Origin of the sequence: Streptomyces sp. Ac-502 (assembly GCF_045222935.1) — a bacterium.
Lineage (GTDB): Bacteria > Actinomycetota > Actinomycetes > Streptomycetales > Streptomycetaceae > Streptomyces > Streptomyces monomycini.
In genome coordinates this window covers 1,541,262-1,771,947 of the sequence record NZ_JBHFFO010000001.1, presented here as the reverse complement: position 1 = coordinate 1,771,947, position 230,686 = coordinate 1,541,262, and the positions used below count along the sequence as shown (strand labels likewise).

The 230,686-nt window shown below is 70.5% G+C and carries 157 protein-coding genes, 1 tRNA gene and 30 pseudogenes (2 of these 188 only partly in view); 80 read left to right on the top strand and 108 right to left on the bottom strand.

What is annotated here, in order from left to right; genetic code table 11:
* From mpaB to ACEXOX_RS07880, 5 genes are all read right to left on the bottom strand, one after another.
* A protein-coding gene (gene mpaB / locus ACEXOX_RS07900) for a daptide biosynthesis RiPP recognition protein (protein ID WP_406519707.1) crosses the window boundary here: on the bottom strand, positions 1-109 show its start. It extends 974 nt beyond the left edge of the window; 109 of the gene's 1,083 nt are visible here — the first part of the coding sequence; the start codon lies at positions 107-109; the stop codon falls past the left edge of the window.
* A 119-nt stretch (positions 110-228) separates the two neighbouring features.
* A complete protein-coding gene (locus tag ACEXOX_RS07895; protein WP_406519706.1) occupies positions 229-561 on the bottom strand; it encodes a hypothetical protein in 333 nt (110 codons plus the stop codon).
* A gap of 5 nt (positions 562-566) precedes the next feature.
* Positions 567-1,118: an LLM class flavin-dependent oxidoreductase gene (locus ACEXOX_RS07890; protein WP_406519705.1), complete on the bottom strand. Its 552-nt coding sequence runs from the start codon at positions 1,116-1,118 to the stop codon at positions 567-569.
* Between the two features lie 531 nt (positions 1,119-1,649).
* The gene (locus ACEXOX_RS07885; RefSeq protein ID WP_406519704.1) at positions 1,650-1,802 is read right to left on the bottom strand and encodes a hypothetical protein; all 153 of its coding nucleotides are present in this window, start codon (positions 1,800-1,802) and stop codon (positions 1,650-1,652) included.
* A gap of 117 nt (positions 1,803-1,919) precedes the next feature.
* Positions 1,920-3,308 (bottom strand): IS701 family transposase, encoded by a 1,389-nt coding sequence (locus ACEXOX_RS07880; RefSeq protein ID WP_406519703.1) that lies wholly within the window; start codon positions 3,306-3,308, stop codon positions 1,920-1,922.
* Between the two features lie 771 nt (positions 3,309-4,079).
* Here ACEXOX_RS07880 and ACEXOX_RS07875 point away from each other — a divergent pair.
* On the top strand, positions 4,080-7,004 hold the full coding sequence (locus ACEXOX_RS07875; RefSeq protein ID WP_406519702.1) for a BTAD domain-containing putative transcriptional regulator: 2,925 nt from the start codon (positions 4,080-4,082) through the stop codon (positions 7,002-7,004).
* 633 nt (positions 7,005-7,637) lie between these two features.
* Positions 7,638-8,204 carry a DUF642 domain-containing protein gene (locus tag ACEXOX_RS07870; protein WP_406519701.1) on the top strand — a complete coding sequence of 189 codons (567 nt, stop codon included), beginning with the start codon at positions 7,638-7,640 and terminating at the stop codon, positions 8,202-8,204.
* Here the strand turns inward: ACEXOX_RS07870 and ACEXOX_RS07865 are convergent.
* The gene (locus tag ACEXOX_RS07865) at positions 8,176-8,481 is read right to left on the bottom strand and encodes a hypothetical protein (RefSeq protein ID WP_406519700.1); all 306 of its coding nucleotides are present in this window, start codon (positions 8,479-8,481) and stop codon (positions 8,176-8,178) included. The two genes, ACEXOX_RS07870 and ACEXOX_RS07865, sit on opposite strands and share 29 nt — an antisense overlap.
* Before the next feature lie 751 nt (positions 8,482-9,232).
* Here ACEXOX_RS07865 and ACEXOX_RS07860 point away from each other — a divergent pair.
* The gene (locus ACEXOX_RS07860) at positions 9,233-9,535 is read left to right on the top strand and encodes a hypothetical protein (protein ID WP_406519699.1); all 303 of its coding nucleotides are present in this window, start codon (positions 9,233-9,235) and stop codon (positions 9,533-9,535) included.
* A gap of 73 nt (positions 9,536-9,608) precedes the next feature.
* Positions 9,609-10,463, top strand: a complete 855-nt coding sequence (locus ACEXOX_RS07855) for a helix-turn-helix domain-containing protein (RefSeq protein ID WP_406519698.1) — start codon at positions 9,609-9,611, stop codon at positions 10,461-10,463.
* A 530-nt stretch (positions 10,464-10,993) separates the two neighbouring features.
* On the opposite strand, the pseudogene ACEXOX_RS07850 reads toward ACEXOX_RS07855, so the two are convergent.
* Positions 10,994-11,454, bottom strand: a pseudogene (locus ACEXOX_RS07850) (lamin tail domain-containing protein).
* A 608-nt stretch (positions 11,455-12,062) separates the two neighbouring features.
* Between ACEXOX_RS07850 and ACEXOX_RS07845 the strand changes: the two are divergent.
* A complete protein-coding gene (locus tag ACEXOX_RS07845) occupies positions 12,063-12,998 on the top strand; it encodes a chaplin family protein (protein WP_406519697.1) in 936 nt (311 codons plus the stop codon).
* A gap of 263 nt (positions 12,999-13,261) precedes the next feature.
* Here ACEXOX_RS07845 and ACEXOX_RS07840 read toward each other — a convergent pair whose 3' ends face one another.
* Positions 13,262-13,663 (bottom strand): STAS domain-containing protein, encoded by a 402-nt coding sequence (locus ACEXOX_RS07840; RefSeq protein ID WP_406519696.1) that lies wholly within the window; start codon positions 13,661-13,663, stop codon positions 13,262-13,264.
* 421 nt (positions 13,664-14,084) lie between these two features.
* On the opposite strand from ACEXOX_RS07840, the gene ACEXOX_RS07835 reads away from it, so the two are divergent.
* The 6 genes from ACEXOX_RS07835 (at position 14,085) to ACEXOX_RS07810 (ending at position 19,301) form a co-directional block, all read left to right on the top strand.
* On the top strand, positions 14,085-14,570 hold the full coding sequence (locus ACEXOX_RS07835; RefSeq protein WP_406519695.1) for an STAS domain-containing protein: 486 nt from the start codon (positions 14,085-14,087) through the stop codon (positions 14,568-14,570).
* Positions 14,571-15,264: 694 nt separating this feature from the next.
* Positions 15,265-15,582, top strand: coding sequence for a hypothetical protein (locus ACEXOX_RS07830; protein WP_406519694.1), 318 nt, complete (start codon positions 15,265-15,267; stop codon positions 15,580-15,582).
* Between the two features lie 32 nt (positions 15,583-15,614).
* Positions 15,615-15,917 carry a hypothetical protein gene (locus ACEXOX_RS07825; RefSeq protein ID WP_406519693.1) on the top strand — a complete coding sequence of 101 codons (303 nt, stop codon included), beginning with the start codon at positions 15,615-15,617 and terminating at the stop codon, positions 15,915-15,917.
* Between the two features lie 317 nt (positions 15,918-16,234).
* Positions 16,235-16,543 (top strand): transposase, encoded by a 309-nt coding sequence (locus tag ACEXOX_RS07820; protein ID WP_406519692.1) that lies wholly within the window; start codon positions 16,235-16,237, stop codon positions 16,541-16,543.
* 99 nt (positions 16,544-16,642) lie between these two features.
* Positions 16,643-17,062 (top strand): hypothetical protein, encoded by a 420-nt coding sequence (locus ACEXOX_RS07815; RefSeq protein WP_406519691.1) that lies wholly within the window; start codon positions 16,643-16,645, stop codon positions 17,060-17,062.
* Between the two features lie 922 nt (positions 17,063-17,984).
* The gene (locus tag ACEXOX_RS07810; RefSeq protein ID WP_406526260.1) at positions 17,985-19,301 is read left to right on the top strand and encodes an NAD(P)/FAD-dependent oxidoreductase; all 1,317 of its coding nucleotides are present in this window, start codon (positions 17,985-17,987) and stop codon (positions 19,299-19,301) included.
* Positions 19,302-19,389: 88 nt separating this feature from the next.
* Here the strand turns inward: ACEXOX_RS07810 and ACEXOX_RS07805 are convergent.
* The 3 genes and pseudogenes from ACEXOX_RS07805 to ACEXOX_RS07795 form a co-directional block, all read right to left on the bottom strand.
* Positions 19,390-20,015: pseudogene (locus ACEXOX_RS07805) on the bottom strand (DUF1345 domain-containing protein); the annotation flags it as partial.
* A 234-nt stretch (positions 20,016-20,249) separates the two neighbouring features.
* On the bottom strand, positions 20,250-20,870 hold the full coding sequence (locus ACEXOX_RS07800) for a TetR/AcrR family transcriptional regulator (RefSeq protein WP_406519690.1): 621 nt from the start codon (positions 20,868-20,870) through the stop codon (positions 20,250-20,252).
* A 780-nt stretch (positions 20,871-21,650) separates the two neighbouring features.
* Positions 21,651-22,202, bottom strand: coding sequence for a diacylglycerol/lipid kinase family protein (locus tag ACEXOX_RS07795; protein WP_406519689.1), 552 nt, complete (start codon positions 22,200-22,202; stop codon positions 21,651-21,653).
* Between the two features lie 331 nt (positions 22,203-22,533).
* On the opposite strand from ACEXOX_RS07795, the gene ACEXOX_RS07790 reads away from it, so the two are divergent.
* Genes ACEXOX_RS07790 through ACEXOX_RS07780 form a run of 3 tightly spaced genes read left to right on the top strand, consistent with a single transcriptional unit; the run spans position 22,534 to position 23,635 of the window.
* Positions 22,534-22,959: a TetR/AcrR family transcriptional regulator gene (locus ACEXOX_RS07790; protein ID WP_406519688.1), complete on the top strand. Its 426-nt coding sequence runs from the start codon at positions 22,534-22,536 to the stop codon at positions 22,957-22,959.
* Positions 22,956-23,315 carry a DMT family transporter gene (locus tag ACEXOX_RS07785; protein ID WP_406519687.1) on the top strand — a complete coding sequence of 120 codons (360 nt, stop codon included), beginning with the start codon at positions 22,956-22,958 and terminating at the stop codon, positions 23,313-23,315. Before ACEXOX_RS07790 ends, ACEXOX_RS07785 begins: the two co-directional genes overlap by 4 nt.
* Positions 23,312-23,635, top strand: coding sequence for a DMT family transporter (locus ACEXOX_RS07780; RefSeq protein ID WP_406519686.1), 324 nt, complete (start codon positions 23,312-23,314; stop codon positions 23,633-23,635). The genes ACEXOX_RS07785 and ACEXOX_RS07780 overlap by 4 nt, the downstream gene beginning before the upstream one ends.
* A 195-nt stretch (positions 23,636-23,830) precedes the next feature.
* Here the strand turns inward: ACEXOX_RS07780 and ACEXOX_RS07775 are convergent, their stop codons facing one another.
* The 6 genes from ACEXOX_RS07775 to ACEXOX_RS07750 all read right to left on the bottom strand — a co-directional run bounded on the left by ACEXOX_RS07775 (position 23,831) and on the right by ACEXOX_RS07750 (position 30,944).
* Positions 23,831-26,479, bottom strand: coding sequence for an aminotransferase class I/II-fold pyridoxal phosphate-dependent enzyme (locus tag ACEXOX_RS07775; protein ID WP_406519685.1), 2,649 nt, complete (start codon positions 26,477-26,479; stop codon positions 23,831-23,833).
* Between the two features lie 724 nt (positions 26,480-27,203).
* Positions 27,204-27,614, bottom strand: a complete 411-nt coding sequence (locus ACEXOX_RS07770) for a hypothetical protein (protein ID WP_406519684.1) — start codon at positions 27,612-27,614, stop codon at positions 27,204-27,206.
* Positions 27,608-28,543: a diacylglycerol/lipid kinase family protein gene (locus ACEXOX_RS07765; protein WP_406519683.1), complete on the bottom strand. Its 936-nt coding sequence runs from the start codon at positions 28,541-28,543 to the stop codon at positions 27,608-27,610. Before ACEXOX_RS07765 ends, ACEXOX_RS07770 begins: the two co-directional genes overlap by 7 nt.
* Positions 28,544-28,665: 122 nt before the next feature.
* On the bottom strand, positions 28,666-29,574 hold the full coding sequence (locus tag ACEXOX_RS07760) for an MBL fold metallo-hydrolase (RefSeq protein ID WP_406519682.1): 909 nt from the start codon (positions 29,572-29,574) through the stop codon (positions 28,666-28,668).
* Positions 29,575-29,653: 79 nt separating this feature from the next.
* Entirely contained in the window at positions 29,654-30,058 is a 405-nt protein-coding gene (locus tag ACEXOX_RS07755; RefSeq protein WP_406519681.1) for a RidA family protein, read from the bottom strand.
* A 46-nt stretch (positions 30,059-30,104) separates the two neighbouring features.
* The gene (locus ACEXOX_RS07750; RefSeq protein WP_406519680.1) at positions 30,105-30,944 is read right to left on the bottom strand and encodes a phytanoyl-CoA dioxygenase family protein; all 840 of its coding nucleotides are present in this window, start codon (positions 30,942-30,944) and stop codon (positions 30,105-30,107) included.
* A 126-nt stretch (positions 30,945-31,070) separates the two neighbouring features.
* On the opposite strand from ACEXOX_RS07750, the gene ACEXOX_RS07745 reads away from it, so the two are divergent.
* Both ACEXOX_RS07745 and ACEXOX_RS07740 read left to right on the top strand, forming a co-directional pair.
* Entirely contained in the window at positions 31,071-31,724 is a 654-nt protein-coding gene (locus ACEXOX_RS07745; protein ID WP_406519679.1) for a TetR/AcrR family transcriptional regulator, read from the top strand.
* Positions 31,725-31,853: 129 nt separating this feature from the next.
* Positions 31,854-32,201 (top strand): annotated as a pseudogene (locus tag ACEXOX_RS07740) (transposase); the annotation flags it as partial.
* A gap of 14 nt (positions 32,202-32,215) precedes the next feature.
* Here ACEXOX_RS07740 and ACEXOX_RS07735 read toward each other — a convergent pair.
* Positions 32,216-33,906: pseudogene (locus ACEXOX_RS07735) on the bottom strand (IS4 family transposase).
* Positions 33,907-34,048: 142 nt separating this feature from the next.
* Between ACEXOX_RS07735 and ACEXOX_RS07730 the strand changes: the two are divergent.
* A pseudogene (locus tag ACEXOX_RS07730) lies at positions 34,049-34,510 on the top strand (IS5 family transposase); the annotation flags it as partial.
* A gap of 173 nt (positions 34,511-34,683) precedes the next feature.
* Here ACEXOX_RS07730 and ACEXOX_RS07725 read toward each other — a convergent pair.
* From ACEXOX_RS07725 to ACEXOX_RS07710, 4 genes are all read right to left on the bottom strand, one after another.
* A complete protein-coding gene (locus tag ACEXOX_RS07725; RefSeq protein WP_406518361.1) occupies positions 34,684-35,868 on the bottom strand; it encodes an IS701 family transposase in 1,185 nt (394 codons plus the stop codon).
* A gap of 77 nt (positions 35,869-35,945) precedes the next feature.
* Positions 35,946-37,544: a PHA/PHB synthase family protein gene (locus ACEXOX_RS07720; protein ID WP_406519678.1), complete on the bottom strand. Its 1,599-nt coding sequence runs from the start codon at positions 37,542-37,544 to the stop codon at positions 35,946-35,948.
* The gene (locus tag ACEXOX_RS07715) at positions 37,541-37,909 is read right to left on the bottom strand and encodes an alpha/beta fold hydrolase (RefSeq protein ID WP_406519677.1); all 369 of its coding nucleotides are present in this window, start codon (positions 37,907-37,909) and stop codon (positions 37,541-37,543) included. The genes ACEXOX_RS07720 and ACEXOX_RS07715 overlap by 4 nt, the downstream gene beginning before the upstream one ends.
* A 47-nt stretch (positions 37,910-37,956) precedes the next feature.
* Positions 37,957-38,466: an alpha/beta fold hydrolase gene (locus ACEXOX_RS07710; RefSeq protein ID WP_406519676.1), complete on the bottom strand. Its 510-nt coding sequence runs from the start codon at positions 38,464-38,466 to the stop codon at positions 37,957-37,959.
* A gap of 500 nt (positions 38,467-38,966) precedes the next feature.
* On the opposite strand from ACEXOX_RS07710, the pseudogene ACEXOX_RS07705 reads away from it, so the two are divergent.
* The 3 genes and pseudogenes from ACEXOX_RS07705 (at position 38,967) to ACEXOX_RS07695 (ending at position 44,626) form a co-directional block, all read left to right on the top strand.
* A pseudogene (locus tag ACEXOX_RS07705) lies at positions 38,967-40,660 on the top strand (long-chain-fatty-acid--CoA ligase).
* Between the two features lie 456 nt (positions 40,661-41,116).
* On the top strand, positions 41,117-42,349 hold the full coding sequence (locus ACEXOX_RS07700) for a YncE family protein (protein WP_406519675.1): 1,233 nt from the start codon (positions 41,117-41,119) through the stop codon (positions 42,347-42,349).
* 522 nt (positions 42,350-42,871) lie between these two features.
* A complete protein-coding gene (locus ACEXOX_RS07695; RefSeq protein ID WP_406519674.1) occupies positions 42,872-44,626 on the top strand; it encodes an alpha-keto acid decarboxylase family protein in 1,755 nt (584 codons plus the stop codon).
* Positions 44,627-44,932: 306 nt separating this feature from the next.
* Here the strand turns inward: ACEXOX_RS07695 and ACEXOX_RS07690 are convergent, their stop codons facing one another.
* Together ACEXOX_RS07690 and ACEXOX_RS07685 are read right to left on the bottom strand one after the other, a co-directional pair.
* The gene (locus ACEXOX_RS07690; RefSeq protein ID WP_406519673.1) at positions 44,933-46,633 is read right to left on the bottom strand and encodes a long-chain-fatty-acid--CoA ligase; all 1,701 of its coding nucleotides are present in this window, start codon (positions 46,631-46,633) and stop codon (positions 44,933-44,935) included.
* 377 nt (positions 46,634-47,010) lie between these two features.
* Positions 47,011-48,117, bottom strand: a complete 1,107-nt coding sequence (locus ACEXOX_RS07685; protein WP_406519672.1) for a histidine decarboxylase — start codon at positions 48,115-48,117, stop codon at positions 47,011-47,013.
* 1,154 nt (positions 48,118-49,271) lie between these two features.
* Between ACEXOX_RS07685 and ACEXOX_RS07680 the strand changes: the two genes are divergently transcribed.
* The 4 genes from ACEXOX_RS07680 (at position 49,272) to ACEXOX_RS07665 (ending at position 55,972) form a co-directional block, all read left to right on the top strand.
* Positions 49,272-49,922 carry a hypothetical protein gene (locus ACEXOX_RS07680; protein WP_406519671.1) on the top strand — a complete coding sequence of 217 codons (651 nt, stop codon included), beginning with the start codon at positions 49,272-49,274 and terminating at the stop codon, positions 49,920-49,922.
* A 124-nt stretch (positions 49,923-50,046) separates the two neighbouring features.
* Positions 50,047-51,351 (top strand): aminotransferase class I/II-fold pyridoxal phosphate-dependent enzyme, encoded by a 1,305-nt coding sequence (locus tag ACEXOX_RS07675; protein ID WP_406519670.1) that lies wholly within the window; start codon positions 50,047-50,049, stop codon positions 51,349-51,351.
* A gap of 162 nt (positions 51,352-51,513) precedes the next feature.
* The gene (locus ACEXOX_RS07670; RefSeq protein ID WP_406519669.1) at positions 51,514-54,606 is read left to right on the top strand and encodes an amino acid adenylation domain-containing protein; all 3,093 of its coding nucleotides are present in this window, start codon (positions 51,514-51,516) and stop codon (positions 54,604-54,606) included.
* Between the two features lie 205 nt (positions 54,607-54,811).
* A complete protein-coding gene (locus ACEXOX_RS07665; RefSeq protein ID WP_406519668.1) occupies positions 54,812-55,972 on the top strand; it encodes an aminotransferase class I/II-fold pyridoxal phosphate-dependent enzyme in 1,161 nt (386 codons plus the stop codon).
* A 225-nt stretch (positions 55,973-56,197) separates the two neighbouring features.
* Here the strand turns inward: ACEXOX_RS07665 and ACEXOX_RS07660 are convergent.
* Together ACEXOX_RS07660 and ACEXOX_RS07655 are read right to left on the bottom strand one after the other, a co-directional pair.
* Positions 56,198-56,309, bottom strand: a pseudogene (locus ACEXOX_RS07660) (transposase); the annotation flags it as partial.
* Positions 56,310-56,365: 56 nt separating this feature from the next.
* Positions 56,366-57,520: pseudogene (locus ACEXOX_RS07655) on the bottom strand (ABC transporter ATP-binding protein); the annotation flags it as partial.
* Positions 57,521-58,535: 1,015 nt separating this feature from the next.
* On the opposite strand from ACEXOX_RS07655, the gene dxs reads away from it, so the two are divergent.
* The 6 genes and pseudogenes from dxs (at position 58,536) to ACEXOX_RS07625 (ending at position 63,932) form a co-directional block, all read left to right on the top strand.
* Positions 58,536-60,407: a 1-deoxy-D-xylulose-5-phosphate synthase gene (gene dxs / locus ACEXOX_RS07650; protein ID WP_406519667.1), complete on the top strand. Its 1,872-nt coding sequence runs from the start codon at positions 58,536-58,538 to the stop codon at positions 60,405-60,407.
* Positions 60,407-61,504 (top strand): annotated as a pseudogene (ispG, locus tag ACEXOX_RS07645) (flavodoxin-dependent (E)-4-hydroxy-3-methylbut-2-enyl-diphosphate synthase). The gene dxs and the pseudogene ispG overlap by 1 nt, the downstream one beginning before the upstream one ends.
* Positions 61,505-61,632: 128 nt before the next feature.
* Positions 61,633-61,854: a hypothetical protein gene (locus ACEXOX_RS07640; protein ID WP_406519666.1), complete on the top strand. Its 222-nt coding sequence runs from the start codon at positions 61,633-61,635 to the stop codon at positions 61,852-61,854.
* Positions 61,855-61,903: 49 nt separating this feature from the next.
* A complete protein-coding gene (locus ACEXOX_RS07635; RefSeq protein WP_406519665.1) occupies positions 61,904-62,899 on the top strand; it encodes an ABC1 kinase family protein in 996 nt (331 codons plus the stop codon).
* Positions 62,833-63,438: a hypothetical protein gene (locus tag ACEXOX_RS07630; RefSeq protein ID WP_406526686.1), complete on the top strand. Its 606-nt coding sequence runs from the start codon at positions 62,833-62,835 to the stop codon at positions 63,436-63,438. Before ACEXOX_RS07635 ends, ACEXOX_RS07630 begins: the two co-directional genes overlap by 67 nt.
* A gap of 323 nt (positions 63,439-63,761) precedes the next feature.
* Positions 63,762-63,932, top strand: coding sequence for a hypothetical protein (locus tag ACEXOX_RS07625; RefSeq protein WP_406519664.1), 171 nt, complete (start codon positions 63,762-63,764; stop codon positions 63,930-63,932).
* Positions 63,933-64,549: 617 nt separating this feature from the next.
* Here ACEXOX_RS07625 and ACEXOX_RS07620 read toward each other — a convergent pair.
* Positions 64,550-64,720 (bottom strand): hypothetical protein, encoded by a 171-nt coding sequence (locus tag ACEXOX_RS07620; protein ID WP_406519663.1) that lies wholly within the window; start codon positions 64,718-64,720, stop codon positions 64,550-64,552.
* A gap of 493 nt (positions 64,721-65,213) precedes the next feature.
* On the opposite strand from ACEXOX_RS07620, the pseudogene ACEXOX_RS07615 reads away from it, so the two are divergent.
* Positions 65,214-65,411 (top strand): annotated as a pseudogene (locus ACEXOX_RS07615) (hypothetical protein); the annotation flags it as partial.
* Between the two features lie 219 nt (positions 65,412-65,630).
* Here ACEXOX_RS07615 and ACEXOX_RS07610 read toward each other — a convergent pair.
* From ACEXOX_RS07610 to ACEXOX_RS07595, 4 genes are all read right to left on the bottom strand, one after another.
* Positions 65,631-66,314 carry a hypothetical protein gene (locus ACEXOX_RS07610; protein ID WP_406519662.1) on the bottom strand — a complete coding sequence of 228 codons (684 nt, stop codon included), beginning with the start codon at positions 66,312-66,314 and terminating at the stop codon, positions 65,631-65,633.
* An 8-nt stretch (positions 66,315-66,322) separates the two neighbouring features.
* Entirely contained in the window at positions 66,323-67,171 is an 849-nt protein-coding gene (locus ACEXOX_RS07605) for a terpene synthase family protein (protein WP_406519661.1), read from the bottom strand.
* 423 nt (positions 67,172-67,594) lie between these two features.
* The gene (locus ACEXOX_RS07600; RefSeq protein WP_406519660.1) at positions 67,595-68,641 is read right to left on the bottom strand and encodes a polyprenyl synthetase family protein; all 1,047 of its coding nucleotides are present in this window, start codon (positions 68,639-68,641) and stop codon (positions 67,595-67,597) included.
* A gap of 31 nt (positions 68,642-68,672) precedes the next feature.
* Positions 68,673-69,563 (bottom strand): SAM-dependent methyltransferase, encoded by an 891-nt coding sequence (locus ACEXOX_RS07595; protein ID WP_406519659.1) that lies wholly within the window; start codon positions 69,561-69,563, stop codon positions 68,673-68,675.
* A 1,022-nt stretch (positions 69,564-70,585) separates the two neighbouring features.
* Between ACEXOX_RS07595 and ACEXOX_RS07590 the strand changes: the two genes are divergently transcribed.
* Together ACEXOX_RS07590 and ispH are read left to right on the top strand one after the other, a co-directional pair.
* Positions 70,586-71,350 (top strand): polyprenyl synthetase family protein, encoded by a 765-nt coding sequence (locus ACEXOX_RS07590; RefSeq protein ID WP_406519658.1) that lies wholly within the window; start codon positions 70,586-70,588, stop codon positions 71,348-71,350.
* A 23-nt stretch (positions 71,351-71,373) separates the two neighbouring features.
* Positions 71,374-72,378 carry a 4-hydroxy-3-methylbut-2-enyl diphosphate reductase gene (gene ispH / locus ACEXOX_RS07585; RefSeq protein WP_406519657.1) on the top strand — a complete coding sequence of 335 codons (1,005 nt, stop codon included), beginning with the start codon at positions 71,374-71,376 and terminating at the stop codon, positions 72,376-72,378.
* Positions 72,379-72,979: 601 nt separating this feature from the next.
* Here ispH and ACEXOX_RS07580 read toward each other — a convergent pair.
* Together ACEXOX_RS07580 and ACEXOX_RS07575 are read right to left on the bottom strand one after the other, a co-directional pair.
* A complete protein-coding gene (locus ACEXOX_RS07580) occupies positions 72,980-74,341 on the bottom strand; it encodes a tetratricopeptide repeat protein (RefSeq protein ID WP_406519656.1) in 1,362 nt (453 codons plus the stop codon).
* A gap of 972 nt (positions 74,342-75,313) precedes the next feature.
* Positions 75,314-75,793: pseudogene (locus tag ACEXOX_RS07575) on the bottom strand (transposase); the annotation flags it as partial.
* Positions 75,794-75,886: 93 nt separating this feature from the next.
* Here ACEXOX_RS07575 and ACEXOX_RS07570 point away from each other — a divergent pair.
* Genes ACEXOX_RS07570 through ACEXOX_RS07560 form a run of 3 tightly spaced genes read left to right on the top strand, consistent with a single transcriptional unit; the run spans position 75,887 to position 77,812 of the window.
* Positions 75,887-76,096 (top strand): hypothetical protein, encoded by a 210-nt coding sequence (locus tag ACEXOX_RS07570; protein ID WP_406526685.1) that lies wholly within the window; start codon positions 75,887-75,889, stop codon positions 76,094-76,096.
* A complete protein-coding gene (locus ACEXOX_RS07565) occupies positions 76,093-76,647 on the top strand; it encodes a transposase (protein ID WP_406519655.1) in 555 nt (184 codons plus the stop codon). The genes ACEXOX_RS07570 and ACEXOX_RS07565 overlap by 4 nt, the downstream gene beginning before the upstream one ends.
* Positions 76,628-77,812: an IS701 family transposase gene (locus ACEXOX_RS07560; protein ID WP_406518361.1), complete on the top strand. Its 1,185-nt coding sequence runs from the start codon at positions 76,628-76,630 to the stop codon at positions 77,810-77,812. Before ACEXOX_RS07565 ends, ACEXOX_RS07560 begins: the two co-directional genes overlap by 20 nt.
* A gap of 161 nt (positions 77,813-77,973) precedes the next feature.
* Here ACEXOX_RS07560 and ACEXOX_RS07555 read toward each other — a convergent pair whose 3' ends face one another.
* From ACEXOX_RS07555 to ACEXOX_RS07470, 18 genes and pseudogenes are all read right to left on the bottom strand, one after another.
* Positions 77,974-78,105: a hypothetical protein gene (locus ACEXOX_RS07555; protein WP_406519654.1), complete on the bottom strand. Its 132-nt coding sequence runs from the start codon at positions 78,103-78,105 to the stop codon at positions 77,974-77,976.
* Positions 78,106-78,304: 199 nt separating this feature from the next.
* Positions 78,305-78,649: a hypothetical protein gene (locus ACEXOX_RS07550; RefSeq protein WP_406519653.1), complete on the bottom strand. Its 345-nt coding sequence runs from the start codon at positions 78,647-78,649 to the stop codon at positions 78,305-78,307.
* A 102-nt stretch (positions 78,650-78,751) separates the two neighbouring features.
* Complete coding sequence (locus ACEXOX_RS07545) at positions 78,752-79,729, bottom strand: hypothetical protein (protein WP_406519652.1); 978 nt, start codon at positions 79,727-79,729, stop codon at positions 78,752-78,754.
* Positions 79,730-79,786: 57 nt separating this feature from the next.
* On the bottom strand, positions 79,787-80,776 hold the full coding sequence (locus ACEXOX_RS07540; RefSeq protein WP_406519651.1) for an endonuclease/exonuclease/phosphatase family protein: 990 nt from the start codon (positions 80,774-80,776) through the stop codon (positions 79,787-79,789).
* 272 nt (positions 80,777-81,048) lie between these two features.
* The gene (locus tag ACEXOX_RS07535) at positions 81,049-81,495 is read right to left on the bottom strand and encodes a hypothetical protein (protein ID WP_406519650.1); all 447 of its coding nucleotides are present in this window, start codon (positions 81,493-81,495) and stop codon (positions 81,049-81,051) included.
* A gap of 90 nt (positions 81,496-81,585) precedes the next feature.
* Positions 81,586-82,029 carry a LuxR C-terminal-related transcriptional regulator gene (locus tag ACEXOX_RS07530; protein WP_406519649.1) on the bottom strand — a complete coding sequence of 148 codons (444 nt, stop codon included), beginning with the start codon at positions 82,027-82,029 and terminating at the stop codon, positions 81,586-81,588.
* 54 nt (positions 82,030-82,083) lie between these two features.
* On the bottom strand, positions 82,084-82,791 hold the full coding sequence (locus ACEXOX_RS07525; RefSeq protein WP_406519648.1) for a hypothetical protein: 708 nt from the start codon (positions 82,789-82,791) through the stop codon (positions 82,084-82,086).
* Between the two features lie 769 nt (positions 82,792-83,560).
* Positions 83,561-84,079 (bottom strand): hypothetical protein, encoded by a 519-nt coding sequence (locus tag ACEXOX_RS07520; RefSeq protein ID WP_406519647.1) that lies wholly within the window; start codon positions 84,077-84,079, stop codon positions 83,561-83,563.
* Positions 84,080-84,167: 88 nt separating this feature from the next.
* A complete protein-coding gene (locus ACEXOX_RS07515) occupies positions 84,168-84,461 on the bottom strand; it encodes a hypothetical protein (protein WP_406519646.1) in 294 nt (97 codons plus the stop codon).
* Complete coding sequence (locus ACEXOX_RS07510) at positions 84,458-85,108, bottom strand: hypothetical protein (protein ID WP_406519645.1); 651 nt, start codon at positions 85,106-85,108, stop codon at positions 84,458-84,460. Before ACEXOX_RS07510 ends, ACEXOX_RS07515 begins: the two co-directional genes overlap by 4 nt.
* The gene (locus ACEXOX_RS07505; RefSeq protein ID WP_406519644.1) at positions 85,105-85,380 is read right to left on the bottom strand and encodes a hypothetical protein; all 276 of its coding nucleotides are present in this window, start codon (positions 85,378-85,380) and stop codon (positions 85,105-85,107) included. Before ACEXOX_RS07505 ends, ACEXOX_RS07510 begins: the two co-directional genes overlap by 4 nt.
* 256 nt (positions 85,381-85,636) lie before the next feature.
* Positions 85,637-86,233: an ATP-binding protein gene (locus ACEXOX_RS07500; protein ID WP_406519643.1), complete on the bottom strand. Its 597-nt coding sequence runs from the start codon at positions 86,231-86,233 to the stop codon at positions 85,637-85,639.
* A 103-nt stretch (positions 86,234-86,336) separates the two neighbouring features.
* Positions 86,337-87,527, bottom strand: coding sequence for a helix-turn-helix domain-containing protein (locus ACEXOX_RS07495; RefSeq protein WP_406519642.1), 1,191 nt, complete (start codon positions 87,525-87,527; stop codon positions 86,337-86,339).
* Between the two features lie 149 nt (positions 87,528-87,676).
* Complete coding sequence (locus ACEXOX_RS07490) at positions 87,677-87,919, bottom strand: hypothetical protein (RefSeq protein WP_406519641.1); 243 nt, start codon at positions 87,917-87,919, stop codon at positions 87,677-87,679.
* Positions 87,920-88,045: 126 nt separating this feature from the next.
* A complete protein-coding gene (locus ACEXOX_RS07485) occupies positions 88,046-88,327 on the bottom strand; it encodes a hypothetical protein (RefSeq protein WP_406519640.1) in 282 nt (93 codons plus the stop codon).
* Positions 88,328-88,419: 92 nt separating this feature from the next.
* Positions 88,420-88,770 (bottom strand): hypothetical protein, encoded by a 351-nt coding sequence (locus ACEXOX_RS07480; RefSeq protein ID WP_406519639.1) that lies wholly within the window; start codon positions 88,768-88,770, stop codon positions 88,420-88,422.
* Positions 88,771-88,820: 50 nt separating this feature from the next.
* Positions 88,821-90,145 (bottom strand): annotated as a pseudogene (locus ACEXOX_RS07475) (UDP-glucose dehydrogenase family protein).
* 122 nt (positions 90,146-90,267) lie between these two features.
* Positions 90,268-91,491, bottom strand: a complete 1,224-nt coding sequence (locus ACEXOX_RS07470) for a hypothetical protein (protein WP_406519638.1) — start codon at positions 91,489-91,491, stop codon at positions 90,268-90,270.
* A gap of 269 nt (positions 91,492-91,760) precedes the next feature.
* Between ACEXOX_RS07470 and ACEXOX_RS07465 the strand changes: the two genes are divergently transcribed.
* From ACEXOX_RS07465 to ACEXOX_RS07455, 3 genes are all read left to right on the top strand, one after another.
* Positions 91,761-93,158 carry a transcriptional regulator gene (locus ACEXOX_RS07465; RefSeq protein WP_406519637.1) on the top strand — a complete coding sequence of 466 codons (1,398 nt, stop codon included), beginning with the start codon at positions 91,761-91,763 and terminating at the stop codon, positions 93,156-93,158.
* Between the two features lie 159 nt (positions 93,159-93,317).
* Positions 93,318-94,340: a DUF4277 domain-containing protein gene (locus ACEXOX_RS07460; protein ID WP_406519636.1), complete on the top strand. Its 1,023-nt coding sequence runs from the start codon at positions 93,318-93,320 to the stop codon at positions 94,338-94,340.
* Between the two features lie 101 nt (positions 94,341-94,441).
* On the top strand, positions 94,442-94,978 hold the full coding sequence (locus tag ACEXOX_RS07455) for a hypothetical protein (protein ID WP_406519635.1): 537 nt from the start codon (positions 94,442-94,444) through the stop codon (positions 94,976-94,978).
* A 93-nt stretch (positions 94,979-95,071) separates the two neighbouring features.
* On the opposite strand, the gene ACEXOX_RS07450 is transcribed toward ACEXOX_RS07455, so the two are convergent.
* The gene (locus tag ACEXOX_RS07450; RefSeq protein WP_406519634.1) at positions 95,072-96,403 is read right to left on the bottom strand and encodes a lanthionine synthetase LanC family protein; all 1,332 of its coding nucleotides are present in this window, start codon (positions 96,401-96,403) and stop codon (positions 95,072-95,074) included.
* A gap of 301 nt (positions 96,404-96,704) precedes the next feature.
* On the opposite strand from ACEXOX_RS07450, the gene ACEXOX_RS07445 reads away from it, so the two are divergent.
* Positions 96,705-97,280 carry a transposase gene (locus ACEXOX_RS07445; RefSeq protein WP_406519633.1) on the top strand — a complete coding sequence of 192 codons (576 nt, stop codon included), beginning with the start codon at positions 96,705-96,707 and terminating at the stop codon, positions 97,278-97,280.
* Positions 97,277-97,831 carry a transposase gene (locus ACEXOX_RS07440; protein WP_406519632.1) on the top strand — a complete coding sequence of 185 codons (555 nt, stop codon included), beginning with the start codon at positions 97,277-97,279 and terminating at the stop codon, positions 97,829-97,831. Before ACEXOX_RS07445 ends, ACEXOX_RS07440 begins: the two co-directional genes overlap by 4 nt.
* Before the next feature lie 176 nt (positions 97,832-98,007).
* Here ACEXOX_RS07440 and ACEXOX_RS07435 read toward each other — a convergent pair whose 3' ends face one another.
* Positions 98,008-99,192 (bottom strand): IS701 family transposase, encoded by a 1,185-nt coding sequence (locus tag ACEXOX_RS07435; protein ID WP_406518361.1) that lies wholly within the window; start codon positions 99,190-99,192, stop codon positions 98,008-98,010.
* A 384-nt stretch (positions 99,193-99,576) separates the two neighbouring features.
* Between ACEXOX_RS07435 and ACEXOX_RS07430 the strand changes: the two genes are divergently transcribed.
* Positions 99,577-103,752, top strand: coding sequence for an endonuclease/exonuclease/phosphatase family protein (locus ACEXOX_RS07430; protein WP_406519631.1), 4,176 nt, complete (start codon positions 99,577-99,579; stop codon positions 103,750-103,752).
* A gap of 166 nt (positions 103,753-103,918) precedes the next feature.
* Here the strand turns inward: ACEXOX_RS07430 and ACEXOX_RS07425 are convergent, their stop codons facing one another.
* From ACEXOX_RS07425 to ACEXOX_RS07400, 6 genes are all read right to left on the bottom strand, one after another.
* Positions 103,919-104,161 (bottom strand): hypothetical protein, encoded by a 243-nt coding sequence (locus ACEXOX_RS07425; RefSeq protein ID WP_406519630.1) that lies wholly within the window; start codon positions 104,159-104,161, stop codon positions 103,919-103,921.
* Positions 104,162-104,253: 92 nt separating this feature from the next.
* Positions 104,254-104,940 carry a protein-L-isoaspartate O-methyltransferase family protein gene (locus tag ACEXOX_RS07420; protein WP_406519629.1) on the bottom strand — a complete coding sequence of 229 codons (687 nt, stop codon included), beginning with the start codon at positions 104,938-104,940 and terminating at the stop codon, positions 104,254-104,256.
* A gap of 89 nt (positions 104,941-105,029) precedes the next feature.
* On the bottom strand, positions 105,030-105,443 hold the full coding sequence (locus ACEXOX_RS07415) for a lasso peptide biosynthesis B2 protein (protein WP_406526259.1): 414 nt from the start codon (positions 105,441-105,443) through the stop codon (positions 105,030-105,032).
* Positions 105,444-105,448: 5 nt separating this feature from the next.
* The gene (locus ACEXOX_RS07410; RefSeq protein WP_406519628.1) at positions 105,449-105,748 is read right to left on the bottom strand and encodes a PqqD family peptide modification chaperone; all 300 of its coding nucleotides are present in this window, start codon (positions 105,746-105,748) and stop codon (positions 105,449-105,451) included.
* Positions 105,735-107,567 (bottom strand): albusnodin/ikarugamycin family macrolactam cyclase, encoded by a 1,833-nt coding sequence (locus ACEXOX_RS07405; RefSeq protein WP_406519627.1) that lies wholly within the window; start codon positions 107,565-107,567, stop codon positions 105,735-105,737. The genes ACEXOX_RS07410 and ACEXOX_RS07405 overlap by 14 nt, the downstream gene beginning before the upstream one ends.
* Before the next feature lie 160 nt (positions 107,568-107,727).
* Positions 107,728-107,853, bottom strand: a complete 126-nt coding sequence (locus ACEXOX_RS07400) for a hypothetical protein (protein WP_406519626.1) — start codon at positions 107,851-107,853, stop codon at positions 107,728-107,730.
* Positions 107,854-108,050: 197 nt separating this feature from the next.
* On the opposite strand from ACEXOX_RS07400, the gene ACEXOX_RS07395 reads away from it, so the two are divergent.
* Both ACEXOX_RS07395 and ACEXOX_RS07390 read left to right on the top strand, forming a co-directional pair.
* A complete protein-coding gene (locus ACEXOX_RS07395; protein ID WP_406519625.1) occupies positions 108,051-109,424 on the top strand; it encodes a hypothetical protein in 1,374 nt (457 codons plus the stop codon).
* 252 nt (positions 109,425-109,676) lie between these two features.
* Positions 109,677-110,555: a methyltransferase domain-containing protein gene (locus ACEXOX_RS07390; protein WP_406519624.1), complete on the top strand. Its 879-nt coding sequence runs from the start codon at positions 109,677-109,679 to the stop codon at positions 110,553-110,555.
* Positions 110,556-110,630: 75 nt separating this feature from the next.
* On the opposite strand, the gene ACEXOX_RS07385 is transcribed toward ACEXOX_RS07390, so the two are convergent.
* Positions 110,631-111,764 carry a tyrosine-type recombinase/integrase gene (locus ACEXOX_RS07385; protein ID WP_406519623.1) on the bottom strand — a complete coding sequence of 378 codons (1,134 nt, stop codon included), beginning with the start codon at positions 111,762-111,764 and terminating at the stop codon, positions 110,631-110,633.
* Entirely contained in the window at positions 111,761-111,955 is a 195-nt protein-coding gene (locus ACEXOX_RS07380; protein WP_406519622.1) for a hypothetical protein, read from the bottom strand. Before ACEXOX_RS07380 ends, ACEXOX_RS07385 begins: the two co-directional genes overlap by 4 nt.
* Positions 111,956-113,401: 1,446 nt before the next feature.
* On the opposite strand from ACEXOX_RS07380, the gene ACEXOX_RS07375 reads away from it, so the two are divergent.
* Positions 113,402-113,749: a helix-turn-helix transcriptional regulator gene (locus tag ACEXOX_RS07375; RefSeq protein ID WP_406519621.1), complete on the top strand. Its 348-nt coding sequence runs from the start codon at positions 113,402-113,404 to the stop codon at positions 113,747-113,749.
* 26 nt (positions 113,750-113,775) lie between these two features.
* Complete coding sequence (locus ACEXOX_RS07370) at positions 113,776-115,059, top strand: tyrosine-type recombinase/integrase (RefSeq protein WP_406519620.1); 1,284 nt, start codon at positions 113,776-113,778, stop codon at positions 115,057-115,059.
* A 102-nt stretch (positions 115,060-115,161) separates the two neighbouring features.
* Here the strand turns inward: ACEXOX_RS07370 and ACEXOX_RS07365 are convergent, their stop codons facing one another.
* The 5 genes and pseudogenes from ACEXOX_RS07365 to ACEXOX_RS07345 form a co-directional block, all read right to left on the bottom strand.
* Entirely contained in the window at positions 115,162-115,404 is a 243-nt protein-coding gene (locus ACEXOX_RS07365) for a WhiB family transcriptional regulator (protein ID WP_406519619.1), read from the bottom strand.
* Between the two features lie 225 nt (positions 115,405-115,629).
* Positions 115,630-116,361, bottom strand: coding sequence for an SMP-30/gluconolactonase/LRE family protein (locus ACEXOX_RS07360; protein WP_406519618.1), 732 nt, complete (start codon positions 116,359-116,361; stop codon positions 115,630-115,632).
* A 181-nt stretch (positions 116,362-116,542) separates the two neighbouring features.
* Positions 116,543-116,617: pseudogene (locus ACEXOX_RS07355) on the bottom strand (hypothetical protein); the annotation flags it as partial.
* Between the two features lie 115 nt (positions 116,618-116,732).
* A pseudogene (locus ACEXOX_RS07350) lies at positions 116,733-118,216 on the bottom strand (amino acid permease).
* 371 nt (positions 118,217-118,587) lie between these two features.
* Positions 118,588-119,984, bottom strand: a pseudogene (locus ACEXOX_RS07345) (DUF5685 family protein).
* 198 nt (positions 119,985-120,182) lie between these two features.
* Here ACEXOX_RS07345 and ACEXOX_RS07340 point away from each other — a divergent pair.
* The 3 genes from ACEXOX_RS07340 to ACEXOX_RS07330 are packed head-to-tail and all read left to right on the top strand — an operon-like array spanning position 120,183 to position 122,280.
* Complete coding sequence (locus tag ACEXOX_RS07340) at positions 120,183-120,317, top strand: hypothetical protein (RefSeq protein WP_406519617.1); 135 nt, start codon at positions 120,183-120,185, stop codon at positions 120,315-120,317.
* On the top strand, positions 120,314-121,468 hold the full coding sequence (locus ACEXOX_RS07335; RefSeq protein WP_406519616.1) for a hypothetical protein: 1,155 nt from the start codon (positions 120,314-120,316) through the stop codon (positions 121,466-121,468). Before ACEXOX_RS07340 ends, ACEXOX_RS07335 begins: the two co-directional genes overlap by 4 nt.
* Positions 121,420-122,280 (top strand): ABC transporter ATP-binding protein, encoded by an 861-nt coding sequence (locus tag ACEXOX_RS07330; protein WP_406519615.1) that lies wholly within the window; start codon positions 121,420-121,422, stop codon positions 122,278-122,280. Before ACEXOX_RS07335 ends, ACEXOX_RS07330 begins: the two co-directional genes overlap by 49 nt.
* Positions 122,281-122,407: 127 nt before the next feature.
* On the opposite strand, the gene ACEXOX_RS07325 is transcribed toward ACEXOX_RS07330, so the two are convergent.
* On the bottom strand, positions 122,408-123,703 hold the full coding sequence (locus tag ACEXOX_RS07325) for a hypothetical protein (protein ID WP_406519614.1): 1,296 nt from the start codon (positions 123,701-123,703) through the stop codon (positions 122,408-122,410).
* A 349-nt stretch (positions 123,704-124,052) separates the two neighbouring features.
* Between ACEXOX_RS07325 and ACEXOX_RS07320 the strand changes: the two genes are divergently transcribed.
* Positions 124,053-124,949, top strand: a complete 897-nt coding sequence (locus ACEXOX_RS07320; protein ID WP_406519613.1) for a hypothetical protein — start codon at positions 124,053-124,055, stop codon at positions 124,947-124,949.
* 98 nt (positions 124,950-125,047) lie between these two features.
* Here ACEXOX_RS07320 and ACEXOX_RS07315 read toward each other — a convergent pair whose 3' ends face one another.
* On the bottom strand, positions 125,048-128,341 hold the full coding sequence (locus tag ACEXOX_RS07315; protein ID WP_406519612.1) for an ATP-binding protein: 3,294 nt from the start codon (positions 128,339-128,341) through the stop codon (positions 125,048-125,050).
* Positions 128,342-128,588: 247 nt separating this feature from the next.
* On the opposite strand from ACEXOX_RS07315, the pseudogene ACEXOX_RS07310 reads away from it, so the two are divergent.
* The 6 genes and pseudogenes from ACEXOX_RS07310 to ACEXOX_RS07285 form a co-directional block, all read left to right on the top strand.
* A pseudogene (locus ACEXOX_RS07310) lies at positions 128,589-128,978 on the top strand (ATP-binding protein); the annotation flags it as partial.
* A gap of 356 nt (positions 128,979-129,334) precedes the next feature.
* Positions 129,335-131,431 (top strand): LuxR C-terminal-related transcriptional regulator, encoded by a 2,097-nt coding sequence (locus ACEXOX_RS07305; protein WP_406519611.1) that lies wholly within the window; start codon positions 129,335-129,337, stop codon positions 131,429-131,431.
* The gene (locus tag ACEXOX_RS07300) at positions 131,428-132,000 is read left to right on the top strand and encodes an ATP-binding protein (RefSeq protein WP_406519610.1); all 573 of its coding nucleotides are present in this window, start codon (positions 131,428-131,430) and stop codon (positions 131,998-132,000) included. The genes ACEXOX_RS07305 and ACEXOX_RS07300 overlap by 4 nt, the downstream gene beginning before the upstream one ends.
* A gap of 1,570 nt (positions 132,001-133,570) precedes the next feature.
* Positions 133,571-133,924 (top strand): hypothetical protein, encoded by a 354-nt coding sequence (locus ACEXOX_RS07295; RefSeq protein ID WP_406519609.1) that lies wholly within the window; start codon positions 133,571-133,573, stop codon positions 133,922-133,924.
* A gap of 41 nt (positions 133,925-133,965) precedes the next feature.
* Positions 133,966-134,100, top strand: coding sequence for a LuxR C-terminal-related transcriptional regulator (locus ACEXOX_RS07290; protein WP_406519608.1), 135 nt, complete (start codon positions 133,966-133,968; stop codon positions 134,098-134,100).
* Positions 134,101-134,313: 213 nt separating this feature from the next.
* On the top strand, positions 134,314-136,974 hold the full coding sequence (locus ACEXOX_RS07285; RefSeq protein WP_406519607.1) for a LuxR C-terminal-related transcriptional regulator: 2,661 nt from the start codon (positions 134,314-134,316) through the stop codon (positions 136,972-136,974).
* Here ACEXOX_RS07285 and ACEXOX_RS07280 read toward each other — a convergent pair.
* The 15 genes and pseudogenes from ACEXOX_RS07280 to ACEXOX_RS07210 all read right to left on the bottom strand — a co-directional run bounded on the left by ACEXOX_RS07280 (position 136,934) and on the right by ACEXOX_RS07210 (position 161,512).
* Positions 136,934-137,671, bottom strand: coding sequence for a BTAD domain-containing putative transcriptional regulator (locus ACEXOX_RS07280; RefSeq protein ID WP_406519606.1), 738 nt, complete (start codon positions 137,669-137,671; stop codon positions 136,934-136,936). The two genes, ACEXOX_RS07285 and ACEXOX_RS07280, sit on opposite strands and share 41 nt — an antisense overlap.
* Positions 137,672-137,944: 273 nt before the next feature.
* Complete coding sequence (locus tag ACEXOX_RS07275; RefSeq protein WP_406519605.1) at positions 137,945-138,454, bottom strand: allene oxide cyclase barrel-like domain-containing protein; 510 nt, start codon at positions 138,452-138,454, stop codon at positions 137,945-137,947.
* Between the two features lie 85 nt (positions 138,455-138,539).
* Positions 138,540-140,096 (bottom strand): annotated as a pseudogene (locus ACEXOX_RS07270) (FAD-dependent monooxygenase); the annotation flags it as partial.
* 38 nt (positions 140,097-140,134) lie between these two features.
* Positions 140,135-140,521 (bottom strand): acyl carrier protein, encoded by a 387-nt coding sequence (locus ACEXOX_RS07265; RefSeq protein ID WP_406526258.1) that lies wholly within the window; start codon positions 140,519-140,521, stop codon positions 140,135-140,137.
* Positions 140,513-143,405 (bottom strand): annotated as a pseudogene (locus tag ACEXOX_RS07260) (type I polyketide synthase); the annotation flags it as partial. The pseudogene ACEXOX_RS07260 and the gene ACEXOX_RS07265, both read right to left, overlap by 9 nt.
* A gap of 37 nt (positions 143,406-143,442) precedes the next feature.
* Entirely contained in the window at positions 143,443-144,759 is a 1,317-nt protein-coding gene (locus tag ACEXOX_RS07255) for a type I polyketide synthase (protein WP_406526257.1), read from the bottom strand.
* Positions 144,760-144,859: 100 nt separating this feature from the next.
* Positions 144,860-145,690, bottom strand: a pseudogene (locus tag ACEXOX_RS07250) (zinc-binding dehydrogenase); the annotation flags it as partial.
* Positions 145,624-153,399, bottom strand: a complete 7,776-nt coding sequence (locus tag ACEXOX_RS07245) for an SDR family NAD(P)-dependent oxidoreductase (RefSeq protein ID WP_406526256.1) — start codon at positions 153,397-153,399, stop codon at positions 145,624-145,626. The pseudogene ACEXOX_RS07250 and the gene ACEXOX_RS07245, both read right to left, overlap by 67 nt.
* 252 nt (positions 153,400-153,651) lie before the next feature.
* Positions 153,652-154,463, bottom strand: a pseudogene (locus ACEXOX_RS07240) (acyltransferase domain-containing protein); the annotation flags it as partial.
* Positions 154,464-154,601: 138 nt separating this feature from the next.
* Positions 154,602-156,218 (bottom strand): annotated as a pseudogene (locus ACEXOX_RS07235) (type I polyketide synthase); the annotation flags it as partial.
* A 62-nt stretch (positions 156,219-156,280) separates the two neighbouring features.
* Positions 156,281-157,375 carry an alpha/beta hydrolase gene (locus ACEXOX_RS07230; RefSeq protein ID WP_406519604.1) on the bottom strand — a complete coding sequence of 365 codons (1,095 nt, stop codon included), beginning with the start codon at positions 157,373-157,375 and terminating at the stop codon, positions 156,281-156,283.
* A gap of 142 nt (positions 157,376-157,517) precedes the next feature.
* Positions 157,518-157,796, bottom strand: a pseudogene (locus ACEXOX_RS07225) (2-oxo acid dehydrogenase subunit E2); the annotation flags it as partial.
* A 401-nt stretch (positions 157,797-158,197) separates the two neighbouring features.
* Entirely contained in the window at positions 158,198-158,425 is a 228-nt protein-coding gene (locus tag ACEXOX_RS07220) for an acyl carrier protein (RefSeq protein WP_406519603.1), read from the bottom strand.
* A gap of 25 nt (positions 158,426-158,450) precedes the next feature.
* Positions 158,451-160,475, bottom strand: coding sequence for an HAD-IIIC family phosphatase (locus ACEXOX_RS07215; RefSeq protein ID WP_406519602.1), 2,025 nt, complete (start codon positions 160,473-160,475; stop codon positions 158,451-158,453).
* Positions 160,476-160,480: 5 nt separating this feature from the next.
* Positions 160,481-161,512, bottom strand: coding sequence for a 3-oxoacyl-ACP synthase III family protein (locus ACEXOX_RS07210; protein ID WP_406519601.1), 1,032 nt, complete (start codon positions 161,510-161,512; stop codon positions 160,481-160,483).
* Positions 161,513-161,798: 286 nt separating this feature from the next.
* On the opposite strand from ACEXOX_RS07210, the pseudogene ACEXOX_RS07205 reads away from it, so the two are divergent.
* Both ACEXOX_RS07205 and ACEXOX_RS07200 read left to right on the top strand, forming a co-directional pair.
* A pseudogene (locus ACEXOX_RS07205) lies at positions 161,799-163,018 on the top strand (cytochrome P450).
* Positions 163,015-163,338: a ferredoxin gene (locus ACEXOX_RS07200; RefSeq protein ID WP_406519600.1), complete on the top strand. Its 324-nt coding sequence runs from the start codon at positions 163,015-163,017 to the stop codon at positions 163,336-163,338. The pseudogene ACEXOX_RS07205 and the gene ACEXOX_RS07200 overlap by 4 nt, the downstream one beginning before the upstream one ends.
* A gap of 74 nt (positions 163,339-163,412) precedes the next feature.
* On the opposite strand, the gene ACEXOX_RS07195 is transcribed toward ACEXOX_RS07200, so the two are convergent.
* From ACEXOX_RS07195 to ACEXOX_RS07185, 3 genes and pseudogenes are all read right to left on the bottom strand, one after another.
* Positions 163,413-164,480: a cytochrome P450 gene (locus ACEXOX_RS07195; RefSeq protein WP_406519599.1), complete on the bottom strand. Its 1,068-nt coding sequence runs from the start codon at positions 164,478-164,480 to the stop codon at positions 163,413-163,415.
* Positions 164,477-164,617: a hypothetical protein gene (locus tag ACEXOX_RS07190; protein ID WP_406519598.1), complete on the bottom strand. Its 141-nt coding sequence runs from the start codon at positions 164,615-164,617 to the stop codon at positions 164,477-164,479. Before ACEXOX_RS07190 ends, ACEXOX_RS07195 begins: the two co-directional genes overlap by 4 nt.
* A 157-nt stretch (positions 164,618-164,774) precedes the next feature.
* Positions 164,775-180,980 (bottom strand): annotated as a pseudogene (locus tag ACEXOX_RS07185) (SDR family NAD(P)-dependent oxidoreductase); the annotation flags it as partial.
* Positions 180,981-181,136: 156 nt separating this feature from the next.
* On the opposite strand from ACEXOX_RS07185, the gene ACEXOX_RS07180 reads away from it, so the two are divergent.
* Positions 181,137-181,499, top strand: a complete 363-nt coding sequence (locus ACEXOX_RS07180; RefSeq protein WP_406519597.1) for a hypothetical protein — start codon at positions 181,137-181,139, stop codon at positions 181,497-181,499.
* Positions 181,500-181,580: 81 nt separating this feature from the next.
* Here ACEXOX_RS07180 and ACEXOX_RS07175 read toward each other — a convergent pair whose 3' ends face one another.
* From ACEXOX_RS07175 to ACEXOX_RS07165, 3 genes are all read right to left on the bottom strand, one after another.
* A complete protein-coding gene (locus ACEXOX_RS07175; protein WP_406519596.1) occupies positions 181,581-184,136 on the bottom strand; it encodes a beta-ketoacyl synthase N-terminal-like domain-containing protein in 2,556 nt (851 codons plus the stop codon).
* 591 nt (positions 184,137-184,727) lie between these two features.
* Entirely contained in the window at positions 184,728-185,153 is a 426-nt protein-coding gene (locus ACEXOX_RS07170; protein WP_406519595.1) for a tautomerase family protein, read from the bottom strand.
* A gap of 37 nt (positions 185,154-185,190) precedes the next feature.
* Positions 185,191-185,892 (bottom strand): SDR family oxidoreductase, encoded by a 702-nt coding sequence (locus ACEXOX_RS07165; RefSeq protein WP_406519594.1) that lies wholly within the window; start codon positions 185,890-185,892, stop codon positions 185,191-185,193.
* Between the two features lie 91 nt (positions 185,893-185,983).
* Here ACEXOX_RS07165 and ACEXOX_RS07160 point away from each other — a divergent pair, with 91 nt between their 5' ends.
* Positions 185,984-186,466 (top strand): winged helix-turn-helix transcriptional regulator, encoded by a 483-nt coding sequence (locus ACEXOX_RS07160; RefSeq protein WP_406526255.1) that lies wholly within the window; start codon positions 185,984-185,986, stop codon positions 186,464-186,466.
* A 232-nt stretch (positions 186,467-186,698) separates the two neighbouring features.
* Here the strand turns inward: ACEXOX_RS07160 and ACEXOX_RS07155 are convergent, their stop codons facing one another.
* Positions 186,699-187,025 (bottom strand): amidase family protein, encoded by a 327-nt coding sequence (locus ACEXOX_RS07155; RefSeq protein WP_406519593.1) that lies wholly within the window; start codon positions 187,023-187,025, stop codon positions 186,699-186,701.
* 373 nt (positions 187,026-187,398) lie between these two features.
* Here ACEXOX_RS07155 and ACEXOX_RS07150 point away from each other — a divergent pair, with 373 nt between their 5' ends.
* The 4 genes from ACEXOX_RS07150 (at position 187,399) to ACEXOX_RS07135 (ending at position 191,001) form a co-directional block, all read left to right on the top strand.
* Positions 187,399-188,253, top strand: a complete 855-nt coding sequence (locus ACEXOX_RS07150) for an ATP-binding cassette domain-containing protein (RefSeq protein WP_406519592.1) — start codon at positions 187,399-187,401, stop codon at positions 188,251-188,253.
* Positions 188,250-189,113, top strand: a complete 864-nt coding sequence (locus ACEXOX_RS07145; RefSeq protein WP_406519591.1) for an ABC transporter permease — start codon at positions 188,250-188,252, stop codon at positions 189,111-189,113. Before ACEXOX_RS07150 ends, ACEXOX_RS07145 begins: the two co-directional genes overlap by 4 nt.
* Before the next feature lie 65 nt (positions 189,114-189,178).
* Positions 189,179-190,372: a sensor histidine kinase gene (locus ACEXOX_RS07140; RefSeq protein WP_406519590.1), complete on the top strand. Its 1,194-nt coding sequence runs from the start codon at positions 189,179-189,181 to the stop codon at positions 190,370-190,372.
* Complete coding sequence (locus ACEXOX_RS07135; RefSeq protein WP_406519589.1) at positions 190,369-191,001, top strand: response regulator; 633 nt, start codon at positions 190,369-190,371, stop codon at positions 190,999-191,001. Before ACEXOX_RS07140 ends, ACEXOX_RS07135 begins: the two co-directional genes overlap by 4 nt.
* 1,138 nt (positions 191,002-192,139) lie before the next feature.
* Here ACEXOX_RS07135 and ACEXOX_RS07130 read toward each other — a convergent pair.
* Positions 192,140-192,268, bottom strand: a pseudogene (locus tag ACEXOX_RS07130) (AAA family ATPase); the annotation flags it as partial.
* Positions 192,269-192,377: 109 nt separating this feature from the next.
* Here ACEXOX_RS07130 and ACEXOX_RS07125 point away from each other — a divergent pair.
* From ACEXOX_RS07125 to ACEXOX_RS07115, 3 genes are all read left to right on the top strand, one after another.
* The gene (locus ACEXOX_RS07125) at positions 192,378-193,133 is read left to right on the top strand and encodes an SDR family oxidoreductase (protein WP_406519588.1); all 756 of its coding nucleotides are present in this window, start codon (positions 192,378-192,380) and stop codon (positions 193,131-193,133) included.
* A 1,571-nt stretch (positions 193,134-194,704) separates the two neighbouring features.
* A complete protein-coding gene (locus ACEXOX_RS07120; protein WP_406519587.1) occupies positions 194,705-195,205 on the top strand; it encodes a DUF5994 family protein in 501 nt (166 codons plus the stop codon).
* Positions 195,159-195,539, top strand: coding sequence for a DUF5994 family protein (locus ACEXOX_RS07115; RefSeq protein WP_406519586.1), 381 nt, complete (start codon positions 195,159-195,161; stop codon positions 195,537-195,539). The genes ACEXOX_RS07120 and ACEXOX_RS07115 overlap by 47 nt, the downstream gene beginning before the upstream one ends.
* Here ACEXOX_RS07115 and ACEXOX_RS07110 read toward each other — a convergent pair.
* The 3 genes from ACEXOX_RS07110 to ACEXOX_RS07100 all read right to left on the bottom strand — a co-directional run bounded on the left by ACEXOX_RS07110 (position 195,434) and on the right by ACEXOX_RS07100 (position 197,980).
* Entirely contained in the window at positions 195,434-196,141 is a 708-nt protein-coding gene (locus tag ACEXOX_RS07110) for a DUF4386 domain-containing protein (protein ID WP_406519585.1), read from the bottom strand. The genes ACEXOX_RS07115 and ACEXOX_RS07110 overlap by 106 nt on opposite strands.
* A 61-nt stretch (positions 196,142-196,202) precedes the next feature.
* Positions 196,203-196,865 carry a DUF4386 domain-containing protein gene (locus tag ACEXOX_RS07105; protein ID WP_406526254.1) on the bottom strand — a complete coding sequence of 221 codons (663 nt, stop codon included), beginning with the start codon at positions 196,863-196,865 and terminating at the stop codon, positions 196,203-196,205.
* Positions 196,866-197,716: 851 nt separating this feature from the next.
* Complete coding sequence (locus ACEXOX_RS07100) at positions 197,717-197,980, bottom strand: STAS domain-containing protein (RefSeq protein WP_406526253.1); 264 nt, start codon at positions 197,978-197,980, stop codon at positions 197,717-197,719.
* Between the two features lie 239 nt (positions 197,981-198,219).
* Between ACEXOX_RS07100 and ACEXOX_RS07095 the strand changes: the two genes are divergently transcribed.
* A tRNA-Met gene (locus tag ACEXOX_RS07095) sits at positions 198,220-198,293 on the top strand.
* Between the two features lie 1,786 nt (positions 198,294-200,079).
* On the opposite strand, the pseudogene ACEXOX_RS07090 reads toward ACEXOX_RS07095, so the two are convergent.
* From ACEXOX_RS07090 to ACEXOX_RS07075, 4 genes and pseudogenes are all read right to left on the bottom strand, one after another.
* Positions 200,080-200,346 (bottom strand): annotated as a pseudogene (locus ACEXOX_RS07090) (IS481 family transposase); the annotation flags it as partial.
* A gap of 239 nt (positions 200,347-200,585) precedes the next feature.
* Positions 200,586-200,690 (bottom strand): annotated as a pseudogene (locus ACEXOX_RS07085) (integrase); the annotation flags it as partial.
* Between the two features lie 241 nt (positions 200,691-200,931).
* Positions 200,932-203,315, bottom strand: a pseudogene (locus ACEXOX_RS07080) (phosphoketolase).
* A 329-nt stretch (positions 203,316-203,644) separates the two neighbouring features.
* Entirely contained in the window at positions 203,645-204,406 is a 762-nt protein-coding gene (locus tag ACEXOX_RS07075; protein WP_406519584.1) for a hypothetical protein, read from the bottom strand.
* 446 nt (positions 204,407-204,852) lie between these two features.
* Here ACEXOX_RS07075 and ACEXOX_RS07070 point away from each other — a divergent pair, with 446 nt between their 5' ends.
* The 5 genes and pseudogenes from ACEXOX_RS07070 to ACEXOX_RS07050 all read left to right on the top strand — a co-directional run bounded on the left by ACEXOX_RS07070 (position 204,853) and on the right by ACEXOX_RS07050 (position 211,324).
* Entirely contained in the window at positions 204,853-205,410 is a 558-nt protein-coding gene (locus tag ACEXOX_RS07070) for a DUF5994 family protein (protein ID WP_406519583.1), read from the top strand.
* Positions 205,411-205,415: 5 nt separating this feature from the next.
* A complete protein-coding gene (locus ACEXOX_RS07065) occupies positions 205,416-205,697 on the top strand; it encodes a hypothetical protein (RefSeq protein ID WP_406519582.1) in 282 nt (93 codons plus the stop codon).
* A 577-nt stretch (positions 205,698-206,274) separates the two neighbouring features.
* Entirely contained in the window at positions 206,275-206,763 is a 489-nt protein-coding gene (locus ACEXOX_RS07060) for a tyrosine-type recombinase/integrase (protein ID WP_406519581.1), read from the top strand.
* Positions 206,764-206,830: 67 nt separating this feature from the next.
* Positions 206,831-207,997: an exonuclease SbcCD subunit D gene (locus tag ACEXOX_RS07055; protein ID WP_406519580.1), complete on the top strand. Its 1,167-nt coding sequence runs from the start codon at positions 206,831-206,833 to the stop codon at positions 207,995-207,997.
* Positions 207,994-211,324: pseudogene (locus ACEXOX_RS07050) on the top strand (AAA family ATPase). Before ACEXOX_RS07055 ends, ACEXOX_RS07050 begins: the two are co-directional and overlap by 4 nt.
* 59 nt (positions 211,325-211,383) lie before the next feature.
* Here the strand turns inward: ACEXOX_RS07050 and ACEXOX_RS07045 are convergent.
* A complete protein-coding gene (locus ACEXOX_RS07045) occupies positions 211,384-211,830 on the bottom strand; it encodes an Lrp/AsnC family transcriptional regulator (protein ID WP_406519579.1) in 447 nt (148 codons plus the stop codon).
* A gap of 135 nt (positions 211,831-211,965) precedes the next feature.
* Here ACEXOX_RS07045 and ACEXOX_RS07040 point away from each other — a divergent pair, with 135 nt between their 5' ends.
* Complete coding sequence (locus tag ACEXOX_RS07040) at positions 211,966-212,841, top strand: methyltransferase domain-containing protein (RefSeq protein ID WP_406519578.1); 876 nt, start codon at positions 211,966-211,968, stop codon at positions 212,839-212,841.
* A gap of 122 nt (positions 212,842-212,963) precedes the next feature.
* Here the strand turns inward: ACEXOX_RS07040 and ACEXOX_RS07035 are convergent, their stop codons facing one another.
* The gene (locus tag ACEXOX_RS07035) at positions 212,964-214,658 is read right to left on the bottom strand and encodes a DUF885 domain-containing protein (protein WP_406519577.1); all 1,695 of its coding nucleotides are present in this window, start codon (positions 214,656-214,658) and stop codon (positions 212,964-212,966) included.
* Positions 214,659-214,852: 194 nt separating this feature from the next.
* Here ACEXOX_RS07035 and ACEXOX_RS07030 point away from each other — a divergent pair, with 194 nt between their 5' ends.
* Together ACEXOX_RS07030 and ACEXOX_RS07025 are read left to right on the top strand one after the other, a co-directional pair.
* Positions 214,853-215,902, top strand: coding sequence for a LysR family transcriptional regulator (locus tag ACEXOX_RS07030; RefSeq protein WP_406519576.1), 1,050 nt, complete (start codon positions 214,853-214,855; stop codon positions 215,900-215,902).
* A gap of 116 nt (positions 215,903-216,018) precedes the next feature.
* A complete protein-coding gene (locus tag ACEXOX_RS07025) occupies positions 216,019-217,404 on the top strand; it encodes a carbohydrate-binding protein (protein ID WP_406519575.1) in 1,386 nt (461 codons plus the stop codon).
* 204 nt (positions 217,405-217,608) lie between these two features.
* Here ACEXOX_RS07025 and ACEXOX_RS07020 read toward each other — a convergent pair whose 3' ends face one another.
* Complete coding sequence (locus tag ACEXOX_RS07020; RefSeq protein WP_406519574.1) at positions 217,609-219,018, bottom strand: GNAT family N-acetyltransferase; 1,410 nt, start codon at positions 219,016-219,018, stop codon at positions 217,609-217,611.
* 98 nt (positions 219,019-219,116) lie between these two features.
* The gene (locus ACEXOX_RS07015) at positions 219,117-220,748 is read right to left on the bottom strand and encodes an alkaline phosphatase D family protein (RefSeq protein ID WP_406519573.1); all 1,632 of its coding nucleotides are present in this window, start codon (positions 220,746-220,748) and stop codon (positions 219,117-219,119) included.
* A gap of 237 nt (positions 220,749-220,985) precedes the next feature.
* On the opposite strand from ACEXOX_RS07015, the gene ACEXOX_RS07010 reads away from it, so the two are divergent.
* Positions 220,986-221,873, top strand: a complete 888-nt coding sequence (locus ACEXOX_RS07010; protein WP_406519572.1) for an RNA polymerase sigma-70 factor — start codon at positions 220,986-220,988, stop codon at positions 221,871-221,873.
* Positions 221,874-222,188: 315 nt separating this feature from the next.
* Here ACEXOX_RS07010 and ACEXOX_RS07005 read toward each other — a convergent pair.
* Positions 222,189-222,769, bottom strand: a pseudogene (locus tag ACEXOX_RS07005) (aspartate/glutamate racemase family protein); the annotation flags it as partial.
* A 219-nt stretch (positions 222,770-222,988) separates the two neighbouring features.
* Between ACEXOX_RS07005 and ACEXOX_RS07000 the strand changes: the two are divergent.
* Both ACEXOX_RS07000 and ACEXOX_RS06995 read left to right on the top strand, forming a co-directional pair.
* Positions 222,989-223,750 carry a GntR family transcriptional regulator gene (locus tag ACEXOX_RS07000; protein ID WP_406519571.1) on the top strand — a complete coding sequence of 254 codons (762 nt, stop codon included), beginning with the start codon at positions 222,989-222,991 and terminating at the stop codon, positions 223,748-223,750.
* A 107-nt stretch (positions 223,751-223,857) separates the two neighbouring features.
* Positions 223,858-224,226 carry a VOC family protein gene (locus tag ACEXOX_RS06995; protein ID WP_406519570.1) on the top strand — a complete coding sequence of 123 codons (369 nt, stop codon included), beginning with the start codon at positions 223,858-223,860 and terminating at the stop codon, positions 224,224-224,226.
* Between the two features lie 19 nt (positions 224,227-224,245).
* Here the strand turns inward: ACEXOX_RS06995 and ACEXOX_RS06990 are convergent, their stop codons facing one another.
* The 4 genes from ACEXOX_RS06990 to ACEXOX_RS06975 all read right to left on the bottom strand — a co-directional run bounded on the left by ACEXOX_RS06990 (position 224,246) and on the right by ACEXOX_RS06975 (position 228,582).
* Positions 224,246-225,082, bottom strand: coding sequence for an alpha/beta fold hydrolase (locus ACEXOX_RS06990; RefSeq protein ID WP_406519569.1), 837 nt, complete (start codon positions 225,080-225,082; stop codon positions 224,246-224,248).
* Positions 225,083-225,229: 147 nt separating this feature from the next.
* A complete protein-coding gene (locus ACEXOX_RS06985) occupies positions 225,230-225,877 on the bottom strand; it encodes a LuxR C-terminal-related transcriptional regulator (protein WP_406519568.1) in 648 nt (215 codons plus the stop codon).
* Positions 225,862-227,112 carry a sensor histidine kinase gene (locus ACEXOX_RS06980; protein ID WP_406519567.1) on the bottom strand — a complete coding sequence of 417 codons (1,251 nt, stop codon included), beginning with the start codon at positions 227,110-227,112 and terminating at the stop codon, positions 225,862-225,864. The genes ACEXOX_RS06985 and ACEXOX_RS06980 overlap by 16 nt, the downstream gene beginning before the upstream one ends.
* A 312-nt stretch (positions 227,113-227,424) precedes the next feature.
* Entirely contained in the window at positions 227,425-228,582 is a 1,158-nt protein-coding gene (locus ACEXOX_RS06975; RefSeq protein ID WP_406519566.1) for an ROK family transcriptional regulator, read from the bottom strand.
* 138 nt (positions 228,583-228,720) lie between these two features.
* Here ACEXOX_RS06975 and ACEXOX_RS06970 point away from each other — a divergent pair, with 138 nt between their 5' ends.
* Entirely contained in the window at positions 228,721-229,176 is a 456-nt protein-coding gene (locus ACEXOX_RS06970; protein ID WP_406519565.1) for a hypothetical protein, read from the top strand.
* Positions 229,177-229,346: 170 nt separating this feature from the next.
* On the opposite strand, the gene proP is transcribed toward ACEXOX_RS06970, so the two are convergent.
* A protein-coding gene (proP, locus tag ACEXOX_RS06965; RefSeq protein WP_406519564.1) for a glycine betaine/L-proline transporter ProP crosses the window boundary here: on the bottom strand, positions 229,347-230,686 show its 3' portion. The gene runs 274 nt beyond the window's last position; 1,340 of the gene's 1,614 nt are visible here — the last part of the coding sequence; the start codon falls outside the window, past its right edge; its stop codon occupies positions 229,347-229,349.

Genomic DNA, 230,686 nt, shown 5'->3' with positions numbered 1-230,686 from the left:
TTTCCAGGACGACTGTGCGGCAGCCGTTCTGCTGCTCGGCGCCGGCTATCTCATGCTGGCTGTCGTGTCCTGTGGCCCAGGCCATCAGGAACTTTTTGATCTTGGGCATTGGTTCCCCTTCATGGTGCAGCGCATCGCCTCGCACAGCCCGCGCAGAACACGGGAAGATGCGGGTGCGCCAGTCGATGTGCCTGCTCGGTATAGGTGTTGCCGTACCGAGCAGAGGTGTCAGGCCAACGCGGCCAAGAGGACCTTGAGTTCGTTCATGGCGGCCTGCGGGCCGTAGAGGTTGCAGACGCCAGTGACATTGAGGACGATCTCGTCCACGCCGACCGCCTCGTACGCCTTCAATTGCCCGGCCAGGTCATCCAGGTCGCCGGAGAGGAACGCACCACCGGAGACGAGTGCCTCAGCGTTGGCCTTCTCGTCCGATCCGGCGACATCGATACCCGACCTGCGCAGCATGTCGATATAGTGCGGGCCCTTCATGTGTGCGCCGTTGCCGGCCAGGGCGAGTTCGGCAGCCGTGCGGTCGGGCCGGGTGAGGGCCAGCGGCACCATGGCCGTCAGCCTGGGCCGGGCCCGATCGGCCCTTTGGCCCCTTCGGTCACTGCCGGGATCACGGTGTCGCGCAGGTAGGCAGCAGGTGTCATCCAGGTGATGGCCACATCGGCCACTTCCCCGGCGAGCCGGGCCATACCCGCTCGGAGCACTCCGAGGCCCACCTCGACCTTGGGCGCCGGGAAGGACGGCAAAGCCATGTGGCCGGACACGTATACCCCGTTGGTGTCGACCAAGGCACCGTCGAGTAGTCCGCGTACCGCTGTGAGGTATTCACGTGCCAGCGTCAGGGGGCTGCTGTACGGCTCTGCCAATAGGCTCTGCTGAAAGGGCCGTGCCCCCGGGCCGAACCCCGCGACCACCGGATGGCCCGTGGTCATCGCCAGAGACCGGGCCTGCAGGGCAGCCTCGTACGGGTGCCGCAACGGCATGAGCGTGACGCCCAGCCCAACGGGCACCCGGAAGCCCGCACCAGCGGCGTAGGCGAAGCCTTGGTGCGGCTCGACCATGAGCGCCTGCCCTTGCCACAGCCTTTCGGCGTGGGTCCAGTGCACCATTGCCGCGTACGGCAGGACTTGCTCCGGCCGGCGAGGCAAAAGGGCACGAGGACTGAATAGGCAGTCATCGGTTGAATCCGTTCTTGATGGTCAATGGCGTCGCTCTGATGGTTGGCCGAGCCCCGCCCAGGCCCCGATTTCGGGGTTGCCCAGGCGGTGGGCCACCTTCGACGGATGGCGCGCTGCCCCACGCGACCGTGGATTTCAACGCGTCTCTCCGCATGCCCCTCGCGGGCACACAAGGCCCCGCGGCCACGGACAGACCAAGGAGCCGCCTACCGATCGCACCCTCTAACGCACTGAATGACTTCCGAGGCGGTTCCCCGCACCGTCTAGCGAACTAGACAACGCGGTGAATATACGCGCCGGACCCCCGGCGCTGTCAAGTTCAGTAGACTTGCGTAGCGACCAATACAGCACGGGCATCCATCGAAGTAGACAAGGTTAGGATTCAACCACTACTAGCGGTGACCCGGCGACGGGACAGGAGAAGTGATCACGGCGATGGGCGACCACTTCGAGAGGCTGCTGTCACGCACCACCCAGGCCGCCGACACCCTCGGCCAGCCGGAACTCCCGATTGCAGAAATCATGCGCGCCGAAGCCGACCGCGCCCGTGCCCTCACCGCAGCAGCACGTCCCACCGACAGCGATCTTGGGCTGTCCGCCGACCGCATTCTCCATCTCCTGGGACGTACCAAATTCGCCAGCCGCCAGGAACGAGATGCAGGAACGCTGGCCACTCTCATCCTGGAACGTGCCAGTCGCAACGAGGCACGTCCCACGTCTACCGGTAGTTCGTTAAACCCGGCGGTAGAGATCAAGGGGTCTGCCGGTGGTGACCGCGTCGATCAGGGCTTGGAGTTCGGGTGGCGGGTCGGTGTCGGTCCAGGCTCGCCACCAGCGGTGCAGGGTGGTGGCGGGGGTGAGCCAGGAGCGGACGGCTCGTAATGCCCTGGGCCAGCAGGGAAGTTGGTGCAGGCGGGGCGTGGCGGGGCCCCTCTCTGGCCGGTCATCGGCGCAGGGGTCGGGCGCGGTGGCGTCCAGGGGGCCGGGTGGAGCGGACCATTGGTCCCAGCAGAAGGAGAACGCGCAGTTCACCAGGGTCTGGTGGTGGCGGATGGCGGTGTCGGAGCGGACCTGGAAGTCGGCCCAGCCGAGTTCGTCCTTGATCTGTTGGTAGCTCTGTTCGATCCAGGGCCGCAGTCCGTAGAGGCGGACGATCTCGGTGAGGTCGGCGGGTGGGTGAGTGCTGGTGGCGGCGTGCGGGGCGTCGGGGTGGGGCAGGTTGGTGGCCAGATACCAGGTGGCCTTCTCCGGCAGGGTGCCCGGGTCGGTGGTGGCGACGACCAGGCGGCACGGGCCGTGGGGCTGCCAGCCGCCGAGGGTGGCGTCGGCGGCCCACCAGGTCTCGGTGTGCCCGTCGCGGAAGTGCCGTTCGATGGGCGTCCAGTCGCCGGGGTGCTCGGCGTCCTGCCAGGCCAGGGCGTGGGCGGCGTCGATGGGGGTGTGCGGCTGGTCGGCGGGTGCCCAGGTGCCGCGGTGCGGCTTGAGAGGGACCACGTAGGGCAGGTGGGCCTCGCGCAGGGCGAGATACCAGTCGTCGCTGACGCTGTAGGCGCAGTCGGCCACCACCGCCCGGCAGGCGAAGCCCGCGTCCTTGCCCCGGGCCGCAAGAGCCGCAGCGATCTGCGGTTTGGTCCGGAAGCCGGGATCGCGCCGGCCGCGCGGGAAGTGGTGGGCGGGGGTGTAGGGCTGTGCGTGCAGCGGGTAGTACACCCGGCCGTCGGTCCACACCGTGGTCACCGTGACCACGCCGTTGTCGGTCTTGCCCAGCCGTCCCAGCCACTGCCGTCCCACGTGCGCGGTGGCCGTGCCGTCCTTGCGGTCCCCGGAGTCGTCGATGACCAGCACCCCGGCCTCGTGGGGGGCCAAGGCGGGGTCGGTCCGCAGCAGTTCCAGCCGCCGGGCGTTGACCTGCTCACTGTCCCAGCGCGACTCGGAGAGGAAGTACTGCAGCCGCTGTACGCTCGCCAGGCCCGCGCCCAGCACCGGCCCGGCCCCGGCCAGGCAGGTCAGCGTCTTGTTCCGGTCCCGCGGCGCGAGCAGCCCGGTCAGATACTCACGAAACCCACGCCGCTGGGCGAGGGTGAGGAACAGATCATCGAAACGGGCCGCGTACTCCTCCAACGGTCCCGGCGCAGGCGGACACGTCCGTCGCTCAGTCATCATGCCCCCACTCGGCGAGGCTGCCGGCTCCCCCTCCGCCCTACGACCGCCCCGACCAGGCGTCAACCCCGCTACCGCCGGGTTCAACGAACTACCGGTAATGCTGACGGCGGCTTCGTCGTTCGATGCGTCGTCGGAGGAGGCGCCCAGGATCGGGTAGATGGGCCGGCCGTCCTTGCGGTAGCCGAGCACGGTGCATGAAGCGGGCAGACTGCGGGTCATCAAAGAGTGCTACTCCCACGACGGCCCCGCGCCGAGATCGAGTCTACGGAAGCCAAGAGCACGCCCTTGCGCGCCCGGTTTAAAGGGCGCAGATAAAGCAGGCCGATACCGTCGGGGCCGAGTGCAGGGGCATCTCTTGCGAGGATTACACATAGCCCTGGGTAGCCAGTCCTTGTAAACAATGGTACGCGTCCGATTTGGAGAAGTATCCAGACGGCTGCAACCGGCAGTGAAGAACGATGGCATCCCGTGTCGTGGTATAGCCGATCACAGTAGGGATCAGGCAGCTTGCTGTTCTGTGGAAGTCTTCCCGGGAGCTTCTGCACTCACTCGCTTCGAACAGCGTACGGAAACAAATGAGCGGACGACCGTGGCGCAGCGGTTTCCCCAACTGAAAGCTTGGACTCATTGTTCACCCTGCGAACTCGTCGACTGTTCTTACGTGGTTCTCCGGCCGTGCGCGTGGAAGACTGGCAAGCCCAAGCACCGAATGCGGGATGTGAGGCGTCCATGGCCGACGCTACGGGGGACGAGCGGCACGTGTGGTTCACGGTGCTGGGAGCGGTCGGAGTCCGGCGCGGTGAGCGGCGGATTGATGCCGGTCCGCCACGAGAGCGGGCACTGCTCGCCGTTCTGTTGCTGCGGGACGGGCGTGGTACATCGGAGCCAGAGCTGGTCCGTGCCCTGTGGGGTGCGAGCCCGCCGCCGGACGCGACGGCCACCCTGCGCGAGTATGTGTGCCGGCTGCGCGCCGTCTTGGAGCCGGACGCCGACATGCTGGTGAGCGAGGCCGATGGCTATGCGTTGCGCGTCGGTGCGGGCGAGCTCGACCTGAAATGTGCCGAACGGCTCGCGGCGGAGGCTGAACAGGCACGTCGCTCGGGCGACCCGGCCCGCGCCCGCGAACTCCTGGCCCAGGCCCTGGAGCTGTGGACCGATGAGCCGCTGGCCGGGGTGCCGAACCCGTGCGGGGCGACCTGGCGCGCCCGTCTCGAAGAGCGCCGCCTGAGCCTGGTGGAAACCCGTCTCGCCCTGGACCTGGAGGCCGGGCAGCACGCGCGGGTGGTGGCGGAACTGACGGCGCTGACAGCCGAACACCCGTTGCGCGAGCGACTGCAGGAACTTTTGATGCTCGCGCTCTACCGCGGTGACCGGCAGGCCGAGGCCCTGGCCGCCTACACCGACACTCAGCGCCTGCTCGCCCAGGAACGGGCCGTTGCCCCTTCTCTGGAACTCTGCGAACTGCGGCGACGTATCCTGCGGGCGGACCCCCGCCTGCGTGCCCCCGAAGGTGGGCGCCCGGGCTCCGAGAGCGGAGGGCCGGCGCGAGGCCGACCGGCGCAGCTTCCCCGCGACATCCGGGACTTCACCGGGCGGGCCGCGCTGGTCGAAGAGCTGATCGCACACCTAGGCCCAGGCGATGGAAGCGGGCCAGCCGTGTGCTCGATCGGGGGGATCGGCGGCGTCGGAAAGACCGCCTTGGCGGTGCATGTCGCGCACGCGGTCCGGCCGTTCTTCCCGGACGGACAGCTGTACCTCGACCTTCGTGGCTGCGGGCTGCGTCCCGTCGAGCCCGAGACCGCACTGGCGGCTTTCCTGCGGGCCCTGGGGGTATCGGACTGCGCCATCCCAGCGGGAGTCAGCGCACGCGCCGCGCTCTACCGGTCGGTACTCGACGGCCGCCGCGTCCTGGTCCTGCTGGACAACGCCCGTGACGCCGCCCAGGTCCGCCCCCTGCTGCCGGGCACGGACGACTGTGTCGCCCTGGTCACGAGCCGCAACCGGCTGGCACACCTGCCGGGGACACATGTGGTGGCTCTGGATGTCATGCGGCCCCCGGAGGCCCTTGCTCTGTTCACCCGCATCGCCGGCGAAGGAGGCGAGGACGCCCGGAAGGTGGTGGCGGTATGTGGCTGTCTGCCGCTGGCCATCCGGATCGCCGCCGCCCGCCTGCTGGCACGCCGCGCCTGGACCGCCGCCGACCTGGAGGGCAAACTGGCCGACGAACACCGTCGCCTGGACGAACTCCAGGCTGGAGACCTCGGCATCAAGGCCACCTTCGAGCTGGGATACGGGCAACTCCCTCCCCAGCAGGCCCGCGCCTTTCGGCTGGTGTCCCTGCCGTGCGGACCGGACATCTCCCTGGGGGCCGCGGCAGCCGTACTCGGCCTGGGCACCGAAGACGCCGGACGGACGTTGGAGTCCCTGGTGGACACTTCGCTGCTGGAATCCCCCGCGCCGGACCGCTACCGGTATCACGACCTCGTACGCCTCTACGCCCGTGCGTGTGCCGAACGTGACGAATCCCCGGAGCGACGCGAGGCGGCACGCTCACGGTTGCTGGACCACTACCTGGCCACGGCCGCCCGTGTGTACACGATGAACCGGCCCGGGGAACCCCTGCGGGACCACCTCGCGTCCACCCGGTACCCGGGCCTGACCTTCAAGGACCGGGGAAGCGCGCTGGAGTGGCTGTACACGGAGGCCGGAAACCTGCTGTCGTGCGCCCGCGTCGCGGCCGACGGGCCCCTGCTGCGCCGAGCTGCGGATCTCCTGCTGGTGACCAGGGACCTGGCCGATTCGGGCACGGGTGCCCGGCAGTACGAGCAGACGATCGATCGCCTGCTGACGGCCGCACTGCAAGCGCAGGACGCCCACGCCGAGGGGCGGCTGCGCCTGCTCATGACCCACATCCACATCATGGCCGGCCGTCTCGCGGAGGCGGACAGGGAGGCGCGGGCCGCCATGGCGCTCCGGCGTCACTGCGCGGACCCGGTCCTGTCCTCCAACGCCCTCAACGAAAGCGGCATCATCGCGAGTTTGCAGGGCCGCCATGAAGACGCGGAGTCACTTCTGACGCAGGCGCTTGCCGCCTTTCGCAGCGACGGGAACCAGAACGGTGTGGCCAGTGTGCTGGGCAACCTCGCGCGCACCTACCAGGACACCGGCCGCATCGCCGAAGGGGTGGGTCTGGCCGAGCAGTGTCTGGCCCTCTACCGGGAAATCGGCGCGACGATGCGGCTGGCCGGTGGCCACTACGAACTGGGCGTGGCCTTGACGCAGGCCGGGCGCCCGGAAGATGCCCTGCGGCAACTCGACCAAGCCGTACCCATTTACCAGGACAGCAGGCAGTGCTTGTGGGAGGCGATGACGTACTGGCGGATGGCGGAAGCCCACCTCGCCGCGGACCGGCCGGCGCAGGCCGCGGGCCGGGCCGAAGAGGCCCTCGCCATCCTGCACGGCCCCAATGGCCGATGGGCCCGCGCCAACGCTCTCACCGTCCTCGGCCACGCCCTCGGCCGGACCGGGCACCCGGACCGGGCCCGGGTCTGCTGGCAGAAAGCCCTGGAGACCTACGAGGCGCTGTGCTCCCCGGAGGCACCCGCCGTACGGCAACTGCTGCCCACTGGCAGGCAGACACCTCCCAAAGGCTGACCGCAATGTGGACGAACCTGTCCCGATGCCAGGGCCGCATCTCACCCCGGGCCAAGATGCGCTGGCCGTGGGTACCTCGCCTCATGCGCCGTGCACGGGGTCGTCGAGGGTTTAGCAGGTGACCACGGCGTCGTGCCGGGTGGTGGCTGACGTGGAAGACGTCCGGCGCCGCCGGCGCCGTGCGCCAGTTCTCTGAGCAGCCGTTGGCGGCGTCCGCGGTCACCCAGCCGAACGACATCCGGTCCACGACCGCCCGGCGGACCGGGGCGCACAACCTCGCCCGGTGGCGGGGGAGGCGGGGGATGCGGCCGGGGCTGCCACCGCTACCGCCGAACTGCCTTCCGATTCCCTGCGGGTGCTGGGCCCCGACCACCCGACACCCTGACCACCCGGAATAACCTCGCCTACTGGCGGGGGAAGGCTGATGGTGCGAGCGGTGGTGTCCGGTAACGATCGTTTGACGATAGGGCGGGGCGGCAGCCGGAAGCCAGGCGTCGAACGCAATGCCGGGCCGGAATCCGTGGATGCCCGAGGTCGCAGGAGGGGTATGGCTTGCTTCGGGCGAATGCAGCAGAGCCCCTATTGGGGCAGGAAGCTTCGCCGTCGCAGAGCACAAGCACAAGGAGAGCAGCCATGGACTCCGGTCCGGATTCAGCAGCACTGCAGGACGGCAGCTTCGAGTCTGCCGCCATTCCCGACCAGGCGCCGAGAATGTTCTCCCCCGGCGAGCGGGTCGGGCCCTGGACGGTGACGGGCGGCAAGGTCTACCTGTGGAAAGGAAGCCCGGGGGCGTCCGCCGACAGCCGCCAGCACCTGGCGTTGAGCGGCGGGGCATTCGACCGACCGGGAAGTATTCAGCAGACCATCGCGACGACGCCGGGCGTGTGGTACTGGCTCACGTTCCACATCACCGTCCTGGCAAACGGTGATGCCGAGCGGGTCAGGACCCTGGCCGTCGAGGCCCAGGGCAGGGATGAGTACGGCCAGGCGCACCACATCGACCACGGCTACCAGAGTTACAGCGTCGACGGAACGGGCGTCACCAGCACGGAGCCGGGGTGGCGGCAGAGGCGGTTCGTCTTCAAAGCGGCAAGCAGCCAGACCTCGCTCAAGTTCACCGAGATCCCGACGGACTCCGACGGCGTCGGCGTATGTCTCGATGACGTGTGCCTCACCCGGGCGCCCGGTACTGTGAGCTGACCTGCCCGTCCGGCTCGCCCGCGGCCTGGGCAAGCCGGTAGCGGACCTTCTCGTGCGACAGGCCCGTCTGGCTGCCGATCTGCCGCAGTCCCCAACTCTCTGCCTTCGCCGCAGCGATCCCGTCGTCCAGCGCCGTGTCCATCACCTCGTCCAGCGCTTCCCGCAGCTGAACCACCAGCCGGAGCCGGATCGCGGGAGCCAACTCGGCAAGGTCGTCACAGAACCGGGCCACGTCGGCCTTCAGGAAACCGATCCTCGGGTCTTCGCTCCCCCGCACACCTTGGCGACCCCAATCACGCGGTGTCAAAACTTCTGACAGCAAGACCGGTTCCCTGATCCCTTCCTACCGGCCCCCCGTTTCATGAGGGTGTTTCAGGCGTCCAGTCGTTTGCAACAACTCATGAAAAGGATGGCCCCAGGTGGACCGCGGGGTGGTGCGGTGTTTCACGAGCGACGCACCGCGGAATGCTAGCGTCGTGTGTTACCAGGAAAATCCAAGCATTTTCCTGGTGCAGGCGATCGGGCACACGAAGACCTCGCTTGATCGATGGTGGAAGGTGGCCTCGGGAAAGATTGGACACCTGGCCCGAGGTCGTCACCAGGAAGCTACCCCCGTTCCCGCTTCCCGTCTTGCGTGAAGTCGGGCAAGACGCGGGGCGTGGGGACAGGGCCGCGGCGTGATCGGTTGGGTTCTTCGGTTTGGGCGCGGAGGGTGCGGCTACCCGTTCTGTACCTTGATCGGTAGATGTCCGGCGGCCCGGTCGGGGCATGTGCGCCGGGGCCGGCTGGCAGGCTCCGGTGGGCGGTCGCCGCCGTTCAGACCTCGTGCGGCAGCGATACGGGCAGCCCGCTTCGGCTCGGCTGCCTGCGGCTCTCCCGCTGACGCCGGGCTTCGGGCCCGGGCGGCTTCGCCCGGGCCCGAAGCGCCATCCGGTGAAGCACCTGGGGCACGACAGCGATGCGATGCGAGTTCGGCTGTTCATCCTGCGGTGCGCGGCCGGAGTCGGTGGACCAGCGTGTGCTCGTCGATGGCCGTTGCCGTTGGCGAGCGTCGCCGTCATGGTTGCCTCCACGACCACCCGCTCGCCGGCGGCGTGGAACCGGTGGAAGGTGACGGTGACGTCACGCGCGAACAGACGGGGAAGGTCGTCGGCGAAAAGTGCACGATCGCCTTCCTGCCGACCATGTGGTGGGCCGTCTTGAGCGCGACGGCAGTGGCGTTGTCCGGAGGAGAGAGCCGTTCGATGTCCTCGGTGAGGACCGCGGCGACCCGGTCAGGGTCACCGCTGGCGATCGCCTGGAAGCCGTTCTGGATGATGCTGCTTGTATGAGCCCACGGTCACCGTGAGCGCGTGCCAGTGTCTGGGACACATGTTCCGGCCAGTCTTCTCCTAGCATGGGGTGATGCGCTCCACCGTGCACGAGCGTGAAGCGGTGGCCAGGTGGCACGTCGCCAGGCCGCCGCGGCCCAGCCGGACAGCCGGCGTCAGCCTGGCCGGGTTCGGCGACCGGAGCCCGGACCCTGTCGACTTGCCGGTGATCCCGCACCCGGCCGTCACCTTGATCGTCGAATGCGGCGGCGGCCCGCTCGTCGTGAGCGACGCCACCGGCCGGCAACAGCGTGGAAGTTTCGTGGCCGGGCTCGCACCTGGTGCAGTCCGCATGCGGGGCGAGAACGTCACGTGTGTCGAGGTGCACCTGTCTCCACTGGTCGCGTACGCCGTGCTGGGGGTCTGTCCGGCGGAGCTGGACCGTAGCGTGCTCGCCCTTGAGGACCTGTGGGGCCGGGATGCGGAACGGCTGCGGGAACAACTGGACGCTGCCGCGTCGTGGGACGACCGCTTCTCCTTGACCGAGGCCCTGCTCGCCCGTCGAAGCGGGACAGGGCCATCGGTGGACCCGGAGGTGGCCCGGGCCTGGGACCGGATTTCGGTCAGCCGCGGCCGGGTCAGGGTCGCGGATCTTGCGGCCGGGGTCGGCTGGAGCCGCAGACGCCTGTGGTCCCGCTTCCGGTCACAGATCGGCCTGGCTCCCAAGCACGCTGCGATGCTGGTCCGTTTCCGCCATGCCGCCCACCGCTTGACCGCGGGCGGCAGCGCGTCCCGGGTCGCTGCGGAGTGCGGTTACGCCGACCAGTCCCACCTGCACCGGGAGATCACGGCGTTCACCGGGATGACTCCGACGGCCCTGGCCGGTGACCCCAGGCTGGCGGTGGAGGACATCGCCTGGGCGCAACACCGCGTCGACGAGACGGGCTGACTCCCGGCCCGCGCACCGTTCACTACGAACGCAGGGGGCGTCCGTCCCACGGAACGTATCCGCGTTCTCTTACCGACTACCGCCCGTGAACGTGGAACCGGCTGTACGCGGGGAAGGGGAGCTGGCCACGGTCAACGGTTTCGGCTCAGCCACCGTTGTCGGGGGTGCCGGGCGCGGCGGTGGACAGAGACGCTCACGGCCCGCGGCTTCGTAGGAAATCCGGTATGCGCACCGCATGCACTCCTCGCGGACCACGACGCCGTCGTGCAGGCGGGCGCGGTGGTGCTGCGGTGCGCATCCGTGCGTGGCCATGGTCGGGAGCATGTCTTCCCCTCCTGCCGCACTGCGGCCGGACCGGTCACAGGCCGGGGGCACGGACATTCTGCCGGTGCCGGATGACGGGGCCAAGGCCCGGGAACCGGCCGCTCCAGGCGGTCCTGCCTCTCCACAGCAGGGCGGTGCGCCGCGGCCCCTCGGCCGCGGCGCACCTGGATGTCCGGGGGCCGTGGCGGGCGGCCCCGGAGCAGCGGTCAGCGGCGGCCCCAGTGCTTGGTGTCGACGAGGTGGCGGTGGTCGTTGCGCAGGGTGGCGGTGTCGCGGCGGTTGTCCCAGACGTAGTTGCGGCGGTCCTGGTAGACGTCGCGCCAGGTGTCACGCCCGTGGCCGGTGTGCACGCGGACCTCCTGACGGCCGTTCAGGCGCAGGTTGTTGAAGCGGTAGGTCTTGTGGGTGCGCTCGCTGGTCAGCGTCCAGCCCTTGAGGTTGACCGCGCGGTGGCTGGTGTTCTTGACGGTGACCCACTCGCCGTTCAGGGACCGGTTGGAGCCGTCGTCGCGGCCGGGGCTGTCGGCCTGTACCGCGCCGATGACGATGGGGGAGCGGTGGGGGTCGGGAGGGTGTGCGCGCCGGTGGCGGCGGCGGGCAGGGCCGCGGCGGTGGCCAGGGCGGCCGAGCCGAGTGCGACGGCCGCGAGACGGGCAGAACGGGACATGGTGAACCTCCTGCGGTCAGCCCCGCTGAGGCGGGGCCGGTGGGACGAGATGCCCGGAGCTGCCGGGTGGGCCTCACTGTGGGCTAGTCCCGCAGGCGGTGGTTGAAGATGGGACGGCCCGTTACAGGACTCGGACATTTGCACAACCCATCTGTACCCGCAGTGCACGCCCCCGCGCCCAGACGTCGATCACGCGCCCCCGGGCACGCTGCACCGCGCACGCTACTGACCTGGAGATTCGCTGGGGCAGGATCTTTTGAGGGTGGCATCTCGTACGGGCGTGCCCGCGCGGCGTCGACCGCTGCGAACGCGTGTCCATGCCGAAAGAAACCCGTCAGGGGCAGGGGACGGGAAGAAGAACCGTTCAGGCAGCGGTGGCCCGGGAAGCTGTGCGTTTCCTATCAGCGGGACGATCGTTCAATCCGATGCGACGCGCTCAGCACCCTGTCCGTTTCTGTCATGGCTCCCAAGGGGAGCGGGTGAACCGGGCGTTCGCCGCTTCGGCGGCGCTCCTCGGTCCAGGGGCTGGGCGATATCCCTTCGGGATGCGGGCACCTGGCCGACGCCAGGTGCCCGGTTCGTCATCTTCGAAAGATGAAGGACCACACGTGCAACCTCTCGTGAAACACAGCGTGCTGGTCGCCGCGACGGCGACCGCAATACTGGCCGGCACGACGGCGGGCGCCCACGCCGACTCCGGCGCAGCGGGACGCACCGCGGCCTCCCCCGGCGTGCTCGCCGGCAACCTGCTCCAGGCCCCGGCCCATGTGCCGGTGATCGTGTGCGGCAACACCGTCAACGTCATCGGCCTGCTCAACCCCGCCTTCAACAACCACTGCGCCAACCCCGGCAGCCACCACCACCCGCCCGGCCACAAGCCACCGGGTCATAAGCCCCCTGGGCACAAGCCGCCGGGCAACCACCAGCCTCCCGGCGAGAAGCCGCCGGGCCACAAGCCTCCCGGCCACAAGCCGCCGGGTCACAAGCCCCCTGGGCACAAGCCGCCGGGCAACCACCAGCCTCCCGGCGAGAAGCCGCCGGGCCACAAGCCGCCGGGCCACAAGCCGCCAGGTCACAAGCCCCCTGGGCACAAGCCGCCGGGCAACCACCAGCCTCCCGGCGAAAAGCCGCCGGGCCACAAGCCTCCCGGCCACAAGCCGCCGGGCCACAAGCCCCCTGGGCACAAGCCGCCCGGCCACCAGCCTCCTGGCGAAAAGCCGCCGGGACATAAGCCTCCGAGTAGTCACCAGCCGCCTGGTCAGCAGTCTCCCGGCCATCGGCCGCCGGGACATGAGGTCCCCGGATCTCCGGGGGCGGGGCATCGGCCGCCGGCCGATGTCGCCGGAGACGTGGACTCCCGAAACCCGTCGGCCGCATCTCCGGCCGGCGGCAAGGGCCGGGTGTCCGGGGCCGTCCAGGCCGCGCAGGGCCCGGTGCTGGCACGCACCGGCAGTGATCACCTCGGTGCTGCGGCTGCCATGAGCGGTGTGCTGCTGCTCGGCGGTGTGGCGCTGGTGCGCCGCAGCCGCACCTCGCGCGTCTGACGTCCGCCTCTTCGGCGCTGCGTGACCAGTCGCATCTGGCGGCTCCCGAAGCGGGGGCCGCCAGTCGGGTACTCCGGCTCGGGCGCGGCGGTTGGCGGGCACGGGGCGAGGGGTCGGTGGACGTCTCGCCCCCAACGGTGCGCCGTGTTCCACCGGTTGTCCCTTCGTGGTCCGGGCGGTCTTCTGGACGGAGCAACGAAGGGCCACGACGTCCGGTCACGTACCGTTGCGGTTCCTTCACCCGATGGTCACGGTCGGTGGTGTCACAGCTCCGGTGGCGGTGGTTCGGCGAAGAGGGCGCTGCGTCCGGCCGGCAGTTCCACGTGGTGCCAGGCGCGGCCGTCTTCGGCCAGCGTGCGGAGCGCGGCAGTGCTGTCGGTGAAGACGGGCAGCAGCGGACCGGTACCCGTCCGTTCGATGACCTTGCGTACGGCGGGGCAGGGCCCGGCGAGCAGGAGCTGGCCGTCGGCCGCGTGCAGGCGCATGGCCTTGCGGACCAGCACGGCCAGGGCGTCGATGCTCAGCCGCTGTACCGCCGTCACATCGACGATCACGGTGGGCACCGTCGCGCGGCACCGGATGACCGAAGCCAGACAGCTGACCGTCTCGCACGATCCGTCAGGAAGAGACAGCAGGTGGTACTGGGCAGGCCCGGTGGCCGTCATGGAAGCCTCGTATCCGCAGTATGGGACGCCCCGGGCCCAGGAGCGCGCAGCCCCAACGGCACAACGCGCCGACCGTGCCACTGACATACCCGGCCGCCCCGGCGCCACTCTGCCTCGCCGGCACCAAGACCCCTACGCCTGCCTTCCGCCACCGGTAGCCGTCGGGTGAGGATGACCGGCGCCCGCAGCGCAGCCGAAGCCCTGTACCCGCCACCATCCCCAGTTCGAAAGGGGCGGCCGAAAAGTCACAAGAGAACGGCAGTTGCGGCCAGATGGCGATCGAACTGGGCCGGAAGCGCGCATTCCTTTGAACAGGAAACTTTTTGCTCCGGCGGTATCAGTGCGGTCCGTAAGGTGGCGCCTCACCGACGGCAGAACACGTGTCGCAGGCGCCCCCTCTTCCCGCAAGGAGCTGGCCCACTTGAGCACCCGCACCCCCAAGCCGCAGGGGAACTGCCGCACGGTACGGCCGACCGGTGAGCTCGACCTGTCGACAGCACCGGCGCTGCGCGACCTGCTCCGAGGAAACGATGCGGCACCCGAGGCCCGCCTCATCGCCGACCTCACCGCCGTCACCTTCATGGACACCAGCGCCCTGACCGAACTCGAAACCGCCCACTGCCGCAGCGAGGCCGCCGGCGGCTGGCTACGCCTGGTCTACCACCAGCCCGCCATCGGCCGGCTCCTGCGCCTGACCGGACTGACCCGGCGCTTTCCCCGCTACGCCACCACCCAGGACGCCTGCGCCAACCGTCCGGCCCAGGCCATAACCGTCCGGCCCGCTGCCGCACCCGCAGGACCGGTCGCCTACACCAACGGCCACCTGCTCTCCGCCTGGACCAGAGCCCCGGCAGGGCGCCCACCGCGGCCACGGGCGGCCGGTGACCGACAGGGAGAACGGCCATAGCCCGCATGACCGAGCAAAAGAGACCACTGTGAGAACAGCCTCCGCCCTGGCCGGTAGGGAGGTGCCTTCGGCCGAGGGCCGCAGGCAGCGTGACCGGTGGTCCGGCAGGAGCTGGCCGCACAGCTCCGGTACTACCGCCACGGGCCGCGACCGCGAGCGGTTGACTTGCCGGCCGTGACGATGAGTTCCGAGTATGCCTGCAGCGCCGGGGACACGGGGCCAGGGCGATGGTGCTGCCGGTGAGTCCCGGGAACACCGGGTGCCTGGCGGCGTGAGCCTCGAGGCGTGTCTGTCATGGGCACCGATGCTCATTGTCTCGCCCCGGTGCCCGTGATCAGGACTGCGCTGGCCGTGGAGGGGAGCTGAGCGCGAGCGGTGCCTCCTGCCCTCCACTCTCCTCGCCCCGCAGGGCCCACGACCGGCCTGCATGGCGCATTTCCCCTACGCCGTTTCGGCTCCGTCGCCATCCTCAGCGCGCGGGGCTGCTGGCACGGAGGCACGGTGTGTCCAGACGGGATCCGCACCTTCGCGGCGAACACGCGGTGCCGTCCTTCCCGGCGACGCACTGGGGCGTTCCTGCTCCCCTCGGGCCGGGCTGCCTGACACAAGTCGCCGTTGCCTGGCAACGTCTCTCCGCGGGCGACTGGGCCACCTACGCCAACGAAGTCAGCCGACGCACCGCAACGGAGAACAGATGAAGCTGCCGGTCGCAATCCACCAGGCCCGCTTGGGAGCCGACGAGCTCAGAGTCATCCGACCTGCCCAGCCTCTGAACCATGCAGTACTCATCGACCACGATCGGCACCTGGACGTCTATCTCGACCAGGACGCCGCCCGCCGAATCGCCGGATTGTGGATGCTCGCGGCACGCTCACCGCGTTCGCTGATTCACCTGCCGATGCGGGCAAACCGCCCGCCAGCCCGGGAAGTACCGGACAACGTCGGCTTCCAGCTGGACCTGGTGCTGTTGCACCATTCGCTGCAGTTCACCCCTCTCGCTGGAAGCAGGTGAGGAGTCGCCTCGGCGCCGGCCGTCCCCAGACCGTGACCTTGCCCGACACAGATCCTGTCGACAGCGCCGCAGTCGACTGGGCCGCACGTCACTACCGGGAGAACCGCGACCTGTTTCACCAGCACCTTCATGCCGAGACGCTGTTCATGACCGGCAGCGCGAAGGTGTTCCGAGAGACCGCTCGACACTTCCTCGATGTCGCCCGCAACGGACCGGGCTACGTTCCGGTCCACCCCAGCTATCCGTACTTCTGCACCGAGCTCCACTCGAACGACGGCATCCTCGGTGACGCCCGCGAGATCCACATCGAGTACTGCGACCAGTGGAACCCATGATCGACAGTTGCCGAGCACCTGCTGGCTATGGCTGGCGAGGCAGGCATTCGGACAGTTCCAATACCCCACGTCACCATTATCAGCGAGAAGCGCCAACGAGAAGCGGTCGAGCGTGTCACAGCGATGCAGTTCGACCGGCACGGCAAACGAGTCTGGCGGCAGGTCAAGGCCGTCCTTGACTCCGAGCACGCACGCCGCGCGATCGGCGAGACCCAGATCCCCTACGGCACCTGACCGAACCGTCGAACGTCGCCGCCGGCGGTCACGACTGCCCGGTCCGGTTTCGCTGCGTCGGCTGCAGCCACTTCCGCACCGACGTGTCCTACCTGCCCGACCTGGAAGCCTACTTGGCCGATCTCCTGCGCAACCGCGAGCGCCTGGCCGCCTTCACCGAAGCCGACGACTGGGCCAAGGGCGAGGCCATGCCCTCGGACAACGAGATCACCCGAGTACGCCGCCTGGTCAAACGAGTCCGCGAGGAACTCAACGACCTCACACACGAGGACCGGGCCCAGATCCAGCAGGCTGTCACCGTCGTCCGTAGAACCCGGGCGAGCGTCGTCTCGCTCGGCATGCCGAAGGTGAGGCAGCCCGTTCCTGACCTCCGTCTCGAGAGGACCGCATGACCCCCAGCATGATCGACGGCAAGAGAGCCGACTCCGCACGACGCCGGGATCGAGTGATTAAGGCCCTGGATGCGGCCTTGCGGACCGGAGGCGACATCCGTGTCCAGCCTCGCCCGCGCTGCCCGAGTGGATCGCAGTTTCCTCTATCGTCACCGTGACCTGCTTGAACGCGTTCACGTCGCTGCCAACACACCTGTTCAGGAGAGTCGACTGGCTGCTGTGAGCGGGGCTTCCTTGCAGGCTGATCTGGCCAACGCGCTGGAACGAAACACCCTTCTTTCCGCGCGGGTGCGGCAGCTGGAGAAGCGGCTTTCCGAGCAGTTCGGCGAGCAGGCATGGAACGCGTCCGATCTCGGAGTCGCACCGGACATCGACCAACTCCAGCGACACATCGACATGTTGGAACAGGAACTCGCCGAGAAGCGGGGCGAGCTCGAGGGGGGAACGGGAGGACTCGAGGCTGCCCGGGCCGCCAACCGCGAGCTCACACGGCTCATGAACCAACCGTCAACCCGGTGATCACCGGATCATCCAGGAGCGGGCATGACATACGTACCAAGATCGTCAGCCTCGACGATCCCCGGAAGCGACCCGCCCTCACGCAAGGGCGTGACATAGCGGGTCGCGATGACTCCGGACAACATGCGGATCAGGCTACTTCCTGGGCTTTGTCGCAGGTCAGCGGCGTGCTGGTGAGCCCGCACATCGGTTTCGATGTAATCATATCGGTGCGGGCACACCGAATCCGTTCCGGTCGCCGCCTTCACCCAAGAAAGCCTGCGAGGGGGCTTGGGGGGAATGCGGGGAGTTTCAAGCTTCAACCACAGCTCGCATCGGATCGCCGAGCAGCCCAAATATAAGCAGACTAGGCCGATCTGCCGCTATTTGGTCGACGGTATGACCAGCCTCGACGCGGGCGATGAGCACCGGCTCGCGCCGCACCTCACCCTCGTCCGCGGCGGCGGGGGTGGCACCGGGCATCTCCTTCACTCCTGGACCTCGTTCTCTGCGCCGCCGAACTCGACGGATTCACCGGAATGCCCTGGACCGTCGAGCACCTCCATCTGGTCCGCAGCCACCCGCCCAGGAGTGAAGCGCGGACCCAAAGGCTCGCGACCGGATCATGGCTGGCGTGTTCGTGCTGATGCTTGCCGTGATCGCGGCGGCGGCGCCCGGAGGCTGAGCAAGTTGCGTGCATCGTGCCGACCAGCCTCGGACATGCGTGCTGCGCGCTGCTGGCCGACGATGAGTGGGCGGCGCTGGACCCATTGCCGCCGGCAGGCGGCATCTGGTGCAGGCGGTGCGTCCGCAAGTGACGCATGCGGCGTCCGGCCGACGCGACTGGGAGAAGGCGCTACAGTATAAACTCGAACTGGATTCGAGATCGGCATTTGATGACTTGCTCTCCGCCGCGCACGGAGGGCGGGAGGCGAGGGACACCGTGGCGAAGAATGCGCCCACCGGCGGTTTGACCTACTCGGCGTTCACCGGGTGGACCGATCGGCCCACCGATTTCGCGCCGGCACTGGAAGGCGAGGTCCGGTGCGATGTCGCAGTTGTCGGCGGTGGTCTTGTCGGGATGGCGGCGGCGCTCCGGCTCGCGGAGCGCGGAGTCGATGTGGTTCTGCTCGAGGCCGGGTATTGCGGCTGGGGTGCGAGTTCACGCAACGCGGGCTACTTGTCGAATGCCTTGGCCGGAGACCCGCAACTGTTGCGCCTGCTGTACCGAAGCCGGCTGCGCGACCTCGTTCGGTATGGCGGGAGTGCGGCGAAGTTCACCGAAGGTCTGATCGGGCGCCTCGCCATTGACTGCGAGTACGACCCAACGGGCAACGTCATCGCCGCTGTCTCCACCGGACAACTGCGGCATTTGAGGAAAAACATGCAGATCCTCCGCGACGCAGGGGCGGACGTGGAATTCGTCCACGGCCGTGACTTCGGCCTGCCGGAAACGTTCCTGGGCGGCATCTTCGAGCGGGGCGGTGGCCTGCTGAACCCCGGGAAGCTCGCATTCGGACTCAGGGCCGCGCTGCTGGCGTCGAGCGCAAAGGTGTTCGAGCGAACGGCCGTGCAAGCCGTCGAGCCGGACAGTACAAGCGTCGTGCTCAGCGTGCCGGGCGGGCGCGTCCACGCCGAGCGGGTCGTGCTCGCGACCAACGCCCACTCCCGCGACCTGGAGATCGCCCCGAGCGGTATCACGCCCGTCTGGACCAGCTTGGTGGAGACCGAGCCGGTCGATCCCGACCGGCTGGCGGCAATCGGCTGGACAAGCCGTACCGGCATCATCACCCCGCACACGATTCTCGAGAACTACCGGCGCACCGCTCGCGGCACGATCATGTTCGGTACCCGTCGGCTCCAGGCGGCGCCGCCGGCGCTGGGTGCCCACGAGCCGGATCGCGCGGTGGTGGCGGATCTCGTCCAGGGCTTCCACGAGCGGTTCCCGTCGCTTGGCTACGTCGCGCCTCATCGGGCGTGGGGCGGGTGGGTGGCCATGACGTCCTTCCTCCCGGTCGCTGGAGAGGCCGCGAAGAACGTCTTCTACGCTGTCAGCTGCAATGGTCACGGGCTGTCCCAGTCACCCTACGTCGGTACGCTGCTGGCCGACCGGCTTGCCGGTGACGAAGTCCACGACGACCTGCGTGCGATCTGGCGGCCACGACCGCCATACATGCCCTCGCTCGCGCTCGGCGCGACGGCGCTGAAGGCCGGGTGGGTGCTCGACCGCATTTCGGACCGCCTGGGTCGCTGGCGCTGAGGAGCCAGGCTCGACTCGATGGCGAAGGCACGGCGGAAGGGCCTGCCGCTGTGCGGGTCGACCCTCTCAGTTGCCTTCGAGTGCCTTCGAGGGCCGACACCAGGCTCGCCACGGTGACGGTGTTGAAGGCGATTGCGACGCAGGAGTTGACCGTCACGGTACGGCGCAACTCTCGGGAGGTGACCTCGACGTCGGTCGTGCCGAACGTCGTCATGACGGAGAAGGCGCAGTAGAGGTAGTCGCTCCAGAACGCGGTTTCTCGGCCCGGGAATTCAAGCGCTCCCTCGTCCTCCACGAGAGTGTCCGCTTGGAACGCGACCGCGAAGGACACGGCCACGCAGATCCAGGCGTTGGCGCCCAGGACGAGCGCCACTGCCGCACGGGGCGCCGGTTCGAGCACGGAACCGACGTGGCCGGGCAGCCACACCATCGCTACGACCAGCGCGCCTGTCGCGATGAAGAGCGAGACTCCCGGCCCGGGTGCCGTCCCGTACACGTACCGCTGGAGCGTCGTCGTGCCCGCGTCTCGCGCCGCGCCCAGGTTCCTACGCGATCCGGGGACGCGGTCGAGAAGGCGACCGTGGTGAGCATGAGGTAGGGGAAGAGATATGCGAGCAGGATCAGCACGCACGCATCCGCCGTGGCTACCTGCGTCCAACTGCCGTCGACTCCGAGGAGAATCGCGGTCGTGGCTGCCGCGATGAGGGCGCTCACCACGGACTGGCGGCGCTCGGACAGCCAGTGGTTGTGTCGGCGCCGAGCTGGCGGCTGGCGCAAGGGCGACCTCTTCTGACGGTGGACTGCCGGCCCCATGATCTTGAAGACATGCCAGCGGCGGGCACCCCTGCGGGTGACGCCGTAGAACGTGTCGCCTTGCAGGCCGGGCCAGCCCCTCTCACAACTGCCTGCGACGGCGGAAGCTAGGAACGCACTCCCCTGCGAACCCTGTCAGGAGTACGACTCCAGATACGCGGTGATGAGGCGCCGTGCTTCGTCGATCGTTGCGCCGTCGCCATGTGGTGTGCGGCGGAAAGCCACGTCGAAGAGGCGATTGCCCACCTCGAAGCAGAGCTGTACGGCGAGCCGCGGAGTGTCGGCGGAGGCGAGGCCGCGGTTGAGGAGATGGCGCCACAGGCGCTCCGCCTGTACGTCGTCGAAGGACCGCACCAGCTCGACGAGCATCTGGTGGCGGCCCGTGAACCACAGCTCGGTGCAGCTCCGATGGGCACGGTAGTAGTCGCACAGGACGTCGATCATCACGTCGACCGCCTCGCGCAGCGTCTGAGCGTCGGGCTTCTCCAGCGTGGCCGTGATGCGCGAGTCGAGCTCGGTCATGTGCCGCCGAAGAAGCTCGGCCTCGACCTGATGCCGGTCGGGGAAGTAGTGGTACATCGACGCGGTCGGGATGCCTGCGCGCTCGCCGATCGCCTTGAGCGTGGCGGCCTCATAGCCCTGCTCGGCGAGCAAGACCTCGGCTGCGTCGAGGATCGCGCGCCGTCGCTCCCGGCCACGGCGCTGGACGCCGGACGTACGTTTCTGCCCCCGGTTTGCTGCACTGCTCTCGAACACGATTCGACATCGTATCAATCGCTTCCCCGGCCAGCCCGATATCTCCGACCTGGGGCAGTGCACCGGTGCCACTCCGCGGCGTGCGGTTCGCAGGACCAGAAGAGCCATCATCAGGGCTCCTTGCCTCGGGCGACGAGCTCGTCCTCGTTACTTCAGGCTCGCGAGAACCGCCCTCGCCGCGTTCTCACCCGACGTTGCCGCATCAGCGAGGGAAGGCATGTCGAGCTGGTAGTCGCCGGCCAGAGGGATCGGCCCGAGAGGATTTGCAAGGTCGGCAAGGTCTCCCGTCCTCCCGGCCCCCAGAACGGCACCACACGGTGGTGGCGTCGCACGATTCCCTCCCCGACCCTGCCTTCGAGCTGTGGGTGGAGCGTGAGCAGATCCTTGGTCAACCGAGCGGTGATTCCGCCGATCATTGAGCACTCCCGTACCGTGGCGGCGCTCGCGAAGCCGAGGAGCGCGCCCGCGGCCACGTCCCCGGGGTAGTGCACGCCGGTGTGGACGCGGGAGGACCCGACAGCGAGCTGTCAGGCGGCCGAGCGGCGGCCCGGCCATGGGTAGGACGGATCCGACGGGGGACGAGAACGCGCAGCGCGTGGCGGTGTACGGTGCAGACCACGGGCGGGGAATTGCTCAGCGCCTCGCCGTCCACGGCGACGGGCAGGGTGTCGGCTCCGGCGGCGATCTCGACCCGGACACCGATCACACCGAGTTTCCCGCGGTCGAGCTTGGGCCTGAGGCCCTGGGCCATCGGATCGGGGGTGGCTTAGGGGTTGTTGCTCACCAGGACCGCTTGCTGTCCGGTGAGCCGTTTCTGACCGGCCCTCGCGTGGACCCGCCCGCCTCTTGGAGCAGTTCGGGCAGCAGGCCGAGGGCGGTCTCCGCTCTCGTGTCGCGGTACTCCGGCCGCTGGACTGTATCCGCGTACGCCCCGAAGGACACGGTGTTGACGTACGGCCGCCCATGGGCCGAGCCCAGGTCGACCCGGATTTCCTCGCCGTCGGTCAGGGCGTCGAGGCAACGGGCGGGGTCCGCGCGGTCGAGGCCGAGGTCCGCGGCGAAGTGATTGCGCGTCCCGGCGGAGATCACCAGAAAGGACAGGTCATGCTCGGCGACCACCGCGGCGACCAGCGCCTGAGCGCCTAGCTGCTCGGCCCGCTCCATGAGCCCGAAGAGCACGGCCACCCCGTCCAGCGCAAGGGGCACGAGTGCGTGGACCCACGCCCCCTCACTGCTGTAGTGGACCAGCACCGCCACGGGCACACCGACCGCGAGGATTGCGCCGCACACCTGGAGCGCTCCACGGCGGGCCACCAGCCACCACAGGTTCACGGCGAGCCCGACGATGCCGCAAGCGGACGGACTTGTTGGCCAGGAAGAACTCCGAGTCCCCAGCGCTTCCCGCCGCCCACCGGCTCGGGTTCAACGGCCCGGGGAGCCCGGCTACTTGGAAATACGCCCTTCCGCCGGGGACCGGGGTGCGTGCGCGGTTTCCCGCCGTTGGCCCCGCAAGGACTTTACCTTCCGGATGGTAAAGTTCCGGCATGGTGAGTACCACGAAGGACCGGATTCTGGACGGCGCCCTTGGGCTGCTCCGGGTCGAGGGGGCGCGATCACCCTGGACGCCACTGCCAAGCAGGTGGGGCTGACCAAACCGGGGTTGATGTACCACTTTCCGACCAAGGAAGCCTTGATGCTGGGCGTCGTCGATCACGTCGCCGGGCGCTGGGAGGCGTTGTTGCGGGGCCGTCTCGGACAGTCGCCCGAAGCGGCCTCGCCGCATCAGCGGATCCGTGCCTACCTTGAGGTGGCGCTGAACGGGCGGTTCGACCGTGCGGACTACGCGATCTACACCAACGCCCTGTACCGCCAGGTCCTGACCGCGACCTGGGTCCGGCGCCTGGAGCCCTGGCTCACGCTGCCCGGCTCCCTCCCGGGACCGGTCCGCGCCCGACTCACCGCCGCGCGGTTGCTGGCTGACGCGTACTGGGCCGCTGCGGCCACCGGCGTCTTCCCCGTCCCGGACCGCGACCGCGCCGAACTGCTGACCGTTGCCGAAACGCTCCTGAAGGACGAGATGCCCCGATGAAGAAATGGCTGTTGCTCGCCGCGGCGATCCTGCTGGAAGTCACCGCCACGCTGGCCTTGCGGGCCGCCATGGACCACCCCGCCTGGTACCCCCTCGTGATCGCCGGGTACGTCGGCTCCTTCTCTTCCCTTTCCGGCGTCCTACGGGCAGGCATGGAACTGGGGGTCGCGTACGGGCTCTGGGGTGCCTGCGGCGTCGCCCTGACCGCCCTGCTCGCCGGTGTCGTCTTCGGCGACGCGCTGACCGTGACGACGGGCGTGGGGATCGTCCTGGTCATCGCCGGTGTGCTGTGCGTGGAGCTCGGGCTCCAAGCCGCCCGGGCCCGTCGGCTCCGCACGGAAGAAGCGACACGATGAACTGGGTCTTCCTCGCCTGCGGGATCCTGTCCGGGCTCTCCGGCACGCTGTCGCTGCGGATGGCCTCACACGGCGGCACCAAGAAGTGGTACATCGCCGTCTGCACCGGCTACGTGCTCGCCTTCTCCTTCCTGACGCTGGCCCTGCAGCACGGCATGCCCCTCGGGGCCGCTTACGGCATTTGGGCTGCCAGCGGCATCGCCCTGGCAGCCCTCGCTGCCCGCGTCCTGTTCCGCGAACCCCTCACCAAGGTCATGGGGTTGGGTATCGGCCTGATCGTCGCCGGCGTCCTGTGCATCGAAAACGGCGCCGTCCATTGACCAGCCCGCCCAAGGGGGCGGTGCGGCGCTGCACCGCCCCTTCCTCGGGTGAGTGCACGGCCGGGCTGCGCTCAGCCTCCGCCACCCCTACCGGAGGCTCGCCAAGGATCAAACCGCGGAAGACCTCGCCGCCATCACTCTGTCCGCGATCTTCGGGCTGTAGCCGGGCGGCACCAGCCGCCACCGCCGCCGGTCTCAGCCGACGTCTCCTGCCAGCGCGGATTGAACGAACACCCGGTATCCGCATTCCGGGTCGAACCCGTGGATCTCCTTGGTGTCCAAGGCGTCCATGAAGTCGAGGATGTCCTCGCTGAATTCCTGACCCGGTACCAGGATCGGAAAGCCGGGCGGATACGGTGTGACGAAGATCGCCGATACGACCGGCTGCCCGGTGTCTACCCGGCGCCGTGCCTCTTCGGAGGACACGAACTCGCACAGTTCTTCCCGATACGCCATGTAGTACGCCTTGCGCATGTCCCCGTCCGCCGCTTCGCCGGCGGACTCGGCGCGGAACGTGTCGTGGAACCGCGAGAAATTCGGCAGCGGCGGATGATCGTGACTGAGCGCATCGATCCGCCGGTCGCGCGCCCGTTTCTTCTCGGGCGCCAACTGCCCGGCCTCAGTCTCCAATTCCTCCGCGATGCCGATGAGCGCTCGGAGCAGGTGTGCGGCGGCAGTTCGGGGCGTGCCGATGTTCGTCATCGCCAGTACCGTATTGCGCGTGGTCTTGTTGACCTGGATGCCCCAGCGGTCCATCAGCTGAACGTGTTTGAACGTGTCGCCGTCGATGCCCGTCGCGGAGATCTCAAGGGTCATCCGGCAGGGGTCGAGGACGAACTCGTCCGTGTTCCACGCCTTTTCCATAGCCGCCGGCCCGGCATGCAACGGGCACGGTCCGCCCTCCTGGCGGTACTGGTCCGGGATCAGTTCGCTGCTGTCGAGCACCCGGAAGTACTTCGACAGCAGCGGGTGCCCGGCGATCTGGTCGCGCAGCGACATCGCCAGTTCGACCTGGCGCGACACCAGCTCGAACCCCTCCAGTTCGACCTGCCGCCGGCCGACGTCGAGGGACGCCAGCACCTGATAGTTCGGAGAAGTCGAGGTATGCGTCATATATGCCTCGTGAAATGCCTCCTCGTTCCGCCGGCTGAAGTCGTCGTCATGTACGTGGATCATCGACCCCTGACGCAACGAGGTCAGGGTCTTGTGCGTCGACTGTGTGGCGTACGCGCGGATCCTGGCCTTGTCCGGGTCCGGAAGCAGCCGCTCACGTACCAGCTCGTCGTCGGACATGCCTCGAATGCGCTGGAGATGCCGCCGGTACTCGGCCCGGTATGCAGCCGTGCCGATACGTTCGGCCAGCCGGGCCGCAGCGGCCATCGCGGTCCGCCGCCGGTATACGGGGTGGAAGCGGGCGAAGGCGAACCACGCCTCATCCCACAGGAACACCAGGTCGGGGTTGATCGCGAGGCACTCGGCCATCACCCGTTCCACGTCGTACACGACGCCGTCGAAGGTGCAATTGGTGAGCGAGATCAGTGAGACCTGGTCGAGCCTGCCTTCTCGCCGGTATGTCAGCAGCGTCCGTTTGATGTCGGCCAGCGGAATCGCGCCGTACATGGAGAACGCGTCGTTCGAATAGCTGTCGAGGTAGGCGACGTGGGAACCGGCGAGCACCTGCGCGTAGTGATGCGACTTATGGCAGTTGCGATCGACCATCACGACGTCGCCCGGCGCCACCAACGACTGCGTGACGATTTTGTTCGCGGTGGACGTCCCGTTGGTCACGAAGTAGGTCCGTCGCGCGCCGAAGGCGCGGGCGGCCAGCTCCTGCGCCTCCTTGATCGCACCATGCGGTTCCAGCAGCGAGTCCAGCCCGCCCGCCGTCGCCGACGTCTCCGCCAGGAAGATGTTCAGCCCGTAGAAGTCGCACATGTCGTGGATCCACTGCGAGCGGACCACCGAGTTCCCACGGGAGACCGGCAGCGCGTGGAACACCCCGCTCGGCTTGCGCGCGTACTCCACCAGGGCCGAATAGAACGGCGTCCGATAACGCCGGGCGACACCGCGCAGAATCGTCAGGTGCAGGTCCAGGACGTCCTCCTGCTGGAGGAACACCGAGTCGAACTCGCGCCCGATCTGCGTCGCGAGCTGCTCGATCGAGGCCTGCTCGACCAGATAGAGGTCCAGCTCGGGCCGTTCCTCGCGGACCCGGCGTGCGAGCGCACTGGTCCGGTCCGCCACAGTGAGGCAGTCGAGATCCGGCGGCCCGGCCGGAGGCAGCAGTTCCCGCAACAGCGCCAGATCGAAGTCCGACCGGGTGTGAAAGTCGGGCCGGGCCACGACCGCCTGAATCCATGGGTTGACCAGGATCGCCACCATCGCGTCGACGAAACTCGACACCGCGATCACGTCGTACACGAACGCGTCCTCACGGCGGCGCGACGCGCGCAGCCCGCTGAGGATCTGCTCCTCCTCGGCCTCCGAAAGATCGGCGACCACCAACACGTCGAACCGCGGACGGCGGTCGGCATCGGCGCCCGACTCCTGCGAATCCATCGCCGCGACCGTCGAGACCGCCACGTCGGCGATCAGCCCCCGACCGATCCGCGCCGCCGTCCGGCTCAGCTCGGCGTACGACTCCTCCGACGCCAGCGCTCGCAGCGTCTGCGCCACTTCCGGCCCCGGGTAGCTGTAGTAGTGCGTGAGCACATCGACATCCGCCAGATTCTCGTCGAGGACGCCCACTGCATCGGCGCGCCCGGCGGAGTCGGGCGTGGCCAGCGACAGCCTGCGTGCGACATCCGAAATCGACCACCAGAGATCGGTCTGCAACTGGGCCACGCTGTTGTAGGCGGACACCCGCCGCCCGGGCCCGACCCGATCGGTTGTCCGCGCTGCGGATTCGCCGGGCTCCGTGGACGTTTCCATAATCGACTCCGTAATCCGGGACATTTATGGTCAGGCTAGGGCTAAGCCCGGATGCCTGCCCTTGGACCCCGCCGGACGCGCTGCCCGCCGCGGCCGTACGAGCGCGGCCCGTCTCCCGCGGCTCTGTCTCTTCGCTGCCGGCGAGCCCCGAGGCAGAGCAGAAGTGATCCCGTCGACGCACGGCTCGCCTTACACCGAGTCGACCGGCCGCGTGTGCCGGCAGCCCACAAGTCCCGCGTTTCCCGCTCGCCTGCTCCGTCCCGAGCCGGAACGATGTCGTCCGGCACGAGGAGAACGCCGCCGCGGTTCGTAAGGCCACACCCTCCCAGCCAGCACCGTTGCGCCCACTCCGGCCCAGCGTCGACGCCGGGCCGGCCCGGCGGAAACCGGAAGTTCAGGATGGGCACGTACCTGCAGCCCGCCCGACGAGAAACCGTGAGACCCGCCCGCCGACCACCGTTCACCCGAGCCGCCACGGGCGAGCACCCTGACTGAGCCAGGCGCGCAAGTGACTCACTTCGCCCTGCCGGGGGCACTTCGGAAATCACTCCCGGCCAGCGGATACGCGGGATGGGAGTTTTTGCGTGCGTGCCATGAGGTCCCGGGCCCTGTCGCGGCGGGATCGGCGATGTTCCGGTCAGGCGCGGTGCCTCCCTCTGGGGGCTCGCGTCGTGCGGTTGAGTGCGAGGTCGATGAGGCGGCGCACGGTTACGGGCGGCACGGGGGCGGTGTTGGTGGGGCGGTCGCGCGGGAGGAGGATTCGCAGAGTGGCCGCGCGCAGGGAGCAGGTCACCGGTGGGGGCAGGCGCAGGGATTCGCCGTCCACGGCTACGGGGATTTCGGGCGCGTCGGAGGTGACCTCGACGTGGTGGGCGGTGGTGACAGTCAGGCCCGTGGACTGGGAGCCGCGTACGGCCAGGTCGGCGGCGTGGGCGGCGTCTTCTACGCGAATTCCGAGTACGCCGAGTTCGCCGGTGTCGAGGCGGGGGCGGCGGTCGCCGTCGGTGAGGCCATCGGGGGAGGCGTACGGGTTGTTGCTGATCAGCAATGCCTGCTGGGGGGCGAGGGGGTGCCGTCGATGCGGGCCTCGATCCACCGGGTCTCCTCGCCGGTCAGCAGGCCCGGCATGAGGTCCAGCGCCGTGCCGGCCTTGGCGTCGCGGTACTCGGGTCGTTGGACGATATCGGCGTACACGCCGAATGACACGGTGTTGACGAAGGCCCGGCCGCTGACATCGCCGAGGTCGACCCGGATTTCCTCGCCGCCGGTGAGCGCGTCGAGGCAGCGGGACGGGTCGGAACGGTCCAGGCCGAGGTCCATGGCGAAGTGGTTGCGGGTGCCGGCGCAGACGACGAGGAAGGGCAGGTCGTGTTCGGCGGACACCGCCGCGACCAGCGCCTGTGTGCCGTCGCCGCCCGCGACGCCGAGCAGGTCGGCGCCCTCGGCCACGGCCTGGCGGGCCAGCTCGGCGGCATCGCTGTGAACGGCAGGGTCGAGCAGGATGACCTGGGCGCCGAGTTCCTCGGCGCGTTCCACGAGCGTGAAGCGGCCGACCTTTCCGCCGCCGGATTTCGGGTTCATGATGAGCACCGGCCGCTGCGGCCGGTGTGCGGGAGCCGCACGCCTCGATGACCGCGGCAGCGAGCGGCGCAACGCCGCCCGGCCGCAGGCCAGGGCCGCGCCCCAGCACACGCCCAGTACCAGCGCCGTCCGCCACAGACCGTCCTGGATGTAGAGCAGCACCACTCCGACGGGCGCGGCGACGGCGACGAGCGCCCCGGCCAGCCGCGCCGTGCCGCGGTGAGCCAGGAACCACCAGACGCCCACGGCACAGACGATCACCCCGAGGAGCTCGGCGCCGACGACCAGCAGCCCGCCTTCCGTGATCGCGAGCAGCAGCACCAGGGTGCCGATCGCCGCCAGTAGCGCGCAGCGAGCGAGCAGCCGTGCCATCGCGCTGCCCGCGGGCTCCCTCACCGCGTCCCGGCTGTGTCCTTCTTCCACGTCATGCTCGCCCTCTCGGCCCGGCTCGTGGCACCAGCCTGCACGTTCTCGTGGCGGAGGGCGTCCTGGCCGGGCCGTATGGGGGAGCGCGGAGCCTACGTCGCACGAAACCGCCCCTCCTTCACCTCGACGACCCGGCCCTCGCTCGTCAACCGGTCCAGGTGCTGCGCCGCCGTCCTGCGCTCTACGGGCCTTACCTGCGGACCTTCGATGTGGGAGCGGTAGACCAGCCGGTGCTCGACGATTTCCTCGACGCTGCGCGGCTCGCGGAGGAACGCGAGGAGTTCCGCTTCCCGCTTCTCCACCACGCCGGCGTACGCGTCGATCCGGCGCCGGAACTCCGCGGTGCCCTCGATCACGCCCTTCTGATGAAACGTTCCGTACCAGCGCGCGTCGATCTCGCGGCACCGGCGCATCGACGCCTCGAAGTCGGCGAGGCTGCTGCCGACGTCCCCGTAGTACGGGCCGAACGACGTGAGGTCGACGTCCGCGATGAACAGGAACCCGTCCGGTTCGATCAGGAAGCCGCTGTGGCCCGCGGTATGGCCGGGGAGGTGCACGACAGTCACGGTGCGCCCACCGAGATCGAACACGGCGCCGTCGTCGAACCCCGTCGCATCCGGACGCCCCCGCACGTGGAAGTGGTCCAGCAGCGCCTGGTCGGCCTCGGCCGCCGCGTCCCGCGGCAGCCCGTACCCGGCGACCATCGCCTCGCGGGAGCGCAGCGCGTCGAGGTCGGCGGTGTGGATATGGACCGGTACGTCGTAGCCGCCGAGGCCGGCGATGTGGTCCTCGTGCGCGTGGCTGACGAGGACCGCGTCGGCCGCCGGCGGCGTTGCTGCTGCGAGCGACAGCGAGGGGTCGACGACCAGTGTGGCCTCCGAGCCCCGTACGAGCAGTGAGTTTCCGTACGGGTAGGCGCCGCGTGCCGCGCCGAGGAGCACGCTGACCGCGCCGTATTCGGCTGCCGCGTATCCCGAGGCGGACGTGAGCGGATCCACCACGTCCCTCGATCCGCTCCCCGCACCCGCACCCGCGTCGCGTGCGGAACGGGCACGGGGGCGGCGGGGTGCGGAGGCCGGATCAAGCATCACGGCTGCTGGCCATGGCGACGACTCGGATCTCGACCAGCAGTTCAGGGTGGGCCAGTTGGGTGATGCCGACGGCGGTCCAGGCCGGATACCGGTCGGGCAGGTACTCGTCCTTGACCTTGGTGAACTCCCCCATGTCGCCTCGGAGATCGGTGTGGTAAGTCGTCAGCTCGACGATGTCGGCCAGGCCGGCTCCCGCGGTTTCCAGAACGTTCTTCACGCCCTCGAAAGCGAGCCGGGTCTGAGTTTCCATGCCGACGGCGGGCCGCAGGGTGTCCCGGTCGATCCCCACTTGGCCCGATACCCAGATCAGGTCGCCGACGCGGGCCGCCTGCGAGAAGTGCAGCTGATCGTAAAGCGCCTGCGTGTCCGGCGGGTTGATGAGTTGACGTTTCATGTCACAGAACCCTTCGCCGTTGCTGTTACGGGAGTTGACGGTGCGGTCACAGGAGTTGGCGGAATACGGGCGAGCGGAAGGGAGCCCCCGGGTCCAGCTTCGCCATCTCCTCCACGAAGAGGATGCCGTTGCGGGCGTAGCGCTCGTTCACGGTCGGCAGGGGACGGAAGGTCGCGTCGTCGCCGAAGAAGCGCAGGACCAGCGTGTGCCGGTCCGGGCAACCGGCGTCGACGCCGGCCCCGCCGTGCAGCGAGCGGGGGTGCAGCACGAGGACGTCGCCGGGGTCGACCGCCCACGAGAGCACGTCATAGGGCACGTCATGGGTGTCGCGTCCGGCCGCGAGTTCGGCGTCGATATCCGGCAGGCGCGGCAGGACGCCGCCGCCGTGCAGCGGCTCGGTCGGGTCGTCGAGGTCGAAGGTGGTCCCGTCGTACTGGACGCCGCGGTGGGAGCCGCGGACGACCTCCAGCGAATTGTGCTTCGGTACGTGCTGGAAACTGATCCATGCGTTGCCCCAGTGCTCGCCCGCCCAGGGCAGATACGCGGTGTCCTGGTGCCAGCAGCTTCGGGCGCCCCGCCCGCCGGACTTGAGGAAGATCTCCTCGGCGAAGTACCAGACGTGCTCTGAGCCCCACAGCCCGGCGAACAGTTCGCCGAACGGCAGCGACGACACCATCGCGTCCAGTCGTTCCTTGGCGAGCGGGTTGGCGTTGTCCACGTGCGAGCGCCGCTCGGTCCCGTCGAACATCGTTGTCGCGTGCGGGCCGGGGTTCGCCACGGCCCAGTCGAACGCCTCGCGGCACCGCGCCAACTGCCCTTCGTCCAGGCAGTCCTCGATGAGGGCGGTGCCGTCTTCCCTGAACGCTTCCCGAACTGACTCATCCATCGGTGACTCTCCTTCAGGCTTTCAGGCGGGGAGACGCAAGAACGGTAGAAGACGACCGTCTTTTACACAACGATTGTTACGAAAAAGGTGTGCCAGAATCACGGACAACGGAAGGTGGCCCGACAAGTGAGCGGCGACAACGGGACCGAGCAGGCCGTACGACGCGGACGCCCCACCGGCGACCACGCCGCGAAACGCGCCGCGCTCCTGGAGGCAGCGGCATCGGTCATCGCGCGGGAGGGATACGCCAACGCCTCACTGCGCAAGGTGGCTCAGCGCGCGGGCTGCACGACCGGAGCGGTGACCTACTACTTCGCAAACAAGGAAGAACTCGTCACCGCGCTGGCCGAGAGCCGCTTCGACACGTACGACGCGATGCTCGCCGCCGCCCGGGAACGCGCCGACCTCAGAGGACTCCTGGAACGGTGGCTCGAACTGGTCACCAGCGACCCCGACTTCTGGCCCGTCATGTCCCAGCTGCTCGCCCACGCCCGGTATGAACCATCCTTCGCCGCCCTCATCCAGCGGCGCTACGCCCGCTACCGCCAGGCACACGCCGCGGCCCTCGCCGCCGGCCAGGCCCGCGGCGCCGTCCGCGACGACATCCCCGCCGACCTGCTCGCCGACCAGCTCAGCGCCATGGGCGACGGCTGGATGATGATGCACCCCTTCGAACCCGAACGGTTCACCGCCGACCGCATCCGGGCCCTCATCGAGGCCGCCATCACCCTGGTCGCCCCCGGCCCGGGCCCGGGGCCCGGGCACGCGCGGAACGACTGACACGGGAGCCCGCGAACGGAGGTGACGGGCCCTCCCGGGCGCAGAGGGTGCCGAGACACAACCTCAGGAACTGGGCACCTTCCTACAGTAAGACGTCATCTCATTTGGGCGGTTCGGTAGGCTCTTGGCGTGGCGGGGATCGTTGAGCGGCTGGTGCCGGATGAGTTGTGGGAGTTGTTCCAGCGTGTGGTGCCGGAGGCGCCGTCGCGTCCGCAGGGCGGTGGGCGGCGCCGGCGCGGTGACCGGGAGGTGCTGGCGGCGATCGTGTTCGTGGCCACGTCGGGGTGTACGTGGCAGCAGTTGCCTTCCGCCTCGTTCGGACCGTCCGGGGCCACAGCTCACCGGCGTCTTGCGGAGTGGACGAAGGCGCGGGTATGGGCCAAGCTTCATCGCCTGGTCCTCGATGAGCTGGGCTCCCGCGGTGAGCTGGACTGGTCCCGGTGTGCGATCGACTCGGTGAACATGCGGGCCCTGAAAACAATGCCGCGTAGTTAAGCCCCTGTCGGCTTCGTCAATAGTGTCGGCGCCGGTGGTTGGGGCTGGTCCTGGTGGATCCACGACGCTGTGAGCATGTAGGTGCCGTGATCGGGTTTATGGAGGAGTCCTTCTCGGGCCCAGCGACTCAACTGAGCGCAAAGGCTGTGGAAGTTGGGGTACTGAAGGGCGTGGGCGATCTCGCGCACGCGCCATGTTCGGTATGGGTCGGTGCGCAGGAGTTGGAGCGTACGGTCTTTGGTGCCGGTCCTGGCCAGCGCGGCGCTGCGGGACCGCGAAGCTGTGTCCGTGCCTCCGGATGCGGTGTGCGTGTCGTGGGGGCGGTGGATGTTGATCGCCAGATGCGTGATGGTCTGGCTGTTCAACGGTCGGCATTCGGTTGGGCTGAGCGGGTAGCGCGACAGCGGGCACTTCACCCTGCGGGCGCTCATGCGTGGGCGACGGCTGGGGAGCAAGGCGGTCAGGACGGCGTTCGTGAGGACGCCGGCCGTGTCGGCAGGTTCGGTGGGCAGGATGCCGGCAGCGGTGATCACCTGATCGCGGGCGGCTTGGAGGGCAACAGTGAAGCTGGCCCGGTCCGGGTCTGTGCCCGGGGCGGATTCCGTGGCGTCCACCATGGCCCTGCGCAATAGCTGATAGAGCGTGAGGAGTGCCCACACCTCCTGTTCGAGTCCGGATGGGTCACAAGAGCGCAGTACTCGGCCGGTGAGCAGGGTGTGGCGTAGGGCGTAGAAGGCCGATTCGACTTCCCAGCGTTCGTGGTAGAGGCGCGCCAGGGCCTCGGCTGGGTCGGTGCGGTGGTCGAGCAGGGTGGTGGCCAGCCAGTAGTGGTCGCCGATGTGCTGTCCGTCGCTGGTCGTGACGGTGATGTGGGCTTCGATGATGCGGAGCTTGAGTTCGTTGAATCGGGTGAGGAAGGATCCGTCGGGCAGAGTGGCCAGCACGGCCGGGCGGCGGCGGGGGTTGAGACGGACCAGGAGTTGGGCGCCGGTGCCGGAGACGGAGGCGAGGAACGTGTCGGCATCGAAGCCGCGGTCGGCCAGCAACAGCATCTTGGGCGTCAGCAGTGGCATCAGCCGGGTGGCGTAAGCCATCTCGCCGGTTGCAGCCGGGCCGAAGACCGCGCCGAGCAGACCACGGGTCCCCGTTTCGCACAGGGCCATCAGGCGCAGCGCCGGGTAACCTGCCGTACCTCGGTGACGGCGGACCTTGTCCAGAAGGCCACGGATCTGCGGCTGGTCGGCGGCCTTGAGGGAGCTGCAGCCGTCGAAGGCGACGGTCCGCCACCGTCGGTAGCACACGCCGGGTGTCGTGGGCTGGGCCAGAGGGCCGGCCAGCACCTCGAACAGCTCTTTCATCGGCGCCGGACCGAGACGTCGGCGCAGATCCCGAAGGCTCTTTTCCGACGGGCGTGGCAGAGGGATTCCGTGCAGACCGGCGGTGAGCTTGTCCCACACCCGGGCGTATCCAAGGGTCGGGAACAAGCCCAGGGCTAGGAGGAAGTACACGCCGACCCGCGAGGGAGCTGCCGCAGCCGTTGCTGGACTCTACGCGTCCGCGCCAGCACGTCATCGACCAGCTCGAAGGGGATGTACGGAGTCAACTCGCCGAGATGACCGGGCGCGTAGACGCCTGCGGCGACTGTGACGGTACGGGTGAGCACCAAGGTGGCAGACTGACTGGACACGGGGCCTCTCGTAAGCGGAAGATCTTGGTCGGTCTCCCGGCTCTACCAGAGGCCCCGTTTGTTCATCGCCGCCCATCCCCAGCCATGGCGACAGAAGTTGACGAACCCGACCGGGGCTTAACTACGCGGCATTGGCCCTGAAAAGGGGGACCTGACGGGCCCGAATCCTGTAGACCGGGGCAAGTTCGGCTCGAAGATCCATTTGATCACCGATCGGACCGGTCTGCCCCTGTCCGTCGGCATCTCCGGGGCCAACCTGCACGACAGTCAGGCCCTGGTTTCCCTGGTCAAAGGCATACCGCCGATCCGCTCCCGCCGCGGACCCCGGCGACGCAAGCCGGGCAAGCTCCACGGTGACAAGGGCTACGACTACGACCACCTGCGTCGATGGTTACGCCGACGCGGAATCACCCACCGCATCGCCCGCAAAGGCATCGAGACCTCCAAGCGGCTCGGCCGTCACCGCTGGACCATCGAACGCACCATGTCCTGGCTCGCCGGCTGCCGCCGACTCCACCGACGCTACGAACGCAAAGCCGCACACTTCCTCGCCTTCACCAGCATCGCCTGCACCCTCATCTGCTACCGCAGACTCGCCAAATGAGATGACGTCTAATACTGCAACGGTGCTTGCCGTGACTGGTGGCCAGGATCAGGGGCTGTGCCCGCGTTGCTTGTAGTGACTGTTGCGGGCTTGGTGCTGGCGCCGTCGACGCCAGTGTGACCAGTACAGGATGTGCTCGGCCGGTGCCGGCCGGCGGTGGGTGAGTCGGTAGATCAGACGCCGGATTTCGGCAAGACTGAGGTGGATGAGCTGGGAGGATCCGTTTCTGCTTTCTCCGCATCCAGCTCACGGGCCCGCAGGACAGTCAGGCAGGCGTGGGCGGCCATGGCCAACGTCATGTGGCGGTGCCAGCCCGGGTAGCGGCGGACCTGGTAGTCGTCCAGCCCGCACTCCTGCTTCGCGCTCTGAAAACATTCCTCCACCGCCCATCGGCTCCCGGCGACGCGGATCAGCTCGTCGAGAGTGGTGCCGGCGGGGCAGTAGGCGATGTAGTAGGAGATTTCCTCGGGCCGGCTGACGCTGCGACGGGCGATCACCCAGTGCTGACGGTCCTCGCGGTGCCAGGGCCGCACCTCAACGCGGGCCCAGTCGAAGATCCGCCGTCCGTGGGCCCCCTCGCCGCAGGAGCGGCGTTTCCACTTCTGCCGCGGCAGGCCGGGGAACAGGTCGTGGACGGGGTGGTCGATGGCCCAGCGGGTGACGACGGTGTCGTGCCGGGTGGTGGCCATGACGTGAAAGACATCGGCCTGCTCGAGCTCGAAGCGCCAGCCCTTGCTGAAGCCGTAAGCGGCATCGGCCGTCACCCACCGAAACGGGAGCCGGTCGGCGATGGCCCGGCGGATCATCTCCTTGGCCATGGCCACCTTCGTCTCGAAGGCGACACTGTCGCCGATGCCCGCCCGCCGGCATCGCTCACGGTCATCCGTCCACGACGCGGGCAGATACAACCGCCGGTCGATCAACGTGCGTCCGCGGCCCGTCGCGTAGGCGAGGAAGACCCCGATCTGGGAGTTCTCGGTGCGTCCCGCGGTGCCGGAGTACTGCCGCTGGACCCCGGCCGAGCGGACGCCCTTCTTCAGGAAACCGGTGTCATCGACGATGAGCACGGCGTCCCGGTCGCCGAGGTGTTCCACGACGTAGTCACGTACGTCGCCCAGGACCTCGTCAGCATCCCACTCGATGCGGTTCAGCAGCCGGTGGATGCGATCGGGGCCGCCATAACCAGCCTCCTCCGCCAGCGTCCAGCCGTTCTTCCGCTCCAGCGGCGAGATCAGCCCGCGCATATAGGCCAGCGCCGACTGGCGCGGCTCCTCCCGGCTGAAGCGGTGCACGAACCGCCCATGCACCGCTTCAAGCTCACCCGCCCACAACCTGACATCAGCAAGGCCCCCACCCATAACCAGACCAACGACCCAACTGGCCACCAGTCACGGCAAGCACCGTTGCAGTACTAAGGCTCGCGATTTCGGGCGCATCACACTACGTCTCCAGGGCGGGGTGCCGCCGCGGAACAGACATACTTGCCCGGGGCAGGTGAGCTGGCCGGGTAGCTGTCGCTTCCGCAACGTCGCGCGAGCACCCGGTTTCCCGAGCGGGTGGCGAGCCAGCGGGTCCACGCTGCCCACCAGGACTCAGATCGGGGTGTGGCGGTGGCCAGCCAGTGCGCGGGGTCGGGTGGCAGTCGGGGTCCGTTGTGCCAGTAAGCTGCTTTGGGGCGGGGCGGGTTGACCACTGAGCCTACGTGGCCGGAGGGCACGAGGTGGAAGGCGGTTGTGCCGCCCAGTGCGCGGGCTCCTTGGTACACGGTCTGCCACGGCACGATGTGATCGCGGAGGCTGGCGACGGCGAAGACGTCCGCGGTCATGGTCGGCAGGTGGAGCTGTCTGCCGGCGAGGTGGAGTCGGCCGCGGGCGAGAAGGTTGCCTCCCATCAGGCGCATACTGTCGTCGAAAAGGGGCCGGGGGACGGCGATGCCATCCTGGCTCCAGGCCACAATGTCGAACGGTTCGGGGCGCTTGCCCTGCAGCCAGCCGCGGGCGAGGGGTTCCCACAGGGTGTCGCCGGCGCGCAGCAGGTCGAAGAAGTCACTGATGCGGTGGCTGTGGATGAGAGGGCCGCGGCCCATCAGCCATTTCGACATCAGGAGAAGTTGGGTGGCGCCCATCGGTTTGTCGGTGGCCGGGTCCGCGTAGTCCAGTCCGGCCATCAGCAGTGTCAGGGTAGCCGCGCGGCCTTCGTGGCCCGCGGCGAGCCAGGCGGCGAGTGCGCCGGCGAAGATTCCGCCCGCGCACAGGCCCACCAGGTGCGTCCGGTCTGTGGCGCAGATGTTCTCGACCACTTCCAGGGCCCGTAGGGGGACGTCGCGGAAGTAGTCCTCCAGTCCTGCCGTCGCCTGGCCGGGGCCGGGGTCACGGAGGCTGACGGTGAAGACGGTGAAGCCCTGGCGTACGGCCCACTCGACCAGGCTGCGGCCGGGAGCGAGGTCGTAAATGTAGTACTTGTTGACGAAGGCGGGCAGGAGCAGCAGTGGCACCTCGTGGACTTCTCGGGTCTGCGGCTCGTACTGCAGCAGTTCCATGAGGTGGTTGCGGTGGACGACGCGTCCGGGGGTGGCTGCCAGGTCCCGGCCCAGGGCGAAGGTTCCCGGGGACATCTTCGCCGGGTGCCCGCGGTTGTGGGCCAGGTCGTCGAGCAGGTTGCACGCTCCACGTGCGAGGCTCGCTCCGCGGCTGGTGAGCGCGGCGCGCAGGGTTGCCGGGTTGGTGAGCAGGAAGTTGCCGGGCGACAGCGCGTCGGTGACGCTCGTGGCGAGGAACTCGGCGGGTCTGCGCCAACTGTGCGGTACCGCCGGCATCGTTGCCGCTTGGAGCACGGTCCGGCGCCAGGCCAGGTATGCCTGCAGGAGGGCGCGGTGGTACGGGTTGGAGTTCCAGGCCGGTGCGTTGTGGCGGCGGTCGTCCGGCTCCGGGCGCACCGGCCAGGGGAGGGGGAGCCCTGCCTTGGCGGCCAGTTCGGTCAGTGCGGTGGACAGCTGCCTGGCCGGGGCCGTGACGGGGGTGGGGTGCGCGGTCACGTCGTGCGGTCCTCGGCTTGCGATCCGGCCCCGTTGTCCGTTGTGACCGGGGCGGCCCCCTGCGCCTGGTCTTCTTGGAGGAAGGGAGCTGCGACGGCCAGCAGAGCGTCCGGGGCTTCGATGGGGAGCAGGTGGCCTGCGAGAGGAATCAGGACGAGCCGCCCTTGGGGCAGGCGGTCGACGGCTCTGCGGGCCTGGAAGGCGGGCAGGATGGTGTCCTGCTTGCCCCATACGACCAGTGTCGGCATGGTCAGTTCGGGGAGCCGGTCCAGTACGAGGCATTCCTGGCCGCGCAGACTGGTGGCCTGGCGCACGGTGGCGAGGGCGGCGGTCAGGATCCCTGTGGAGGAGGCGGTCTGCCGCATCTTGGCGGCCCAGGGCTGGGGTATCCGCCAGGGGCGTGGTGATCCCGCTAGAGCCAGCCCCAGGACCAGGATCTCGGGGCCGCCGGGCAGCTTGGCGAGGAAGGGGAAGGCCGCGCCCAGGGGGTCGCCCCCATCAGAACGAAGGCCGGGTGGATGGCGCGGCCCATGCCTGATGCGCTGACCAGCACCATGCGGGGCACCCGGGCAGGTTCGGCGAGCGCCATTTCGGCGGCGACGCCACCGCCTTCCGAGTGACCCATGAGCGCGGGCCGCTCCAGCCCGATGGTGTCCGAGACGTCCCACATGAAGTTGGCGATGCCTGCGGGGCTGCTGTCCGGGATGGGACCGCTCGAACCGTATCCGGGCAGGTCCACCGCGACGACGCGGTGGCGGCCGGCCAGGGCCGCCAGGACGCTGTTCCAGTCGCCGGACGTCCCGCCGAGCCCGTGCAGAAGCAGCAGGGGAGGGCCGTCGCCGAGCTCCGCGTACGCCACCGGGGTGTCTCTGACGTAGATCGTCTGCTTCGGGGGTTCGATGGATATGCCCGACTCGTTCATGGGGCCTCCAGACCCGGCCAAGGGCAGCCGAAGAGGGCGCACCGCCGCCACGGGTGCGGGATGCGCGGGAATAGTGAAAAGGGTGCTGATGTGCAGTGGCAGCAGAAGGGGGATGTGGGATTTCTGCGGTGTGCAGCCGAGCAGTGGGCGGAGGAATCGCCTCCTCCAGCTTAGTCATCGTCCGCCGGGCGACAAGGGCGCGTGAGGACCGGTCGGGAAAGCAAATCCTGGAGGCAAATGAACGTGTCACATGCTCAGCTCAGATAGGGGAGGCAGATGTGCGTGTCCGGTTCTCGTCACGGCGATTCGGCGTCGTTGCGTGGTCGGGGCCCGCCCGTGCACAGTAAGGCGGAGGCAGGTTTCTTCCTGCAGCGCGACGTGGCCCACAGCCAGCGAAAACGTCCGGAGTTCTCCTCATTGTTTCCTCCGGCGTACATGCGAACGTCGGGCCCACCTGTGGCTCTCTCCCATAACAGTGTTTCACGCTCAGGAGGACCACCATGCACAGCACCATGCAGAGTGTCCCGCTCAGTGCTGCGCGCATTCTGCGACACAGCGCCGCCACCCACGGCAGCTCGGTTGTCGCGACATGGCGCGGTGACCGTTTCGAGCGCACCACCTACGGACAGATCGGCGAGCGGGCAGCCCGGCTGGCCCGCGCGCTGCGCGACGAACTGGGCGTGCGTACCGGTACCCGCCAGGAGGCGGATCAGAGCGTCGTCGGCACGCTCATGTGGAACAACAGCCGTCACCTGGAATTGTTTCTGGGAGTACCGGCGATGGGCGCGGTCCTGCACACGCTCAACGTGCGCATCACGACACAGCAACTCGCGTACATCATCAATCATGCGGCCGACGAAGTAATCGTGGCGGACGGCGGCCTCGTCGGCCTGCTCGGCGCGGCAATTCCGCATCTCTCCGGGAAACTCCGGCATATCATCGTCGCCGGCCCGGGCGATCGGGAAGCACTGTCGGGGTTCACCGGATTCGTGCACGAATACGAGGAGCTGATCGCCCAGCATCCGGCCGACTACCCGTGGGCCGACGAGCTGGACGAACACACCGCAGCGGCCATGTGCTACACCTCGGGCACCACTGGGGACCCCAAGGGCGTGGTCTACAGCCACCGTTCTCTGTACCTGCAGTCTCTGCACCTGGTCAGCCCGGACGGCTGGAACATGAGCGCCCGGGACACCGTTCTCCCGGTCGTGCCGATGTTCCACGTCAACGGCTGGGGACTTCCGCACTCGGCAGCCCACGTGGGCGCGGCCCTGCTCCTGCCCGACCGCCACCTGCAGCCGCAACCGCTGGCGCGCATGATCGAGCAAGGGCGTCCGACCTTCGCCGCCGGCGTTCCCACCGTCTGGACCGCCTTGTACCAGGAACTCGGCCGAGGGGGTACGACACCACGAGCCTCAAACGCGTCGCGACCGGTGGCTCGGCGTGCCCACCCACCCTGATGCGGGCCTACCGCGCGGAGTACGGTATCGACTTCGTGCACTCCTGGGGCATGACCGAGACCCTCGGCCTGGCCTCCGCCGCGGTGGCACCCGGCGGCCTCGACGACGAGGAGGAGGAGTGGTCCTACCGCAGCACACAAGGCAGGTTCCCGGCCTACGTCCAGTACCGATTATCCGGGCCCGACGGTGAACCTGTGCCCCACGACGGGGTCTCGACCGGCGAGCTGGAACTGCGCGGCCCCTCGATCACCGGGGCCTACCACGGGGGAGTCGGCGCGAACGCGGTGCGCCCGGAAAGCAGTTTCAGCCCGGACGGGTGGCTGCGGACCGGCGACATCGCACGGATATCCCCCGACGGCTTCCTTACGCTGACCGACCGTGCCAAAGACGTGATCAAGTCCGGCGGTGAATTCATCTCCAGCGTGGACTTGGAAAATCACCTCGTCGAGCACCCGGCCGTGTTCGAAGCCGCGGTGATCGCCATTCCCGACCTGCGCTGGGGAGAGCGTCCGCTGGCCGCTGTCGCCTTCTGCGACGGCGCACAGGCCGAGCTGCTGGAGCTGAGCGGCTTCCTGGCGAGCCGGATCAGCGCCTGGCAACTTCCCGAGCAGTGGGCGGTCATCCCGGCCGTCCCGAAAACACCCGTGGGGAAAATCGACAAAAAGCTTCTCCGGCAGCAGTACGCGGACAGCGCACTGCCGGTTGTCAAGGTGGAGCGCCCCTCCCGTGCGTAACGCGACCGGGAAGCCGACGAATCGCCGCCGTACTCATGGTTGCCCGGCGCCTTCGAGCTACGGAACGTGTATTCGCCGGGAGAGCCCGGTGCTCCCCTTCGCCCGGGTGCCAAAGTCCGGTGGACTCCCGTCCACAGCGCGTCTCGGAGCCAGGGCCCGGAGGTTTCCTTTCAACCTGGGCAAGCCCCCCCGAGCTTTCATGCACGGGCCGGGCCCCGGACGCAGAGCCCGTGCCCGCCGGCCGACATGGGCTGTGCGGATTCGCCCCCTGCTGGGCAGCCCCGGAAGACAGCCGTCGCAGCGACGGCGACCACCACCCCTGAGGGTCAGGCGCGGGCGCCAAGGCAACACACAGACACGCCTGCTCCGGCCATCCGAAGCCCAGCTCGCTCCGAGGCTTGCCGGAAGAGCCTCGTGCGCGCACAGGCTCCCCACGTCCCCGTAGGAGATCACCCAATGGCGGCACAGCAACAGACCACGCGCTCGCGCAACCGCACCTCCAAGGCGGCCCTGCGCGAGGTGCTCTTCGTGGGCAACAACTGGGACGGAACGGTCGATGTCCTCGACTCCTCCACCGGCCTTGAGCGGATCGGGCGCGTCAACGTCATCCCCGACAAGGAACAGCGACTACGGGAAATCCGCGCCCACCCCGTGAAACACGCCTACTTCCGAGGCGTACGACAGATCTACGGTGAAGGCCACGACCAGTTCGCCGACGACGTCTTCTCCACGCCCGAAGGTTCCGCCATCGCCGTCTCCCGCCCCAGCTTCGCCGACGTGGTCTGTGTCGACCTGACCACCGGCGACATCCGGTGGCGCTTTCCGGTGGCCGGCCACCGGGCCGATCATATGGCGCTCTCACCTGACGGCACACGCCTTGCGGTATCGGCCTTCACCGCCAGAACCGTCCATGTCCTCGACATCACCACCGGCCAGGAATTCGGTTCTTTCCCCGCGGGCGACAAGCCCCACGAAAACATCTTCACCCAAGACGGCCGCCACATCTGGAACATGTCCATCGGCCATGTCGGCACCGATCTGGACGTCCGGTGGTTCGACCGGGCCAAGGGCGACAGGCACATCACCATCGCGGACGCGGCGACGCTGGAAGTGGTGCGCACCATCAACATGCGGCACCGTCTCGACATCTACGGCCGACGCGACATCTCCCACTCCGTACGGCCCGCGGTTTTCACCCCCGACGAGACCCTCCTGTATTTCCAGGTCTCCTTCTTCAACGGCTTCATCGAGTACGACGTGAAACGCGACGCCATCACCCGAGTCAAGACACTGCCGGGAAACGTGGCGACCAGCGTTAACAGAATGGCGTGGGCCAACGACTCCCGCCACCACGGAATCGCCATGAATCCCGACGGCGACAAACTTTGCGTCACAGGCGTGATGGACAACTACGCGACCGTCGTCGACCGGGAGACCCTGCAAGAAGGCCCGCTGGTCCCCGCCTCCAAGCCCTACTGGGCCACTGTCACCGGTGACGGCACCGCCGCCGTCATCTCCGAGAGCGCGGCCGACCGAGTCACCGCGATCGACTTCACCACAGGGCAACGGGGCGCCTCCGCGGACGTGGGACAACATCCCCAGCGCATACGCCTCGGCCACACCACCGCAGACTGGCCCCGCCCCAGGGAGGCTAGAGGCTCACCTCGGTCGGCTGCGAGGCAACTCTGACCAGAACCCCATGCACCGGGCCCACGAACCGCAACCGCTCCAGCCGGCGACGCGACGTCGTGGCGGCCGCTCTCGACGGCCGTCGGCCTGTCGGGAGCGGCGCAGCTATGGACACGACGATGGTCCTCGGGCGAACTCACTGCTCGGAGTCCAGATGTGCGAAAGAAGCACGCCGGTACCGAAGAGCGGCGCCACGTGCCTGTTGCCGGCTTCGCCGACCGACGGCATACGGCCTGCCAGGTGTTCAGCCACTGTCCACGAGCAGGCTGACGTGCTACTGGATGAGTGCGCGTCCACGTGCGCCCGAACGCCGCGGCGCCACCGCCATGATCTGAGCGCCGGCGCGACTCGCCGACGCTCCGGTCCACGTGGGCACCAACCCACCCCCCGCCACGGCCGCAGGCTCCTCACCGGCAGACACCGCCCCACCGGTATCGCTCAGCTGACGGCCGTCCACGCCGCACACGCGGTTCGCCGTCTCGTGCACGGCGCCACGGGCGGTATCCCAGAAGGAAGGCACTCATGACATCCAGCCCGCCCGGCACGAGGTCCACGGTCATGGACCACCTTCTCGACCGCCTGAACGCCGTCGGTGTACGGCACCTGTTCGGCCTGCCCGGAGACTACAACCTCGCGTTGCTCGACCGGGTCCTCGCCCACCCGGGCGTCCGGTGGGTCGGGACGGCGAGCGAACTCGGCGCCGCCTACGCCGCCGACGCCTACGGGCGCACCCGCGGCTTCGGCGCGCTCCTGACCACGTTCGGGGTCGGCGAACTGAGCGCCGTCAACGGCGTGGCCGGGGCCTATGCCGAACGCGTACCGCTACTGCACATCGTCGTCGGCCCCACCCAGGACACCGAGTGGGCCGGAAGCCTGGTGCACCACACCATGGCGGACGGGGACTTCGACCGGTTCGCCCGCGCGCACCGGCACGTGGTGTGCGCCGACGCCGTACTGCGGACCGACAACGCCGTCGCCGAGATCGACCGGGTGCTGACCACCTGTTTACGGGAGAGCCGCCCCGGATACCTGAGGGTCCCGCGTGATGTCGCGCTGGCACCCGCACCGCCGAGCCGACCGTCGGCCATTCCGGAGCCCCGGCGCGCCGACAAAGACAGCCTGGCAGCTTTCCGCGCGGCTGCCCGGGAGCGGCTCGCCGCCGCGGACACCGTCGCCGTTCTGGCCGACTTCCTCGTGGACCGCTTCCGGGCCCGCGGCGAACTGGCCGACCTGTTGACGGCCAGTTCCTTCCCGCACGCGGTCCTGCCGTCAGGCAAGACGGTCGTCGACGAGAGCGCCCCCGATTTTCTCGGCTGCTACGGCGGCGCCATGAGCCCGGCTCCGGTCCGCGCCGCCATCGACGACGCCGACCTGCTGATCCGCGCAGGCGTGCTGCTCACCGACCTCACCACTGGCAAGTTCACCCACGGTTTCGACCCCGGCAGAGGCATCGATCTGGGGATCACGACGGCGAAGGTGGACGGCACGGCCTTCCCGGACGTACCGCTGGCTACGGCACTGGCCGTACTCACGGGCCTGGTCAGGAAACATCCCCCGGCTCAGCCACCGCAGGCGTGGACCGAACAGCGCAAACCGTCCGTGCCGGAGCAGTCGGCGACCGGCCAGTCGGCCACGGCTGGGAAGACCGCTGCCACGCTGGGCAGGGCTCTGCGGCCGACGCTGCGCCCGCTGACCCAGCGTCGTCTGTGGCAGGCGGTCGGCGCCGCCGTACGGCCCGGCCATACAGTGATCGCCGAAGACGGCACGTCGCTCTTCGGCATCGTCGACCACCGCTTCCCGCGCGGGGCCCGGTTCATCGGCCAGCTCATCTGGGCTTCCATCGGCTATGGCCTGCCCGCCCTCCTCGGGGCCCAGCTCGCAGACCCGTCGCGGCGCGGCCTGCTGCTCGTCGGCGACGGCGGGGCCCAGCTCACGGTCCAGGAACTGGGCACCATCGGCCGCCACCGCCTCACGCCGGTCATCATCCTGGTCAACAACGACGGGTACACCATCGAGCGAGCCACGCACGGCCCCCGAGCCGCCTACAACGACATCGCGCGCTGGCGGTGGAGCAGGATGCCCACAGCCCTCGGTGTTCCCCGGCCGCTCGTGCTCAGCGCCCGTACCCCGGCGGCACTGGACCACGCGCTGTCCCGAGCCATGGCAACCACCGACCGCCTTGTGCTGATCCAGGCGTACACCGGAAAGGAAGACGTCCCCCGGACCTTCGAGCGCCTGGAGGCCAACCGGCCCGACAAGGCGAAGTGGATTCCCTGACCGGCCTGTGGACTGGACGAACCCGCTCCGGTGCCCGCACCTTGGTGGTACCACGCAGATGCTGAGAGCGGACTACGGCGTGCCCAGGTCGCACATCCTGCGAGAACTGGACAGCAGGCTGTCAGTGGAACCTCGGCTCGGGAAGCGACGGAGCATGGATTACCACAATTCCCCAGGACGAGACCAGCGAATGCCGTGACCCGCCACGATGAGTCGCTGAGGGCTGTTGACCCCGTGCGAGTAGAGGCTCCTTACGGGGCTTACGCGGATTTCGCTCATGCCGGTGTATGCCGTCACGGTGATCGTTCAGTCGGTTCGCGGGTGAGAGTGCCGTTTTACTTTGACGGTCCGCAGGTTGCCCTGGGCGTACTGCTGTCGCAGGAGTCGTTTGTCGTTCTTACCCATGGAAGTCTTCGGAATGGCGGGTACCACCGCCCAGTATTCCGGTAGCTTCCAGGAATCGGTCCGCTGTGCCAGGAAGGTGCTCAGTTCCTGCGGGTCGGCTTCGGTTCCCTCGTGGAAAGCCAAGGCCGCCAACGGGCGTTCGCCCCAGTGATCGTCGGGGACGGCGATGACCGCGGCCTCGAAGACCGCAGGGTGTTCCAGCAGGAGGGTTTCGAGGTCGACGCTGGATATGAACTCCCCGCCGGACTTGATGACGTCTTTAGTGCGGTCGGTGAGGGACAGGTAGCCGTCGGGTGTGATCGTCCCGAGGTCTCCGGTCCTGAGCCAGCCGTCCGCACGGAAGCTGGAATCCGGCTGGACCGGCGCTTGCCCCGGCCCGCCGTGGTAGGCGCCGGTGACCGAGGGGCCGCGCAGTTCGAGCTCTCCGGTTGTCGCCCCATCATGGGCCACTGGTTCGCCGTCCGGGCCGGCCAGCCGGTATTGCAGGTAGGCGGGGAAGCGACCCTGACTGTGGCGGTATGGCAATTCCTGCTCAGCTGTCAGGCCGCTCGGCGGCACCGCCGCGGACGCCAGGCCCAGAGTTTCCGTCATACCCCAGATGTGCAGAAGATCGATGCCGTGTTCGTCACGGTAGGCTTTCATCAAGGCCGGTGGGCAGGCCGAGCCGCCGGTCGTCACGCGCTGCAGACTGGATCTGTCGTAGCTGCCCTCGCGTAGTTCTTGCAACAGAGCCGTCCATATCGTGGGAATTCCCGCGGCGAAGGTGGGCCGGCCTTGCTCAATCATGCGGGCCAATGGGCCGGGCTGCAGGTTCCGTCCCGGGAGCAGTAGTGTCGCGCCGGTATGGGCCGCGGCGTAGGGCAGTCCCCAGCCGTTGACATGAAACATGGGAACCGCCGGCAAGATTGTGTCGCGGGCGCTGATGTTCCAGCCATCGGGGCTGATGAGGTGGAGCGACTGCAAGTACAGAGAACGGTGGCTGTAGACCACTCCTTTGGGCTCGCCGGTGGTGCCGGAGGTGTAGCACATGGCGGCGGCGGTGTGCTCGTCCAACTCCTCGGCCCAGGGGTAGTCCGCCGAGTGCCGTGCGAGCAGGTCTTCGTAGTCGTGCACCGTGCCGGTGAACTTGGACAACGGCTCCAGGTCGCCGGGGCCGGCCACGATGATGTGCCGCAGTGCACTGGTGAGGTGGGGGAGCGCGGAGCCGAGGAGTCCGGTCAGCTCGCCGTCTACGACGATCACCTCGTCGGGTGCGTGGTTGATGGTGTAGGCGAGCTGCGTCTCGCCGACGCGCACGTTGAGGGTGTGCAGGACCGCCCCCATCGACGGGAGCGCCAAGAACACCTCCAAGTGTCGGCTGTTGTTCCACATCAGGGAGCCGACGATGCTCTGGTCCGCTTCCGGCCGTATCCCGGTGCGCACATCGAGTTCGTCACGTAATGCACGAGCAAGCCGGGCTGCCCGTGCGCCGATAGCGGCATTGGTCGTACGAACGAAACGATCTTTCTGCCAGGTTTTGACCGCCGACGAGCCATGGGCGGCGCAACTGTGCTTCAGCATGCGTGCGACATTGAGCGGACCATCCTGCATGGTGCTCTGCATGACGAGTCTCCCGAAGAAATTGATCGCCGAGAAAGGCATCAGACGGCACGGCGGGCGACGGTACGGAAGAGCCGCAGTGGGCGGAGTGATGGGGCGTGCTGCCTCCTTGCCGCTCCCGAATTTCCTGCGCGACCCGCCAGGGTAGGTCTGCATCGCTGAGTACCCTTGCGGCCACAGGGCTAAGCGCATTCCTGTTCGCCGCGAAGCAGTGGGTGCTCTGTCGACGTCGTAGATTTGGTTTCGAGCGCTTCGTGAGACAGACGGGTTCCTGAGTATGGGGGAACGAATCAAAGAACGGAGCGTACGAGGGCGGGCCCCAAGGGTCAGGCGGCGCCCAGCACACGTCGCTTGTCGCCTGCTCGCCACCGGGAGGAGTGTTATGCGCGGGAGGTGGTGATCTCCGCGCAGAGGCGATCGACGTGTTCGCGGGTCACGTGCGGCATGGTGATCAGGTGAGCGCGACCGTCAACGGTGAGAAGGTCCCAGCGCTGGGACACTTCGGGCGCGGGGGGATCGAACAGGACCGTGTTGGTGCCGGGCAGGTGGGCGGGACGGGAGCCGCAGTCCTGCAGGCGCCGGGTGGCGTAGACGGCGGTCCGGACGCACTCGTGTATCCGCTCGCGTAGCCCCTGGAGGCCGAGTCTGCGCAGTTCGCGCCAGAGCAGCAGAGGTGAGAGCGCGTCGCGTGAGCCGCTGATGGTGCCGTCGTCGGTGCCGGTGGCGGCTCCGGGAACGCGAACGGCTTCGACATGGGCGGGGCGGGTCAGGACGATGCCACACGGTATCGGTGAACCGATCATCTCGTGCCCGTTGACGGCGATGCTGTCGGCGCCGTCGGTGAAACCCCATGGGCGGGGTTGCGGGCCGAGGGCGGCGATGAGGCCGCCGAAGGTGGCATCGCTGTGGATGTGGTGGCTCGGGACGCCGGACGTGGCCAGTGCGCGGCGGATGCCGGGGAGGTCGTCGACGGCGCCCTGCCCGGTGGTGCCGATGGTAGCGATGACCAGGGCGGATCGCGGGGCGTTGCGGCGCAGTACCAGCTGCAGGGCCTCGGTGTCGAGAGTCGCGTCCGCTCTGGCCGCGACGGGTTCGTGGTCCATCCGCAGGATGCGCGCGATCTTCGGGATGCTGTGGTGGGCGTGCTCCGAGGCATACAAGATCGCGTCCGGGTGGCGTTCACGGCCGAGCCAGGCGCCGAACAGATGGCTCTCGGTGCTGCCGTGGGTGAGGTAGCCGAAGCTGTCCTCGGGCTGCGCCCCGGCCAGTCGGGCGAAAAAGTCGACGACCGCGCGTTCGAAATGCCTGCTGTCCAGGCCGTAGCCGCTGCTGATGTACGGGGCGCCGGCGTTGTTGCCGTGCACCGCGAGGTAGGCGGACAGGGGCCGGTAGTCGAAGTCGAGGTTGACCGGAAGGCCAACCATGTGGGCTCGTGAACGGCGCATCGCGGCAGCGAGGTCCAGCAGGACGGCAAGGTCCTCCGACACCCCTGCAGCACTGCGAGGGGCGTCCTGGATGCCCAGGTCGGGTAAGGGGGAGAGGGAGGGGAAGGGGGCGTCATCAACACTCCTGGAAGATTGCCGGACGAGGAGCACCGAGCTCGGGATACCGGCCACAGTCGGCCGAATCCGGATTCGTTGGCCTGGTCCCGTGCCGTGGTCAGCGAAGGCGGCCAGCGCCTGACAGTCGATCAGGACGGGCTACGGCCGGGGGTGCGCCGTCCGGTGCCATCGGGCTGTTCGCGGGGCTCCGGTGCGCTCGGCCATGGCGGCAGGCGTGGCCTGCAGGAGGATGCCTGCGAAGCAGCCGCCACGGCGGACACGCCGTACTGGGACCGGGCGCGCCCGGCGACCACGGCTTTCCCGGTGCAGGTCCCGAGTGAGCCCATGGCGCATGCAGTGCTGGCGCCCAGGACGTTGTGGATTCGACCGCGGGGCCGGGGGATGTGTGCGGCGGCAGGGCCTCCGATGGGGCCCGCCGTACGGTAGGTGCGGTCGGCACTGGGGTCCGTCCTTTCTTTGCGGGGAGGGACGCGCGGGCTTGGCGAGGTGGCCGAATTCGTGAAATTCCGAGCGAAACGGGCTTTGATCGGAACCGTGTTCAGTCAAGACGCCATTCCATCGGTGTAGCGCATTTTTGTCACCGCCGCACCTCTGTCCGGACTTCCCAGGCTGTCTCGCTCGTGGTGGTGGGGGCGACTGGCAAGGGCATTCTGAGCGTTTTCCTGATTTGTGGGATTTGGGCCCCCGTGCCGTGCCTTGCCGTGCGGATGATGCGATGTCATATGCGGCCCTCCGGGAACTCCCAGGTTTCACGACAGGTTCCAGCGCCATCGAAAGGCTGCACCAGTTTCAGAGTGCGCCGGGGTGGTACAAAGTGCAGCCTTGGGGGAAGAGTGCGCCCCGCATAGACCTGCGGGCTTTGGGTACGCGGTTTGGTGAAGTGCCTCGGTGTGCCGCAAAGCGCTGCCGTTCATATACGCGCTCGCGCCACCCATTTTTCACCCGCACCAGTCTCTATTCGCCGGGTATTGACGCAGCGCCGGTGTGCTCGCGCACGCGCAGAACGAACCGCTCATGCTCGGATGCCGGCTGAGTGTGCCGTCAGGCACCCGAACCTCGACTTGAAGGGGCAGTGGACCATGTCAGCGCAGGATCTCATTCCCACCATCGGGTCTGATGTGGAGAGTTACGCGGAGGGGTGTGAATTCCTCTCCCTGGTACGGGAAGGGAAGGCAAAGCACGAGCAGTTCCAGCGTTTGCTGATCGGCGAGTACCAGTGCGCGGGGGAAGAAATCAGCGTGTACGGCACGCTGCTGACCCGGCACCGTCACGAGGTGCCCGCCGGCCTGTTCTCCTTCACCGTCTACCAGCTCACACAGGCCCGCAAGCGGCTGCTGCGTGGCACCGTACAGTCCATGGGGCTGTCCCTCGACGAGCTGGCGCGCCTGCCCGTGGATCCACGCATGCAGCGCATCAACCAACTGATCGCGTGGATAGCGTTGCACGCGGGGCCGGCCGAAGGGGCGCTGTGGGCCCGCGCGGACTTCCAGCGCTGGTGCGCCACGTGCCGACGGCTGGCCGAAGCCGCACGTGCGATGGGAACCGTGCCCGAACCGGTCATCGCCTACCTGGACGGGTACGCCGAGGTGCCGCAGGAGCTGCTCGACGCCACCGTGGAGACCGCCGACTACGGTCTGGAACACGGAGAAACGGAAGAGCTCGCCGTGCGCAGTGCCCGCAAGCTTGAGCCTGCCATGGACAGCTTCTGGGACCTGGTGGTCAACGGCTGATCGGGTTGCCCGGTAACCTGCCCGTCGATGAATGTGCCCCGCCGGTGACGAACGGCCTCGTCGCTGCCGTTCGCCACCGGCCACCGCACAGCACATCACGGCGCCGCCACCCACCACTCGCCGAGTGAAAGAGCAGCGTCATGACGTACCCCCTTATCCGCACGGTCCCTCGGAGCAGTCCCAGGACAGCGAGGGAAAACTGTTCGACCTGCTGCAGCAACGTGTCACCTCCCGCAGAATCGGAGGTGGTGAGCATCCACAGCTGTGGGACCGGTCCGCTGACGTGGTGGACGGGCTGGCCATCGAATACCCCGGCGAGCCCACACAGACCATCATGACCACGTACGACTACCTGGGCCTGTTGGGGCATCCGGCCATCAACGAGAGCGCCAAGGCTGCCATCGACGTCTACGGGACCGGAGGCCACGGTTCCCCGGCTGCCGCGGCGTCCCTGACGCTCCACCGCCGTTTGGAACAGCGCCTTGCCGCGTTCACCGGGCAGGAAGCCGCGATCCTGTTCCCCTCCGGCTTCCAAGCCAACGCCACCCTTCTGGCAGCTCTGACCGGTAAAGGCGATCAGATCTTCTCCGACGAGCTCAACCACGCCAGCATCATCACCGGCTGCAAGGTCGCCGCTGCCCAAGGCGCGCAGGTGCACACCGTCCGGCACAACGACGCGGGGCACCTGAGCGAACTGCTCGCGGACGCTCCGGCTGACTGCCTGAAGGTGGTCGTCTGCGACTCGGTGTTCAGTGCCGACGGCGATCTGTTGGATTTGCCCGCTTTCGAGGAGACGTGCCAGGCACATCAAGCGGTGCTGTACCTGGACGAGGCTCACGGCATCGGCATTCTGGGCCCGCACGGCAAGGGAATCCACGACCACTACGGGCGCCCACGGCCGGCCACCAGTCTGGTCATGGGAACTCTGAGCAAAACCCTCCCGGCCAGCGGAGGCTTCCTCGCTGCTCCCAGGGCGCTCACCGAAGCCCTGCACACCTCTGCTCTGGGCCATGTTTTCAGCGGTTCCCTGACTGCCTCCGCCGCCGGTGCGGCCCTGGCCGCCCTGGACGTCCTGGAGGCCGAAGGGGAGGACCGCCGTGCCCGACTGCGGTACAACGTCCGGTACTTCGTGGACGGAGCGCGCCGCAAAGGTCTGATCGGCCGGGAAGAAGGGCCCTACGAGAGCGCGATCGTCCCGCTGCTCACCGGTGACGACCACCGTGCCATGCACATCGCCGAACACTGTCGCCGGAACGGTGTCATGGTCGTCCCCTTCGTCTGGCCCATTGCCGCCCGCGGGAACGCCCGCCTGCGGGTCAACCTCACCGCCCGCCACACCACTACCGATATCGATCGGTCCCTGGATGTTCTTGAGACGGCCTTCCGCGCGAACCCCCAAGGCCCCTGGCAGACGGAACGCGACCGCTGAAGAAGTTCTCCGGGCCGCAAGGGGGTCTCGGCGTCCTCCTGCCGGTCCGGTCGGACCGGTCGGCCAGGCCGAGCATCGCGTCCCGCAGCGGGTCGGCAGCGACCCGCACCAGAGGTAACACCCGAGCACGGCCCTGTCCCTCTTCCCTCTGCCTTTGTCTGGATGGCCATGGCTCATTCTGCTGAGCGTGTTCCCGACGCAGTGCGCCGGTGGAACGACACCGCGACCGACTACCCTCGCCAGGCGACGATTCCGCGGCTGTTCACCGAGCAGGTCCGGCGATACCCCGACCGGCGCGCCTTGGAGTGGGGGAGCGGTCACTGCACCTACCGGCAACTGCACCACAAAGTGCGTCGTGCTGCGGCACATTTGCGTTCGCGGGGCATGCGGGACGGTGACACCGTGGCCGTCCTGCTGCCTCGGTCACCGGAGGCCGTGGTGGCCGTACTGGCCGTGTTGGAGGCAGGCGGGGCCTACTTGCCGCTGGACCCCGGCGACCCCGACGACCGACTGGAGACGGTGCTGACCGACGCCGACGTACGTCATGCCGTCACCGGCCCGGACACGGTGCCCCAGCCGGTGCGCCGCCACTGCACGCCGGTGCTCCCCGACGAGCTGGACGCCCACCCTTCGCCGCCCGACGGGGAACAGTGGGGGCGCGGGCGAGACGCCACGGACCCGGCGTACGTGATCTACACCTCCGGCTCCACCGGAACGCCCAAGGGCGTCGTCTGCCCGCATCGAGGCCCGGTGCGTCTGGTGAAGAACACCGACTTCCTGCAGTTGGAACCCGAGGACCGGCTGCTCGCCACAACCGCGCTGACCTTTGACGTCTCCTGCTGGGAACTGTTCGGCCCTTTGCTCAACGGCGCCTGCCTGGTGCTCACCGACCCCGAGGCACTGCTGTCCGCCGACGCCCTGGAAAACGTCCTGCGCGAGCAACGCATCAGCGTCATGTGGCTGAGCGCCGGCCTGTTCCACCAGCATGCGGAAGGCCGCCCCGCCATGTTCGGCACCCTGCGGGCCCTGGTTGCCGGGGGCGACGCGCTCAACCCCTCCGCGGTGCGCGCGGTACTGAGCCGGGGGCGCCCCGGGCTGATGATCAACGGATACGGACCGACGGAGGCGTGCACCCTGGTCACGGCCCACCGCGTCGAAAACCTGCCCGCACATGCCGAGAGCGTGCCGATCGGCCGGCCGATCGCGAACGCCACCGCCTATGTGGTGCGTGCGGACGGCCGACTGGCCGTACCGGGCGAGGACGGGGAACTGTGGGTCGGCGGTGACGGTCTCGCCTTCGGATACCTGGGAGCCCCCGAGCGGACCTCGGAGGTTTTCGTTCCCGACCGGTTCGGCCCTGACCCCGACGCACGTCTCTATCGCACCGGGGACGTGGCACGGTGGCGGCGCGACGGGGTCCTGGAGTACCGCGGGCGTCGCGACCGCCAGGTCAAACTGCGCGGCTACCGCGTCGAACTGGACGAGGTCGAACTGGCTCTGGCCGGTCACCCCGAGGTCCGCGAGGCCGCCGTGGACGTTGTGGGCGACGGGCCGGGACAGCGCCTGGCCGCCGCGGCCGTACCCGCCATGGACGGGCGGGCCGAGGGCCTGCCCGGGCGACTGAGCGCTTACGCGCGTGACCGCCTGCCCGCCTACATGGTCCCCACCCAGATCGCCGCAGTCGAGGAAATGCCGCTCAAAACCAGCGGAAAGATCGACCGTGACCGGCTCCTGGCCCTGGTCACGCGTCAGGGTGGGGCAGCCGGCAGCAGTGACGCCCCGCGCGGTGACACCGAGCAGATCGTCGCCGAGGTCTGGGAAGAACTTCTCGGCCTGGACGCGGTGCGGCGGGACGACGACTTCTTCGCCCTCGGCGGCACATCGTTGCACGCGGCGCAAGCCGTCTCCGCCGTACGGGACCGGCTGGACCTGCGCACGTCCACTCACCACACGCTGATCCGGCATCTGCTGGACGGGCTGTCCCTGGCCGACTTCACCTCCCGCGCCGAAGCTCTGCGCGACGGCGACGAGGAGGAGACGAGCATGGACTTCGCCGCCGAGTCACGGCTCGACGACCGCCTGCGCTTCAGCTGCCCACCGGCCGGTGAGGCAACTGCCCCGCAGGCAGTACTGCTGACCGGCGGCACCGGCTTCCTCGGCGTCCACCTGATCGACCAGCTCATCAAGGCCGGCGTCGAGCAGGTGCACTGCCTGGTCCGCGCCGACGACCGTGACGCAGCCCATGCACGCCTCGCCGCACGTATGCGCCACTACGGGCTGGACCCCTCCTGCTGCGAGGGGCGCATCGAGGCCGTGCCCGGCACCCTGGACGCCCCCCGCTTCGGACTGAGTGACGCCTGCTGGAACGGACTCGCCCACACCACGGACCTCATCGTGCACGCCGGCTCCCGGGTCAACCTCGCCTACCCGTACAACGCCCTGGCCCCGGCCAATGTCGGCGGCACCCGCGCCGTCCTCGACCTGGCCGACACGCACCGTCGTAAGCCCGTCCACCTCATCTCCACCGTCTCCGTCCTCGCCGCGTCCAACGTCACAGACGGGGAGCGGGCTGACGAGAGCACTCCCCTCCCCGTACCGGAGAGCATTCCGCAGGGCTACCCGCAGACCAAGTGGGTCGCCGAACGCCTCATCAGGCAGGCCGCCGAACGCGGTCTGCCGACAGCCATCCACCGGCCCTACGAAATCACTGGCACGCGAGAGCGCGGTGTGTGGAACACCCACACCATGATGTGTGCGCTGTTCCGCACCATCGCCGAGACCGGCACCGCGCCGGACATCCCCCTGCCACTGAACTTCGTACCGGTCGACTACACCGCGCAGGCCATCGTGCACATCGTCACCCACATCGAGCCCGACGGCCGGACCTACCACCTGGCCAACCCGCGGCCCGCTGGCCTTCCCCTGCTGGCGGACCGGCTGCGAGCCAGGGGATACCCCGTGGAGTCCTTGCCCTCCAACGTCTGGAGCGGGCGCCTGAGTGACCTGACGGCCCGCTACCCGGACCATCCCATGGCGCCCTACCTCCCGCTCTACACCGAAGCCGCCCAAGAGGCGGACCGGGCAGCCGCGACACGTCACATCAACGGCAACATCCCCCGCCTGGACTGCAGCAACACCCAAGCCGCGTTGCGCAACAGCGGGATCAACTGCCCTCCGGTGGACTCCGCCCTGATCGACCTCTACCTGAGCTACTTCATCGACAGCGGCTTCCTGGCCCCGCCCCGGCGTGACTGACCGGCGCCGTAGCAGCAGCCTCGCGGTCGGTATCGGCGGGCGGGAGGCCGCCACGGCCGCCCGCTGAAGTCCACGCCCTCGCGCTGCGTGCGGTGCCATCGACAGCAGCTACAACCAGTGAGAAGGCAACGACGTGATGCAGAGCATTCCACCGGTCCGGCCCTCGCGCACCGCCCGTGAAGCCCGTTATGACCTGCGTGGGCCTTTGGCCAGGCGGGCAGCGTACCTGCGGGCGCAAGGCCATTCCATCATCGACCTGCACCTGGGAGATCCCGCCGCCCACGGCTTGGGCGCCCCCGACAGCGTGCTGCGGGCAGCGGCCGAACACCTCGACGACGCGGCCACCTACAGCGACGAACGCGGCCTGCCCGTCGCCCGCGAAGCCGTCGCCGACCACTACCGGCAAGCGGGTATCACCCACGCCGCCGCAGACCGCGTCTTCCTCGGCAACGGTGTCTCCGAACTCGCCTCCCTCACCCTGCAAGCTCTGCTCGATCCCGGTGACACCGTCCTCGTCCCGGCCCCTGGATACCCCTTGTGGCCCGCCTGCGCCACACTCACCGGCGCCACCGCCGTGCCCTACGCCTGCCACGAAGACACCGCCTGGTCCCCCGATCTCGCCGGACTCGCTGCCTGCATCGGGCCCCGTACCCGGGCCATCGTCGTCATCAACCCGGACAACCCCACCGGCGCCCACTGGCCACCCGCCACGCTCGAAGGCATCGCCGACCTGGCCCGCCGTCACGATCTGATGCTGCTCAGCGACGAGATCTACGCCGAACTGTGCTACCCCGGCACCCTGCACGTCCCCTTGGCCGCACTCGCGCCCGACCTGCCATGCCTGACTCTCGGCGGTCTGTCGAAGTTCTGCCGCCTGCCCGGCTACCGGGCCGGCTGGATGGTTGCCACCGGTCCCCACCCCGTCATGGACGCCTACCTCAGCGCCCTGACCTCGCTCGCCGGCCTGCGCATGTGCCCCAACGTGCCCGCCCAGTACGCCATCCCGACATCACTGTGCGCCGACGTCCTCGCACAGACCCGCCGATCCACCGCCCCCGGAGGAACGCTGACCCTGCGCCGTGACACTCTGCACACCGCTCTGACACGCCACCCCGACATCCACTACGCCCGCCCCGACGGTGCCTTCTACGCCTTTCCCCGCATCACTCTGCCTCCGGACACCAGCGACGAGGATTTCGCCCACCACCTGCTGGAACATCACCACGTCCTGGCTACCCCCGGAAGCCAACTCGGCGACACCACCGGCACACACATCCGCCTCTCCACGCTCGCACCCCCGGCTGAACTGAACATCGCGGCGCACCGCATTCACCGAACCATCGAAGATCTGATAGGGCGCCGTTAGGTCTGGCTCGATCGTGATGTCGTGTGCGACCTGCTGGGCAGGGGCTGGTGGCAGGTGGTGCAGATGCCGGTCCAGCAGTACGTGCACGAGTTGGGGCCGTCGGCGGTGGTTTCCTTGTGCCCGCGGCATGCTGGTGCGCTCACACCGCGGCGCAGTCCACCGGCACATCCCAGTCGGTCCGGCCCGCTGCATCCTCGGCCGCCTGGACCTTCGACAGCAGCAACGTCCACGTCCCGTCCACCGACCGACGGCGATGACGCGTGGAGACCGTTTCCCACGGCCCGTACCCCTCCGGCAGATCCCGCCACTGCACCCTCGTCCGCACCCGGGCGATGCCGCAGGAGCGGAGTACGGCCGCGGGGTGCGTAAGGATGGCATGCAACCGAGGCACGGTCACTGCCGCCGAAATCGCCCGGAGACTGCGGTGACGGGCGGCGTGCCGGCCGGTTGCAGCATCTGACCGGCGGCCAGTGTGCGGTAGACGGAACTCTCCGCCAGGAGTTCCTCATGCCTTCCGGAGGCGATGGCCCGGCCGGCTGACAGGACGACGATCCGGTCGGCGTGCCGCACCGTGGACAGCCGGTGCGCGATCACCAAGAGGGCGCATTCCGCCGAGACGTCCCTCATGACCGTGGTCAGCGCGGCCTCGTTGACGGCGTCGAGGTGGGAGGTCGGCTCGTCGAGCAGAAGGATGGCCGGGCGGGCGAGCAGGGCACGGGCCAGGGCGATCCGTTGCCGTTCCCCGGCCGAGAGCGTGCTCCCTCGCTCGCCCAGTACGCCGGACAGACCGCCGGGCAGTCTCCGCACGACGTCTTCCAGTTGGGCGAGTTCGACGACGCGGCGGATCTCGGACTCGTCGGCGTCGGGTACGGCGTAGGTGATGTTGTCCCGCAGTGAGCCGTGCACGACGTGGGTGTTCTGGTCGACGACGGCGATACGGGCCCGGCATTCCCCGCGGCTCAGCTCGGCCGCGGGCTGCCCGTCGAACAGAAGCGTCCCGGTGTCCGGTTCGTAGAACCTGGCCACCAGCGCGAAGATGGTGCTCTTGCCCGCTCCTGACCGGCCCACCAGGGCGACCTGCCGTTGGCGCGGGACGGTGAGGGAGACGTCGCGCAGCACCGGCCGGTGCGGGTCGTAGCCGAAGCCGATGTCCCGCAGAGCGAGGGCCGGCGGCCGGTCCGTCCCGGCCGTCGCTGTGGGCTTCCGTACGCCGGCGGCCGCGGGGAGGGGCCGGGAGGGTTCCGCGGGCAGCGACAGGGCCTGTTCGATCCGCCGGTAGGCGCCCATGCCGCGCTGGATCAGGCCGACCGCCCGGAACACCGAGGAGAGCGGCATCACCAGGTAGGAGGCGTACAGCAGGAAGGCCACCAGGTCACCGAGCGAGTTGGCCTGCCCGCTGACCCGCATACCGCCGATGACCAGGACGATCAGAAAGGAACCCTGAACGGCGAGTTCGACCGCCGGGCTCATCACGGACGCCAGTTTCGCGGTGCGCACGCCCGCACCGTACGCCGATTCGACGCGTGCTCCGATGCGCTGTCCCTCGCGTGATGCGCCGGTCCCCGGCGTGCAGCACACAGTCCCCCGAATTGGTGACCGGCTTCCCCTGCCGCCTTCTGGTTTGGTCGAGGCTTTCTGATGCACTCGCAGCATCGAAGCCGTGGCCCGGCGGCCGGGCCCAGGTCCCGGGGCCAGACCGCTGTCGTTCACGGCCACGCCCGGCCCTCAAGGCCGGCGACGGCAAGAAGGATCCGGGGACTTGGCTTCCTCGGCTGCACCATCGGCGTCATTGGCCCGCTCCGACGCGGACGACCTCGAGCTGCGCGCGAAACCGTGGAAGGGGTGAGGCATGGCTGCACCAGCCCGTCACCGACCGCACCCGCATGTGCCTGCGGTGTCCGGGCCGTGCCCCGGGCGAGGAGAAGGCCCGCGGCAGTCCCCCCGTGCGCAGCACCGGCTCGACCATGACCAAGTAGGTGCGGCAGCGATCGCGTGCACCGAGGGCCAGCATCTCATGTGCGGCCTGCCTATCAAGCAGTGCCGTTCGGCAGGCCGGGGGCGTCTCCATAGCCAGAGAAGACGGGTGTCCGTCGTAGCGGGCGGTGCCTCGATCTCCCTACCTAGAGGCCGTGGACGATGCGCCGCAGTAGGCGTCTGCTGCGATGCGGTCGGCCGGACTCAGCCCGAGCCGGTCATTAGCGGCTGGGCAGGCGATCGGTGGTCAAGGGAGCCAGCAAGCGTTCTACGCGTGCACGTGTCCGCCCCCTTCAAGGTCTGTGCTTTCTCCTTTAGCAGGGCTTCGATGGAGAGCAGTGCGGGCACAAGCCGCGTCATTTTGGCCTGTGAAGCGCGTGCGTGGGGGTGTGGGACACCGTTGTCAGCCAGGCGGGCCGCAGAGTCCGAATGCCTCGTGTCATGCGCGAAGCGAGCGATTTCCACCTTCCGTAGCCGCCAGCTGTGGGGTGAGTGGGCTGTCTGTTACTAGGGGCCGCGGTGACAACGACGGCGCACTGGTACCTCCACCGGCGATGTCTATCCGCTCTCATTGCAGTGAGGAGATTTGATGACCTCCATGTCACCTGCCCGAGGCGATTACCCGCTACTGGCGGAGATCACCGGCCCCAAAGCCCTGCGCGCGCTGCCGGAAGAGCTGCTGTCCGACCTGGCGCGCGAGATCCGGGCCTTCTTGGTCGAGAAGGTCTCCGCCAGTGGTGGGCACTTGGGCCCCAACCTGGGGATGGTGGAGCTGACCCTGGCATTACACCGGGTCTTCGACTCTCCGCAGGACACTTTGCTGTTCGACATCGGCCACCAGGGGTATGTGCACAAGCTGTTGACCGGGCGGGCTGACGGTTTCGCCCGGTTGCGGCAGGCCGGCGGCTTGTCCGGGTACTTGTCCCGGCAGGAATCCGAGCACGATGTGATCGAGAACTCGCACGCTTCGACCGTGTTGTCCTATGCGGACGGGCTGGCCAAGGCGCGCCAGCTGACCGGTGAGAGCGACCGGGCCGTGGTCGCGGTCATCGGAGACGGAGCATTGACGGGAGGCATGGCGTGGGAGGCGCTGAACAACCTCGGTGGCGCTGAGCGTCCGGTGGTTGTGGTGCTCAATGACAACAGCCGTTCCTATGCTCCCACCGTCGGGGGACTTGCCGAGCATCTGCGGCAGCTGCGCGAGCCGGGATATGACGGGTGGCGTCTGAAGCTCAGCGATCTGACGGAGGTTCCTGCGGTGCCGGATGAGGTGCGCAGTGTCTTCGCGTCGCTCGGCTTTGCCTATCTCGGTCCCGTTGACGGGCATGACTGCGAAGCGCTGGAACGGGTGCTGTCGGTCGCCCAGGGGCTGGGCCTGCCGGTGGTGGTGCATGCCATTACTTGCAAAGGCAAGGGTTACCAGCCGGCCGAGCGGGAGCCGAATGACCGGATGCACGCCTGCGGTGTCATCGATCCGGCCACCGGGTCGGCGGCCAAGAAGGTTTCCGCGCCTTCGTGGACGCACGTGTTCGGCGAGGAGTTGTGCGCGCTGGGCCGGCGGCGCAAGGATGTGGTGGCGCTGACGGCCGCGATGCCCGGCCCCACCGGGCTGGCTCCCTTCCGGGACACCTTCCCGGGCCGGTTCTTTGATGTGGGCATTGCCGAGCAGCATGCGGTGACCTGCGCGGCCGGGCTGGCCACCGGTGGCCTGCATCCGGTCGTCGCCCTGTACGCCACGTTTGTGACCCGGGCGCTGGACCAGGTGCTGATGGATGTGGCCCTGCACCAGCTGCCGGTCACCTTCGTCCTGGACCGCGCCGGGATCACCGGTCCGGACGGGCCCAGCCACCACGGGATGTGGGATTTGACCCTGCTGGGCGCCGTGCCCGGGCTGCGCATCGCCGCGCCGCGCGACGCCGGACAGCTCACCGAGCTGCTCGGCGAGGCGGTCGCCGACCAGGACGGGCCCACCGCCCTGCGCTTTCCCAAAGGCCAGGTGGGCCCGGACGTGCCGGCTATCGAGCGCACCGGAGGGGTGGACATCCTCTACCGCCGCGGCGGCCGCGAGGTGCTGCTGATCGTCTGCGGCCCGCTGGCCCCGGTAGCCGTAGAAGCCGCCCAGGCACTGGCCGTCCTGGACATCGGCGTCACTGTCGCCGACCCCCGCTGGGTCCTGCCCGTGCCCGAAGAGGTGCTCCGCCTTGCCGCCGGCCATCAGCTCGTGGTCACGGTGGAGGACAACACCCGCCACGGCGGCCTGGGCACCGCCGTCTCTCAGGCCCTGGCCGATACCGGATGCACCTGCCCGGTGCGGTGCCTGGGGCTGCCCAGCCAGTTCCTGCCGCATGCAGCCCGTGGCGAACTGCTGGCGCGCACTGGCCTCGATGTCCGCGGCCTGACCCAGGCCGTCCTCGCTGCCCGCGCCGGCCACCGCCTTGAGTACTGCGACCGGAGCCTGTGATGAGCGCCGTCGACCTCGGTATGCCCGTTCTCCCTCGCACTCCGGTGCGCCGCCGCTCACGCCAGATTCATGTCGGCGATGTCCCCGTCGGCGGCGGCGCACCGGTCTCGGTCCAGACCATGACCACCACCAACACCGCCGACGTGGACGCGACGCTGCAGCAGATCGCCGAGGTCACCGCCGCCGGCTGCGACATCGTGCGAGTCGCCGTACCCTCCGCCGACGACGCCGCCGCGCTGCCCACGATCGCCAAGCGTTCCCCGATCCCCGTCATCGCCGACATCCACTTCCAGCCCCGCTACGTCTTCGCCGCCATCGACGCCGGCTGCGCCGCGATCCGCGTCAACCCCGGCAACATCAAGAAGTTCGACGACCAGGTCGCCGACATCGCCGCCGCCGCCTCCACCGCACACGTCCCCATCCGCATCGGCGTCAACGCCGGCTCCTGGACCGGCGCCAGCTGGCCAAGCACGGCAGCGCCACCCCCAGGCCCTGGTCGAATCCGCCCTGTGGGAGTGCTCACTGTTCGAGGAGCACGGCTTCACCGACCTGAAGATCGCGGTCAAGCACCACGATCCCGCCACGATGATCGCCGCCAACCGGCTGCTGGCCGAGCGCTGCGACTACCCCCTGCACCTGGGTGTCACCGAAGCCGGACCACCCTTCCAGGGCGCGATCAAATCGGCGGTGGCCTTCGGCATCCTGCTGCAAGAAGGCATCGGCGACACCATCCGCGTATCGCTCTCCGGCCCGCCGGTCGAGCAGGTGCAGGCCGGCTGCCACATCCTGGCCTCGCTCGGCCTGCGCCCGCGCAAGCTGGAGATCGTCTCCTGCCCCGGCTGCGGCCGCCTCCAGGTCGACATCCACAAGCTCGCTGCCCAGGTGGAAGCCGCCTTCGACGGCTTCCCCACCCCTTGCGCATCGCCGTGATGGGCTGCGTCGTCAACGGCCCCGGCGAAGCCCGCGAAGCCGACCTGGGCGTCTCCTGCGGCAACGGCAAAGGCCAGATCTTCCGCAAAGGCGAAGTGCTGCGCACGGTCCCCGAAGCGCAGATCGTCGAAGCCCTCGTCGAGGAAGCACTGCAACTGGCCCCCTAGCCCGCTAGTGCTGGCCGCCTGCTTCCAGGCGGCCAGCGCGCCGGGGCAGAAGCACGGACCCGGCAGCGAAAGGAGGTGAGGCCCAGACCACCTCAAGAGGCCCGGTTATGGAACGAGAGGAAGGCCGTATGGCCAGGACAAAGAACCTGCTGGACATCGCGCTGGACCGCACGGGCGACATCAACAAGGACGCCCGCAAGGCCATCCGGCGCGGCTTCCGCAGCAAGAAAAAGAAGAGCGCCAAGAAGCTGGCACGCCAGAACAGCAGGGACATCAGCGCCCTGGCAGCACAGATCCAGCAGCTCACCAACCACATGTCCGCCGACAAGAGCCCCGTGAAGGACAAGTAGCAACCAGGCGCGTACGCCTACCGGGGCACTCCACACAGACGAGGTGAGTATGGCCAAGGGGCGTACGCGCCGCACTGCCCGCATCGCCGCGCGCGCGGCCTACAACGAGGTCTCGCGCACCGCACGCTCCCGGTTCACCAAGACTGGGACGCAGGACGGGCCCGCAGCCCAGCGCGAACGGGCCGTCAACATCCGCAACACCCTGGAAGAACTGGGCCCCCTGTACATCAAGGTGGGCCAGATCCTGGCGACGCGTCCGGACTTTGTCCCGCAGTACGTGCGCGACGAGCTGGAGTTCCTCAACGACGAGGCCACCGTGGCGCCGTTCGCCGGGTTCGAGATGATCCTGGAAGACGAACTCGGGCCCAACTGGAGGCAACACTTCCAGAGCATCCAGACGCAGGAGCCGCTGGGGGCCGCCTCACTGGCCCAGGTCTACAAAGGCGTCATGGCCGACGGCACGCTGTGCGCGGTCAAGGTGCAGCGCCCGGGCGCACGGGAGGCCGTCTGGGGTGACATGGACGTGCTGCGCAAACTGGCGCGTCTCATCGCGAGGAGCGCTCCCCACTTCAGCGAGGTCGTCGATGTCCAGGCCATCCTCGAGGTGCTCTTCACCGTCATGAGGAACGAACTCGACTTCACCCTCGAAGCCCGCAACATGAAGAAGGCACGCAAGGCCGCCAAACCCTTCAAGTGCATTTCCGTGCCGAAAGTCATCCTGGCCACGCCCCGCGTCCTCGTACAGTCCTTCGCCGACGGGGTTCCGATCAACAAGGTCAAACCCGACAGCCTCACAAAGACACAGAGGAAGAAGCTCTCCTACGAGCTGATCAGTTTCATGTTCCGCTCCTACTTCGTCGAACGCTTCTTCCACGCTGATCCGCACCCGGGCAACGTCATCGTCAACGAGCGCGGCAAGGCGCACGTGATCGACTGGGGCATGGTGGGCCGGATCGACCGCGGCACGAGCGCCGCCCTTTGGGGGCGCTTCTGGCCTTCGCCCGCAACGACGGGGCGGGCCTGGCCCGGCAATGGATCAACCTAGGGTCCCTGACGCCCTGGAGCAACACCACCGGCTTCGCCAGCGACGTCTCTCGTGTGCTGCCCAACTGGCACGACGCCACCTTGGAGGAGCTGAACTTCGGTGTCGCCTTCATGTCGGTCGTGAAATACTCCACCGCCCGCGGCATCCAGGTCACCCCCACGGCCACGATCGCCGGAAAGTCGGTTGCCAACATCGAAGGCTGCGTGCGCTACATCTATCCGAAGCTGAAACTTGCTAACGCGCTGCGGGGCGTGCTGGAGGGCGTCCTGCGGGATCTGTGGCGCGAGACCGCTGCGCCTGACCAGATCGCCCAGTGGTCCACCGACATCCTCGCCATGATGAATGCGATACCGGGCCAGCTGCAGACCCTGCTCGACGACATCGCCGGCCGCCAGTTCACCGTCCAGGCCCGCACCAACCTCGGCGACCCCATAAAGGCGGGAAGGAAACAGCGCGTCTCCACGAGCACGAAAGTCTCTTCGGCTGTGGCAGCCCCCTTAGCGCTGGCCGTGGCGCGGGCGAACAGGGACGTCCGGTAACGCCGGGCCATCTCGTGACCGTGATCCGGCGCCGGTCGGTTGGCGACGCCATCGCAGACACGCCCCATCCCCGGGCACCCGACACCCGACGGTGCCGCTCGCGGCCTCACCGGCACTTCAGCACCCCGGTACAACAACCCGGACCAGGCCGGGAGGGGGCGCCGTTTCCGATCGCCCCGGGCTGTCACGTCCGCCCCCGCGCACGGACACCAGCGCCCTGCAGCAGAGAGACCTGTGTTTCCATCAGCCGCGATGTCGTCGACCCCGGGACGCCCCTGTCCACATCGCAGCGCGCCCGCTGGGACCGAAGGAGGGAAGCCGACGTGATAACCCGGCCTAGGAGTCTGCTGTTCTGGCTCCTCCTGATCATCGCCTTGTTCCTCATCGCAAAGGCCCCGGTGGAGACGGCACATGCTCTGCTTGCCGTCTATCACGCCGTCGTCGGGTTCTTCGTCGCGCTGGGAGTTTTCTTCACCGTCCTCGCCAGCGGTTGACGGCCCTTTGCCCCTCACGCCGGCGCTGCACAGCAGCAACGGCGCGGGAGCAGCGAGGCGATCGCCCCTTATCGGTCCTCCTCCGGGGCCTGGTCACTGTCCGTCGGCGCAGTGCACTCCGACGGTGTGGGCCCAGTCCCCGTCGGTGCCGCGGTGGGGCAAGCAGGCGAAGGCGACTGGGAGTCCGGCGGAGTGGAACTGGGGGATGTCTCTGGGGGCGTGGGGCAGGACGGGGCGCTGGTGGAGGTAGCTGAGGGCGCCTGCGTCACGGACGGGGCCGGCTGGGTGGCCGCAGAGGGGGACAGCGATGCCGCCGCAGAGGGGGACGAGGCCGTGGGCGGGCTGGAGGCGGTGGACGTTGTCGGGTGTGGCGTCGAGGACACAGTGGCTGTTGGTGGCGCTGGAGACAGGGGCACCGTCTGCGCGGGGGCCGGCGAGACCATCGGGACGTTGACGAAATTAGCGGGGTAGGTGGCGCAGCCCGCACTCAGGAGAAGCAGGAGAAGGAACTCTGCAAGGATGCCACGGTGCACTACGCTGTCCTTCCTAGCGGCGCCCGCAAGAATTGCGGAAGCGAGACCGGACGCAGACAGACCTGGCGCTCTCGGGCAAGCGACTCACTTCCCGCCCAGGCTGCCCACAAACCTGCCGAGGGATTCGAAGAAGGTGGCGATGGCGCGGTAGACAACCGTGATGGTGTGGGCCACCTGCTCAGGCTCTTTGGCGATGAGGAACAGCAGAATAATGAGGATGAGCCAGAATAGGATACTCCGGGGGCGGGAGATCACAGGAAGAACCTTCCGTTTCCGGGGCGAAAAGGCCGCGACTCAGATCGTAACCGGGCGTAAGAGCGGCTGGCCCGTCGTGCTGCCTGTGGCGAGCGCTCGGATGTCCGGAGTTTCTCGGGCCGTCTCTCGAAGTGCGCCTTCGGGAATGTCCGGCCCGTATGCCACGCCGAGTTTTTCGCCTTGATGCCCACCAGGAGCGGAAGGGTCGGCGCAAATTCTCGAAGATGAATACCTCTTACGCTTCTCCTTCCTGTCCTCAGCACAGGCTACCGGCAGGTGGTAACGGTAGAGAAGAGGGTGAGCGTCGCAACGGGTAAATCAGGACGTTTTAGATGCTTGAATACGCGCAGGTTCCGGCGGTGCTTCTGAGGAGTCCGTTCAAACTGAGACAGTGGTGGCACAAGAGAGAAGAAAGAATCCCTGGGGAGTCAACTGCCGCGTGGTGCAGCTCCCTGCTATCAGTTTCCGAAGTCGCGTGCACGGGTGCGCTGAAGGTCCCACGACGGCCTTCCTCGCGAAGGACGCGGAGTCCGCAACCGTAGTATCCGAGGCCCTTCGGACCTCCGGCACGTGCCGCGCCGTGCGGGTGGCGAAGGGGCCAGCCTCTGTCGATCATCGCGAGTCGGTTCATGGCTTTTCGGAGCGGTGCGGACGGGTGGATAGTCACGGGCGAGCCTGCGGTGGTGCATGAGCCGACCGACGTTGCTTCTCGGCTGGTCCGCCCGCGCGAATGGCTCGCACGTCCTTTCCGTGAAGTCCTGCACAGAGCGGCGTACTTCATTTAGCTTCTCAGGCGACCAGGCGACGCGCCCAGCCAACGCGCGGCTGTTCGCCGGGGCACACCCCGGGCCGGTGCGCCCGGCCAAGCCCTGCCAGGTGGAGGGATCGTGGCGTCCAGCGATGACTGTGATCAGGCGCCGACGCTCGTTCGAACGGACTGCGATGCCGTTTTCGCATTTGCTCGCATACGCAGAAGGGCTCCCCAGTATGTGGCGGAGAAGGCCGCCGAGACGGCTGCCATGTAGCCGATCAGCCATGGGTGCTGCACGGAAAATTGGGCGGGGGCCGTAAGGAAGGCGATGGGACCGGTGGTGCAGATGAGGAGCCATAGGCCCGCTGTTGTCGGGGATTGCCCTTTCCGGGTGCCGCGGTTGTAGAGCATGAGCGGGTAGCAGACCGAGACGATGAGGAGCGCCAGCGTCGTGGCGTAGAAACCGTGGGTGTCGTCCAGGCTGCGGCTGAAGACGGGGGCCGCGCCGGCACCGATGGCCAGGGCGGTGAAGAACATCCACCGGAAGGTGGTCGGCCGGATACGGGGGAAATGTTCCGGGCCGTATACGGCGATCTGGTAGATGAATAGCAGGTCGGGGACGACGAATGCGGCGCCCAGGGCCCACATCGGCAGGAACGAGAACCACGGATCGTAGCTGCCGACCATCAAGGACACGTCCAGCGACAAGAAGAAGCAGACCGTACCGGCAGGAATGCTGGGCACCCGGTCCCGAAACCCTGCTCGCACGGCAGATATGTACCACAGGATGGCGGCGGCTGAGGCCACGCTCAGCAGGATGCCGAATGTCTCTGTCCTACCCATCGGAGCTCCTACTCGTCTCGTACCTGCTCGGCGGACAACCCCGGGACGATGTGTGGCTGGTGGCCCTGCCGGTCCTCCGCAGGTGAGTAACGGGCCGTGATGCCGTACCAGTCGTAGGAGCCTCGAACCCAGGTGCACATGGATTCGACGTGCCGTGTGACGCTGTGGCATGTCTCGGGAGGAAGGCGCATGCGGGTGCAGAACGGACCGAGTTCGGCGAGGGAAGCGAGTTGCCGGACATGCCGGTCGGCTTCCTTGCGAATGCCGTGCAGGGCATGGGTGAGGCTCGCATTCTTCTCCTTCATGACGAGGGACACGAGGTTGGTCTGCTTGCCGGTGTCGTCCTTGGAGTGGGAGAGGATCTCGTTGGTCAGGATGATGTGGCGGGTGGCGTGGTGGCGCAGGGTCGCCAGGCGGGTCGCGTGCCACACGCCGGCGGGGACCTCGAAGCCGCCGGTGCGTTCGGCGACCGCGTACATTACGGTGCAGGCCACGGATTGGTCCCTGACCCGCAGATGCTCCTCACTGGTCGGGACATGTCCCTCGCGGCGGTCGGCGGCCTCCGCCAGGTTGCCCTGGAAGTATTCCTGCCACAGCCAGGCCGCGCGGTGACACCAGGCTTGCGACATCCCGGCCCGCAACTGGGTCCACAGGTCGGCGAACGCCGCGGTCAGGGGCCGGGTGGGGGTGAGGCGACGGTGGAGGATGCTCACCAGTTCCTCGGTCACCGCGTGCTCCCTCATACGGTCGAGGGAGACGTCCATCCAGTCGTCGTGCAGGAAGAGCCAGCCGCAGACGTTGTAGGAAAGCAACAGGTCCTGGCTGCGTGGGTCGCCATAGGCGGCGAGGTCAGCCACGCGCGAGCGCACGTACCGGTCGGTGGTGGCACCGGGGGTAACAGGTCGTGACCGCGTAACCAGTCCAGATGTGCTCCGCGCACGCCGTCGAGCCCGGGCGGCGGCGGGTGCTGGGGTAGCGGCATGGTCCGCGGAAGGGGAAGGGCGTACGGCACGTCAGGGGCTGCTTTCTGTGCGATCGTGGGCTGTCGTCCACCGCGGTGACGGTTTTGCCGGGGACAGTGGTCACCGTTCGCGACAGATGTCTCCGCAGGTCCGTGCGCGGCGGGGCGCCGGATGGTGGTGTCGGCGGGGGCGGACGAGCGTGGCGGAGGGCCCCAGTGGGGACTGTGGTGTCGTCTCTCCCTGCTGGGTGGCAGGCATCGCGGGCGAGAGCTGCCCGCGATGCCGGGTCTGCTTCGTCACGCGTCGTTGCGGGCGGGCTCAGGTCCGGGGTCGGCGGGGGCGTCGGGTGACGGTGAACTGGAGCAGTTCGGCAAGATCGTCGTGGACAGCCGTCGGCAGGGTGATCTCGTCGAGCGTCTTCAGGGCTTGGGCTAGGTGGGTGCGGGCGATGTCTTCGGTGGCGCTCTTGCCGCCGAGTTCTTCGAGGAGGTCGGCGATCGCCTGAAGGTCGTCGTCCGGTTCGGGCCGGGCCAGGAGTTTCTGAAGTTCTCGGGCGCGGGGGTGACCGGACTGGACGGCGGTGATGACAGGGAGGGTGTGCTTGCGCCGACGCAGGTCCTGGAAGCCTGGTTTGCCGACGAGGGCTGTGTTGCCCCAGATGTTTTCCAGGTCGTTGACGGCTTGCCAGGCGGTACCGGCGTGGTGGGCGGCGCGGCGCAGTGTCTCGCCCTCGTGAGCGGGTTTGCCGCACAGGACGGTTCCCAGGACGGCTCCGGTGCCCAGGAGCGCACCACCCTTTCCGCGGCAGCAGTCCAGGTAGGCGTCGAGGATGACGTCCTGGGCCGGGATGCGGTCGAAGCAAGGTTCGCTGGACCAGGCGTGGATCATGTGGGCCACGCCGTCGGTGAACACCGGCACCGCCGTCGTGGCGCGGGGAGTGGCGGCCAAAACGCGGACGGCCTCATTGAGCAGGGCGTCGCCGGCCACGAGGGCGGGCCCGGTTCCGTAGGCGACCCAGGCGGTGGGCCGGTCGCGGCGGACTTCGTCGCCGTCGGCGATGTCATCGTGCAAGAGGGAGAAGTTGTGGGCGAGTTCCACGGCGACGGCGCCGGGGGCTGCCTGGGCCGGGTCCTCGCCGGTGGCCTGGGCGGCGAGCATGACCATGGCTGCCTGGAGGGAGCGGCTGCCGCGCTGTTGTGTGGGGGTGCCGTCGACGTCGTTCCAGCCGAAGTAGTAGCCGCAGATCCGGGCCAGGTCGGGCTGGAGCCGGCCAAGGGCTTCTTCCAGTCCGGGGCGGGCGAAGCCGCGGGCGTGGTGGATGATCTCAGGCAGGGGCGGAGGGCTGACGGCAGGAGGCGTAGTCACTGGGCGCCGGTCCTTTCCTCGTGCGGGAATTTCAGTGGGGGCGGGCCGGTGGTCGGGTGCTCAAGGCGGGCCTGCGGCGCGAAACGATGCGCATGTAGTTGACGCAGTCGCTGCGGTAAGCGCTCAGGTAGGGCGTTTCTATGCCGGTGGCGAGGGAGGAGTGGGAGCGCAGTTCCCAGTAGGGGATGGCAGCTTGGGTGAGGTCGTCGACCTGGTAGGGAATCAGGCCGGTGTCAATGAGGGCGCGCAGGTAGGTGGAGCGGCTGTGGGTGTGGCAGCAGTAGTGCTCGTCGATCGCCTCCGTTTGGGGCGGGTGCGGATCGAGGGCATCGTTGTTGCACCAGGTCAGCAGAGCGTAGTGGCCGCCGGGCTTGAGGAGACGGGCGAACTCCGCGAACGTCTCGTACAAGTCGACGTACATGGTGGTCTCATTGGTGACCACGCAGTCGAACGAGGCGTCCGGGAAGCCGGTTGCGGCCATGTTGCGGTCATGGAAGCGGACCTGGTCGGCACAGCCGTGCTCCTCGGCCTGCCGACGCGCGAAGGCGTTCTGGTAGGCGGAGATGTTGATGCCGTCCACCTGGCAGCCGAATGCGCGGTGGAGCAGGAAGGCGGTGCCGCCACGACCGGAGCCGCCGTCGAGGATGCGGGCTGTGGAGGGGACATCGCCGAGGGCTTGGGTGAGGACATCGACCTGGCGAGTTTCCATGCGGTGCAGTTCGGTGTTGATGGCTCGTTCGCGTTCCTCGCCGGTCAGTGTGAGGACGCGGGGATTGAAGTCACCGACGGCGAAGTGGTGGTGATAGTAGCCGTCGGTGCTTCCCAGACCGAGATTGAGAGGGTCGTTGCGCTTGTTGTCGTAGTAGTCGAACGCGGCCTTCTCCAGCGGGGTACGCAGATTGACGGCGGGGTCAGCGGACATGGGCTTCCTTTGCGTCAGAGAGCGGTCAGGGGGTGGGAACGACCTCCGGGTCGATGACGGTCCCGGCGGCGCAGCGCGCCATGTACCCGGGCGAATGCGTCTGGCGGGAGGCGAACGCCCCCTGCGGACGACCGGCCCGGTGACGGAATCGGCACCGGCGCAGGGGGCGCATTCCCATCTCACCGCCAGGGCCAGCAGGAAAGAAGGGAGGGCGTGGACCGGTGCGTGCACGTGTTGAACGGGCGGTCCGCGGCGTGTGTGGTGCCGTGTCAGGTGGGTGAGTCTGTGGACGAGGCTGCTGGGGGTGTGGTCGGTCTCTTTGGTTCGAGAGGTTGACGATTCCGGGCCTTGGATCGGCGTGTGGCCTCCTGCGGAGAACCACTTTCCCGCCGCTGGTTCGTTCCGGGTGCCGCCGCCTCATCTCGCCTCACCTTGAGGCGCAGCGGCCTTCAGTCGGCGGGCAGGGGTGGGAATGCCGGCATACAGGTACCAGAGGCGAGACGTCACCGTGCCCGGCAGGTCACCCCATAGGGCGCGTACCCGCAGGGCTGCGCTCAGCTTGTCCGCGCGGCGGAGACCGGTGCGGCCGGGACGCCCGGGCTCGCCACTGTTCAACACGTTCACAGCCCCCTCGATGAAGTTCTTGTCCGCCAGTGGTGCGGCGGCTTCGGTGGAAGGGCGTGTTCTGCCCGCCTTCTGCACGTGCGGTGCGGGAAGCCGTCTGTCTCTGCAAGGGAGTGGCACATGGGTGGGGAAACCGTCGTCATGCCCCCGGAAAGCGTCGGGAGCGCCCTGCTGGAGCAGGCTCGCCATCGAGTGCGTCCCGTGCTCAAGCAGCGGGTCACCGGCCACCTGAAGCAGATGCGAGGGCAAGCGGGGTATCACTTGGGATGGCAGGACGAGGCGGGCCGGCCGTGTGAGGGTAGTACGGGCAAGGCGGTACGGCCCGCACTGGCCCTGGCGGCTGCCAAGGCGGTGGGGGCCGGCCACAGGACGCGGTGGCAGCCGCTGCCGCCGTGCAAATGGTGCACGATTTCTCCCTGTTGCACGACGACATCATCGACGGCAGCCGCTCCCGGCGGCACCGGCCTACCGTGTGGGCCGCTTTCGGCACTTCGGACTGCATCCTGACCGGGGACGCGCTGCTCTCGCTGGCCTTCACCACCGTGGCTGAAGGGCCGCCCGAGCCGGCTCCCCGGGCGCTGGGGTGCCTGGCCGAGGCGGTGACCGAACTGATCGAAGGTGAAGCACTCGATGTGGCCTTCGAGCAGCGCCGGCAGGTGTCCCCCAGTGAGTACACCGCCATGGCCGCCGCGAAGACCGGTGCGCTGACGGCGTGTGCCTGCACCCTGGGAGCACTGGCCGGCGGCGCCGCGTACGAGCGCGCGCAGTTGCTGGGGGCCTTCGGCCAGCACCTGGGCGTCGCCTTCCAGGTTGTCGACGATCTGCTGGGCCTGCACGGTGATCCGGCTGTGACGGGCAAACCGGTCGGCGCGGACCTGGCCGCGGGGAAGAAGACCCTGCCGGTGCTGGCCGCGCTCGCCTCCGGTACCTGGCAAGGCCAGGAACTGGCGACCGTGCTCGCCGACAGCACCCCGCAGCAGGGCACAGAGCTGGAGCGGGCGGCTCTGTTGGTGGAGGAGGCCGGAGGCGTGAGCACGGCGCGCCGCACCGTGAATTGGGAGCTGACCTTGGCTTTCGCGGCGCTGGCCGAGGCCATTCCCGCCGAGAGCGACCGGGAAGAGCTGCGCGCCCTGGCCCACGTACTGACCAGCCGCGACCACTGACGACCGCCAAGGAGTGCCTGCACATGCCTGAGACGCCCCGTAAGGATGTCACCGCGACCGGCCGTATTCGGCAGCCCGCTGCCGTGGCCCTGCAGCGCCCGCGGCGTGTACTGCTGGCGGCCCCTCGGTCGTTCTGCGCCGGAGTGGAGCGGGCCGTCGAGGTGGTCGAGATGCTGCTGGAACGGCGCGGGATCCCGGTCTACGTGCGCAAGCAGATCGTGCACAACGTCCACGTGGTGCGGGACCTGGAGCGGCGCGGGGCGGTGTTCGTCGAGGAACTCGATGAGGTGCCGCCGGGCGCCTTGGTGGTCTTCTCTGCGCATGGCGTCTCCCCGCAGGTGCGCGAGCACGCCCAGCAGCGGGGGCTGGAGGTGGTCGATGCCACCTGTCCGCTGGTGACCAAGGTGCATGCCGAGGCACGGCGGTTCGCCGCGCGCGGCAACACGGTCGTGCTGATCGGACATCTGGGGCACGAGGAGATCGAGGGAACGCTCGGCGAGGCACCTGAGCACACCGTCGTGGTCGAAAGTGCCGCGGATGTGGCCACGGTGCAGGTCCCCGATCCCAAGCGGGTCTCCTACCTGACACAGACCACCCTGGCCGTGCAGGAGACCGCTGAGATCATCGAAGCGCTCATCCGGCGGTTCCCGCACGCCAAGGGCCCGGGCTCGGAGGATATCTGTTATGCCACCACCAACCGGCAGCTGGCGGTGGAGCAGATCACCGAGGCTGCGGATGTGCTTTTGGTGGTCGGCTCCGCCAACTCCTCCAACTCGGTGCGGCTGGTGGAGGTGGGCGAACGGCGCGGTATCGAGGCTCATCTGATCGAGGATGTGACCGCCATCGATTCGGCCTGGATCGCCGACGCGGAGGTGATCGCCCTGACCGCCGGCGCCTCGGCTCCCGGCACGTTGGTCGACGAGGTCATCGCCTATCTGCGTTCCCTGGGGCCAGTGACGGTCACCGAACATGTCACCACCGTCGAAGACGTCCGCTTCAGCCCTCCGGCGGCCGCCCGGGGACGCTGACGGGAGCGTCTGCTCTTCCCTTCGGCGCGAATGAGGCGGCCGGCGCACAACGCCCGGAGCCCCGGCAGCCCGGCCCGGGGAAGCCCTGTGCCCGGGGCGGCCTGCCCGTCACCGGGGCCTGTACACCGGTCAAGCCCGTGATCAGCAGGTGTCCTTGCCGAGCGAAGCCCGAATCCGCTGAGGAATCTCACCAGGGCTCGCCCCCGGGGCGCCGCCGAGAGCAGTGCCGGCCGCCGGTTTCGGTGCACTGCGGGGCCGCACCCAAGAAAGCTCCTCGCTTTCGTCCGGTGGCGCCTGCCGCCGCATTAGTGAAGGCGGCGCGAATCTGCCCCGAGGACTGGATGAAGGTTTCTGCGGCAATTCAGGAGCGACATGGCCGCCGCGCCGCCTGAGGAAAGGCCGCCGCTGCGGCTATACATGACGCATGGACGACCCGTTTTCGCTCAGCCCGCTGCCGATCCCCTGGCATGCCGTCTCCCCTTCTGTCCTGGAAACGCAGCCGACAGGAAACAGCACCGCCGAGGCGGGGGCTGAACCATCCCGTCCCCGGGACGGTGCAGCCCCCTTTGACGTTCAAGAAGGCGCCAAGAGCATCTCGCGCCTATTCCGGCACTGACGCCTCTCTTTGCTCTGCGCGGCGAAGCCGGCTTCGCAGGCCCGCAGCGGACAGTTCGCGGGCACGGTCGCTGACGATGCGGGCCTGGGACTGGCGGGGGAAGCTCCGCACGGTTCGGTGCAGCGTGTGCGCGGCCCGTTCGACGTGGACGGAGGCAAGGTGCGGGTAATGGTCCAGGAAGACGTGCCAGTGCGCGCAGGCTTCCTCCAGGTGGCCTGAGTGCGCCAGCACTTCGGCCAGGCGGGCCTGGGCCAGCGCATACGGGCGGCGTTGGGCGGGAGGGCGGTGGCGTTCGGCGTCGTGGAATGCCCCGAGAGCCGCAGTCCCGTCTCCCAGCGCATAGAACGTTTCGCCACGCTGGTAGTCCAGCCCGGCCCGGGGGTAAGAAGCGAAGATCCCTGCGGAGGATGGAGCCCGGCCATGTTCCTGTTCGGCCGCCTTCAGGTCGGCCTGCGCCTGGGAGCGGTGGCCGGTGTGGGCGTGGACCAGGGCGCGTTGCGCCAGCACGAAGGCGCGGGTGTTCGCGGCGGCCGGCCCGGTGCCTTCCACGGCGGCGCATGCCAGGTCAGCAGAGTATTGCAGAAAGCCGAGCCGTAGCGCCTGGGTGCTGAGCGCGCGCAGTGTGGTGGCGTACGCCGCACGGTGTCCCGCCTGGTGAGCCAGTTCCAGGGCGAGACGGTAGTACACCTGGGCCAGCCCGTGGTGTCCTGCGTCGTCGGTCATGTTCGCCAGCAGGTGCGTCAGCTGTGAGCACCCCAGGAGATGCTGCGTGTGCCAGCGCGCGTCGGCGGGAGCCAGCAGGAGCGGCACGGCGTCGTCGGCGAGGTAGGCGGCCAGCGCGGTGCGGGCGTGCCCCCCACCGCTGGAGTCGATCAACGAAGCGAAGATGAGGCCCATGCTCTGCAGAATCGACACTTCGGCCTGCGAGCGTCCGCCTTCGCCGCCCGGCGGTGGGGGCGGGCGGTCATCCGGCCATGACGGCAGTCTCACGGGATGCGCCCCGTAGACGGTGCGCCGCAGGGCCGCGCGCCGGGCGGGATCACTCTCTGCGCGGCACAGCTCAGCCAGCCGGTTTCTGGGGTCCAGGTCGGCCTTCCCGGCCATGCCCAGCGGGGCGAGGGGCGGCAGGCCCGCAGCGAGCCCGGTCTCCTCGAGTGCGACCAGACGCCCGATGCGCCGGCTCAGCGCCTGCGCGACCAAGCCGGGCACCGCCTTCCGGGGCCGCGAGCCGACAAGCCAGTGCGCCACCGACGTGCGGTCATAACGCAAGGCCATTCCCTGCCGCCGGCCCAGAGCATTAACAGCTCTGGCCAACTCGGCGGCGCTCCACCCAGCCTCGTCCAGCAATGCGGCTAAAGCATGATTCCTGCATTGTCGTGACACTCACGTCCTCCTCGCCCCAGCAGGCAGCATGGATTGTGATGCTGCTACTACGGAGAAGACCGCGTTCCCCCTTGCGGCCCAACCATTCCCCGCGCCGGACGCGATTCCCGAAAATGACTCGTTCTCGAGCCAGGCGAGGTGCGCATCAGGCATCCCGGCACTTTCCGTCGACTGCCCGGAAAAGCATCCGGCGCACAGCTTCCCTGATTTTAGGCAAAAGTAGCGCCCGACGGAGTTCATGGCGCCACTCACTGCACCCCAGATCCTTGAATGCGCATGGATTTAGTTTCGGACGCTTGTTGGTGAAAACGAGAGTCGTTACTGCTATCACGCCTGAAAGATATTCCGCCTCGTGGGATAGCGTATGCCTCTGTCGGAGCAATGAGGAACACCGGCCGCACTGCCTTGTGCCGTACGTGATGAGCCGCTGGCGCCGGGAGGGCCGTGCGCGCAGACCGCGTGGGTGCTTCGAGCGGACCTGACGGCAGGGTCCTCGCCATCTGATGCCGCAACGGACACCCCCGTACATCCTTCGCGCATTCCTTCACCAAGCAGCCGCAGGTCATTCCACTACCAGGCGGCCCCGCGAGGACGTGGCTCCTTCTTGACCGGTTGGCCGCAGACACTTGGCGGTCTTCTCGCGGAACTCCTGGTGGAAAATTGTGTCCGGCAGCGGTCCGTCGGCGGAGGGCCGCAGGCGCACGGCGATCTCGGCAGGCCCGTAGGGGGACGCGGACCTGCTGATCGGGACTACGGTTTGCAGGCCGGTCCGGTGACGCCCCGGGACAGGTCTGGTATTTCAGTCCCATTGCACGGCAAGGGGGCCGTCGGGCAGCCAGCCGTCCCAGTAGCCCTCCACGATGTCGGCCAGTTCGGTGGCGTGAGTGGGCCGGTCTGCTGTGCGCAGCTGGCCGAGCTGCCACCAGCGTGCCGGTGTGGGGCTTCGTCGCCGTGGACCGAGGTTCCCGACGACTTGGTTGTGGGGGCGAGGCCGGCGTAGGAGGCAAGGTGGGCGGCCGTGGGGAAGCTGGTGCCGTCGCCGACGGTGACCAGCAAGGTGGCGGCGGTCCTGACCGCGACCCCCGGAATCGAGGTCAGGGCTGGGGAAAGAAGGTGAGCCTCCAGTAGCTGTCTGATCTGCGCTTCCAGGGCTCGTCGTTGTTCGTGGACGGCGGCGAGCGAGCGGGCCAGGGAGGGGAGCACGATGTCGAGGGTTTCGGTGCCTGGGGCCACGGCGGTCTGCTCGTCGAGCGCGTCGAAGACCTTATCGATCAGCCGCTCGGCCATGCGGGGAGCCTTGGGCCGGATCACCTCGACGAGCCTGCGGCGGCCGGCCTTTCGCAGCGCGGCTGGGGATCTGTGGCGTTCCAGCAGCCAGGTCACGGCCTGGTGGTCCATGCGCGGGCCTAGAAGTTTGCTGAAGATGTTGGGGTTCTGGCCCGGCCCGGTAGGGCCGGGGCCAGACTGTTGGTATGCAGGGAGCCGAGGCTTCTCGTCGGGTGGGGCCTGATGTATGGAGCCGTCGCCCTGGACCTGCTGGCCGACGAGGAAGGACCACTTCAGGTCTTCGGCGACACCGTGTACTCCGGTCACCGCTACCGGGCCGTGCTGACCGCGGCCGGACACCAGATGTTCTGCAAACCCGCCCCGCTCAAGCCCGCTGTCCCGGCGGATTCACCCTGGACGACTTCCGCATCGACACCGCCACCGCCCAGGTGACCTGCCCGGCCGGCCACACCGTCCCGCTCGGCGACCCGGCCGGACAACACCTTCAACGCAAGGCGTTCCTCGCCGAGCTGTGCGCCGACTGCCCGCTGCGGCCACGATGCACCACCTGCAAGACCGGACGGATCCTCACCATCCGGCCCCACCACGACGAGCAGGCCGCCGCCCGCCGCCAGGCCGTCACCGACCCCGACTGGCAAACCGCCTACCGGCGGCGGAGACCACCGGCCGAACGCGGCGTCGCCTGGCTCACCGCCCACGGCAACCGCCGACTGCGCTACCTCGGCGGCACCCTGAAGAACGACACCTGGCTCCACACCCGAGCCACCGCCCTCAACCTCCGCCGACTGATCAACCTCGGACTCACCCGAACCGACGGGACCTGGACACTCACCCCTGCCCCCCTGACGGCAAGGGGCGAGCCCGCACCAAAACCCACGCCGACCAGCCAACACCTTCAGCAAACTTCTAGTACTGCAACGGTGCTTGCCGTGACTGGTGGCCAGTTGGGTCGTTGGTCTGGTTATGGGTGGGGGCCTTGCTGATGTCAGGTTGTGGGCGGGTGAGCTTGAAGCGGTGCATGGGAGGTTCGTGCACCGCTTCAGCCGGGAGGAGCCGCGCCAGTCGGCGCTGGCCTATATGCGCGGGCTGATCTCGCCGCTGGAGCGGAAGAACGGCTGGACGCTGGCGGAGGAGGCCGGTTATGGCGGCCCCGATCGCATCCACCGGCTGCTGAACCGCATCGAGTGGGATGCTGACGAGGTCCTGGGCGACGTACGTGACTACGTCGTGGAACACCTCGGCGACCGGGACGCCGTGCTCATCGTCGATGACACCGGTTTCCTGAAGAAGGGCGTCCGCTCGGCCGGGGTCCAGCGGCAGTACTCCGGCACCGCGGGACGCACCGAGAACTCCCAGATCGGGGTCTTCCTCGCCTACGCGACGGGCCGCGGACGCACGTTGATCGACCGGCGGTTGTATCTGCCCGCGTCGTGGACGGATGACCGTGAGCGATGCCGGCGGGCGGGCATCGGCGACAGTGTCGCCTTCGAGACGAAGGTGGCCATGGCCAAGGAGATGATCCGCCGGGCCATCGCCGACCGGCTCCCGTTTCGGTGGGTGACGGCCGATGCCGCTTACGGCTTCAGCAAGGGCTGGCGCTTCGAGCTCGAGCAGGCCGATGTCTTTCACGTCATGGCCACCACCCGGCACGACACCGTCGTCACCCGCTGGGCCATCGACCACCCCGTCCACGACCTGTTCCCCGGCCTGCCGCGGCAGAAGTGGAAACGCCGCTCCTGCGGCGAGGGGGCCCACGGACGGCGGATCTTCGACTGGGCCCGCGTTGAGGTGCGGCCCTGGCACCGCGAGGACCGTCAGCACTGGGTGATCGCCCGTCGCAGCGTCAGCCGGCCCGAGGAAATCTCCTACTACATCGCCTACTGCCCCGCCGGCACCACTCTCGACGAGCTGATCCGCGTCGCCGGGAGCCGATGGGCGGTGGAGGAATGTTTTCAGAGCGCGAAGCAGGAGTGCGGGCTGGACGACTACCAGGTCCGCCGCTACCCGGGCTGGCACCGCCACATGACGTTGGCCATGGCCGCCCACGCCTGCCTGACTGTCCTGCGGGCCCGTGAGCTGGATGCGGAGAAAGCAGAAACGGATCCTCCCAGCTCATCCACCTCAGTCTTGCCGAAATCCGGCGTCTGATCTACCGACTCACCCACCGCCGGCCGGCACCGGCCGAGCACATCCTGTACTGGTCACACTGGCGTCGACGGCGCCAGCACCAAGCCCGCAACAGTCACTACAAGCAACGCGGGCACAGCCCCTGATCCTGGCCACCAGTCACGGCAAGCACCGTTGCAGTACTAGGCCGTGTGCTGGGCCGCTTCCTGGTCGAGGTCGACGATGGTGACACGACGGAATTCCCGTACGAGTTGGTGGCCGAGGACGTACGGCAGCTCCGGCGTCCCGTAGGCGATCTGGCCCAGCGTGTCCACGGCGAGCGAGCTGGTGGGGCGCGGGGTAAGGCGCGGGCGCGAGACGTATGCGGTGCCGTACAGGCCCCACAGGACGGGTTTGCGTACCCGCAGTGCTGTGCAGTGCCGCCTCAGCCTGGGGCACTGTTCGCGGGCGACGAGGGCGTGGGCGAGGCACAGTGGCGGCTGGGTGGTGCGGCTTCCTCCAGGCGGCTGGCCGTCATACGGCCTGGCCCCAGGAACAGCACGCCCTTGGTGGTGCGGTCAGCGGGATGGGCGCACACCTGGCACAGCAGATGCTCCATCGCGGTGCGCTGGCGTTCGGAGTGGACCATCCGCCAGACAGGTTCGCCGTCGCCGTAGCCGCCGTCCCAGCGCTCCCACAGGCCGCGCTGCTGGTCCCGGTCCTCACCCCCTCGTCGGAGTAGCGCAGCCCGCCAGTGTCGAGCAGCAGGTGCACGAGGGAGGTGTGGCGTTCGCCCGACCAGAGGGTGATGTAGGGGACGGTCCGGCCGTCCCGGACGGCGAGCGGACGCTGGGGGCGCGGGGTGGGGACGGTGTTCATGGGGTGCTTCCCGTGGGGTGGTGCGGTGGGGGGAGGGGTGCCCGGCGGTGTGCGGGGAGGCGTGACCGCCGGGCACCGGGTCATGGATAGCCCACTGGGCCGTCAGCGACGCCGCAGGAATATCTCCTGACGCCACGTCGCGGGGCGGCGGGACACGCTGGAGAGGCCGACGCGGCGCTGCCAGATGCCCGGGGCCACGAACTCGTCCTCAACGGGGCACATCGAGGCGAAGCTTGTCCATATTCCGTTGAAGTGGTCGAGGCCGACATGGTCGATTGCTGTTTGTACGAAGCGCTGGCACTCGTCGTAGATGGCTGCGGCCTCAGAAGCGCTGGGTTGCTCCCCGTTTCGGTTGCGGAAGACGCCGAGCCGGCTCTTGGCGCGCTGGAATATTTCCGTTCCTTCGGCCTGTGACCAGCCCACCTTTCGTCCCAGGACTTTGAGGTTCACTCCCTCCTCGGCCCAGAACGCGTGTCCCTCGATGAGCCGCATGGCGGCGATGGGAACGAATCCGTGGCCGGGCACTTTCACCTTGCGCGTAAAGGGCGTCATCGCCGTGTCCCAGGCCAGGCCCTGGCTAGCGCGGTGCTGTGCGAGGTGTGTCAGCTCGTGCGCGACGGTGCGGTAGAGCTGGTCGTCGTCGTGCTGCGCGTGGGTGATCACCTTGGCCTTCACCAGGACCTGCGGCCTCATCAAGGCGTCTTCCATGCTCTGGGCGGCGTCGTCGGCCCAGCGGCGGACCATGCCCTTGGCGGCGTCGATGTAGTCGGTGTGCCAGGCCGCACACCGCTGGGCGTCGACTGTGATGCCGGCCCGGGCGACGGCGATGCGCTCACGATGCGCGAGGCCGTGGTGGTGGGCCAGCCAGGTGCGTGCGAGGGCGGAGGGCGACACCACCCGGATCAGCGGCCGGGGTGGCAGCGGCAGGGCGGTGACGGCCTCCACGACGGGGGCCACCTCGGCGGCGATATCGCGGAGGCGGGCGCCGAGGTCGTCGTACTTGGGTCCGGCTTCCTGCCGGACCTCGCAGGCCGGTGCGCCGGCGTCAGCTTCGAGCTGGTTCATCTCTGTCTTTCGCATGGGTGTCGGTGAGTCGGTGTCGTGACGGTTGCGTGCGTACGGGCCGGGCGGCAGGGATCAGCCGACGTCCCAGTGGCGCCTGTAGTGGTCCTGGAGGATGTCGGTCAGTACGGCGCTGCTGAGCTTGAGCCGCACGATGTGGTGGTCGGAAAGATGCGCGGGGACCTCGATGACGTCGACGCCGGTGATGGCGGGCAGGAGGTCGGGGGTGGCGTAGATGCGGTCGATCCGGGCGTCCGGCCCGTGGGTCTCGCACGCGTTGACCGTGCGGGCTACGGCCGCTGGGCTGCCGTGCGGTGCGGTGGCCCAGTACCGGGCGACGTCCTCCATCAGATTCTCGGCGCGCAGCTTGCGGTCGGGGCGGGTGTCCATGTGGCGTTTGCCGTCGGGGCCGAGGTAGGTGCGGTGCACGCGGTGCGGCCGGTTGCGGATGTCCGCCAGTTTGGGCAGGGGCGGGTCGCCGGGGGTGCCGGGCTCGGGGTAGCTGTTGGTGTCCCCGGCCATGAGTGCGGGCAGCGTGACGTGCGCCCCGCTCGGCGCCTGGAGGGTCTTGTCGGCCCAGGCGGTGAGCGCCCCGGCCTCCAGCAGCCGCTGGTCCGCGCAGGCGTAGTAGTGGTGGAAGGAGAGCACGATGAACGGAACCGCTTGGCGGCCGGCGGGCCGGTAGCGCAGCGTCAACGCGGTGGGCGGCTGCGCCCATTTTGGCCCGCGGACGTCATTCCAGGTGCGGACCGCAGCGAACAGCCGCGGGTCGAAGAAGGTGGCGGTGCAGGCATCGGCACCGAGTTCCCCCTCCAGGCCGTATCCCTCCTTGTCCTCTTGGAAGAGAGTGCGGCCGTCACGGTCGGCTCCCCACATCTCCTGGCGGGTGACGATGGCAGGCTTGAGGGCCCGGACCTGTTCGTGGCCGGCCCGGCGCACCTCGGGGTTGTTCTTCCCGTTCAGTTCCTTGTTCCAGGAGAGCGCCGTCAGCGTGTCGCTGTGCTTCCTCGCGGAAGGTCGCCGTCGGCCGGTCGTCGTGGGTAGCGCAGGTGGATGGGTGGGCAAGAGAACGTCTCCTTGATGTGGGCGGTTCGGCCGGGTGGGGCGCCCGGCTGGGGCCTGGGCCGGTGCGGGGCGATTGCCGCCCTCGGCACCGGCCCGGCCGTACCCGCCAGCGCCCCCGCCGCGGGGCGGTCCTTCCTCGTCCCGGGCACCGCCGGATGGATCTGACGTGCGGCCGGGAGAGGGATGGGGCTCCGTTGCGGCGGCCCCGGTGGGGCGGCACGGCTTCCGCGGCTTCCCGCGAGGCAGGAGCGCGGCCTCGCGGAGTCCGGTGATCAGCCCTGGCCGGGGCCGGGCAGGACGCGGTAGGCGTAGCCCAGCTTGATCAGGTGCGATTCGGTCTTGGCCCCGGCCTTTTCCAGCAGTGCGTAGATGGCCTTCCTGGCGTCGCCGCGGACCATCCCCACCGCTATGGCGATCTCCGCAAGCGACGGGTGCTCAGCGACCGCGTTCCACAGCCGCAATTCTGCGGCGTCGAAGACGGCCGGCGCCTCGACGGCGTCGGGCAGGGCCATCTGGCCGGTGGCGTAGGCGCGGTGCACCAGGGTCGCGCTGCTGCCGTGCCCCCAGCGATTGCGGATGTGCAGCATGTGGGTGCGAAACGTCTGCACCTTGATGCGCAGCGCGTGCGCTGCGCCGATGTGGGTCAGCCCGTCGGCGAGGTGGGTGAGGCAGCGCAGTTGGGCCGGTGTCAGCTGGTCGGTCTGGGTGATGCGGGGCACTGGGCACTCCTGTCGGTGCGGTGGTTGGAGGGACACGCGGGCGGCGGGCCGTCGGCGGGGCACGGGCGGCGTCTCGGGAAAGCTGGTCGGTCAGTCATCGGGGCTGGGGAGAAGCCGGAAGGCGTGCTCGAGCTTGATCAAATGCGGTTCGGTCTCGGCCTGGGCCTTCTCCGCGAGGTCGCGTATCGCCTGTCTGGCCAGGTGCCGGGTGAGCCCGGCCGCCGCGGCGACCTCCAGGAGGGAGGGGCGGGTGGCGAGCGCGGTCCACAGCCGCAGGTCCTTGGGGGTGAAGTCGATCGGCGCCTGGACGGCGGCAGGGAGAGGGAGCTGATGGGTGAGGTAGGAGCGGTGCAGGTTGTGCGCGTAGGAGCCCTCCCCGAGCTTGCCGCGGACGTTGCCCATGTGGCGGTGGAGTGTGGTGAGTTGAATGCCCAGCTCGTTGGCCACGTCGACGGTGCTCAGCCCGTCAGCGAGACGGGCCAGGCACCGGAGTTCGGCGGGCGTCAACTGGCCGGGCTGGGCTGTGCGGGGCACGTGGCGCTCCTGCGGGGTGAGGGGGAAGAAGCGTCGGGGCGGGCACGGGACGCCTCAGCGGGTGGCGAGGTCGGCGTGCTCGATGGCGACGGTCGTGTGCCGCAGGTCCCGTACCAGCCGTTCGGCGACGAGCCATCTGCGGCGCGGGTCCGCATAGGGCAGCTCGGTATCAGGGGCGACGGTCTCGAAGGCAGTAGCGGCGAAGCGCAGCAGCCGCCCGCGCACCCCGTACAGGGCGGGGTCGGCGGAGCGGAGGACGGTGTAGCCGGCCCGCAGGTCGGGGCGCTCGTGCGCGTAGGCGATGACGTGCTCTGCGCACACCGGGGGCCACGTCGTCAGCCGTCCCTCGACGGGGGTGTCGCGTACCGGTTCCACGAACAGCCAGCCGTCGCTGGTCTGGCTGGCCGCGTAGTTGCAGACCGCGCAGTGCAGGAGGCTCATCGTCTCCCGGAGCCGGTCCGGGTGCTGCCGGCCGGGCAGCGGGACGCCGGTCGGTCTGCCCGCGTGGTAGCGGTTGTGGTGGTAGCGCCGCCACAGGACGTCGTGGGTGTCGCGGTCGTCGGGAGTCTCATCGGCGTAGGCCAGCCCCCACGTGTCAGGAGCGTGGCGCAGTTCCAGTTGCAGGTCGTGGGTGACGGGGCCTTCGCCGCTGCGCAGCGCGATGTACGGGACGACGGGGAGCAGGTGCGGCGCCTGGCGCGCGTGGGGGTCGGGCAGGCGCGCGGACGATGAGAGATCAGAGTCGGGGGTTGGGCTGAGCATCTTCCTGCCTGGTTTCGGATGCGGTGCGGAGGTGCGCTCCGGCCGCGGGACGAGATGTCTCCGCGGCCGGAGGCACGGTCGGTGCCGCCGGGCCCGCGTCGGTCGGGTATCCGGCGGCCCGCGCGCCGGCCCGCGCCCTGGGGCGGTGGCGGGGCGGGCCGGCTCTCCCTTCCCGGCCGGGACAGCGGACGGAGGTAACCGGGAGGGTGTAGCGCGGTTGCGGTCTCGGCGTGGTGCGCCGCCGCATCTTTCGCGAGGCGGGCCGCAGGTGAGCGGGGCCATCGGGAGAGAGGTCCTGTGCGGGTGGTGCGGTCAAGGGGTGGGTGCGGTTGGCGTGCCAACCGCACCCGGCGCGGGTCACGGGGCCCGCGTCCTTCCCGGGACGGTGGTCTCCGTCCGTCCGGGAAGCTGGTGGCGCGCTGGCGGGGGCCCTGGCCGCAGGCCGCTCTCCTGCGGCCAGGGCCGATTGGGGTGTCGCGCGGTGCCGGGGCACCCCCACCAGGGCCCCGGCACCGGCCGGCCGGTCCGCCTCCCCAGGCGGACGGCCAGCACCTCCCCGGCTGTGCGACGGCCGGGAAGGCCGCGGCGCGGCCCCGCTCGCCTCAGCGCGAGGCGGGACCGCGCTCCCGTGAGCACGCCGGAGGCGTCGGCGGCTCTCGGGAGGGCGGACGGCCGCTACGGGGGCGGCCGCCCTGGGCACGGTCTCGCTCGGCACCCGTGCCCGCCCGCGCGACGGTGCACGGACACACACCGCCTGCGGAAGCGTTCGTCACGGGCGTCTTCGGCTCCGGACGCACGGCGGGAGCTGCGCCTCGACGGTCTGGTCCAGGCGCGGCTGGAGCCGGGCGGGCCGGCGCAGCAGGGAGGCGGAGTAGGGCGTGGCGCGCCGGACCTCCATGCCGTGGCGGGAGCCGACGGCATCGGCCAGCTTCGCGACGCTCGTCCATTCGCACACCCACCTCGCCTGGTCGTAGCGGGCGGCGTAGTCGGCGAACCAGTCCACCAGCAGGGGCCCGTACGGAACGCCGCGCGGCCTGTCCGGGGCCGCGTACAGATCGTCGATCCATAACGCCATTCCCGGCTGCGGCTGGAAGTCCTCGGCGCACGCGCGCTCTTTGCGCAGCAGGGCGCAGCCGCGGATGGTGGGGCCGTCCAGCAGGAGCCAGGTCAGCGGGTGGCCGGCGTCCACCTCGCCGAGCTTGAAGGTGATCGCGTGTTCGGCGGAGTCGTACCCCGCAGGGGTGCCGTCCTGCATCCAGTGCGACAGCTGGGGAAGGCGCTGGCACACGGCCGCGTAGTCGGCTCGCTCCGCCGGGCGGATGACGTAGCGCGGCCGCCGCGGCGCAGCGGCCGCCAGTGCGCGTCTGGGGCATCGCCTACACCGCCCGTTCCTCGGCGACGATCACGCCGTCGCACATGTCGATCGCGGTGCCGTTGGCCAGGGACTTGAGGGCCGCCTCCACCAGCGGCGCCGACGGCCCGAAGAACTCAGGCAGGGCGCCGGGAGCCACCCACTCGTAGTGGTCCAGGCCGCCCAGGGTCACCTTCTGCCGCTCCGGCAGGCGTCCGCACAAGTGCACGTACGTGCAGCGGGGGCGTCCGTCGGGCTCGTCGGCGGCCCGGACGAGCACCCGGGAGATCGTGGCCGTCAGCCCGGTCTCGTACGTCACGGTCCGTGCCAGCCCGAACCAGTCGGCGTTGTCCTCGCCGGGTTCACCGCCGGGCAGCCGGAAGAAGCCGCCCGGCGCGCTGGCGGTCCGGACCCCAGGACCGCGCCGTGGTGGTTCAGGATCAGAGCGGACCGGACGCTCTGCGGTGCAAGGAGGGGAGCCATCAGGGTCTCCAGTCGAAGGGGTATCGGGGACGGGCGGGTGGCGTCACGCCGCGGTGAGCAGCGGGGTGACGATGCGGTGCGGGCCGTGGGCGTCGGGGGCGGGTCCACGGTCGGGCCCTGGCGGATCAGGCGCTGGGCGGGCTCGGTGCACATCGCGCAGCCGTGCACGGCGGCCCGGCACTCCCACCACGACAGCAGCCGCGGCGGCCGGGCCGGCTCGGTGCGCCAGGTGCGCACCGCGAGTTCGAACGTCCCGACCAGCTCGGTGTCCACGTTCTCGCGGCCGCACCACAGCCAGCACAGCTCGTCGCCGACGCCCGCCAGGGCGCGCTTGATGAAGAGGCGCTGGCACTGCTCGCACGAGTACAGCGGCACGGTCTGGCCCCAGGCCCTGGCCGTGCCGGACCAGAACAGCGCGCGCGGGCGGTTCGGCTTGCAGGCCAGCCAGCACAGCCCCCGCACGATCGCCTCCGGCCCGGTCACACCGCACCCCCTACGAAGGCGCCCTTGGGTACGTCAGCTCCCGGCGCGAAAAGCTGGAGTGGGGTGGCGCGGCACCGAACTGCCAGCACGTGGCGCGCGGCGTCGTCTGTGATGACGGTGATGCTCAGGGAGCAGTTGTAGTAGGTCAGGTACTCGGCGTACTGCTGTCGGGCACGGACCTGCCGTAGGTGATCCAGCTCCAGGCGCAGCGGGTGCTTCGCGGCCACGTCGAGCTGGCACAGCTCCAGGTACAGCAGGTCCACGGCGTGCATCGCGTGCTCGGCCTGGCCCCCTCGGACGTCCAGTCGCTCTCGGGGCAGCCGGAGACCAGCTGTGTGTGCTGCACCCACCAGGTGAGCAGGTGCGCTCCCCGCAGCTCCAGCCGCGTGCCCCAGTCGAAGCAGATGCCGCGACCGCTGCTCGGTACCGGCGGGACCACGGGAGGCGCAGGCGTGCGGTCCGCGTCGGCGGATGCTGGCCGAGTCGGTCGAGAGGCCCGCAGAGGGCGCCCCCAGGTGAAGCCGAGTATCACGCCGACTTCTCCCGCCGCATCGCGGTAGGTACGGGCAGCCAGCACACCACGGCCTTGCCGCGATCATTGCCTTCGACGACATACTCGCCGCCGTACTCGGCCGCGGTCATGCGTACGAGGAGGAGCCCGCGACCGCTCAGGTCGTCGGCGGTGGCGTCGCGCTCGTGAGGCGCTCGTGACGACTCATCCAGAACCTTGACCATGAACGACCACGGGGCCTGGGGAAACTCAACCCACACATCGCCGCCGGAGTGGCGCACGGCATTAGTGACCAACTCCGAGACGACCAGTTCGGCTGCGCCGAGGAAGTACTCGTCCTTGCAGATCTCCGCCGCGCGTGTTCGGCCCATCTGCCGGGCCACACGCAGGGGGTGCAGCGCCTCGTTCCAGGGGCGCACGCATAGCGAAGCGGTTGGGGCGTGGAGGTTCTGCTCGGTCAACTGTGGGGTTCGAGCAGCGACGACGGCCCTCTGATCGCGGGGAGGGCCCGCATCCTGATACGTCGGCAGCAGCGAGACGGGCAATCTGGCTGCGGCGTCAGCGAGCGCGTTTCGACAGGCGCGCTGCTGAGGCGTGAAGCGGTTCGTCGTCATGGTCGGCTCCATGTCGAGATGGCCAATGACGACATGCTGGGGCCACAACTAGGCCCCAACTATCATGAGTTGATGATAGTTGGGGCCAGCGCTTCACTCAGTGTTAGTGGGACGGGCCAAGCCATGCCCCGTAGGACAGGAAACTCTCAGGCAGTCGCCGATGTGCCGCTTCCAGGCTGGCGTACGTCTCGCGGACTGTTGGGGAGTACTTGGCCTGCTGAGGGGCGGCTTTCCGTGCCTTAAGCAAGCTCTCGAAGGCATGGTCGAGCTTCCCGGTCCATACCTGTGCGCGAGCAACCTCGGCGTGGTGATGACTCGTCCGAGATTTCGGCCACCCGGAAGGGATGTGCATCCCTGCGGCCGCATCGACGGCCTTGCCGTACTGGTCGAGTTCAGCGAACACGGAGACGCGGTGTGTGGCCACGTTGGTGGGGCCGAAGGCGAGCCAGTGAACCTTGATGGCCTCACCCGTGTCCCTGGAAACCCTCTCGGCCGCGTCCAAGTGCTCCTTGGCCCGCTCCCTGTCATGGGCTCGGCCGGCCATCACGGCGGCCCCGAGGTGGAGCTGTCCGGTAACGACCTTCCGTTCATGGGTCGCCTCGGCCTGTTCAAGCGTGGAAAGACCTATCGTGACGAGACGCCCACCGGTACGGAAGTTACCTTCCCGCAGGTAGGTCAACGCGCGGAGGTAGTGGGTCAGGCCCCCGAGGACAGCGTCGGAACCACGGTGTGCCGCCCAGTCCATCCGGGCCAGCGCCAGTTGCGCCAGATCCGGGTATCCCAGCTTCGCAGCAACGTCGTAGGAGGTGCGGTAGAAACTGGCGAGAGTCAGCCACCCCTCCCGGCTGCCAGCCGCGTGGGCAGCGGTCGTCGCCTCCTCGACAAGGCCGGCAACGTCGCTCGCCGCTTTCTTGATCTCTCCAGCGCGTACGGCCCTGCACAGTCCTTCTGCCGCCGAGTGCAGGGCCTCGGGGCGCCGGGCCTCTATATCGGGGTCCGGCCCGAGATCGTAGACATCCAAGGCGTTACGGATGGGGCGGATGAGGACGTCCAGCTCGTCTTCGCGCAATGAGGCTGCATAGGGCTGCCCGACGATGGTCGCGACCTCAACGCGCATGGCGTGTGCGCAAGCCGCGATCAAATGGGGGGTCGCTGGAAGACGTCCTTGCTCCGTCTTCGTCAGCGTGCTGTACGGGACACAGGACAGCTCGCTGAGAGCCTTCTGAGTGAGGTGGCGTTCCCGGCGCAGACGCGCGATGCGCACGCCGATGTGGTCTTCGGGCAGAGCGTGCATACTGGCTCCTGTTCTGCTTCGACACCAGAACAGTACCCGTGGTCGGCTATGCGGGAATACGAAGGAGCCCCACCCCGTAAGGGGTGGGGCTCCTTCCGTTTAGGGCGCCTTCACCGTCGCCGAGAGGCCGACGTGTCCAGCGCGAGGAGTCACGCTCCACGTTGTGCGAGTGGCCCGGCCGGCAGGAGGAAGCGCCCTTCGACCGCGGCGGTGAGGGCATCATTCATCGGCCACCAGCTCAGCGTGAAATCCGCCTCGGTCGGGGAAAGTTCTTGCGGGCCCAAGGTGAGGTCGCGTGCAAAGTGGCCGCTGAGCAAGGCGAGGCGGTCTGCGGCGTCCTGGGCGACGACTATGGAGGCATCGCGGGCCGGCCCGTCGTCTGCGTGGCTCATGGCAGGTCAGGTGAAGGTGGCTGCTGTGCGGTGGCGTGGTGGAGGTGGATGGCTTCGACGCACCACGGGGGACGCGCAGACGCGGCAGTACCTGCGGGTGGAACCAGGCGAGCATGATGCCCTCGGTCACCTGGATGCGGGCGGCGTCGCCGTCCCAGGAGGCGGCGAAGACCTCGATGTCAGCTCGGCCGTTGCCCTGCTGCACCGTGGCCAGGGGGCGCAGGCCGGGCAGGACGAGACCGGCTTCTTCCTGGAGTTCGCGGGTGATGGCCTCGTGGGGGTCTCGCCGGCCTCCAGCTGGCCGCCGAGAAAGCTCCAGTGGCCGGGCCAGCAGATGCCGGGGATGTCGTCGCGCAGGTGCAGCAGGTAGGCGCCGTCGCTGTTGCGGATCGCTGCCGCCACACCCATGGGCACTCCTTGGCTCGCCGGTGAGTCCACGGTAAACGCCTGGGGCGTGGGCGGCCCGGCAATGCGGCTGCCCACGCCGGTGGTGTCGCGGGTTACGCGGCGGCGTGCTCGCGGCCGCGCCGGGTACGGCGGTGCAGAACCTCCGCCAGGGTGGTGCGCCAGCCGTCGGGGTCGATGTAGACCATGGCGATGAGCGCGGCGAGGACGGCACCCCCGAGGTCGTTCATCACACCCTTCCAGGAGTGCTCGGGGCAGTCGCAGGTGGTGAGCCCCTTGAGGCCGTGCAACTGGTGCATGGCCTCGCCGCCTTCCTCGCCGACCTTGCTGACCTGGAGGGCCTTCAGCTCCCCGTCGGGCAGGTCGCTGCCTGCCTGCCGGCACACGGCCGCGAGGTGTTCGACGGTGTCGAGGTCGAGGATGTCCAGGAGCTTGTGCGTGGTCATGGTGCTCTCCTTCTGCGGGCAGGCCGGGCGGCCGTACGGGACCCGGCGATCTACTGGGGTGTGCCCACCGCGGGGCGGCCGAGCTGGTGCACGCGCCATCCGGCGGCCGTCCAGCGGTGGGGGTCGAGGGTGGTGCGCAGGTCGACGATCAAGGGTTCGGCGGGCAGGTCGCGCAGCGCCGCGGGGTCGGCGTCGCGGTAGTGGGGCCATTCGGTGGCCAGGACGACCGTCTCGGCCCCCTTGACGGAGGCTGCGAGATCGTCGGTGTACTCCAGCTCGGGGTGGCGGGCCAGGGCGGTGGGCACGGCGTGCGGGTCGTGCACGGTGACGCGGGCGCCGCGGTCCTGGAGCAGCCGGGCGACGGCCAGGGCAGGGGATTCGCGGACGTCGTTGGTGCCGGGCTTGAAGGCAGCCCCCAGACGGTGATGTCGCGGCCGGCCAGCGTTCCGCCGAGGAGGGCCTGGGTGATCAGGTCGAGGGCGGCGGCGGGGCGGTGCTCGTTGATGATCTCGGCGGCGCGCAGGAGGCCGGCGGCGTCCTCGGCGCCGAGCTGGCGGGCCGCGGCGGTGAAGGCACGGATGTCCTTGGGCAGACAGCCGCCGCCGTAGCCGATGCCGGGGCTCATGCCGCCGGTGCCGATGCGCGGGTCCATGCCGATGGTCGCGGCGACGGTCGCCACGTCCGCGCCGGAGGCGGCGCACATGTCGGCGACCGCGTTGATGAAGCTGATCTTCAGGCCGAGGAAGGAGTTGGCCGCCCCCTTGATCACCTCCGCGGTGGGCGGGTCGCACACCACCAGCGGCGCGTCGATGGGCGCGTAGAGTTCGCGCACGATGTCCTCGGCGTGGTGGGAGGGGACACCTGCGACGATCCGGTCGGGGCGCAGGGTGTCCGCCATCGCATGGCCTTCGCGCAGGAACTCCGGGTTCCACACCACCTCGACGTCGCGGCCGGCCGGCGCGTGCCGGGCCAGCAGGGCGGCGAGCTTGGCGGTGGTGCCGGGGGTGACGGTCGACTTGCCGATGATGACCGTGGGCCGGCTCAGATGCGGGGCCAGGGCGCGGGCGGCGCCGAAGACCTGGCCCATGTCATAGCCGCGGCCGTCCGCGTCGATCGGCGTACCGACGGCGAGGAAGTGCACGTCGGCGGCTTCCGCCGCCTCGGTGAGGCTGGTGGTGAAGCGCAGCCGTCCGCTCGCGGTGTGCCGCCTGAGCAGTTCGGGCAGCTCGGCTTCGTAGATGGGGGCCTCGCCGCGGTTGAGGGTGTCGATCTTCGCCTGGTCGGTGTCCACGCCGATCACCTCGTGGCCGATCTCTGCCATGCCTGCGGCGTGCGGGATGCCCAGATGGCCGCAGCCGATGACGGATACGCGCATACGATGTGCTCCTTCGACAATCCGCCCGGCCCCGATGCGGGCCGGACCGGTCAACGGGCTCGCACGCTAGCGCCGTTGACCGGCCGGGCGGACATTGCGCAGGTCGCACCCTTGACGTGGCGTCAGGCCGCGACCTTCTCCAGCAGATGCTGGGCGAGGGCGGGCAGCGCCTCGCCCGCCGGTGCGGTGCACACCAGGTCTCCGCACTGCGGCCCCTCCAGCGGGTAGGGGTGGAAGACTCCGCCGTTCCAGAAGCCCTCGGGATCGCAGTGGATCACCTGCATACCGCGCTCCCGGGCGCGGGCGGCGACCTGGCGGCGGTCCGCGTGCAGCCCCACCACCAGCAGCGCGCGGGCGCCCCGGCCCCACTCCACGTCGGGGACGGCCTGGTCGTAGCGGCGCACGAAGCACTCACGCAGCCCGGCGCGGGCCGCCAGCACGTCGAAGTTGTTGGTGATGACGGGCCCGGTCAGGTATCCGGCGTCGTGCAGTTCCTTGAGCGCGGTCAGGGCGGGGGTAGGCCGGGCCTGGAAGCAGGCCCGGTACATCTCCACGCACTCCTCCACCTTCTCCTCCGGCGCGGTCAGGAACTCGGACAGCAGCGGGTCGTCCTCGGGGCGCAGGACGAAGCCGTGGACGCCGGGGGCGTCGTCCTCCCGGGTAGTGACCCGGTAGATCTCGTGCAGCCGGTGCAGCGCGGGAATGCCGGCCTCCCAGCTCGTGCCGCAGCCGATCTCGACCTGGAAGGGCAGGTAGTCGGCGAGCGGGGCGAGGTCCGGGATGCGCCGGAAGGCGCCGGGGGCCGCTTTCCGGCGGATGCCGCTGGCCAGGACGTCCCAGGGACGGCGGCGGGTCGCCGGGGGCGGGACGTACCCGGACGAGGTGATCTGTACGTCCAGACAGGCGTACCCGTGCGGCAGGGTGCGTCCGGCGCGGGCGTCTTCCGGGTGCGGCCCGGAGCGCAGGGTCGGGGTGACGTGCAGATCACCGCGCACCCACACGCCGCCCTCGGGCCTCCAGCCGCCGTCGCGCAGGGCGGCACGGACCGCCTCCCAGTGCGCGCCGATCTCCTCGGCCGGGGCGGCGGCGTGGTGATACAGGTACAGCTGCCGCAGCGCCAGCGCCGGGGCACCGGTGGTGGCGGCGAGACCGTAGCGGTAGCGGTAGTGCACCATGCGGCGCCGCGCGTCACCGGGCTGCGCGGCCGTGGCCGGCTCCTGGGTGCGCCGCCAGATGCCTTCCTCGATGTCGCGGGGCCGGTCGGCGCCGTGCGTACCGAAGTAGGCGTGCCAGTCGCGTTCCTGCTGTGGGGTGAGCTGATCGACCACGATGAACGGAAGTTCCATGAGGGGCCTTTCGCTGTGATCCAGACGCCAGGCTCCGGAGCCGCGGCCCCGGGGCGTCATCATCACGGCACCACAGCCACCTGGCCGCGCGAAGCCGGTGAAGCCCGGCGAACGGCGGCTGACGCCGCGGCGCCGCCCCGGCGCGCCGACCGGCGAAACACCGGCGAACTGGCCTGCGTTGTTCCCGGCAGGCGGCGGGCTGCGTACGCTCGGAAGGTTCGGTGGTACCACGGCGGAAGGGCCCAAGGATGGGACAGGCCGGGAAACGGGTGCCCAATGCGCTCCTGAACCACTTCATGGAACGGGCCCAGCTCTCCAACGCCCAGCTCGCCCAAGCGGTGACCGCGGGCGCGCGAGCCGCAGGGCACCGGGACATCAATCCGGACGAGAGCCGGGTACGGCGCTGGCGCGGCGGGGAGTGCCCGCGCGAGCCCGTGCCGCAGATCATCGCCCAGGTGCTCGGCGCCCGACTGGCTCTGCCCCTGACCCCGGCAGACGTGGGCCTGCCGGGACCGCTCCAGCCGCCCGCCCATGGCACCGATCTGCCCTGGCAGCACACCGCCACCATCGCCGCCATCGCCCACCTGACCCGGAGTGACCTGATGCTGCCGCACACCCGCACCAGCGACGACGCCGCACAGATCCGCGCCGCCGACGCCCTCCTGGAGCCGCTGCGCCGCTGGCCGTCCGCAAAACCCGCCAGCATGCCGAACGCGCCGCGCACCGGCCGGCTGGGCATCGCGCAGGTCGAATCGATCGAGGCACTGACCGCCGCCTTCCGGGACGCGGACAACCGGCACGGCGGCGTGCTCTCCCGCCGGGCGGTCGTGGCCCAGATGAGCGAGATCAACGACCTGCTCGCCACCGCCTCCTACACCGAAGCCACCGGACGCCGCCTCTTCCGCGCTGTCGCCGACCTGGGCAGTGTCGCCGGATGGATGAGTTTCGACGCCGGAGCGCACGTCAGCGCGCAGCGCCTGTTCGTCGCCGCGGTGCACGCCGCCAGCGAAGGCGGTGACCGGCAGCTCGGCGCACACATCCTCCAGTGCATGGCGCGGCAGATGTCCCACCTGGGGCACGTCGAGGACGCCCTCGAACTGATCGCCCTGGCCCAGTACGGGGCACGCCGGCACGCCAGCCCCGGCACCCGCGCGGTCCTCGCCGCGCTCCACTCCCGCTTCAGCGCCATGTGCGGCGACCTGGAAGAGAGCCAGCGGGCGGCCCAGGAAGCCGAAGACGCCTTCACCCGCATCCGCCCGGACGACGAGCCGCCGCACACCGCGTTCTTCGACGAGGCGGAACTGTCAGCCACCCTGGGCGTCGCCCACCAGATCGCCGCCAAGCAGACCTCCGGCCACCAGCGCACCCACCGCGCCGAGCAGTCTCTGACGCTGCTGACCAACGCCCTGCGGCTGCGGCCCGACGCCCGCGTACGCTCCCGCGCGTTCGACCACATCGGCCTCGCCCGCACCCACCTGGCCGTCGGAGAACTGGCGGGAGCCTGTCAGGAGGCCACCATTGCCCTCACCATCGCCGAGGGCCTGCACAGCACCCGCATCGCCGACCGGCTCAGCGAACTCCACGAGGAAACCGAGCCTTACGCGGGCAGCAGCGAGATCAGCGCCCTTCGGGGGCGCCTGAAAGACGCGGTCACCACCGCGCACTGAACGGGACGGACCCGGATGCGAGGACCGATCACTTGGCGGAGCCGTACGCCGCGGCGAGCGGACCAGCTAGGCCCGTACTTCGCGGGTCGTTGATTCGTTTGGTGTGACCGGTTCGGTGGTGTCCTGGGCCGGTGATGCGGCGTTGGAACGGGTGTGTCGATGACTTCCCGGTCTCCGCGGCCACGGGCTCAGCGTCAGCGTCTTGAAGTGGCGGTGACGTCCGTGGTGGAGAAGCGTCTGGGCGCTCTGCCTGTCGCTGCCGAGTTTCTGCGCCAGCTGGATGTCGCTGGGATTGTCGACGAGGTATGTCCTGGTGGTGCGAGTGCGCTGGTGACGCACGGGCAGGTGGTCGAGGCGTTGGTGGCCAACCGGCTGACCTCGTCGGCGCCGCTGGTGCGGGTGGAGGACTGGGCCAGGTGCTGGGCGGTGGAGGAGGTCTTCGGGATCGAGTCCGGTCTGCTCAACGATGATCGTCTGACCCGGGCTCTGGACGGGATCGCTCCGCACCTGGAGCACATCGCGGGCACGGTCGGGGCGCGGGCGATCGGTGAGTTCGGGATCGACGTGGCCCGGATGCACTGGGACATGACCAGCATGTCCGTGCACGGGGCCTTCCCGGCTGAGGGCCAGGACGAGGACTTCCCCGTCATCGGACACGGGCATCCCGAGGACCGGCGCTTTGATCTCAAGCAGGTCCAGGCCGGGCTTGCGGTGTCGGCTGACGGCGGCATCCCGCTCCACGCCCGGGTCTTCGGCGGTGGTGCGGCCGAGGTCAGCCAGGTCGTCGGCGCGATGAAGGACCTGCGGGCCATGGCCGGTGAGCGCGACTTCCTGATGGTCGCCGGCTCCAAGCTGGTGTCCTACTCCAACATCCGTGCCCTGCTCGCGTCCGGGGTCCGGTTCATCGCCCCGGCCCCGGCCGCGCAGGTCAAGGACGAGGTCTATGCCGCCCTCGGCCTCGCGCAGGCCGCTGTCGTGGACTGGACCCCGGGCCGGGAGGCGGGCAAGCCCGCCGAGCTGCGCGAGACCTACCGTGTGCTGGAGGACGCCCACACTCTGACGGGGCCCCGCAAGAGCGATCCGCCGCTCACCGTGCGGCGATCCTGGTCCACTCCACCGCCAACACCGCCGGCTGGCAAGCCGCCCGGGACAAATGCCTGGCCAAGGCCACCGAAGATCTGAGCAAGCTCACTGCTGCGGCCGGCGGACGCCACTACAGGACCCGGGAGGAGATCGTCGCCCGGATCGGTGTCATCGCCGCCAAGCGCCGCGTCACCTCCTGTTTGCGCTGGACCGTCACCCACAACGACGACGGCACCCCGGTCATGGCCTGGCACTTCGACACCAGCGTGCTGAAGGCCGAATCTGCTGTCGACGGCTGGCACGCACTGCTGACGTCCGTCCCCGCCGACCAGGCGGATGCCGGGCAGGCCCTGATCCACTACAAGGGCCAGGGCACGGTCGAACGCAGATACCACGACTTCAAGGGCCCGCTCGCGGTTACGCCGGTCTTCGTCCAGCACAACCGGCGCGTCGCCGCCCTCATCCAGGTCATCTGCCTGGCCCTGCTGGTCTTCTGTCTGATCGAACGCCAGGTCAGACGGGCGCTCGGCCCCGAGCAGACTATGAGCGGTCTCTACCCCGACAACCGCCGCGTCCGCCCCACGGGCCGCATGATCTTCTACCACCTCGGCGAACTCACCCTGCAGATCGGCAACATCACCGACCCGCCCACCGTCCAGACCACCCGCGGCGTACAACTCCACCTCCTCGGCCTGCTCGACACCGACATCGGACAGACCCGCTGGCCGCAGACCTGAAACTGTGACCGCGAAGTCCGGGGCTAGAGGGGACCACGCCTCACACAAGGCCGAAATCGTTATGGATTACTTGTCTCGAATGGGACTGGTCGCTCATGCACCCGTACGTGTAGTGCGCAGGTGTGCCGGCACGGCCCACCACTGGTCCGGGCGGTCGACGACCGGGGCGTCGGGGCCCGTCTCACTGTACCGGGCGAGGCGCAGAAGGTAGGCCGCGATGCCTGCCGCGCCCTGCATCCACGTCGTGCCGGGCGGCAGCAGCGGCGGGTCCTCGCGGTGTTCCAGAAAGCGCCAACGGGCGCCCGAGGCATCCCTGATGACCCGGTCGACCAACGCGTCACCCATCCTGTGCGCGGCCCGCAGCAGGGTCTGTCTCCTCTCCGGCACCCGGCAGTCCTGGGCCGCGTCCAGCAGGACGTCTCCGACGCCCGCCGTTCCGCAGCAGCGGCCGTCGTTGTCCCAGAAGCCGGGACGGAGGCGTTCCGGCACACCCGAGGTGAGGATCGAGGTCATACAGCGGTGCCGCAGTTCGTCGACGTCGTGGCCAGCCACCTCGGTGACCCCTGCGTGCGCCAGCGCGGTGAACAGGTGCGAGGTGCCCGCCGGGCCGTGGCACCACGTGTACGTCACCGGTTCCACCTCCCGGCGCGACGGCGGGATCGTGTGCGGGACGACGAAGCCCGCATCCTTCAACGACCCCACCGAGAGGACGTGCCGGGCGCCCGCGACCGCTGCCTCGACGAAGTCCTCGCGGTCCAGGACGGCGCCCGCGACCGCCAAAGCGGCCGCGACCCCGGACGTTCCGTGCGAGTAGTTCGGCGCCCTCGACGGTCTCCCCGGCGTCATGCCCCAGTCGAGGCCCGCTTCCGTACGGTCCGCCGCCCGCAGCAGGGCCTCGCCTCCCGTCGTCGCGATCGCGTCTGTGAACTCGCTCTTCGCCCAGACCGCCGTCATCACCACGCCCGCGGTGCCCATGATGACGTCGGTGAGGGGCGCGTCGGAGCCCGGCTCGAAGTCGAGCGTGGTCTTCCATCCGTCGCCGGTCGCCAGGGCGGCCAGCCGCCGCAGCGCCACCACTTCCTCGCCCGGGGCGAGCAGTCTGAGCGCCGTCGCGTCGCCCGCGAGGCCGTCGTACAGCGAGGGTTCTGTTCGCTGCCCGGCCTGTGCCGACAGTCTGGTCACGAGGCCGGTCGCCAGCGCCGTTTCCCGCACGCCCAGCTCCCGGTACTGTGCGACCTCGGCCAGCATCGGGGCCAGGCCGGCGATCCCCGCGTACAGCGAGTCGCGGTCCTGGGCAGGTGACGTGGCCTCAGGGCCGTCCTCCACCACGGCCTGCACCAGCCACGGGCCCTCGTCCTCGCGCACGTGGTCCAGCACCCACGACCACGCGGCCTCGCCCACATCCCGATATACGTCGCTTCTCACCAGGCCACGCTCCAACCGCCGGATCACCGGCCCGTGCGGTGCGGTGTTGCCGACCCGTCAGTTCCGGCGGTCGCGGAGGGCCACTTCAAGACGCTGACGCTGAGCCCGTGGCCGCGGAGACCGGGAAGTCATCGACACACCCGATCCAACGCCACACCACCGGCCCAGGACACCACCGAACCGGTCACACCAAACGAATCAACGACCCGCGAAGTACGGGGCTAGTACTGGATTCCTCTTTCGCTGGGCATATGTTCTGGTGGCGGGGTAGTTGAGGGTGCTCGGGGGCGGGTGCTGGGCAATGGTTTTATGGACACGACCGGAGCGTGACGAGAACGAGCGGGCCGTCGTCCGGCGCCTGTCACGGGCACGGAAGGCTCCGCGGGATGCGGTGATGCGGGCCCGGATGATCGAGTTGAGCTGGTCGGGGTTGCGGGTGCCGGCGATCGCGGTGGAGCTGGATTGCTGCCAGAAATCTGTCCGCTGCTGGCTGCACCGCTTCAACCGATCGGGCCTGCAGGGACTCGATGATCTGGGCGGGCAGGGCCGTAAGCGACGGATCACCGAGGAGGAACGGTCTCGGATCATCTCCCTGGTCAAGACCGTGCCGCCGGGGCGACTGCGGTGGGAACCCGTCGGAGAACTGTGGGCCTTCGACGAGTCCGGACCATCCGAGTGGACGCTGGATTCCCTGGCCGCGGCGGCACGGGCCGAAGGGATCGAGGTGGGCCGCTCACAGATCCGCCGCATCCTGCTCGCCGAGGGCGTGCGCTGGCGCCGCACCCGGTCCTGGACACGCTCGAAAGACCCGGACTTCGTCCCAAAAGGACACGGATCATCGGCCTCTACACCCACCCGCCCGACGGTGCGACGGTGATCTGCGCCGACGAGCTGGGGCCGGTGATCCCGCGGGCCTTCCAGCCCGCACCCGCCTGGTCACCAGACGGACGCCGGATCAAAGCCGAGCTCGACTACAGCCGCGGGCCCGAGAAAACCTGGGTCTACGGCGGTCTGCGGCCGGCCAACGGTCAGGCAGTCACGATGACCGCACCCTCCCGCAACAGCGTGTTCTACCAGCAGTTCCTGCAGCTGCTCGAGGACGCCAACCCGACCGGGGAGATCTGGATCGTCACCGACAACCTGTCCAGCCACAACAGCGTGTCCACCCGGACCTGGCTCGAGGACCACCCCCGCATCCACCACGCTTTCATCCCCGTCGGCGCGTGCTGGCTCAACCTTCAGGAAGGCTGGTGGCGCATCTTCCGCAAGGCCGCCCTCGCCGGCCGGTCCTTCGCCAACCGCGACGAGATCGCATACGCCACCGCCCTCACAACCAGCCAGCTCAACTCCCGCGCCAGCCCCTGGATCTGGGGCAGACCCCCACCACCAACCCGCGTACTGCGGCGCCGATATACGTACACCGTTTGAGGAATCAAGCACTAGTACTGCAACGGTGCTTGCCGTGACTGGTGGCCAGGATCAGGGGCTGTGCCCGCGTTGCTTGTAGTGACTGTTGCGGGCTTGGTGCTGGCGCCGTCGACGCCAGTGTGACCAGTACAGGATGTGCTCGGCCGGTGCCGGCCGGCGGTGGGTGAGTCGGTAGATCAGACGCCGGATTTCGGCAAGACTGAGGTGGATGAGCTGGGAGGATCCGTTTCTGCTTTCTCCGCATCCAGCTCACGGGCCCGCAGGACAGTCAGGCAGGCGTGGGCGGCCATGGCCAACGTCATGTGGCGGTGCCAGCCCGGGTAGCGGCGGACCTGGTAGTCGTCCAGCCCGCACTCCTGCTTCGCGCTCTGAAAACATTCCTCCACCGCCCATCGGCTCCCGGCGACGCGGATCAGCTCGTCGAGAGTGGTGCCGGCGGGGCAGTAGGCGATGTAGTAGGAGATTTCCTCGGGCCGGCTGACGCTGCGACGGGCGATCACCCAGTGCTGACGGTCCTCGCGGTGCCAGGGCCGCACCTCAACGCGGGCCCAGTCGAAGATCCGCCGTCCGTGGGCCCCCTCGCCGCAGGAGCGGCGTTTCCACTTCTGCCGCGGCAGGCCGGGGAACAGGTCGTGGACGGGGTGGTCGATGGCCCAGCGGGTGACGACGGTGTCGTGCCGGGTGGTGGCCATGACGTGAAAGACATCGGCCTGCTCGAGCTCGAAGCGCCAGCCCTTGCTGAAGCCGTAAGCGGCATCGGCCGTCACCCACCGAAACGGGAGCCGGTCGGCGATGGCCCGGCGGATCATCTCCTTGGCCATGGCCACCTTCGTCTCGAAGGCGACACTGTCGCCGATGCCCGCCCGCCGGCATCGCTCACGGTCATCCGTCCACGACGCGGGCAGATACAACCGCCGGTCGATCAACGTGCGTCCGCGGCCCGTCGCGTAGGCGAGGAAGACCCCGATCTGGGAGTTCTCGGTGCGTCCCGCGGTGCCGGAGTACTGCCGCTGGACCCCGGCCGAGCGGACGCCCTTCTTCAGGAAACCGGTGTCATCGACGATGAGCACGGCGTCCCGGTCGCCGAGGTGTTCCACGACGTAGTCACGTACGTCGCCCAGGACCTCGTCAGCATCCCACTCGATGCGGTTCAGCAGCCGGTGGATGCGATCGGGGCCGCCATAACCGGCCTCCTCCGCCAGCGTCCAGCCGTTCTTCCGCTCCAGCGGCGAGATCAGCCCGCGCATATAGGCCAGCGCCGACTGGCGCGGCTCCTCCCGGCTGAAGCGGTGCACGAACCTCCCATGCACCGCTTCAAGCTCACCCGCCCACAACCTGACATCAGCAAGGCCCCCACCCATAACCAGACCAACGACCCAACTGGCCACCAGTCACGGCAAGCACCGTTGCAGTACTAGGTCATCCAGCGACTGATCGGCGGGGACGGGATGAGCCTGGACGACGCTCTGGGCGGGCCAAGCCAGCTGCCCCGTAACGTCGGCGTCGAGCAGGCGGGGGCTGGGAGCGGGGTGATGGGTGGGGAGTGCGAGGGCGCGGCTTCGTTGGCGGTGCGTGCGGGGGCGTCGGGCTCGGGTGGTGGCCGCGCGTGGCTGGTTGAGTCCGTTTGGCTTGGTCTGGGTGATTTTCTGAGCGCATGTCACAATGTCCGCTCCGTGAGAGTCCTGTCCTGCCTGCCGGCTGCCCAAATGGCGCAGGGTGGTCTCTCATTACGACGAAAGACAACCATGAGACGCAAAAGATCCTTGGCGCCGCCACGGCGCCACCCGGCGGTTTTCGGGGCGTTCCTGCGCACCCACATTTCCGGGCTGCTGGCCCTCGTATTGCTCATCGGCCTGTGTGAGGCGTCTTTCCTGGCCGGCCCGGCGAGCGCGCAGAGGCCGGCCTCGACTCCGACATCGGCCTCGGCCGCGCAACAGCAGGCAACGGCGGTCCCGGAGAAGGTCCTCACGTTCAATGCGCAGGGCGGAAACGGGTGGGAACCCATCAGGAACGGGCTGCTGCGGCACGCCGATCTGGTGGCACTTCAGGAAGTGACCACGCTGCCGGCCGGACTGTCCGTCTGCACCCAGCAGAGCGAGAATTTCATTCTGGACAATTTTGATGACCAGCGAACCACTGCCACCGGACTGCCCCCTCAGCGCTTCCGCCTGTGCATGTACCGCTGGGGGCACTGGCGCGGCCAGAATGAGCCGGGCTACCTGTACTACCTGAAGGTTTACGAAAAGCAGCGGACGGCAGATGCCCCGCTCAACGAGGCGGGGAACTCCGGTAAGTCCATGGCGGTATGGACACGGTCACCGGCCGAAGACGCGATCACCGTGGAAGGAGAGGACCCGACGACGCCCAACAGGTGGATGCGGGAACGCCCCGCACTGGGGCTGAAGTTCGGCAGCACCTGGTTCTTCAACGTGCACGCCGCGTCGATACGCCAGAACACCACCCCGAACCCGCACGCAGTCTCTCTGGTGCGGACCATCGGGAACAACGCCGGCGGAGCACCCTGGCGTGTGCTGGGCGATTTCAACTCTCTGTCGGACACGTTTCATCAAGCCGGCATCGACCGGCCGATCTACAACGCCCGGTACCCGGACGGGCGAGCCGTTCCCACCCAGCAGAGCGGTTACCCGCTCGACTTCATGGTCGCTGACCAGGAGATCCCGAATCTCGCCGTCGCCCTCAGCACCAGTGCTGACTCCGATCACTACCCGGTGCGCTTCGCTCCGTGGGATCCGGTCGACTGCAACGCGGCCATCTGGGATCACTGGACCCGCTACAACGCGCCCCAGGGCCTGGAGCGCCGCAGCGCTCCCGCGGCGGCCTGCGAGGACAACGGCAAGAAGCAGGACGCCATCGTCTCGATGGGCGACAGCTTCATCTCCGGCGAGGCCGGGCGCTGGGCCGGAAATGCCAATACGGGGCCGGGAGGCTCGGCGTGGGGCACGGACCGGGCCGCCCGGTGTGAAAGTGGCGAGAGTGGCTGCCGCACCGATCTGGGCCAGGTCTACGAGCCAGGCACCGCGTATGACGTGAAGAAGAGCGGTGACGCCTGCGACCGTTCCCTGTCAGCCGAGATCAAGGGCGCCGAGATCACGGGCATCCCCAAGGAGCGGCGCTTCAACATCGCCTGTTCCGGAGCACGGACCGAGCATCTGGCCAAAGCCGGATTCAAGGGGCAGCGCCCCCAGGTCGAGGACCTCAAGGACATCGCCAAGAACCACCACATCAAGATGATCGCGGTGTCCATCGGCGGCAACGACCTGAAGTTCTCGGACGTCATCGCGGCATGCGCCAGGGCCTACTTCGCCCCGTCCGCCCTGGGCGCCTCGTGCAAGAAGAGCGAGCAAGAAGCGTTCGAGGAACGGCTACGCCAGGCGGAGAAGGACGTCGGGGGTGCCGTGGAGGGCATCCGGGCCGCGATGCGCGAGGCGGGCCAGGAGGACTCCAGCTACCAGCTCGTCCTGCAGTCCTACCCCAACCCTCTGCCGCGCAGCAGCGAGTACCGCTACCCGCAGAACGACGTCCCCGTGGGCGGCGTCCTCACCTCCTACGGCCGCTACCGCAACGGCGGCTGCCCGTTTTTGGACGAGGACACGGACTGGGCGCACGGCTATGTCGTCCCCAAGATCAGCAGCATGCTGCGCGGGGTCGCCGCGCGCAGCGGTTCGACCTTCCTGGACCTGCAGTACGCCTTCGCCGGGCACGAGCTGTGTGCCGCATCGTCCCAGCAGGCCACCGCGGACCACTCCCTGAAGAACCCGCTCCCGGCGGACCAGGCCGAGTGGATCCGCTGGGTTCCCTATGTGATGGAGCAGACCAAGGATGTCCTCTGGGGCTCCCAGGGGCACCAGCAGGAGGCGATCCACCCCAACCTCTACGGGCAGCAGGCGCTCGGCGCCTGCCTGACCGCGGCCGCCGCCCGGCTCGGCAACGCGCCACAGGTGTTCACCTGCCGCGGTGCGGCCGGCAAGAATCCCGACACGGTACAGGTGGACCAGGACAAGGTCGACTGGACGCTCAGCAGCCAGAACCGTCGTGCCCCGCAGTCCGGGCTGCCGGACTGGAGCCGGGCGGGCTACCGGGGCGGGCAGCCGCTGCCCGGCGAGTCCGCGATCAACCCCGATCCGGCCTGCCGGGTCGGACCGGCCCGGCTCGCCGCCGACTTCGGCGTCCGGCCCGATGACGGTGCCGACGACACCCTGGGACTGCAGAACGCGATCGAAGAGCTGCGTACCCGCTGCTCGCCGTACGCGAACTATGACAAGCTCTCGCTCATCGAGCTGCCCAAGGGCGTGCTGAACATCAGCGAGCAGCTGTCCGTCAACGCCTCCTACCTCGTCATCCGCGGGCAGGGCTCGAACCCCAACGACGGCAGCCGCCTGGTGTTCCGGCCTAATGAGACGACCCGCTACGACGCCCTCACTCCGGACGGAGGCCGCTGGGACCAGCAGGCGACCGTCTTCCAGTGCCAGGTGAAACCCGACGAGAAGACACCGCCCCAGACAGGCCAGGGCGGCTGGATCTGGCCCGGTCGCGGACTGTTCCGCGTCCAGACACTGGAGGTCGCCGACCGCTACAAGGAACGCTGCGCCTTTCCCCCGAAGAACCGCGAGGACCTCTTCCAGGGCTCGGTCAACCAGCACTGGGCCTCGGGTGTGAAGGTGGCCGAGGCGCCCGGCGGCCAGGGCTTCGCCGCACGCCGAGGCGACCGGGTCATCAAGCTCCAGCCCAGGACACGGATGGAACGGTTCCCGGTCGGCGGATACATCTGGGTCGGCGCCGCCAACACCCAGAAGTTCTACGACGAGCAGACGGTTCCCGTGGGGAGCAAGGGCATCGAGGACCTGCACATGCGCCAGCAGGTCTTCACCATCACCGCCGTCGATGAGCACAACGGCACCGTCACCCTCGACCAGCCCCTGGAATTCGATGTCCCGGTGGACTCCACCTCCGACGGCTCAGCGCCGCTGGGCGGAACCGACGCCAAGCCCTACGCCAGCAAGGTCACACCATTGCAGATGGTGGTCGGCGTGGGCTTCGAGAACTTCTCCTTCACCCAGGACATGAAGGGCCTGCCCAAGCTGCAAGGCGGTACCTACGACCTCTCTCCGGAGGACGCCAAGCACAATTACGGCAACCTGGCCCCCGAATACGCCATGCACGGCATCGTGTTCAAATGGGCCGCCAACTCCTGGGTACGCGGCATCCGCGCCGACATGACCGGCTCCCACCCGATCGTCACCGAGGTTGCCAAGAACCTTCAGATCGAGCACAACATGATCGACGGCGCCTGGAACAAGGGTAAGGGCGGCAACGGCTACCTGCGCGGCAGCCGGGTGTGGGACTCGCTCTACGCCCACAACACCACCCGCAACATACGCCACTTCACCTTCCAGTGGTCGGCCTCCAACAACGTCGCCATCGGCAACGACTTCGACTCCGACCTCAACCTGCACGGAGGCTGGGAACGCCGCAATCTCTTCGAGAACAACACCGTGCGGGTGCCCTACGAGCACCGCTCCAGCAACTGCAAGGCCAACTGCGGCGGAGAAGGCGGCGAGGCCAAGGACGACTCCCAGTGGTTCCCCATCTGGTGGGCCGCCGGCCCCAAGGCCGTCAAGTGGTCGGGCTCCTCAGGACCGCAGAACGTCTTCTTCCGCAACACCCTGACCAAACAGACCCGCCCCGGCGGCCCGTTCGAGAACTACGCTCCCTACGGCGCCGTCGGCACCGGAGCGCAGACCATCTTCCAGCTCGGCTCCGACGGCAGCGACCCGTCCCGCTTCCAGCATCTGCCCATCCAGGACTGGGCCCACAATGAACTGCGCGACTTCTCCGGCCAGGGCGTCAACACCAGCCGCACCGACGCCGGACCGTCCCTGTTCCTGAAAGCCCTTTCCTGACCCTGCCCCGTCCCCGGCGGTCTACCAGCAATGTCGGCAGACCGCCGGAGAGGGGCCCGACCGTGGTTCACATCCGGCGTCCCTCTCATCTGCGTCGGGGTTCTCGTAGAGGGCCGCCCCTCGAAGTCGCCCTGCGAGGGGAAGCTTCAAATCGCCTCATGCTGCGTCAACTCAGCCGCAAGAGCCAGCCCGCCTGGTCCTCGTGGTCGCCCGCGCGGACCAGGGCCGGGGTGTAGGTATCGGGTGCTGGCCGTGCGGCTTCCTCCCACTGCTTCAGCCAACTGTGCAGGACGGCCAGGGACGGAGAGTCGGTCCGGTCGGCGAGGATCGTGCCGTCCTGCTGGAGGACGGCGGCCGTGGTCGCGGTGGTGTGGCCGATCGCCCACCGGCCCGGGGTGAGCCCGGCCATGGTGAGCCGGTGGTCGCCGCGGGTGGCGGCGAAGGTGCGCCAGGACGGCCAGTCGATGTCCGGGCGGGCGTAGCGCTCGGTGTGTGCGTCTTTCAGCAGACGGGCCAGAGTGGTCCGGGCGCCGGTGTGCAGCGCATCGTCGTCCGCGCGCCAGGCGATGGAGATCCAGGAGGGGCGGGGGTGCGGTTTTCCCAGTCCACCCAGCGGCCGGGCAGGTCCAGGTCACTCTTGGGCGAGGTGGTCGCCTCGATGTACCCGCCGGGGAACACCTCCTCCACCACCGGCACCCCGTCCTGCACTCGGATCTTGGCGACGACCGTGAGGTTGGGCACCGGTGCGATCGGCAGGGGCGCGACGATCAGCCCGCCGTCGGCGACCTGGTTCACCCACGCCTGGGGCAGCAGCGGCGGCGTGCACCAGGCCACCACCCGGTCGTACGGGGCGCCCCCGGCGAAGCCGGCCGTGCCGTCGGCGGTGTGGCAGCGGACGTTGCCGGCACCGCGTTCGTGGTGGATCAGGTTGGCCCAGCGCACCAGGAAGGGGTCGATGTCGAGGCTGGCCACCGTGCCGCTCGGACCGACGAGCTGGGCGAGGAGGGCGCCGGAGTAGCCCGAGCCGGTGCCGCATTCGGCGACGGTATGGCCGGGGCGGACGTCCAGGGTGGTCAGCTCGCGGTGGATGACCGCCGGGTTGGAGCGGTGCGGCGTGGGCCCGCGGCCCTCGTGGTGGGTGTAGTGGTGCTCAGGAACGGACTCGGCAGCCAGGGCGACGGCGGTCAACGACTTCACTCCTTCGAGGGGCAAGGGGCGCGCATTCGGTCAACTGCTGCAGGCGGGTGAAGGACACGGCGCCCGACGGTGCGCAGCGGTCAGATCGTCAGGGCGGCGTGGTGGTGCCACCCGCTGACGGTGTACTCGCCGACCGGTCCGCCGCCGGGCAGTTCGGCCCACGCGTGATACTGCACCGGCGGCGGTGCGAACCGCGCGCCCAGGCACCAGTTCAGACGGCGGCCGAGCAAGGCCGCGGCGAGCACGGCGCCCAGCGACGTCTCCATGCAGGCGGCGCGCCCCGGCCACAGCCGGCTGGTGTGCCGCACCGCGCCGGCCAGCGCCTGGGCCCGCGCGGCGTCGAGCGGGCGGCGTCCGATCCGCCGGGCGAGGCGTGCTGCCCGGGCGGCGTGGCGGAAGGGCAGACGCACCAGCGCCAGCGCCAGGGCGAGGCCCGCGGCGGCGGCCAGGCGTTCGGCGAAGGTGCCGGTGCGGACGGTGGAGTACGCCTCCATGCTGGTCACCGCCGCCACCCCCACCCGCGGCGCGATAGCGCAGGACCGTGCGGGCCATCGGCGGTAAGCCCCCGGCTGGCGAGGGTGTGGGCGACCGCGCGGACATCGCGGGCGGCCTGCTCGGCGCCGATGCCGTACCGTTCGGCGAAACCGCGGGCGGCCTGCGCCTCGGTGGAGCTGGCCAGCAACAGCAGGAGCGCGGCGCACGCGGTCGGCGTCAGGTGCGTCCAGCGGCCGGTGCGCTCATCGAGGATGGCGCCACCCTCGTCGGTGAGCACCGCGTGCGCGCTCTCACGCAGCAGCACGGGCACGCACCTCCCACCAGGAGCGGGCATCTTCAGCTTCCCGTTGCCGCAGCCACACCTCGGCGGCCACGGCCAGGTGCAGGGCGCCCTGGGCGGTGGGCTGCCCGGCCGCCGCGCGGGCGAGCAGCCCGGCTACCGGCGCCTGGCTGGCCAGGCCGGCGGCGACCAGGCGGGAGGACGCGCCGAGCAGGTCGGCAAGGACGGGAGCGTGCCGGGTCAGGCCCGCGTAGGCGAGCGCGTTGAAGCCGCCCTTCGTCACCCGCGACAGCACGAAGTCCGGAAGCACCCCCATCCCGGTGAACGCCGCGCCCATAAGGGGCTTGTAGCGGTCCGGGGCCCCGCGCTCATCGGCCGGGACCGTGAGGCAGGCCCGGATGACCTCGTTGTCCAGAAACGGAGCGGCGATCTCGGTGCTGTGCCCGGCCAGCGCCATCTCGCGCCACCCGGCTGTGTCCGCGCCCAGGCGCGCGAGGTCTTGCCGGCCGGCCCATGCCGCCAGGAGCCGGGGCGCCCCGGCGCTGTGCCCGGCCGCGTTGTTGAGGGCGTCCGCGAGCTGCCCGCGCACGTCGGGGCTCATCCAGTCCGCCGTGGCGAGCAACGGCGTCCAGGCGACGGGGTGCTGGGCTTGGGGCACCCACTCCCGAGGCGCTTGCCGCAGCACGGCGGCCAGCTGCCGCCAGGTTCCGGGCAGATCGGTGCGTGAGGCGGGGCGGGCCCGGCGCAGCACGGCCCATGCGGAAGTGTGCCGCAGCCGGGCGTGCGTCCGGGCGTGCCGGAAGGCCCGGCGGTACTGCCGGGTCCGCAGCAGGTCGGCCAGGTAGGAGGACGGCGCGGACAGCACCGCGTCCCCGGCCGCCCCGGTGAAGTGCACGCCCCGGGCCTGCTGTCCGGCGACCGCGTCCAGGACGGCCCGTTTGATGGAGGCGGTGACGACATACGCGTTCGGAGCGTCAGTGGCCGGCAGCGCCGACACGTCGTCCAGGCCCGCGTAGTAGACGCACTGCGGGCGGGCGCGCACCGTGCGGTGATGAAGGTTGGGCACCGCGGCGGCGGTGCGCACCGCGTACGCCAGGTCGTCGTCGCGCAGGCGTTCGTCGGCGAACGTCACCGCGGCCACCGGCCCGCTGCGCGCGGCCAGGCAGGCCAGCGCGGTGGAGTCCAGCCCCGCCAGATCTGCACTGACCGGCCGGCCGTCGAGCCGGACGGCGACCGCTTCGGCGAGCGCGGCCCGCACCGTCGCAGCAGCATCGCGCAGGTGCACCGGTTGGTACTCGGCCGGCTCGTAGGGCACGGCAGCGGCCTGCTCGGGGCCGATCAGCAGCAGATGTCCGGTCGGCACCCGGCGCACCGTGCGAAACAGGCTGCGCTGCCCGAGCACATCCGGCTGTCCCAGGGCCAGGTGGGCGGCCAGCGCGGCCGGATCGACCGGCGCCCCGTCCAGCGCGGCCAGTGCCCCGGCCGACGTCGACCACCACGTGCCCGCCGTCTCGGTCCGCCAGTACACCGGGTGCTGCCCGGCCAGGTCACCGATCACCGCCAACGTCGCGCCGCTGCGGGCGACGGTCAGGTAGGAGCCGGGCCAGCGCGTCAACGCCCGCCAGTCTTTCGCCCGCACCCATTCCAGGGCCCGCGCGAGCTGCTGGTCATCGGCGCCGCAGTCGCCGACCACAGCCAAGGCCAGCGGCCCGCAGCCTGCCGTGTGCACCCGTCCGGCGGGCCAGCCGGACGTCCAGGCCGCCCCCAGCTCCGGTACCGGCCGGCCGTTCCTCGGCAGCCGGTCGTGCCTGCTTCCTCCGTACCAACCCGCACTCCACCGCATCAGATGCCCGCTCCTCGAAGTTCGCTTCGGTGGTCGGAAAAGAACGAGACGCCGGGTCGCTGGCGGTCGTGCCCGGCACGGCCTTCGCAACCCGGCGCCCCTTCACTCCCGGAGCCGGCCGTGGCACTCAGCCGGTGCGGCCCCGGGCCCAGTGGCGGTGTCAGTCGTTCTTGTACTGGGTGTCGTCGGCGGTGTCGAAGGTGGCCGTGCCCAGGGTCACCTCGGCGACGTCCCCGGCGTCCAGGACGAGGGGCTGGCAGTACACGGGTGTGGTGGTCTGCTCCATGATCGAAACCTCCCAGGTCTCTTCGTCCCCGCGTCCTGAGCGGGCGCGGGCAGACGGGTGGCACACGGCCGTACTGCATACGCGGGGAGCTGCTTCGCCCGGCCGCTCGGCCTGGTAAACAGTCAACCCGCGCAGCCCGGGTGGCGGTACGGTGGCGGACAGGGCAAGCGGTATATCGGGTATACGGGCAGGTGCTCATGACCACGCGCACGCCGAATCAGCATCTGCGCGACCTCGTCGCAGAATCCGGCCTGACCTATGCGGCGCTGGCCAAGGCGGTGCGCGCGGTGGCCGCCGAGTGCGGCACCGGCTTACGGACCAACAAGTCCGCCGTCGAGCACTGGATCACGGGCGTGACGCCCGCCGGCGACACCGGCCGCTACCTCGCCGTGGCCCTCTCCCGGCGCCTCGGCCGACTGCTGACCCTCCACGACCTAGGGCTGGCCGACGAGGACAGCGACAGGGGTGACAGCATCGGCCTGTCACTCGGGGCCGACCCGATCGACGCCCTCATGCCGATGTGGAGGTTCGAGTTGGACCGGCGCCGCTTCTTGACCAGCTCCGCGTATTCGGTGGCCGCCGCTGCCCTGCCCCTGTCCCACATCCAGGAGATCGCTGACCGAACGGCCGCCGCCCACACCGGCCAGATCATCGGCAGGGCCGAAGTCGCCGCCGTACGCGACATGGTCCGCGCCTTCTCGGAGCTGGACGAACGCCACGGCGGACAGCACGGCCGCAGCGCACTCGTGCAGTACCTGCACGACGACGTCGCCCCGCTGTGCCGCGGCCGCTTCCGTACCGAGGAGATCCGCCAGCACATGCTCTCCGCCGCCTCCCGCGGCGTGCACCTGCTCGGCTGGAAGTCCTACGACGCAGGCCAGCAAGGTTTGGCCCAGCGCTACTACCTCCAGTCCTACGCCCTCGCCGTCGAATCCGGCATCCGCGGCCACGACGGATTCATCATGCGCACGATGGCCATGCAAGGACTCAAGCTCCACCGGCCCGAGCACTGCCAGGGCCTCGCCGAAACCGGCCTCAACCGGGCCAAAGGCAAGGTCGACGCGCAGACCGAATCCCTCTTCCGCGTCGTTCACGCCCATACCCTGGCCAAAGCCGGACAGCCGACAGCCGCGCTTGCCGAAGCCCGCCAGGCGCACGCCCTGCTGACCGCCTCCCCCGGCGACGAAGTGCCGTTCTGGGCCCTGGCCTGGGGACCACCGGAAGCCTCGGTGTACTCACGCACCGCCAAGGTCTACGAGACGCTCCGCGAGCACCGCGCCGCCGCCGAACAATACGCCCGCGCCGCCACATCCCGCCCCGCCCAAACCTACGCACGGATCGTTGCCCTCGACCTGGTGGCCGGCGCCGAGATGCAGCTCAAACGCGGCCAGATCGAGCAGGCGTGCGCCACCTGGCACCGGGCCCTTGACCACATGGACGGCGTCCGCTCCGTCCGCACCCAAAAGGCCGTCACCACCATGCGCCGCAGCATCGCCCGCTTCCGCGCCCGCGGCGTACGGGCGGCCACCGAACTCGACGAACGCGCCGCCGGCTTCCTCACCGGCGTATGACCACGCCTGCGACCACCAGGATTCCCGCGCGGCCCGATCGCTGTCAGCGCGACCGCACGCCCTGTGCGGCCCGGCGCCTCTTCGCTACCGTCGGCAGTGGCACCGGAGCCCCACACAAGAGGAACGCGATGGACAGGACGAACGGCTCGGGGGTGACCCGCCGCAGCGGGAAGAAGGCGATATCCCGGAGACGCCCGACCAGACCGGCGACGAGAACGGGCACGAGGACGAAGACCCCGGGGTGCCCGAGGAATGACCGCCAGCGGCCCGGGCCCCGCGGATCTGCGCGAGGAGTGCGCCGCGGGCATCTCGCGGTACGGGTACTTCGACGGCCAGGAGTGGCTGCGAGACGCTTTCCTGACCGTGCCGCGCGAGCATTTCGTCCCCCGGCGTGTGTGGTTGCCCAAGACCGGCGAAGACGGCCGATACCCCGTCCTGGACCGGGAAGAGCAACCGGAGCAGTGGCTGAGAGCCGTATACCGGCCGCTGACGGCCCTGATCACCCAGATCGCCGACGGCGCGGTCCATACCGAGGACGGACCCACGTCCAACAGCGACTTCACGTCCTCCATCTCGTGCCCGACCGTCGTCGTCCAAATGCTGCGCCACCTCGACCCCCAACCGGGGGACCGCGTCCTGGAGATCGGCACCGGCACCGGCTACACCACCGCCCTGCTGTGCGAGCACGTCGGCGCGGCGCACGTCGTCACCGTGGAAATTCAGCAGACGCTGGCCGAGCGTGCCGAGGAACGGCTTGGCGCGCTCGGGTACCGGCCGCGGGTGGTGTGCGCTGACGGCGAGCAGGGGTGGGAACCGGGCGCCCCGTACGACCGGGTCCTGTCAACCGTCGGCGTACGGGAGATTCCTCCGGCGTGGCTGCGACAGGTCACGCCTGGAGGACTGGTCATCACGCCGCTGGCCACCCCGATGCACTGTGACGCCCTCGCGTGGCTGCGCCCCGACGGCCAGGGCGGCGGGCGAGGCGGGTTGATCGACACGGTGTACTTCATGAAGACGCTCTCGCAGCGGCCACGGAAGCCGTGGCGGGAGCTGGGCTGGCCGCGATGGCCGGACTGGTCGCTGACCGTCACATCCGAGGGCAGCCAACGCCTGCGTACCCGTGACAGGTGACCGAGCTTGGGCTGCCCGACCGGAGTGTTCAGCGCAACCCGTGCACGTCCGAACAGACCGGGGCGAACACGGCCGTCACGACGCATCCAGTTGCTCGGCCATGGACGCGGCCGCGTCGTAGGCGGGGCTGCCTTCCAGCGCGCCGCGGCGCTGGTTGTACCGCTGCGTCGTGCGCGGGTCCTTGTGGTCGGCCCAGTGCTGGATCTTCTCCGGGCGGGCGCCGGGCCGGTCGTACGCGTGGGTGATCGTGGAGTGCTTCAGGGAGTGCGGGCCGATCTTCTTCTGCGGCAGACCGGCCCGCTTCGCGGTGGCCCGGATCGCACGCCACTGCGACGCCTGGTCGAGCCGCTTGCCGGTGCTGGTGCAGAAGATGAAGCCCTCCGTGCGGTCTCCGATGAGGACTTGGAGGGCGTGCCAGACGGATGGCGGGACCGCCTTGGTGACCCAGGTGCCGCCCTTGATCTGCACCTCCAGGGTGTGGTGGCCCTTGTCGTAGCCCAGCTTCTCGATCCGCGCGCCGAGCGCGGCGTCGATGCGCAGGCACAGGTGGTACAGGACCAGGATCAGGACGTACAGCCGGAACGCTGTACGGCGGCAAGGGTGCTCGTGCCGGGCGGTGCGCGCCAGCGTGACGTACTCGGCTTCGGTCAGGCCCTCGGTGCGGGTGAACAGCGGGTCGATGGCCGGGTACAGCACTCCGTCGAAGGGGTTGCTGTCCATCGTCTCCTTGGGCAGGGCCCGGGTCTGCAGCACGAACTTGAAGAACGAGGAGTTGGCGGAGAGCACGTTGTTCCGGGTGGCGGCGTCGCGCGGTCGGCCTTCCGGCACGCGCCGGCCGCCGCGCCAGACGAGGGTCGGCAGCGTCTTGAGGTGGCTGGCGAAGGCGTCGGCGACCAGGAACGTCAGGGCGAGCGGGTGCACGCTGCGCTCCCGCAGGTAGCTCTCCGAGATCTTGAAGTTCTGGGTGTACGTCTTGCGGGTGCCGTCCGAGCGCTGGTGGGCGATCCAGGCTGCGGCGAGGGTCGGTAGCGCATCGCGCTCGCCGTAGATGCCGGCCAGGTACGCGTACAGGCGCTTGGCGTGCGGCGGCCAGTCGTCACGCGGGTCGCCGGTCAGCTTGGCGAGGGACGAGCGGGCGGAGTGCTCCTCGCCGTCCGCCGTGAGGGTCAGCGCGTACGCATCAGGCCCATCGATGGAAGCGAGCGTCACTGTGCGGCTTGCTCGGGGGTGAAGGAGGCGACCCAGTCGTCGTAGTCCGGGGCTGGCTGTGCTGTGTTCACCGTGGGGGGTACGCCGGGGCAGATGCCGACCTCGGGGGTAGTCCAGGCGCGGTGGGCGATGTGCGGTCGTGTCCAGCCGCACGGCGTTGACTCGCTTCCAGGCTTTCGGGACTGGTTCACGTGGACCCCTCATATCGGTCGGCGCTTGACGGTAGCTCCGGCGGGTTGGCGAGAGGCTACATGAAAACTGTAATTTTCATGTATGAGGGAATTGGCTGGGTGACGCTTCAGCGCAAGGAGAAACTGCGCTGCCCACGCCCACAGTTGGCAGAAGGAACACCGGGTAGTCGCTGGCGAGCTTGCCACTTGGGAGACCCTTACCGGCTATTGCCGACACTCAGCTGCAGATGCCCGACCGGGGATGCTAATGGAGGCTTCGGCAATACCGGTCGCCGCCGTGCATTGTCACTGATGTGGTGCTGGTTGGCTTGGTCGTGTGACCGGGCCATGCTCGGGGCGCGCCTTCTGCTGTCGCTTGCGCTGGCCGATCCTGGAGGCGGGTAACGGCGCAGAAGCGCCGGGCGGCTGTCGCGGTTGAGCGAGGAAGGAGCGCTGGTGGCCACGCACGTTCGCACAGTTGTCGAGGGGCTATGGGCATCAGAACAGGCGATGTGGCGGTGGCTGGTGCCGACGAAGACCGCCGCGTTGACCGAGCGCCCATGCTACGAGACGAGTGATACGGGCTGCGAGGCGTTCGTGTTCACCAGGCAACGTTGCCGTGGTAGACCCGCGCTCGCCACGCGGTTTCGGCCGTTGTCCGCACGATGACTGGGGCGCCGACGCCCGACTCTCATGCCTCCTGCCTCGTTCGCCCGGGCCACCGTTGCTCCTTTCGCCCACGGCAGACGAGAAATAGGCTCAAGAGGCTGGAAACGTTCTCGGGGCTATGTGAACGTAAAACACCCCTGGTCGAACTGGGCACCAGCAGTTCATCGGGCGATATGTGAGGAGTCGGTTCTGTTGGCTAGCGCTTTTCGAGATCTTCGGGTGACGATCCAAGCCCTCTTCTCTGGGGGTGCCAATATGTGGTCTGCGCCTATGTGATCGAGCTGTGGTGTAACTTCATCCGCTGTCTGTTCATTTCTTCCGTCGCAGGTCTTTTCGGTGAGGCCCTTGCGTGGCGTGTGTATCGCCTGGAGTGTCACATCCTTGCTTGTGCCACCTGAAATGCCGGATAGGTAACCCGCCCTATCATGGCGCGGAGGCTGGCCGGACGGCCAGGTATCGCCGCGAGGCTGTAGCGACTTCTTCGAGTCAGGTCTACTGGCCGAGGAGCAGAGGAGCATTGGGTAGCTCGATACGGACCGGGCGGCGTCGGATGAGAGTGTGTCTAGGCGGGGGCAACATAGCCGAGAATCGCCGGTTAGCCAAACCGGAGATCACCGTGATCATTGAGGAGTACGCAACGGCTGCGCTTCTTGGTGAAGCCCTTGCGGACGCAGTGGAGGACGCCCTAAGAGAGGCAAAGATTTGACGAGCCGGCTCTCGCTCCGTACTTGCTCGATCTGCACGAACGCCTGGGTTGAAGGAAAAGACGCACGCACTTGAGCAGCTTCTGTCCTGACGATGTCTGTTGTCTGGCGCCTCGGCCCACTCGCACATGAGGAATCACCCATGCCCGCATATTCGCTTCCTGCTCTTCCTGCCACGCGTGCCGCACATGCGGCGTTCATGAACGTGAAAGACACGGCCGAGTACCTAGGTCTCTCACCTCACACGCTCTACGTTTGGCGTCATCGACGGCAGGGGCCGCCCAGCTTTCGCATGGGTCCGCGCGGCCGGGTCATGTATCGCATGGAGTCTGTCGATTCCTGGGTGCGTGAACAAGAGCAGGCGGACTCGCGAACCAATGCTGCGCTGAGCCCTCTGAAGACCGGTTCGCGGTTTTATTCCGGCCCAGTAAGCAACCCTTGACCTGCCGCCCATTTCGGCGGCACTGCATGCTTGAATCCATCCCCTGCGGCAAGGTGTCACAACTGTCTGGCTACATAGAAGACCGATGGCTGAAGAAGCGTCCCAATCCGGAGACCCGTAAGCGTGAGCGCACAGCGTTGTACGGTAAGTGCACGCGCTATCGAGTCAAAGGTGTACCCGGTGTCAGGGACCGCTCGTTCGATGCGCTTCAGGACGCTAAAGCATGGCTTGCCCAATCCCAGACGGATGCCGGGCGTGGCGAATTTATTGACCCGCGAGACGGTGCCATTTCCCTCAAGGACTACATCGACAGTCACTGGTGGCCTACGCAGAGTGGGGACCCGTCCACTCTCGAACGTACCGAACAGCGAGTGCGCCTTCACGTCCTCCCTCATCTTGGTTCTCAGCCGCTGAGCCACATAGGCGCGCAGGTCCTGCGTACTTGGACGAAGCGGCTCGAGCAGGATCTTGGGCCGACCTCGATCCGGCTGGTCTGGGCGTCGCTTTCCGGCATTCTGCAAAACGCCGTTGAGGACCGCCGCCTCATACGCAACCCATGCCGCTCCGGCACGGTCGGCCCGCCGGCAGCCACACCAGGCAGGGTCGAGGCATGGCCGCCCGAGCGCGTGCTGGCCGTCCGCGCTGCGATGCCGGACCGCTCGCGTCTGCTCGTTGTGCTCGGAGCGGGGCTGGGGCTGCGCCAGGGTGAAGCCTTCGGGCTGGGCCTGGAGGACATCGACTTCGCCAAGGAGGTCGTCCATGTCCGGCGCCAAGTCAAGCGCGTCGGCTCCAGCCTGTGCTTCGCGCTTCCCAAGGGCCGCAAGGTCCGGGATGTCCCCTTGCCGTCAAGCGTGGCTCGGGACATTCAGTGGCACGCAAAAGTTTTTGCGCCGTTGCGGGTGACTCTGCCATGGGATGACCCGCGTCCGCCCAAGACGCCGGTGGAGGCAAAGCACCGGAGACCGAGGACGTTCAACCTCCTGGTGACCGGACGCAGGCGCAACGCGATCGACCGCAAGAGCTTCAACACGTATGTGTGGAAGCCAGCGTTGGCCAGAGCGGGTGTGATCGCTCCGCTGCAAGAGGGCCGCCCAGGGCGTCCTCCTGTGTGGGAGCCGTCCAGGGAGCACGGCTTCCACGCCTTGCGCCACTTCTACGCCTCCGAGGAACTGGAGGCCGGCGAGTCCGTCGTCTCCCTGGCGCGGTGGCTGGGGCACTCGGACCCCGGCTTCACGCTGCGGACGTACTCCCACTTCCTGCCCCGCGCCGGCGCACGGGGCACTGCCGCCATCGACGCGGTCTTCGCATAGGCCGGATCGGGGCGCACCGAGTCCGGCCTCGGCTCGGGGGAGAGCCAGCCGGTCTCGGCCGGTGCGCAAAGTCCCAGAGAAGTCCCACAGCTTCGTCGCCCCTCAGGCTGCCCGGCGTTTTCGCAGGCCAGAGTGCCTGCGGCGCTCCTCCTCGTCCGTGCCGCCCCAGATGCCGTAGTTCTGGCCCGTCTGGAGGGCCCATTCCAGGCAGGCGCCGGCCACCGGGCACCGGTGGCACACTGTCTTGGCGTCCGCCTGCTGCTGGGCGGCGGGGCCCGTCACTCCTACGGGGAAGAAGAGTTCCGGGTCCTCGTCCAGGCACGCTGCTTTTTCCCACCACTTCATGGCTGCCTTACCTCGCGGGGATTGTCGGAAGGTTGTCTTCTTTCGTCTTTTCTTCGCAGGTTCCCCACGGGGCCGCGTACCGGGCCGTGCCCGTACGCGGTGGCGGCACGTCAGTCGGCCCGGCGCCTTGGGGCGGCGGGCTTGCGGGGGCGGCTGTCGTGGCCCCCTGTTGTCCGAGTCCGCACGTGGGAACCTGGATGTCCCGGGTGCCCCTGCGGGCAGGGTTCAATCCCGTGGTGTGCCGGGGAGTTCGCAGACGGCCAGTGCGTGTTCGTGGATGCTGCCCAGGATCAGGTGGCCTTCGTGTTCGCAGACGCTGGTCACCATGCGGTAGTCCGGGCTGCGGCGTCGCAGGTCGTGGACGATATGGCCGGAGGTGTCGACCGCCAGGACGCCGGTGAGGGGGCCGGGCCGGGGGCGGACGCGCCGGGTCACGCTCCACGCGGCGTGGCGCAGTGCCGGCTTTGTGCGGTGCAGGCGGTCCAGGCCGGTGGAGCGCGGCCCGGCCAGGGCCACCCAGAACAGACCACCGGGCCCGCGTGACATGTTGTCGGGGTAGCCCGGCAGGTCGGCGGCGAGTATGTCGTGCTGTCCGGCCTGTGGTCCGGTCAGCCACAGCCTGGACAGCCGGCGGGCGCCGGTCTCCGCCACGGTGACGTAGGACTCGTCCGGCGCCAGGGCGACGCCGTTGGCGAACTGAAGTCCGTCCAGTACGACTTCGGGCGTACCGCCGGGGCGTAGCCGGACCAGGTGTCCGGTGCCGGTGTGCTCCAGGATGTCGCCGAGCCAGTCCTCCAGGGGTAGCGGCGGCTGGAGACGCTGAAGTAGACCGTGCCGTCGGCGGCTGCCGCGGCGTTGCTGCAGAAGCGCAGCGGGGCGCCGTCGACGGTGTCGGCGAGGGTCCGTACCGTACCGTCGGACGGTTCGACGCGCAGCAGTCCCCGGCGCGCGTCGCACACCAGGACTCCGCCGTCGGGCAGCGGTTCCAGCCCGAGTGGGCGGCCGCCGGTACGGGCGACGACTTCGGCGCGGGGGTGCCGGCGGGGGTGGTGGCGGTCGGCTCGTTGCCCGGGCTCTTCGGGAAGGGGTCCAGCCGCAGTACCCGGCCGTCCTCCAAACCGGTGAGCACCCGCCCGGCCGCGTCCACCACCACGTCCTCCGGCCCTCTCCCGTCGAGCGGTACCGTCCGCAGCGGCGGCAGGGGCTTGGTCATCCGGCTGGTCCGGTCGTATGCGTTGGCCATGACGTGCTGACTACCCGGCGCCGGGAGCCTTTACCAGGGGGAGGGGCAGGCCGGTCAATTAATGGGTGGCTTGGTTGATGCTTGGTCAATGGGTGGCTCGGTCTGCTGCGTGGTGGGTGGGGGATTCCAGTCCTGGTTCCGGCTCGTGTCCGGGGGCGGGCAGGTGGTAGGAGCGGCGGCCCGAGACGGCCCACCAGACGGTGGCCAGGGTGAGGACGAGGAGCAGGGCCACGGGCGCGTAGTTGAAGGTGGCGAGGGAGACGGGGTGGGACTGGGGGAGCAGGAACAGGACGGTGACGAAGGCCACCCAGAGCACGGCGACCCGGCCGACCGGGACGCCCCAGCGGCCCAGGTTCCACGGGCCGGGCCGGAAGGTGCGGCGGTGGCGCAGGCGCAGGTAGATGGGGATGGCGTAGGCCGGGGTGATGCCGATGACGTTGATGGAGGTGACGGCCGCGTAGGCCGCCGAGGAGTAGAGGGAGGGGAGGGCGAGGACGGCGGCGACGGCCACGGAGAGCAGGACGGCCCGGGTCGGTGTGCCGGTGCGCGGGGAGACGCGCCGCCACCAGGCGGAGCCGGGCAGCGCGCCGTCGCGCGAGAACGCGAACACCATACGGGAGGTGGCCGCGACCTCCGCGTTGCCGCAGAACAGCTGCGCGACGATCACCACCAGCAGCAGCGCCTTCGCCCCGCTGACGCCGAGCGCGTCGAGGAAGATCTGCGCGGGCGGCACGCCGGTCGGGGTGTTCTGTACGCCGGTGTAGTCCTGGATGGCGAAGGTCAGCCCGGCCAGCAGGAAGAAGCCGGCGACCCAGGACCAGCGGATGGCCCGCACGATCCCGCGGGCCGCGTTCACCTGCGCCCCGGTGGTCTCCTCGCTCAGGTGCGCCGACGCGTCGTACCCGCTGAAGGTGTACTGGGCCAGCAGCAGGCCGATCAGCGCCACGTACAGCGTGCTGTTCCAGCCGGTGCCGTTGACGAAGGTGGTGAAGACGAAGGAGGGGGACTGGTGGTGGGCGGGGACCAGCCACAGGACGCCGACGATGAGCGCGACCCCGGCCAGGTGCCACCACACGGAGACGGTGTTGAGGATGCTGACCAGGCGTACGCCGAAGAGGTTCAGTGTCGCGTGCAGCGCCAGGATGCAGACGTAGATCACCATGAGTGAGCCGGGGTGGGCTCGAAGCCCCACTGCAGACCGGCGAACGCGCCCGCGAACAGAGCGCAGCCGTAGTCGATACCGGCGATCGCGCCGAGCAGGCCGAGGAGGTTCAGCCAGCCGGTGTACCACCCCCAGCGCTTGCCGCCGAGCCGGTCGGCCATGAAGTACAGCGCGCCGGACGTCGGGTAGGCGCTGGTGACCTCGGCCAGCCCGGCGCCGACGAACATCACCATGACGCCGACGACGATCCAGCCCCACATCATCACCGCGGGGCCGCCGGTGACCAGGCCGAATCCGTACAGCGTCAGACAGCCGGAGAGGACGGAGATCACGGAGAAGGAGATGGCGAAGTTCGCGAACGGGCCCATCCGCCGTTTCAGTACGGGGGTGTAGCCCAGCTTGCGCAGGACGTCGTGGTCGGCCCGGGGGCCGGCCGGGGCTTGGCCGTCGGGGTCGGGTCGCCTGGTGCGCGTCACGGATGCAGCCTCCAGTACGGGGTGGATGAGCCGTTGGCGCAAGGAAAGGACCAGGGGGGCGGGAGTGTCGAGGTTTTTCAGGGCGAGTGTCCGGATCAGTGGCCTGGGGGCGTGATCGTGGCCGGGGGTGCGGTTCGGTTCGTCTCGTCTCTTCCGTCTGTAGCGGTACGACGTCGGTACGGCATCGGTGCGACGTGCCGGCCCCGTCACGTCGTTACGGCGGCGTGTCGTCGTGACGGGGCGGAGCGGGGCGGGGGCGGGTGGGATGTGGGCCGGTGGGGACGGGTGGGGCGTCGTGCGGGTCAGCAGTCGCAGCAGCAGCCGTCGCAGCAGCAGGAATCCGGGCAGCAGTTGCAGCATTCGCAGCTGTCACAGCAGTCGCAGTCCCGGCAGCAGCCTTCGCGCTTCTTGCGCGACCACGGCCCCTCGTACTCCTCCGCGCAGCAAAGTTGGCAGGTGCAGCAGAGCCCGATGGCGACCGCGCAACCGGCCAGGAGGCCGCGGGGCTTCTTCGGCGGGGGAGGGGCACCGTGGCCGCCATGACCGCCGTTGCCCCCGAAGGCCCCATGGCCCCCGGAGCCGCCTTGGCCTCCATGACCCCCAGAATCACCGTGGCCCCCATGACCCCAGTAACCACCCGGCCCGCCCGGCGCCACCGGCCCGCCCGAGTACGGGTTCTGCGGGCCGTTGAGGTGCTGCGGGCCGTGGGCGTACGGGCCGCCGGGCGCGGCCTGGCCGTACGAAGGCGGTGCGGGGTACGGCTGCTGCGGGGGCTGCGGCTGCCCGTACGGGATGCCGGTCCCGCCGTCGTACGGACCCGCCCCGTGCCCCTGGTGCGAGCATGACGCCGTACCGAAGGCGCGGTCGACGGACCGCCGCAGCTCGTGTACGAGCAGGGCGTGCACCAGCGCGGAATCGGTGAACTCCACGTCACGCAGCGCGAGGCGGATGCCGTGCAGCGCGTCGTCGCACAGGCGGCGGGCCTGGGCGGGGAGGCGCCGGTGGCGGTCAGCGGGTTCCAGGCGCCCTCGGCGGCGTCCGCGGCGCGGTCCTCCACGGCGTCGAGGAGGTGGGCCAGCCGCCCGAAGAGCCGGCCGGCCTCGGCCAGCGGTGCGGCGTTGCCGGGGCGGCCCGCGAGGACCGCGGTGTGGGCGAAGGCGGCGGCGGTCGCCGTCTCGGTGGGCTCGGTGATGACGGTCAACGGGGTGCCGGTACCCGCCAGTTGCTCGATGCCCACCTGCCGGTCGACGGCGTCGACGAGGACGGACGTGTCGAAGCCGAGGGTCGCGCCGGTACGGGCTCCCGCCCGGTCCCAGCCGGCGGCGACCTTGCGTGCCGCGGCGGCCACCGGGCGGCGGCGCAGCAACCCGTTCCGGTCGGCGACATGGTCGCGGATCTTCGCCGAGGCGAGCACCAGCGAGACCGACGCGGCCAGCCGCGCGCCCTCGCCCTTCGCCACCGAGGCGGTCCGCATGCCGCGCAGCGGGCAGGGCCCGGCGGTACGGCGCTGCGCCGCCGCCCGGCCGGACTGGGCGTCCGTCAGGACGGACACGATCAAGCCATCGTAATTGGTCACCACCCGGGCGAACTGCCCGTGGTCACCGCGCAGGGCGAGGCACAGCCCGCACAGGTGGGCCATCCATTCGGCCTTGAGCCCGTTGGACAGGCGGTGGGTGCAGGGCCTGACGATCCCGAACACGTGAAGAGAACCCCCGTTGGTCATCGTGAAGAGTGGTCGTGGCTGGAAATCGTATTACCCGGCGGGGCGGGTGGCGGTGGGGGTGTCCCGAGCGGCGGGGGCGGCCGCGGGGTTCGACCGGATCGGACGCCGGGCGTGCCGGGGCGGGCCGGACGGGGCATAGCACGAGGCACGACGACACAAGCCGGAGGAGAAGCCATGAGGGACACCGTGACGGTGACGACCGGACCAGCCGGAGCCCCGGCCCGCCCCGCGCGGGCCCGCCCGCGCACCCGTACCGCCCGCGTCCCCCGCAGCCGTACCGCGCATGCCGCGTGGCCGGAGACGCGGTGAAGAGGCGCGGCGTCCGGCCCCGGACCCGGCTGCCCGTCTCCGAGAGCGAGCGGGTGCTGTTCGGTGGCGCCCTGCGCTACGACCTGTCGTTCACGCGGCACGAGATGCCGATCCTGCGGATGGGACTGTGGTCGATGGCCCGCCAGTTCCCCGCCATGATGCGTGCCGTCGCCAAGGCGGCCTGGCGCGAGGACCGCGTCGCGCTGACGCTGCTGCTCGGCGCGGAGGCCGGCCAAGGCGTCCTGCGGGCCTTCACCCTGGTGGCCACCAACCAGGCGCTCGTGGCGCTGTTCGCGGCCGGGCCCACGCCCGAGCGGCTGCGCCAGGCCCTGCCCGCCCTGGTGGCCGTGGCTGTCGTCGCGGTGCTCTCGGCCCTTCTGTCGGCGGTGTCCACGGCGGCGTCCGGCCAACTGGAGCCCAAGATCGAGCGCGTCTGCACGGCCCGCTTCTACCACGGTGTGATCCGCGTCGAACTCGCCGCCCTGGAGGACCAGCAGGTCCACCGCACGCTCGACGCGGGCCGGTTCGGCACCGACTCCATCCGGATGATGCTCGGGTCCTCGATCCTGGTCCTCAACGCGCTGATCGGCCTGCTCGCCGCGGCCGGTGTGCTGCTCATGCTGCACCCGCTGCTCGTCCTGATGCTGTTCCTGGTGGCCGCCCCCAAGGGGTGGGGCGCCGTGCTCTCGGCCCGCCGCCAGTACGAGTCCCGGCACACCTGGATCGAGCACCGCCGCGCCATCTCCGTCATCACCCAGAAGCTCACCGACCAGGCGTGCGCCGCGGAGATCCGGGTGCACGGCGCCGGGCGGCTGCTGGTGGACGCGTACGCGGACATGTCCAGGACGGTGGAGCGCGAGCAGCAGCGGCTGGCCCGCGCCGAGGCCGGCACCCAGACCGTCGCCTCGGCGGCCTCGGGCCTGGCGTCCCTGGGCGCCTACGGCGTGCTGTGGCTGCTGCTGACCGGCGGCGGTATGCCACTGGCCGTGGCCGGGACCGCGGTGATCGCCGTACGGACGTCCAGCGCCGGCCTGATGTCCCTGGTCATGCAGTTCAACCGCCTCTACGAGGAGGCCATGTACCTCAAGGACTGGGAGGACGCGTGCAGCACCGCGAAGCGGCACGCCATTCCCGGCGGGGAGTCCCGCTGACCGGGCCGCTGGAGGAGGTCCGCCTGGAGAACGTGTCGTTCACCTATCCCGGCGCCACCTCACCCGCCCTGGACAAGGTGGACCTGACGATTCCCCGCGGCACGGTCGTGGCGCTGGTCGGGGCGAACGGTTCGGGCAAGTCCACCCTGGCCAAACTGGTGGCCGGCCTGTACCTGCCCAGCGACGGGCGCCTGCTGTGGAACGGCACCGACACCCGCGACGCCGACCGAGCGGCCGTCTTCGGCCAGGTCGCGCTGCTGGCCCAGGACTTCCCGCACTGGCCGATGACCGCCCGCGCCAACATCCACATCGGGCGCAGCGAACAGCGGCTCGAACAGTGGCGCGTCGAGCGGGCGGCCGACGAAGCGGACGCGACCGACGTCGTCACCTCCCTGCCGCACGGCTGGGACAGCCTGGTCGTCAAGGGCTTCGAGCGTGGCACCGAGCTCTCCGGCGGGCAGTGGCAGCGCATCGGCGCCGCTCGCGCGCACTATCGTGAAGCCCCGCTGCTGGTCGTGGACGAGCCGACGTCCGCGCTCGACCCCCGGGCCGAGGTCGAGGCGTTCCAGGCCCTGCGGGCCCTCACCGACGACGGCACCACCGTCCTGCTGATCACCCACCGGCTCGCCGCCACCGCGACCGCCGACCTCATCTACGTCCTCGACGAGGGCCGCCTCATCGAGCAGGGCACCCACGCCCGGTTGATGGCCCTCGACGGCGGCCACTACCGCTCCCTTTACGAGATCCAGGCCGCCCAGTACGCGAGCGCCGTCCCCGATGCCGGGAGCCGCGCCGCGGAGAAGGGCCGATGACCGCTCGCGGGCGGGGCGGGGGAAGCGGGCGGGCGTGGCCTGCCCGGTGCGCGAGGCACGCGAGCGCGGGGTCCCGGGCCACGTGCCCGGGACCCCGCGATATTCGGGCCTGCCGAGGCGGCGGCCGTTATTCGGCCAGTGACTTGGCGAACAGGCCGTAGAGCTTCTTGTACGCCTCGTCCTGCGTCGGAATGAGCACCAGGACGCGCAGGGTCAGATGGCCCTTGGCCGGGACGATGTGGACGCCCTCGGGAGGCGAGCCGAGGACGACGTTTCCGTCGGAGCCGTCACTGATGACCATTCCCCAGAAACTCGCCTCGAATTCCGGGGCCAGAACCGAGCCGTCCGGGAGCTGGCCGAAGCCGACATGCCAGTGCTTCACATCGGTGTCACCGGCGTACATGGTGACGTCGTAGGAGTGGATGTACTTGTGGGTCTGCCAGTCCTGCCAGGAGGAGTTGAAGGTGCTTTCCACCGTGAGGTTTTTGTTGGCCGCCGTGAAATTCACGGTCTCCGGCGCGGATTCCTGGCCGCCGCGTACGGCCTTCGCCGTCACACTGTGCTTCCCGGTCGGCCAGCCGCCCTCGCGGGCGAAGCTCCACAGGTTGCTCGTCACCTTGGCGGTGCCGAGCTGGGTGGCGCCTTCGGCGAGCGTCACCGTGTCGGCGTTGAAGGCGACACCGTCGACGGTGGCGCCGCTGTCCACCTCGGCGCCGTCCTGGGGGGACCGGATGTCCACGACGGGCGTCGGCAGGACGACGTAGAACCGCAGCGGCGCCTTGCCGGACGTGACGTCGTCGCGCACCGCGATGGCGGAGAGGTCGTGCTGGCCGAGCGGCCAGTCGGTGTCCGGGGTGTACTCCCACGTGCTGTCCTTGACCGGGCAGGTGCCCAGCAGCGTCGCCCCTTCGTAGAGCAGCACCTGCTGGACGTCGGGGGCCGCGTTGCCCTGGACCGCCTGCCGGCGCTCCTGGGTCTGCGCGCTGGGCTTCGGCGCGGTGAACACCGGGAGCGGTACGGGCTTGTTGAAGGCGAGGGCGGACTGAGCCTGATCGTTCCAGGTGCTGGTGGGGCTCCCGGAGAGGGGGATCCGCGTCAGGTCGGCGACCGAGGAGCCGGCGGGTACGGGTAACTGCGAGCCGCCCTGGTTGGTCCGGGTGAAAAGGATGGTGTCCCGGCCGGTGTTGTTGACGACGCTGCTCACACCGTCGTCGCTCTGGTCGAACCCGTAATCGCTGAAGTTGTTCGCCGTGCCGTTCGCCGGAATGACGAGGATTTTGGTGCGGGGCCCTCCCACGTTGTAGTTGACGTCGGCAAACAAGGAGAAGGCGTTCTTGGGGGCGGCGTCCTGCCCCCGGCCGGTGATGACGTACGGTTCGTCGGCGGACTGGCCATTACCGTTGACGGTCACTTGCGTCCCCATCCCGTTGCTGTGGCAGTAAGGGAAAGGCTGCCCGCGGCATGTGGCGCCGTCAATTGCGGAAGACGTGTTCGACCATGTTCCGGCCATATGCGGGGCTGGCTCGATTCCGAAGGGTGAGGGGCCGGGAAAGAACGATTCTTTCGCCGCTGTCGTCTCATTCGGCACGACAGGGGGCACGGCAGAGGGCGCTATAGGGGGCACGGCAAGGGCGCGGCAGGGGGGCACGGCAGGAGGGGGTGGCCGGCAACCGGCACCCCGCGGTCCGCAGGACACCGTGATTCGTCCGTGCGCCACGGGGCACCCGCAACGACACCGTCGGCCTGTACGGGATGACGACCAGGAGGTCTCAGTGAGAACCGTGCGAACTGCGAGCAAGCGTCCGCGTCTCTTAGCGGTGGCGGCGACCGGGACACTGTCCCTGGCCTTCGTCACCGGCTGCGGCGGAGGGAACGACAAGGCATCGGGCAAGGACCCCGGTAAGCAGGGCGGGGCGTCGGCCTCTCAGAGCGCCGCGGCGGACGGGCCGCAGGCGGTACGGGCCGCGCACCAGAAGACCACCGCCGCCAAGACCGCCAAGATGACGCTGCTCACGCGGGCGCAGAGCGGCGGCAACAAGGCGGAGGTCCGCGGGTCCGGGGTCGTGGACCTGGGCAACGGCAGCAGCGAAATGGTGCTGCAGACCGGCAACCAGCAGATCCATCAGCGCACGGTGGACGGCGTCCTCTACCAGCAGCCGCCCGCCGCCCAGCGGCAGCAGCTGCCGCAGGGCAAGTCGTGGCTGAAGGTGGACCTGAAGAAGCTGACGCAGCAGAACGGCGGCAGCTCGCAGTACGCGGACCCGACGTCCTCCTTCAACTACACCAAGGGCATCGGCGACAAGGACGTCAAGAAGGTCGGCACCGAGACCGTCGACGGTACGGCCACGACGCACTACAAGGTGTCCGTCGACGTGGCGGAGCTGGCCAAGGGCAACGCCCAGCAGGCGAAGCAGCTCAGGGCGCAGCTCGGCGACCGGCTGCCGCTCGACATCTGGCTGGACGCGCAGGGCCGGCTCCGCCAGGAGAAGGTCGAGGTCAAGCCGCAGGGCGGCAAGCAGGGCAGCAGCGGCGCCCGGACCAGCGTCAGTACCACACTGAAGTTCAGCGACTTCGGTACGGACGTGAACGTGACCGCGCCCCCGGCGAAGGACACGGTCGACATCACGGACAAGGCGGCGAAGCAGGGGCAGCAGGCGGCGAAGTCCTGACGCCGCGCCGACGTTCTCCGAAGGCGCCGGTGGGTGGACCGGCGCCTTCGGCATGTCCGGACGCGGCGCTCCGGCGGGCTGTCCGGAAGAGCCCAGGCTCAGTGCAGCAACTCGTGAAGCAGACGGGTGGTGGGCAGCGCCATGCTCAAGTACGCCTGTTCCTGATGGCTCTCGACGGCGGACAGCAGCGACCGGAAGGTGGCCGCGGCCTCTTGCGGCCGTCCCGCGTGGTGCTGTGCCTGGCCGAGCAGGCCCAGGTGGAGGGCCTGGCGCAAATGCGTTCTGGAGCCGTCCAGTTCGGCGAGGCAGGAGTGCATCCTGGACAGGCCGTCGTCCGCCTGCCCCAGGTGGCTCAGTGCCCAGCCGTCCAGCAGGCCGAGCATCGCCTCCCAGTACCGCAGGCCGTGTTCCCCCGCCAAGCGGGCGCCTTCGGAGCCGGAGCGGTGGGCGGTCCGCGCGTCCCCCTCCCAGGCGGCCACCACCGCGTCCACGTACAGGGCGAACGACCGGTCGGAGGGCCTGCTGCCGTTCGTGGTGAGACTCAGCAGCTCCCGGCGGCGCTGCCCGGCGGCGCGGTGGTCGCCCAGCAGCCAGTGGGTGAAGGCGTCGTAGGAACGGCAGGAGACCCGCGGGTCGTGCTGGAAGGTGCGGGCCAGCGCGTGGTCCTCCCGTGCGAAGCGGTCCGCCAGTTCGACGGCCCGTTCCAGTTCGGCGAGCGCTTCCGGCAGCAGGCCGCGTACGTGCAGCACGATGCCCTCCCCGTACGCGGCGCCCAGCAGCGCCACCGGCTCCCCGCGCTGCTCCGCGATCTCCCGCAGCAGGCCGGAGAACTCGCGGGACTCCTCGTAGCGCCCGGTGACCAGGTACGCCGCGCACAGGGCCCAGAGCACCGAGGGATCCTCGGGGGTCCGGGTGACCGCCCTGAGGGCCCGGCCGTGCGCGAGCGCCCGCTCCGCTTCGGGGTGGCCGTAGCCGCGGGTGGTGGCCAGCGCCTGGCCGAGCTGGATGTGCAGCTGCTGTTCCAGCCGTACGGTCGCCGGCCGGTCCGGAGGCAGGAGACCGTTCAGGTGGATCGCCCGGCGCAGCCAGGTCTCCCGCTGTTCGTAGGCCAGGTGCTGTTCGGCGTGTTCGGCGGCGCGTACCAGGCGCGGAAGTATGTGTCCGGTGGGCAGGATGCTCCTGGCCTGCCAGGTGTGGTGGGCGACGCGCTCGACCTCCTGCCCCGTGATCCGGCCGTGGCCGCGGGCGGCCAGCACCTCGGCCACCCTGGCGTGCAGCCGTCGGCGGGCCTCGCTGCCCAGGTCGTCGACGAGCGTCTCCCGCACCAGGGCGTGCGCGAAGTGGAGCTGCCCGGGGTGGCGGGGGTCCTCGTCGAGCAGTCCGGCGTCGATCGCCGACTCCAGTGCCGAGCCGACCGGTTCGTCCGCGTCCGCCGCACGGCGCAGCAGATCCGTGTCGACCTCGGAGCCGATGACGGCGCACAGCCGCAGGACCGCCAGCACCGGCTCGGGCAGAGCGGCGAACCGCTGGTGCAGCACCTCCCGTACACCGGTCGGGACGCGTGCCAGCAGGACCTCCACCGCATCGGGCCGGTGCAGCCGCCGGGCGTCCCCCAGCAGGGACAGCAACTGCGCCACGAAGTACGGATTGCCCCCGCTGCGCCGGTGCAGCACCTCGACGACCTCGGCCGGGACCTCCTGGCCGGCCTGGGCCCGGACCAGGGAGGCGACGGACTCACGGGAGAGACCGTCCAGGCGTACGGTCCCGGACCGGGGGCCGCGCAGGATCTCGGCGAGCGTGCGGCGCAGCGTGGCGTCGGACTCCACCTCGAACTCGCGGCCCGTCAGCACGATGCTCAGCGGGTGCCCCTGACCGCGGGTGCTCAGCAGCCTGAGCAGGTCCAGGGACGCGGAGTCGGCCCAGTGCAGGTCTTCCAGGAGGAGCACCAGCGGGCGCTGCCTGGCGAGGGTGAGCAGGATCTCGCAGACGGCGTCGTGGACGAGGAAGCGGGCGTGTTCCCAGTCGGAGGGGGAGCCCGGCCGCTCGCCCAGCGTGCCGGTCCGCTCGGGCAGCAGCGGGCCCAGCAGGGCGCCGAAGGGCCGTGCCGCCTCGTCGAAGGCCGCGGGGCGGGTGGCGGACAGCCGTCGCAGGACTTGGGTCCACAGCCAGTACGGCGGCATGCCCTCGCCGGGGAAGCAGTGTCCCCACACTGCTTCCGGCGCGGTGCCGTCCCCGCCCGCGGGGGTGTCCTCCAGCCACGGTGCGAGTTCCAGCAGCAGCCGTGTCTTGCCCATGCCGGCCGGGCCGAACACGCCTGTCACCTGGCCGTGGCCGTCCTGCGCCGCCATCGCCGCGGTGGTCAGTCTGCGCAGCTCCCGGTGCCGACCGGTGAACGGCAGCGCACCGGCCGGGCACCCGGCGTCGCGGCCCTCGTCCGCCGCCGGCCCTTCGGCGGGCGGCGCCGGGACCTCGCGCCCGTCCGCCGCCGGTCCGTCGTCCGGCCGCGCCTGGGACGCGGGCAGGGCCGGCGCGGCGTCGGCCCGGGTGGCCGGAGGCGGCTCGGCATCCCGTACGGAACGGGGTGGTCTGGTCGGGCCGTCGTCGCCCGGCTCCTGCCGTACGATCGCGGCCCTCGTACGGCGGAGTTCGGCCGCGGTGTCCACGCCGAACTCCGTGACCAGGTGGCCGCGGGTGCGCTCGTACACCTCCAGGGCCTCGGCCCGCCGCCCCAGCCGGTGCAGGGCGTGCATCAGATGGCCGACCAGGCGCTCCCGGGCGGGGTGGGCGCGGGCCTCCGGCTCCAGGTCCGCCGCCACCTCCGCCGGGCGGCCCAGGTCCAGCCGGGTCCGGGCATGGGCCTCCACGGCGGTCAGCCGGATCTGTTCGAGCCGGTGCTGCTCGTCCCGGAGCGGCGGGTAGGCGTCGAACTCCGCGTACGGCGAGCCCCGCCACAGCCCGAGCGCCGCGGCGAGCCGCTGGTCGGCGCCGCGCGGATCACGCTGCTCCAGCCGTCGGCGCCCGGCCGCCACCAGCCGCTCGAAGCGGTGGACGTCGGTCTGCTCCGGCTCCAGTTCCAGGACGTACCCGGACGCGCGGTGCAGCAGGACCGGGGGACCGGCCGCGTCGACCACGGGGCGCAGCGCACGCCGCAGGTGGGACACGTGGCTCTGCAGCGCGGCGACGGGCCGGGCCGGCGGTTCCCGCGGCCACAACTCCTCCACCAGCAGATCCCGTGGCACCACCCGGCCCAGGCGTACGAGCAGCAGGGACAGCAGCGCCCGCCGGAGCGGCGGGCCGAGCGTCAGGGTGCGTCCGCCATGACGGGCCGACACCGGGCCCAGAACCCTCAGCAGAGGCTCGTCCGGGGCGGTGGCCGCCGGGTGTGAGGGCATGTCCGGTCCCAATCTGGCACGTACAAGAAATGCGTGTGGCCGGCGGGTGCCGTGCCGCGCACCACCGGCCGAAGTGGATCTTTCCATGGAAAAAGGCGGGCTCCAACCTGGCTTCCGGCCCCTTACGGGCAAACGGCAAGGATCCGGCAAGCGGTTGGCAAGGGGGCGGCGCACCATGCGCGAACTCAAGATCATCTGACAGTCCGGAGGACCGAATGCGACCGAGGACCCCTCGGCCGGCGGCCGGCTGGCAGGCCGTCATGCCGAACTGGCCGCCCTGGTCCAGGCCGCCGAGGAGGCCCGCACCGGAACGGCCCGCCGCGTGGTGGTGCGCGGCGCGGCCGGAACCGGCAAGACCAGCCTGCTGCGGGCCCTCCGTCGCGACCCCCGGCTGCGCGGCGCCACCGTGCTGGACACGGGCTGTGAGGAACGGCACAGCCAGGAAGAACACGGCGCGCTGCGACGCCTGCTCCCGGACGCGGAGCGCCTGCCGTCCGGCGGCAGCGGCACCTGGCAGGCGGTGGCCGACGCGATCGGCCGGGGCCCGGGAGTGCTCGTCGTCGACGACGCGCAGTGGTGCGACGAACGCTCGTTACGCCGGCTGGAACGCCTCCCGCGCGAGGCGGAGGGCCTGCCCCTGCTGATCGTCCTGGCCTGGGGCGCGCACGGCACCGGCTCCGCCAGAGCCACGCTCGGTACGCTCGTCCGCCAGCCCGGAACCCGCCTGGTCACACTGGAAGCGCTGCGCGAGACCGCCGTGGGCGAGGTCGTGGGACGCACCTTCGGCACACCGCCCGACCCCGCCTTCGTCCGGCGCTGCGCCGCCCTCTCCGGCGGCAACCCCTGCTCCTGCGCCACCTGCTGGTGCGCCTCCGCCGCCGCGGGACGCCGCCGGCCGGCGACGCCGTCGGCCATGCCGACGAGGGCTGGCACGAGGCGCGTACCGCCGTGGTCCGCGCCCACCTCGGACGGCTGCCCGAGGAGCGGCGCCGGGTGCTGCGCGCGGCCGCCGTCCTCGGCTGGACCGGCGCCCCGCCGCCCGCCGCTGCCGCCGACGGCCACCCGGCCACGCCCGAACGCGTCGGAGCGCTCGCCGGGGTGTCCGCCTGGCAGGCGTCCGAAATCCTCGGCGGCTACGGTGACATCCCGCCGATCGGTGAACCGGAAAGCCTGCGCGCCATCGTGCTGGCGACCACACCGCCCGAGGAACTGACGGACCTGCGCACCCGCGCCGCCCGGCTGCTCAACGACGAGGGCTGCCCGGCGCACGACGTCGCCGCGCACCTGCTGCTCCTGCCCCGGCTCACGGAGGCGTGGATGCTCGGCGTGTTGCGGGACGCCGCCGAGCAGGCCCGGTGGTCCGGCACCCCCGCGGAGGCCGTCCCCTGCCTGCGCCTGCTGCTGGCGCACGAGCGGGAGGAGCACGGCCGGGTGCGTACCGGACTGGAACTGGCCGCGGCGCTGGTGACCACCGACCCGTCGGCCGCGCTGGACGTCCTGGAACGCCTGCTGCACGAGACCGCCGACGCCCGGCTGCATGCCCTGGCCGCCGTACAGTTCGGTACGACCGCGGTGGCCACCGGGAACCCTTCGGCGGCCTTCGACGTCCTCTCCCACGCCCGGCGGACGCTGGGGGAGGTCTCCGCATCGGACACCGGCCCGGCCGACCGCGAGCTGGGCCGGAGGGCCGAGGCCGCTCTCCTGTTCGCCGCCCTGCACGACAGGCCGGCCTCCGCGGCGCTGGGCACACGGGTACGGGACGCGGCCGGCCGGGCGCCGGACGGCGCCGCCGGCCTGCTCCCCAGAGCCCTGCTGGGCGCCGTCGAAGGAACCTCCGCCCGTACCGTGGCCGACCTGGCGGACCGGGCCGTACGGGCCGGGGAGACCGAGGTACCCGACTGGATGCGGGTCCAGGCGGCCCTGGTCTGCTACCTGGCCGACGAGCCCGGCATGACGCTGGAAATGCTGGGCCTGGCCCTGGCCGACAGCGCCGGGTGCGTGCCCCGCTGGGCGCTGCTGGCCGCCCGTTCGACCGTGCGCCACCGGCTGGGGGACATCCCTGCCGCGACCGCCGACGCGCGCGCCGCGCTGGAGGGCATGCGCCACCCCGGGCAGCGCACCTGCTCCGCCTCCCCGCTCGCCGCGTGGGCGAGGGTGCAGCTGGAACGGTTCGGGCCCGATGCCGCGAAGCCGGTGCTCGACCAGGTGACCGAACGTCACCTGAAGTACTCGGTCCTGGACGAGCCCTACTACCTGTCCGTGCGGGCCCAGGAGCGGCTGCACCGCGGTGACCTGGAAGGCGCCCTGGCCCACGCCCGCGCGTGCGGGCGGTGGCTGGACGACGCGGGCCTGACCAATCCCGCCTGGGGGCCCTGGCGCTTCCTGGCCGTCACGGCCCTGACAGGGCTCGGGCGCACCGGCGAGGCTGCCGAACTCGCCGACGCCGGCCTGGAACCCGCCCGGCGCTGGGGCACCCGCCACGCCGTCGGCCTGGCCCTCCTCACCTGCGGTATCGCGTCGGCCGGCGACCGGCGCGTCGCCCTGCTGGAGCAGGCGGTCCACGAGCTGTCCCGGACCCAGGCGCGGTTGGACCGGGCCCGGGCCCACATGCTGCTGGGCAGCGCCCTGGCATGGCGGGGCGACGCCGAGGGGGCGTACCGGCGGCTGTGGGACGCGTACGAGACGGCGCGGCACTGCGGCTCGTCCGCCCTGACGGCCAAGATCCTCGGCGTCCTGGCCACCGCGGACGGCGGCGCCCGCCGGACGGCCGGCGCCCTGGCCCGGCTGAGCCCGACGGAGTGGCAGGTGGCAGGGTCGGCGGCGCGGGGCGCCAGCAACCGTGAGATCGCGGAGACCCTGTTCCTCGGCCGGCGGACCGTGGAGATGCACCTCACCTCCGTCTACCGCAAACTCGGCCTGGCGGGGCGGGCGGGACTGCCCGGCGCGCTCGCGCTGCGTACCGTACGTCCGGGGCCTTCCACGGCACGGCCCGCGGCCCCGCCTGCGTCATCGCCCGCCTCACCGTCATCGCCCGCGTCGCCGTCGTCCTCGCTGTCCGTGTACCGCTCCCCGTACCCGGAGACGACATGACGGGAACGGCGGAGCGCCCGGGCGGTCCGGACGTACGGCTGGTCGAGCGGGACACGGAACTGCGCGCCGTCCGCGCGGTCGTCGACGGGCTGCTCGCGGGACGGCCGGCGGTGGTCATGATCGAAGGGCCTCCGGGCAGCGGCCGCAGCGCGGTGCTGCGGGACGCGGTCGCCAGGGCCCGTGCGGCGGGGTGCACCGTGCCGGTCGCGCACGGCTCTCCGGCGGAGGCGGACCTGCCCCGGGGTGTCGTCTCCCAACTCCTCGTGCGGCTCGGCCCGGAAGCGGACCGCGAGGTCTCCACCACCCCGCTGCCCGGACTGTGCCGGCCGTTCCTCGCCGCCGCCCGTGAGCGGCCGCTGCTGCTGGCCGTCGACGACGTGCAGTGGTGCGACCCGCAGTCGCGGCAGTGGCTGGAATCGATGCTCCGGCGGGTCCGCCACGTCCCCATGGCGATCCTCGTCGCCGGGACGTCCGGAACTCTCCCCTCACCGGGCCCGGAACGGCCGGTCGCGCCACGGGGGCCCGGGCCGGTGTCCCGGACACCACCCGGCTCCGGCTCCGTCCGCTGACCCGGGACGGTGTGGCCGCCGTGCTCGCCACCGCCTGCGGGGGCCCAGCAGGGGAAGAACTCGTCGACGCGGCAGCCGTGGCCTGCGAGGGCAGCCCCGCCGTACTGCACAGCGTGCTGGAAACGCTCCGGGCGGACGGGCTCGCCCCGACCGCGGCCCGACTGCCGGGGCTCGCGGCCGAGTGTGTCCAGGTCCGTACCGCCCGGCAGGTGGACGGGCTCTCCGCCGAACTCACCGCCCTGCTCAGGGTGATCGCCGTGTGCGGGCCGCACCTCGGCCCGGCCGAACTGGGCGACCTGGCCGGGCTGCACACCCTGTCGGCAGGCCCGGCGTTGCGCCGGCTGGCCCGGTCCGGTCTCGTGCTGGACGGCGACCACCCCCGCGCCCCGAAGAGCGTCGCCGACTGCGTACTCGCCGGGATGACCCACCAGGAACGCACCGCGCTGCACACCCGGGCCGCCGGATTCGGCCACCGCGCGGCCCTCCCCGAATCCACCCTCGCCGAACTGCTGCTCGGCGCCCCGCCGGACGGCGCCGACTGGGCGGTCACCGCTCTGGCGGGGACGGCCGCCCGCTGCCGCACCACGGACCCGGACCGTGCCGTCCGCTACCTGGAACGCGCCCTGGCCGAACCGCTCGACGTCCACGGCCGGTCGCACCTGCTCGTCGACCGGGGCGCGGCATCCGTCACCGGCACCCCCGACAGCGGCGACCACTCGCTGTGGGGTGTGCTCAGCAGCCCCGACCACGGCGTACCGCACACGGCCCGGCTGCGCGCCGCCGACCTGCTCACGGCCTGGGGCAACGCGGCGACGGTGCGCCACGGAACCGCACTGGCCTGGGCCCGCCCGGGCGCGGAGGACGCGGAGCGCGCCGCCTACCAGGCCCTGTACTGGCTGATCGAGGACGCCGCGCCCCGGGAGGAAGCGGTGGACATCCCATTGGTGGCACCCCTGCCCGAAGAGCCCCGCGGGCCTGCCCAGACGGGCGCGCTGGCGCTGCGTACCGCTCTGACCATGGCTCTCCCGCCAGGCAGAGTACGGGAGCTGGCCCGGGCCACGCTGTGCCACGTTCCCGGCCACCCGCGGCTGTTCACCGTGCGGCTCGCATCCTGTTTCACACTGGGCCTGGCCGACGCGTACGACGACGCCATGGCCCACCTGGACGACATCGTCGCCGAGGCCAGGACCGAGGGGATACGCACCGCCGTCGTCGCGGCGCTGAACATCCGCGCGGCCGTCGCCCTGCGCCGGGGATGGCTGGAGGAGACGGAACGCGACCTCGCGGAGATCGCCTGGGCGACGCCGACTGGCTCCGCGCCGGTGAAGACCCGGCCGCTGGCCGTGGCCCTGCGCGTCATGCTGCACCTGGAGCGGAACGAGGTGGACGACGCCCGGCTGGCGGCGGCCGCCGACCTCCCCGCGCGGTCGGTCAACGGACTGTGGTGGCCGATGTTCCTCTACGCCAGGGGGCGGCTGGGGCTGCGGACCGGTGACCACCAGGCGGCGCTGGCCGACCTGTCGGAGTGCGGGCAGGCGCTGCTGTCCCGGGGTGGCGCAACCCCGCCGTCGTGCCGTGGCGGGCCGCCGCCGCTGCCGCCCGGCTGGGCTGCGGAGACCGGCCCGGTGCCGAGCGGCTGGCGGCGGCGGAGCACGCGGCCGCCGAAACCTGGGGGACCAGGAGCGCCCGGGGCAACGGGCTGCTCGCCCTGGCCCTGGCGGCCGACGGCGACCGGGCCCGCGCGGCCAGGGCCGAGGCCGCCCGGCTGCTCGCCGAGGACCCTCCCCCGAATGGTCCTCGACCCGCCGCGCACACCGCCTCCGGCAGCTCATCGGCTCGCCCGTCCCGGGCCCCGCCCCTTCGCGGGCCGACACTCCGGAAGCACCCGCGGAGGACGGCTGCACCCCGGCCGGCGGGCGGCTGACCGCGGCCGAGTCGCGGATCGCCGGACTCGTCCGCGACGGTATGACCAACACAGCGATAGCGGAGCACCTCTCGGTGTCCCGCCGGATGGTGGAGATGCACCTGACCAGGACCTACCGCAAGCTCGGCGTCGACGGCAGGGCCGCGCTCCGCCGCTCGCCCGCGGTGCGGGGCTGATCCGCGTGCTGCTGGAACGTGAAGCCGAACTGCGCGCGCTGACCGGGACGCCGGACCCGGCCGCCGGAGCGGGCAGCCCCTCACCGTCGTCGTCGGCGGCTTCGGCGCGGGCAAGAGCGAACTGCTCGACGAGGTGTCGGCACGGGCGGAGGACACCGGGACACGCGTACTGCGGGCCGACGCCGCCTGGTCGGAACGGGACTTCCCCTCGGCGTGGTCCACCAGCTCTTCGAGCCCGCACAGGCAGACGGCATGCTCCTGTACGACCCCGCGTCGCCGGAGGAGGCGGTACCCCACCCCGTACTGCGGCGACTGCGCGCCCAGATGGCGGACATCGCCGCCGACGCGCCGTTGCTGATCGCCGTGGACGATCTGCACTGGGCCGACGAGGCGTCGCTGCGCTGGCTCGCGTACGTCGCCAAGCGCCCCCTGGCGAGGCCCGTCACCGTCGTGGCCACCCTCGCCGACGGAGACCCCCGGGGTGCCACCCCGCTGGTGCGGGACATCCTGGAGAGCAGTGCGGCGGTGCTACGGCTGCGCCCGCTGTCCCGGCAGGCCGTACGAGCTATGGTGGAGCGGCAGTTCGGCGAACCGGCGGACGAGGCGTTCGCGGACGCCTGCCATCGTGCCGCCGGCGGCAACCCGATGCTCACCGTCCACCTCGGCGACGAGCTGCACCGGGCGGGCCTGCGGCCGTCCGCCGAACACGCCGGGGCCGTCGCCCGGGTCTGCCCGTCCCCGCTCAGGGACCACCTCACCCTGCTTATCAGACAACTCCCGTCGCCCGTGCCCGAGTTCGCCACAGCCCTCGCGGTACTGGCCGAACAGGCGGACCGGTCACTGGTGGGCACGCTGGCCGGACTGGACCCGGTCGGCTGCGCCGTCGCCGAACGGGCCCTGCGCGGGCTGGGCCTGCTCGCCCCGCACCCGGACGGCCGCCCGCCAGCCTTCCCGCACCAGGTCGTCCTCGAAGCCGCGCGGGAGACCGTCGCCGCGGCGGACCTGCACCGGCTCATGGGCGACGCCGCGGTGCTGCTGCACCGTACGGGACACCCCGCCGAACAGGTCGCGGCCCGCCTGATGGCCGCGCACCCGGACACCTCCCGCGACGGGCGGTGGGCCGTCACCGTGCTGCGTGCCGCGGCGGAAGCCGCCCTCGACCGCGGCGCGCCGCAAGAGGCGGTGTGCTACCTGCGGCGGGCCCTGCGCGAGACGTCCACGGACGGCGAGGACCGGGCCGCCGTCCTGGTCGACCTGGCCGGCGTGGAGCGGGTCTACGACCCCTGGATGGCCGCGCGCCACGCGTCGCAGGCCGTGCCCCTGCTGCCCTCGGCCAGACAACGGGCCGTGGCGCTGACCCGCATCTCACCGCCCGTCTTCGACACCGCGCCACCGCAGACGGCCGCCCTGCTGCGCACGGTCGAGGCCGCCCTGGCCCCCGGAGCCCCGGAGGAGGTGGAGCACCAGCTGTCCCTGCGCCTGCGGGCCCGCCTGCACTGCGCGGAGCCCACCACCCCGGAACGCCTGGCGGGGGCGGTGCGGCGGCTGCGGGACCTGGGGCCCGAGCCGCGCCTGTCGACGATCGCGGAACGCGAGCTGGCGACCGTCATGCTGCACGACGCGATGGCGGCCGGGCAGGTCACGCGCGCGGACACGCTACGGCTCGCCCGCAGAATCCTGGCCCACGAGCCCCCGGTGCCCGAAGTCACCTACACCACCCTGCCGTTGCTGCTGCTCATCCTCCTGTCGGCGGACGCGCTGGAGGGCCTGCCGGCCTGGACGCAGACCCTGCTGGACCGGGCCGTGGAACAGAACGCGCTGGTCCCCCGGGTGATGGCGGGCACCGGCCGGTCCCTGGTGCTGCTGTCTTCCGGGGACATGACGCGGGCCAGGGCACTCGCGCTGGAGACGCGGCGACTGGCCGTCGACTGCTGGCCGTCGAACACCGCGGCCACCATCGCGCTGTCCATGGTCGCCATCGAGACCATGGATGCCCGCTTGTGCGACCGTCTCGTCGACGAGGGCGCCGGCCCCGAGAGCCCGGACGTCACCGACGTCTACCGCGGTGTCAGTCACCGGATGCTGCGGGGCCAGCAGGCCTGGCTCCGACGCGACCCGGCGGCGGCCGCCGACCACTTCCTCGCCTGCGGCAGGCGCCTGGAACAGGCCGGATGGCGCGACTCGGCCCTCTTTCCCTGGCGCTCCCTGGCGGCCCTCGCGCTGCACCGCCTCGGCGACCGGGCGGCCGCCGACGAACTGACCCGGGAAGCGTGCGACCGCACCCGGGCGTGGGGAGCCCCGGCGGCACTCGGCCGGGCGCTCAGGGTGCGGGGCACCCTGAGCGAAGGCGCGCCCGGCACCGCCCTGCTGACGGAGGCGGTGGAAGTGCTGCGCGCCTCGCACAACCGGCTGGAGCTGGCCCGGGCCCTGCTGGAACTGGGCCGGCTGCGCGCCCGGGAAGGGGACCGGCGGGCCACCGCCCTGCTGCGCGAGGGCACGGCGCTCGCCGGGGAATGCGGCGTGCCCGACCTCGCCGCCCGCACCGGCAGCCCGTCCACCGCCTGGGCCGCGGTGCCCGCCGGGCCCACCGGCGGGCAGCTCACCGCCGCCCGGCTGGCCGCCCGCGGCCTGAGCAACCGCGAGATCGCGGCGGAACTCGGGGTGACCCAGCGGGCCGTGGAGAAGCACCTCACCGCCGTGTACCGGAAGCTGAACGTCTCCGGGCGGTCCCGGCTGGCCGAGGCACTGCACCAGCTGGAGAACGGCCGGCCGCCCGCCCCGGGAATGCCGCGCCTTTCGGTCCCGGCGGACATTCCGCCGGGGCCCGGTACGGTTATGCCGCCGCCTTCGCGTGGAAATCCTCGTCCGCGGTGAGCACCGCGTGGTGGACGCGCCGGGTCGCCAGGCACGGCTCCAGGCCGAGTTCCTTCTGGAGAATGTTCCGGGCGAGCTGATAGACCCGCAGCGCGTCGGCCCGGCGGTCACAGCGGTGCAGCGCCATGATGAGCTGACGGTGGAACGCCTCGTGCAGAGGGTGCTGGGCGAAAAGGGTTTGCAGGCGGCTGACCGTGTCACGGTGGCGGCCCAGCGCGATCTCGGATTCCAGCAGGGATTCCGTGCAGGACAGCCGCAGTTCGTCGAGCCAGTTCGCGAAACCGTTGACGATCGGACCGCCGCGCAGCCCCACCAGGGAGTCCTCGCCGGCCAGGTCCAGGGCGCCGCGCAGCGCCTCCACGGCCTCGTGGTGCCGCCCGGCCTGCGACGCCTCCTGCCCCCGCGCGGCGAGGTCGGCGAAGACCTGGGCGTCCAGCTCACCCGGCTCGACACGGATGAAGTAGCCGGGCGAGCGCGTGATCACCGGGCTTTCCGGCATTCCGCACGAGCGCAGGAATTTGCGGAGTTCGCAGATACGGACGTGTACGGTCGTGGTGGCCCGCAGCGGTGACCGGTCGCCCCAGATTTCCGGTATGAGTTCGTCGATCGGCACCACGCGGTTCGCTCTCGCCAGCAGCGCCGCGAGGATGACCTCCTTCTTGTGGGCCGAAAGGAAGGCCGGCTCGCCGTCGTGCATGACGTGAAGTTTTCCCAGAATCCTGTACCGCACGTGCTACTCCAAGTTTCTGGCCGGAGAATGCGGCGCCGTTTCGCGCCGTGCCCGGACCGACTGGGTGAAAACGTAGCCAGCCGTGCTCAAGACGGTCAATGAACCGCGGCAAAGCATGCGGTACGGGTACGGACCGAACCCCATGGTTCGGTACGGAGTGCGGAGGCGGCGGTGCGCCGCGTACGGGCGGGCCGCGTACGGGAGCGAGCGGGGGCGGCGGCGCACCGCCGCCCCGGGGACTCAGCGGCTCACCGCACCGCACAACACAAGGTTTGCCCGGAAACGCTTCCGGAGAACCTCGCTGCGCAGCTCGCGTACCCCGACCTTGCCGAGGAACCGGCCGCCGGTCCCCACCGCGTGGAGCGCCTGCCACTCCCCGGCGAGGATGGCGTTCACGTCGATCCAGCCGGCCGTCTGGATCTGCCCGTCGGGCAGGTCGATCTCCTCGCGGTAGAACGCCATCAGCCGGCCGTCGGCCTGCTTGAGGACCTTCCAGCTGTGCCCGATCAGATGGCCCACCGAGGCGCCGTCGGTGTCGAAGAACTCGTCCGTGTGGGTGCTGCGGTCCCCGGCGTGGAAGCCGGACTCCTCGACGGCCCGGTAGTCGAGGTCGACCGTCTCGCTCAGGCCGGTGAGGGTGAAGCAGTCGTCGGAGGGCTCCTCCGTCACGGCCGCGGGCTTGGTGTCCATGCCGGCCGCGCAGGCGGAGCACATCGATACGGCGGCGGTGAAGGGGTCGATCAGCGGCATGTCGGTTCCTCTCGGTACGGGAAAACGCGGGGTGGGGAATGCGGTTGGTCCAGGGGTTCGGTAGAAGGTGGTGCGGTGGGTCCGCTCACCGGGGGTCCGTGGCGGAGGCCGGGCCGAACCAGCGGTGCAGGGCGGCCTCCAGGGCCCGGAGGTCCACGGGGCGGTTGCGGGGCGCGGCCCAGGCGACATGGCCGTCCGGCCTGATCAGTACGGCGGCCAGGTCGTCGTCCGTACCGTGCGACCCGTCCGTACCGTCCGTGCCCTCCGTACCGCCCGTGGCGGCGACTGCGGTGACGGTGGCGGCGACCGTGTCCACCCGGGCCGCCCAGCCGTCCGCCGCGCCCTTCAGGCCGGGATCGCCGCTCAGGTCCAGCAGGACGCCCCGGGCCCGCTCCAGCAGCCGCAGCGTGCTGGTCCCGCGCCCGTCCGGGGTGGTCAGCTCGCGGTGCGGCATCCGCATGCCCACCAGCGGGTGCGCGTCGCCCAGGTCGTACCGTACGTCGACCGCGCTCAGCTCCCCGGCGAGCCGCTCGTTGACCTCCGGCGCCTCCAGGGACTCGGCGAAGACCGTGCGCAGCGCGTCGATGTCGGGCCCCGGCGCCATCAGCGCGTTCTGGGCGCGGGTGTTGAGCAGGACGCGGGCGGCCACCGGGTGGCGCTCGCGCTCGTAGCTGTCCAGCAGGCCCGCGGGCGCCCGGCCGTGGACCTCGGCCGCGAGCTTCCAGCCCAGGTTCACGGCGTCCTGCACCCCGAGGTTGAGCCCCTGGCCGCCGAACGGCGGATGCACATGGGCCGCGTCACCGGCCAGCAGCACCCGCCCGATGCGGTAACGCGCCGCCTGCCGGGTGGTGTTGCCGAACCGGCTCACCCAGTGCGGCGTCGCCCCGGACAGGTCGATGCCGGCGACCGCGGCCGCCGCCTCGCACACCTCCGCGAAGCTCGGCGCCTCCGCGCGCCGCACCGGCGGCCGGGAGGAGTCGCCGATGATGAACCGCAGGACGTCCTCGCCCGAGGGCGACACGGCCACCGCCGAGACCGCCATCCAGCCCCGCCCGGTACGGACGAAGGGGAACGGGTGCAGTTTGAGGCCGGGCAGGTCGCGGCTGATGCCGGAGACGTCCGCCAGCAGCACGTCCGCGGTGGCGTCGGTGCCGGGGAAGTCCACGTCGGTGAGTGCCCTGACCGCACTGCGCCCCCGTCGCAGCCCACGGCGTAGGCGGCCCGCAGCAGGTAAGGGCCGTCCGGGCCCGTCACCTCGATCTCGACGGCCTCCTCGTCCTGCCGCAGGCCGGTGACCGCGTGGCCGTACCGGATCTCCGCGCCCAACGCGGCCGCCCGTTCGGCGAGCACCCGCTCGATGCGGGCCTGCGGCAGCAGCATGACGGCGTGCGGGCTGTCCAGCACGCCCAGGTCCACACCCACCGGCAGCAGCGCGAAGTGGCTGTACCGGCCCGTGCGGCTGCCGGTGAACGACTCCAGGATGCCCCGCTGGTCCCAGATCTCGACCGTGCGCGCGTAGACGCCCGGCGCCCGCGATTCGCGGTCGTCGGTGCCGCCCGGCCGCTTCTCCAGTATCACCACGTCCACGTCGGCCAGCCGGAGTTCGGCGGCCAGCATCAGCCCGGTCGGGCCCGCCCCGCAGACCACCACCGTGCGCCGGGTGTTGTTCGAAGTCATCAGTCACTCCTGGTCGTTCCGCGCACCGAGTGCGGTGCGCAGGTATCGGGCGAGGGCCACCGGCGTGGGGTGGTCGAAGACGACGACCGGCCGCAGCAGCAGCCCGGTGGCCTCGCACAGTCGGTTGCGCAGGTCCAGCGCGGTGAAGGAGGAGAAGCCCAGATCCATGAACCGGGCGTCCGCCGCGACGGCCCCCGGCTCCGCGTGCCCCAGCACGGCGGCCGAGTGGGTACGGATGATCTCCAGCAGGGCCTGCTCCTGCTCTGCGACGGTGGAGCCGGCCAGGCTTTCGGCCAACTGCCGCTGCTTGGTGACGTCCGCCGTCCGGCCGGGCGGCTCCTCCTCTTCGGCGGCGGGTTCCGGAGCCGTACGGAGCCACCAGGCGGACAGGGCCGGCAGTACCTCGCTCAGCGCGGACCGGCGCTCCTCCTCCAGCCCGAGGAACTCCGCCAGCCCGGCCAGGTCCTGGCGGGCCACCGCGTCCCAGAACCCCGCCTGGGCGCCGTCCGGCCGCCGTGCACCGCGTGCGGCGGCCGAGGGCAGCCAGTAGTGGCGGCGCTGGAAGGCGTGCGGGGGCAGCTCGACGTGGCGGGAGCCCGGGAAGACGGCGTCCCAGTCGACCTCCGTGCCGTTCGCCCACGCCCGGGCCACACCGTCCACCAGGCGCTCGGCCTCGGGCCGGTCCTTGAGCAGGAGGGGGCGAACACGTGCTGCCCGGCGGGCAGCGACAGCTGGGCGAGAGCGGTCAGCACGGCGTCCGGCCCCAGTTCGAGGTAGGTGGTCACACCGTCCTCGCTCAACCGGCGCAGGCCGTCGTGGAAGCGGACGGCCGCGCGGATGTGCCGGGTCCAGTAGTCGGGCGAGCACAGCTCCCCGGCCCCGGCCGGCCGACCGGTGACGTTGGAGACGACCGGGATCACCGGCGGGTGGTAGGTGAGCGACCCGGCGACCGCCCGGAACTCCTCCAGCATCGGTTCCATCAGCGGCGAGTGGAAGGCGTGGCTGACCCGCAGCGGCTTGATACGCCGTCCCAGCTCCCGGAAGTGACCGGCGACGCGCTCGGTGGCCTCCCGCTCACCGGACAGCACCAGCGCCCGGGGACCGTTCACGGCGGCGATGTCCACCCGGTCCGCCAGGCCCGACAGTCGCTCGCGGACCTCGTCCTCCTCGGCCTCCACGGCGATCATGGCGCCGCCCGCGGGGAGCGTGTCCATCAGCCGCGCCCGGGCGGCCACCAGCGCCGCCGCGTCGGGCAGGTCGAGGACACCGGCCACGTGCGCGGCGGTCAGCTCCCCGACGGAGTGCCCGATGAGCCGGTCCGGGGTGACGCCCCAGTGGGCGAGCAGCCGGTACAGCGCCGTCTCCAGGGCGAACAGCGCCGGCTGGGTGTAGCGGGTACGGTCCAGCAGCGCCGCCTCCGGGCTGTCCGGCGCGGCGAAGAGGAGGTCCCGCAGCGGACGGTCCAGATGGACGTCCAGGTGGTCGCAGACCTCGCCCAGGGCCTTGGCGAAGACCGGGAACGTCTCGCTCAGCCCGGCTCCCATGCCCGGCCGCTGGCTGCCCTGGCCGGAGAAGAGGAACGCGGTCCCGCCCGAGCCGGCGGCGGTGCCCCGGACCACCGAGGAGCTTCCGCGGTCCCGCGCCAGTGCCTCCAGGGCGCCCGCCAGCTCCTTCCGGTCCCGTCCGATCACGGCCGCGCGGTGCGGGAAGTGGGTCCGGGTGGTCGCCAGCGACAGCCCGATGTCGGAGGCCGAGGCCTCGGGCCGGTCGAGCAGGTACCGGTGCAGACGCCGCGCCTGGGACCGTACGGCCGTACGGCTGCGCCCCGAGACGATCCACGGCAGCGGCACGTCCTGCGGGGGCGGCCCGTCCGTCGTGCCGTCGGCGGGCGGTGCCTGTTCGAGGACGAGGTGGGCGTTGGTGCCGCTGATGCCGAAGGAGGAGACGGCGGCGCGGCGGGGCCGGTCCTCCTTGGCCTGCCAGGGGGTGGCGGCGCGGAGGAGGGAGAGCGCCCCCGCGTCCCAGTCGACGTGCGGGCTGGGCTCGCTGACGTGCAGGGTCTTGGGCAGCACACCGTGGCGCATGGCCATGACCATCTTGATGACCCCGGCGACGCCTGCGGCGGCCTGGGTGTGGCCGATGTTGGACTTCAGCGAACCCAGGTGGAGTGGCCGGTCCTCGGGCCGTTCCTGGCCGTACGTGGCGAGGAGTGCCTGGGCCTCGATGGGATCGCCGAGCGTCGTCCCGGTGCCGTGTGCTTCGACCGCGTCCACGTCTCCCGGTTGGAGGCGTGCGTTGGCCAGTGCCTGGCGGATGACGCGTTCCTGGGACGGCCCGTTGGGCGCGGTGAGCCCGTTGCTCACCCCGTCCTGGTTGACGGCGCTACCACGGATCACGGCCAGTACGCGGCGTCCGTTGCGCCGGGCGTCCGACAGCCGCTCCAGCAGCAACAGCCCCGCGCCCTCGGCCAGTCCGGTGCCGTCGGCGTCGGCGGAGAACGCCTTGCAGCGGCCGTCGGGGGAGAGCCCACGCTGGCGGCTGAACTCGATGAAGGTGCTGGGAGTGGCCATCACCGTCGTACCGCCGGCCAGGGCCATGGTGCACTCACCGTTGCGCAGTGCCTGGGCCGCCAGGTGAATGGCCACCAGGGACGAGGAGCAGGCCGTGTCCACCGTCACCGCCGGCCCCTCCAGCCCGAAGGTGAAGGAGACCCGCCCGGAAGCCACGCTGTTGGCGGTACCGGTCATGAGCTGGCCCTCGGACTCCTCCGGAGCCTCGTGCGGCGGCGGCCCGTAACGCTGGTCGACCACGCCCGCGAAGACGGCCGTACGGCTGCCGCGCAGGGTCGCCGGCACGATACCCGCGCCCTCGAAGGTCTCCCAGGCCAGCTCCAGCAGCAGCCGCTGCTGCGGGTCCATCGCGGTGGCCTCGCGGGGACTGATGCCGAAGAAGTCGGCGCCGAAGTCACCCGCGTCGTGCAGGAAGCCACCGCCGGTGGCGTAGGCGGTGCCCTTGTGGTCCGGATCGGCGTGGTACAGGGCCTCCAGGTCCCAGCCCCGCTTGCCGGGGAAGGCGCTGATGGCGTCGGACTCCGACTCCAGCAGGCGCCATAGCTCCTCAGGGGTTTCCACGCCCCCGGGAAGCGGCAGCTCATGCCGGTGATCGCGATCGGTTCGGAGGCCGCCTCCCGCGTCTCCCGCAGGCGTTCCCGCGTCTCCTGGAGGTCGGCCGTCACCCGTTTCAGATAGGCGAGCAGCTTCTCTTCATTGGTCATCGTGGTGTTCTCCTTGCCGGCGTCGGCCGGGCGGGCGTCAGGGGGCCGAAGGGCCGTAGTCGTTGTCGATCAGGGCGAAGAGCTCGTCCGGCGTGGCCTCCGCGATCTCCTGGGCCGCCGGGCGCCGCGCGGGCTCCGGCGTACGGCCCCAGGTGGCGGCCAGCGTCTCCAGACGCTGGACGATCTCCCGCCGTACGGCGTCGTCGACGGGCACCGCGCCCGCCAGCACCGCCTCGACACGGGACAGTCCGGCCAGGGCCGGGTCGGGCACCGTCGGCTCCTCGGGCAGCAGCCGCGCCAGCAGATGACGGGCCAGGTCCTCGGGGGTGGGGTGGTCGAAGACGACGGTCGTCGGCAGCCGCAGCCCGGTCGCCTCGGCGAGCCGGTTACGGAGTTCGACGGCGGTCAGCGAGTCGAAGCCGGCGTCCTTCAGCGGACGCTGGTCGTCCACCGCCCCCGGATCCGGATATCCGAGCACCGTGGCCACATGGACCCGGACCAGGTCGAGGAGTGCGCGGTGCCGGTCCTCCGGCGGCAGGGCCGCCAGCTTGCGGTCCCAGCCGGCCGCCGGGGCCGCGCCGCCCTCTTGCGCCGCCCGGCGCACCGGGGCCCGGAAGAGGCGCGTCAGCAGTGCGGGCAGGGTGCCGGCCGCGGCGCGCTCGCGCAGGGTGGCGGTGTCCAGCAGGGCGGGCACCACCACCGGCTCGGCGCCGGTCAGAGCCCGGTCGAACAGCGCCAGGCCGGTTCCGGCGGGGAGCGGGCGGACGCCGCCGCGCGCCATCCGGCCGTGATCCGTGTCCGCCAGGTGCCCGGTCATCCCCGAGGCGTCCTCCCACAGGCCCCAGGCCATCGAGACGGCGGGCAGGCCTTCGCGGTGGCGCCGGTGTGCCAGGGCGTCCAGGAAGGCGTTGGCCGCCGCGTAGTTGGCCTGACCCGGCGAACCGACGGTGGCGGCTGCCGAGGAGAACATCACGAACGCGTCCAGGTCCGCCGAGCGCGTCAGCTCGTCCAGCAGGAGAGCGGCGTCGGCCTTGGGACGGAGGACGTGGTCGAGTTCTTCGGGGGTGAGGGTGTGCAGAGGGGTGTCGTGCAGGGCGCCGGAGGCGTGGACGACGGTGGTGAGGGGGTGCTCGGCGGGGATGCCGGCCAGCAGGTCGGTGAGGGCGTCGCGGTCGGCGACGTCGCAGGCGGCGATCGTGACCTGGGCACCGAGGGCGGTGAGTTCGGTGGTCAGCTCCGCGGCGCCGTCGGCGTCGGGTCCGCGTCGGCCGGCGAGCAGGAGATGCCGGACGCCGTGCTGAGTGACCAGGTGCCGGGCCAGGAGTGCTCCGAGGGTGCCGGTGCCGCCGGTGATGAGGGTGGTGCCGTGGGGGTTGGGGGTTGGGGGTGGGTGAGGGCGAGTTTGCCGGTGTGGCGGGCTTGTTGGAGGTGGCGGAAGGCTTGGGGGCGTGGCGGATGTCGTAGGTGGTGGTGGGCAGGGGTGGGATGTGGTGGTGGGTGAGGTGGTGGTGGATTTGGGTGAGGAGGTGGTGGATGTGGTCGGGGGTGGTGTCGTTTTGGAGGTCGAAGGTGTGGTAGTGGATGTGGGGGTGTTGGGTGGCGATGGTGTGGGGGTCGCGGGGGTCGGTTTTGCCGATTTCGAGGAAGTGGCCGCCGGGGTGGAGGAGGCGGAGGGAGGCGTCGGTGTGTTCGCCGGCGAGGGTGTTGAGGATGGTGTCGAGGCCGTGGCCGTCTGTGGTGGTGCGGAAGTGGTGTTCGTAGTCGGTGGTGCGGGAGTTGGCGATGTGGTTGTTGTCGAGGCCGAGGTTGTGGAGGGTGGGCCATTTGGTGGGGTGGGCGGTGGCGAAGACTTCGGCGCCGGTGTGGTGGGCGAGGTGGATGGCGGCCATGCCGACGCCGCCGGTGCCGGCGTGGATGAGGATTTTGTGGCCGGGTTGGAGGTGGGCTTGGTGGTGGAGGGCGTGGTAGGCGGTGAGGTAGGTGACGGGGAGGGTGGCGGCTTGGGTGTAGGTGAGGTGGTGGGGGATGTGGGTGGCGTGGCGGTGGTCGGTGGTGGCGTGGGTGGCGGTGGCGTGGGGGAAGAGGCCGAAGACGCGGTCGCCGGGGGTGAGGGTGGTGACGTCGGGGGCGGTTTCGGTGATGATGCCGGCGGCTTCGCCGCCGATGACGGCGTCGTCGCCGGGGTACATGTTCAGGGCGATGAGGACGTCGCGGAAGTTCAGGCCGCTGGCGTGGACGCGGATGCGGATCTGGCCGGGCTCCAGCGGCGGCAACTCACACGGCACCAAGGCGAGTCCGTCGATCGTCCCCTCGCTGGTGTTCTCCAGGCGCCATGCTCCGGACGGCAGCTCCAGACCCTCGGACACCGTCGCCCGTACGAGCCGGGCCGCCGACAACTCTCCGTACCGCACGGCGAGTTGCGGCTCGCCGGTGGCCACGGCGGCGCGGACCTTCCCGTACACCTCCCCTTGCCGTCGAGGTCGATCACCACGATGCGCCCGGGATGCTCCGACTGGGCCGTGCGCAGCAGCCCCCACACCGCGGAGTGCGGCAGGTCGCCGATCCGGTCGCCCGGTGCCGCCGCCACCGCGTCGCGGGTCAGGAACACCAGCTTCGAGGAGGCGAACCGCTCGTCGGCGAGCCATTCCTGCACCAGGCCGAGGGCCCGGTACGTCGCTTCGTGCGTGGCCTGGGCGAGGTCACCGTCGCCGTCGCCGTACGCGAGGCCCTCGACCACCACCACGTCGGGCACCGAGTCGGCGGCCTCCCGCAGAGTGGCGCAGGACTCGGCGCCGAGGGCGCCGGCCAGGGCGGGGGAGTTCACCACGGCCCAACGGCTGTCGTCCCCGGACAGCTCGGGGCTCTCGGACGGCTCGGACACCGCGGACCACTCCACGCGGAACAGCGCGTCGGACGTGTCCGGGCCACCGGCCAGCCGGCCGGGTTCGACGGTCCGCAGGACCAGCGACTCCACCGAGGCGACCGGCTGCCCGGCCGGATCGCAGACGGTCAGCGCCACCGCGTCCGTACCGGCGGGCCGGAGCCGCACCCTGAGCGCCCGGGCGCCCCGGGCGTACAGGCGGGCACCGTGCCAGGCGAACGGCAGCCGTACGCCGTCCTGGGCCTCCGCGGCGTCCAGGCCGAGGGCGTGCAGGGCCGCGTCCAGCAGGGCCGGGTGCAGCCCGGAGGTGTCCGACTCCGCCAGTTCCTCGGCCGGCGCGACCTCGGCGTACAGGTCCTCGCCCGCACGCCATGCCGCCGAGAGCCCCTGGAAGGCCGGCCCGTACTCGTAGCCCAGTGACGCCAGGGTGTCGTAGTGCCCGTCGAGCGCCATCGGGACACCGCCCGGCGGCGGCCACTCCGTCAGCGCCTGCGCCGTCCGCTCCGGGGCGGAGTGGTCCGCCGTGCCCAGGGTGCCGGCGGCATGCCGGGTCCAGGGCTGGTCGGCGTCGGCCTTCCCGGGACGCGAGTGGATCTGGAACGGCCGCAGCCCGTCCTCCTCCGGGGCGCCGACGGTCAGCTGGACGTCGGCGGTCTCGTCGGACAGCGTCAGCGGGGCGAGCACGGTCAGTTCCTCGACGCCCGGGCAGCCCGCCTCCTCGGCGGCGTGCAGGGCCAGCTCCAGGAACGCGGTCCCCGGCAGCAACGTGGTACCGGCCACCTGGTGGTCGGCCAGCCAGGGAAGCGTGGTGCGCGACAGGCTGCCGGTGAGGACCAGGCCGGCACCGTCCGCCAGCGGCAGGGCCGCGCCGAGCAGCGGGTGACCCGCCGTCCGGAGCCCCAGCTGTGCGGGTTCCGTCCGGTGCGCGGCCGGCCGCACCCAGTGGCGGCGCCGCTGGAAGGGATACGTCGGCAGGTCGCAGGCGCTGCGCGGGCCGCTCGGCCACACCGCGGTCCAGTTCACCGGCAGGCCCCGGACATGGGCCTCCGCCAGCGAGGACAGCAGCCGGGCCGGGCCCCCTTCGTCGCGGCGCAGCGTGCTCAGTACGGTGGCGCCGCCGCGGATGTCGAGCTCCTCCACCGTCTCCCGCAGGCTCGTCGTCAGCACCGGATGCGGGCTGATCTCGATGAAGGTGTGGTGGCCGTCGGCCACCAGCGCGCGGACGGTCTCCTCGAACCGCACGGTCCCGCGCAGGTTGCGGAACCAGTAGCCGGAGTCCAGTCCGGTGGTGTCGGCCTCGTCCGCGGTGACCGTCGAGTAGAACGGGATGTCCGCGGGCCGCGCGGAGACGGAGGCCAGCACCTCGGCCAGGCGGTCGCGGACGTCGTCCACCTGGGCGCAGTGCGAGGCGTAGTCGACGGGGATCACCTTGCTGCGTACGTCCCGCTCGGTGCAGCGCTGGTGCAGCTCGTGCAGGGCGTCGGTGTCGCCGGAGACCACCGTCGACCGCGGGCCGTTGACCGCCGCGACGGACAGCCGGCCGTCCCAGTGCTGGAGGAGTTCCGCCACCTCCGCCTGCGGCAGGGGTACGGACAGCATGCCCCCGCGTCCCCGCAGGGCGTCCAGAACCTGGCTGCGCAGGGCGACCACGCGGGCCGCGTCCTCCAGGGTGAGGGCCCCCGCGACGCAGGCCGCGGCGATCTCTCCCTGGGAGTGGCCGATGACGGCGGCCGGCTCGACGCCGTGCGCGCGCCAGACGGCGGCCAGCGACACCATCACCGCGAACAGGGCGGGCTGCACGGTGTCGGCGGTGTCCATCGTCGCGCCGTCCTTGCCGTGCAGCAGGTCGAACACGTCCCAGCCGGTGTGCGGGGCCAGCGCCTCCGCGCACTCCCGCATCCGCTCGCGGAAGACCGCGGAGCTCTCCAGCAGCTCCAGGGCCATGCCCGCCCACTGCGACCCCTGCCCGGGGAAGACGAAGACCGGCTGATGGCCGGATGCGGCGAGGCCCTGCGTCAGCATGGGCGCCGGCCCGTCCGCCGCCAGCGCGGCCAGCCCGGCGCACGCCTGCTGCCGGTCCGCCGCCACCACGACCGCACGGTGCTCGAAGACCGCGCGGGTCGTCGCCAGGGCGTGGGCGACGTCCCCGTCCGGGGCATCGGGGACCGCTTCGAGATGGGTGAGCAACTGCCTGGCCTGCGCCCGCAGCGCTTCGGCGGAGCGGCCGCTCAGCAGCCAGGGCACCACTCCGGGAGCCGGTGCCGCCGTGCCGTCCGCGGCCGGCACCTCAAGTGCCGGTGCTTCCGGTGCTTCCGGCGCCTGTTCGACGATGAGGTGGGCGTTGGTGCCGCTCATGCCGAAGGAGGAGATGCCTGCTCGCCGGGGGCGTCCGGTCTCCGGCCACGGCGTGGTCTCGGCCACCGGACGCGCCGCTCCCGTGCTCCAGTCCACGTGCGGGGTGAGTTCGGTGATGTGGAGCGTCTTGGGGAGGGTGGCGTGGCGCATGGCCATGACCATCTTGATGACGCCGGCGACGCCTGCGGCGGCCTGGGTGTGGCCGATGTTTGACTTCAGCGAGCCCAGGTGGAGTGGCCGGTCCTCGGGCCGTTCCTGGCCGTACGTGGCGAGGAGTGCCTGGGCCTCGATGGGATCGCCGAGCGTCGTCCCGGTGCCGTGTGCCTCGACCGCGTCCACGTCCCCCGGTTGGAGGTGTGCGTTGGCGAGTGCCTGGCGGATGACGCGTTCCTGGGACGGCCCGTTGGGTGCGGTGAGTCCGTTGCTGGCGCCGTCCTGGTTGACGGCGCTGCCGCGGATGACGGCGAGGACGGGGTGTCCGTTGCGCTGGGCGTCGGAGAGGCGTTCGAGGAGGAGCATGCCGACGCCTTCGCCCCAGGCGGTACCGTCGGCGTCGGCGGAGAACGCCTTGCAGCGGCCGTCGGCGGCGAGCCCTCGCTGCCTGCTGAATTCCACGAACAGCGTCGGCGTGGCCAGTACGGACGCTCCGCCCGCCAGGGCGAGCGAGCACTCGCCGTTGCGCAGTGCCTGGGCCGCCAGGTGAATGGCCACCAGGGACGAGGAGCACGCCGTGTCGACGCTGACCGCCGGGCCCTCCAGCCCGAAGGTGTAGGCGACCCGGCCGGAAATGATGCTGGCCGAGCTGCCGGTCAGCCGGTAGCCGCCGGATTCCTCCGGAGCGGCGTCCAACAGCGCCGTGTAGTCCTGGGAGCTGGTCCCGGCGAAGACACCGGTGTCGCTGCCGCGCAGGGTCGCCGGGTCGATACCGGCCCGCTCGAACGCCTCCCAGGAGGTCTCCAGCAGCAGCCGCTGCTGGGGGTCGGCAGCGGTCGCCTCACGCGGGCTCATACCGAAGAACTCGGCGTCGAACAGCGGCGCGTCGTAGAGGAAGCCGCCGTGCCGGGTGTACGTCCTGCCGGGCGTACCGGGCTCCGGGTCGTAGAGGCCGGACGTGTCCCAGCCACGGTCGGCCGGGAACTCCGCGATGGCATCGACCCCATCGGCCAACAGCTGCCACAGCTCTTCGGGCGAGGCGACGCCGCCCGGATAACGGCAGCTCATCGCCACCACCGCGATCGCCTCGTCGCCCGCGTCGGCCGTGTCGCCAGTGGTGTCCGCGGCCTTGCGCACGGGTGCGGGAGCCGCCGGCTCCGGCCGGTCGTCGAGCAGGTCGAACAGGTGGCGGGCGAGCGCGGCCGGGGTGGGGTGGTCGAAGATCAGGGTGGCCGACAGCCGCAGGCCCGTCGCCGCGCCCAGCCGGTTACGGAGTTCCACCGCGGTCAGGGAGTCGAAGCCGATCTCGTTGAACGGGCGCTCGGCCTCGACCGATTCGGGTTCGGAGTGGGCGAGCACCTTCGCGACGTGGGTCCGTACCAGGTCCAGCAGCGCCCGCTTCCGCTCGGGAGCCGACAGCCCCGCCAGTGCGGCGAGCGGTGCGTCGCCGGAGGGGGCGCCCGCGGTGCCGGCCGCGATCTGCGGCAGCCGAGCCCGGACGAGGCCGCTGAGCAGGACCGGCAAGGAGCCGGCGTCGGCCTGGCGGCGCAGCGCGGACAGGTTCAGCGGAGCCGGCACGGCCACCGGCCGGCCGGTGGCCAGAGCGGCGTCCAGCAGTTCCAGCCCCTGGTCCGGCGTCATGGGAACGACCCCGGTACGGCTGATCCTGGACAGGGCGGCCTGGTCCAGGTGGCCGGTCATCCCGCTCTCCTCGCCCCACAGGCCCCAGGCGAGGGACGTACCGGGCAGGGCCTCGGCGCGCCGGTGCTGGGAGAGGGCGTCCAGGAAGGCGTTGGCCGCGGCGTAGTTGGCCTGGCCCGCGTTGCCGAGGGTGCCGGCGACCGAGGAGAACAGGACGAAGTGGCTCAGGTCCAGGTCGCGGGTCAGCTCGTGCAGGTGCCAGGCGGCGTCGACCTTGGGCAGCAGTACCCGGTGCAGTTGTTCGGGGGTGAGGGTGTGCAGGGGGGCGTCGTGGAGGGCGCCGGGGGTGTGGACGACGGCGGTGAGGGGGTGTTCGGCGGGGATGCCGGCGAGGAGGCGGGCGAGGGCGTCGCGGTCGGTGACGTCGCAGGCGACGACGGTGGCGCGGGTACCGAGTGCGGCGAGTTCTTCGACGAGCTGCGCGGTGCCTTCGGCTGCGGGCCCGCGTCGGCTGACGAGCAGGAGGTGCCCGGCGCCGTGGTGGGTGGCGAGATGGCGGGCGGTGTGGGTGGCGAGGGTGCCGGTGCCGCCGGTGATGAGGGTGGTGCCGTGGGGGTTGGGGGGTTGGGGGTGGGTGAGGGCGAGTTTGCCGGTGTGGCGGGCTTGTTGGAGGTGGCGGAAGGCTTGGGGGGCGTGGCGGATGTCGTAGGTGGTGGTGGGCAGGGGTGGGATGTGGTGGTGGGTGAGGTGGTGGTGGATTTGGGTGAGGAGGTGGTGGATGTGGTCGGGGGTGGTGTCGTTTTGGAGGTCGAAGGTGTGGTAGTGGATGTGGGGGTGTTGGGTGGCGATGGTGTGGGGGTCGCGGGGGTCGGTTTTGCCGATTTCGAGGAAGTGGCCGCCGGGGTGGAGGAGGCGGAGGGAGGCGTCGGTGTGTTCGCCGGCGAGGGTGTTGAGGATGGTGTCGAGGCCGTGGCCGTCTGTGGTGGTGCGGAAGTGGTGTTCGTAGTCGGTGGTGCGGGAGTTGGCGATGTGGTTGTTGTCGAGGCCGAGGTTGTGGAGGGTGGGCCATTTGGTGGGGTGGGCGGTGGCGAAGACTTCGGCGCCGGTGTGGTGGGCGAGGTGGATGGCGGCCATGCCGACGCCGCCGGTGCCGGCGTGGATGAGGATTTTGTGGCCGGGTTGGAGGTGGGCTTGGTGGTGGAGGGCGTGGTAGGCGGTGAGGTAGGTGACGGGGAGGGTGGCGGCTTGGGTGTAGGTGAGGTGGTGGGGGATGTGGGTGGCGTGGCGGTGGTCGGTGGTGGCGTGGGTGGCGGTGGCGTGGGGGAAGAGGCCGAAGACGCGGTCGCCGGGGGTGAGGGTGGTGACGTCGGGGGCGGTTTCGGTGATGATGCCGGCGGCTTCGCCGCCGATGACGGCGTCGTCGCCGGGGTACATGTTCAGGGCGATGAGGACGTCGCGGAAGTTCAGGCCGCTGGCGTGGACGCGGATGCGGATCTGGCCGGGCTCCAGCGGCGGCAACTCACACGGCACCAACGCCAGGTTCTCCAGCGTTCCCTTGGCGGTGACGTCGAGCCGCCAGTTCTCGGCACCGGAAGGCGGCACCAACTGGTCCCGGCCACTGCCGAGCCTGACCAGCCTGGGCACGTACACCTGCCCACGCCGTACGGCTATCTGCGGCTCGCCGCCGGTCAGCGCGGCCGCCAGGACCGCACGGGACTCCGCACTGCCGTCGATGTCGACGATCCGCAAGCGCCCCGGGTACTCGGTCTGTGCCGAACGCACCAGGCCCCACAGGGACGCGGCCGCCGGATCCCGCACCCGGTCGCCCTCACCGGCCTCCACGGCACCCGAGGTCACGACGACCAGCCGGGCGTCATCGGACCGCTCCCCGGCCAGCCACTCCTGGACGGTTGTCAGCGCCTCGGCGGTCATCCGGTGCACCGCCGCGGGAACCTCCTCGCCGTGCTCCGTGGCGTACGACACCAGGACCGCCGGGACACCATCGGGCACGGCGGAGAACTCCGCGTAGCGCGCGTCCGTTCCGGCCAGTTCCCAGAGATCGTTCCCCACGGCCGCCGGCGCTTCCGCGGACGTCGCGGCAGGCGCCGGCAGAGGCGTCCAATCGACTCCGTGCAGGCCGTCGGGCCAGGTCGGGGCGGCCGCGAGCGCCTCGGCCGAGAAGGGACGCACCGCCAGGGCCCCGACGGTCAGTACGGGGTTCCCGGCCTCGTCGGAGACGGTCAGCGCGACCGTGTCGGGCGCGGTCCACGCCAGGTGCACCCGCAACCCGGTCGCGCCCGCGGCGAACAGCCGGACGTCACTCCACGCGAACGGCAGCCGGAACACGGCCGGTTCGCCCGCCTCGGGCAGGGACTCCAGCGCCAGTACGTGCAGCGCGGCGTCCAGCAACGCCGGATGCACCGTGAACAGGCCCTCGTCGTCCGACGCGACGGTGCCCACCGCCTCCCCGGGCAGCCGCACCTCGGCGTACAGCTCGTCCCCCTGCCGCCAGGCACGCCGCAGACACTGGAACGCCGGACCGTAGGTGTAGCCGTGTTCGGCCAGCCGCTCATAAAGGTCGTCGGTCCGGATCGCGTCCGCCCCGGCGGGAGGCCAGGCAGCGCCGGTCCGGCCGGAGTCGATCACGGTGTCCTGCGGTACGGGAGCGAGCGTGCCGGTGGCGTGCCGGACCCACTCGGCGCCCTCAGCCTTGCGGGAGTACAGCCGCACGGGCCGCCTCCCGGAGTCCTCCTGCGGACCGACGGCGAGCTGTACGTCCACCTCGACGCCGTCCAGCCGTAGCGGGGCCTCCAGCGTCAGATCCTCCACCACCGGCGTCCCCAGCCGGACACCCGCCAACAGCGCCAGCTCGACCATCGCCGTACCGGGCAGCAGCACCGACCCCTGCACGGCGTGGTCGGCGAGCCAGGGGTAGGCCGCCAGCGACAGCCGCCCCGTGAACATCTGCCCCTGCCCGTCGGCGAACTCCACCGCCGCGCCGAGGAGGGGGTGTTCGGCGTCGGTGAGCCCGGCTGCGGTGAGGTTGCCGGGGGAGGCGGGGGCGGCGAGCCAGTGGTGTTGGCGTTGGAAGGGGTAGGTGGGGAGGTCGAGGTGGAGAGAGGAGTTGAACAGGCACTGCCAGTCAGGGGTGGTGGTGTTGGTGGTGTGGAGGTGGGCGAGGGTGGTGGTGAGGGTGTGGGGTTCGGGTTGGTTCTTGCGCAGGGTGGGGGCGCTCGGAGCGTCGGGGTGGGTGTGTTGGGTGTGGGTGGTGAGGCTGGTGTCCGGGCCGATCTCCAGGTAGGCGGTGGCGCCGTGTTCGTGAAGGGCGGTGAGGGTGTCGTGGAAGCGGACGGTGTTGCGGGCGTGGTCGGCCCAGTAGTCGGGGTGGGCGAGGTCGTGGTGGGTGGCCGGCTGTCCCGTCAGGGTGGAGATGAGCGGAAGCGTTGCGGGACGGAACTCCAGGCTCTGGGTGACGGTGCGCAGGTCGTCGAGCATGGGTTGCATGTGGGGGAGTGGAAGGCGTGGCTGACGGTGAGGGGCCGGGTACGGATGCCACGCTCTTCGAGATGGCTCTGAAGCGCGGTCAGGGCGTCTTCATCGCCCGACAGAACCACCGAGTATGAGCTGTTGACGGCGGCGAGCGCGACGGCTCCCTCGGCGGCTTCCAGCAGCGGCTGGACGGTTTCCTGGTCGGCCTGTACGGCGAGCATTCCGCCGCCGCTGGGCAGCGCTTGCATCAGCCGTCCGCGCTGCACAGCCAGCCGCGCAGCGTGCGACAGGCTGAGGATGCCGGCGGCGTGGGCTGCGGCGATTTCTCCGATGGAGTGCCCGGTGACGTAATCCGGCCGGACCCCGAAGTGCTCCCAGAGCCGGAACAGCGCGGTCTGGAGCGCGAACAAAGCAGGCTGCGCGTACTCCGTACGCTTCAACGCCTCGGCATTACCCAACACCTCATGCAGCGAGCACCCCAGCCCCTCCGCCTGCAAGGCAGCGTCAACCTCATCGAACGCGGCGGCATACGCCGGGTACGCGGCGTAGAGCTGCATCCCCATCTCCGCCCGCTGGCTCCCCTGCCCCGAGAACAGGAACGCCAGCTTCCCCGGTTCACCGGCGGCGCGCTCCACCGTGCCGTCACCGAAAGCCAGTGCCTCCAGCTCGCTCATCAGCGTCTCGCGGTCGGCTCCCACCACGGCCGCGCGGTGCGGGAACTGCGTGCGCGTCCGCACCAGCGCATGACCCACCTCGGCCGGCGTGGCCTCCGGCAGCTTCGTCAGCCGCTGGTGCAGCGCACGGGCCTGTTCCCGTACCGCCGCTTCGCTGCGTCCCGAGACGACCCACGGCAGGGGCACACCCGGTATCCCTGGCGCGGGCTCCTCGTCCACCGCGTCTTCAGCGGGTGCTGCCTCTTCGAGGATGAGGTGGGCGTTGGTGCCGCTGATGCCGAAGGAGGAGACGGCGGCGCGGCGGGGCCGATCCTCCGCCACGGGCCACGGAGTGTTGTCCGTCAGCACAGACACTGCTCCCGTGCTCCAGTCCACGTGCGGACTGGGCGCAGCGACATGCAGGGTCTTGGGCAGCATGCCATGGCGCATGGCCATGACCATCTTGATGACGCCGGCGACGCCCGCCGCGGCCTGGGTGTGTCCGATGTTGGACTTCAGCGAACCCAGCCGGAGCGGCTGCTCCTCGGACCGCTCCTGGCCGTACGTGGCCAGGAGCGCCTGGGCCTCGATCGGGTCGCCGAGCCTCGTGCCCGTACCGTGTGCCTCGACCGCGTCCACATCACCCGGCTGAAGACGGGCGCTGGCCAGGGCCTGGCGGATGACGCGCTGCTGCGCGGGGCCGTTGGGCGCCGTCAGCTGACTGCTGGCGCCGTCCTGGTTGACGGCGCTGCCACGGATCACGGCGAGAACGGGGTGGCCGTTGCGCCGTGCGTCGGAAAGGCGTTCCAGCAGGACGAGTCCCGCGCCCTCGCTCCAGCCCGTGCCGTCGGCGTCGGCGGAGAAGGGCTTGCAGCGGCCGTCGGGGGACAGGCCTCGCTGGCGGCTGAACTCGATGAAGGTGTTGGGTGTGGCCATCACGGTCACACCACCGGCGAGGGCGAGGGTGCACTCGCCGTTGCGCAGTGCCTGGATCGCCAGGTGCATGGCCACCAGGGACGAGGAACAGGCCGTGTCCACCGTCACCGCCGGGCCCTCCAGGCCCAGGGTGTAGGCCACCCGGCCCGAGGCCACACTGCCCGCGCTGCCGTAGCCGAGGTAGCCCTCGAAGCTCTTCGGTACGGGCGACAGCCGTGAGGCGTAGTCGTTGTACATCACCCCGGCGAAGACGCCCGTGCGGCTTCCGCGCAACGTCTGGGGAACGATGCCGGCCCGTTCGAAGGCTTCCCAGGACGTCTCCAGCAGGAGGCGCTGCTGGGGGTCGGTGGCGAGGGCCTCACGGGGGCTGAGGCCGAAGAACTCGGGATCGAACTCGGCTGCCCCGTAGAGGAATCCGCCGTGCCGGGTGTAGCTCTTGCCCACCTGGTCGGGGTCCGGGTCGTAGAGGTCGTCCAGGTTCCACCCGCGGTCCGTGGGGAAGCCGTCGATGGCGTCGGTGCCGTCGTCGACGAGCCGCCACAGGTCCTCGGGGGACGTGACGCCGCCGGGGTAGCGACAGCTCATCGACACGATGGCGACCGGCTCGTGCCGGTCGGCCTCGGCCTCGCGCAGGCGCTGCCGGGCCACGGCGAGATTGCCTGTGGCGCGCTTGAGATATTCGCGAAGCTCTTTCTCGCTCGCCATTACGGTGTCAGCCTCTCGGGGGAGTACGGGCCCAACGGGGGAGTGGGGCAGGAGGTGGTGGGTCAGGCGGGGGTCGGGGCCGGACGGCGGCGCAGCCGGCCGGCCAGCAGCGCGTAGCGCAGGGCCGCGCGGGGCAGGAGGTGGCCGCCCTTCATGCGCAGGATCGAGTGGAAGCCCCACATCTGCATCTCCGGCAGGTGGCTCGGGGCTCCGTGCACGTCGTCGTACTCGACGATGCGCAGGTCGGGCACGGTGCGGCGGAGTCGCCCGGGATCACCGGCCGGGATGATCTCGTCCCGCGCGCTCGCCGCGTAGGCCAGCGGAACGGGCAGCGAACGCAACTCCTGGTCGCTCAGCGCCCAGTCACGCAGGTGTTCGCCGACGTCTGCGGAGGCGACGCCCGTCAGATGCGCGAGGGTGTCGACGGTGATCCGCGGCAGCTGTGCCTGCCAGGCCCGGTCGGTGAAGAAGTCGTTGACTGGGGCGCCCACCGTCATGATGCCGCGAATGCGGTCGTCCTCCAGCGCGGCGCGCACGGCCAGGTGGCCGCTGAAGCTCAACGTGATGCAGTACGTGTTCGCCACGTCCGCGGAGCCCTGTACCGCGTCCAGCAGTCGGGGCAGCAGCCGCCAACTGTCCTTGTGGTACGGCAGACCGTTCTCGCCGACACCGGGAATCTCGGTGACCAGCCCGGCGAAGCCCAGCTTGGACAGCCGGCCCAGCAGCGGTGCCCACTGCTCCTTGATGCTGACGATGCCGCCCATGAAGATCAGCAGCGGCTTGCGGCCGGTGTCGGACAGGCCGCTCGTCCAGCAGCCCACCCGGCCCTCGGGGGTGTCCACGTCGAGGCGTTCGATACCGCCCGTCTCCTTGCGCCAGCGGTCGAAGACGCTGACGCAGCGCTCCAGTGCCTCGGTACGCGCAGGGCCGTCGACGTAAGGGAAGCGGGCCATGTTGAAGTGGCGGACCGCCTCCAGGAGGTGCCCCTCTTGCTCCAGACGCTCGCCGGCCCGGCACCATTCGCCCGCCCAGGACCCCGGTGCGCCGCCCTCGTCGGTACGGATGCGGTCCAGCAGCTTGTGGAAGTGCTCCGGGGGCAGCGACTGCGAGAGGGCGTGGGCGCCCACGTACTGCTTGAGTTCGGTGACGTCGTTCATCGGCCCTCGCCAAGGGGGTTTCCAGGCGGTCCCCGGCCTGGTCGGAGGAGTTCTCGACCGGGTCTCCGGCCTCGCCCGGGAAGTGCTCCAGCCGGTCCTTGATCTCGCCGAGAATGTCGGCGGCTTCGGCCCCGTCGACGACCCGGTGGTCGAAGGCCAGGTTCAGGCGCATCACCGGGGCCACCGTCACCTCGCCGTTCCGTACCACGGGCCGGTCGAGGATGCGGCCCACGCCCAGCGTGACGGTGGTGCCGCCCACCGAGTGGAAGCCGTCGACGGCGCCGTGCCCGAGTGAACTGACCGCGAAGGTGCCCGTGCGGGTCACCCGCTTCGCCAGCGGCCGGGTCGCCCGGCGGAAGATCGTACGGCCCAGGGGCACGGGCAGCCGGTGCAGCTTGCGCAGACCGTCGAACTCCGGCATGACCTGCGGGTCGCCGTCGCGGTAGTGGTCCACCTGCCGCTGGATGTCGTCCAGGTCCGCGTGCCCGAGGTCCGGCAGGACCGCGGCCAGGACCACCCGGCGGCCGCCGAGCCGCCGGTCCATGACGAGCTTGGCGCTCGCGGTGCCGCTGGTGACGGTGCGCGGGAAGAGCCCGCCGCCGATCGCGCCGTTGGCCTGGGGGTGCGCGGCCATCACCGGGGCCGCCGCACGGAGCACATAGCTGACCACCGAGTAGCGCCGGCCGTCCGCGGCGGCGTCCGAGCGGTGGCGCCGGACCTGCCCCATGTCGACCTCGGTGTCGAGGAAGACCGGGGCGAACGCCCGGTTCTCTTCGAGGAAGTAGAGCGTGTGCCGCCGCTCGCGCGGGAAGGGAGCCGGCTTCACCCGGTCACCGCCACGTCGTACAGGCCGCGCAGCGACGACGCCTCCAGGGCGGCGGGCAGGGACAGCGAGTGTCCCGTGCTGTGCTCCAGCCGGGTGAGCAGGGCGATGAGGTGGAGCGAGTCCCAGCCCGCGACCTGGTCGAGGGGCCGGTCCACGTCGGTCATGTCGACGTCCAGGCCCAGGTCGTCGCGGATCAGGGTGACGAAGTCGTCGAGGGAGTTCACGGTTGGTGTCCTTCGGGGGTTTCGGTCAGCTGGAGGTGGTCGGGAAGCGGGGGATGCCGGCCAGGTCGTGCCGGAACGCACGGACGTTCGCTGACGCGTCCGGTTGCTCACCCGGACGCTCGCTCGTGTGCGCGTCCGGCTGCTCGTCTCCGTGCTCGTCCGGCCGCTCGCCCACGTCCTCGGCCCCGCCCGTCCGCGTGAAGCCGTTGGCCGGGTAGAAGTCCTGGACCTTCGCGTTCTTGGCGCTCTCGCGGTAGTACCCGACGACTTCACGCGCTCCGTCGGCCCGCGCCCGGCGCAGCACCGTGGTCAGCGCGGCCTGCTCGATGCCACGGGCGAACACCCGGCAGCTCAGCAGGAAGTTGTCGATGTGCACCGTGCTGCCCTCGCGGCGCAGGAAGACCGCGCCGACCAGGCCGTTGTCGCCGAACCGGTCGCCCGAGCGCACGGCCAGGACCTGAGTGTCCGGCCCCTCGGCCAGGGCCCGCACCTCGGCCGGCTGGAGCCGCCGGGTGGTCAGGTTGAACTGGTTCGTCCGCAGGGTCAGCTGGGAGACGCGGGGAACGTCGGCGTCGGCCACCGGGCCGATCTCCACCCGTACGCCGAGTTCACGCAGGTAGTCCTGGAGGGAGTCGAAGGTGTGCAGGAAGTCCTTGCGTTCGGCCTCGCTGCGGTAGAGCGCGGGGCGGGCGCGGTCCTCCGTGGTCAGCTCGCGCGTGTCGAACCAGCCGTCCCGCAGCAGCTTCCCGATGTGCCGCGCCGGCTCCTCGTCGAGCTGGACGACGGCCACCCCCGGCAGTTCCCGGCGCACCAGGCCGCACTCGTAGGCGCTGTCGTCGGCGAAGACCACGCTGTCGACGGCGAGGTTGAGGTCCGCCGCCAGCTCCGCGATGTTCTCGTGCTTGGGCCGCCAGTTCACGGCCAGGCGGACGAAGTCCTCCTCACGCAGAGCCATTTCCGTACGGTTGGCGAGAACGTCGCGGACCGGGCCGAGGTCGTTCTTGCTCACGGCGGCCAGCAGTACGCCCTGCGAGGCGAGCTGCCCGACCACCTTCTGGAACGCCGCGAACGCCGCGCCGCGCGGGCCGTCACCGACCTCGATGCCCTCGGGCCCGTCGTCACCGAGCACACCGCCCCACAGTGTCTGGTCCAGATCCACCGCCAGGCACTTCTTGGTCTGCCCGGCCGCCAGCCGGGCCAGGTGACCGGCCTCCCGGGCGTACCGGGACAGCATCCGGGGCGAGAGATGGGCCTTGGCGTAGACGCTGAGCCGGGCGTCGGTGACCTCGACGCCTTCGCCGGCGATCGGGTCCAGGTCCAGTACGACCAGTTCGGGGTGGGTCTCCGCCAGGCGCAGCAGCCGGATGTTGGCCTCCCGCCACAGCACGCCCAGCCGGGCACGGGAGCGGTGGTCGACCAGTTGGGCCACGAGGTCGCGCGGCAGGGGCAGGGTGTTGAGCACCAGGGTGCCGCTGCCCGAGCCGGCGAAGCGGGAGACGAGCCCTTCCAGCAGGGCGGTCTTCTCCGCCAGTACGGCCTCGACGTCCTCCGGGCGCCAGGGCGAGGGCAGTTCGTCCCGGACGATCATGGGGTCGAGCAGGCATAGCACCAGGTCGGGTGAGGCGGCGTGCAGCGCGCTGCCGGGGTCCGCCAGGTCGAAGACGTACGAGTCGAAGTCCGAGACGACCGTCCGCAGCACGATGCCATGCCGGGCGCCCTCCAGGGCCAGGGCCGGGACGAGGGCGGACAGCGTGCCGTGCCCGGTGATCGCGACCGTGAGCGCGGGGAGCGAGGGGTGGGCCCGCAGCACCTCGTCCGGGTCGACACGGGCCAGCAGCTGGGCGGCCCGCGCGGAGCGGTCCTCGTCCAGCTGCGCCAGCAGGGCCTTGAGGCGAGGGTACTCCGCCGCCAGGCGGCCGGAGCGGTGCAGGGCGAGCAGTTCGTCGGCAGGTGTGGTGGGTGTGGGTGCGGTGGCGGTGGTGTCGGTGGGCCCCTGGGTGCCGGTGCTGATGGGTGCGGGTTCGTCGGTGGGTACGGCTGCGGTGGACATCCCCGTCAGACCCCCTCCAGCGCGAAGCCGGACTTGATCCACTTGCTGGACTCGATGGCCACGCCGAGCGCCCGCTCGCCGGGAGCGATCCGCTCCAGTACCCGTTCGAGCTGGAAGAAGACCAGGGCGTTCGCGTTGTTGCCGGTCTCGTCGACGCAGGAGACCTCACGGGCCTGCGGCAGGCCCAGCCGCTCCACGATGCGCCGGGTCATCACGCCGGACAGCTGCGGCGGCAGGAGGTAGGTGACCTCGTCCGCACGCCAGTCGAGGTCGTCCAGCAGCTCGTGCAGCGTCTCCTCGGCCATCTCCGGCACGTACCGCTCGATGGCCTTGTAGTCCTCGGTGGCCGCCGGCCGGTCCGAGAGACGGTCCACCGGGCCGAACCACTCCAGGGTCGCCCCGGCCACCCGGTCCAGGCCGGTCAGACGGGTACGGACGGACGCCAGCTCGCAGCGGCCGGCGCCCGGCTCGTTGCTGAGCACGGCAGCGCCCGCGCCGTCCCCGAACAGGACGTAGTTCACCAGCTGCTCCGGCGGAAGCTGCGCCAGCTTCGCGTCGCAGTCGTAGAACCTGGCGAGCACGTCGGCACCGATGACCAGGGCTGTACGGTGCCGGCCGGCCTGCAGCAGCTGATGGGCTACATCCAGGGCCTGGACCGCGCCCGAACACCCGGACTGCAACTGGAAGGTGGGGACGTCGTTGATGCCGAGCCGGTCGCAGATGACGTTGACCGTGGCCGGCATGAGCTGCTCCGGGGTGGCCGTCGCCATCACGACGAGGTCCACCTCCTCGGGCCGGACACCGGCCGCGTCCAGAGCCCTGCGGCCGGCCGCCGTACCGAGACAGGACAGCGAATCGCCGATCTCACCGGTCGCGATGTCGACCGCCAAATGGCGTTGGCGGGTGCCGATGAAGGCATCCACCCACTGTTCCCACAGCGTGTCCATTCCGAAGGTGCGGGCCAGTGCCGCGTTGTCGACCGGCGGCCCGGGCAATGCCGTTCCCACCGAGAGAATTCGGATCCGTGGAGTATCCACCACCTGCTCCTTTCTACCCGGGTCATACTCCGCAACGTGGCTTCCGCCCGGCTAACGCGGCGCTTCCGCGGTCCTCGGTATTACGCGGTGCTAATGCCCGGACTACGCGATGTTGAGGGGAACGGCGACGACTCCTAACCTGCGTCCAGCCGCAGGGATGTGCGTTCCTGGTCTGCAACCAGCCGTAGGGATGTGCGTTCCTGGCCTGCGTCCGGCTGCCGGGAGACCCGTTCCCGGCCTGCGCAGGGAAACCCGTGCCCGCGCACCTGAAGACGATGGGATCACGATGGAAATCACCGCCCAGCGGGGCCTGTCCGGCGCACCGCCCTTTCCGCAGCCGAGGACGTGCCCCTATCAGCCGCCCGAGACCTACCGGCGACTCGGCGAGAAAGCGCCGCTGTCCCGGGTCACGCTCTTCGACGGCCGCGTGGTGTGGCTCGTCACCGGATATCACGAGGCGCGACAACTGCTCGCGGACGAACGGATATCCGCCGACCGGCAGCGCCCCGACTACCCGGCCCTGGCGCCGCGTTTCCAGGCCGAGGTCGCCCGGCGCCTGGTGCTCATCGGCATGGACCCGCCGGAGCACGACGAACACCGCCGGCTGCTGAACCCGGACTTCAGCCGCAGGCGGGTCGCCGAGCTGCGGCCCGTGATCCAGGACGTGGTCGACCACTACGTCGACCGGATGCTGCGCCTCGGCCCGCCCGCCGACCTGGTGCGCGACTTCGCGCTTCCGGTGCCGTCCCGGGTGATCTCCGAGGTGCTGGGGCTGCCGGGGAGGACCTGGAGTTCTTCCAGGAGGCATCCCGCCGTCTTCTGCAGGCGACCACCCGGGAGGACTCCCAGTCGGCCGGGGAAGAACTCATCGGCTACCTTGACCAGTTGGCCACCCGCCGGCGTACTGAGAGCGGCCCCGGGCTCATCGGACGGCTCGCCCGGGAGGAGGTCGCCGGCGGCACCCTCAGCCACTCCGACCTCGTACAGATCGCCCTGGTCATCCTGGTCGCCGGACACGAGACCACGGCCTCCACCATCGCGCTGGGCACCCTGACCCTGCTCGACCACCCGGAGCAACTGGCCCGGATGCAGGCCGACCCCGCCGCCGTACCGGCCGCGGTGGAGGAGGTCCTGCGCTGTGTGGCCGTCACCGACCTGGCCGGCGCGCGGGTCGCGACCGCCGACATCCAGATAGCCGGCCAGACCATCCGCGAGGGCGACGGAGTACTGCTGTCGGGGACGATGGCCAACCGCGACGACCGGGTCCACCAGGACGCGGAGGAGTTCGACATCGGCCGCACCGGCCGCCGCCACCTGTCGTTCGGGTACGGCATCCACCAGTGCCTCGGTCAGAGCCTCGCCCGCCTGGAACTGGAGATCGCCTTCTCCACCCTGTTCACCCGCATCCCGAACCTGCGCCTGGCCGTGCCCGCCGACCAGCTGGCCGCCCGCCCGCTGGGCAGCGGCACGGTGCAGGGCGTCCAGGACATGCCGGTGACGTGGTGAGCGCCGCCGGCCGTCCGGCGCAGCCGCGGGTCACCGCCGACCGGGAACTGTGCATCGGAGCCGCACAGTGCGCCTTCGCGGCGCCTGCCGTCTTCGACCAGGACGACGACGGCTACGTCGTGGTCCTGGACGGCGATCCCGGTTCCGGTGAGTGGGAGGCCGCCCAGGAGGCCGCCGACCTGTGCCCGGCACAGGCGATCCTGCTCGCGGACAGCGCGGACAGCGCGGACAGCGCGGACAGCGCGGACAGCGCGGACAGCGCGGACAGCGCGGACAGCGCGGACGGCATCGACGGCATGGTTGGCACGGACGCCGACTGAGGCGCACGCAGGACGGAGCGAGCCCCGAAGCATCGGCTTCGGGGCTCGCTCCGTCCTGCGTACCGCATCTCACCTCAGTGACCGGGCCCCCACGCGACCGGCAGCGAGGCGAGCGTGCGGATCTGCATGCCCTTCAGCCACCGCACCTCCTCCGGCGCCACCGCCAGCCGCAGGTCGGGGAAGCGGCCGAGCAGCGATCCGATCGCCACCTCCATCTCCGCCCGTGCCAGCGCGGCACCGGTGCAGTGGTGCAGGCCGTGTCCGAAGGACAGCTGCGCGTTCGCCGCCCGCCGCAGGTCGAGTACATCGGGGTCGTCGAAGGCCCGCGGGTCCTTGTTCCCGGCGGGCGTCGCGCACAGTACGCCCTCGCCGGCCCGGATGACCTGGCCCCCGATCTCCACGTCCTCCGTCGCGTACCGGGCGAAGGTCACGTGCGAGACGAGCGGGACGAAGCGCAGCAGCTCCTCCACGGCCTGCGGCAGGATCTGCGGGTTGTCCCGCAGCAGCCGCCCCTGCTCGGGCTGGGCCAGCAGCACGTAGAAGCAGGAGGCCAGCTGGGACGCCGGGGTGTCGTAGCCGCCCACGAGCAGCACGTACACCAGATCCAGCAGCTCGTCCTCGGAGTAGGAGCCGTCCTCCGCGGCCTCCAGCATGGCGCTGATCAGGTCCTCGCCCGGCTCGGCGCGGCGCCGGGCCAGCAGCTCCCGCACATAGTCGCGCAGCAGCCCCAGCTCCGCCGCGATCTCGTCGTCCGGCAGGTCCGTCCGGCCGAAGAAGGACTGCATCCACCCCTGGAAGCGGCCCTGGTCCTCGTAGGGAACTCCCAGCAGCTCACAGATGTTCCGCGCCGCGAACGGCACCGTGTACGACGCCATCAGGTCCGCGGGCGCCCCCTCGCCGGCCATCGCGTCCAGCACCTCTTCGGCGACCCGCTCCATCCGAGGGCGCAGCCGCGCGACGTTCCGGTTGGAGAAGGGCTGCGAGATCAGGCGCCGCAGCCGGCCGTGCTCCGGGGCGTCCAGGCCCATGATGCTGCCCCTGATGGGCAGCGGCGCCACCCGGGCCTCGTCCCGGTCCTGCGCGGCCGACCGGCTGAACCGCTTGTCGCCGAGCACTGTCTTGATGTCCTCGTACCGGCTCACCAGCCACGCGTCCTCCCCGAAGGGGGAGTCACCCACACCGGGCGCCCGTGTTCCAGCAGGTCCCGGTAGCTGTGGTCGATATCGAGTCCCTTGATCTCCGTGAACGTGAACGGGACGGGGGTCCGCACGGACGTCATCGAGCCTTCCTTCACCCTGGGGGAGCGCGCCCGCGCACGGCGGGTGCATTGCTCCGCCCAGGGTGACAAGGAAGGCTAACCGCAGACTTACGGGTTCTTTTCCGCTCGTGGATTCCGGTGGGGCCGCCCGGGCCGGCCGGACGGCCCCACCGGTGGCTCAGTCGAGGTCGAGATCGAGGTCACTGTCGATGAACTCGAAGAGGTCTTCGTCCGCGGCGGCTTCCAATCCGTCGGGGAAGCCCTCGGACCCGGTGAGTCCCGCGGAGCCCCCGGCGAGCTTGTTGAGCAGCGCCTCCAGCCGGACCGTCAGCCGCGACCGACGCTCCTCGTCCGCCCCGATCTCCTCGACCGCCGCTTCCAAGGCCTCCAGCGACGACAGCTCGGCCCGGGGCATCTCCGCGGACAGCCGCTCCACCAGGTGCCCGGCGATCGCGACCGGAGTCGGATAGTCGAAGACCAAGGTCGTGGACAGCCGCAACCCGGTGGCCGTACCGAGACGGTTGCGCAGCTCGACGGCGGAGAGCGAGTCGAAGCCCATGTCCATCAGACCACGCTCGGTGGCCACGGCGGCAGGCGACGTGTGGCCGAGGACGCCCGCCACCTGACCGCGCACCAACTCGACCAGGAGACGGTGACGCTCGCCCTCGTCCACGCCCGACAGCCGCTGCCGTAGCTCGGCCCCGGCGTCCACGGACGCGGCGGGCGCGGCGGAGGCGGAGGCCGCCGCGGGTCCCGCGGCCGGCACCAGCCCCCGGTAGAGCGGGGGAAGGTTCCCCGCCGTGGCACGGCGCCGCAACGCCGCCGGATCCAGGCGTACGGGCACCGGCACCGCCATGTCGAGGGCGAGCGCCGCATCGAACAGCTCCAGCCCTTCGGACGATCCGATCGGCATGACACCCTCACGCCCGAGCCGGGCCCGCTCGGCCGGGGCCAGGACCCGCGTGAGGTCACTCTCCTCCTCCCACAGGCCCCAGGCCAGCGAGGTTCCCGGCAGGCCGAGCGCCCGGCGGTGGGCGGCCAGGGCGTCCAGGTAGGTGTTGGCGGCGGCGTAGTTCGCCTGGCCCGCGTTGCCCAGGACACCGGCGAAGGAGGAGTACAGCACGAAGGCGGCCAGGTCCTCGTCCTGGGTGAGCCGGTGCAGGTGCCAGGCGGCGTCCACCTTGGCGCGCAGCACGCCGTCCAGGCTCTCCGGGCTGAGGGAGGCCACCGTGCCGTCGTCGGTCGTGCCGGCGGTGTGGATCACGGCGGTGAGGGGGTGTTCGGTGGGGATGTTGGAGAGGAGGTTGGTGAGGGCGTCGGGGTTGGTGACGTCGCAGGCGGTGATGGTGGTGTGGGCGCCGAGTGTGGTGAGTTCGTCGGTGAGTTGAGCTGCTCCGTCTGCGGTGGGTCCGCGGCGGCTGGCCAGGAGGAGGTGGCGGGTGCCGTGGGTGGTGACCAGGTGGCGGGCGAGCAGTGTTCCGAGTGCTCCAGTGCCGCCGGTGATCAGTACGGTGCCGTTGGGGTCCAGTACCGGGGCTTCTGCGATGGTGGGTTCGGTTCGTGCCAGGCGTGGTACGAGGAGTTCGCCGTTGCGGAGGGCGAGTTGGGGTTCACCGGTGGTCAGTGCCGCCGAGATCAGTTCGGCTGACGGGGTTTCGGTGTCCGCGTCGAGGTCGAGCAGGACGAACCGGTCCGGGTGCTCGGACTGCGCGGACCGCACCAGACCCCACACGGGAGAGGCGTCCAGGCCGGCCACACCGTCCTTGCCCCGAGCCGCCACCGCCTCGCGGGTGACACACACCAGGCGCGCCGTGTCCCCCCGGTCTTCCGCCAGCCATCGCTGTACGGCTCCCAGGGCGTCCTGAGCACTACGGTGCGCGGCCACAAAGCCCGTGGCCTCCGTACCGAAATCGAAGAACTCCACGACATGCTCCGGCGCGGCCGCGGCGGCCCCCGGTACAGCCGGCACCCAGTCCACCGCGAACAACGCGTCGCGGTGGCCCACGGCGGACGAGCGCAACTGCGCCGGGTCGAACGGGCGCAGAACCAGGGACTCCACCGAGACGACCGGCGCGCCCTTGGCGTCCGTCAGCGTCAGGGCCACGGAGTCCGCCGACGACGGCGCGACCCTCAGCCGGACCGCCGTGGCGCCGGTGGCGTGCAGCCGCACACCGCTCCACGCGAACGGCAGCCGAAGGCTGTCGCTGTCGTCACCGGCACCGTCGCCGGTACCGGCATTGGTTGCGGGGCGCAGCCCCAGCGGATGCAGAGCCGCGTCCAGGAGCGCCGGATGGACCGCGAACCGTGCCTCCTCGCCGCGCACCGCCTCCGGGAGCCTCACCTCGGCGAACAGTTCGTCGTCGGCACGCCAGACGGCCGTCACACCACGGAACCCGGGACCGTAGTTCTGCCCGCGCGCTCCCAGCCGCTCGTACAGCTCTTCCACCGGTACCTGCTCCGCCCCGGCCGGCGGCCAGGAACCACCCGCAACGGGAACCTCCCGCTCCCCGGGCTCCGACCGCCGCAGGCTGCCGACCGCATGCCGGACCCAGGCCGCGCCGGCCGCGTCCTGGCCACCAGGCCGGGAATGGACGGTCAGCCGTCGGTGGCCCGCGTCGTCGGCCTCGCTCAGCAGCAACTGCACGTGAACCGGGGAGCGGTCGGGCACGACCAGCGGCGCCTCAAGGGTGAGTTCGTCCAGTACGGCATGACCGGTACGGGCTCCGACACACAAGGCCAGATCCACGTAGGCGCTCCCGGGAAGCACGGCCGCGCCATGCACGGTGTGCTCGGCCAGCCAGGGGTGACTGCGCAGGGACAGCTTGCCGGTGAAGAGATGTTCGCGGGTGTCCACGAGTTCCAGGTCGGCACCGAGAAGCGGGTGATCGGTGGAGTCGAGCCCGAAGTCGGTGGCTTCGCCGGACGTTTCGGTGGCGGTGAGCCAGTGGTGTTGGTTTTGGAAGGGGTAGGTGGGGAGGTCGGGGTGGGGGGTGGTGTTCGGGTAGAGGTGCTGCCAGTCAGGGGTGGCGGTGTTGGTGGTGTGGAGGTGGGCGAGGGTGGTGGTGAGGGTCTGAGACTCAGGCTGGTTCTTGCGCAGGGAGGGAATGGAGACTGCGTCGGGGTGGGTGTGCTGGGTGTGGGTGGTGAGGCTGGTGTCCGGGCCGATCTCCAGGTAGGCGGTGGCGCCGTGCTCGTGGAGGGCGGTGAGGGCGTCGTGGAAGCGGACGGTGTTGCGGGCGTGGTCGGTCCAGTAGTCGGGGTGGGCGAGGTCGTGGTGGGTGGCGGGTTTGCCGGTGAGGGTGGAGATGAGGGGGAGTGTTGCGGGGTGGAAGTCCAGGCTCTGGGTGACGGTGCGCAGGTCGTCGAGCATGGGTTGCATGTGGGGGAGTGGAAGGCGTGGCTGACGGTGAGCTGCCGGGTACGGATGCCGCGCTCTTCGCACTCGCCCTGAAGCACGGTCAAGGCGTTCTGGTCGCCCGACAGAACCACCGAGTGCGAGCTGTTGACGGCGGCGAGCGCGACGACTCCTCGGCGGCCTCCAGCAGCGGCTGGACGGTCTGCTGGTCGGCTTGTGCGGCCAGCATCGCACCGCCGCTGGGCAGCGCTTGCATCAGCCGTCCGCGCTGGACGGCCAGGCGCGCAGCGTGCGACAGGCTGAGGATGCCGGCGGCGTGGGCCGCGGCGATTTCTCCGATGGAGTGCCCGGTGACGTAATCCGGCCGGACCCCGAAGTGCTCCCAGAGCCGGAACAGCGCGGTCTGGAGCGCGAAGAGGGCAGGCTGCGCGTACTCCGTACGCTTCAGCGCCTCAGCATCACCCAGTACCTCGTGCAGTGAGCAGCCCAGCCCCTCTGCCTGCAAGGCGGCATCAACCTCATCGAACGCGTCGGCGTAGGCCGGGTACGCGGTGTAGAGCTGCGTCCCCATGTCTGCCCGCTGGCTCCCCTGCCCCGAGAACAGAAAGGCGATACGGGTTTCGTCTCCCGCACTGTCGGCGTGCCCGTGGACCACATGGGCCGCGTCCTCGCCCCGGGCGATGGCCGCCAGCCCGCTGAGGAAGTCCTGCCGCTGCTCGGCGACGACCGCCGCCCGGTGGGCGAAGTGCGTACGGGTCGTCGCCAGCGCCAGTCCTACCTGTGCCGGGCGGAGGTCCGGCTGGGCCGTGACCAGGTCGAGCAGCCGCGCGGCCTGGTCCCGCAACGCGCCCTCGCTCTTCCCCGACAGAACCCAAGGCACCACACCAGTGGTTTCCTCGGCCTGCGCCACGGCAGGCGCTTCCGGTGTCTGTTCCAGGATGAGGTGGGCGTTGGTGCCACCGATACCGAAGGAGGAGACGGCGGCGCGGCGGGGCCGGTCCTCGGCGGCGGGCCACGGGGTGTTGTCCGTCAGCAGAGAGACTGCTCCGGTGGTCCAGTCCACGTGCGGGCTGGGTTCGCCGGCGTGCAGGGTCTTGGGCAGCACGCCGTGGTGCATGGCCATGACCATCTTGATGACGCCGGCGACGCCCGCCGCGGCCTGGGTGTGTCCGATGTTGGACTTCAGCGAGCCCAGCCGGAGCGCCTGGTCGTTGGTCCGCCCCTGTCCGTACGTGGCGAGGAGAGCCTGAGCTTCTATGGGATCGCCGAGCGTGGTCCCCGTACCGTGCGCCTCGACGGCGTCCACATCGCCCGGCTGGAGACGGGCACTGGCGAGCGCCTGACGGATGACACGTTCCTGGGACGGTCCGTTGGGCGCGGTCAGTCCGTTGCTGGCACCGTCCTGGTTGACGGCGCTGCCACGGATCGTGGCCAGCACGCGGTGGCCGTTGCGCCGCGCGTCCGAGAGGCGTTCGAGAGCGAGCATGCCGACGCCTTCGCCCCATGCGGTGCCGTCGGCGTCGGCGGAGAAGGGCTTGCAGCGGCCGTCGGGAGCCAGCCCCCGCTGGCGGCTGAATTCGATGAAGGTGGTTGGTGTGGCCATCACGGTCACACCACCGGCGAGGGCGAGGGTGCACTCGCCGTTGCGCAGTGCCTGGGCCGCCAGGTGCATGGCCACCAGGGACGAGGAACAGGCCGTGTCCACCGTCACCGCCGGGCCCTCCAGGCCCAGGGTGTAGGCCACCCGGCCCGAGGCCACGCTCCCCGCGCTGCCGCTGGTGAGGTAGCCCTCCAGCTCGGCCGGCAGGTGACGGAGCCTCGACGCGTAGTCGCTGTACATGACGCCGGTGAAGACGCCGGTGGGAGAGCTGTGCAGGGTGGTGGGGTCTATGCCGGCGCGTTCGAGGGTTTCCCAGGCGGTCTGGAGCAGGAGGCGCTGTTGGGGGTCGGTGGCGAGGGCTTCGCGGGGGCTGAGGCCGAAGAATTCGGCGTCGAACGACGCGGCGTCGTGGAGGAAGCCACCACGGCGGGTGTAGCTCTTGCCTGCCTGGGCGGGGTCGGGATCGTAGAGGGCGTCGACATTCCAGTCGCGGTTGTCGGGGAAGTCGGTGGTGGCATCGGTGCCGTTGGCGACCAGGTGCCAGAGGTCTTCGGGGAGGCGACGTCGCCGGGGTAGTGGCAGGCCATGCCGACGATGACGATGGGGTCATCGGCATCGTCACCGAATGCGGTGGTGGCAGGTGTGACGACGGGGGCGGCTGTCGTTCCGGTGAGCTGGTCGTGGAGGTGGGCGGCGAGAGCGTGGGTGGTGGGGTGGTCGAAGACGAGGGTTGCGGGCAGCTTGAGGCCGGTGACGGTGTTGAGACGGTTACGCAGCTCCACCGCCATCAACGAGTCAAAACCCAGCGACTTGAATTCCCGGTCGGTCTCGACGGAGCGAGACGTGTCATGGCCGAGAACTCCGGCCACGGCATCGCGGACAAGTTCCGTCACGACGCTCCGCTGCCGGTCCGTCGGCAGGGCGGCCAGGCGTTGGAGCAATGAGGGCTCGTCGGACCGGACTGTCCGGGCAGGGGCGCGTACCAGTCCCCGGAACAGGCTCGGGACGCCGTCCGTACGCTTCCGGAGTCCGGCCGTGTCCAGACGGGCGGGTACGAGTACCGGAAGGTCCGAGCCGAGCGCGGCGTCGAAGAGGGCGAGGCCCTCCGCCGCGTCGAACGGGGCGATGCCCAGCCGCTCCAGACGCGCCAGGTCTCCGGTGCCCAGTTCGCCGGCCATACCATCGGCCGTGTCCCACATGCCCCAGGCGAGCGAAGTGGCGGGCAGCCCCTGGGCCCTGCGACGAGCGGCGAGACCGTCGAGGTAGGCGTTGGCGGCGGCGTAGTTGGCCTGACCCGAGGTGCCCAGGGTGCCTGCCACGGAGGAGTAGAGGACGAAGGCGGCCAGGTCCTCGTTCTGGGTGAGCTGGTGCAGGTGCCAGGCGGCGTCGGCCTTGGCGCGCAGCACGGTGTCGAGCCGCTCGGGCGTCAGGGAACCCAGCGCCCCGTCGTCGGTCGTGCCGGCGGTGTGGATCACGGCGGTGAGGGGGTGTTCGGTGGGGATGTTGGAGAGGAGGTTGGTGAGGGCGTCGGGGTTGGTGACGTCGCAGGTGGTGATGGTGGTGTGGGCGCCGAGTGTGGTGAGTTCGTGGGTGAGTTGTGCGGCTCCGTCTGCGGTGGGTCCGCGGCGGCTGGCCAGGAGGAGGTGGCGGGTGCCGTGGGCGGTTACCAGGTGGCGGGCGAGCAGTGTTCCGAGTGCTCCGGTGCCGCCGGTGATCAGTACGGTGCCGTTGGGGTTGAGCGCCGGGGTGTGGGTGGTGGTGGGTTCGGTTCGTGCCAGGCGTGGTACGAGGAATCCGCCCTTGCGGAGGGCAAGTTGGGGTTCACCGGTGTCCAGTGCCGCCGAGATCAGTTCGGCTGACGGGGTGTCGGTGTCCGCGTCGAGGTCGAGCAGGACGAACCGGTCCGGGTGCTCGGACTGCGCGGACCGCACCAGACCCCACACCGACGCGGCGACCGGATCGACGGCCTCACACGTCACCGCATCCCGCGTCACCACGACCAGTGGCTGAGGGACCTCCCGTTCCAGGTGCTCCTGGACGGTGGCGAGCGTCCGGCCGAGGACCGAGGACAGCTCACCGGGGTGCCCGGTGCCGGACGCGCACTCCGCGACATACACGGTGGCGTCGTTCGCCGTGCCGGCCGACGGCATGGGAATCGTCTGCCAGTCCAGCCGGAACAGGGAGTCACGCAGACCGAGGCCGGCGGTCAGACGCCGGGGATCCGTGGCGCGTACCGACAGGGAGGCCGCAGACAGCACCGGCCTGCCGGAGTCGTCGGTGATCTCCACGGCCATGCTGTCGTTCCCGGCCGGAGTCAGCCGGGCCCGCAGCGCGGTGGCCCCGGTGCGGTGCAAGGTGACGCCGGACCAGGCCAGCGGCAGCCGCAGGAGCGTGTCGTCCGCCAGATCGAGACCGGCCAGGGCGATCGGGTGCAGCGCCGAGTCCAACAGGGCGGGGTGCAGGGCAAAACCGCTCGCTCCGTCCTCTGTGGGAAGCCGCAGCTCCGCGAACGTCGTGTCACCCAGTCGCCACGCGGCGGACAGGCCCTGGAAGGTGGGGCCGTAGTCGTAACCATGACTGGCCAGCCGCTGGTACGCCGAGTCGAGGCCGACGGGAACGGCCCCCGCGGGCGGCCAGGACGCCCCGACCGACTCGGGCGCGGTGGCCGAGGCAGCGGGCGCAAGGACACCAGCGGCGTTCAACAGCCATTCGGTGCCTTCCCCTGCCGCGAGTACAGCTGGATCGCCCGTGTTCCCGATGCGTCCTCGCTACCCGCGACCAACTGGACGTCGACGGTGACGCCCTCGGGGAGAGCCATCGGAGATTCCAGGGTCAGGTCCTGCACCACTGGCGTGTCCAGCCGCGCTCCGGCCAGCAGCATGAGTTCCAGTACGGCCGTACCGGGGAGGAGGGGCATTCCGAGTACCGCGTGGTCGGCGAGCCAGGGATGCGCCGTGGTCGACAGCCGCCCGGTGAAAAGATGCCCTTCTCCACCAGCCAGTTCCACCGCCGCGCCGAGGAGGGGGTGTTCGGCGTCGGTGAGTCCGGCTGCGGTGAGGTTGCCGGGGGTGGTGGGGACAGCGAGCCAGTGGTGTTGGCGTTGGAAGGGGTAGGTGGGGAGGTCGGGGTGGGGGGTGGTGTTCGGGTAGAGGTGCTGCCAGTCGGGGGTGGCGGTGTTGGTGGTGTGGAGGTGGGCGAGGGTGGTGGTGAGGGTGTGGGGTTCGGGTTGGTTCTTGCGGAGGGAGGGAATGGAGACTGCGTCGGGGTGGGTGTGCTGGGTGTGGGTGGTGAGGCTGGTGTCCGGGCCGATCTCCAGGTAGGCGGTGGTGCCGTGTTCGTGGAGGGTGGTGAGGGCGTCGTGGAAGCGGACGGTGTTGCGGGCGTGGTCGGTCCAGTAGTCGGGGTGGGCGAGGTCGTGGTGGGTGGCGGGTTTGCCGGTGAGGGTGGAGATGAGGGGAGGGTTGCGGGGTGGAAGTCCAGGTTCTGGGTGACGGTGCGCAGGTCGTCGAGCATGGGTTGCATGTGGGGGAGTGGAAGGCGTGGCTGACGGTGAGCTGCCGGGTACGGATGCCACGCTCTTGGCACTCGCGTTGAAGCGCGGTCAGGGCGTCTTCATCGCCCGACAGAACCACGGAGTGTGAGCTGTTGACGGCGGCGAGCGCGACGACTCCCTCGGCGGCTTCCAGCAGCGGCTGGACGGTCTGCTGGTCGGTTTGTACGGCGAGCATTCCGCCGCCGCTGGGCAGCTGCTGCATCAGCCGTCCGCGGTGGACGGCCAGGCGCGCAGCGTGCGACAGGCTGAGGATGCCGGCGGCGTGGGCTGCGGCGATTTCTCCGATGGAGTGCCCGGTGACGTAATCCGGCCGTACGCCCAGGTGTTCCCAGAGCCGGAACAGCGCGGTCTGGAGCGCGAAGAGGGCAGGCTGCGCGTACTCCGTACGCTTCAGCGCCTCAGCATCACCCAGTACCTCGTGCAGTGAGCAGCCCAGCCCCTCTGCCTGCAAGGCAGCGCCAACCTCATCGAACGCGGTGGCGTAGGCCGGGTACGCGGTGTAGAGCTGCGTCCCCATGTCTGCCCGCTGGCTCCCCTGCCCCGAGAACAGAAAGGCAAGCTTGGCGGCCCGGCCAGTGGCGTGGCCCTGGACCACATGCCCGGCGGCCTGGCCCTGGGCCAGTGCGTCAAGGCCGGCGAGGAAGTCCTCCCGCTGCTCGGCGACGACCGCCGCCCGGTGGGCGAAGTGCGTACGCGTCGTCGCCAGCGCCAGCCCGACCTGTGCCGGCCGGAGGTCCGGCTGGGCCGTGACCAGGTCACGCAGCCGCGCGGCCTGCTCCTCCAGTGCCTGGTGACTGTCTGCCGACAGGAACCACGGCACCACACCGCCGCCCGCCGACTCGTCCGCGGGCCCTTCGGATTCCACGATTTCGTGCGGCGCGGCTTCCAGGATGAGGTGGGCGTTGGTGCCGCTGATGCCGAAGGAGGAGACGGCGGCGCGGCGGGGCCGGTCCTCCGCCACGGGCCACGGGACGTTGTCCGTCAGCACAGACACTGCTCCCGTGCTCCAGTCCACGTGCGGACTGGGCGCAGCGACATGCAGGGTCTTGGGCAGCACGCCATGACGCATGGCCATGACCATCTTGATGACGCCGGCGACGCCTGCGGCGGCCTGGGTGTGTCCGATGTTGGACTTCAGCGAGCCCAGCCGAAGCGGCTGCTCCTCGGCCCGCTCCTGGCCGTACGTGGCGAGGAGAGCCTGGGCCTCGATCGGGTCGCCGAGCGTGGTCCCCGTACCGTGCGCCTCGACCGCGTCCACATCACCCGGCTGAAGGCGGGCACTGGCCAGGGCCTGACGGATGACGCGTTCCTGGGACGGTCCGTTGGGCGCGGTGAGCCCGTTGCTGGCACCGTCCTGGTTGACGGCGCTGCCGCGAACCGTCGCCAGCACCTGGTGACCGTTGCGCCGCGCGTCCGACAACCGTTCCAGCAGGACCAGGCCCACTCCCTCGGAGAAGCCGGTGCCGTCGGCGTCGGCGGAGAAGGCTTTGCAGCGGCCGTCGGCGGACAAACCGCGCTGGCGGCTGAATTCGATCAGGGTGTTGGGCGTGGCCATCACCGCCACACCGCCCGCCAGAGCCATGGTGCACTCGCCGTTGCGCAGTGCCTGGGCCGCCAGATGCAGGGCCACCAGGGACGAGGAGCACGCGGTGTCGATACTGACCGCGGGGCCCTCCAGCCCCAGGGTGTAGGAGATGCGGCCGGAGGCCACGCTCCCGTAACTGCCGTTGCGCAGGTACCCCTCAAGTTCCTGGGGGACGCTGCTCAGCCGCCCGCCGTAGTCGTTGTACATGATGCCGGTGAAGACGCCGGTGCGGCTTCCGCGCAGTGACTGGGGGACGATGCCGGCGTGTTCGAAAGTCTCCCAGGCAGCCTCCAGCAGAAGGCGCTGCTGGGGGTCGGTGGCGAGGGCTTCGCGGGGGCTGAGGCCGAAGAATTCGGCGTCGAACGCCGCCGCGTCGTGGAGGAATCCGCCGTGCCGCGTGTAGCTCTTGCCTGCCTGGTCGGGGTCCGGGTCGTAAAGGCCGGCCAGATCCCAGCCACGGTTGTCGGGGAAGTCGCCGATGGCGTCGGTGCCGTCGGCGACCAGGCGCCACAGCTCCTCGGGGGAGGAGACGCCTCCGGGGTAGCGGCAGGCCATACCGACGATGACGACGGGATCGTCCGCGTCGACGGCGGTGCCGGCCTGCGCGGTGGTGAACGTGGCGCCGGGCCCCGAGGCTCCGGTGAGCCGTTCGTGGAGGTGGGCGGCGAGAGCGTGGGTGGTGGGGTGGTCGAAGACGAGAGTGGCGGGCAGCTTGAGGCCGGTGACGGTGTTGAGACGGTTACGCAGCTCCACCGCCATCAACGAGTCGAAGCCCAACGACTTGAATGACTGGTCGGCGGTGACCTCGTCGGGCTCACCGAGGCCGAGCGCGGTGGCCACTTCGCGGCGTGTGAAGTCGAGCAGGGCCCGCTCACGCTCGTCCGCCGGGAGCGAGGCCAGCCGCTGGGCCCAGCCGCCGGCTGCCGTACCGGTGTCACCTGCCTGTGCGGCGCGGCGCAGCGGACCACGTACCAGGCCACGGAACACGGCCGGGATTCCGTCCGTCCCGGCCTGGTGCCGAAGTCCGGCCAGGTCCAGCCGAGCCGGGACGAGCAGGGCTTCCCGGCGGGCGAGTGCCGCGTCGAACAGGGCCAGGCCCTCCTCCGAGGGCAGGGGCGCGACGCCCGCGCGGGCCATCCGCGTGACATCCGCCTCCGCCAGGTGCCCGGTCATACCGCTGGGCTCCTCCCACAGGCCCCAGGCGAGCGAGGTGGCAGGCAGCCCCTGGGCCCGGCGGTGGGCGGCGAGGCCGTCGAGGCAGGCGTTGGCGGCGGCGTAGTTGGCCTGGCCCGCGTAACCGATCGTGGCGACGACGGACGAGAACAGCAGGAAGGCGGTCAGACCGCTGTCCCGCGTCAGCTCGTGCAGGTGCCGCGCCGCATCGGCCTTGGCCCGGAGGACGTGGGTCAGCCGCTCCGGAGTCAGGCTGTGGAAGGTGCCGTCGTCCAGCGCTCCCGCAGTGTGGACGACGGCGGTCAGGGGGTGCTCGGCGGGGACGGTGCCGAGGAGGGCGGCGAGGGCGTCGCGGTCGGCGACGTCGCAGGCGGCGATGGTGGGATGGGTGCCGAGGGCGGTGAGTTCGGCGTGGAGGCGGGTGGCGTTGTCGGCGGCGGGCCCGCGCCGGCTGACGAGCAGGAGGTGGCGGACGCCGTGCTCGGTCACCAGGTGGCGGGCGAGGAGGGAGCCCAGACCTCCGGTGCCGCCGGTGATCAGTACGGTGCCGTCGGGGTCCAGTACCGGGGCCTCTGCGGCGGCGGGTTCCGCCCGCGCCAGACGTGGTACGAGGAAGTCGCCACCGCGCAGGGCGAGTTGCGGCTCTCCCGTGGCCAGCGCCGCCGCCAGGACACCGTCATCGACGAGGCCAGCAGCGCTGTCAGCGCTGTCTGTGCTGTCAGCGTTGCCGTCGGTCCGGTCGATGTCCAACAGGACGATACGGCCGGGCTGCTCCGACTGAGCCGATCGCAGCAGCCCCCAGACGGCTGCCGATGAGAGGTCCGTGACGTCCTCCCCGGGCAGCGCGGCAAGGGCGCCACGGGTGGTGACGAGCAGACGGGCATCGGCGAAGCGTGAATCCGCCAACCAGTCCTGGACCGTACGCAACGTGTCGCCGAGGACGGAGTGCAGCTCGCCGCCGGCAAAGCGGAGCACCGTGTCACCGCCTTCACCGCCTTCACCGCCTTCGTCGGCTGCGTGGGCTGAGTCGGCTGCGTCGGCCACGCCCACTTCCCGGAAGGGAGCGGGACCGGTGACCGCCGGAGCCGGGATCGCCGTCCACTCCAACCGGTACAGCGACCGCCCCGCCCCGGCCTCGCGCCCCGCCGCCACCAACTGCTCGGTGGCGACCGGCCGGAGGGTCAGCCGCCTGACGGCGGCCACCGGTTCGCCGGCCGGGTCGTAGGCCGTCATGGAGACCGAGTCCCGGCCCGCGGGAGTGAACGCGACGCGCAGTTCCGTCGCTCCCGCGGCCGGCAGGCGAACGCCGTCCCAGACGAAGGGCAGCAGGGGCCCCTCGTCGGCACCGGTGTCGCGGTCGATCACGGAGTGCAGCGCCGCGTCCAGCAGAGCCGGGTGCATCCCGAACGCACCGGAGCCGGCCCGGAGATCCTCCGCGAGCCGCACTTCCGCGTACACGTCCTCGCCCCGCCGCCACAGGGCGGTGAGTCCCTGGAAGGCCGGTCCGTACTCGTAGCCGCGCACGGCGAGGTGTTCGTAGCGCGAGGTGATGTCGACCGGTACGGCCCCGGGCGGCGGCCAGGAGCCCAGCACATCGGCGGCAGCCGGTTCGCCGGGTACGAGGGTGGCGGTCGCGTGCCGGGTCCACGGCACCGGCTCCGCGCCCGCGCCGGGAGCGCTCGACGCGTCGGGCGCCGGACGCGCGTACACGCGCAGCGCGTGCCGTCCCGAAGAGTCGGCCGGATCCACGGCCAGCTGGAGCTGGACGTCGCCCTGCTCGGGTAGTACCAGCGGCGCTTCGAGCATGAGGTCGTCCACCTGGCCGCAGCCCACCTCCTGGGCCGCGCGCAGGGCCAGCTCCACGAACCCGGTGCCGGGCAGCAGTACCGTACCGGCCACGGCGTGGTCGGCCAGCCAGGGATGAGCGCGCATCGACAGCCGGCCGGTGAGGAGCAGCCCGTCGTCGTCGGCGAGCGACACCAGGGCACCCAGCAGCGGATGGTCCGCGGGGTCGAGCCCGGCGCCCGTCATGTCACCGGACGGTGCCGGAGCGTCGAGCCAGTAACGGCGGCGCTGGAAGGCGTACGTGGGAAGGTCCACCCGTACGGCCGGGCCGGAAGCGCCGGGTACCGCGTTCCAGTCGACCTCGGCGCCGCCGACGAGCACGGTGGCGAGGGAGGCCAGGAGGTCGCGCCAACCACCCTTGTCGCGGCGCAGGGACCCCGTGATCACCGCGGGAGCCCGGTCCGGGGACCCCGTGATCACTGCGGGAGCCCGGTCCGGGACGGAAGCGGAGTCTCCGGCCGCGTCGGCGGCGTGCTCCAGCGTCTCCTGTACGCCCATGGTCAGAACGGGGTGCGGGCTGCTCTCGACGAAGATCCGGTGACCGTCGGCCGCCAGGGCCCGGATCGCCGGCTCGAAGCGCACCGTGCCCCGCAGGTTGCGGTACCAGTAATCGGCGTCCAGTGTCGCGGTGTCGACCGGCTCGCCGGTGAGCGTGGAGTAGAAGGCCACCTCCGACGAACGCGGTGTGATGCCCGCCAGCGCCTGGAGCACCGTTTCGCGGATCTCCTCCACCTGCGCCGAGTGCGAGGCGTAGTCCACGGCTATCGTCTTGGCCCGGACATCGTCGGCCTGGCAGGCCGCCACCAGCTCGGCCAGCGCCGCCTGCTCTCCGGCCACCACGGTGGCCGACGGGCCGTTGACCGCCGCGACCGACAGCCGCTCGCCCCAGCCTGCCAGGCGCGCCTCGGTCTCTTGCAAGGGCAGCGGTACGGAGGCCATGCCGCCCTTCCCGGCCAGTGCCCGGATCGCCTGGCTGCGCAGGGCCACCACCTTGGCCGCGTCACCGAGCGACAGTGCCCCGGCGACGTGGGCCGCGGCGATCTCGCCTTGCGAATGGCCCACCACCGCGTCCGGGACGACGCCCGCCGAACGCCACACCGCCGCCAGCGACACCATCACCGCGAAGAGGGCGGGCTGTACCACGTCCACCCGGTCCAGCCCCGGAGCCCCGGGCGAGCGGCGCAGTACGTCGGTGAGCGACCAGTCCACGTAAGGCGCCAGAGCCTGCTCGCACGCGACGATGCTGTCGGCGAAGACGGGATGGGAGTCCAGCAGCTCCTCCGCCATGCCGTCCCACTGGGACCCCTGCCCGGGGAAGACCAGGACCGTACGGCCCGGGCCCGTCACGCTCCCCTCGACCACACCGGCCGACGAGTCGCCACGGGCGAGTGCGGCCAGTCCGTCGAGGAGTTCCGCATGGTCCTCCCCGATGACGACGGCACGGTGTTCCAGCAGGGCGCGGCCGGCCACCAGGGCGTGCGCGACATCGGCGGGGTGCGGCGGCGGGCCGTCGGCCAGGTACGTGTGCAACCGCCCGGCCTGGGCGCGCAGGGCCGTCTCGTCCTTGGCCGAGAGGACCCATGGCACGGCGCCGGCCGGCCGGGTGATGACCTGCTCAGGAACGTCGGCGGCCTGTTCGAGGATGAGGTGGGCGTTGGTGCCGCTGATGCCGAAGGAGGAGACGGCGGCGCGGCGGGGCCGGTCCTCTCCCGCGTGCCACGGGGCGTGATCGGTCAGCAGAGACACTGCTCCCGTGCTCCAGTCCACGTGCGGGCTGGGCTCGGTGACGTGGAGCGTCTTGGGCAGGGTGGCATGGTGCATCGCCATGACCATCTTGATGACGCCGGCGACGCCTGCGGCGGCCTGGGTGTGCCCGATGTTTGACTTCAGCGAGCCCAGGTGGAGCGGCCGGTCCTCGGGCCGTTCCTGGCCGTACGTGGCGAGGAGAGCCTGAGCCTCGATGGGATCGCCGAGCGTGGTGCCCGTACCGTGTGCCTCGACCGCATCCACATCACCCGGCTGGAGGCGTGCGTTGGCGAGCGCCTGGCGGATGACGCGTTCCTGGGACGGCCCGTTGGGCGCGGTCAGTCCGTTGCTGGCACCGTCCTGGTTGACGGCGCTGCCGCGGATGACGGCGAGGACGGGGTGTCCGTTGCGCTGAGCGTCCGAGAGGCGTTCGAGGACGAGCATGCCGACGCCTTCACCCCACGCGGTGCCGTCGGCGTCGGCGGAGAACGCCTTGCAGCGGCCGTCGGCGGCGAGCCCCCGCTGCCTGCTGAACTCGATGAACATGCCTGGCGACGCCATCACCGCGGCACCGCCCGCAAGGGCCGTACCGCATTCACCGTTGCGCAGCGCCTGGGCCGCCAGATGCAGAGCCACCAGGGACGAGGAGCACGCCGTGTCCACCGTCACCGCCGGGCCCTCCAGCCCCAGGGTGTAGGCCACCCGGCCCGAGGAGACGCTCGCCGTGCTGCCCGTCAGCAGATACCCCTCGTACCCCTCGGCGGACTCGTGCAGCCGGGGCCCGTAGTCCTGCGACATGGCACCGACGAACACGCCCGCCGCGGAACCCCGCAGCGACGACGGGTCGATGCCCGCGCGCTCCAGCGCCTCCCAGGACGTCTCCAGCAGCAGCCGCTGCTGCGGGTCCATGGCGGCGGCTTCGCGCGGGGAGATACCGAAGAACGCCGGGTCGAACTCGTCGGCGTCGTGCAGGAAACCACCGTTACGGGCGTACGTCTTCCCGGGGCGGCCGGGCACCGGGTCGTACAGCTCGTCCACCTTCCAGCCACGGTTCCCGGGCAGGGCCGAGATGGCGTCCCGGCCCTCCTCGACCAAATCCCACAACTCCTCCGGAGAGGTCACCCCACCCGGATAACGGCAGGCCATCCCCACGATGGCGATGGGCTCGGCCACGGAACCCGCGGTGACCGGGCGGTCCGGCCGGGCCGTTTCGCCCGTGAACTCGGCCCGCAGGTGTTCGGCGAGCGCGGCCGGGCTCGGGTAGTCGTAGACGAGTGTCGGCGAGAGCCGCAGCCCGGTGGCGGTGCTCAACCGCTTGTGGAACTCCACCGCGCCCAGCGAGTCGAGCCCGAGTTCCTTGAACGTTTCCCTGGGGCCGAGGCCACCCGGCGTCGTGTGGCCGAGCACCGTCGCCGCGTTCGTGAGCACCAGATCCGACAGGACGCGCTCGCACTCCGCGGACGAGGCACCCGCAAGGCGCTCCGCGAGGGAGAGCTTTCCGGACGACGTGGGGGCGGGGCTAAGGGCTCCCGTCTCTGGCGCGGGGGCGGACTCGGGCGGCGTTACGGGAAGGCCCGTCTTGAGCCAGTGGTGTTGACGTTGGAAGGGGTAGGTGGGGAGGTCGGGGTGGGGGGTGGTGTTCGGGTAGAGGTGCTGCCAGTCGGGGGTGGTGGTGTTGGTGGTGTGGAGGTGGGCGAGGGTGGTGGTGAGGGTGTGGGGTTCGGGTTGGTTCTTGCGGAGGGTGGGAATGGAGACTGCGTCGGGGTGGGTGTGCTGGGTGTGGGTGGTGAGGCTGGTGTCGGGGCCTATTTCGAGGTAGGCGGTGGTGCCGTGTTCGTGGAGGGTGGTGAGGGCGTCGTGGAAGCGGACGGTGTTGCGGGCGTGGTCGGTCCAGTAGTCGGGGTGGGCGAGGTCGTGGTGGGTGGCGGGTTTGCCGGTGAGGGTGGAGATGAGGGGAGTGTTGCGGGGTGGAAGTCCAGGTTCTGGGTGACGGTGCGCAGGTCGTCGAGCATGGGTTGCATGTGGGGGAGTGGAAGGCGTGGCTGACGGTGAGCTGCCGGGTACGGATGCCGCGCTCTTCGAGATGGCTCTGAAGCACGGTCAGGGCGTCTTCATCACCCGACAGAACTACCGAGTGTGAGCTGTTGACGGCGGCGAGCGCGACGACTCCTCGGCGGCCTCCAGCAGCGGCTGGACGGTCTGCTGGTCGGCTTGTACGGCCAGCATCGCACCGCCGCTGGGCAGCGCTTGCATCAGCCGTCCGCGCTGGACGGCCAGGCGCGCAGCGTGCGACAGGCTGAGGATGCCGGCGGCGTGGGCCGCGGCGATTTCTCCGATGGAGTGCCCGGTGACGTAATCCGGCCGGACCCCGAAGTGCTCCCAGAGCCGGAACAGCGCGGTCTGGAGCGCGAAGAGGGCAGGCTGCGCGTACTCCGTACGCTTCAGCGCCTCGGCATCACCCAGTACCTCATGCAGTGAGCAGCCCAGCCCCTCCGCCTGCAAGGCCGCGTCAACCTCATCGAACGCGTCGGCATACGCGGGGTACGCGGTGTAGAGCTGCGCCCCCATGTCTGCCCGCTGGCTCCCCTGCCCCGAGAACAGGAAGGCGATACGGGTTTCGTCTCCGGCACTGTCGGCGTGCCCGTGGACCACATGGGCCGCGTCCTCGCCCCGGGCGATGGCCTCCAGCCCGCTGAGGAAGTCCTGCCGCTGCTCGGCGACGACCGCCGCCCGGTGGGCGAAGTGCGTACGGGTCGTCGCCAGCGCCAGCCCGACCTGTGCCGGGCGGAGGTCCGGCTGGGCCGTGACCAGGTCGAGCAGCCGCGCGGCCTGGTCCCGCAACGCGCCCTCGCTCTTCCCCGACAGAACCCAGGGCACGGCCCTCTCCCCGTCGTCCGCCGGCTGCGACGGCCCGGCCGGTGCGGGGCCTTCCTCCACGATGACGTGGCAGTTGGTCCCTCCCATGCCGAAGGAGGAGACACCGGCGATCAGCGGACGGTCCGGCCTGGGCCAGGGGCCAAGTGCGGACTGCACCCGGAGGTTGAGTTCGTCCAGGGGGATGCGCGGGTTGGGCGACGCGTAGTTGAGGCTGGGAGGCAGCTCGCGGTGGTGGATGCTCAGCGCGACCTTCAGGAGGCCGACGATGCCCGCCGCGCCCTCCAGGTGGCCGACGTTGGTCTTGGCGGAGCCCACCGGCAGCGGGTGGTCGCGGCCGGGATCGGTGCCGACGGCCGTGCCCAGTGCCGCGGCCTCGACGGGGTCACCGACCGGCGTGCCGGTGCCGTGGAGTTCGACGTACTGCACCTCGGACGGGGCCACGCCCGCGTGGTGCCGTGCCAGCCGCAGCACCTCCGCCTGGGAAGCCGCGCTGGGCACCGTCAGGCCGTCCGTGGCGCCGTCGTTGTTGACGGCGCTGCCACGGATCACGCAGTACACGCGGTCGCCGTCGCGCAGCGCTTGGTCCAGCGGCTTCAGGACGATCAGACCACCGCCCTCGCCCCGTACGTAGCCGTTGGCGCGCGCGTCGAACGTGTAGCAGCGGCCGTCGGACGACAGGCCGCCGAACTTCGCCGCGCTGACCGTGCTCTCCGGCACCAGGTTGAGGCTGACGCCGCCGGCGAGCGCGAGCACCGACTCTCCGCGCCGCAGGCTCTCGCAGGCCATGTGCACCGCGACCAGGGAGGAGGACTGGGCCGTGTCGACCGTGAGGCTCGGGCCGTGGAGACCGAGAGTGTAGGAGACGCGGTTGGCGATGATGCCGCGCTGGAGTCCCGTCAGGGTGTGCCGGTCGATGGCCTCGGCCCCGCCGCGCCGGGTGAGGGTGGCGTAGTCGTCGCCGATGGCGCCGGCGAAGACGCCGGTGCGGGTGTCCCGGAGGTCGGCTGGCAGGACCCCGGCGTCCTCCAGGGCCTCCCAGCTCAGCTCCAGCATCAGCCGCTGCTGCGGGTCCATGGCTGCGGCCTCGCGCGGGGAGATGCCGAAGAACGCCGCGTCGAACCCGCCCACCTCGTCCAGGTAGCCGCCGCGGCGGGTGGGAGTCTTGCCCAGGGCGTCGGGGTCGGCGTCGTACCACGCCCCGGCGTCCCAGCGGTCGCGCGGCGTCTCACCGATCGCGTCCACCCCCTCGCGGAGGACGTCCCAGAAAGCACCGGGGTGCGGGGCCCGGGGAAGCCGGCAGGAGAGGCCGATCACGGCGATCGGAGCGTCCTGGCCACTGAGCACGCGAGAGGCTTGGGGTTCGGTCTGACGCACATAGGACTCCATGGCGTCCATCCTGGGAAGCGCGCATAACGCGGCCCTAACTTGAGCCTTACCGTGCCGAGCGCCCGGCACCGGCGCGCTGACGCTGCGACCTGCGGCTATCACATCCCGTGACCGCGCGCGGCCGCCACCCCCGCCCCGGGGCCAGAGCGCGGAGAAGACCGATGGCGCGATCGATGACGAGCCCCCCGACAAGCCCCCTGAGTCCGTTGTGAGGCGTGCCGGTGCTACCGGGACGGTGACCAGCGGAAAGTGGCCTGCGGTGAGGCGTGCGCGGTCCATGTTCTGGGCCTCGATGACGAAGCCGAGTTCCGGTCGCATGGCGTCGAAGACCACACCCAGCATGGCGTCGATGTCGATGGTGGCGTTGAAGACCGGGGCGCGTCCGGCGAAGAACCGCGCCGCCCGGCGCAGAGTGCGCATCGACAGCCGCACGGACAACGGCGCCCCGTCCAGCGGTGGGCCTGCGCCAACGGCGTCAGGGGCCAGCTCTGGATCAAGCCGGGAGCTGGGAGCCAGGTCATCCGCAACTACGGGTCGATTTCGCAGCCTTCCTGTCTGAAGCCGTTGGCTGGGCGGTGCGGTGCTTCTCGGTATGGCCGGGTTGCCGATCGGTACCCCGCGCAGGCAGACGGCGGCAGTGCTTGGTGCCTGGGGCAAGGTACGGGAGAACAGCCGGGCCCGGGCCGGACGTGGTGCGTTGCGCACCCGGGCCTGTCCAGATGAACGGTGGTCACGAGACCGCGTGCCCCGGTTCTTGCCCGAGGTGATGACCAGCTCGCGGGCGGGCCCGGATACGGTCGCACCGTGGCCCGCAGGCTGCGGGTGTAGGCGGCCCTGGCCTCGTCGACCACCTTCGGGCACCCATGGTGTCGGCCGTGCTCGCGGGCGGCACCATGGCCTCCAAGATTTCCTGCGGGATCTGCTCGCGCGCGGCCTCGGCCGGATGAGAGTGCACACCGGCGATCTGATGGCACTCCGGCGCGCTGGTTCCGGGGGAGGCCGGCGGCCGGCTCAGTAGAGGGATGCCAAGTTGTTCTCGGCCCAGAGCTTCTCGGCGTCGGAGCCTGCCGGGGGCGGCACGAGCCCGTTGATCATCCAGAGGTCGTCGCTGGTCTCGTCGACGTGGAACTCCCAGTGCAGCCCTGCGCTCCGTTCGAGATGGGGCTGCAGCATGCCCCTGATCCATTGGGCGGTCCGGCGTCGGCTCTGCTGGTCGGGGTTGCGGCGGGCGATGTGGTCGATGGTGATGCGGACCCCGGCCGGGGCGGGCTCTCCGCCGACGTAGAAATCCTCTGGCCGGGTCTCGTGGAAGAGCGTGACCACGTAGAACCGGGGCAAGCCGACCTCTTCGTAGTGGTCAGCGATGTGGGAGGCGAGCCGGTGCTTCTCCGCGTCGGTGAAGGTTCCGGGTGTGTGGTGAATGGTCCACAGTGGCATGGCGGTCGGATACTCCTCGAAATGTTGGGGCGGGGTGTCAACGGGCGGCGGAAAAGGCCAGGTGTTCCACGGGGCCGGACAGTGCTGCCTTGGCAGCGGCCGAGACATCGTCCGCGAGCACCTCCGTGGCCTCGGCCTCCAGACCGTCGACGATCCGCGCGGCCACCTCGGCCGGCGTCGCCTTCGGCAGTTCGATGGCGGAGGTCATCCCGGTGTCGATGAACCCTGCGTGTACGCCGACGACCTGGGTGTTCTGGCGCCCCAATTCGAGTCGGAGCGAGTTCGTGACGGACCACGCCGCCGCCTTGGACGCTCCGTAGGCGCCGCTGCCGGCCAGCCAGGACAGCACGGAGTGCATGTTCACCAGTGCGCCCCCGCCGTTCGCGGCCAGGATCGGTGCGAACGCTCGTGCCACCCGCAGCAGCCCGAAGACGTTGACGTCGAACGTCGTGGTGACGCGTTCGAAGTCACCCGTGAGCAGTGGAGCCGACAGCAGGACTCCAGCGTTGTTGAACACGATCTCGGCATCGGCGGCGGCCTCCGTGAGGGCGGCGGCCGACGCCTCCGAGCGGACCTCCAGTTCAGCGGTAACCACCTCCGGGCGGTTGTCGGTGTACGCCGAGCGCGCGGTCGCGTACACCTTTCGCGCCCCGCGTGCCAGCACTTCGTCCACCAGCGCCGCGCCGAGTCCCCGCCGGCCCCCGGTAACCACAACCACCTTGCCTGCTACTGCAACCACAGCATCTCCCACCTGGATAACGAGGTCGTTAGCGAGATCGAAGCACGTCCCGCTGGATAACGCAATCGTTAGTTACAATGGCGGGGTGGCGATGAACTTCGAGGAGCGGCTGCACGACCGGGACGCGTGGTCGGTCGGCGACGGATGCTCGGCGGGGCGGGTGCTGGACCTGCTCAGCACCAAGACGGTGTTCCTGGTGGTCCGCGAATGCTTCTACGGCACCACCAGGTTCGAGGACTTCGTGGAGCGGATCGGGGCCTCGGCACCCGCGGTGTCCCGCGCGCTCAAACAGCTCAAGGCCGCGCAGATCGTCGCGCCCGTTCCCTACCGTGAACCGGGGAGCCGGGCCCGCGACGAATACCGGCTGACCGAGGCCGGCGAGGACCTGCTGCCGGTGTTCCTGTCGCTGATGCAATGGGGCGACAAGTACCTGCAGGACGACCGCCCGCCCCTGACGTTCGTCGAGGCCGGCACCGGCCGCCCGGTACGGGTTGGCGTAACCGCAGACCCGGCGCCGGAGACGGCGTCCGACGACATCGAGATCCGGCTGAACCCCGCCTGGCGGCGCGGCTGAACCGGACCGCCCGGCGAACAGACCAACCTCAGCGGCACTTCCTGTACCCCAACCACCGCCGACGCCGATTGCCTTGAATGCGCACGGGCGACATCCGTTCCGGCGTCCCCGCCCCCGGCCTCACTCGCCTGCGCCGGCGACTCGGAGCCGTGGAGTGCGCGCCCGTTCCCGCCCGTATCACCGCCCTGCATGACTACGGCTACGAGCTGGCACGCACGTCCCTGGCCGCCGGTTACCAGGACCTCGCCGCAGTGGGCAGGCTGCTGCCCCGCGAGATGCGTGGGAGGTCGCGCCTGTCACCGTCGGCAACGCCATCCTCGTCGGCGACGCCGCCGCCTGCGTCATTGCCGCGGGGCACGCCGACGAGGCGGTCGAGTTGTTCGAGACGGGCCGCAGCTTGCAGCGGGACCAGTTCCTGGCTCGCCCCGGAGACCGCCGCAGAGTCCCAGGGAACGCGGGTTCTGCTGACGAGTGGGTCGGCCGTCTCGGTCCAGTAAGAGAACTCCGGCAGATTCGTCCCGGCCACAAGGATGCCCCCGGCAGTGCGGAGCGGGGCCACCGTGGTCGCAACCGAACCAGACCCCAGTTCGGTTGATGAAGACGGTCGATCGGCGTGCGGAAACCTTCTCAGTGGCCTTCTCCACGGTCGGTGAGCGCGTAACGATCTGCTGTTTCTTCTTCCCGTTCGCGGGGCGGGCGGTCGCTTTCCCCGCAGTTCCACGGCCTGCCCCAGCTCGCGGGCCGGGCGATGTGATGGCCGGGCCCGGCTACCCGCGCTCCGCGGTGGTCAGCGCGTCCGCGGGCCCTTCCCCACGCTGTTCCGGTGTCAGGCTGGGAAAAGATCTCCGCCCGCCCGCTGTCCACCGATCGGTGGACACAGGACCGTCCCCTTGGTTGTACTACCGCGCCTTCGCAGCTGGAAATCTGGAGGCATGAGAGAAACAGCGATACGGGTGCGGAGCTTGTGCAAGAAGTACGGTGACCACCTCGCCGTCAACAACCTCGACCTCGACATCCGACGGGGCGAGATCTTCGGCATCCTCGGGCCGAACGGTGCGGGCAAGAGCACCACTGTGGAGATCCTGGAAGGCCACCGCAGCCGCGACCGCGGTGAGGTGGAGGTGCTCGGGGAGGACCCGGGGCGCGCCTCGCGGCGGTGGAAGTCCCGTATCGGGATCGTCTGGCAGAACGAGGTCGTCACCGGCGAGCTGACGGTCGCCGAAACTGTACGGCACTACGCCCAGTACTTCCCCGACCCGCGTGACCCCGAAGAGATCATCCACCTCGTCGGGCTCTCCGAGAAGGCAGGCGCCCGGGTCGGTGGGCTCTCCGGAGGCCAGCGACGCCGCGTGGACGTGGCCGTCGGTGTCATCGGCCGCCCCGAGCTGCTGTTCCTGGACGAGCCGACCACCGGATTCGACCCGGCGGCCCGGCGGCAGTTCTGGCACCTGATCCGGTCGCTCGCCCACGACGGCACGACCATCGTGCTCACCTCCCACTACCTCGACGAAGTCGAGGCGCTCGCCGATCGGCTGGCCGTCGTCGTCAAGGGCAAGGTCGTAGCCGAGGGCGACCCCGCCACCCTCGGCGGGCGCGCCCGCGCACGGGCAACCGTGTCCTGGCTCGCTCCGGAGGGCCCGAGGGAGTGCCACACGGACACACCCACCAGCGTCGTCCATGAGCTGGCGACGCAGTTCACCGGCGAGGTCCCGGAGCTGGCGGTCAGCCGGCCCACTCTTGAAGACATTTACCTCGGCCTCATCAAGGAGCAGGAGACAGCGGCATGACCCGGACTCTCGTGGGCGCCCCAGCAGCCAACCGGCCACATTCCGTCGGCGGGGGCGGCAAGCTGCCTGGCGCCTTCCGGCTCGGACTGCTCCGCGGCGGCCTGGAGCTCAAGCAGTTCTTCCGGGCCAAGGAAGCGGTCGTGTTCACCTTCGCCCTGCCGATCGTCATGATGGCGATGTTCGCCTCGATCTTCCACGACAAGATCCAGGGCGCCGGGATCACCGTCTCGCAACTGTACGTCGCCGCGATGCTCGGGGCAGGTCTGATGTCGACCAGCTTCCAGTCCATCGGTATCGGCATCGCCACCGAACGGGACGAGGGCAATCTGCGCAGGCTGCGAGCCATGCCCATGCCGCGCAGCTCGTACTTCCTCGGCAAGCTGTGGCTGGTCCTGGTGACCGGTGTGGCGGAAACCACGCTGCTGCTCGCCGCCGGCGTCGCCGTTTTCGACCTGAAGCTGCCCATGGCACCGGGCAAGTGGTTCACGTTCAGCTGGGTGCTGCTTCTGGGCCTGATCGCCTGCGCGCTGCTGGGCATCGCGATGAGCAGCGTGCCGCGCGACGCGAAGAGCGCCACACCGATCCTGATCCTGCCCTTCCTCGTCCTCCAGTTCATCTCCGGCGTTTACATCTCCATCAACAGCATGTCCGGCTGGATGCTCAAGGCCGGTTCGTTCTTCCCGCTGAAGTGGATGTGCCAGGGTTTCCGTGCGGTCTTCCTGCCCGACCAGGCGAAGGTGCTGGAGCAGGCGGGAGACTGGGAGCTCGGCCGGGTCGCCCTCGTCCTGGGCGCTTGGTGCATCGGAGGATTGGTTCTTTGCCTGACGACATTCCGCTGGAAGAGCCGGCGCGACGGATGACCGTGCCCTCAGCGGCCCCACAACCAGGCGTCCGCGCCCCGCACGCGTGGCAGCAGAACGCCTGGATGTGGGACCTTCACTTCGGGGTGGCACTGCTGGCGGCGGAACTCTTCGTCGTCTTCTCGCACGGACCGCAGCCGTGGGTCTCGCTGCTGGACGGCTGGCTGCTGCTGTCCGTCCCGCTGTACGTGGCCGTCGGGCGGCGCGCCCTCCTCCACGACCCGGAGAACTCCCCGCGCGCCCTCGCCTTCGGCACCGGGATGGCCGTGCTCTACACGCCCGCGGCGATCGTCGCTCAGGAGGCGTCCGTCGCCATGGTCGCCCTGGCACCGCTGTCTTACCTCCTGCTGTCCCGCTCCCGGGCGATGACTTTCCTACTGGTGTACAACTTCGCCCCAGTCGTCGGCTGGGCGGTCATGTGGTGGGGCGAGCCGGGGCGCTTCCTGCGCGCCCTGCTGATCGCCGCCGCCGTCGCCGGGTCCTCGCTGACCATCGGCGGGTGGGTGGAGAGCATCGCCGCGCAGAGTTCCGAGCGCGCGAACCTGGTCCGCCGGCTCCAGGACAGCCGAGACGAAGTGGCCCGGCTCTCCGTCGCGCACGGCGCCCTGCTGGAGCGTGAGCGGCTCGCCCGTGAGATCCACGACACTCTCGCCCAGGGCTTCACCAGCCTCGTGATGCTCTGCCAGGCGCTGGAGGGCGAGCTGGACCACACCACCGAACGGGCCCGCCGCTATATCGATCTGATGCAACGGACCGCCCGCGAGAACCTCAGCGAGTCCCGCTCCCTGGTCGCCTCCCTCACCCCGGCTCAGCTGGACAACAGCTCCCTGGACGAGGCCGTGAGCCGCCTCGGCGAGCGACTGGCCGAGGAACTGGGTATCACCGTGGACATCCGGGTCACCGGTACTCCGCGTACCCTGCCGCCCGCCGTCGAAGTGGTGGCCCTGCGCGCCGCCCAGGAGGCCCTGTCCAACGTCCGCAAGCACGCCGACGCCTCACACGTCGAGCTTGCCCTGGCCTACACCCCCACCAGCCTGGAGCTCACCGTGCGGGACAACGGGCGCGGCTTCTCACCCACCGCATCGGCCCAGGGCTACGGCCTGCCCGGCATGCGCGCCCGGGTCCTGGAGATCGGCGGTACGACACAGCTGACCAGCGCTCCAGGCGAGGGAACCCGGCTCACCGTACGGCTGACCGTGTCGCCCTGTCCCGACAACACCGACGGCTGTCCCGAACCGTTCCAGGAGACCAACCGATGATCCGCATCCTGCTCGTTGACGACCATCCTGTGGTGCGGGAGGGCCTGCGCGGCATGCTCGACGTCCAGCCCGACCTGGAGGTGGTCGGCAGCGCGTCGTCGGGTCCCGAGGGCGTCGCACTGTGCGCGCGCCTGAAGCCCGACCTGGTGCTGATGGACCTGAGGATGCCTGGCGGCGACGGCGTGGAGGCCACCCGCCAGGTCCTCGCCGAGCACTCCGGCACCCGCGTCGTGGTGCTCACCACGTACGAGACGGACCGCGACATCCTGCGCGCCGTCGAAGCAGGAGCCGCCGGTTACCTTCTCAAGGACGCCTCCAGCCGCGACCTCGCCGACTCCGTCCGAGCCGCTGTACGGGGCGAGACCGTGCTCGCCCCCACAGTGGCGGCGGCGCTCGTTTCCAGGCTGCGCGGTGGCGGTCCGGAGCGGCCGCAACTGTCACAGCGGGAGCTGGAGGTCCTGCGGCTGGTGTCCGAGGGATGCACCAACTCCGAGGTCGGCCGCCGCCTGTTCATCGGTGAGAGCACCGTCAAGACCCATCTGATGAGAAGCTTCGGCAAACTCGGAGTCTCCGACCGTACCGCCGCGGTCGCCCGTGCGATGCAGCTCCGGCTGTTGCCGACGGAGTGACCGGGCGCGGGCGCTCACGCCCCCGCGCCCCTGCGCTCGGCGTCGATGAGTGCCTCGGTGCGATGCGAACGGGCAACGGTTGGAGGCCGGAACAACCGAGCGGACCTCGCCCCATGACGTTCCGGCCGCTGACCGCTCGCCTCGGCCCCGCCAGTCCCCGGGCTTCACCTTCAGGCCCGGGTCTCGCCGAGGGCGCCCGTTCTTGCCGATCGCTGCACCCGCGGGTCTGCCCCAGTCGGTCTGCCCCAGTCGGCCGAACAGGGAAAGCGCTGGCCAGCCTCAGCCGGGTCTGCCTGGATGAACCTGGTGCGTCGGGTCCGCTGCGAGTCGAACTTCCCGCGGTACCGCGCTGGCGTGAGGCACAAGCTCCGACCTGCGCTTTCTCGCGTGCGGGAGTACGTTGGCGGTAGGCCGGGCCGTATCCGGGTGGTGTCCCACCCAGTCCCCGTAGCGTGCTTCCGGCTCCGCCCCGGCAACCTGCTCCGCGACCGGAGGCTGTCACGCCCGCACCAACCTTGACTTCCCCGGCCGTGACGGCACGAACGGCCCGTCACGAGAAGTACGGGCCCCCGCCACGCTGATAGAACTCGCCGACATCTTCGTCGCCGACTTCGATGCGGCCGACTTCCTCTACCGCGTCACCGAACACTGCACCGACCTCCTCGACATCGACGACGCCATCCTGATGCTCGCCGTCGAACCCGGGGCCCTGCGCCTGGTCGCCGCCGCCTCCGAAGCCGCCCGCGACATCGTTGACGGCACTGCCGTCCCCTCACCCGCGCACACCACAACAGCGTGAAGGCGTACCCGCCGCGACTGCGACGCCAGCCCATCAGCAGGCCGCCAGCCGACGGGGCCCCGCGGCGAAGAGCCGACACGGAGGCAACCCCGGCACACGGTGGGCGGGCCCGAAGCCGCGTAGCGTCGATGGGAGCCGGGCGCCGCCGCCCCGCAGCCAGTCAGACTGCCGCAGCGGCGTTCGTGGGAGCCCGGACGCAGGCTTCCCGGTGGTCCGGAACGTCTGCTCGGCCCTGTGCCGCATGAGAGCCTGCCTGACCAGCTTCGTACAGACAAGCGCCGCTGCCCCTGATCTCTCCAGTGCGACCTGCGGCGAGAATCTACGGGGCCGGCCGTGTCCGGCAGGCTTTTGGGCCTGCGCTCGGGTGCTGGCGAGGCGGTAGGAGCCGGTGCCGGCTTCGATGATGTCGCCGCCGAAGCTGAGGCGGCCGGCGATGGCAGCGCACAGCTGCGGACCGGTGAAGGTCTTGGCCGGTGGCACCGCCGTTCGCCACCAGGAAGGTGGGGGAATAGGAGCACTCGTCGGTGGGTTGCTGGACGTTGATCACGTATATGCGCTGCACGGATAAGGAACCGCCATGAGCCAGCTGCCCCTTGACATTGAAGCCCGCCACGACGGGCGCCTCGAAGGGCGCACGGTCGTCCTGATCGGCGGCGGTTCGGGTATCGGGTTGCGGGTCGCGCATCGTGCGGCCGCAGCCGGCGCTCGCGTCGTCCTGGGAGGCCGCACACCCGCGCGCCTGGCCGCCGCGGCGGAGCGGGTGGGTGACTCGGCGACCTGGCGGACCGTGGACGTCACGGACGGCGCCTCGCTCGCGGCGTTCTTCGCGGAACTCGACCACGTGGACCACCTGTTCACCTCCGCCGCCTCCTACCAGGTGGGCCCGATGCTGGAGCTGAGCGACGATGCGGCGGCGAGCCCGTTCGCCTCCAAGTTCTGGGGCCAGTACCACGCCGTGCGATGTGCCGCACCCAAGCTGACGGCGGATGCATCCGTGGTACTGATGTCCGGTGCCGCGGGCGCCCGGCCCCCGGCGCCCGCACCCGCCTATGCCGCGTGCAACGCGGCGATCGAAGGACTCGGGCGAGGGCTGGCCCTCGAACTCGCCCCGGTCCGCGTCAACGTCGTCTCGCCCGGCACCATCGACGGCAACCTCTGGGCGCAGCGTCCGGCCGCAGACCGTGAAGGCGCTTTCGCGCAGTACCGCAGGGACACGGTCCTGCACCGGCTGGGCACCGAGGACGACATCGCCCACGCTGTGATGTTCCTCTTCACCAACGGTTTCACGACCGGTTCCACCCTTTATCCCGACGGCGGCTACACCCTGCGGTGACTCCGTCCGCGGTTGGCGGATCGTGCCCCGGGCGTTTCGGCTTTGCGTTCCTCCGGCTTGGCCGCCACGATCTCTTCTCCGGACTGAGAGGCCATTTCACCTGAGGATGGAACGGACGGAGGATTCGTCCTTCGCCGTCATGATCCCCCGGCGTTCCGGAGCAGCTCCGGAGCCACCCGGTGAACGCCCCGGGCAGTCGCTCCAACTGCCCGGGGCCGGCGACGGCCCGGTCGTGCGGAGGCTCCCCGAGCCAGGTGACGAGAGCGCAATCGTCGAGGGCGTCACAGATGACCCCGGCGAAGTCGAGCGCCAGCATTCCCTTGTGGGCGCTGATCCGGCTGGGGAACCGGGTTTACTGCATGTCGGTGTGCGGCCGTCGGCCGTCTTCCCGGTGGGCGGTCAGAATCTTCAGGTCCGAGGAGACGGCACCGGATACGCAGAGCGGGGCATGGAACAGATCCTGCGTCCGTCGCCGGTGGAACACGTCCATTCGGGTACGCAGTTCGAACCGGAACCGCCCGTCCGGGGTCCGTGCCCGTACCCGTGTGTGAGGAAACGCCGGCACCTTCCGCATCGGGTGCTGCGGGGCATCGAGAGAGTCCGACTCGTACGCTGCCCCTGCCCGGTTGCGGTCATCCTTCAGCCGCATCAGGACGACGTTCCGTGGCGACTCGACCTCGATCAGTTCCAGCGGTTCGTCTCAGAATACCCGGACCGGTGACGCCAGAACGCGCGGACCGGCCGGCCGCGGCACGTGAGGCCGTGCTGTAGGGGGCATCAGCCTCAACTGCCCCCACTCGAAAGCATCGGTGAGTTCCAGCGAGCGCAGGCTGTGCGGCATCGTGCGGGCCGCGTCGACGATGACCGCGGGCTGAACACCGGCCAGCTGGTCGAAGCGCTTGCTGCGGAGCAGTCGACGGCGGCGCAGCGGACCAAGCGGCTGGCCGCCGACCGGGACGCCGTGCGCCGCATGCTGGGCGTGGACATCCGCGACGAGGAGTTTGAGCGAGCTCCGACGTGCTCGGCAACGGCAACATCTACAAGGTCGCTGCCGAGAAGGCCCGGTCCGCCAAGACACCGCAGCGTGATCAGCCTGGACACCAGCGCCGTCACGGCGCTCGCCGGCGGCCACACAACGCTGCACATCCTGGTCGACAGCATGGCCAAGGCACCCGGCGAACGCCTCGGCATCCGCGCCTTGCGCCTGGCCCAGGCCGAGGCCGGTGCAGAGAACTTCTCGCTGCGTGTCCTCGCCTTCTCCTCCGTGGTCGTCGACGGCTTCGACACGGTGGCCGCCGTCGCAGGGAGGCCCCGGCGCGTCGTCGTGGTGTGCCGGGGCGGTTGGGCGTCGGTCTGCTGCAAGGCGCGTCGGTCCATCGGTTCCCCGAAGGGGGACATGCGGGCCCCGCCTTCGCTTTGGCCGGGGCCGCGACCGGGTACGCTGGTGATATCGAGAGCGTTTCCTGACCGGCTTCCGTGCCGGTATCTTTCTCGATTCGACGACGCCGGACCGGCCATGCCAGGTCCGGGGACGGGTCGACACCATGACGGTGATCACCGAACGCCCCCCGATGACCACACCGATCGCCGCCCCCGACGGCTACCCGCCGGTCCGGCTCTCCCTCACACCTCCAGGCCCGCCCGGCGGGCAGCTCGATGGCGCCTGGTGGCCGCACTCTCGGGACCTCACACGCGAACTCACGGCCCTGACCGGCCTGTTGGACCCGCTCTGGGGCCGCGTCACACGCGTCACCGCCAACCCGACGCACTGGCCCGTCGCGCCACGCAAGGTGCCCGCCAACGGCCGCGTGATCAAAGTGGGCTGGTCCCGCCACGAGCAGGACCCGCACCAACTCACGCTGCGCTCCTGTCGCGTCGGACACCGGGACCTGCTGATCGTCCCGCCGGGGGCCACCGCGGCAGCCGCCAAACGGCTCATGGCCGCCGCCTGCGATCCGCTGACCGCCCGTACAGGCAGCGCTTTGCTGGCTGCCGAGTCGGACGGCCGCCTCGCCGCCCCGGCCGATGCGGAACCTTCGACGGCACGGGTGGCCGAGGTCGCGGGATCTTGAGACCGAGCTGCCCGGCTTGCTGCGCGTACTGACCGAGCGGCTGGGCTCCCTCGCGCGCCTCGGATTGGATGCCGGCGCCTGGGACGCGCACCCTCATCACTTGGTCGTCGACGGTCATCTGATCCGTATCGACTGGTCCGAGGCCGGTGACGGCACGATCCCTCGGTGTTGCCTGCTGCCCTGTCTCGCACTACTCCTGGCGTCGTGGAGTGTCTCCTGTCCTGCCCGTCAGGCCCGGAGCGTGCCCAAAGTGACGCTTTTACCTTTGGTTATGAGCCAGGCCATCAGGAGGAACTCACCGACAAAGGCGAACATCGCGACCTCGGCCGAATAGTTGGCAGACAACAGAATGCCGAAGCTGTCCACCAGGTAGCCGAGCCCAGCGATCACGAGCAACACTCCCAGGATCTTGGGCACATACTCTGATCTGTATGCAAGGCACCCGAGCGTCAGCAGGTGGATGGCGAACAGAATGAGCCCGGCATCCCAGATGTCGTGAAAAGCGTCGATCTTCATCAGGGCTTCCGTATGCAACTGACTCGCGCCGTGCATGCCTCTGCCCACGTCGTCGCCGACGAGCGAAGGCACTCCGGCCAGTTGGCCTACAGCAACCATGAGTACCGCTGCGTACGCGAGCCTGAACCACGCGGCAAGCGCGGACAGACCCTTGTGGGCCGGTGTGAAAAAGGTCAGTAGCGCCCAGGCCACCAGGACATCGAGAACGGCCACCAATGCCAGAGCCGCAACACCGTAACGGAACATCACCACAGCATCACCTATGTCGTGTGCCGTCTTCTCGGCATCACCTTCAGTGACGAGTCCTTCCACTACGGCGAAATTGGCGAAGACGGCGAGCGCCGACATCGTCAAAATCCCGACCCCCGCGGCCAGGGCTGCCTGGCGCATCTCTGTGTTCGCCGGCGTCGCGGTCGCCATGGTTCCCTCCCCTACGGATGCCTCGACTGGGCGATCTCTGGCTGCTTTTCGGCAGGGGGCGTCACCCGCCAGGGCTGTCAGACGCCACACCCGAACGATTTCCCTGCGGACGGGCGCGCTGTTCGACGGGACGGAAACCCCTGAAGATCAGCAACAACGGGAACAGTAATTCGAACAGGCCGCCAGGTACGAGGAACACGGCACCAGCACCGGAATCTAGATCGATCGCTCCTAGCGCCTCTGCCACTACCCCTGCCAGCAGAGCGGCGTAGCCCGCAACTCCCAGCAGCGACAGCCACTTGGCAACCAGCCCGGAGCGCAGCAGAAGGTAGGACAGGACGAGCCCGCCTGCGCCGGACAAGATGTACACAAGGAGGTCGTAATTCTCGAACTGGCTGCGGCTGGTCAGGATGTAGGTTCCGAGGGCGATGATCGCCATGCCCTCCATTGCCTTGAGGATGAGATAGCCCGCGGAGAGGTACTTCCCGTGTGGCTCAAGGACGGGGAACAGTGCCACGCCGATCGCGGCGACCGCTAAAGCCGTGTACCACTCCAATAACACCCCGACAAACAGCGTCCCGCTGCTTGGCCCCCTTCGGAGAAGTAGGCTTGCACGAGGGAGCTGCCGACGGCAAAGGTGACCGTCGACGAGATGAAGAGCAGCCCCACCAGGACGGCAGTCTTCCTCTGCGGCATACCTGTTTCTCCTCTGCGCTGCGCACACGGGAGCTGGGTCGGCGGGAGCCGGCAACCAGTGCCGGGCGTGCCGGGCTGCTGCGGATTCCGGCACCTGCCCCCCGTCGACCACGGTAGCGCCGTCCGACACGGTAGGCGCCCCTCCGTCGTGGACGCCTTGCGAAGCGTTTCCGGTGATCTCGACAGCGGTGATGCGCTGGGCATCCGCCGCACCGCGAAGGCCGCGGTCTCCGCTGCCGTAGCGCGAGCGGAACCCATCCACCTGAGCACTGGCTGCCCTCGAACCCGGCTCCGCCTTGGCCGTGCGCCCCGGTACGCCGTCAACGTCACTGTTGGTGGCGGCTCCTGCGGCTGCCTTTTTGCGCCTCGGTCTGCGGTCCTCAACCCGGCAGTGACAGCCCTTGCGTCCGCCCCGCCGCCCCCCCGGGGGTGATTACCTCAGTGCCAGGCGCACGGAAATCTGTGACGGCCAGGGTAGACATTGGGCTGTGGTGTGGTTATGGTTTCTCTCGTAGCCAAGAGGGACAGCAGGGCCCGGCAGAGACGAACTGCCGGGCAGTAGTACACGCAGTGCGCAGTACCCCGTTGAGTAAGAGATCACTGAGGGAAGAACGGAGGAATGCGTGCCATCGGGATCGCCCGGGCCGAAGGTCTGAGCCCGGGTACCGCAGGACATCGTCAGTGAGGTGGTCTGAGGTCAAGCAACCGCGATCCCCGCACCCCCGGCAGCAGGCAGGCCGGGTCCGCGGAACATAGGAAGTCGGCTCAGTTCCCAGGCCGGCAGATGGTCTAGCAGTTCCTTCGGGGCCCTGGTGCCGTACGGCACCAGGGCCCCTCCACGCGTTCCGCGAAGCCGTCGGCGCTGCAAGGGCGTGAAGCTCAGGCGGTGCCGTTGCCGGGGTGAATGGTGAAGATCTGTTCCAGGCCGACGATGTGCAGGATGTGCATGGTGTTGGCGGGTACGGCGGCCAGCATCATCTCGGCGTCGGCGGTGTGGGCGCGCCGGCGGGCTGCCAGGAGGGCGCTGATGCCTGTGGAGTCACAGAACGTGAGGCGGGACAGGTCGATGAGCAGGTTCTGACTCGGGCTCAGGGCGAGGTGTTCAACCTGCTGGCGCAGGGTGCCGGCCTGCTCGTAGAGCAGACCATCTGCGGGCGGGGTCCATGCCCAGGCAGAGAGCCTGGCCCGGGATGCGACCCGAGGCCCTGAACCTGTGCCTGCCGGGCTGGACGTTGCCCGGGTGTCGTCCAGCGGGCCACATCAAGGTGCGGGCCGTTGCAGGGCAGAGGCCAGTCTGCACGCCGTGCACGTGGTTTTGCCAGGCAACAGCCTCGGCAGGGGGCTGAGGGGCAGGGCTGATGGCGTAGGGTGGGGTGTACCGACGCGGGGTGGAGCAGCTCGGTAGCTCGCTGGGCTCATAACCCAGAGGTCGCAGGTTCAAATCCTGTCCCCGCTACTGTTGGAGTGGGCCCGGATCCAGTGGATCCGGGCCCGCCGCATTCAGGGGCGTCGCACCGATTTGCCGGCAGTGGTGTGCATGCGCCGGGCAGCCGTAGGCTGCGAGGACAGCTAAGACGACGTCGGAGAGCGGCCGTGCGTGCGGGGAAGCCGTCGGCCTGGTCTCGTGCGGTGTCTCGCGGTCATTCTCTGGTCGAATCCCTGGTGCGGTCGTCGCTGCCCGACGCGAACTCACGGGGATATCGCGCAGTAGGAACTCGACGGGATGACCCGCCGGGGGAGCAGCGCTGCCCGCTGGGGAGCACCTGCTGGTCGCGGAGCGTGCCCTGCGCGGAGGGCACGATCCGGTGTCGGGCACGGCCCCGGCGGCAGCGCGTTCGGCGGCGATGCGGGCTTCGACTTCGGCGGGGCCGGTGCCTGGGGCCCGGCCGTGGCCCAGCAGCGGTGGACGACCGGCAACTGGTCCTTGGTGCCGATCTGGTCCCGGTGGTCAACGGCGGCCGGTCCGGCGCCGCTGAGGTGGTTGGGGAATCGCGTGCCCGCGCTCCACGTACCTCCGACGCGGCACTTCGTCCAGTAGAGGTTCTGGTCGCCGGAGCCGTGTCTCCGGTGGATGCAGTACAGATCTTCGCCGGCCTCGGTCGGCGAGGGGCCTTCCAGGTTCCAGCGGCTGCCGAACCTGTTGTCTCCGCCCCACCTAGATCCGTCATAGGTGAAGTGCTCCATCGCCTCGGCGCTGTGGGAGAGATGGACGCAGCGGAGTTTCCCCTGTATACCGCGAGCGCGGGGCCGTTGCTGCTGCTCGGTCTCCCGGTCCTTTTGTCCTCGGGCCAGCCCGTGATGGGGAAACTGGCCGCCAGTGATCACTCAGCGTTGTGGCTGTCGGTGGTGGGATGCCTGCTGTCGTGCGCAGGAGGTGCCGAAGTTGGTATGCGGGCCGGGTCGGGGACAACTACCGTGGACCCGCCGAAGACCATGCGGAGACCGCGGGCTGTGTCACGTATTCGCGGACCCGGCGGATCAGTCCGTCCTGGAGTTCGATGACGAAGCAGCAGTCGTTGCTGGTACAGCGGGTTGTTCCAAGGCGGGGAATGCGCCAGGAGTACGGTCTGGAGCCGGTGCCCAGGCGCAGCCGCAGGGTGTCGTCGTCGAGGGCGTCGTCGTGGCTGAGCGCACAGATCCGGGACGGTGGCTGGGCGAAGAACAGCAGGAGCAGTCCGGCGACGCGGTTGGGGATCGCGATGCCGGAGTCCGAATGAGTCGGCGTACGAGCCGCCAGCGGGTGTCGGCGGCTACGACGTCGTTGGCGAGGGAGCTTGGGTAGAAGGGGGCGCTGAGGGTTCGGGTGCGCTGGTGGCGACTGGTCCAGTGCAGGAAGGGCCGGATGTGAAGGCGCTCGGGGGTGCCGGTGGCGGTGTAGGCGTCGATGTGGTCCTGGTGCAGGAGACGAGACCGCTGCCCTGGCCGGGCAGCCACTCCAGCAGGCGGACCACGGCACGGATCTCCTGGCGGACTCCGCAGGCTTGTCCGTGGCTGGTCGGCCGGTGGGCAGGTTGCCGGTGTAGGCGGCGCAGGGGCTGCCAGCGTGCCCAGCGCTCGACGATGCGGTGCTCCCCCGGGTCGGAGATCCTGACCAGTACCTTCGGCAGCCATCGCTCGTCCGTGCGAGGTGTTCGTCGCGAGCGGGGACTGCGTGGGCGACGAGGAGCGCGCGCAAGCGGTCGGCCTCGTGCCCCTCGGCTGTTGCGTCGAGGCTCTGGTGGGTGACGGACCCCGTTGCGGTGGCGCCAGGGCCGTGTCCAGCGCGGCTGGACGCCCAGGTGGCGGCAGATGCGGCGCCAGGCGTACTTGGAAGAGGCCCAGGCGTTGTCGGTCAGGACGCGTTCGATGGTGATGCCTCGGGCGGCGAACCAGGCCGTGGCCCGGGTGAGGAAGCCCGCACAGGTATGCAGTTCGCCGGGCCGGTCTCGTTCGTAGCGGCGGACCGGCTCGCCGGTGGCCCGGTCGGTGGCGGCCAGCGGCGGCAGGCCGTGGCGCCTGAGATTGCGATGGGGCGACCGACGGCGGCGCGCGGACCGTCCTCGACCTGACCAGCGCCGTACGCCGCCCCTCCCCGAGAGCCCGTAGACCCGCACACCCAAGTATCACGGAAGGACTACCTCCACGCATCTGATCTGGACGGCTGGCCGGGGCCACCGGCGATCGACTGGCGGCCGGGGAGCGGTGCCTGCTGGACGAGCCAGTGCTGTGACCGCGTAGGTTCGCCAGGTCGTTCAGGCTTCGGCAGAGAGGGGAGTCCACCCCAGCGGATGCCTTTCACACTGCGTATGCGGGCGCGTTCCGTGTGTTCGGCGGCCAGAATGTCGTGATGGCGGGTGTTGGCGTTGCGCCAGCGCGGACAGGCGGGCCCGCGATGAGTTCGCGGCTCTCCACAGTCGCCCCTGAATGACGTGGTCATGCCAGGCATTCAGGGTATGGCTGGTCGCATTCCCTCCAGGCACAGAACTCCAGCTATCTCCCGACGAGCGTCAGCGGAGGGGCAGGAGACCGTCTGCACGAGGTGGTCCGGGCCGAGCTGGACGGGGCTTCACGTCTCGACCGGTCCCGTGTGGTGGTCGACGCCGGTGTCGCGGGTTTCAGCGTGTCCAGGTCCATTCCTCGACTTCGGGCAGGTCGGTGCCGTGTTCCCGGATCCAGGTGTAGTGGCGCAGGCGGGTGTCCTCCATGGTCTGTCGGACGCTGGCCGCGCGTACGGCCAGGCCGGGAACGCGGTCGATGATGTCCATGACGAGGCGGTAGCGGTCGAGGTCGTTGCGTACGACCATGTCGAAGGGGTGGTGGTCGTGCCTTCCTCCTTGTAGCCGCGTACGTGAAGGTGGGCATGGCCGGTGCGACGGTAGGCGAGGCGGTGGATCAGCCACGGGTAACCGTGGTAGGCGAAGACGACCGGCCTGTCGGGGGTGAACAGGGCGTCGTACTCCGCGTCGGTCATACCGTGCGGGTGCTCCTCCTTGGGAAGCAGGCGGGCCAGGTCCACTACGTTGACGACCCGCACCGCGAGGTCGGGCAGATGGTGGCGCAGCAACTGGGCGGCGGCGAGGACCTCCTGGGTGGGCACGTCGCCCGCGCAGGCCAGGACCGCGTCGGGTTCGCCGGTTGCGGTCTCGCTACCGGCCCAGTCCCAGACGCCGGCGCCGCGTGCGCAGTGCGCACGGGCTTCGCCCAGGGGCAGCCAGTCGAAGCAGGGCTGCTTGCCCGCGACGACGACGTTGACGTAGTCACGGCTGCGCAGTACGTGGTCGGCGACGGCCAGCAGCGTGTTGGCGTCCGGGGGCAGGTAGACCCGTACGACTTCGGGGGATTTGTTGAGGACATGGTCGATGAAGCCGGGGTCCTGGTGGGAGAAGCCGTTGCTGTCCTGTCGCCAGACGTGCGAGGTGAGCAGGTAGTTCAGGGAGGCGATGGGGCGGCGCCAGGGCAGGCGGCGAGAGGTGCGCAGCCATTTGATGTGCTGGTTGACCATGGAGTCGACGATGTGGACGAATGCCTCGTAGCAGGAGAACAGGCCGTGCCGGCCGGTGAGGAGGTAGCCCTCCAGCCAGCCCTGGCAGGTGTGTTCGGAGAGGATCTCCATCACCCGGCCGTGGGGGTCCAGGTACTCGTCGGTGTCCAGGGTGCCGGCCTGCCAGGCTTTTCCGGTGGCCCGGTAGACGTCCTGGAGGCGGTTGGAGGCGGTCTCGTCCGGGCCGACCAGGCGGAAGTCGCGGCGCTGTGAGGTGTTCTCCATGAGGGTTTCCAGCAGGGCGCCCAGGACGCGGGTGGGCTCGTGCAGTGTCGCTCCGGGTTCGTCGACCGCGACCGCGTACGGCTCCAGCGGCGGGATCGGCAGGTCGCGCAGCAACAGGCCGCCGTTGGCGTGCGGACCGGCCCCGAGCCTTCGCTCTCCCTCGGGCACGCATGCCAGCACGTGCTCTTGCGGGCGGCCCTGGCCGTCGAAGAGTTCGTCCGGCCGGTAGGAGCGCAGCCATGCCTCCAACTGCCGCAGGTGAGACGGGTTTTCCCGTACGGTGGCGAGCGGGACCTGGTGGGCGCGCCAGGTGCCTTCCACGGGCAGCCCGTCGACGTCGGCGGGTCCGGTCCAGCCCTTGGGGGTGCGCAGTACGATCACCGGCCACCGGTGGCGTTCGGTGACGCCCTGTTCGCGGGCGCCGCGCTGGATGTCGGCGATGCCCGCCAGCGCGGTGTCCATCGCGCGTGCCATGTCGCGGTGTACCTGGAGCGGGTCGTCGCCGTGGACGTGTATCGGGTCGTGGCCCAGGCCGCGCAGGAGGTCGTCGAGTTCGTCCTCGGGCAGCCGGGCGAGCACCGCCGGGTTGGCGATCTTGTAGCCGTTCAGGTGCAGGATCGGCAGGACCGCGCCGTCGTGGACCGGGTCGAGGAATTTGTTGGAGTGCCAGGAGGCGGCGAGCGGCCCGGTTTCGGCCTCGCCGTCGCCGATCACGCAGGCGACCAGCAGGCCGGGGTTGTCGAGGGCGGCGCCGTAGGCATGGGCCAGGGAGTAGCCGAGTTCGCCGCCTTCGTGGATCGAGCCCGGTGTCTGGGGAGCGACGTGGCTGGGTACGCCGCCGGGGAAGGAGAACTGGCGGAACAGTCGTGCCATGCCGTCCGCGTCCCGGCTGACGTCGGTGTAGGTGTCGGTGTAGGTGCCCTCCAGCCAGGAGTTGGCGAGCACCGCCGGGCCGCCGTGACCGGGCCCCCAGATGCACAGGGTGTCCTGTTCGCGGGCTTTGATGATCCGGTTGAGGTGGGTGTGGACGAGGTTCAGCCCGGGTGAGGTGCCCCAGTGGCCGAGGAGACGGGGTTTGATGTGTTCGGGGGTCAGCGGCTCGGCCAGCAGCGGGTTGGCCATGAGGTAGATCTGGCCCACGGCCAGGTAGTTCGCGGCACGCCAGTGGGCGTCGAGTGCCGCCAGCTCTGCGTCGTCGAGGTGGCTGTCCGGTTGCGGAGGGGCGTCGGCCATGTCCTGCTTCTCCAAGGCGTCAAGAGCGCGAGGGGTTGGACCGGGCGGTAGGGCGGGGAGCTGCGGGGCTCGCGGCAGACGGGGTGACGAACGGCGCCTGCGTGCAACACGCACCTCCCCGGCTCGCCTTCACCCTGCCGGGGGCCGGGGCAGACCAAGAGCCTAGCCGCGCGGCCCCGCGGCAGCCAGCGTCTGCGTCGTGCCGACCGGATCGCGCGCGTCGATCCCGGCCCTGTCGGGTGCGAGCGGCCCTGTCACGCTCCGGGGAGCCCGGTGGGCCGCTCCCCGGCAGGGAGCGGGCCCAGGTCGGTCCAGATGCGGGGCGGCGGTCAGCCGATGCATCCGGGGACGGGGGAGGGGCTGGCGGTGCAGTTGGTCGGGGTGTTGGCGGTCACGGTGGACGTGTTCAGGGTGGCCGACCCGGCGGCGTAGTAGATCCCGCCCGGGTTGACGGTGGCGGCGTTGGCGTTGACCACGCTGCTGGTCAGGGTGAGTGTCCCGTTGACGCTGGCGATGCCGGCGCCCTGCTGAGCGGTGTTGTTCTTGACGGTGCTGCTGGTCAGGGTGGCGGCGGACGCGGTGCCGGTGCTGGAGAGCGCGCCGCCCAGGCCGTCGGCGGTGTTGCCGGACAGGTGGCTGCCGGTGAGGGTGACCGCGCCGAAGTTGAGGATGCCGCCACCGTTGTTGTGCCCGGACGCGGCCGCGTGGCCGCCGCTGAGGGTGACTGCCTTCAGCGTGAGCCCGCCGGTGGTTCCGACCTGGGCGATGCGGAATGCGGACGCGGTCCCGGCGCGGGTGATGGTGTTGGCGTTGCCTTCAAGGGTGATGGGGGCGGTGATGACCGGCAGGCCGGCGGGCCCGTTCACGCCGTCGTTGCCGTGGCTGGCGGTGAGGGTGTACGTGCACCCGGGCGTCAGGGTGACGGTCCCGCCGCCGGCGGCGTTCGCCGCTGTCACGGCGACGACCAGGGCGGTCTCGTTGCACGCGACAGCCGAAGGCCGGGCCTGCGCGACGCCAGGCATGAGTACGGCGGTGCCGGCGGCCAGAACGGTGGCTGCGGAAAGGGTAATGGTGGTACGGGTGTTTCGCATGGGGACTTTCATGGCGCTGAGGCCGGTGGTGGGTGAGCAAGAAGCTCAAACGTCCCGCAGGAGCGGTCACCGGCGGCCAATGAACAACCGATACACACGGTAGCGCAGACCCACACAGGTGGACAGCCCACAGTGATTTACGCTCCCGGTGTCAGGGCGATATCACCCCTGAAGAGCCGAAAACATGAACCGCGTATACGGAGTTGCAGAACTGCACTGCACGGAGTTCCCCGCGAGGCTTCGGCATCCGTCTCCTCCTCGATCCCGGATGCCGTTGCGAAGCAGGCGGCGAAGAACTCGTCCGTCCAAGCCACCCGCCCAGGGGCTCCGCCGGAGTAAGCTGTAGCTGCTGGGAACACTCCGCGCGCCGGCTTCCATGTCGGCGCCGTTTCCGGCGAGAGGCTATGCCGGGTGGACGAAGACGCGCCCGGGGGCAGGTCCGTGTCATGACGACGACCACCAATCTCTTGCCGACTGCCGAAACGGACGCTGCTCCGCCGGTGCGTGTATCGCTGAAACCGGCGGGCGCGGACCGGGGTTTCCTGGACGGCGCCTGGTGGCCACGCTCCAGTGATCTCGCACGCGAGCTTCCCTCCCTCACCGACCTGCTGGATCACTGCTGGGGGCGCATCACCCGGGTCACGGTCAATCCCGCGTACTGGCCGGTGATCCCGCGGAAGGTGCAGGTCACCAGGCATGTGGTGCACGTAGGCTGGTTCAAGGAGGAGCAGGACCCGCACACACTGTCACTGCTCTCCTACACCGTGGGCCGCTGGGACCTTCTGATCATCCCGCCGCAGGCCAGCACATCCGCGGCCGCGCGGCTGATGGCCGCCGCAGCCGACCCGTACGGCCACAACACGGCCGCCGCCCTGATCGCGAACGAGTACCCCTCCGGCGTGGGGGACACCCCTGGCGCAGGGAAGAGTGACGGTGGCGGCACCGCACTCCGCCCGCGTGACGTACTGGCCGCGCCTTTCGGCGTACCGGCCCAAGTGCGGTGACGACGATGACGGTCGTGCTCGCCGTCACCCATATTCTCGCGTTGACCGCCGCAGGTGTCATCCTGTTCCGCGCACTCCACGCCCAGCCCGCCCAATGGCTCGGCACCTTCGATTTCAACAACGAAGTGCCGCCCCGCCGACGTAGTCACAGCCGCAACCACAGCACCGAGCCACCTGGGATTTCCAGCGATGCGCTTGGCCCGGCTGACGGAATGGGGAACCGGGCCCAAGGCGTGAAGTGCCGCCCCCGGCGCAGCTGGCTGCGTGCCCTGCGGCCGTTGCGTTGAGACGCGTCACACGTCGTGGAGGCGATCACGGGTGCCTGATGACGCCCCGCCGTCCTGACACTGCCATGAACCGGGCACGCCCGGGCTGCGCGGAACTGGTGTCCATGCGGTCAGCGGTATGCGCAGGTGAGCGCCCGTGATGAGACAGCACTCACGGCGCCAGCATTGCCGGTCGGGTCCGTCGGCGTTGTCTCCACGTGTTTCCGGTTGCGCATCACGTGGGATGTGTGTGATCCATGAAAAAGCCGGGAAAGGCATCTGACCTGCGGTTTTGCCCGTGCGCATTATGTGCGGTGTGGGCGTTACGGGCGATATCTTGCCGCTGAAATGACGCTTGTGAAGCCCATTTGACGCTCGTTTCGATGGGGTGTCAGGCGCGCTGCCGGGCTGGTCAGGCCACGTGAACAGCGGCGTTGGTTGGCGAGGGGATTTTTTTGAAGTCCTCTTCCGGGCGGTCGTCACCTGGGATTTTGTGTTGTGGTGGCAATCTCCGCGAGCGGGGCCCTCGGGCGCTTGGGCTCGAAAATGTCGCGTGAGGTCATGCCAGCAGACGTAGAAAAGATGTGTCAGGCGATGTGTGTGGCTGGCCTGTCGCGTCGAACGGTATACCAGTCGACTATGGTTCCGTTGCGTTTGCTTTTCAGATCGGCCGTGGCTGAGAAGCGCATCACCGAGTCCTCGGTTGCTCTTGCGTCCCTTCCCCGGGTGGAGGCCAAGCGGGGGTCATGTCCGCACTCATGGAGTAGGCAGGGATGGATATCTGCTGCATGCTCATCATGGTGGGCATGTGCTGGACTCTAATTACCGCATCGAATTCAGACATGCAGTCATTGGCGCAGGCTATGAGGATGAAATTCGGGCGGCTCATACGCTCCGGCACTTTTTCGCAAGCAGCGCTATCGCCGGAGGGCTGTCTCTTCTGAAGGTCTTGTGTTGGCTCGGTCACGCCATGATCCAGATCACGGCTGACATCTACGGGCACCTGACGCCGGACGCCGGGGCAAAGATGAGGTCGGTGATGGATGGGGTGCTGGCAGAGACTAAAGTCGTTCGTGCTGATGCGTAGGGCCGTGCTGACTTGGTGCTGAGTTGGTGCCCGAAGAGAGGGAAGACATGCAGGTCGGAGCGCTGCTGTGAGATTTCTGCACACGTCCGACTGGCACCTCGGCCGCTCGTTCCACCGAGTGAACCTGCTCACCGCGCAGCGCGCCTTCCTCGATCATCTCGTCGAGACGGTCCGTACGCAGCGGGTCGACGCGGTCCTCGTCGCGGGCGATGTCTACGACCGTGCCGTACCGCCGCTGGCCGCCGTGGAACTCTTCGACGACGCCCTGCACCGGCTCGCCGGCCTGGGCGTGCCCACCGTCATGATCTCCGGCAACCACGACTCCGCCCGCCGCCTCGGCGTCGGCTCCGGGCTGATGCGGGAGGCCGGGGTCCACCTGCGGACCGATCCGGCGGCCTGCGCCACCCCGGTCGTGCTGCGCGACGCGTACGGCGAGGTCGCCCTGTACGGGCTCCCGTATCTGGAACCGGCCCTGGTCAAGGACGAGTTCGGCGCCGAACGGGCCGACCACGCGCACGTACTGGGCGCCGCCATGGACCGGGTGCGCGACGACCTGGCGGCCCGGCCCGCGGGCACCCGGTCGGTGGTGCTCGCGCACGCCTTCGTCACCGGTGGCGCGCCCAGTGACAGTGAGCGGGACATCACGGTCGGTGGCGTGGAGTCCGTGCCCGCCGCCGTCTTCGAGGGCGTCGACTACGCGGCCCTCGGGCACCTGCACGGCTGCCAGACGATCACCGACCGGGTCCGCTACTCCGGCTCCCCGCTCGCCTACTCCTTCTCCGAGGAACGGCACCGCAAGTCCATGTGGCTGGTCGACCTGGACGCCGCGGGCACAGTGACCGCCGAGCGCCTGGACTGCCCGGTGCCCCGTCCGCTGGCCCGCCTCCGCGGCAAGCTGGAGGACCTGCTGGCCGACCCGGCGCTGGACGTCCACGAGGACGCGTGGGTGGAGGCGACGCTGACCGACGCCGCCCGCCCGCACGAACCGATGGCCCGGCTCGCCGCCCGCTTCCCGCACATCCTCAGCCTCGCCTTCGAACCGGAGGAGGGAGCCGCCCGCACCCTCGCCTCGTACGCGCAGCGGCTGCGCGGCCGCAGCGACCAGGAGATCGCCGAGGACTTCGTCGCCCACGTACGGCCCGGGCGCGGCGTGGACGACGAGGAGCGGGCCGTGCTGCGCTCCGCTCTCGACGAGGTACGCACCGACGATGCGCTGCGGGAGGTGGCGGGGTGAGGCTGCACCGGCTGTCGGTCACGGCCTTCGGGCCGTTCGGGCGGACCCAGACCATCGACTTCGACCGGCTCGCGCAGGCCGGTCTCTTCCTGCTCCACGGGCCGACCGGCGCGGGCAAGACCTCCATCCTGGACGCCGTCTGCTTCGCCCTGTACGGGACCGTGCCGGGGACGCGGCAGAGCGGCCAGGCGCTGCGCAGCGACCTCGCGGACCCGTCGACACCGACCGAGGTGGTCCTCGAACTGACCGTCGGCGGGCGGCGGTTGGAGATCACCCGGCTGCCGGAGCAGCCCCGCCCGAAGAAGCGCGGGACCGGCACGACCCGCGAGAAGGCACAGAGCCGGCTGCGCGAGTACGTGACCGGCGCCGGCTCCGGAGGGACGGATTCGGGTGCCGGTGGGGCAGACGCAGGCACCAACGGGACAGACACGGGCACCGGCGGGACGGATACCGGCACCAGCGGGCCGGACACGGACCCCGCCCACGGCGGCCGCTGGAAGGCCCTGAGCCGGTCCCACCAGGAGATCGGCGAGGAGATCGGCCAGCTGCTCGGCATGAACAAGGAGCAGTTCTGCCAGGTCGCCCTGCTGCCCCAGGGGGACTTCGCGCGTTTCCTGCGCGCCGACGCCGAGGCCCGTGCCCGGCTGCTGGGACGGCTCTTCGACACCCGGCGGTTCGCCGCCCTCGAAGACCAGCTGGCCACCCGCCGTAAGGCCGCGGCCGACCAGGTGTCCGCCGGGGACGACCGGCTGCTGGCGCTCGTTCACCGGATGGACCAGGCGGCGGGGAGCCGGCCGACCTCGTCGACCCCTCGGTCCCCGCGCCGGGACGCGTACCGGAAGCGGCGGTTCCGGCTCCGGGCCGCCGTGGCGGTACGGGCGCAGGCAGGGGTACGGTTACGGGCAGGGCAGCGCGCGCTGCCGGTACGACCGCGTCTTCCCGGGGTACGGCGACCGCCACCGCGCTCGTACCGGAACAGTACGGGCGCCCGGACTCCGGTACGACCGCCACCGTTCAGGCCGCCCAGACGCCGAGCCCCGGCGAGCCGGGCTTCGCCGAAGCCGTACTGGTAAGGGCGGCCGTCGCACGGGCCAACGCGCGCGAGCGGCACGATATCGCCCGGCTCGCCGTACGCTCCGCCGAGACGGCGGAGGCCGCCGCCCGCGCGCGGGCCGACGAGGAGCGCGAGCGGGACCGCCTCCAGCGCCGGTACGCCGAGGCGCAGCGGCGCGCGGCGGACCTGGCGGCGCGGTCCGGCGAGCGGGACCGGGCCCGGGACCGGCTGGCGCGGGCCCGCGCGGCCTCCGAGGTCGCCCCCGCCCTGGCACTGCGCGACGCGGCCTGGCGCGAGCACGGGACGGCGCAGGCCGAAGAGCGGCGCGGGCGCTCCCAGCTGCCGCCCGACCTGGCCGGCGCGGACGCCGAACGGCTCGCCGCCCTGGAACGCGCACTCCGGCAGGACCTCGGGTCGCTGACGGCGGCCCGCCGGGCCGAGAGCCGCGCCGCCGAGATCGCCGCGGAACGGGCCGGGATCGAGCGGGAGGCACGGGCCGACGAGCAGACGCTGGTGGACGCCGCCGCGTGGCTCGCGAACCGGGAGCCGGCGCACCAGGAGAACCAGCGGCGCATCGAGGCCGCCCAGGAGGCGGTGGCCCGCGCCGAACAACTGCACGCGCAGCTCGACCCGGCCCGGCAGCGGCTGGCGGCTGCGCGCCGACGCGACCACCTCACGGACAGCCTGCGGGCCGCGGACGAGGATGTCCTGCGTGCCAGGGAGCGTGCGGCGGCGGCCCATGAACACTGGCTCGACCTCAAGGACCGCCGTCTGCGCGGCATCGCGGCCGAGCTCGCCGCCGGGCTGGAGGACGGGACCGCCTGCGCCGTGTGCGGCGCCACCGAACACCCCGCCCCGGCCCGTACCGGAGCCGGACACGTGGACCGTACGGCCGAGGAAGCGGCGCTCGGCGCCTACCGGCAGGCCGAGTCCGCGCGCCAGGACGCCGAGCGTGCTCAGCAGTCCCTGAAGGAAGAGCGGGCCGCCGCCTCCGCGACCGCCGGTGACACCCCGGTCGCCGAGCTCGCGCGCGCGGAAGAGGAACTGCGGGAGACGTATGCGCGCGAGCGGGCGGCGGGAGCCGATCTGCATGCCGCCAGGGAAGCGTCCGCCCGCGCCGACCGGGAGTACGAGCGGCGCCGCACCGAGCAGCAGGAGGCCGAGCGCCGCGCTGCCGCGCGCACCTCCCACCGTGAAGCCCTCGACCGTGAACTCGCCTCGCTCGACAGTGTGCTGGAAGAGGCCCGCGGTGGCTTCGCGAGCGTCGCCGAGCGGGCCCGCCGCCTGGAGCGGCAGGTCGCGTTGCTGGCCGAGGCCGCGGCCGCGGCCCGTACGGCCGAGGCGTGCGCCGAGCGCCTCAAGGAGACCGACGCCCAGCTGTCCGACGCCGCCTACCGCGCCGGCTTCGACACCCCGCAGGACGCGTCGGCCGCACTGCTGAGCGACGCGGACTGGAGCGCCCTGCAACAGCGTCTCGATTGCCACCAAACCGAAACAGCCGCCGTGGAAGCCGCGTTGGCCGACCCCGAAGCGGTCGCCGCAGCGGGCCTCCCGCCCGCGGACCCGGACCGGGCGCACGCCGATCTGGAGCATGCGAGCCGCAGACTGCGTACTGCCAGCGCGGCCTGTGCCGCCGCCGAGGAACGCTGTGCCGAACTCGACCGCCTTGGCGCGCGAGCCCAGTCCGACGCACGCCGGCTGGCCCCCTGCGCACCGAGTACGAGCGCATCGCCCGCCTCGCTGCCCTCGCGGCCGGTACGTCGGCGGAGAACGAACGGCGGATGCGCCTGGAGTCCTACGTCCTGGCCGCCCGCCTGGAACAGGTCGCGGCCGCCGCCAGCGCGCGCCTGCACCGCATGTCCTCCGGCCGCTACACACTCGTGCACTCCGACGAACGGGCCGGCGGCGCGCGCCGCTCCGGCCTGGGACTGCACGTCATCGACGCCTGGACCGGCCACGAGCGGGACACCGCCAGCCTCTCCGGCGGCGAGACGTTCTTCGCGTCGCTGGCCCTGGCCCTCGGGCTCGCCGACGTGGTCACCGACGAGGCGGGCGGCACCCGCCTGGACACCCTCTTCATCGACGAGGGGTTCGGCAGCCTGGACGAACAGACCCTGGACGAGGTGCTGGACGTCCTGGACTCGCTGCGCGAACGGGACCGCAGCGTCGGTATCGTCAGCCATGTCGCCGACCTCCGCCAGCGCATCCCGGCCCAGCTGGAGGTCGTCAAGGACCGCGCGGGGTCGTCCATACGCCATCGGGTGCCGGACTGACCGGACGGCCGGACGCGGCGCCGTGCCCCGCGGCGCCCCTCAGAGCCCCGCAGCGCCCCTCAGGCGCTGATCGGACGCCGGGAAAGCGGCGAGGAGTACACGACGCTGGTCGTCACCGCGCCCAGCGCCCCGATCCGGCCCGACACCTCCTCCAGGTGCTTCATCGAGCGGGCGGCGACCTTCAGGACGAAGCAGTCGTCGCCCGTGACGTGGTGCGCCTCCAGGATCTCGGGTGTGCTCTCCAGCAGGTCGTGGAACGCCGCGTCGCTGCCGTTCGGGTAGCGCAGCCGGACGAAGGCCAGCACCGACAGCCCGATGGCCGCGGGCTCGACCACCGCGGCGTACCCGGATATCACTCCGGCCTCCTCCAGTCGCCGTACCCGCTCGGTCACCGCGCTCGCGGACATGTTCACGGCGCGGGCCAGTTCGGCGTAGCCCGCGCGGCCGTTGCGCTGCAGGACGTCGAGGATGCGCCAGTCGGTGGCGTCAGGGGAATAGCCGGTCATGGGAGGTGTCTAGCAGTGAAATCCCCGGCGGATCAAGGCTTTTGCCGGTGATCAACTCCTCCTCCGCTACCCCAGAAGGGGGTTCCGGCACCGAAGCGATGTACCGGACGGAACCGGGCTGGCATGGTGCTGAACGTGAGCAACGTGAGCAACGTACGCGAAGTCATCCGATATTACCGTCAGCCGGGTTCCCGGCTGGGATACCGCCTCTTTCTGAACGGCACCAAGCATTTCGGCTTCTACCGCGAGACGGATTCCCCGTGGGCCTGGTCGAAAGCGCTGCGCCGTATGGAAGACCGCATGGGGGAGACGCTCGCGCAACCGGCGGGCGCGCGCGTTCTCGACGCCGGATGCGGTGTGGGTGACGTGGCCGGCCGGCTGGCCGGCCGATTCGGGCTGCGGATCCACGGCGTGGACCTGCTCGACGCCCATGTCGCCCAGGCCCGGCGCCGGGCCCGCCGCCGCGGCCTGGACCACCTGCTCACCTTCTCGCACAGCGACTACGCGGCCCTGGACTTCCCCGACGAGAGCTTCGACGCCGTCTACACCATGGAGACACTGGTGCACGCGGCGGACGCCGAGGCGGTGCTGGAGCAGTTCCACCGGGTGCTCAAACCCGGCGGCCGGCTCGTCATGTTCGAGTACGCTCGGGAGGCCGCCACCCGGATGCCGGCACCGGCGGCCGAGGTCTTCCGGGAGCTGAACGACTGGGCCGCGATGCCGTCGTTCCAGCGCTTCACCTACGGCACCCTGGAACGCCTGACCGCCGAAGCCGGATTCTCGGTGCGCGGCGTGGAGGACATCTCCCGCAGCATGTGGCCGATGCTCCGGTGCTTCGCCGTGATCGGAGCGCTGCCCGGCGCGGGATTCCAGGCCGCGCGACTGCGCCGGCATTCCGTGAACACCCTGTCGGCGGTGGAATTCTGGCGGCACCGGGATTTCTGGCGGTACGAGATTCACACCGCCGACAAAATCCGTACCGCCGACGAAGGCCATGCCGCCGGCGAATGAGCCGGGCGAGCGGAACGCGGTACGGATGAGCGCGGGGACCGATGAGTGCGGGGGCCGCGGCCCGCTGTCCCGGGCCGGGAAGCTCCGGCACGGAACAGCGGGAAACTCGCGAAGCCGGCCCCTCAGATCCGCGACAGCTCGGCCAGCAGATCGTCCAGACCCAGCGAGCCCTGCGACAACGCCGCCATGTGCCACGCCTTGAGGTCGAAGTCCGCGCCGTGCCGCTGCCGCGCCGCCTCGCGCCCCGCGAGCCACGTACGCTCGCCCAGCTTGTAGCCGATGGCCTGGCCCGGCATGCCCTGGTAGCGGATGATCTCGCTCTCGACGAAGTCCGCGGGACGGCTGCAGTGCAGGGCGAGGAACCGGTGGGCCAGCTCCGGCGTCCAGCGCTCACCCGGGTGGAACGGCGAGTCCGCCGGAATGGCCAGTTCCAGGTGCATACCGATGTCGATGATGACGCGGATCGCCCGCATCATCTGCGCGTCCAGATAGCCGAGCCGGCGCTCGGCGCTGGTCAGGAAGCCCAGTTCGTCCATCAGCCGCTCGGCGTACAGCGCCCAGCCCTCGGCGTTGGCGCTGACCATGCCCACCGTCGTCTGGTAGCGCGAGAGGTCCTCGGCGACGTGCGCCCACTGCGCCAGCTGGAGGTGGTGGCCCGGCACGCCCTCGTGGTACCAGGTCGAGACCAGGTCGTATGCCGGGAAGCGGGTCTGGCCCATCGTCGGCAGCCAGGTGCGGCCGGGGCGGGAGAAGTCCAGTGACGGGCCGGTGTAGTACGGGGCGGCGGCGCTGCCGGGCGGCGCGATCCGCGACTCGACGTGCTTGACCCGCTCCGCCAGGTCGAAGTGGGTGCCGTCCAGCGCCTCGACGGCCTGGTCCATCAGGGCCTGGAGCCACTGGCGGGTCTCCTCGACGCCCACCACGGCCTCACCGTTCTCGTCCAGCCAGGACAGCGCCTCCCACGGGGTCTTCGCACCGGGCAGGACCTTCTCGGCCTCCTTGACCATCTCGGCGTGCAGCCGGTGGAACTCCGACCAGCCGTACGTGTACGCCTCGTCCAGGTCCAGGTCGGCGCCGTTGAAGAAGCGGGCGAGGAGGGCGTAGCGCTCGCGGCCCACCACGTCCGGCGCACCCTCGACCGCCGGCGCGTAACGGTCGCGGAACCAGTCGCGCAGCTCCACCAGCGCTCCGGTGGCCAGCGCCGCCGCCGCGTCCAGCTCGGCGCGCAGCGCCGCGGGGCCCGGTTCGGTCAGGTCGGCGAACCAGCTGCGGTTCGTACCGATCCACGTGTCCAACTGGCCGATGACGGTCTCCACCTGCCGCGGCCCGCCGGGGAGGTTCCGCTGGAGGCCGGCCTCCAGCGAGGCGCGGTAGCCCTCCAGTGCGGCGGGCATCGCCCGCAGCCGCTGGGCGAGCGCCGCCCAGTCGTCGTCCGTCTCGACCGGCGTGATCATCAGGACCTCGCGTGCCGAGTGCAGCGGCGTGTGCAGGTTGCTCACCGTGCGCAGCCCTTCGCCTGACTCGTGCACCGCCAGTTCCGCGGTCAGCCGCTCCCGCAGCAGCCGGGCGCAGCGCCGTTCGATCTCACTGTCCCCGCCCGGCCGCCGCTCGGCCTCGGCGAGCCGGTCCAGCGTCGTACGGGCCAGCTGGGCCACGGCTTCCTGGCCGGTGGGCGAGAAGTCGGGCAGCCGGCTCGAACTCTCCGGGACACCGAGGAAGGTACCGGTGATGGGGTCCAGGTCGACCAGGGCGTCGACGTAGGCGTCGGCGACCTGGCGGGGGAGGGGCGCGGTGTCGGAAGCAGTGGTGACAGGCATGCGCCCCATCCTCGTACGGATGCCCCCGGTCCGTCATCACCAGCGCGCCGTACGTCCCTGTCGGGGAGCCGCGTCCGCGCAGGGCGAACGGGAACGGAGGGCCGCGGCACCGGCCGCCGCGCCTGGTGACGCGGCCGTCATTGGTCCGGACCGGACTCTTGCTCCCGCCCGGAGCGGAGCACCAAGCTCACAGAATGGACCTGGAATTGCGGCATTTAAAGACGATCCGGACTATTGCCGACGCGGGCAGCCTGACCAAGGCCGCCGCCCGGCTCGGCCTCGCCCAGCCCGCCCTGAGCGCTCAGCTCAAACGCATCGAGCGCACCCTGGGCGGCCGGCTCTTCGACCGCGGACGGTTCGGCGTACGGCCCACCGCGCTGGGCGAGTTCGTGCTCGAACGCGCCCGTGTGGTGCTGCCCGCGATCAGCGAGCTCCAGCAGGAGGCCGTACGGTTCACCAGCGCGGGCGGCGCCATGGCCGGCCTCCGGCTCGGCGGCACCCACGGCCCGCTGCTCGGCGGGCTGGTGGACCGGCTCGCGACGGTCCGTCCGGGCGTGCCGGTGACCACCTTCACCACCTGGTCCGAACGCGAGATCGCCGCGTCCGTCGCCGTCGGGAAGCTGGACTTCGCACTGATCGGGGCGTGCGGGGAGAGCCCGGCCCCCGAGTCCGAACGGCTCAGCTGGCGCGAGGTCGCGGTGGACCCGGTCTTCGTCATGCTCGCCGAGCGCCACCCGCTGGCCGGCAAGCGCGAGATCGGCCTGGCGGAACTGGCGGCGGAAGCCTGGGCGGACGTACCGGGCGACGGCTGCTTCGCGGACTGTTTCACCCTCGCCTGTGCCCGCGCCGGCTTCACCCCCACCCGCGTCTACGAGACCGACACCGCGTCCTGCGTCCATCTCGTGCAGGTCGGCCGGGCCGCCGGCCTGTGCCGCGCGACGCTGCCCCCCACGCCCGGCATGGTGACCAGACCACTGGCGGGTACGCCCCTGACCTGGCGCCACCTCGTGGGCTGGCATCCGGGAACCCCCGCGGCGGACTCCGCCACCGAAGTCGTCACCCAGGCACGCGCCGCCCACGCCGACGCCGCCGCGCGCAGCGACAGCTACACGAGGTGGCTCGCCGAGCACGGCGACCCGGCCGACCACCGGGACGCGGCCGACCCCGGGCCACCCGGGGGCGCGGAAGGCCGGGCGGCGGCTCCCGGCCGCTCGTGGCCGCCGAGAGCCACCGACTACCCATGAGCCCCGCCCGCCATCCATAACGCCTGGCAGAAGGACAACTGACATCTTCTCCGGGCCGGCACACGCCACCTACGTTTTCGGCACCTCCACCCCCCGAGACCGAGGAGACCACCCCCATGCGCCACAGACACGCCCGAACCAGCGCGTGTGCCGTCATCGCCGCCGTCGGTGCCCTCGTGCTGACCGCACTGCCCGGCTCGGCGACGGCCCAGACCGTACGGGCGGACTCGACGTCCCCGCAGGCCCCCCACCGCTCGGCCGCCGAGACCCTGTCCGTCAGCGCCACGTCCGACGCCGTGTTCCGGGCGATGAAGCGCGACCTCGGCCTCGACCGGGCCCAGGCCGAACGCCGGCTGGCCAACGAGGCGGAAGCCGGCGCGGTCGCCGGACGCCTGCACCACGCGCTGGGCGCTTCCTTCGCCGGCGCCTGGGTCAGCGGCACCGAGTCCGCCACCCTCACCGTGGCCACCACCGACGCCGCACGCCTGGCAGCCGTACGGGCGGCGGGCGCGCGCGCCGTCCACGTACCGCACACCCTCGCCCAACTCGACGCCGCCAAGGGCAAGCTGGACCGCGCGTCGGCGCGCCGGGCCGCTCCCGAAGCGTCCTCGTGGGCCGTCGACGTGCGGACGAACTCCGTGCGGCTGCGCGCCGCCGACCCGGCCGCGGCCCGGTCGTTCGTCGCGGCCAGCGGCGCCGACCGCGGCCTGGTCAGCGTCGGTGCCACCGCCGAACGCCCGCGTCCGCTCTACGACATCCGCGGCGGCGACGCGTACTACATGGGCGGCGGACGCTGCTCCGTCGGCTTCGCGATCACCCGCGGCACCCAGCAGGGCTTCGCCACCGCCGGGCACTGCGGCCGCGCCGGGACCTCCACCACCGGGTACAACCAGGCCGCCCAGGGCAGCTTCCAGGCGTCCACCTTCCCGGGCCGGGACACCGCCTGGGTCGCCGCCAACAGCAGCTGGACTTCGACGCCGTACGTCAAGGGACAGGGCGGCCAGAACGTACGGGTCGCCGGCTCCACCCAGGCGGCGGTCGGCGCCTCGATATGCCGCTCCGGCTCCACCACCGGCTGGCACTGCGGCACGATCCAGCAGCACAACACCAGCGTCACCTACCCGCAGGGCACCGTCAGCGGCGTGACCAGGACCTCGGTCTGCGCCGAGCCCGGCGACTCCGGCGGCTCCTTCATCTCCGGCAGCCAGGCGCAGGGCGTCACCTCCGGCGGGTCCGGCAACTGCCGCTCCGGCGGCACGACCTTCTACCAGCCCATCAACCCGCTGCTCCAGGGCTACGGCCTCACGCTGAAGACCAGCACCAGCGGCTCCGAGAACCCCGGCCCCGGGCAGCCGGGCGAGACCACCTGGGCCGCCGGCACCGTCTACGAGGCGGGCGCCCAGGTCACGTACGACGGCACCACGTACCGCTGCCTCCAGGGCCACCAGGCGCAGTCCGGCTGGGAGCCCGCGAACACGCCGTCGCTGTGGGAGCAGGTCTGAGCAGCAGCACACCGGGTCTTCGGGGAACCGCTGAGGACCGCGGGACGAGCTGAGCAGTACAGCACCGACATAACGGCCCAGAGCCACTGAGGTACGGCACCGATCCGCACCGGTCTCCGTACCGCCGGGGCCGGCTGGTACGAGCGCTCGCGTACCGGCCGGCCCCTTTTCCTTCGCGCGCCCGGGCGCCTCGCGGCCACGCCGTCAGGTCGCCCGCGGCCCGGCCTCCGGCGCGACGCGGACCGCCGCCTGCGGCCGTACGGACTTCCGTCGGCCCGGCAGCCCCTCCGGGCGGGCGCTGATCACCAGCGTCCCTTCCTCGATCTGGTAGTCCAGCGGCAGCCCCAGGCCCCGCATCGCCGCCACCATGCCGGTGTTCGACGCCTGCGTGATCACGTACACGCTCGCGCAGCCGGCGTCGGCCGCCATGCCGACCAGCCGGCGCAGCAGCTCCGACCCGATGCCGCGCTGCTGCCACGCGTCCTCGACGAGCAGCGCGACCTCCGTCTCCTCGCCGTCCCACAGCAGATGGCCGAGGGCCACCAGCCGCCCGGACGCCGTCTCGACCGCGAGGGTGCGGCCGAAGCGGGGGCTGAGCAGGTGGTCCAGATAGCGCTCGGCGTCGGCGACCGGGCCGTGGTAGCGCATCGCCAGCGTCCGGGCCGAGCAGCGGTCGTGCATCTCACGGGCGGCGGCCAGGTCCGAGGCGTCGGCGCGGCGGACGGTGAGGGCGTTGCCCTCGGGCAGGGTCAGGACGTCGCGGCGCGGCGGCACCCGCCGGCCGAGCCGGGCGTCCAGCTCGACGAGCGCCCGGACCCGGGCGAACTCGGTGGGCGTGAAGGGCAGGTGCGGGCGTTCGATGGTGACGGATCCCCCGGACGGGTCACGGAACGTCATGCGGTGCTCTTCGAGCAGGCCCTCGTCCGGCACCCGTTCGGCGGCCGGGCGCCCGTTCAGGGCTGCCGCGGGCACCGAACGGATGGTGCAGCGGCCCAGCAACTGGCGTAGCGCGAGCGGCAGCTCGGCGGAGTCCAGGGCCGTACGGGTGGCCAGTCCCAGCATCCGGGTGGGGGCGTCCACCAGGTCGTGGGCGTCCGCGCGCTCCAGCCAGGTGCGGGAGCCGCCCGCCGCGGCGACCGTCCGGGTCAGTTCGGCGGCGGGCAGCGGTACGGGCGCGCGCAGCAGGAACTCGTCGACCGTCCCGTCCGACAGCGGGTGCGTCTGGAGGCTGAGGATGTCCACCCGGTGCCCGGCCAGAGCCGTGCAGAGCGCGGCGAGGCTGCCCGGTTCGTCCCGTACGGTGGTGCGCATCCGCCACAGCGCCGTCTCCTGCCGCTCCCCTTCGGGAACGGCCGGAGCGGTGGGCGCTGCGGCGCCCGTATCGGTCGGCGGCGACGCGTGGTCGTGGCGCCGTGACCACCAGGTGTGGAACCCGGCCGTGGCGATCAGGACGGCCGCCGAGCAGCACAGCAGCACCGGACCCGACGGGCCGTGCGCGATGGCGTTGGCGACGGCGTCCGCCACGGACACCGCGGTGAACAGGGCCGCCAGCTCGATCAGGTCCCGCCGCCAGTGGTGGCGGCGGGCGCTTTTCGCAGATGTCGCGTCAGTCATGCAGACCAGCGTTGCCCACGGGTGTTGCCTGATCGCGAACGCTCTGTGACCGATGGGTAAAGGACGCAATCGCGGCAAAAGGCGGCAGCTCCCGTTCGCTACCGGTCCGGCTGCCCCACCCGGCCCGGCTGCAACGACCGGCTGAACAGGACCTGCCCGCCTTCCTGACGCAGCCGCACGGTCAGCTCGCCGCTGTCCCCGTCGATGTCCACCTCGCCGAAGTACTGCGGGCTCTCGGCGGGGGAGACGTTCGCCCGCTGCGGCGCCTTGACGAAGGGCTGGGCCGGACCGAACGTGCCGTCCAGCGGCACGGCCGGGAAGCCGCCCGCGTTCAGCGGACCGGAAACGAACTCCCAGAACGGCGCGAAGTCCTGGAAAGCGGCGCGCGACGGGTCGTAGTGCTGGGCGGAGGTGTAGTGCACATCGGTGGTCAGCCAGACCGTGCCGGTGACGCGGCGGTGCTTGATGTACCGCAGCAACTCGGCGATCTGCAGCTCCCGGCCCAGCGGCGCACCCGGATCGCCCTGCGCCACCGCCTCGAAGTTCGTCCTGCCGTCCGGGACCGCGAGTCCCAGCGGCAGGTCGGAAGCGATCACCTTCCACACGGCACGGGACCGCGACAGTGCCCGCTTGAGCCAGGCCAGCTGCTCGGCGCCGAGGATGCCCTGCCGGTCGTCGGTCTGCCGGTTCGGGGAGTTGGCGTTCCGGTACGTGCGCATGTCCAACACGAACACGTCCAGCAGCGGGCCGTGATGGATCACTCGGTAGACCCGTCCGCCCCGGTCCGACCGGAGCGTACGGATGGGGAAGTACTCCCGGAACGCCCGCAGCGACCGGGCCGCGAGCACGTCCACGTCCTTCTCCGTGTACCGGGCGTCGTCCAGGATCTGGCCCGGGTACCAGTTGTTGCGTACCTCGTGGTCGTCCCACTGGATGATGGTGGGGACCTGCGCGTTGAAGCGGCGCAGGTTCGCGTCCAGGAGGTTGTAGCGGAAGGCGCCACGGTACTCCGCCAGCGTCTCGGCGACCTTCGACTTCTCCTCGGTGGTCACATTGCGCCAGATCCTGCCGTCCGGCAGTCGCACACTGGCCTCGATCGGACTGTCGGCATAGATGTTGTCGCCGCTGCACAGGAAGAAGTCCGGATCGCGGCGGCGCATCTCCTCGTAGATCCGGTAGCCGCCGCGCTCCGGGTTGATGCCCCAGCCCTGCCCGGCGAGATCGCCCGACCAGGTGAAGCGCACACCGTCGCGGCGCCGGTCCGAGGCGGTACGGAACGTGCCGGCGACCGGCTCGCCCGTACGCCGGTAGTCGTCAGGGTCGGCCAGCAGCACCCGGTAGTGGATCTGCTCGCCGGACGGCAGACCGTGCAGCGCGGTGGTGCCGGTGAAGTCCGTACCGGGGCCCAGCACCGGACCGTGCCAGGTACGGGCGTTGCGGAACGACTCGGTGGCCGCGGTCTGCACGAGCATCCGGGCCGGCCGGTCGGACCGCACCCACACCAGCCCGGAAGAGGTCGTCACATCCCCGGTCTGCACGCCCCACGGGGCACTCGGCCGCCCGGCACGCGCCTGCGCCGGCGCCACTCCGGTACGGGGCACGGCGCCCGCTCCGGAACCGCCCGCGCCCGCGGCGTTCGCGGCGGCGGGGAGGGCGAGTGCCGCGGTGCCGAGCGCCGCGCCGTGCAGCACCGACCGCCGATTGACGGCTCTGCCGGATCCCTGCGCCATGTGAAACCTCCCGTAAGACGACCGATCTTGGTGACGTTCCCGTTCGTACCGGCGCCCGATGCCTCGCCGCCGAACGGGCGGTGAACTCCGGGAGGCTTGCAGAGTACGGCGGAGCGGGCGTCACAGCGGGCGGTCCGGGCACGATTCTTCCGCCCGGTGCCGCACATCACGCCCGAACCGGCCAGCTCACGGACATCCCCGCTGGACAACGCCCGCCCGGGCCGCTGGGATGAAGGCGTGCGAACCGACTCCGCGACCGACGTCTTCCAGGAACACCGCCCCGTCCTGCTGGGCGTGGCCTACCGGATGCTCGGCCGGGTGGCCGACGCCGAGGACGTGGTGCAGGAGGCATGGCTGCGCTGGTCGTCCGCCGACCGGCAACAGGTCCGCGAGCCGCGTGCCTATCTGGTGCGCGTCACGACCCGGCTGGCCATCGACCGGCTGCGGCAGGCCCAGGCCCGCCGCGAGGCGTACGTCGGCCCCTGGCTGCCCGAGCCGCTGGCCACCGACTTCGGCGCCACGGCCGCCGACACCGCGGAGCGCGCCGTCCTCGCCGAGTCCGTCACCCTCGCCGTCCTGGTGGTGCTGGAGTCGCTGTCGCCGCTGGAACGCGCGGTGTTCGTGCTGCGCGAGGCGTTCGGCTACCCGTACGCGGAGATCGCCACCGTCCTGGAGCGCGGCGAGGCGGCGGTGCGCCAACTCGCGGGCCGCGCCCGTCGCCACGTCGAAGAGCGCCGCCCGCGCTTCGAGGTCGACCCGGCCCGGCAGCGCGACCTGACCGAGCGCTTCCTCGCGGCAGCGGCGGGCGACGACCTGGAAGGCCTGCTCGCCCTGCTGGCCGAGGACGTACGGCTGATCGGCGACAGCGGTGGCAAGGCCAAGGCGCCGCTGCGGATCATCGAGACCGCAGACAAGGTCGGCCGCTTCCTGCTCGGCGTGGCCCGGGCCGGCGTCCCGTCGGCCGAGTACGTCCTCCGGGAGCTGAACGGTGGCGTCGCACTGGTGGTGCTCTCCGCGGGCCGGCCCGATGCGGTCTTCCAGGTCGATGTGGTGGACGGCCGGATCCAGACCGTGTACATCGTCCGTAACCCGGACAAGCTGGCGTTGCTTGCCGGGGTGGGCTGATCGGACTGCCGGGGTGGGCTGATCGGACTGACGAGGATGAGCGTCTCGGGTACGGCCCGGGGCTAGCGGAGGCTACACGGTACCCGTCAGTTGCCGTACCGCTGCCCGCAGGCCGAGCCGCGGGCTGGACAGGACGACTCCGTACGCGGACCGGGCGCCGTCCGCTCCGGAAGCGTTAGTTCCGGAACTGCCCACCTCGGCACCGCCCGCTCCGGAACTGCCTGCTCCGAAACCGTCCGCCGCGGCGTCGCCCACCGAGCCGTCGCCCACCTCCGCACCGTCATCCACCGCCGCACCGTCATCCACCCGCTCCGCCGCCGAGGCCATCGACGCCTGAGCGAGGACGATCGCGTCGGCCCGCTCCCCATCGCCGCCTGGGAACGCCTCGCACCGCGCGGCACGGACAGCCGTGGCGACGGCATCGGCGCACCCCTCCTGGTCGCCCGCCTCGAAGAGGTCCCAGGCACCCGGCACGACCCGGGTGACGATGCTGACCTCCCGGCCCGCGCGTGCGGCCTCCTCGGCGATCAGGTCCGCCGTCGGCCGCAAGGTGCTCTGCACCGTGGCGAGCACGGTGACGCGCGATCCGGCCGCGACGGCCGCGGCGGCCATCGGCCGGTCCACGCGCAGGACGGGCACGCCGACGGCCGCCGCGGCCTCCTCGGCGACCGCGCCGATGGTCGAGCACGTGCACAGGATCGCCGCGGCCCCTTCCCCGGCGGCCGTCGCGAGCACGTCCCGTACCGCTGTCCCGACCGCCTCCGGGCCTTCCTCGCGGGCCCGGTCGAGCAGGTCCGGGTGTACGAGGTGCCGCAGGGCCGTACCGGGGAGTCCTCGTCGCGCAGCGCGTCGAAGACCGGAACGTGGACGGGCGAGGTGTGCAGCAGCGTGAGCATGATCGGCAGGCTAGCCGATCGCGGTCACCGGTCACCGGCCGTGAACGGATCGGCCGATTGGTCTTGACCAAGGGTGGGGGCGGCCATATCGTCACAGGGATACTGCAACAACCTTTAATAAAGAAGCGCTCGTATCCGGGCGCACGTGCGGGCTCGGGACGGGCCCGCGCTCCGGCGGGGACCACCTCCGCCGGGAAGACGGCCATGGCGGAGGACAGGGTGGGGACCACGCAGCTCGAAACGGTGCCGGAGCCGAAGTACTGGCACCTCAAGACCGTGCTCAGCGAGGCGCTGGACTCGGAGTTCTCGGTCGGTGAGATCCTGCCCAACGAGCGCGAGCTGGCGGCGCGGTTCGGCGTCGCCCGTGCCACCCTGCGGCAGGCGCTGGAACAACTGGAACTGGAAGGCCGGCTGCAACGCCGTCGCGGCGTGGGTACGACCGTCGCGCCGCCCCGCGTGGGCGTGGCCGTCGACCCCGCCCACCACACCTGGCCGGGCGCGCCCGGTGACGACTGGCAGCCCGTCGACGCCGTCGAGTCGCGGAACGTGCCCGCGGCCGTGGCACGCCTGCTGGAACTGACGCCCGGCGAGCAGGTGCACGTCGTGCACCGCAGCCGCGTCACGCACGGCCAGCCGGTCGCCGCCGAGCAGCTCTACGTCCCCGCCCGCTTCGTACCGCAAGCCGAGGCCGCCGTCGGCGCGGCCGTGGACGCCCCGGCGCGCGCCCGCACCGTCCTGCGCGAGCTCCAGCAGCTCGAACTGGAAGGCCAGGACCGTGCCGTGGAACTCGGCTCGGCCCGCGCGGACGACGCCAAGGAACTGGACCGGCTGCCCGGCGCCCCCGTCCTCGTCGTCACCACCCGCTACTTCGCGGGCGGCCGCACCGCGGCCGTGGCCCTGTCCACCTACCGCGCCGACACCTGCCGGCTCACCTTCGGCGACAACGAGACCGACCCGGGCGTCACCGCCCTCGCGAGCTGACGGCAGGGCCTGAGCCGTACGAGCCGTATGGGCCGTACGGGAGGCCGACGCCACCACCGGAGCGCCGCCGCGCGATAACCGGAGCGGCGCCGCGCGATAATCGGCCCATGCTGAGAGTCGGATCGGTCGTGCTGGGTGCTTCGGACGTGCGGCGTGCGGCCGCCTTCTGGGCGGAGGCCCTGGGGTATGTGCCCCGCGAGGAGACGGAGGACGCATGGGTGGTGCTGAAGCCCGCGGAAGGCACCGGTGTCCAGGTGTCGATCGGCAGGAGCGGCACGCCCGTGCAGGAGCATCCGCGGGTCCACCTGGATCTGTACGCCGGTGACGCCGCCGACCAGGCCGCCGAGGTCGAGCGCCTGGTCTCCCTGGGCGCCCGGCGGGTCGACTGGGACCGCTACCCGGACGACGCCGACTTCGTCGTCCTGGCCGACCCCGAGGGCAACCGCTTCTGCGTGATCGACACCGGACGCGGCTAAGCGGGAGCGTCGCAGAGGCTCATCGGTCATCGGAACCTGCCCCCGTACCGGTCGGCGACGCGTCTGCCGGCGGTCTCAGGAAAGCCCGCACCATCGGCACGACGAGGTCGGAGCGCCGCGGCAGGTCGCTGTGGGTCGTCCCCGGCAGCACCCCGAGCTGTGAGCCGGGGATGAGCTCGTGCATCTCGACGGCGTGCTCCAGCCGGACGAAGTCGGTGTCGCCCACCAGCAGGAGGACAGGCGCCTCCAGGCCGGCCAGGGTCCGGGCGGGCCAGCCCTCGAAGGCGTGCACCGTCGGTTGCAGCTTCTCGGCGAACGCCTCGAAGCGGCCGGGATCGGGGGCGACCTTCGCGTAGGCCTCGTACATCTCCTGGAAGTCGCTCTCGGTGGGCATCCGCCGGGAGCCCGGCCGTGCCCGCGGGTCGAGGACCTCCGGGTGGTAGCCGTCGGGCCGGTAGTGGGTGGAGGCGAGCACCAGCCGGTCCACCCGCGCGGGCCGGGTGAGCGCCAGCTGGAGGGCGGTCAGACCGCCGAGGCTGAACCCGAAGAAATCCGCCCGGTCGATCCCGAGATGGTCCAGCAGCCCCACCACGTCGTCGGCCAGGTACGCGAGCGTAGGGTCCCGGTCGATGTCGCCGGTGTGCCCGTGCCCTTGCAGCTCGACGGCGACGACCTGCCGCGTCGCGGCGAGCGCGGGTAGTATGCCCCCGAAGGTCAGGTCGATGGTGAGCAGTCCGCCGTGCAGCAGGACCAGCGGCTGCCCCGTGCCATGGATCTCGTAGTACAGATCCAGGCCGTTGACCCGCGCATACCCGGCGGACGACGGATAGGTGCCCGACTCCTGACCCTCGCTCATCGCGCTCTCCCCGGTTCGGCCCCGTGACCGGCCGCGCGACACCTGCCCGGCCGGTCTCCGAAGTAACTGTCAGCACACTAGCCGGGGGTCTGACAACGCCCCCGCGTCACGCCGGGGACCGGCCCAGGGGCCTGCCGGGGAGAACGGTCAGGGCCTGTTCAAGTACGTGAGGACGGCCAGGACGCGGCGGTTGTTGCTGTCGTCGTCGGTGATGCCGAGTTTGCCGAACATGGAGGTGGTGTACTTGCTGATGGCGCTCTCGCTGAGGAAGAGCCGCTGCCCGATGGCCTGGTTGGACAGGCCCTCGGCCATGAGGCCGAGCACGGAGTGCTCCCGTTCGGTCAGGTCCGCGAGGCGTCGGTTCGAGGATCCGCTGGCCAGGAGTTTGGCGATGACGGCCGGGTCCATGGCGGTCCCGCCGCCGGCCACCCGTTCAAGGGCGTCCATGAACTGGTCGGCGTCGAACACGCTCTCCTTGAGGAAGTAGCCGACACCGCCGGCCCCGTCGGCCAGGAGTTCGCGGGCATAGAGCTGTTCGACGTGCTGGGACAGGACCAGGACCGGCAGTCCGGGCACCTCACGGCGGGCGGCGAGGGCCGCGCGCAGTCCTTCGTCCGACTGGGCCGGCGGCATCCGGACGTCCACGACGGCGACGTCCGGCCGCCACGTCAGCAGGGCTTCGAGAGTCTCCGGTCCGGTGGCCGCCGTGGCCACCACCTGGTGCCCGCACGCCTCGATGAGGCGCACCATCCCGTCCCGCAGGAGATAGAGGTCTTCGGCTACAACGATGCGCATGGCACCATCATCCTCACCTGCGTCGGGCCGCCCACCGGGCTGGTGATCTCCAGGGTGCCGTCGAAGACCGCGAGGCGGCGGCGCAGCCCCGCGAGTCCGCCGCCGGCCCGCTCGACGGCTCCGCCCCCGCCGTCGTCCTCGACGTCGACGACGAGGCCGGACTCGTCCCGGACGAGGGTGATCCGGGCCCGGTCCGCGTGGGCGTGCTTGACCGCGTTGGTCAGCAGTTCGGCGATCCCGAAGTACACCGCGGACTCGACCGGCGGGTCCAGCCGCAGTTCCGGCCCTGCGCTGACCGTCGCTTCCAGCGGACTGTCCAGGGCGAAAGCCCGTACGGCATCGACGAGGCCCCGCTCGTTGAGCACCGGTGGGTTGATTCCCCTGACCAGCTCCCGCAGCTCGGTCAGCGACGCGGTGGCGCCCACGCGTGCTTCCCGCATCAGCGCCTTGGCCTGGTCGGGATCGGTCGCCATCAGCTTCTCCGCGGTCGCCAGGGACAGTCCGAGCGCCACCAGCCGGGCCTGGGCCCCGTCGTGCAGGTCGCGTTCGATCCGCCGGATCTCGGCGGCCTGCGCGACCGTCGTGTCCGCGCGCTGGGCGGTCAGCTCGTCCACCCGGTCGGCCAGCGCCATCGCCCGTGAAGGACCCAGGAAGCGGACGGCCACCGGCCGCACGGAACGCCACGCGTACGGGGCGCTCGCGACGGCCACGAGGGAGCCGGCCACCCCGATCAGGCGCGCGACGAGCGTCGGCTGGCTCAGCCCGAGGACCGCCGCCGCGACCCCGGCCGGCGGGACGGCCGAGACGACACCCGTGGTGAACGGTGCGAGGACCGTGAAGCGCAGGTCGCGCCAGTTCGCCGGATCGTTCCAGCGGATGCGCCACCGCTGGTCCAGGAGGGCGTCCCGCCGCGTGCGCTCGTAGGAGAAGCCGTTCCACCAGAAGCCGGTCGACATACGGACCACCGGCTCCGCCCGCCGGTATCCGGCGGGCACGACGGTGGCCGTCCACTTCGCGACGAGGAAGCGGACCGCCCGGCAGACCGGACGGGACAGGGCGAGCGTGCCCCCGCAGACCAGCACGAGCGGCGCCACCCACGACCACGGGTTGGCCGCACCCCACCAGATGCCGAGCGCCACGGCGGCGGCCCACACCGCCGGGGCCGACAGGACGACGACCACCACGGCACACGCCCTCGCGAATCCCACGAAGGCACTGGTCACCCACGACACCATAGGTCGCACGATCCTTTCCGCTGCTCCATCGACCGGCCGCGGCGTTCACGGTTCCCGCGGTGCGCCGGTGCGGCCGGTACGGTTCGACCACCCAACTGTGCACTGCGTGGAGTGCGGTATCCCCCGGATCGGCCCGGCAGTGGGCCTGGCCCCACCTGGGTGTACGTCCAGGCCCACTCCGCTGTACGGGCCGGCTCACGCAGCCGTACGTTCAGGCTCACCCAGCCGTGTGTTCAGGTTTCCGGCTCCCGGCTCCGCGCCCTCAAGCACCAGGCCCCCATCCACTCCACCCGTCTGTTTCGCCCGCGCCCGTCAGCGCCGTGCCGTGACCGTTCCGTCCACCGCGAACAGTTCGGCCTCCACGTGATCCAGCGCGAGCCGCAGCGCGCCCGTGGCCACCGCCGCTTCGCCGAGCATGGACAGGGTCACCCGGGGCGGCCGCAGGCAGTAACGGGCCAGCTCGGCGCGGAGCGGTTCCAGTACGTCGTGCAGGCCGGCGGCCCAGCCGCCGACAACCACCAGTTCCGGGTCGAGGGCGAGCACCAGCGCCGCGACGTCGTGCACCAGCCGCTGAAGGAAACGGTCCATCGCGTCCCGGGCCCGCGCGTCACCGTCGCGCGCGAGGGCGAACACCCGCGCCACCTGTGCCTCGTCCAGCGGGTGCAGCGGCTGCCCGGTCGTGGACAGCAGCTTCTCCGGGGTGGCCTCGCGTCCCAGCAGGTGCAGCGCGCCGATCTCCCCGGCTGCACCGCCGAAACCGCGGTGCAGCCGCCCTCCGATCAGCGCGCCGGCCCCCGGGCTCAGCCCCGCGAGGACGAACACGACGTCGTCCGAAGCGGCGGCCGCGCCCTTCCAGTGCTCGGCCACGGCGGCGGCGTTCGCGTCGTTCTCCACCAGGACCGGGCACCGGAAGGAACGGCGCAGCCGGTCGCCGAGCGGCAGACCGGTCCAGTCCGGGAGCGCCGTGCCCAGCCGTACGGTGCCGTCCGCCTCCACGATGCCGGGGCTGCCCACGCCGACCGCGCGCAGCGAACTGCGGGCCACGCCCGCCCGCCGCAGCAGCTCGGCCACCGCGGCCCGCACCTTCTCCAGCCGTTCGTCGGCGGACGCCGCCTCCTCGACCGACCGCTGCGCCGAGCCGAGCACCCGCCCGCCGAGGTCCGACAGCAGGGCGGCCACCCGGTGCGGGCCGATCTCGATGCCGAGCAGATGCCCGGCCTCCGTACGGAAGCGGAAGCGGCGGGCCGGGCGGCCCTGGCGGCGGGCGGCGCCCTCGTCGGCGGGCGCCTCGACCACCAGACCGGTCTCGATCAGGCCCTCGACCACGCCCTCGACGGTGGGCCGGGACAGCCCGGTCACCTCCACGAGGTGGGTGAGCGTCGGGGAGTCGGCGGCGCGCAGCGCGTGCAGCACCACCGTGGAGTTGATCCGTCGCAGCAGGGAGGGGTCCCCGCCGGTTAGCCGCCCCAACGTCCGTCTCCCTCGCATTGCGTGTGTGGCGGATCGTAGCCGGTCAGCCGGTGTGCGGCGAGTCCCGGGCACCGTGCCGGGGACCGCCGCCGGCCTGACGCGGAGCCAATTGTCAGACCCTGGCGGTTTACTGACGGCATGACGCACACGACCACCACCGCACAGCATCTCACCGCCATCGACCTCCTCCGTGGCCGCGACTTCCCCGACGAGCCGGTCCGCTCCGCCATGGTCCAGAGCGGCCCGGGGTTCCACGTCGCCCAGCTGCGCGGCGACGACCAGCTCTGGGACGCCGACCCGGCGGACGTCGCGGAGACCGCGCAGGAGTACCGCGCCGAGCTGGAGGGCCTCATATCGGCTCTCTGCTTACGCTGGGGCGAGCCCGAGGTGCTCGACCTCGCGGGCCATCTGGAACGGGTGGCCATGGGGATGCCCGTCCGGCCGCCGCTCGACGTCCTGTGCGGCCAGGTCCCGCGGGTGCACACCTGGTGCGCCGAAGGGCGCTGGATCGCGGTCGGTCTGGGGGAGGGCGGGCCCGGGATGCCGGTCTTCCAGCTGCTGGCGGCGGTGGGCCGGGCGGATGCGGTGCCCTGAGCACGGAAAACGGGTGGCGGTGTCGACGCCGCCGGCCCGGTGCGGACCGACTGCACCGCCACCGCCACCCGTTCCGGGCCCGTGGAGTGCGGGGGCCGCGCGGGGACCGGCCCGGCGCGGCCACCCCCGTCCCAGGCTCCGAACCGTCCGCCCGGAACACCCTCTTTGTCCTACTTGTCTCGATCGCCCTGCTTGTCGCGGTGGTGCGACCAGGGGTGACGCAGCCGGATCCAGATGTCCCGGGCCTGGCGCCCGGCCTCGGTCCGGCTGTGCGCCACCAGCTCGCGGGCCTGTTCCGGGGTCTCGACCATCGGCCCGGAGCCGCGCAGCGGCTTGCCCGCCGTCTCGTGCAGGAAGAAGGCGGCGATGAAGCCGATGACACCCGCGATCATCAGGTAGTACGCGGGAATCATGTGGCTGCCCGTGGACGCCACCAGCGCGGAGGCGACCAGCGGAGTGGTGCCGCCGAAGAGCGAGACGGAGATATTGAACGCGATGGACAGCGCCCCGTAGCGCAGATGGGTGGGGAAGAGCGCCGGCAGCGTCGAGGCGGAGGTGCCCGCGAAGCACACCAGCAGCAGGCCCAGGATGAGGCACCCGAAGGCCGGCAGCAGGATGCCGCCTCCCCGGATCAGCAGGAACGCCGGGTAGGCCAGCGCGACGAGCGCGACGCTGGACGCCATGAACACCGGCCGGCGGCCCCACCGGTCCGAGGTACGGCCCACGGTCGTGATCGTCAGGGCCACGACGACCATGGTGCCCAGGACCAACAGCTGGGCGGTCGTGGCGTCCTCGCCGAGCGTCTCGGTCATGAAGGTGGGGAGGTAGGACGTCACCATGTAGTTGGTGACGTTGTACAGCAGCACCAGCCCCATGCAGATCAGCACGGCTTCCCAGTGCCCGGTGAAGATCTCCTTCAGCCGGCCCTTGCCGGACTGCCGGGCCTCCTCGACGGGCGTGTCGCCGGAGCTCGCGTTCTCGGCCTCCTGCCGGGCGGCTTCCGCCTCCTGCTTGAAGGCCGGGGTCTCCTCCAGCTTCATGCGCATGTAGAGGCCGATCAGGCCGAGCGGGCCGGCCACCATGAAGGGAATGCGCCAGCCCCAGCTCTCCAGACCGTCCGTTCCCAGTACGGCGGTGAGCACGGTGACCAGGCCCGAGCCGAGCGCGTAACCGACGAAGGTGCCGAAGTCGAGCCAGCTGCCGAGGAAGCCGCGGCGCTTGTCCGGAGCGTATTCGGCGATATAGGTCGTGGCGCCGGCGTACTCGCCACCGGTCGAGAAGCCCTGCACCAGTCGGCACAGGAGCAGCAGCAGCGGCGCCGCGAAGCCGATGGAGTCGTAGCCGGGCAGGAAGCCGACCGCGAAGGTGCTGATCGCCATCATGATCATGGTGGCGGCCAGGACCCGCTGCCGTCCGATGCGGTCGCCCAGCGGTCCGAAGACCAGACCGCCGAGCGGCCGCACGAGGAAGGCTGCGGCGAAGGTGGCGAAAGTGGAGACGAGCTGGGCGG

What these genes read in the sequence shown, in the direction of transcription:
- ACEXOX_RS07870 (WP_406519701.1), top strand. Translation starts at nt 7,638, where the DNA reads ATGGACTCCGGTCCGGATTCAGCAGCACTGCAGGACGGCAGCTTCGAG.
- ACEXOX_RS07670 (WP_406519669.1), top strand. Translation starts at nt 51,514, where the DNA reads ATGGCCATGGCTCATTCTGCTGAGCGTGTTCCCGACGCAGTGCGCCGG.
- ACEXOX_RS07375 (WP_406519621.1), top strand. Translation starts at nt 113,402, where the DNA reads ATGTCTGTTGTCTGGCGCCTCGGCCCACTCGCACATGAGGAATCACCC.
- ACEXOX_RS07885 (WP_406519704.1), bottom strand. Translation starts at nt 1,802, where the DNA reads ATGGAGAATGCGGTCGGCGGACAGCCCAAGATCGCTGTCGGTGGGACG.
- ACEXOX_RS07840 (WP_406519696.1), bottom strand. Translation starts at nt 13,663, where the DNA reads ATGACGGCCACCGGGCCTGCCCAGTACCACCTGCTGTCTCTTCCTGAC.
- ACEXOX_RS07755 (WP_406519681.1), bottom strand. Translation starts at nt 30,058, where the DNA reads ATGAAACGTCAACTCATCAACCCGCCGGACACGCAGGCGCTTTACGAT.
- ACEXOX_RS07115 (WP_406519586.1), top strand. Translation starts at nt 195,159, where the DNA reads ATGCGGAACCTTCGACGGCACGGGTGGCCGAGGTCGCGGGATCTTGAG.
- ACEXOX_RS07525 (WP_406519648.1), bottom strand. Translation starts at nt 82,791, where the DNA reads ATGCTCAGCCCAACCCCCGACTCTGATCTCTCATCGTCCGCGCGCCTG.
- ACEXOX_RS07175 (WP_406519596.1), bottom strand. Translation starts at nt 184,136, where the DNA reads ATGCGCACTCTGCGCCGGGCGGCGCGGTTCTTCGCCGGACGCGCCCCG.
- ACEXOX_RS07875 (WP_406519702.1), top strand. Translation starts at nt 4,080, where the DNA reads ATGGCCGACGCTACGGGGGACGAGCGGCACGTGTGGTTCACGGTGCTG.
- ACEXOX_RS07710 (WP_406519676.1), bottom strand. Translation starts at nt 38,466, where the DNA reads ATGAACGAGTCGGGCATATCCATCGAACCCCCGAAGCAGACGATCTAC.
- ACEXOX_RS07405 (WP_406519627.1), bottom strand. Translation starts at nt 107,567, where the DNA reads ATGCGGTGGAGTGCGGGTTGGTACGGAGGAAGCAGGCACGACCGGCTG.
- ACEXOX_RS07280 (WP_406519606.1), bottom strand. Translation starts at nt 137,671, where the DNA reads ATGCACGACGGCGAGCCGGCCTTCCTTTCGGCCCACAAGAAGGAGGTC.
- ACEXOX_RS07045 (WP_406519579.1), bottom strand. Translation starts at nt 211,830, where the DNA reads ATGACCGGCTATTCCCCTGACGCCACCGACTGGCGCATCCTCGACGTC.
- ACEXOX_RS07395 (WP_406519625.1), top strand. Translation starts at nt 108,051, where the DNA reads ATGACCACGCGCACGCCGAATCAGCATCTGCGCGACCTCGTCGCAGAA.
- ACEXOX_RS07015 (WP_406519573.1), bottom strand. Translation starts at nt 220,748, where the DNA reads ATGGCGCAGGGATCCGGCAGAGCCGTCAATCGGCGGTCGGTGCTGCAC.
- ACEXOX_RS07640 (WP_406519666.1), top strand. Translation starts at nt 61,633, where the DNA reads ATGGCCAGGACAAAGAACCTGCTGGACATCGCGCTGGACCGCACGGGC.
- ACEXOX_RS07470 (WP_406519638.1), bottom strand. Translation starts at nt 91,491, where the DNA reads ATGGAACTTCCGTTCATCGTGGTCGATCAGCTCACCCCACAGCAGGAA.
- ACEXOX_RS07140 (WP_406519590.1), top strand. Translation starts at nt 189,179, where the DNA reads ATGTGGGACCTTCACTTCGGGGTGGCACTGCTGGCGGCGGAACTCTTC.
- ACEXOX_RS07495 (WP_406519642.1), bottom strand. Translation starts at nt 87,527, where the DNA reads ATGCACGCTCTGCCCGAAGACCACATCGGCGTGCGCATCGCGCGTCTG.
- ACEXOX_RS07300 (WP_406519610.1), top strand. Translation starts at nt 131,428, where the DNA reads ATGACGGGAACGGCGGAGCGCCCGGGCGGTCCGGACGTACGGCTGGTC.
- ACEXOX_RS06970 (WP_406519565.1), top strand. Translation starts at nt 228,721, where the DNA reads ATGACGCACACGACCACCACCGCACAGCATCTCACCGCCATCGACCTC.
- ACEXOX_RS07500 (WP_406519643.1), bottom strand. Translation starts at nt 86,233, where the DNA reads ATGACGACGAACCGCTTCACGCCTCAGCAGCGCGCCTGTCGAAACGCG.
- ACEXOX_RS07110 (WP_406519585.1), bottom strand. Translation starts at nt 196,141, where the DNA reads ATGGCGACCGCGACGCCGGCGAACACAGAGATGCGCCAGGCAGCCCTG.
- ACEXOX_RS07855 (WP_406519698.1), top strand. Translation starts at nt 9,609, where the DNA reads ATGCGCTCCACCGTGCACGAGCGTGAAGCGGTGGCCAGGTGGCACGTC.
- ACEXOX_RS07370 (WP_406519620.1), top strand. Translation starts at nt 113,776, where the DNA reads ATGCTTGAATCCATCCCCTGCGGCAAGGTGTCACAACTGTCTGGCTAC.
- ACEXOX_RS07545 (WP_406519652.1), bottom strand. Translation starts at nt 79,729, where the DNA reads ATGCGAAAGACAGAGATGAACCAGCTCGAAGCTGACGCCGGCGCACCG.
- ACEXOX_RS07170 (WP_406519595.1), bottom strand. Translation starts at nt 185,153, where the DNA reads ATGCCACTGTGGACCATTCACCACACACCCGGAACCTTCACCGACGCG.
- ACEXOX_RS07830 (WP_406519694.1), top strand. Translation starts at nt 15,265, where the DNA reads ATGAAGCTGCCGGTCGCAATCCACCAGGCCCGCTTGGGAGCCGACGAG.
- dxs (WP_406519667.1), top strand. Translation starts at nt 58,536, where the DNA reads ATGACCTCCATGTCACCTGCCCGAGGCGATTACCCGCTACTGGCGGAG.
- ACEXOX_RS07895 (WP_406519706.1), bottom strand. Translation starts at nt 561, where the DNA reads ATGGTGCCGCTGGCCCTCACCCGGCCCGACCGCACGGCTGCCGAACTC.
- ACEXOX_RS07790 (WP_406519688.1), top strand. Translation starts at nt 22,534, where the DNA reads ATGTACCACTTTCCGACCAAGGAAGCCTTGATGCTGGGCGTCGTCGAT.
- ACEXOX_RS07435 (WP_406518361.1), bottom strand. Translation starts at nt 99,192, where the DNA reads ATGGGTGGGGGCCTTGCTGATGTCAGGTTGTGGGCGGGTGAGCTTGAA.
- ACEXOX_RS07785 (WP_406519687.1), top strand. Translation starts at nt 22,956, where the DNA reads ATGAAGAAATGGCTGTTGCTCGCCGCGGCGATCCTGCTGGAAGTCACC.
- ACEXOX_RS06985 (WP_406519568.1), bottom strand. Translation starts at nt 225,877, where the DNA reads ATGCGCATCGTTGTAGCCGAAGACCTCTATCTCCTGCGGGACGGGATG.
- ACEXOX_RS07020 (WP_406519574.1), bottom strand. Translation starts at nt 219,018, where the DNA reads ATGACTGACGCGACATCTGCGAAAAGCGCCCGCCGCCACCACTGGCGG.
- ACEXOX_RS07700 (WP_406519675.1), top strand. Translation starts at nt 41,117, where the DNA reads ATGGCGGCACAGCAACAGACCACGCGCTCGCGCAACCGCACCTCCAAG.
- ACEXOX_RS07715 (WP_406519677.1), bottom strand. Translation starts at nt 37,909, where the DNA reads ATGCGGCAGACCGCCTCCTCCACAGGGATCCTGACCGCCGCCCTCGCC.
- ACEXOX_RS07480 (WP_406519639.1), bottom strand. Translation starts at nt 88,770, where the DNA reads ATGACCACGCACAAGCTCCTGGACATCCTCGACCTCGACACCGTCGAA.
- ACEXOX_RS07065 (WP_406519582.1), top strand. Translation starts at nt 205,416, where the DNA reads ATGACGGTCGTGCTCGCCGTCACCCATATTCTCGCGTTGACCGCCGCA.
- ACEXOX_RS07635 (WP_406519665.1), top strand. Translation starts at nt 61,904, where the DNA reads ATGGCCAAGGGGCGTACGCGCCGCACTGCCCGCATCGCCGCGCGCGCG.
- ACEXOX_RS07030 (WP_406519576.1), top strand. Translation starts at nt 214,853, where the DNA reads ATGGACCTGGAATTGCGGCATTTAAAGACGATCCGGACTATTGCCGAC.
- ACEXOX_RS07425 (WP_406519630.1), bottom strand. Translation starts at nt 104,161, where the DNA reads ATGGCCGGGCTCACCCCGGGCCGGTGGGCGATCGGCCACACCACCGCG.
- ACEXOX_RS07125 (WP_406519588.1), top strand. Translation starts at nt 192,378, where the DNA reads ATGAGCCAGCTGCCCCTTGACATTGAAGCCCGCCACGACGGGCGCCTC.
- ACEXOX_RS07190 (WP_406519598.1), bottom strand. Translation starts at nt 164,617, where the DNA reads ATGACGTCCGTGCGGACCCCCGTCCCGTTCACGTTCACGGAGATCAAG.
- ACEXOX_RS07135 (WP_406519589.1), top strand. Translation starts at nt 190,369, where the DNA reads ATGATCCGCATCCTGCTCGTTGACGACCATCCTGTGGTGCGGGAGGGC.
- ACEXOX_RS07610 (WP_406519662.1), bottom strand. Translation starts at nt 66,314, where the DNA reads ATGGGTAGGACAGAGACATTCGGCATCCTGCTGAGCGTGGCCTCAGCC.
- ispH (WP_406519657.1), top strand. Translation starts at nt 71,374, where the DNA reads ATGCCTGAGACGCCCCGTAAGGATGTCACCGCGACCGGCCGTATTCGG.
- ACEXOX_RS07035 (WP_406519577.1), bottom strand. Translation starts at nt 214,658, where the DNA reads ATGCCTGTCACCACTGCTTCCGACACCGCGCCCCTCCCCCGCCAGGTC.
- ACEXOX_RS07430 (WP_406519631.1), top strand. Translation starts at nt 99,577, where the DNA reads ATGAGACGCAAAAGATCCTTGGCGCCGCCACGGCGCCACCCGGCGGTT.
- ACEXOX_RS07215 (WP_406519602.1), bottom strand. Translation starts at nt 160,475, where the DNA reads ATGTCCACCGCAGCCGTACCCACCGACGAACCCGCACCCATCAGCACC.
- ACEXOX_RS07750 (WP_406519680.1), bottom strand. Translation starts at nt 30,944, where the DNA reads ATGGATGAGTCAGTTCGGGAAGCGTTCAGGGAAGACGGCACCGCCCTC.
- ACEXOX_RS07075 (WP_406519584.1), bottom strand. Translation starts at nt 204,406, where the DNA reads ATGCGAAACACCCGTACCACCATTACCCTTTCCGCAGCCACCGTTCTG.
- ACEXOX_RS07570 (WP_406526685.1), top strand. Translation starts at nt 75,887, where the DNA reads ATGTATGGAGCCGTCGCCCTGGACCTGCTGGCCGACGAGGAAGGACCA.
- ACEXOX_RS07590 (WP_406519658.1), top strand. Translation starts at nt 70,586, where the DNA reads ATGGTGCACGATTTCTCCCTGTTGCACGACGACATCATCGACGGCAGC.
- ACEXOX_RS07560 (WP_406518361.1), top strand. Translation starts at nt 76,628, where the DNA reads ATGGGTGGGGGCCTTGCTGATGTCAGGTTGTGGGCGGGTGAGCTTGAA.
- ACEXOX_RS07460 (WP_406519636.1), top strand. Translation starts at nt 93,318, where the DNA reads ATGACTTCCCGGTCTCCGCGGCCACGGGCTCAGCGTCAGCGTCTTGAA.
- ACEXOX_RS07890 (WP_406519705.1), bottom strand. Translation starts at nt 1,118, where the DNA reads ATGGTGCACTGGACCCACGCCGAAAGGCTGTGGCAAGGGCAGGCGCTC.
- ACEXOX_RS07725 (WP_406518361.1), bottom strand. Translation starts at nt 35,868, where the DNA reads ATGGGTGGGGGCCTTGCTGATGTCAGGTTGTGGGCGGGTGAGCTTGAA.
- ACEXOX_RS07160 (WP_406526255.1), top strand. Translation starts at nt 185,984, where the DNA reads ATGAACTTCGAGGAGCGGCTGCACGACCGGGACGCGTGGTCGGTCGGC.
- ACEXOX_RS07245 (WP_406526256.1), bottom strand. Translation starts at nt 153,399, where the DNA reads ATGTTCACGGGGCGGCTGTCGCTGGCGGCCTACCCCTGGCTCGCCGAC.
- ACEXOX_RS07550 (WP_406519653.1), bottom strand. Translation starts at nt 78,649, where the DNA reads ATGAACACCGTCCCCACCCCGCGCCCCCAGCGTCCGCTCGCCGTCCGG.
- ACEXOX_RS07365 (WP_406519619.1), bottom strand. Translation starts at nt 115,404, where the DNA reads ATGAAGTGGTGGGAAAAAGCAGCGTGCCTGGACGAGGACCCGGAACTC.
- ACEXOX_RS07120 (WP_406519587.1), top strand. Translation starts at nt 194,705, where the DNA reads ATGACCACACCGATCGCCGCCCCCGACGGCTACCCGCCGGTCCGGCTC.
- ACEXOX_RS07860 (WP_406519699.1), top strand. Translation starts at nt 9,233, where the DNA reads ATGGCCGTTGCCGTTGGCGAGCGTCGCCGTCATGGTTGCCTCCACGAC.
- ACEXOX_RS07325 (WP_406519614.1), bottom strand. Translation starts at nt 123,703, where the DNA reads ATGGGGACGCAAGTGACCGTCAACGGTAATGGCCAGTCCGCCGACGAA.
- ACEXOX_RS07340 (WP_406519617.1), top strand. Translation starts at nt 120,183, where the DNA reads ATGAGGGACACCGTGACGGTGACGACCGGACCAGCCGGAGCCCCGGCC.
- ACEXOX_RS07290 (WP_406519608.1), top strand. Translation starts at nt 133,966, where the DNA reads ATGACCAACACAGCGATAGCGGAGCACCTCTCGGTGTCCCGCCGGATG.
- ACEXOX_RS07445 (WP_406519633.1), top strand. Translation starts at nt 96,705, where the DNA reads ATGGTTTTATGGACACGACCGGAGCGTGACGAGAACGAGCGGGCCGTC.
- ACEXOX_RS07595 (WP_406519659.1), bottom strand. Translation starts at nt 69,563, where the DNA reads ATGTCCGCTGACCCCGCCGTCAATCTGCGTACCCCGCTGGAGAAGGCC.
- ACEXOX_RS07275 (WP_406519605.1), bottom strand. Translation starts at nt 138,454, where the DNA reads ATGCCGCTGATCGACCCCTTCACCGCCGCCGTATCGATGTGCTCCGCC.
- ACEXOX_RS07695 (WP_406519674.1), top strand. Translation starts at nt 42,872, where the DNA reads ATGACATCCAGCCCGCCCGGCACGAGGTCCACGGTCATGGACCACCTT.
- ACEXOX_RS07230 (WP_406519604.1), bottom strand. Translation starts at nt 157,375, where the DNA reads ATGAACGACGTCACCGAACTCAAGCAGTACGTGGGCGCCCACGCCCTC.
- ACEXOX_RS07390 (WP_406519624.1), top strand. Translation starts at nt 109,677, where the DNA reads ATGACCGCCAGCGGCCCGGGCCCCGCGGATCTGCGCGAGGAGTGCGCC.
- ACEXOX_RS07400 (WP_406519626.1), bottom strand. Translation starts at nt 107,853, where the DNA reads ATGGAGCAGACCACCACACCCGTGTACTGCCAGCCCCTCGTCCTGGAC.
- ACEXOX_RS07025 (WP_406519575.1), top strand. Translation starts at nt 216,019, where the DNA reads ATGCGCCACAGACACGCCCGAACCAGCGCGTGTGCCGTCATCGCCGCC.
- ACEXOX_RS07415 (WP_406526259.1), bottom strand. Translation starts at nt 105,443, where the DNA reads ATGGAGGCGTACTCCACCGTCCGCACCGGCACCTTCGCCGAACGCCTG.
- ACEXOX_RS07150 (WP_406519592.1), top strand. Translation starts at nt 187,399, where the DNA reads ATGAGAGAAACAGCGATACGGGTGCGGAGCTTGTGCAAGAAGTACGGT.
- ACEXOX_RS06990 (WP_406519569.1), bottom strand. Translation starts at nt 225,082, where the DNA reads ATGAGCGAGGGTCAGGAGTCGGGCACCTATCCGTCGTCCGCCGGGTAT.
- ACEXOX_RS07490 (WP_406519641.1), bottom strand. Translation starts at nt 87,919, where the DNA reads ATGAGCCACGCAGACGACGGGCCGGCCCGCGATGCCTCCATAGTCGTC.
- ACEXOX_RS07070 (WP_406519583.1), top strand. Translation starts at nt 204,853, where the DNA reads ATGACGACGACCACCAATCTCTTGCCGACTGCCGAAACGGACGCTGCT.
- ACEXOX_RS07680 (WP_406519671.1), top strand. Translation starts at nt 49,272, where the DNA reads ATGTCAGCGCAGGATCTCATTCCCACCATCGGGTCTGATGTGGAGAGT.
- ACEXOX_RS07485 (WP_406519640.1), bottom strand. Translation starts at nt 88,327, where the DNA reads ATGGGTGTGGCGGCAGCGATCCGCAACAGCGACGGCGCCTACCTGCTG.
- ACEXOX_RS07505 (WP_406519644.1), bottom strand. Translation starts at nt 85,380, where the DNA reads ATGCACGCCGTGGACCTGCTGTACCTGGAGCTGTGCCAGCTCGACGTG.
- ACEXOX_RS06980 (WP_406519567.1), bottom strand. Translation starts at nt 227,112, where the DNA reads ATGGTGTCGTGGGTGACCAGTGCCTTCGTGGGATTCGCGAGGGCGTGT.
- ACEXOX_RS06995 (WP_406519570.1), top strand. Translation starts at nt 223,858, where the DNA reads ATGCTGAGAGTCGGATCGGTCGTGCTGGGTGCTTCGGACGTGCGGCGT.
- ACEXOX_RS07780 (WP_406519686.1), top strand. Translation starts at nt 23,312, where the DNA reads ATGAACTGGGTCTTCCTCGCCTGCGGGATCCTGTCCGGGCTCTCCGGC.
- ACEXOX_RS07690 (WP_406519673.1), bottom strand. Translation starts at nt 46,633, where the DNA reads ATGCAGAGCACCATGCAGGATGGTCCGCTCAATGTCGCACGCATGCTG.
- ACEXOX_RS07145 (WP_406519591.1), top strand. Translation starts at nt 188,250, where the DNA reads ATGACCCGGACTCTCGTGGGCGCCCCAGCAGCCAACCGGCCACATTCC.
- ACEXOX_RS07315 (WP_406519612.1), bottom strand. Translation starts at nt 128,341, where the DNA reads ATGCCCTCACACCCGGCGGCCACCGCCCCGGACGAGCCTCTGCTGAGG.